The sequence below is a fragment of the Paraburkholderia sp. RAU6.4a genome, assembly GCF_050435625.1.
GTDB lineage: Bacteria > Pseudomonadota > Gammaproteobacteria > Burkholderiales > Burkholderiaceae > Paraburkholderia > Paraburkholderia tuberum.
In genome coordinates, this window is the sequence record NZ_JBNDKQ010000003.1 from 1,669,918 (window position 1) to 1,900,603 (window position 230,686).

General features: G+C 62.6%; 202 protein-coding genes, 2 tRNA genes, 2 rRNA genes and 4 pseudogenes (2 of these 210 running past the window's edge). 137 read left to right on the plus strand and 73 right to left on the minus strand.

All coding sequences use genetic code 11. The features are described from left to right. Together OKW40_RS32300 and rrf are read left to right on the plus strand one after the other, a co-directional pair. Positions 1-871: ribosomal RNA gene (locus OKW40_RS32300) — 23S ribosomal RNA — on the plus strand; it begins 2,011 nt to the left of the window's first position. 188 nt (positions 872-1,059) lie between these two features. After that, positions 1,060-1,173 (plus strand): 5S ribosomal RNA (gene rrf, locus OKW40_RS32305). A gap of 333 nt (positions 1,174-1,506) precedes the next feature. Here the strand turns inward: rrf and OKW40_RS32310 are convergent. Further along, a complete protein-coding gene (locus OKW40_RS32310; RefSeq protein ID WP_184062015.1) occupies positions 1,507-1,968 on the minus strand; it encodes a hypothetical protein in 462 nt (153 codons plus the stop codon). Between the two features lie 395 nt (positions 1,969-2,363). Between OKW40_RS32310 and OKW40_RS32315 the strand changes: the two are divergent. Beyond that, positions 2,364-3,680: pseudogene (locus OKW40_RS32315) on the plus strand (Zn-dependent hydrolase); the annotation flags it as partial. Between the two features lie 7 nt (positions 3,681-3,687). After that, positions 3,688-5,178: a M81 family metallopeptidase gene (locus OKW40_RS32320; RefSeq protein WP_429493296.1), complete on the plus strand. Its 1,491-nt coding sequence runs from the start codon at positions 3,688-3,690 to the stop codon at positions 5,176-5,178. Between the two features lie 165 nt (positions 5,179-5,343). Here OKW40_RS32320 and OKW40_RS32325 read toward each other — a convergent pair whose 3' ends face one another. Beyond that, positions 5,344-6,486, minus strand: a complete 1,143-nt coding sequence (locus OKW40_RS32325; protein ID WP_429335789.1) for an ISNCY family transposase — start codon at positions 6,484-6,486, stop codon at positions 5,344-5,346. A 169-nt stretch (positions 6,487-6,655) separates the two neighbouring features. Between OKW40_RS32325 and OKW40_RS32330 the strand changes: the two genes are divergently transcribed. Beyond that, positions 6,656-6,732, plus strand: a tRNA-Val gene (locus OKW40_RS32330). A gap of 285 nt (positions 6,733-7,017) precedes the next feature. Then, positions 7,018-8,721 carry a dihydroxyacetone kinase subunit DhaK gene (dhaK, locus tag OKW40_RS32335; protein WP_429493297.1) on the plus strand — a complete coding sequence of 568 codons (1,704 nt, stop codon included), beginning with the start codon at positions 7,018-7,020 and terminating at the stop codon, positions 8,719-8,721. Positions 8,722-8,797: 76 nt separating this feature from the next. On the opposite strand, the gene OKW40_RS32340 is transcribed toward dhaK, so the two are convergent. The 4 genes from OKW40_RS32340 to selD form a co-directional block, all read right to left on the minus strand. Beyond that, entirely contained in the window at positions 8,798-8,932 is a 135-nt protein-coding gene (locus OKW40_RS32340) for a hypothetical protein (protein WP_143037237.1), read from the minus strand. Positions 8,933-8,968: 36 nt separating this feature from the next. Then, positions 8,969-10,024, minus strand: a complete 1,056-nt coding sequence (locus OKW40_RS32345) for a permease (protein WP_429493298.1) — start codon at positions 10,022-10,024, stop codon at positions 8,969-8,971. Between the two features lie 25 nt (positions 10,025-10,049). After that, a complete protein-coding gene (gene mnmH / locus OKW40_RS32350; RefSeq protein ID WP_429352595.1) occupies positions 10,050-11,117 on the minus strand; it encodes a tRNA 2-selenouridine(34) synthase MnmH in 1,068 nt (355 codons plus the stop codon). Positions 11,118-11,234: 117 nt separating this feature from the next. Continuing rightward, complete coding sequence (selD, locus tag OKW40_RS32355; RefSeq protein ID WP_429493299.1) at positions 11,235-12,293, minus strand: selenide, water dikinase SelD; 1,059 nt, start codon at positions 12,291-12,293, stop codon at positions 11,235-11,237. A gap of 413 nt (positions 12,294-12,706) precedes the next feature. Between selD and fdnG the strand changes: the two genes are divergently transcribed. The 7 genes from fdnG to OKW40_RS32390 all read left to right on the plus strand — a co-directional run bounded on the left by fdnG (position 12,707) and on the right by OKW40_RS32390 (position 22,053). Beyond that, positions 12,707-15,775: a formate dehydrogenase-N subunit alpha gene (gene fdnG / locus OKW40_RS32360; protein WP_429493300.1), complete on the plus strand. Its 3,069-nt coding sequence runs from the start codon at positions 12,707-12,709 to the stop codon at positions 15,773-15,775. Positions 15,776-15,784: 9 nt separating this feature from the next. Further along, positions 15,785-16,708, plus strand: a complete 924-nt coding sequence (fdxH, locus tag OKW40_RS32365) for a formate dehydrogenase subunit beta (RefSeq protein WP_429352593.1) — start codon at positions 15,785-15,787, stop codon at positions 16,706-16,708. Further along, a complete protein-coding gene (locus OKW40_RS32370; protein WP_184038987.1) occupies positions 16,705-17,361 on the plus strand; it encodes a formate dehydrogenase subunit gamma in 657 nt (218 codons plus the stop codon). Before fdxH ends, OKW40_RS32370 begins: the two co-directional genes overlap by 4 nt. Positions 17,362-17,484: 123 nt before the next feature. Then, positions 17,485-18,486, plus strand: coding sequence for a formate dehydrogenase accessory protein FdhE (gene fdhE / locus OKW40_RS32375; protein ID WP_090808552.1), 1,002 nt, complete (start codon positions 17,485-17,487; stop codon positions 18,484-18,486). Between the two features lie 46 nt (positions 18,487-18,532). Continuing rightward, positions 18,533-19,981, plus strand: coding sequence for an L-seryl-tRNA(Sec) selenium transferase (selA, locus tag OKW40_RS32380; protein WP_184073735.1), 1,449 nt, complete (start codon positions 18,533-18,535; stop codon positions 19,979-19,981). A gap of 13 nt (positions 19,982-19,994) precedes the next feature. After that, positions 19,995-21,908 carry a selenocysteine-specific translation elongation factor gene (selB, locus tag OKW40_RS32385; protein WP_429493301.1) on the plus strand — a complete coding sequence of 638 codons (1,914 nt, stop codon included), beginning with the start codon at positions 19,995-19,997 and terminating at the stop codon, positions 21,906-21,908. A 49-nt stretch (positions 21,909-21,957) separates the two neighbouring features. Beyond that, positions 21,958-22,053: transfer RNA gene (locus tag OKW40_RS32390), tRNA-Sec, on the plus strand. 254 nt (positions 22,054-22,307) lie between these two features. On the opposite strand, the gene OKW40_RS32395 is transcribed toward OKW40_RS32390, so the two are convergent. After that, entirely contained in the window at positions 22,308-23,111 is an 804-nt protein-coding gene (locus tag OKW40_RS32395) for an SDR family NAD(P)-dependent oxidoreductase (protein ID WP_184061986.1), read from the minus strand. 129 nt (positions 23,112-23,240) lie between these two features. Continuing rightward, on the minus strand, positions 23,241-24,044 hold the full coding sequence (locus OKW40_RS32400) for an SDR family NAD(P)-dependent oxidoreductase (RefSeq protein WP_429493302.1): 804 nt from the start codon (positions 24,042-24,044) through the stop codon (positions 23,241-23,243). Between the two features lie 371 nt (positions 24,045-24,415). Here OKW40_RS32400 and OKW40_RS32405 point away from each other — a divergent pair, with 371 nt between their 5' ends. The 3 genes from OKW40_RS32405 (at position 24,416) to OKW40_RS32415 (ending at position 26,910) form a co-directional block, all read left to right on the plus strand. Beyond that, the gene (locus tag OKW40_RS32405) at positions 24,416-25,528 is read left to right on the plus strand and encodes an aminoglycoside phosphotransferase family protein (RefSeq protein ID WP_184062014.1); all 1,113 of its coding nucleotides are present in this window, start codon (positions 24,416-24,418) and stop codon (positions 25,526-25,528) included. Between the two features lie 229 nt (positions 25,529-25,757). After that, complete coding sequence (locus OKW40_RS32410) at positions 25,758-25,991, plus strand: hypothetical protein (protein ID WP_260321270.1); 234 nt, start codon at positions 25,758-25,760, stop codon at positions 25,989-25,991. A gap of 43 nt (positions 25,992-26,034) precedes the next feature. Further along, positions 26,035-26,910 (plus strand): enoyl-CoA hydratase-related protein, encoded by an 876-nt coding sequence (locus OKW40_RS32415; protein WP_429493303.1) that lies wholly within the window; start codon positions 26,035-26,037, stop codon positions 26,908-26,910. A gap of 18 nt (positions 26,911-26,928) precedes the next feature. On the opposite strand, the gene OKW40_RS32420 is transcribed toward OKW40_RS32415, so the two are convergent. From OKW40_RS32420 to OKW40_RS32440, 5 genes are all read right to left on the minus strand, one after another. After that, positions 26,929-28,725, minus strand: a complete 1,797-nt coding sequence (locus tag OKW40_RS32420; protein WP_429493304.1) for an AMP-binding protein — start codon at positions 28,723-28,725, stop codon at positions 26,929-26,931. Positions 28,726-28,747: 22 nt separating this feature from the next. Next, positions 28,748-29,641 (minus strand): alpha/beta fold hydrolase, encoded by an 894-nt coding sequence (locus tag OKW40_RS32425; RefSeq protein ID WP_429493305.1) that lies wholly within the window; start codon positions 29,639-29,641, stop codon positions 28,748-28,750. Between the two features lie 48 nt (positions 29,642-29,689). Then, positions 29,690-30,607: an NmrA family NAD(P)-binding protein gene (locus OKW40_RS32430; RefSeq protein ID WP_429493306.1), complete on the minus strand. Its 918-nt coding sequence runs from the start codon at positions 30,605-30,607 to the stop codon at positions 29,690-29,692. 263 nt (positions 30,608-30,870) lie between these two features. Continuing rightward, positions 30,871-32,004, minus strand: coding sequence for a phytanoyl-CoA dioxygenase family protein (locus tag OKW40_RS32435; RefSeq protein ID WP_429493307.1), 1,134 nt, complete (start codon positions 32,002-32,004; stop codon positions 30,871-30,873). Continuing rightward, positions 31,895-32,323: a carboxymuconolactone decarboxylase family protein gene (locus tag OKW40_RS32440; protein ID WP_008917662.1), complete on the minus strand. Its 429-nt coding sequence runs from the start codon at positions 32,321-32,323 to the stop codon at positions 31,895-31,897. The genes OKW40_RS32435 and OKW40_RS32440 overlap by 110 nt, the downstream gene beginning before the upstream one ends. Before the next feature lie 230 nt (positions 32,324-32,553). Between OKW40_RS32440 and OKW40_RS32445 the strand changes: the two genes are divergently transcribed. The 4 genes from OKW40_RS32445 to OKW40_RS32460 all read left to right on the plus strand — a co-directional run bounded on the left by OKW40_RS32445 (position 32,554) and on the right by OKW40_RS32460 (position 35,736). Further along, the gene (locus OKW40_RS32445; RefSeq protein ID WP_429493308.1) at positions 32,554-33,453 is read left to right on the plus strand and encodes a LysR family transcriptional regulator; all 900 of its coding nucleotides are present in this window, start codon (positions 32,554-32,556) and stop codon (positions 33,451-33,453) included. 151 nt (positions 33,454-33,604) lie between these two features. After that, positions 33,605-34,390, plus strand: coding sequence for an SDR family NAD(P)-dependent oxidoreductase (locus OKW40_RS32450; RefSeq protein WP_090808728.1), 786 nt, complete (start codon positions 33,605-33,607; stop codon positions 34,388-34,390). A gap of 477 nt (positions 34,391-34,867) precedes the next feature. After that, positions 34,868-35,182, plus strand: coding sequence for a hypothetical protein (locus OKW40_RS32455; protein WP_184061981.1), 315 nt, complete (start codon positions 34,868-34,870; stop codon positions 35,180-35,182). 11 nt (positions 35,183-35,193) lie between these two features. Next, complete coding sequence (locus OKW40_RS32460) at positions 35,194-35,736, plus strand: nuclear transport factor 2 family protein (RefSeq protein ID WP_184032187.1); 543 nt, start codon at positions 35,194-35,196, stop codon at positions 35,734-35,736. A gap of 91 nt (positions 35,737-35,827) precedes the next feature. Here OKW40_RS32460 and folE read toward each other — a convergent pair whose 3' ends face one another. Beyond that, positions 35,828-36,463, minus strand: coding sequence for a GTP cyclohydrolase I FolE (folE, locus tag OKW40_RS32465; RefSeq protein WP_184061980.1), 636 nt, complete (start codon positions 36,461-36,463; stop codon positions 35,828-35,830). Between the two features lie 193 nt (positions 36,464-36,656). Between folE and OKW40_RS32470 the strand changes: the two genes are divergently transcribed. Then, positions 36,657-37,634 carry an NAD(P)H-dependent flavin oxidoreductase gene (locus OKW40_RS32470; protein ID WP_184061979.1) on the plus strand — a complete coding sequence of 326 codons (978 nt, stop codon included), beginning with the start codon at positions 36,657-36,659 and terminating at the stop codon, positions 37,632-37,634. An 87-nt stretch (positions 37,635-37,721) separates the two neighbouring features. On the opposite strand, the pseudogene OKW40_RS32475 reads toward OKW40_RS32470, so the two are convergent. Continuing rightward, positions 37,722-38,219: pseudogene (locus OKW40_RS32475) on the minus strand (MBL fold metallo-hydrolase); the annotation flags it as partial. A gap of 78 nt (positions 38,220-38,297) precedes the next feature. Here OKW40_RS32475 and OKW40_RS32480 point away from each other — a divergent pair. From OKW40_RS32480 to OKW40_RS32515, 8 genes are all read left to right on the plus strand, one after another. Then, a complete protein-coding gene (locus OKW40_RS32480) occupies positions 38,298-38,513 on the plus strand; it encodes a hypothetical protein (RefSeq protein ID WP_429493309.1) in 216 nt (71 codons plus the stop codon). Between the two features lie 28 nt (positions 38,514-38,541). Continuing rightward, complete coding sequence (locus OKW40_RS32485; protein WP_429493310.1) at positions 38,542-40,473, plus strand: AMP-binding protein; 1,932 nt, start codon at positions 38,542-38,544, stop codon at positions 40,471-40,473. Between the two features lie 19 nt (positions 40,474-40,492). Next, positions 40,493-41,704 carry an acyl-CoA dehydrogenase family protein gene (locus OKW40_RS32490; protein WP_429493311.1) on the plus strand — a complete coding sequence of 404 codons (1,212 nt, stop codon included), beginning with the start codon at positions 40,493-40,495 and terminating at the stop codon, positions 41,702-41,704. Positions 41,705-41,782: 78 nt separating this feature from the next. Further along, a complete protein-coding gene (locus OKW40_RS32495; RefSeq protein ID WP_429493312.1) occupies positions 41,783-42,943 on the plus strand; it encodes an acyl-CoA dehydrogenase family protein in 1,161 nt (386 codons plus the stop codon). 19 nt (positions 42,944-42,962) lie between these two features. Next, a complete protein-coding gene (locus OKW40_RS32500) occupies positions 42,963-43,700 on the plus strand; it encodes an enoyl-CoA hydratase (protein WP_429493313.1) in 738 nt (245 codons plus the stop codon). A 78-nt stretch (positions 43,701-43,778) separates the two neighbouring features. Continuing rightward, positions 43,779-44,573, plus strand: coding sequence for an enoyl-CoA hydratase/isomerase family protein (locus OKW40_RS32505; protein ID WP_429493314.1), 795 nt, complete (start codon positions 43,779-43,781; stop codon positions 44,571-44,573). Positions 44,574-44,628: 55 nt separating this feature from the next. After that, positions 44,629-45,408, plus strand: coding sequence for an SDR family NAD(P)-dependent oxidoreductase (locus OKW40_RS32510; protein WP_184064267.1), 780 nt, complete (start codon positions 44,629-44,631; stop codon positions 45,406-45,408). Between the two features lie 21 nt (positions 45,409-45,429). Further along, on the plus strand, positions 45,430-46,422 hold the full coding sequence (locus tag OKW40_RS32515; protein ID WP_090808750.1) for an NAD(P)H-dependent flavin oxidoreductase: 993 nt from the start codon (positions 45,430-45,432) through the stop codon (positions 46,420-46,422). 67 nt (positions 46,423-46,489) lie between these two features. On the opposite strand, the gene OKW40_RS32520 is transcribed toward OKW40_RS32515, so the two are convergent. After that, positions 46,490-47,425, minus strand: a complete 936-nt coding sequence (locus tag OKW40_RS32520; RefSeq protein ID WP_429493315.1) for a FadR/GntR family transcriptional regulator — start codon at positions 47,423-47,425, stop codon at positions 46,490-46,492. A gap of 269 nt (positions 47,426-47,694) precedes the next feature. Between OKW40_RS32520 and OKW40_RS32525 the strand changes: the two genes are divergently transcribed. Further along, positions 47,695-48,759: a hypothetical protein gene (locus OKW40_RS32525; protein ID WP_429493316.1), complete on the plus strand. Its 1,065-nt coding sequence runs from the start codon at positions 47,695-47,697 to the stop codon at positions 48,757-48,759. A gap of 68 nt (positions 48,760-48,827) precedes the next feature. Here OKW40_RS32525 and OKW40_RS32530 read toward each other — a convergent pair whose 3' ends face one another. The 5 genes from OKW40_RS32530 to OKW40_RS32550 are packed head-to-tail and all read right to left on the minus strand — an operon-like array spanning position 48,828 to position 53,396. After that, a complete protein-coding gene (locus OKW40_RS32530) occupies positions 48,828-49,604 on the minus strand; it encodes an enoyl-CoA hydratase-related protein (RefSeq protein ID WP_429493317.1) in 777 nt (258 codons plus the stop codon). Between the two features lie 43 nt (positions 49,605-49,647). Continuing rightward, positions 49,648-50,412, minus strand: a complete 765-nt coding sequence (locus OKW40_RS32535; protein ID WP_429493318.1) for a glucose 1-dehydrogenase — start codon at positions 50,410-50,412, stop codon at positions 49,648-49,650. Between the two features lie 38 nt (positions 50,413-50,450). Next, positions 50,451-51,704 (minus strand): CaiB/BaiF CoA transferase family protein, encoded by a 1,254-nt coding sequence (locus OKW40_RS32540; protein ID WP_429403749.1) that lies wholly within the window; start codon positions 51,702-51,704, stop codon positions 50,451-50,453. A gap of 2 nt (positions 51,705-51,706) precedes the next feature. Further along, positions 51,707-52,183: a MaoC family dehydratase gene (locus OKW40_RS32545; RefSeq protein ID WP_090808761.1), complete on the minus strand. Its 477-nt coding sequence runs from the start codon at positions 52,181-52,183 to the stop codon at positions 51,707-51,709. A gap of 49 nt (positions 52,184-52,232) precedes the next feature. Then, positions 52,233-53,396: an acyl-CoA dehydrogenase family protein gene (locus tag OKW40_RS32550; RefSeq protein WP_184061967.1), complete on the minus strand. Its 1,164-nt coding sequence runs from the start codon at positions 53,394-53,396 to the stop codon at positions 52,233-52,235. 387 nt (positions 53,397-53,783) lie between these two features. Between OKW40_RS32550 and OKW40_RS32555 the strand changes: the two genes are divergently transcribed. From OKW40_RS32555 to OKW40_RS32625, 15 genes are all read left to right on the plus strand, one after another. Beyond that, a complete protein-coding gene (locus OKW40_RS32555) occupies positions 53,784-54,149 on the plus strand; it encodes a Zn-ribbon domain-containing OB-fold protein (RefSeq protein WP_184061966.1) in 366 nt (121 codons plus the stop codon). Between the two features lie 59 nt (positions 54,150-54,208). Further along, entirely contained in the window at positions 54,209-55,360 is a 1,152-nt protein-coding gene (locus OKW40_RS32560; protein WP_429493319.1) for a thiolase, read from the plus strand. 105 nt (positions 55,361-55,465) lie between these two features. After that, complete coding sequence (locus OKW40_RS32565) at positions 55,466-56,266, plus strand: enoyl-CoA hydratase/isomerase family protein (protein WP_429352528.1); 801 nt, start codon at positions 55,466-55,468, stop codon at positions 56,264-56,266. Positions 56,267-56,277: 11 nt separating this feature from the next. Beyond that, positions 56,278-57,084, plus strand: coding sequence for an enoyl-CoA hydratase/isomerase family protein (locus OKW40_RS32570; protein ID WP_429493320.1), 807 nt, complete (start codon positions 56,278-56,280; stop codon positions 57,082-57,084). 17 nt (positions 57,085-57,101) lie between these two features. Beyond that, positions 57,102-57,917 (plus strand): enoyl-CoA hydratase/isomerase family protein, encoded by an 816-nt coding sequence (locus tag OKW40_RS32575; RefSeq protein WP_429493321.1) that lies wholly within the window; start codon positions 57,102-57,104, stop codon positions 57,915-57,917. 44 nt (positions 57,918-57,961) lie between these two features. Next, positions 57,962-58,816 (plus strand): SDR family oxidoreductase, encoded by an 855-nt coding sequence (locus tag OKW40_RS32580; RefSeq protein ID WP_429493322.1) that lies wholly within the window; start codon positions 57,962-57,964, stop codon positions 58,814-58,816. Positions 58,817-58,819: 3 nt separating this feature from the next. After that, the gene (locus OKW40_RS32585) at positions 58,820-59,962 is read left to right on the plus strand and encodes a CaiB/BaiF CoA transferase family protein (protein ID WP_429493323.1); all 1,143 of its coding nucleotides are present in this window, start codon (positions 58,820-58,822) and stop codon (positions 59,960-59,962) included. Between the two features lie 43 nt (positions 59,963-60,005). Then, complete coding sequence (locus OKW40_RS32590; RefSeq protein ID WP_429493324.1) at positions 60,006-61,205, plus strand: acyl-CoA dehydrogenase family protein; 1,200 nt, start codon at positions 60,006-60,008, stop codon at positions 61,203-61,205. 31 nt (positions 61,206-61,236) lie between these two features. After that, positions 61,237-62,391: an acyl-CoA dehydrogenase family protein gene (locus tag OKW40_RS32595; RefSeq protein WP_429493325.1), complete on the plus strand. Its 1,155-nt coding sequence runs from the start codon at positions 61,237-61,239 to the stop codon at positions 62,389-62,391. Between the two features lie 34 nt (positions 62,392-62,425). Beyond that, positions 62,426-63,592, plus strand: coding sequence for an acyl-CoA dehydrogenase family protein (locus OKW40_RS32600; protein ID WP_429352522.1), 1,167 nt, complete (start codon positions 62,426-62,428; stop codon positions 63,590-63,592). A 16-nt stretch (positions 63,593-63,608) separates the two neighbouring features. Next, a complete protein-coding gene (locus OKW40_RS32605; protein ID WP_090808781.1) occupies positions 63,609-64,415 on the plus strand; it encodes an enoyl-CoA hydratase in 807 nt (268 codons plus the stop codon). 22 nt (positions 64,416-64,437) lie between these two features. Further along, positions 64,438-65,307 (plus strand): MaoC/PaaZ C-terminal domain-containing protein, encoded by an 870-nt coding sequence (locus OKW40_RS32610; RefSeq protein ID WP_429493326.1) that lies wholly within the window; start codon positions 64,438-64,440, stop codon positions 65,305-65,307. Positions 65,308-65,446: 139 nt separating this feature from the next. Continuing rightward, a complete protein-coding gene (locus OKW40_RS32615; protein ID WP_429493977.1) occupies positions 65,447-66,655 on the plus strand; it encodes an acyl-CoA dehydrogenase family protein in 1,209 nt (402 codons plus the stop codon). A gap of 9 nt (positions 66,656-66,664) precedes the next feature. Continuing rightward, complete coding sequence (locus OKW40_RS32620) at positions 66,665-67,798, plus strand: acyl-CoA dehydrogenase family protein (protein ID WP_429493327.1); 1,134 nt, start codon at positions 66,665-66,667, stop codon at positions 67,796-67,798. 71 nt (positions 67,799-67,869) lie between these two features. Beyond that, complete coding sequence (locus OKW40_RS32625; protein ID WP_429493328.1) at positions 67,870-69,099, plus strand: cytochrome P450; 1,230 nt, start codon at positions 67,870-67,872, stop codon at positions 69,097-69,099. Between the two features lie 141 nt (positions 69,100-69,240). Here the strand turns inward: OKW40_RS32625 and OKW40_RS32630 are convergent, their stop codons facing one another. Then, on the minus strand, positions 69,241-69,900 hold the full coding sequence (locus OKW40_RS32630) for a TetR/AcrR family transcriptional regulator (protein ID WP_429493329.1): 660 nt from the start codon (positions 69,898-69,900) through the stop codon (positions 69,241-69,243). Positions 69,901-71,107: 1,207 nt separating this feature from the next. Between OKW40_RS32630 and OKW40_RS32635 the strand changes: the two genes are divergently transcribed. The 4 genes from OKW40_RS32635 to OKW40_RS32650 all read left to right on the plus strand — a co-directional run bounded on the left by OKW40_RS32635 (position 71,108) and on the right by OKW40_RS32650 (position 77,910). Continuing rightward, the gene (locus tag OKW40_RS32635) at positions 71,108-72,805 is read left to right on the plus strand and encodes a DUF1302 domain-containing protein (RefSeq protein WP_429493330.1); all 1,698 of its coding nucleotides are present in this window, start codon (positions 71,108-71,110) and stop codon (positions 72,803-72,805) included. Between the two features lie 14 nt (positions 72,806-72,819). Continuing rightward, positions 72,820-74,169, plus strand: coding sequence for a DUF1329 domain-containing protein (locus OKW40_RS32640; RefSeq protein WP_429493331.1), 1,350 nt, complete (start codon positions 72,820-72,822; stop codon positions 74,167-74,169). A 180-nt stretch (positions 74,170-74,349) separates the two neighbouring features. Further along, complete coding sequence (locus OKW40_RS32645; RefSeq protein WP_429493332.1) at positions 74,350-75,414, plus strand: WD40/YVTN/BNR-like repeat-containing protein; 1,065 nt, start codon at positions 74,350-74,352, stop codon at positions 75,412-75,414. Positions 75,415-75,426: 12 nt separating this feature from the next. Continuing rightward, positions 75,427-77,910, plus strand: coding sequence for an efflux RND transporter permease subunit (locus OKW40_RS32650; RefSeq protein WP_429403736.1), 2,484 nt, complete (start codon positions 75,427-75,429; stop codon positions 77,908-77,910). A 128-nt stretch (positions 77,911-78,038) separates the two neighbouring features. Here OKW40_RS32650 and OKW40_RS32655 read toward each other — a convergent pair whose 3' ends face one another. Both OKW40_RS32655 and OKW40_RS32660 read right to left on the minus strand, forming a co-directional pair. After that, a complete protein-coding gene (locus OKW40_RS32655) occupies positions 78,039-78,821 on the minus strand; it encodes an SDR family oxidoreductase (protein WP_429493333.1) in 783 nt (260 codons plus the stop codon). 31 nt (positions 78,822-78,852) lie between these two features. Next, positions 78,853-79,863, minus strand: a complete 1,011-nt coding sequence (locus tag OKW40_RS32660; protein ID WP_429493334.1) for a zinc-dependent alcohol dehydrogenase family protein — start codon at positions 79,861-79,863, stop codon at positions 78,853-78,855. A gap of 137 nt (positions 79,864-80,000) precedes the next feature. On the opposite strand from OKW40_RS32660, the gene OKW40_RS32665 reads away from it, so the two are divergent. The 15 genes from OKW40_RS32665 to OKW40_RS32735 all read left to right on the plus strand — a co-directional run bounded on the left by OKW40_RS32665 (position 80,001) and on the right by OKW40_RS32735 (position 95,195). Then, the gene (locus OKW40_RS32665; RefSeq protein WP_018425503.1) at positions 80,001-80,750 is read left to right on the plus strand and encodes an electron transfer flavoprotein subunit beta/FixA family protein; all 750 of its coding nucleotides are present in this window, start codon (positions 80,001-80,003) and stop codon (positions 80,748-80,750) included. Positions 80,751-80,752: 2 nt separating this feature from the next. Continuing rightward, complete coding sequence (locus OKW40_RS32670; RefSeq protein ID WP_429493335.1) at positions 80,753-81,685, plus strand: electron transfer flavoprotein subunit alpha/FixB family protein; 933 nt, start codon at positions 80,753-80,755, stop codon at positions 81,683-81,685. 140 nt (positions 81,686-81,825) lie between these two features. Next, positions 81,826-83,184 (plus strand): aromatic ring-hydroxylating oxygenase subunit alpha, encoded by a 1,359-nt coding sequence (locus OKW40_RS32675; protein ID WP_429493336.1) that lies wholly within the window; start codon positions 81,826-81,828, stop codon positions 83,182-83,184. After that, positions 83,184-84,893: an FAD-binding protein gene (locus tag OKW40_RS32680; protein ID WP_429493337.1), complete on the plus strand. Its 1,710-nt coding sequence runs from the start codon at positions 83,184-83,186 to the stop codon at positions 84,891-84,893. Before OKW40_RS32675 ends, OKW40_RS32680 begins: the two co-directional genes overlap by 1 nt. Positions 84,894-84,909: 16 nt before the next feature. Continuing rightward, positions 84,910-85,896, plus strand: coding sequence for a thiamine pyrophosphate-dependent dehydrogenase E1 component subunit alpha (locus tag OKW40_RS32685; protein ID WP_018425499.1), 987 nt, complete (start codon positions 84,910-84,912; stop codon positions 85,894-85,896). Further along, the gene (locus tag OKW40_RS32690) at positions 85,893-86,885 is read left to right on the plus strand and encodes an alpha-ketoacid dehydrogenase subunit beta (RefSeq protein ID WP_184064334.1); all 993 of its coding nucleotides are present in this window, start codon (positions 85,893-85,895) and stop codon (positions 86,883-86,885) included. Before OKW40_RS32685 ends, OKW40_RS32690 begins: the two co-directional genes overlap by 4 nt. Before the next feature lie 43 nt (positions 86,886-86,928). Next, positions 86,929-87,159, plus strand: a complete 231-nt coding sequence (locus OKW40_RS32695) for a biotin/lipoyl-containing protein (protein ID WP_018425497.1) — start codon at positions 86,929-86,931, stop codon at positions 87,157-87,159. Positions 87,160-87,210: 51 nt separating this feature from the next. Then, positions 87,211-88,026, plus strand: coding sequence for a 2-oxo acid dehydrogenase subunit E2 (locus tag OKW40_RS32700; protein WP_429493338.1), 816 nt, complete (start codon positions 87,211-87,213; stop codon positions 88,024-88,026). Positions 88,027-88,059: 33 nt separating this feature from the next. Then, a complete protein-coding gene (locus tag OKW40_RS32705) occupies positions 88,060-89,592 on the plus strand; it encodes a class I adenylate-forming enzyme family protein (protein WP_429493339.1) in 1,533 nt (510 codons plus the stop codon). Positions 89,593-89,624: 32 nt separating this feature from the next. Continuing rightward, positions 89,625-90,518: a crotonase/enoyl-CoA hydratase family protein gene (locus OKW40_RS32710; RefSeq protein ID WP_429493340.1), complete on the plus strand. Its 894-nt coding sequence runs from the start codon at positions 89,625-89,627 to the stop codon at positions 90,516-90,518. Positions 90,519-90,566: 48 nt separating this feature from the next. Continuing rightward, the gene (locus OKW40_RS32715) at positions 90,567-91,346 is read left to right on the plus strand and encodes an enoyl-CoA hydratase/isomerase family protein (protein WP_429493341.1); all 780 of its coding nucleotides are present in this window, start codon (positions 90,567-90,569) and stop codon (positions 91,344-91,346) included. 77 nt (positions 91,347-91,423) lie between these two features. Then, the gene (locus OKW40_RS32720; protein WP_429493342.1) at positions 91,424-92,626 is read left to right on the plus strand and encodes an acyl-CoA dehydrogenase family protein; all 1,203 of its coding nucleotides are present in this window, start codon (positions 91,424-91,426) and stop codon (positions 92,624-92,626) included. A gap of 2 nt (positions 92,627-92,628) precedes the next feature. Beyond that, positions 92,629-93,771 (plus strand): acyl-CoA dehydrogenase family protein, encoded by a 1,143-nt coding sequence (locus OKW40_RS32725; protein ID WP_429493343.1) that lies wholly within the window; start codon positions 92,629-92,631, stop codon positions 93,769-93,771. Positions 93,772-93,786: 15 nt separating this feature from the next. After that, complete coding sequence (locus tag OKW40_RS32730; protein WP_429493344.1) at positions 93,787-94,620, plus strand: SDR family oxidoreductase; 834 nt, start codon at positions 93,787-93,789, stop codon at positions 94,618-94,620. Next, complete coding sequence (locus tag OKW40_RS32735) at positions 94,617-95,195, plus strand: nuclear transport factor 2 family protein (protein ID WP_429493345.1); 579 nt, start codon at positions 94,617-94,619, stop codon at positions 95,193-95,195. Before OKW40_RS32730 ends, OKW40_RS32735 begins: the two co-directional genes overlap by 4 nt. A 138-nt stretch (positions 95,196-95,333) precedes the next feature. On the opposite strand, the gene OKW40_RS32740 is transcribed toward OKW40_RS32735, so the two are convergent. From OKW40_RS32740 to OKW40_RS32750, 3 genes are all read right to left on the minus strand, one after another. Beyond that, on the minus strand, positions 95,334-95,654 hold the full coding sequence (locus OKW40_RS32740) for a 2Fe-2S iron-sulfur cluster-binding protein (RefSeq protein ID WP_184050275.1): 321 nt from the start codon (positions 95,652-95,654) through the stop codon (positions 95,334-95,336). A gap of 31 nt (positions 95,655-95,685) precedes the next feature. Continuing rightward, positions 95,686-96,939 carry an NAD(P)/FAD-dependent oxidoreductase gene (locus tag OKW40_RS32745; protein WP_429493346.1) on the minus strand — a complete coding sequence of 418 codons (1,254 nt, stop codon included), beginning with the start codon at positions 96,937-96,939 and terminating at the stop codon, positions 95,686-95,688. 100 nt (positions 96,940-97,039) lie between these two features. After that, on the minus strand, positions 97,040-97,864 hold the full coding sequence (locus OKW40_RS32750; protein WP_260334926.1) for a TetR/AcrR family transcriptional regulator: 825 nt from the start codon (positions 97,862-97,864) through the stop codon (positions 97,040-97,042). A 70-nt stretch (positions 97,865-97,934) separates the two neighbouring features. Here OKW40_RS32750 and OKW40_RS32755 point away from each other — a divergent pair, with 70 nt between their 5' ends. The 6 genes from OKW40_RS32755 to OKW40_RS32780 all read left to right on the plus strand — a co-directional run bounded on the left by OKW40_RS32755 (position 97,935) and on the right by OKW40_RS32780 (position 104,570). Continuing rightward, on the plus strand, positions 97,935-99,179 hold the full coding sequence (locus tag OKW40_RS32755) for a cytochrome P450 (protein WP_429493978.1): 1,245 nt from the start codon (positions 97,935-97,937) through the stop codon (positions 99,177-99,179). A 68-nt stretch (positions 99,180-99,247) separates the two neighbouring features. Beyond that, positions 99,248-100,849 (plus strand): GMC family oxidoreductase, encoded by a 1,602-nt coding sequence (locus tag OKW40_RS32760; protein ID WP_429493347.1) that lies wholly within the window; start codon positions 99,248-99,250, stop codon positions 100,847-100,849. Further along, positions 100,846-101,616, plus strand: coding sequence for an enoyl-CoA hydratase/isomerase family protein (locus tag OKW40_RS32765; protein WP_429493348.1), 771 nt, complete (start codon positions 100,846-100,848; stop codon positions 101,614-101,616). The genes OKW40_RS32760 and OKW40_RS32765 overlap by 4 nt, the downstream gene beginning before the upstream one ends. A 37-nt stretch (positions 101,617-101,653) precedes the next feature. Then, positions 101,654-102,820, plus strand: coding sequence for a serine hydrolase domain-containing protein (locus tag OKW40_RS32770; protein ID WP_429493349.1), 1,167 nt, complete (start codon positions 101,654-101,656; stop codon positions 102,818-102,820). Positions 102,821-102,828: 8 nt separating this feature from the next. Continuing rightward, positions 102,829-103,686: an FAS1-like dehydratase domain-containing protein gene (locus tag OKW40_RS32775; RefSeq protein WP_429493979.1), complete on the plus strand. Its 858-nt coding sequence runs from the start codon at positions 102,829-102,831 to the stop codon at positions 103,684-103,686. Positions 103,687-103,748: 62 nt separating this feature from the next. Then, positions 103,749-104,570, plus strand: a complete 822-nt coding sequence (locus tag OKW40_RS32780) for an HpcH/HpaI aldolase/citrate lyase family protein (protein WP_429493350.1) — start codon at positions 103,749-103,751, stop codon at positions 104,568-104,570. Between the two features lie 74 nt (positions 104,571-104,644). Here the strand turns inward: OKW40_RS32780 and OKW40_RS32785 are convergent, their stop codons facing one another. Beyond that, complete coding sequence (locus OKW40_RS32785; RefSeq protein ID WP_184050285.1) at positions 104,645-105,550, minus strand: SDR family NAD(P)-dependent oxidoreductase; 906 nt, start codon at positions 105,548-105,550, stop codon at positions 104,645-104,647. Between the two features lie 152 nt (positions 105,551-105,702). On the opposite strand from OKW40_RS32785, the gene OKW40_RS32790 reads away from it, so the two are divergent. Together OKW40_RS32790 and OKW40_RS32795 are read left to right on the plus strand one after the other, a co-directional pair. Beyond that, on the plus strand, positions 105,703-106,905 hold the full coding sequence (locus tag OKW40_RS32790; RefSeq protein ID WP_429493351.1) for a cytochrome P450: 1,203 nt from the start codon (positions 105,703-105,705) through the stop codon (positions 106,903-106,905). Between the two features lie 33 nt (positions 106,906-106,938). After that, the gene (locus OKW40_RS32795; RefSeq protein ID WP_090808851.1) at positions 106,939-107,109 is read left to right on the plus strand and encodes a rubredoxin; all 171 of its coding nucleotides are present in this window, start codon (positions 106,939-106,941) and stop codon (positions 107,107-107,109) included. A gap of 47 nt (positions 107,110-107,156) precedes the next feature. On the opposite strand, the gene OKW40_RS32800 is transcribed toward OKW40_RS32795, so the two are convergent. The 5 genes from OKW40_RS32800 to OKW40_RS32820 form a co-directional block, all read right to left on the minus strand. Next, positions 107,157-108,353, minus strand: a complete 1,197-nt coding sequence (locus OKW40_RS32800; protein ID WP_429493352.1) for an acetyl-CoA C-acetyltransferase — start codon at positions 108,351-108,353, stop codon at positions 107,157-107,159. 49 nt (positions 108,354-108,402) lie between these two features. Next, entirely contained in the window at positions 108,403-109,695 is a 1,293-nt protein-coding gene (locus OKW40_RS32805; RefSeq protein WP_429493980.1) for an acetyl-CoA hydrolase/transferase family protein, read from the minus strand. 13 nt (positions 109,696-109,708) lie between these two features. Next, entirely contained in the window at positions 109,709-110,896 is a 1,188-nt protein-coding gene (locus tag OKW40_RS32810) for a CaiB/BaiF CoA transferase family protein (protein WP_429493353.1), read from the minus strand. After that, positions 110,893-111,879 (minus strand): NAD(P)H-dependent flavin oxidoreductase, encoded by a 987-nt coding sequence (locus tag OKW40_RS32815; protein WP_184032247.1) that lies wholly within the window; start codon positions 111,877-111,879, stop codon positions 110,893-110,895. The genes OKW40_RS32810 and OKW40_RS32815 overlap by 4 nt, the downstream gene beginning before the upstream one ends. A gap of 106 nt (positions 111,880-111,985) precedes the next feature. Beyond that, positions 111,986-112,762: an enoyl-CoA hydratase gene (locus OKW40_RS32820; protein ID WP_429352488.1), complete on the minus strand. Its 777-nt coding sequence runs from the start codon at positions 112,760-112,762 to the stop codon at positions 111,986-111,988. Positions 112,763-112,980: 218 nt separating this feature from the next. Here OKW40_RS32820 and OKW40_RS32825 point away from each other — a divergent pair, with 218 nt between their 5' ends. Both OKW40_RS32825 and OKW40_RS32830 read left to right on the plus strand, forming a co-directional pair. Continuing rightward, positions 112,981-113,775: a crotonase/enoyl-CoA hydratase family protein gene (locus OKW40_RS32825; protein WP_184032260.1), complete on the plus strand. Its 795-nt coding sequence runs from the start codon at positions 112,981-112,983 to the stop codon at positions 113,773-113,775. A gap of 48 nt (positions 113,776-113,823) precedes the next feature. After that, positions 113,824-115,065, plus strand: a complete 1,242-nt coding sequence (locus tag OKW40_RS32830) for a CaiB/BaiF CoA transferase family protein (RefSeq protein WP_184050308.1) — start codon at positions 113,824-113,826, stop codon at positions 115,063-115,065. A 566-nt stretch (positions 115,066-115,631) separates the two neighbouring features. Here the strand turns inward: OKW40_RS32830 and OKW40_RS32835 are convergent. Continuing rightward, positions 115,632-116,396 carry an SDR family NAD(P)-dependent oxidoreductase gene (locus tag OKW40_RS32835; protein ID WP_429493354.1) on the minus strand — a complete coding sequence of 255 codons (765 nt, stop codon included), beginning with the start codon at positions 116,394-116,396 and terminating at the stop codon, positions 115,632-115,634. Between the two features lie 249 nt (positions 116,397-116,645). On the opposite strand from OKW40_RS32835, the gene OKW40_RS32840 reads away from it, so the two are divergent. Next, positions 116,646-117,440, plus strand: coding sequence for an IclR family transcriptional regulator (locus OKW40_RS32840; RefSeq protein ID WP_429493355.1), 795 nt, complete (start codon positions 116,646-116,648; stop codon positions 117,438-117,440). A 109-nt stretch (positions 117,441-117,549) separates the two neighbouring features. Here the strand turns inward: OKW40_RS32840 and OKW40_RS32845 are convergent, their stop codons facing one another. Next, the gene (locus OKW40_RS32845) at positions 117,550-118,971 is read right to left on the minus strand and encodes an MFS transporter (RefSeq protein ID WP_429493356.1); all 1,422 of its coding nucleotides are present in this window, start codon (positions 118,969-118,971) and stop codon (positions 117,550-117,552) included. Between the two features lie 235 nt (positions 118,972-119,206). Here OKW40_RS32845 and OKW40_RS32850 point away from each other — a divergent pair, with 235 nt between their 5' ends. From OKW40_RS32850 to OKW40_RS32860, 3 genes are all read left to right on the plus strand, one after another. Further along, positions 119,207-120,403, plus strand: coding sequence for an amidohydrolase family protein (locus OKW40_RS32850; protein WP_184050312.1), 1,197 nt, complete (start codon positions 119,207-119,209; stop codon positions 120,401-120,403). A 75-nt stretch (positions 120,404-120,478) separates the two neighbouring features. Next, positions 120,479-121,273, plus strand: a complete 795-nt coding sequence (locus OKW40_RS32855) for an enoyl-CoA hydratase/isomerase family protein (protein ID WP_090808869.1) — start codon at positions 120,479-120,481, stop codon at positions 121,271-121,273. A 63-nt stretch (positions 121,274-121,336) separates the two neighbouring features. Next, positions 121,337-122,032, plus strand: coding sequence for an SDR family NAD(P)-dependent oxidoreductase (locus OKW40_RS32860; protein ID WP_429493357.1), 696 nt, complete (start codon positions 121,337-121,339; stop codon positions 122,030-122,032). A gap of 62 nt (positions 122,033-122,094) precedes the next feature. Here OKW40_RS32860 and OKW40_RS32865 read toward each other — a convergent pair whose 3' ends face one another. Then, a complete protein-coding gene (locus tag OKW40_RS32865; protein ID WP_429493358.1) occupies positions 122,095-123,246 on the minus strand; it encodes an NADH:flavin oxidoreductase in 1,152 nt (383 codons plus the stop codon). Between OKW40_RS32865 and OKW40_RS32870 the strand changes: the two genes are divergently transcribed. Beyond that, positions 123,246-123,821, plus strand: coding sequence for a PaaI family thioesterase (locus OKW40_RS32870; protein ID WP_429493359.1), 576 nt, complete (start codon positions 123,246-123,248; stop codon positions 123,819-123,821). The two genes, OKW40_RS32865 and OKW40_RS32870, sit on opposite strands and share 1 nt — an antisense overlap. Positions 123,822-123,854: 33 nt before the next feature. Here the strand turns inward: OKW40_RS32870 and OKW40_RS32875 are convergent, their stop codons facing one another. The 7 genes from OKW40_RS32875 to OKW40_RS32905 all read right to left on the minus strand — a co-directional run bounded on the left by OKW40_RS32875 (position 123,855) and on the right by OKW40_RS32905 (position 130,371). Further along, positions 123,855-124,460 (minus strand): TetR/AcrR family transcriptional regulator, encoded by a 606-nt coding sequence (locus OKW40_RS32875; RefSeq protein WP_262421577.1) that lies wholly within the window; start codon positions 124,458-124,460, stop codon positions 123,855-123,857. Between the two features lie 206 nt (positions 124,461-124,666). Then, positions 124,667-126,031, minus strand: coding sequence for a hypothetical protein (locus OKW40_RS32880; protein WP_090808874.1), 1,365 nt, complete (start codon positions 126,029-126,031; stop codon positions 124,667-124,669). A 30-nt stretch (positions 126,032-126,061) separates the two neighbouring features. Next, positions 126,062-126,913 carry an oxidoreductase gene (locus OKW40_RS32885; protein WP_429493360.1) on the minus strand — a complete coding sequence of 284 codons (852 nt, stop codon included), beginning with the start codon at positions 126,911-126,913 and terminating at the stop codon, positions 126,062-126,064. A 36-nt stretch (positions 126,914-126,949) separates the two neighbouring features. Continuing rightward, positions 126,950-128,335 carry a hypothetical protein gene (locus OKW40_RS32890; protein WP_429493361.1) on the minus strand — a complete coding sequence of 462 codons (1,386 nt, stop codon included), beginning with the start codon at positions 128,333-128,335 and terminating at the stop codon, positions 126,950-126,952. After that, positions 128,335-129,795, minus strand: coding sequence for an acyl-CoA reductase (locus tag OKW40_RS32895; protein ID WP_429493362.1), 1,461 nt, complete (start codon positions 129,793-129,795; stop codon positions 128,335-128,337). The genes OKW40_RS32890 and OKW40_RS32895 overlap by 1 nt, the downstream gene beginning before the upstream one ends. 77 nt (positions 129,796-129,872) lie before the next feature. Continuing rightward, positions 129,873-130,067 (minus strand): hypothetical protein, encoded by a 195-nt coding sequence (locus tag OKW40_RS32900; RefSeq protein ID WP_429493363.1) that lies wholly within the window; start codon positions 130,065-130,067, stop codon positions 129,873-129,875. Positions 130,068-130,077: 10 nt separating this feature from the next. Then, positions 130,078-130,371, minus strand: a complete 294-nt coding sequence (locus OKW40_RS32905; RefSeq protein WP_429493364.1) for a hypothetical protein — start codon at positions 130,369-130,371, stop codon at positions 130,078-130,080. 112 nt (positions 130,372-130,483) lie between these two features. On the opposite strand from OKW40_RS32905, the gene OKW40_RS32910 reads away from it, so the two are divergent. From OKW40_RS32910 to OKW40_RS32960, 11 genes and pseudogenes are all read left to right on the plus strand, one after another. Further along, complete coding sequence (locus OKW40_RS32910; protein WP_429493365.1) at positions 130,484-131,623, plus strand: phosphotransferase; 1,140 nt, start codon at positions 130,484-130,486, stop codon at positions 131,621-131,623. Between the two features lie 22 nt (positions 131,624-131,645). Next, positions 131,646-132,605, plus strand: coding sequence for an SDR family NAD(P)-dependent oxidoreductase (locus OKW40_RS32915; protein ID WP_429493366.1), 960 nt, complete (start codon positions 131,646-131,648; stop codon positions 132,603-132,605). A 229-nt stretch (positions 132,606-132,834) separates the two neighbouring features. Further along, positions 132,835-133,644, plus strand: coding sequence for a MarR family transcriptional regulator (locus tag OKW40_RS32920; protein WP_429352476.1), 810 nt, complete (start codon positions 132,835-132,837; stop codon positions 133,642-133,644). Positions 133,645-134,062: 418 nt separating this feature from the next. Next, positions 134,063-135,001 (plus strand): alcohol dehydrogenase catalytic domain-containing protein, encoded by a 939-nt coding sequence (locus OKW40_RS32925; protein WP_429493367.1) that lies wholly within the window; start codon positions 134,063-134,065, stop codon positions 134,999-135,001. After that, on the plus strand, positions 134,989-136,155 hold the full coding sequence (locus tag OKW40_RS32930; RefSeq protein ID WP_429493368.1) for a DUF1214 domain-containing protein: 1,167 nt from the start codon (positions 134,989-134,991) through the stop codon (positions 136,153-136,155). The genes OKW40_RS32925 and OKW40_RS32930 overlap by 13 nt, the downstream gene beginning before the upstream one ends. 29 nt (positions 136,156-136,184) lie before the next feature. Beyond that, the gene (locus OKW40_RS32935) at positions 136,185-137,354 is read left to right on the plus strand and encodes a sulfotransferase family protein (RefSeq protein WP_429493369.1); all 1,170 of its coding nucleotides are present in this window, start codon (positions 136,185-136,187) and stop codon (positions 137,352-137,354) included. Beyond that, complete coding sequence (locus tag OKW40_RS32940; protein ID WP_184061911.1) at positions 137,354-137,863, plus strand: VOC family protein; 510 nt, start codon at positions 137,354-137,356, stop codon at positions 137,861-137,863. Before OKW40_RS32935 ends, OKW40_RS32940 begins: the two co-directional genes overlap by 1 nt. Continuing rightward, positions 137,860-138,633: a 3'(2'),5'-bisphosphate nucleotidase CysQ gene (locus tag OKW40_RS32945; RefSeq protein WP_429493370.1), complete on the plus strand. Its 774-nt coding sequence runs from the start codon at positions 137,860-137,862 to the stop codon at positions 138,631-138,633. The genes OKW40_RS32940 and OKW40_RS32945 overlap by 4 nt, the downstream gene beginning before the upstream one ends. 23 nt (positions 138,634-138,656) lie before the next feature. Next, the gene (gene cysD, locus OKW40_RS32950; RefSeq protein ID WP_429493371.1) at positions 138,657-139,559 is read left to right on the plus strand and encodes a sulfate adenylyltransferase subunit CysD; all 903 of its coding nucleotides are present in this window, start codon (positions 138,657-138,659) and stop codon (positions 139,557-139,559) included. Then, positions 139,559-141,484, plus strand: coding sequence for a sulfate adenylyltransferase subunit CysN (gene cysN, locus OKW40_RS32955; RefSeq protein ID WP_429493372.1), 1,926 nt, complete (start codon positions 139,559-139,561; stop codon positions 141,482-141,484). Before cysD ends, cysN begins: the two co-directional genes overlap by 1 nt. 119 nt (positions 141,485-141,603) lie before the next feature. Then, positions 141,604-141,720 (plus strand): annotated as a pseudogene (locus OKW40_RS32960) (pantoate--beta-alanine ligase); the annotation flags it as partial. A 96-nt stretch (positions 141,721-141,816) separates the two neighbouring features. Here OKW40_RS32960 and OKW40_RS32965 read toward each other — a convergent pair. Further along, positions 141,817-142,161, minus strand: a complete 345-nt coding sequence (locus OKW40_RS32965; protein WP_429493373.1) for a BON domain-containing protein — start codon at positions 142,159-142,161, stop codon at positions 141,817-141,819. A gap of 493 nt (positions 142,162-142,654) precedes the next feature. Here OKW40_RS32965 and OKW40_RS32970 point away from each other — a divergent pair, with 493 nt between their 5' ends. Next, a complete protein-coding gene (locus tag OKW40_RS32970; protein ID WP_429493981.1) occupies positions 142,655-144,211 on the plus strand; it encodes a methyl-accepting chemotaxis protein in 1,557 nt (518 codons plus the stop codon). A gap of 66 nt (positions 144,212-144,277) precedes the next feature. Further along, on the plus strand, positions 144,278-145,384 hold the full coding sequence (locus tag OKW40_RS32975; RefSeq protein WP_429493374.1) for a lactonase family protein: 1,107 nt from the start codon (positions 144,278-144,280) through the stop codon (positions 145,382-145,384). A gap of 357 nt (positions 145,385-145,741) precedes the next feature. On the opposite strand, the gene OKW40_RS32980 is transcribed toward OKW40_RS32975, so the two are convergent. Genes OKW40_RS32980 through OKW40_RS32990 form a run of 3 tightly spaced genes read right to left on the minus strand, consistent with a single transcriptional unit; the run spans position 145,742 to position 151,655 of the window. Continuing rightward, a complete protein-coding gene (locus tag OKW40_RS32980) occupies positions 145,742-147,250 on the minus strand; it encodes an efflux transporter outer membrane subunit (protein WP_184061907.1) in 1,509 nt (502 codons plus the stop codon). Positions 147,251-147,279: 29 nt separating this feature from the next. After that, positions 147,280-148,419, minus strand: coding sequence for an efflux RND transporter periplasmic adaptor subunit (locus tag OKW40_RS32985; RefSeq protein WP_429493375.1), 1,140 nt, complete (start codon positions 148,417-148,419; stop codon positions 147,280-147,282). Positions 148,420-148,436: 17 nt separating this feature from the next. After that, complete coding sequence (locus tag OKW40_RS32990) at positions 148,437-151,655, minus strand: efflux RND transporter permease subunit (RefSeq protein ID WP_429493376.1); 3,219 nt, start codon at positions 151,653-151,655, stop codon at positions 148,437-148,439. Between the two features lie 18 nt (positions 151,656-151,673). On the opposite strand from OKW40_RS32990, the gene OKW40_RS32995 reads away from it, so the two are divergent. The 6 genes from OKW40_RS32995 to OKW40_RS33020 all read left to right on the plus strand — a co-directional run bounded on the left by OKW40_RS32995 (position 151,674) and on the right by OKW40_RS33020 (position 156,921). After that, positions 151,674-152,333 (plus strand): TetR/AcrR family transcriptional regulator, encoded by a 660-nt coding sequence (locus tag OKW40_RS32995; protein WP_429493377.1) that lies wholly within the window; start codon positions 151,674-151,676, stop codon positions 152,331-152,333. A gap of 324 nt (positions 152,334-152,657) precedes the next feature. Next, a complete protein-coding gene (gene pdhA / locus OKW40_RS33000; protein ID WP_429493378.1) occupies positions 152,658-153,746 on the plus strand; it encodes a pyruvate dehydrogenase (acetyl-transferring) E1 component subunit alpha in 1,089 nt (362 codons plus the stop codon). Further along, entirely contained in the window at positions 153,739-154,716 is a 978-nt protein-coding gene (locus OKW40_RS33005) for an alpha-ketoacid dehydrogenase subunit beta (RefSeq protein WP_429493379.1), read from the plus strand. The genes pdhA and OKW40_RS33005 overlap by 8 nt, the downstream gene beginning before the upstream one ends. A 7-nt stretch (positions 154,717-154,723) precedes the next feature. Next, complete coding sequence (locus OKW40_RS33010) at positions 154,724-155,839, plus strand: dihydrolipoamide acetyltransferase family protein (RefSeq protein ID WP_090808903.1); 1,116 nt, start codon at positions 154,724-154,726, stop codon at positions 155,837-155,839. Between the two features lie 377 nt (positions 155,840-156,216). Continuing rightward, positions 156,217-156,420 (plus strand): cold-shock protein, encoded by a 204-nt coding sequence (locus OKW40_RS33015; RefSeq protein WP_012428559.1) that lies wholly within the window; start codon positions 156,217-156,219, stop codon positions 156,418-156,420. A 276-nt stretch (positions 156,421-156,696) separates the two neighbouring features. Continuing rightward, positions 156,697-156,921: a hypothetical protein gene (locus tag OKW40_RS33020; protein WP_184061902.1), complete on the plus strand. Its 225-nt coding sequence runs from the start codon at positions 156,697-156,699 to the stop codon at positions 156,919-156,921. A gap of 494 nt (positions 156,922-157,415) precedes the next feature. Here OKW40_RS33020 and OKW40_RS33025 read toward each other — a convergent pair whose 3' ends face one another. Continuing rightward, positions 157,416-157,706: a hypothetical protein gene (locus OKW40_RS33025; RefSeq protein ID WP_429352461.1), complete on the minus strand. Its 291-nt coding sequence runs from the start codon at positions 157,704-157,706 to the stop codon at positions 157,416-157,418. A 537-nt stretch (positions 157,707-158,243) separates the two neighbouring features. Here OKW40_RS33025 and OKW40_RS33030 point away from each other — a divergent pair. The 3 genes from OKW40_RS33030 (at position 158,244) to OKW40_RS33040 (ending at position 160,102) form a co-directional block, all read left to right on the plus strand. Then, positions 158,244-158,531, plus strand: a complete 288-nt coding sequence (locus OKW40_RS33030) for a hypothetical protein (RefSeq protein WP_090810393.1) — start codon at positions 158,244-158,246, stop codon at positions 158,529-158,531. Positions 158,532-159,404: 873 nt separating this feature from the next. Next, complete coding sequence (locus OKW40_RS33035) at positions 159,405-159,824, plus strand: hypothetical protein (RefSeq protein ID WP_429493380.1); 420 nt, start codon at positions 159,405-159,407, stop codon at positions 159,822-159,824. A gap of 62 nt (positions 159,825-159,886) precedes the next feature. Beyond that, positions 159,887-160,102 (plus strand): hypothetical protein, encoded by a 216-nt coding sequence (locus tag OKW40_RS33040; protein WP_018424494.1) that lies wholly within the window; start codon positions 159,887-159,889, stop codon positions 160,100-160,102. Positions 160,103-160,433: 331 nt separating this feature from the next. Here the strand turns inward: OKW40_RS33040 and OKW40_RS33045 are convergent. After that, positions 160,434-160,621 (minus strand): annotated as a pseudogene (locus OKW40_RS33045) (IS3 family transposase); the annotation flags it as partial. A gap of 174 nt (positions 160,622-160,795) precedes the next feature. On the opposite strand from OKW40_RS33045, the gene OKW40_RS33050 reads away from it, so the two are divergent. Further along, positions 160,796-161,917: a sensor histidine kinase gene (locus tag OKW40_RS33050; protein ID WP_429493381.1), complete on the plus strand. Its 1,122-nt coding sequence runs from the start codon at positions 160,796-160,798 to the stop codon at positions 161,915-161,917. Positions 161,918-162,332: 415 nt separating this feature from the next. Here the strand turns inward: OKW40_RS33050 and OKW40_RS33055 are convergent, their stop codons facing one another. Then, the gene (locus OKW40_RS33055) at positions 162,333-162,596 is read right to left on the minus strand and encodes a hypothetical protein (RefSeq protein ID WP_429493382.1); all 264 of its coding nucleotides are present in this window, start codon (positions 162,594-162,596) and stop codon (positions 162,333-162,335) included. 383 nt (positions 162,597-162,979) lie between these two features. After that, on the minus strand, positions 162,980-163,417 hold the full coding sequence (locus OKW40_RS33060) for a response regulator (protein ID WP_429493383.1): 438 nt from the start codon (positions 163,415-163,417) through the stop codon (positions 162,980-162,982). A 1,290-nt stretch (positions 163,418-164,707) separates the two neighbouring features. Between OKW40_RS33060 and OKW40_RS33065 the strand changes: the two genes are divergently transcribed. After that, positions 164,708-166,210 (plus strand): Na+/H+ antiporter NhaC family protein, encoded by a 1,503-nt coding sequence (locus OKW40_RS33065; protein ID WP_429493384.1) that lies wholly within the window; start codon positions 164,708-164,710, stop codon positions 166,208-166,210. 130 nt (positions 166,211-166,340) lie between these two features. Continuing rightward, positions 166,341-166,814 carry a carboxypeptidase regulatory-like domain-containing protein gene (locus OKW40_RS33070; RefSeq protein WP_429493385.1) on the plus strand — a complete coding sequence of 158 codons (474 nt, stop codon included), beginning with the start codon at positions 166,341-166,343 and terminating at the stop codon, positions 166,812-166,814. Positions 166,815-166,925: 111 nt separating this feature from the next. Here the strand turns inward: OKW40_RS33070 and OKW40_RS33075 are convergent, their stop codons facing one another. From OKW40_RS33075 to OKW40_RS33110, 8 genes are all read right to left on the minus strand, one after another. Continuing rightward, on the minus strand, positions 166,926-169,226 hold the full coding sequence (locus tag OKW40_RS33075; RefSeq protein WP_429493386.1) for a molybdopterin cofactor-binding domain-containing protein: 2,301 nt from the start codon (positions 169,224-169,226) through the stop codon (positions 166,926-166,928). Further along, entirely contained in the window at positions 169,223-169,705 is a 483-nt protein-coding gene (locus tag OKW40_RS33080) for a (2Fe-2S)-binding protein (RefSeq protein ID WP_184061893.1), read from the minus strand. The genes OKW40_RS33075 and OKW40_RS33080 overlap by 4 nt, the downstream gene beginning before the upstream one ends. Further along, entirely contained in the window at positions 169,702-171,009 is a 1,308-nt protein-coding gene (locus OKW40_RS33085; protein ID WP_429493387.1) for a c-type cytochrome, read from the minus strand. Before OKW40_RS33085 ends, OKW40_RS33080 begins: the two co-directional genes overlap by 4 nt. 187 nt (positions 171,010-171,196) lie before the next feature. Next, on the minus strand, positions 171,197-172,786 hold the full coding sequence (locus OKW40_RS33090) for an aspartate:alanine exchanger family transporter (protein WP_429493388.1): 1,590 nt from the start codon (positions 172,784-172,786) through the stop codon (positions 171,197-171,199). 98 nt (positions 172,787-172,884) lie between these two features. Beyond that, positions 172,885-174,669, minus strand: coding sequence for a PTS glucose transporter subunit IIBC (gene ptsG / locus OKW40_RS33095; protein ID WP_429493389.1), 1,785 nt, complete (start codon positions 174,667-174,669; stop codon positions 172,885-172,887). Between the two features lie 22 nt (positions 174,670-174,691). Further along, on the minus strand, positions 174,692-177,238 hold the full coding sequence (ptsP, locus tag OKW40_RS33100; protein ID WP_429493390.1) for a phosphoenolpyruvate--protein phosphotransferase: 2,547 nt from the start codon (positions 177,236-177,238) through the stop codon (positions 174,692-174,694). Positions 177,239-177,759: 521 nt separating this feature from the next. Beyond that, a complete protein-coding gene (locus tag OKW40_RS33105) occupies positions 177,760-178,128 on the minus strand; it encodes a hypothetical protein (RefSeq protein ID WP_184032352.1) in 369 nt (122 codons plus the stop codon). Between the two features lie 12 nt (positions 178,129-178,140). Beyond that, complete coding sequence (locus OKW40_RS33110; protein WP_429493391.1) at positions 178,141-178,965, minus strand: hypothetical protein; 825 nt, start codon at positions 178,963-178,965, stop codon at positions 178,141-178,143. A 384-nt stretch (positions 178,966-179,349) separates the two neighbouring features. Here OKW40_RS33110 and OKW40_RS33115 point away from each other — a divergent pair, with 384 nt between their 5' ends. Next, positions 179,350-180,588, plus strand: coding sequence for an MFS transporter (locus tag OKW40_RS33115; RefSeq protein ID WP_429493392.1), 1,239 nt, complete (start codon positions 179,350-179,352; stop codon positions 180,586-180,588). 77 nt (positions 180,589-180,665) lie between these two features. Here OKW40_RS33115 and OKW40_RS33120 read toward each other — a convergent pair whose 3' ends face one another. The 3 genes from OKW40_RS33120 to OKW40_RS33130 form a co-directional block, all read right to left on the minus strand. Then, positions 180,666-181,004 (minus strand): ribbon-helix-helix domain-containing protein, encoded by a 339-nt coding sequence (locus OKW40_RS33120; protein ID WP_018424506.1) that lies wholly within the window; start codon positions 181,002-181,004, stop codon positions 180,666-180,668. A 131-nt stretch (positions 181,005-181,135) separates the two neighbouring features. Then, positions 181,136-181,714 carry a DJ-1/PfpI family protein gene (locus OKW40_RS33125; protein WP_429493393.1) on the minus strand — a complete coding sequence of 193 codons (579 nt, stop codon included), beginning with the start codon at positions 181,712-181,714 and terminating at the stop codon, positions 181,136-181,138. A gap of 254 nt (positions 181,715-181,968) precedes the next feature. Beyond that, positions 181,969-182,454, minus strand: a complete 486-nt coding sequence (locus tag OKW40_RS33130) for a MarR family winged helix-turn-helix transcriptional regulator (RefSeq protein ID WP_184052145.1) — start codon at positions 182,452-182,454, stop codon at positions 181,969-181,971. Between the two features lie 222 nt (positions 182,455-182,676). Between OKW40_RS33130 and mhpT the strand changes: the two genes are divergently transcribed. Then, positions 182,677-183,906, plus strand: a complete 1,230-nt coding sequence (gene mhpT, locus OKW40_RS33135; RefSeq protein WP_429493394.1) for a 3-(3-hydroxy-phenyl)propionate transporter MhpT — start codon at positions 182,677-182,679, stop codon at positions 183,904-183,906. A 58-nt stretch (positions 183,907-183,964) separates the two neighbouring features. On the opposite strand, the gene OKW40_RS33140 is transcribed toward mhpT, so the two are convergent. Both OKW40_RS33140 and OKW40_RS33145 read right to left on the minus strand, forming a co-directional pair. After that, positions 183,965-184,864 (minus strand): amidohydrolase family protein, encoded by a 900-nt coding sequence (locus OKW40_RS33140; RefSeq protein ID WP_429493395.1) that lies wholly within the window; start codon positions 184,862-184,864, stop codon positions 183,965-183,967. A 33-nt stretch (positions 184,865-184,897) separates the two neighbouring features. Next, complete coding sequence (locus OKW40_RS33145) at positions 184,898-185,311, minus strand: MarR family winged helix-turn-helix transcriptional regulator (protein WP_429493396.1); 414 nt, start codon at positions 185,309-185,311, stop codon at positions 184,898-184,900. A gap of 214 nt (positions 185,312-185,525) precedes the next feature. On the opposite strand from OKW40_RS33145, the gene OKW40_RS33150 reads away from it, so the two are divergent. From OKW40_RS33150 to OKW40_RS33165, 4 genes are all read left to right on the plus strand, one after another. Beyond that, on the plus strand, positions 185,526-186,353 hold the full coding sequence (locus tag OKW40_RS33150) for a p-hydroxycinnamoyl CoA hydratase/lyase (protein ID WP_090810398.1): 828 nt from the start codon (positions 185,526-185,528) through the stop codon (positions 186,351-186,353). Between the two features lie 38 nt (positions 186,354-186,391). Continuing rightward, positions 186,392-187,843 carry an aldehyde dehydrogenase gene (locus tag OKW40_RS33155; RefSeq protein ID WP_429493397.1) on the plus strand — a complete coding sequence of 484 codons (1,452 nt, stop codon included), beginning with the start codon at positions 186,392-186,394 and terminating at the stop codon, positions 187,841-187,843. Positions 187,844-187,915: 72 nt separating this feature from the next. After that, on the plus strand, positions 187,916-189,796 hold the full coding sequence (locus OKW40_RS33160) for a feruloyl-CoA synthase (RefSeq protein ID WP_429493398.1): 1,881 nt from the start codon (positions 187,916-187,918) through the stop codon (positions 189,794-189,796). A 17-nt stretch (positions 189,797-189,813) separates the two neighbouring features. Further along, positions 189,814-191,598, plus strand: coding sequence for an acyl-CoA dehydrogenase family protein (locus OKW40_RS33165; RefSeq protein WP_429493399.1), 1,785 nt, complete (start codon positions 189,814-189,816; stop codon positions 191,596-191,598). 27 nt (positions 191,599-191,625) lie between these two features. On the opposite strand, the gene ppk2 is transcribed toward OKW40_RS33165, so the two are convergent. Then, positions 191,626-192,441, minus strand: coding sequence for a polyphosphate kinase 2 (gene ppk2 / locus OKW40_RS33170; protein WP_429403677.1), 816 nt, complete (start codon positions 192,439-192,441; stop codon positions 191,626-191,628). 231 nt (positions 192,442-192,672) lie between these two features. Between ppk2 and OKW40_RS33175 the strand changes: the two genes are divergently transcribed. The 18 genes from OKW40_RS33175 to OKW40_RS33260 all read left to right on the plus strand — a co-directional run bounded on the left by OKW40_RS33175 (position 192,673) and on the right by OKW40_RS33260 (position 214,787). Further along, positions 192,673-193,353: a hypothetical protein gene (locus OKW40_RS33175; RefSeq protein ID WP_429493400.1), complete on the plus strand. Its 681-nt coding sequence runs from the start codon at positions 192,673-192,675 to the stop codon at positions 193,351-193,353. A gap of 283 nt (positions 193,354-193,636) precedes the next feature. Then, the gene (locus tag OKW40_RS33180; protein ID WP_409259456.1) at positions 193,637-194,224 is read left to right on the plus strand and encodes a BPSL1445 family SYLF domain-containing lipoprotein; all 588 of its coding nucleotides are present in this window, start codon (positions 193,637-193,639) and stop codon (positions 194,222-194,224) included. 951 nt (positions 194,225-195,175) lie between these two features. Continuing rightward, positions 195,176-196,636 (plus strand): PAS domain-containing sensor histidine kinase, encoded by a 1,461-nt coding sequence (locus OKW40_RS33185; protein WP_429493401.1) that lies wholly within the window; start codon positions 195,176-195,178, stop codon positions 196,634-196,636. Beyond that, entirely contained in the window at positions 196,633-197,256 is a 624-nt protein-coding gene (locus tag OKW40_RS33190) for a response regulator transcription factor (protein WP_018424532.1), read from the plus strand. Before OKW40_RS33185 ends, OKW40_RS33190 begins: the two co-directional genes overlap by 4 nt. A gap of 162 nt (positions 197,257-197,418) precedes the next feature. Beyond that, positions 197,419-197,805 carry a response regulator transcription factor gene (locus tag OKW40_RS33195; protein ID WP_184061877.1) on the plus strand — a complete coding sequence of 129 codons (387 nt, stop codon included), beginning with the start codon at positions 197,419-197,421 and terminating at the stop codon, positions 197,803-197,805. Positions 197,806-198,021: 216 nt separating this feature from the next. Continuing rightward, the gene (locus tag OKW40_RS33200) at positions 198,022-198,414 is read left to right on the plus strand and encodes a hypothetical protein (RefSeq protein WP_090808966.1); all 393 of its coding nucleotides are present in this window, start codon (positions 198,022-198,024) and stop codon (positions 198,412-198,414) included. A gap of 16 nt (positions 198,415-198,430) precedes the next feature. After that, positions 198,431-199,678, plus strand: a complete 1,248-nt coding sequence (locus tag OKW40_RS33205) for an efflux RND transporter periplasmic adaptor subunit (protein WP_429493402.1) — start codon at positions 198,431-198,433, stop codon at positions 199,676-199,678. A gap of 13 nt (positions 199,679-199,691) precedes the next feature. Beyond that, on the plus strand, positions 199,692-202,925 hold the full coding sequence (locus OKW40_RS33210) for an efflux RND transporter permease subunit (RefSeq protein WP_429493403.1): 3,234 nt from the start codon (positions 199,692-199,694) through the stop codon (positions 202,923-202,925). Position 202,926: 1 nt separating this feature from the next. Next, complete coding sequence (locus OKW40_RS33215) at positions 202,927-204,441, plus strand: efflux transporter outer membrane subunit (RefSeq protein WP_429493404.1); 1,515 nt, start codon at positions 202,927-202,929, stop codon at positions 204,439-204,441. Next, on the plus strand, positions 204,438-205,718 hold the full coding sequence (locus OKW40_RS33220) for a paraquat-inducible protein A (protein ID WP_184052113.1): 1,281 nt from the start codon (positions 204,438-204,440) through the stop codon (positions 205,716-205,718). Before OKW40_RS33215 ends, OKW40_RS33220 begins: the two co-directional genes overlap by 4 nt. Beyond that, a complete protein-coding gene (locus tag OKW40_RS33225) occupies positions 205,702-207,315 on the plus strand; it encodes an intermembrane transport protein PqiB (protein WP_429493405.1) in 1,614 nt (537 codons plus the stop codon). The genes OKW40_RS33220 and OKW40_RS33225 overlap by 17 nt, the downstream gene beginning before the upstream one ends. Further along, the gene (locus OKW40_RS33230; protein ID WP_184061871.1) at positions 207,312-207,911 is read left to right on the plus strand and encodes a PqiC family protein; all 600 of its coding nucleotides are present in this window, start codon (positions 207,312-207,314) and stop codon (positions 207,909-207,911) included. The genes OKW40_RS33225 and OKW40_RS33230 overlap by 4 nt, the downstream gene beginning before the upstream one ends. 178 nt (positions 207,912-208,089) lie before the next feature. Next, positions 208,090-210,426, plus strand: a complete 2,337-nt coding sequence (locus OKW40_RS33235; protein WP_429493406.1) for a DUF3141 domain-containing protein — start codon at positions 208,090-208,092, stop codon at positions 210,424-210,426. A gap of 79 nt (positions 210,427-210,505) precedes the next feature. After that, positions 210,506-211,495: a phosphate acetyltransferase gene (locus OKW40_RS33240; RefSeq protein WP_187611551.1), complete on the plus strand. Its 990-nt coding sequence runs from the start codon at positions 210,506-210,508 to the stop codon at positions 211,493-211,495. Between the two features lie 4 nt (positions 211,496-211,499). After that, a complete protein-coding gene (locus OKW40_RS33245) occupies positions 211,500-212,675 on the plus strand; it encodes an acetate/propionate family kinase (protein WP_429493407.1) in 1,176 nt (391 codons plus the stop codon). Between the two features lie 12 nt (positions 212,676-212,687). Beyond that, positions 212,688-213,470: an enoyl-ACP reductase FabI gene (gene fabI, locus OKW40_RS33250; RefSeq protein ID WP_429493408.1), complete on the plus strand. Its 783-nt coding sequence runs from the start codon at positions 212,688-212,690 to the stop codon at positions 213,468-213,470. Between the two features lie 20 nt (positions 213,471-213,490). After that, positions 213,491-213,748 carry a hypothetical protein gene (locus OKW40_RS33255; protein ID WP_018424545.1) on the plus strand — a complete coding sequence of 86 codons (258 nt, stop codon included), beginning with the start codon at positions 213,491-213,493 and terminating at the stop codon, positions 213,746-213,748. Between the two features lie 19 nt (positions 213,749-213,767). Then, entirely contained in the window at positions 213,768-214,787 is a 1,020-nt protein-coding gene (locus OKW40_RS33260) for a hypothetical protein (protein WP_429493409.1), read from the plus strand. Between the two features lie 15 nt (positions 214,788-214,802). Here OKW40_RS33260 and OKW40_RS33265 read toward each other — a convergent pair whose 3' ends face one another. Together OKW40_RS33265 and OKW40_RS33270 are read right to left on the minus strand one after the other, a co-directional pair. After that, a complete protein-coding gene (locus OKW40_RS33265; protein ID WP_184061864.1) occupies positions 214,803-215,390 on the minus strand; it encodes a hypothetical protein in 588 nt (195 codons plus the stop codon). A gap of 18 nt (positions 215,391-215,408) precedes the next feature. Then, the gene (locus tag OKW40_RS33270) at positions 215,409-215,882 is read right to left on the minus strand and encodes a glycine zipper family protein (RefSeq protein WP_429493410.1); all 474 of its coding nucleotides are present in this window, start codon (positions 215,880-215,882) and stop codon (positions 215,409-215,411) included. 330 nt (positions 215,883-216,212) lie between these two features. Between OKW40_RS33270 and OKW40_RS33275 the strand changes: the two genes are divergently transcribed. From OKW40_RS33275 to OKW40_RS33310, 8 genes are all read left to right on the plus strand, one after another. Further along, the gene (locus OKW40_RS33275) at positions 216,213-217,712 is read left to right on the plus strand and encodes a DUF3300 domain-containing protein (protein WP_429493411.1); all 1,500 of its coding nucleotides are present in this window, start codon (positions 216,213-216,215) and stop codon (positions 217,710-217,712) included. A gap of 9 nt (positions 217,713-217,721) precedes the next feature. Further along, on the plus strand, positions 217,722-218,681 hold the full coding sequence (locus OKW40_RS33280) for a DUF2950 domain-containing protein (protein WP_429493412.1): 960 nt from the start codon (positions 217,722-217,724) through the stop codon (positions 218,679-218,681). A gap of 82 nt (positions 218,682-218,763) precedes the next feature. Further along, complete coding sequence (locus tag OKW40_RS33285) at positions 218,764-220,515, plus strand: SulP family inorganic anion transporter (protein ID WP_429493413.1); 1,752 nt, start codon at positions 218,764-218,766, stop codon at positions 220,513-220,515. A gap of 16 nt (positions 220,516-220,531) precedes the next feature. After that, positions 220,532-220,960: an RT0821/Lpp0805 family surface protein gene (locus OKW40_RS33290; protein ID WP_429493414.1), complete on the plus strand. Its 429-nt coding sequence runs from the start codon at positions 220,532-220,534 to the stop codon at positions 220,958-220,960. A gap of 135 nt (positions 220,961-221,095) precedes the next feature. Next, positions 221,096-221,968, plus strand: a complete 873-nt coding sequence (locus OKW40_RS33295; RefSeq protein WP_429493415.1) for a VOC family protein — start codon at positions 221,096-221,098, stop codon at positions 221,966-221,968. 360 nt (positions 221,969-222,328) lie between these two features. Further along, complete coding sequence (locus tag OKW40_RS33300; RefSeq protein WP_429493416.1) at positions 222,329-224,062, plus strand: pyrroloquinoline quinone-dependent dehydrogenase; 1,734 nt, start codon at positions 222,329-222,331, stop codon at positions 224,060-224,062. Next, the gene (locus OKW40_RS33305) at positions 224,059-224,679 is read left to right on the plus strand and encodes a c-type cytochrome (protein WP_429493417.1); all 621 of its coding nucleotides are present in this window, start codon (positions 224,059-224,061) and stop codon (positions 224,677-224,679) included. Before OKW40_RS33300 ends, OKW40_RS33305 begins: the two co-directional genes overlap by 4 nt. A 15-nt stretch (positions 224,680-224,694) precedes the next feature. Next, the gene (locus OKW40_RS33310; RefSeq protein WP_429493418.1) at positions 224,695-225,357 is read left to right on the plus strand and encodes an ankyrin repeat domain-containing protein; all 663 of its coding nucleotides are present in this window, start codon (positions 224,695-224,697) and stop codon (positions 225,355-225,357) included. A 9-nt stretch (positions 225,358-225,366) separates the two neighbouring features. Here the strand turns inward: OKW40_RS33310 and gph are convergent, their stop codons facing one another. From gph to OKW40_RS33335, 5 genes are all read right to left on the minus strand, one after another. Beyond that, on the minus strand, positions 225,367-226,053 hold the full coding sequence (gph, locus tag OKW40_RS33315) for a phosphoglycolate phosphatase (RefSeq protein ID WP_429493419.1): 687 nt from the start codon (positions 226,051-226,053) through the stop codon (positions 225,367-225,369). Next, a complete protein-coding gene (locus OKW40_RS33320) occupies positions 226,050-226,871 on the minus strand; it encodes an HAD family hydrolase (RefSeq protein WP_429493420.1) in 822 nt (273 codons plus the stop codon). Before OKW40_RS33320 ends, gph begins: the two co-directional genes overlap by 4 nt. A gap of 146 nt (positions 226,872-227,017) precedes the next feature. Then, the gene (locus OKW40_RS33325; RefSeq protein WP_429352421.1) at positions 227,018-227,440 is read right to left on the minus strand and encodes an ExbD/TolR family protein; all 423 of its coding nucleotides are present in this window, start codon (positions 227,438-227,440) and stop codon (positions 227,018-227,020) included. Beyond that, positions 227,431-228,198 carry a MotA/TolQ/ExbB proton channel family protein gene (locus tag OKW40_RS33330; protein WP_429493421.1) on the minus strand — a complete coding sequence of 256 codons (768 nt, stop codon included), beginning with the start codon at positions 228,196-228,198 and terminating at the stop codon, positions 227,431-227,433. Before OKW40_RS33330 ends, OKW40_RS33325 begins: the two co-directional genes overlap by 10 nt. A gap of 58 nt (positions 228,199-228,256) precedes the next feature. Further along, a complete protein-coding gene (locus tag OKW40_RS33335) occupies positions 228,257-229,012 on the minus strand; it encodes a TonB family protein (protein ID WP_429493422.1) in 756 nt (251 codons plus the stop codon). Between the two features lie 179 nt (positions 229,013-229,191). Between OKW40_RS33335 and OKW40_RS33340 the strand changes: the two genes are divergently transcribed. Next, on the plus strand, positions 229,192-230,307 hold the full coding sequence (locus tag OKW40_RS33340; RefSeq protein ID WP_429352419.1) for a beta-propeller fold lactonase family protein: 1,116 nt from the start codon (positions 229,192-229,194) through the stop codon (positions 230,305-230,307). Between the two features lie 354 nt (positions 230,308-230,661). On the opposite strand, the gene OKW40_RS33345 is transcribed toward OKW40_RS33340, so the two are convergent. Continuing rightward, positions 230,662-230,686 carry the 3' portion of a phytanoyl-CoA dioxygenase family protein gene (locus tag OKW40_RS33345; protein ID WP_429493423.1) on the minus strand. It continues 995 nt past the right edge of the window, so 25 of the gene's 1,020 nt are visible here — the last part of the coding sequence; the start codon falls outside the window, past its right edge — the gene reads right to left on this strand; it ends in the stop codon at positions 230,662-230,664.

Below are 230,686 nucleotides of genomic sequence, written 5' to 3' on the forward strand. Positions count from 1 at the left end.
TGCAATCTCCCCGCGGCTAGACGGAAAGACCCCATGAACCTTTACTGCAGCTTTGCATTGGACTTTGAACCGGTCTGTGTAGGATAGGTGGGAGGCTATGAAGTTGGGACGCCAGTCTCAATGGAGCCGTCCTTGAAATACCACCCTGATCTGTTTGAGGTTCTAACCTTGGCCCGTGATCCGGGTCGGGAACAGTGCATGGTAGGCAGTTTGACTGGGGCGGTCTCCTCCCAAAGTGTAACGGAGGAGTACGAAGGTACGCTAGGTACGGTCGGAAATCGTGCTGATAGTGCAATGGCATAAGCGTGCTTGACTGTGAGACTGACAAGTCGAACAGGTGCGAAAGCAGGTCATAGTGATCCGGTGGTTCTGTATGGAAGGGCCATCGCTCAACGGATAAAAGGTACTCTGGGGATAACAGGCTGATACCGCCCAAGAGTTCATATCGACGGCGGTGTTTGGCACCTCGATGTCGGCTCATCTCATCCTGGGGCTGTAGCCGGTCCCAAGGGTATGGCTGTTCGCCATTTAAAGAGGTACGTGAGCTGGGTTTAAAACGTCGTGAGACAGTTTGGTCCCTATCTGCCGTGGGCGCTGGATATTTGAAGGGGGCTGCTCCTAGTACGAGAGGACCGGAGTGGACGAACCTCTGGTGTACCGGTTGTCACGCCAGTGGCATCGCCGGGTAGCTATGTTCGGAAGAGATAACCGCTGAAAGCATCTAAGCGGGAAACTCGCCTTAAGATGAGATATCCCCGGGGCTTCGAGCCCCTTGAAGGGTCGTTCAAGACCAGGACGTTGATAGGTCAGGTGTGCACGTACAGTAATGTACTGAGCTAACTGATACTAATTGCCCGTAAGGCTTGATCCTATAACAGGTGTGTCTCCCCGAAGGGGATTGGTGTGAACTCCCGCGGGAGCTCACAGAAACGCACGGTTGGGATTCAGTGTTGTGCCAGAAACAACACAACCCCCCACACTCGAATCCTTTACGCTTCTTCCCGATTGGCTGTGGCGCAACCGGTTGACTCCAGCCCTGCGACGCAGCAACCCGTCATGCCTGATGACCATAGCGAGTCGGCCCCACCCCTTCCCATCCCGAACAGGACCGTGAAACGACTCCACGCCGATGATAGTGCGGATTGCCCGTGTGAAAGTAGGTAATCGTCAGGCTCCCCCCCAGTCAGAAACCCCACCCGCCGCGGTGGGGTTTCTGCGTTTACGCGGCCGACTTTGCGCGCTGTATCCGTCAGCGCAAGGTTACGCGTTCTGACATCCAGCGAGCCGTCGCACTGCCGCAGCGGATCTCGCTCACCTCGTCCTGATCTCTCGCAGCGTTGTTGGTCTCGTACTAAATTCCAACTTCTGACGGGTTATGCTGACGGATACTGCGCGCTTCACTACTTTCCGATCCGCAACGCATCCGCGTAATCCGGCGACTTCCGACGCGGTCGTCCAAAATCCGTGTCCCTCTGGCTCAGCCGGTCAGCACCTCCTCCAAACACGCTAAGCCCGCTTACGCGCCGGCGCTCGATCGGATCCCCCTGCGATAAAGCGGTCGAGTCTTTCGCTGGCCTCCGTAATCGCCCAAAGCGGAGCGCGATGCAGCTGCCGATCGTAGCTCGTTGCGATCGATGCAAAGAGCGCGAATCCCGCTTCGTCAAGTTTCCATTCGTTGCGTTCCCGACCTGCGTCGAACATCATCGCCGAGGCGCGGTCCGCGGCGTGGAGCTCTTCGTGGCTCATCGAGCCAAAGCCGGCATCAGCGAGGTAGCTGGTCAACAGCATGATCTGCGTGACCGTCTGCGCATCGCTCTTCGTACCGAGGCCGCGGCGCAGTGCGTCGAGCGACAGATGAACTCGCAACGCGAGATCGTCGGCGATCTGGCGCGCGATGGGCAACAGCATGGCTTTGGCATGCCGCGCGCGGGCGGCGCCAGTGTTGCGGAAAGGAATTGGTTGTGCCATGGAGATCCGAGGGGTTTGCCTGAGCACATGCAATAACGGCGCGCTTCGCAAAAGGTTGAGCCTTCATTGCGTTTTAGCCGCTTCCTTCGACGAAAACGTTTGCTGGCGGCCACTTGCGCGCAGATTGCCGGCACGTCGCGGCGTCCGTCTTCGAGCGAATTGACACCTACATCGCCCGCGATGCGCCGTTCACTCCCCACGAATCCAGCGGCTTTGCTTCCTATGCTTGCCCACGGAAAGGCGTCGCGCCGCATTGCCACCTCGCGCGCGTCCGGCCATCTACCTCGGCGAAACCTCTCTATCATGACGATTGGAACAACCTCGGCCAGCAAGCCGGAACGGAGCAAGTCCCGCCGGCAAGCGCCATCCAGCTGTCTTCGACCCGAGATGCATCGATGCAGACTCATTCATCCAACGTTGTCTCGACGCCCGCCGATTTGCGGATCGACGGCGCGCGGCTGTGGGACTGTCTCATGCAGCTCGCGCGGATCGGCGCGACCGACAAACGCGGTGTCTGCCGTCCAGCACTGACCGGACTCGACCGTGAGGCACGCGATCAGTTCATCGCGTGGACGAAGGAGATCGGCCGCACGGTGCCGGTCGACGCGATCGGCAATATTTTCGCGCGGCGGACGGGGCTGCGTGACGATCTGCCGCCCATAATGACGGGCAGCCATCTCGACACGCAGCCGACCGGCGGCAAATTCGACGGCAATTATGGTGTGCTGGCAGGGCTGGAGGTGCTGCGCCCGCTGGCCGAGGCCAACGTGCAGACCATCGCGCCGCTCGAGGTTGCCATGTGGACCAACGAGGAGGGCTCGCGATTCTTGTCGGTGATGATGGGCTCCGGCGTGTTCGCCGGCGCATTCACGCTCGAGCACGCGCTAGCGCAACGCGATCGCGACGGCGTAGCGGTGCGCCACGCGCTAGCGGCGATCGGCTATGCCGGCGAGCATCGCAAGTCGCACGCTGTCGGCGCATATTTCGAGGTGCATATCGAACAGGGGTCCGTGCTCGAAGCGCACGACAAGGTCATCGGCGTCGTGCAGGGCGCGCTCGGGCAGCGCTGGTACGACCTGACCGTGCACGGCATGGAAGCGCACGCGGGGCCGATGGCGCTGCGCCGCGACGCGCTGCTCGTCGCCGCGGATCCGATCCATGCGGTGAACCGTATCGCACTCGATCACGCGCCGCATGGGCATAGCACGGTCGGCTGGCTCGACGTGCATTCAAACTCGCGCAACGTCATTGCGGGCCGCGTGAAATTCAGCGTCGACCTGCGCGCAGCCGATGACGCATCGCTCACTGCGATGGACCTAGCATGGCGTGCAGCGTGCGCGCAGGCGGGCAGCAATGGGGGCAACGCCGCCATCAACGCCGCCGCCACCCGCGCGAGCAGCAGCTTGGACGCCCCCATCACTATCGACATCGAGCAGGTCGTCTACTTCCCGCCGCAGCGATTCGCCGCGCAATGGATCGCCGAGGTCAGACAGAGCGCGGAGCGGCTCGGTGTGTCGTCGATGGACGTGATCAGCGGCGCGGGCCACGACGCCGCCTATCTCGCGCGCGGCGCACCCAGCGCGATGATCTTCGTTCCCTGCAAGGACGGCATTAGCCACAACGAAATCGAGGACGCGCGCGCCGATCATCTGGAAGCCGGCTGCAATATGCTGCTGCAGGTGATGCCGAGCGCGGCGTCGAGAACGGGAGCATGCGCGCATGAAGGTCCTGATCGCACGAATGAACCACGAGACCAACACGTTCTCGCCAGTAGAGACCCCGCTGGCCGCATTCGGCCGCAACGGTCCGAGCTACGGCCGCGCCGCGTTCGACGAAAACAAGGGCATGCAAACCGCGATGGCCGCGTTCATCGACGCCGCCGAGCGCGTGCATGCCGAAATCGTGACGCCGATCTCCGCCATGGCGAATCCGAGCGGGCCGGTCGACGCCGCCGCCTACGATACGATCTGCGACGCGATCGTGGCAGCCGCGACGGGCTGCGACGCGGTGATGCTCGATCTGCACGGCGCGATGGTCGCCGAGAACTCGACCGACGGTGAAGGCGATCTGCTCGGGCGCGTGCGTGCGTCGCTGCCGCACGCGCCGATCGCGGTCGCGCTCGATCTGCATGGCAACGTCACGCAAAAAATGATCGACAACGCCGACGTCATCGTCAGCTTCAAGACCTATCCGCACGTCGACATGTACGAGACTGGCGCACATGCAGCGCGCTTGCTGTTCGACATGATCGAGGGCCACGCGAAGCCGGTGATCGCGTGGCGTCAGCCGCCGCTGCTCACGCACACGCTGCGCAGCGCGAGCGTTGACGGCGCGATGAAACGCGCGCTCGATGCCGCGCGCGCCGCCGAGGCCGACGGCATGCTCGCGGTGTCGGTGCTGGCCGGCTTCTCGCTCGCCGATATCGAAGCGCCATGCATTAGCGTCGTCGTCGTGGGCAATGGCGAGCGCGCGGATGCGGAGGCGGTCGCCGAGCGCATCGCGCGGCAGATCTGGGACGAGCGCGACGATTTCGTCTATCGCAGCGCGCCGCTTGCCGAATCGGTCGCGCGGGCGGCGTCGCTGGCACGCGCCGCCGATAAACCGGTGCTAATGCTCGATCACGGCGACAACTGCATGTCGGGCGGCACGTGCGACACGATGGATTTGCTCGAGGAAGCGTTGAGGCAGGGCCTCGAAGGCATCGTCAGCGGGCCGTTGTGCGATCCGCAGGCGGTCGCGGCCCTGGCGGCCTCGGGTGTCGGTAGCACGGTCACGCTCGCGATCGGCAACAAGCTCACAAACGATGCATTGCCCTCGCGTTCGCCGCTTGCCCTGACCGGCGTCGTGCGCGCGCTGACCGACGGCGAATACTTGATCAGCGGCCCGACCTACACCGGCCAGCGCGCGTACATGGGGCGCGCGGCAGTGCTCGACACCGGCACGGTGAAACTCGTCGTGACCGAACGAACGCATGAGCCGTGGGATCTCGGCGTGTTCGAGAGCGTCGGCATCGATCCGCGCCGCGCGCGTTTTCTGCTGCTCAAATCACGCATGTATTGCCGGCCGGTTTTCGTGCCGATCGCGGAGGCACTCGTCGAATGCGATAGCCGCGGCGTCACGAGTTCGGACTATGGTCTGTTCAGCTTCGAGCACGTGAAGCGGCCGGTTTATCCATTGGACCCTCACACCGAATGGACCGCGACGAACTGATCAACATGCATGCGTTTCGATAAGTCGCGGCAAGGGGTGTTGGGAGCAAATAGAACTGTCCGGTTTTATAGCAAATGATTTGTCCGCTTTCCTGCGTGGGCGGCAAAGCGGCGCAGGGCATAGCCCGAAGCCGGTTTGCCGCCCACGCGGCCGTCTGGCGAACCCTCAGGCGGCCTGCTGAACCGGGTCAACCTGCAGTGTGCCCGCGGCATCATAACGTCCCAGACAGCGCGGACCGTAAAACACGGCAAGCGAGCCGTCCACGTAGCGATGCACACGCACCCGCCGCTTGACGTAATGGGGCCTCGAACCACCGGCCGGGATCTGCAGTGGCAGCCCCTCGAAGCTCACACAGTTGTCGTTGTTCACGGTGCGCTCGTGGTGCTCGCACAGGATGTCGGCCAGGCCATTGCCGATGTACGGCACGAAGGCGCTGCCTGACTCGGCTGCAGATACCGCGAACTCGGCGTTGTGGCGGGGAAGATAGACCTGTTCCAGATACACATTGGCCTGCTGCATGCTGGTGATGCCGGCTTTGGCGAGCTCGCGTGGCAGCCGCTCCTGGTGCGTGCCGAAGGCCCGCTCCGAACGCCCGCGCGCCTCGGGTGAGTACGCCGCGATGTGCTCGATGCCCAGCTGCGCCAGCGCCCGGCCGAACTGCGTCGGGTTGTTTCGGTCGACCTTGCCGCCAGCTTCAGGCGTATGGAAATAGTGGCTGCCGCGATCGGTGTACAGCGCACAGAACAGGCCGTGCTGCGCGATTGTCTGGCCCACGCCGTGGAAACTCGACGCCGTGCCTTCCTCGTCGCAGAAGAACATCGACAGGTGTTCGCCCGTCGCATCGTCCATTGTCACCACCAGATCCCAGTCGTGCCCGCTAACCCACTCGTGACGGCTCGCATCCTGATGTATCAGCATGCCCGCCAGCGGCGCTCGCTCGCGCTTCTTGCGGTGCTTGCCACGCGCCTTGGCCCGCTTGACTTCACCGGCCTGCTGCAACTGGTTCTTGACCCACGTGTAGCTGCGCTGGCCGCCATGCTCACGCCGGTACCAGCCATGGAAATGTCGAACGTTCCAGCCGGGGTAATCGCGCCGGTAGAGCTCCACGAGCTTGACTACCTCATCGACGGGCGCCCGACGATGCGATATCTGGTCAAGCCGTTTGTCGATCAGCCCCTGCAGTCCGTCCGCCTCGTAGCGATCAATCTGTCGCCGCAGCGTGCGCTCGCAAACCCCCAGCAGGCGCGCCGCTTCCGCCTGCGTAAGTCGCCGATCCTGCCAGTCCGTGTACACCTCTTCGAATCTCATCTTCCGGGTTTCCTGTAACCAGCGTGCCCGGCTTACGGGTGGTTCCATACCGCACCCAAAAACCGGACACATTACGTGCTACAGAACCGGACAATTGATTTGCTCCTAACATAAGTCGCGGCAAGGGGTTGTGCAGTCCGCATTGAGTCTCTATAATTCGCGCCTCTAAAGGCTCGTAGCTCAGTTGGTTAGAGCACCACCTTGACATGGTGGGGGTCGTTGGTTCGAATCCAATCGAGCCTACCAACGCATCTGTGACGTAGACGAAAGCGGTTCCGCTTTCGTCTACGGTCCTGTCAAATCGATCCAGTCGTTTCCTCAGTTTCGCCGTTCGGCATCACGTCCCCTTCGTTGTTGTTGTCCGCTCGTGGCCCGAAGCTCGTGCACGTTCACGCGCGCGCTCTCGCCGTTGCGTCGTCGTTCGACAATGCGCGGTACAGTTAGACCTTCCGCTTTCGCCGCCGACCCGACTGCCGTTCCCATCGCATCTTCGATCATGCGATGCCGGCAGCATCCAACGGAGCTGACGCAATGAAGAAGCTCATCAACGATGTGTCCACCGTGGTCCCCGAGATGCTCGACGGGCTCATCGCGCTCAATCCCCAACTCTCGCTATTGCAAGGCGGCACGATCGTCTTGCGCGCCGATGCCCAGGCCGTGGCCGCGCGCGGCGAGGTCGCGCTGATCTCGGGCGGCGGCTCGGGCCACGAGCCCGCGCACGGCGGCTATGTGGGCCACGGCATGCTGAGCGCGGCGGTGGCCGGCGAGGTCTTCACCTCGCCCTCCACCGACGCCGTGCTCGACGCGATACGCGCGGTGGCCGGCCCCGCTGGCGCGTTGCTGATCGTCAAGAACTACACGGGCGACCGCTTCAACTTCGGCCTCGCGGCCGAAATCGCGCGCGCCGAGGGCATCCTCGTTGAGATGATGATCGTCGCCGACGACGTCGCGCTGAGCGCGAGCGGCGATCACGCGGGCCGTCGCGGACTCGCGGGCACAGTGTTGGTTCACAAGATCGCGGGCGCGGCGGCCGCGCGCGGTTTGCCGTTGGCCGAGGTCGCGCGGCTCGCTCGGGAAGCGGCCGCGTCGCTCGGCACGATGGGCGTCGCGCTGACGCCGTGCACGGTGCCGGCCGCGGGCAAGCCGGGCTTCGCGCTGGGCGATGGCGAAATCGAATGGGGCCTCGGCATTCATGGCGAACCCGGTGTGGCGCGCGGCGCGCTGGAGCCGGCCGACGCGATCGTCGGCAAGCTGCTTGCAAAGATCGTCGACGATCTCGCGTTGCAGGCGGGCGAGCGCGTCGCGCTGCTCGTCAACAATCTGGGTGGCACGCCGCCGAGCGAACTCAACGTGGTGGCTGGTGCCGCGCTGCGCGAGCTTGCCGGGCGCGGCATCGAAGTCGCGCGCGCGTGGGCCGGCACGTTCCTGAGCGCGCTCGAAATGGCCGGCGTCTCGCTGACGCTGCTGCGTATCGATGACGAACGGCTGAGCCTGCTCGACGCCGCCTCACAGACGAGCGCATGGCCTGCGTTGAGCGGCCGCGTCGCGCAGGTCGCGGTGCGTGCGGCGCCACCCGCGCCGCAAAGCGCGAGCGGCCCGACGCTCGCGCGTGACGCGACGCTGCGGCGCGCGCTCGAAGCGGTCTGCGAGTGCCTGCTGGCAGCCGAGCCGACATTGACCGAAATGGACCAGCGCGTCGGCGACGGCGACCTCGGCATCAGCCTCGCGCGCGGCGCACGCGCGGTGCAGCTCGAGCTCGATTCCTACGCGTGCGCAACCACTCCGGGCGCGGTATTGCGCGGCATGTCGGCGACGCTGCGGCGCGTGGTGGGCGGCACGTCGGGTCCGCTGTACGCGGTGATGCTGCTGCGCGCGGCGGCCGCGCTCGAACAGTCGGGCGGGACCACCGCACGGCAATGGGCGACGGCGTTCAGCGCCGGTGTCGATGGGTTGATGGAACTGGGGGGCGCGCGGCCGGGCGATCGGACGATGGTCGATGCGCTGAGGCCCGCTGCCGACGCGCTGCACGACGCACTCGCTCAGGGAGCGTCGACGGATGCCGCATTGCAGGCCACCGTCGCTGCGGCATGCGACGGCACGTCTCGTACCGCATCGATGCATCCGCGGCGCGGGCGTTCGAGCTATGTCGGCGAGCGCGCGCTCGGTCATATGGACCCGGGCGCGCATGCGGTCGCGTTGTGGCTCACGGCGATTCGCGACGCGCTTCCCGGTTAGGCGCAGGCGCACGCGAACGATACGGCGAACGCAAGGGACGAGCGCACTTTCGCAGCAGGGAAAAACTACGCCGCCGTCACGGCCGCAGCAGATCGAATCCCGCGAACGCCACGACGCCGCTCAGTGCGATCAGCGCCACCGAGTGCTGTCCAAGGTACAGCAGCCCGGCAGCGGACCAACACGTGACAGCGAATGCGGCAATACGTTTCATGCTTCCTTCTTCTACGACTCGAACTCAAAAACCGACTCAGAAGCCCAGCGTAACGGCCAGCAGTCCACTGACGACACCGCCCACCACCACTGCAAAGGTCACCACCGTCAGCACGCGCCGCGGAAACGACCGCGCGAGCATCGCGAGCGACGGCACGCTGACGAGCGGCAGCGTCATCAGCAGCGCGCCGGCGGGGCCGGCGGCCATGCCGAACGACAGCATAGCCTGAATGATCGGCACTTCACCCGCGGTCGGAATCACGAACAGCGTGCCGGCGATCGACAGCGCGATGATCCACAGCAGGCTGTTGTCGACGTCCGGGCCGATGTGCGGAAACAGCCATGCGCGCGCCGCGCCGAGAATCAGCACGAGCGCGATGTATTCCGGCACGAGCCGCAGCGTCATGCGCCCCAGAATCGTGATCCAGCGCGAGAACGCGGTGCCTGGATCGTCGGCGCTGACCAGTTGCGCGACGGCCTCTCGCGACGCTTGCGCTTCCTGCGGCGTGACCATGCGGTTCACGACGTAGCCAAGGCCGAGCACCATCACGATGCCGAGCGCGAGGCGCAGGCCCATCCACTGCCAGCCGAGCACGAAGCCCATGAAGATCAGCGTAGCGGGATTCAGCGCGGTATTACCGAGCCAAAAAGCAATCGCCGCGCCCGGCGCCGCTGCACGCGCGCGCAGGCCCGCGACGACCGGCGCCGCGCAGCAGGTGCACATCATGCCCGGCAACGACATCAGGCCGCCTTTGACGACGCTGTTGAAGTCGGCACGGCCGAGCGCGCGCGCGACCCATTGTGGTGGAATCAGCGCCTGTACCGCGGAGCCGAGCAGCAGGCCGAGCACCATCGCCTGCCAGATTGCCTTGCCGTAAGCGAGCGCGAAGTCGATCGCGGCCTGCCATGAGGCCGCCGGCGCGCTCGCGGACGTGCCCATCAGGATCGACTTGCCGATCGAATGCTGGCTCGCGGCGACGAACGCGCGGTTGTAGTACGGAAACCACTTCACATAGAAGAGGCCGACGACGGCGATCAGCAGGAACACGATCCAGCCAAGCGTGACGCGGGGTTGCCGAAGGGTTGATTGCATGATGGTTGTTGAATGTCGTTGTGGATCAACCGACGACTAGCGTGCGGGTATCGAGCTGCGCGAGCAGCGTTTTCGCCTGCTCGACGATGTCGGCGTCGTTCGGGCGGAAATCGAGTTGCAGCGCGCCCGGCAACTGCTCGAAATGCTGGCCGCTGCTGCGCGCGTATGCGGGATCGTAGTGCCGTTCGATCAGTTCGCGCGCGAGCTCGGCGCGCCGGTTCTCGTCGACGAGCCGCAGCCAGCCCGTGACCCGCTCGCGGCTGTGCAGACCGATCAACCGTTCCAGCTGTCCCTTGAAGTAATCGGGATGCTCGAACAGATGCGCGTAATCCTGCAACAGAAACGCCGCGCGGTCCTCGCTGCTCGAGCGCACCTCGACGCACGCGCCGCGATGAAACGTTTCGAGCAGCGCGAGCGGCAGCGTGACGGAGCCGATGCGCCGGCTTTCCGCCTCGACGAACACAGGCCGGTTCACGTCGAAGTCGCGCAGCGCGGTGACGAGCAGCGTGTCGAAACGCTTTTGCGACGGCTGCGCCACGCCCGTATACGCGCCGAGCAGCGAGCCGCGATGCGCGGCGAGCGCCTCGAGGTCGAGCGTCTGCGCGCCGGCCTCATGCAGCGCCGACAGCAGCCGCGTCTTGCCGCTGCCGGTCGGGCCGACGAGCGCGATATAGCTGAAACGGCGCGGCAGGGTTTCGAGCCTCTCCAGCGTGGCGCGCCGGTAGCTCTTGTAGCCGCCGTCGAGTTGCCGCGCCGACCAGCCGATCATGTTGAACAGCGTCGTGACCGAGCCCGAACGCTTGCCGCCGCGCCAGCAGTAGATCAGCGGGCGCCAGTTGCGCGGCCGGTCGGCGAACGTGGTTTCCAGATGATGCGCGATGTTGCGCGCGACCAACGCCGCGCCGAGCCGCGTGCCCTCGAACGGCGACACCTGCGTGTAGGTCGTGCCGACCAGCACGCGTTCCTCGTTGCTCAGCACTGGCGCGTTGGTCGCGCCCGGAATATGGTCTTCCTCGAACTCGAGCGGAGTGCGAACGTCGACGATTTCATCGAAATCGCCGGCTTTGTCGAGGCTGACTAGAAGACTTTTCAAGGGAGTAGGGATAAAACGGACCGCGGGAAGACCGAAATTATCGCATGGGCGGCTCGTTCGGGCCGGTTATATGCGTCCTTCCCGGGGTTCTCCAGTGACGTCCTTCGGCCGCCTACCTCAGATGACTTCGACCCGCGCTTGCCCGCTCACCAGCTCGCCGATCACCCGTGCGTCGGCAAAGCCATCGGCGCGGAACAGCGCGAGCACTTCGTCTACCGCTTCGGGCGAGCACGACACCAGCAGCCCGCCCGACGTCTGCGGATCGGTCAACAACGCGCGGCCGGCGGACGGCAAGGTGGCGGGCAGCACCACGTCGTGGCCGTAGGCATCCCAGTTGCGGCCCGATGCGCCGGTGAAAATGCCTGCTTGCGCGAGGCTCGCGACGTTCGGCAGCCACGGCAGGTCCGCGTAGCGCACGCGCGCGGTCAGCTTCGAGCCGCGTGCGAGTTCCAGCGTGTGGCCGAGCAGGCCGAAGCCGGTGATGTCGGTCAGCGCATGCACGCCGTCGAGCCGCGCCAGCTCGGCGCCCGGCCGGTTCAGCTTGGTGGTCGCGCTGATCATTGCCGCGTAGCCGGCCTCGTCGAGCCGGTCTTTCTTCAGTGCCGCGGACAGAATCCCGACGCCGAGCGGCTTGCCGAGGATCAGCACGTCGCCGGCCTGGCCGCCCGCGTTGCGCTTGACGCGCTTCGGATCGACGATGCCCAGCGCGACGAGGCCGTAAATCGGCTCGACGGAATCGATCGAATGGCCGCCCGCGACCGGGATGCCTGCTTCCGCGCAGACCGATTCGCCGCCTTTCAGCACGGCCGCGATCACGTCGTGCGGCAGCACGTTGATCGGCATGCCGACGATCGCGAGTGCCATGATCGGCTTGCCGCCCATCGCGTAGACGTCGGAGATCGCGTTGGTCGCGGCGATGCGGCCGAAGTCGAATGGATCGTCGACGATCGGCATGAAGAAATCGGTGGTCGCGACGATCGCCTGGTCTTCGTTGAGCTTGTAGACGGCGGCGTCGTCGGCGGTATCGTTGCCGACCAGCAGGTCGGGGAAGAATGGCAGCGGCGCGCTGCGCTTGAGCAGATCGGCGAGCAGGCCGGGCGCGATCTTGCAGCCGCAGCCGCCGCCGTGCGACAGGCTCGTCAGGCGGGGCGACTGGCTTGCTTGGACTTGGGTCATGGAGGCGAGAGTTCGGGTTCGTCGAATGACCGCATTATGAGGGTTGTTTTCACACTGTGCAGCGTCGGCACGGGCGCAAACCGGCTCTATGCCGAACCCGTTTCGAACCCCGTTTTGCCGAGCAAGCGGCACGTACGCGCGATGAAACGAATTCTTTACGCTACAACGCAATTCCGCGACGCCCGGGTAGTTCATAGGAGCGCAATAGTCCGCCGATGAGGTCAGTGGGAGTCACTATTCGCGGATGCAGCATGAACGGTGCCCAACAGCGGGAATAAATCGTGCCAGCAGGGTGCCGTCCTTTCAAGTGACTTTCGCATGTCCCATCTACCGGGGTGGCGAATGCACTACGCTGCATGTCGCGAAACGGCATCTATAATCAATTTTGTCCCCAAAAGAGCCGAGGCCATGCAATGACGCAAATGACTCGGCGACAATTCCTGAAGGTCTCTGCCACGACACTTGCCGGATCGAGCCTGGCCCTGATGGGCTTCTCGCCGACAGCCGCGCTGGCCGAAGTCCGTCAGTACAAATTGTCGCGTGCGACTGAAACCCGCAACACCTGCCCGTACTGTTCGGTGGGCTGCGGCATCCTGATGTACGGTCTTGGCGACGAGGCCAAGAATGTGAAGACGAGCATCTTCCACATCGAGGGCGACCCCGACCATCCGGTCAATCGCGGCACGCTGTGCCCGAAGGGCGCGAGCCTGATCGACTTCATCCATAGCTCGAGCCGTCTGCGCTATCCCGAGTACCGCGCGGCCGGGGCGAGCGAGTGGAAGCGCATCTCGTGGGAAGACGCGCTAGACCGCATCGCGAAGCTGATGAAGGAAGACCGCGACGCGAACTTCGTCGAGACGAACGCGGACGGCAAGAAGGTCAACCGCTGGCTGACTACCGGCATGCTCGCGGCATCGGCCGGCAGCAACGAGGTGGGTTATCTGACGCACAAGACTGTTCGCAGTCTCGGCATGCTCGGATTCGACAATCAGGCGCGTGTCTGACATGGCCCGACGGTGGCAGGTCTTGCCCCGACGTTTGGCCGTGGAGCGATGACGAACCATTGGGTCGACATCAGAAACGCGGACGTGATTCTCGTGATGGGCGGCAATGCGGCCGAGGCACACCCATGCGGTTTCAAATGGGTCACCGAAGCCAAGGCGCACCGCAAGGCGCGTCTGATCGTGGTCGACCCGCGCTTTACGCGTACGGCGTCGGTCGCGGACTACTTCGTGCAGATCCGCACCGGTACGGACATTGCGTTCCTCGGCGGGGTGATCAACTACCTGCTGACGAACGACAAGATCCAGCACGAGTACGTGAAGAACTACACGGACGTGCCGTTCATCGTGCGCGAGGATTTCGCGTTCAAGGACGGCCTGTTTTCCGGCTACCACGCCGACACGCGCAGCTACGACAAGACCTCGTGGGACTACGAGCGCGGCGATGACGGCTTCGCCAAGGTCGACCCGACGCTGCAGGACCCGCGCTGCGTCTATCAGCTGATGAAGCAGCACTACTCGCGCTACACGCCCGAGCAGGTCGAGAAAATCTGCGGCGTGCCGAAGGAGAAGTTCCAGCACGTGTGCGAGTTGCTCGCGTCGACGTCGGTGCCTGGGCGCGCGGCCACGATCATGTACGCGCTCGGCTGGACGCATCACTCGGTCGGCTCGCAGATCATCCGCACCGGCGCGATGGTGCAGCTGCTGCTCGGCAACATCGGCATCGCGGGCGGCGGCATGAACGCGCTGCGCGGCCATTCGAACATCCAGGGCCTGACGGATCTCGGCCTGATGTCGAACCTGCTGCCGGGCTACATGACGCTGCCCATGGAAGCGGAGCAGGACTTCGACGCCTACATCGCGACGCGCGCCAAACAGCCGCTGCGGCCGAACCAGCTGAGCTACTGGCGCAACTATCGGGCGTTCCACGTGAGCTTCATGAAATCGTGGTGGGGCGACAAGGCGACCGCCGACAACAACTTCGCTTTCGACTATCTGCCGAAGCTCGACAAGTCCTACGACTTGCTGCAGGTCTTCGAGCTGATGAATCAGGGCAAAATGACCGGCTACCTCGCGCAGGGCTTCAACCCGCTTGCCGCCGCGCCGTTCAAGGCGAAGAACGGCGCGGCGCTGGCCAAGCTGAAGTGGCTCGTGATCATGGATCCGCTCGCGACCGAAACGTCGGAGTTCTGGAAGAACTACGGCCCGTTCAACGACGTCGACAGCGGCTCGATCCAGACAGAGGTGTTTCGTCTACCGACCACCTGCTTCGCCGAGGAACGCGGCTCGCTCGTTAGTTCGAGCCGGGTGCTGCAGTGGCATTGGCAGGGCGCGGACGGTCCCGGCGAAGCGAAGAGCGACCTCGATATCATGGCGGGGCTGTGGCTGCGTATTCGCGACGCTTATCGCAAGGACGGCGGCAAGTATCCCGATCCAATCCTGAACATGAGCTGGCCGTATGCGAACCCGGAAAGCCCGACGCCCGAAGAACTCGCGATGGAGTACAACGGCAAGGCGCTCGCGGACGTCACCGATCCGAAGGACACGACCAAGGTGCTCGCGAAGAAGGGCGAGCAGCTCGCGAGTTTCGCGCTGCTGCGCGACGACGGCTCGACCTCGAGCGGCTGCTGGATCTTCTGCGGCGCGTGGACCCAGGCGGGCAACCAGATGGGCCGCCGCGACAACTCGGACCCGACCGGCATCGGCAACACGCTGAACTGGGCCTGGGCATGGCCGGTGAACCGGCGGGTTCTGTACAACCGCGCGTCGTGCGATCTCAGCGGCAAGCCGTTCGATCCGACGCGCAAGCTGATCGCGTGGAACGGCAGCACGTGGTCGGGCGCCGACATTCCGGACTTCAAGGTCGACGAGCCGCCCGAAGACGGCATGAATCCGTTCATCATGAATCCGGAAGGCGTGGCTTGCTTCTTCGCGCGCGAAGCTATGGTGGAAGGGCCATTCCCCGAGCACTACGAGCCGTTCGAAACGCCGCTCGGCTACAACCCGCTGCATCCGGACAACAAGTTGGTCGTCAGCAATCCTGCGGCGCGCGTGTTCCCGGACGACATGGCCACGTTCGGCACGCACGAGAACTTCCCGCATACGGCGACCACCTATCGTCTGACCGAGCATTTCCACTACTGGACCAAACACGCGCGTCTGAACGCGATCATCCAGCCCGAGCAGTTCGTCGAGATTGGCGAAGACCTCGCGAAGGAGATCGGCGTGGTAGCCGGCGACCGGGTCAAGGTGAGCTCGAACCGCGGCCACCTGGTTGCCGTCGCGGTCGTGACGAAGCGGATCAAACCGCTGATGATCGAAGGCAAGAAGGTGCAGACCGTCGGGCTGCCGCTCCATTGGGGCTTCAAAGGGCTCGCGAGGCCGGGCTATCTCATCAATACGCTGACGCCCCCGGTGGGCGACGGGAATTCGCAGACACCGGAATTCAAGTCGTTCCTCGTCAAGGTCGAAAAGGCATAAGGAAAAGAGATGGCACTGCAATCACTGGACATCAGACGCGTTTCGGCCACCACCACGCAGCCGCCGGTGATTCGCGAGCCGGCCACGGGCACGGTCGCGAAGCTCATCGACGTGTCGAAGTGCATCGGCTGCAAGGCGTGTCAGACGGCTTGCATGGAGTGGAACGATCTGCGCGACGAGATCGGTGTGAACGTGGGCGTCTACGACAACCCGCCCGATCTCACCGAGCATTCGTGGACCGTCATGCGGTTTGCCGAGTACGAGAATTCCGCCGGCGATATCGAATGGCTGATCCGCAAGGACGGCTGCATGCACTGCGACGACCCGGGCTGTCTGAAGGCCTGTCCGGCGCCGGGCGCGATCGTGCAGTACACGAACGGCATCGTGGATTTCCACCAGGAGAACTGCATCGGCTGCGGCTTCTGCATCGCCGGCTGCCCGTTCGACATCCCGCGTATGTCGAAGAAGGATCACCGCGTATACAAGTGCACGCTGTGTTCGGATCGTGTGGCGGTCGGCCAGGAGCCGGCGTGCGTGAAGACCTGCCCGACCGGCGCGATCATGTTCGGCACCAAGGAGGACATGAAGCAGCAGGCCGAGGACCGCATCGTCGATCTGAAGGAGCGCGGTTTTCAGAACGCTGGCCTGTATAACCCGGACAAGGTCGGCGGCACGCATGTGATGTACGTGTTGCACCACGCCGACCGGCCGTCGCTGTATCACGGCCTGCCGGACGATCCGCGCATCAGTCCGCTGGTCTCGTTGTGGAAGGGCATCGCCAAGCCGATCGGGCTCGCCATTATGGGGATCGCCGCGCTCGCGGGCTTCTTCCACTACACGCGCGTCGGCCCGAACGAGGTGTCCGAGGCCGACGAAGCCGCAGCCGTCAAGGAAGCCGAAGAAGCACGCCGTTCGCGGGAGGGTACGCAATGAACCACTCTGAGCACACCGACTTCACGGACCTGAAGGGCAACCGACTGATCGTGCGCTATACGCCGAACGAGCGCACGAATCATTGGATCACCGCGATCTGTTTCATCCTGCTTGCGCTGTCCGGTCTCGCGCTGTTCCATCCGTCGATGGCGTTTCTGTACGTGGTACTCGGCGGCGGGCAGTGGACGCGGATTCTGCACCCGTTCATCGGCTGCGTGATGTTCATCTCGTTCCTGATTCTTGCGTTGCGCTTCTGGCATCACAACTATCTGGACCAGGCGGATATCCAGTGGATGAAGCAGATCGGCGACGTGCTGAACAATCGCGAGGAACGCCTGCCCGCAATCGGCAGGTACAACGCCGGGCAGAAGCTGCTGTTCTTCGTGATGGTGATCTGTATGCTGCTGCTGTTGCTGAGCGGCATCGTGATCTGGCGGCGCTACTTTTCGTTCTATTTCCCGATTGGTGTGATCCGGCTCTCGGCGCTCGTGCATGCCGTGACGGCATTCCTGCTGATCGTCGGCATCATCGTGCATATCTATGCGGCGCTGTGGGTCAAGGGCTCCATAGGTGCGATGACGCGCGGCACCGTTACCTATGGCTGGGCGCGCAAGCATCATCCAAACTGGTTCAGGGAAATCATCGGCAAGTAAATACGCTCCATAGACGCTGCTCCGATGCGGACTCTAATGCACTGGACGCAGCGCCCCTCGCACCGGGCCGCCGCGCCTCGTCGATGACGGGCGGCGGCCTTTCAGTTTTCAGAGGTCGATATCTTGACTCAACGCATTCTCGAAGCCGCCGACATCGAGTCGCTCGATCCCTCGGCAATACCCCGCATCCGCATGCCCGAGCGGCTCGCGGTGTTCGCGCCGCGCGCCGCGCGCCTGCGTCAGCTCGCCTCGCGCGGCAATCCGATCGCCGGCTACCTGCGGCTGATGGCGGCGCTTGCCGATGCGCAGCAGGCGGTGCTCGCGCACTTCAAGGCCCAGCCACCGAGCCCCGAGCTGATCGCGAGCGCGCAGCAGTATTCGATGCCGCTGATTCCAGCGCTGTCCGGCGCGCGCGATCCGGCGTGGCGCGACGTGCTGCTACAACTGCTCGACAGGATCGAAGCGGCGGGTCCCCCGTTGACGCCGCCGCTCGTGGCGTTGTTCGCGCGCCTGCGCTCGCTCGACGTCGCCGCGCTCGAAGCGCAGGCCGACGCGATCTTCGCGCAGCGCTTCGCCGACGTCGATCCGGCGAGCGCGCCGTTCATCATGGCCGCGCTGCAGGTCGTATGGACCGACCTCGCCGCCGACATCGACAAGCGCGCCGTACCGTACCTCGACACACCGGGCCTGTGCCCGGTGTGCGGCTCGCATCCGGTGGCGAGCACGCTGCGCATCGGCGGCGCGTACGACAACTATCGCTATCTGCAATGCGGATTGTGCGCGACCGAATGGCATATGGTCCGTAGCAAATGCTCGAACTGCGATTCGACGAAGGGCATCGCGTACCAGGTAGCCGGCTCGCCCGACGCCGACGCAGCCGCGCGCGAGGCCGAATCGAAAAACGCCGCGCTGAAGGCGGAGTCGTGCGACGAATGCCATACTTACCGCAAGATCGGCATTCAGGCGAAGGACTACGAGTTCGATCCATTCGCGGACGACCTCGCGAGCCTCACGCTCGATCTGCTGATGGGCGCGGAAGGTTACCGGCGCGCGTCGCCGCATCCATGGCTGTGGCCGGAGCAGACGGCCGGCGCGGCCGAAACGGAGGGCGACGAGTCGGCCTGACGGCGACCTGACCGGAGCCAAGTTCAAAACGACATAAGGATTGCTCGTGAGCGATGTGAGCAGCTCGGCATTGCGCGCGCTGATGGCGCGCGTGCCGTCGGTGGACAAGGTGTTGGCGTCGGAAGAGTTCGTGCCGCTCATCGGCGCATACGGCCGCACCCAGGTACTCAACGCGCTGCGCGACGCGCTCGATGCGTGGCGCATCAGCGCGCAATCGGGCGATGCGGCGGCCAACCCGGCGGTGAGCGCGCTCGATACCGCGCAGCTGCATGCGACGGTCGCCGCGGCGCTGCTCGCGCGTAACGCGTCGCGGCTGCGCAGCGTGTTCAATCTGACCGGCACCGTGTTGCACACGAACCTCGGCCGCGCGCTGCTGCCCGATGAGTCGGTACGCGCGGTGATGAGCGCGCTCACGCAACCGGCCAACCTCGAGTTCGATCTTGCCACCGGCACGCGCGGCGACCGCGACGATCTGATCGACGATCTGATCTGCGAGCTGACCGGCGCCGAAGCGGCGACCATCGTCAATAACAACGCCGCCGCGGTGCTGCTCACGCTGTCCGCGCTCGCGGCGAAGAAGGAAGTGGTGGTGTCGCGCGGCGAACTCGTCGAAATCGGCGGCGCGTTTCGCATTCCCGACATCATGAGCCGCGCGGGCGCGAAGCTGCGCGAAGTCGGCACGACGAACCGCACCCATCTGAAGGACTATGAACAGGCGATCAACGCGCGTACCGCGCTGCTGATGAAAGTCCACGCGAGCAACTATGCGATCAGTGGCTTCACGAAGGAAGTCGGCATCGAAGAGATCGCGCCGCTCGCGCACGCGCGCGGGCTTGCGGTCGCCGTCGATCTCGGCAGCGGCACGCTCGTCGATCTCGCCGAATGGGGCTTGCCGCGCGAGCCGACGGTGCGCGAGACCGTCGCGGCCGGCGCCGATCTGGTCACGTTCAGCGGCGACAAGCTGCTCGGCGGCCCACAGGCCGGGTTGATCGTCGGGCGGCGCGATCTGATCGCGAAGATCAAGAAGCATCCGCTGAAGCGCGCACTGCGGGTCGGCAAGCTGACACTCGCGGCGTTGGAGCCTGTGCTCCAGCTGTATCGCGCGCCGGAGAAGTTGACGGAGCGGCTGACCACGCTACGGCTCCTCACGCGGCCCGCCGAAGATATTCACGGCGCCGCGCAGCGCGTGTTACCGGCGCTACAGCAGGCGATCGACGCGCGCTACAGCGTGGCCGCGGAGCCGATGTTCAGCCAGATCGGCAGCGGCGCATTGCCCGTCGACGTGCTGCCGAGCTATGGCCTCGTCATCAGGATGAGCGACGGCAAGCGCGGCGGCCGTCATCTGCTCGCGCTCGAAAAGCAGTTGCGCGAGATGGCGCGGCCGGTGCTCGGCCGGATCGCGGACGACGCGTTGCGGCTCGATCTGCGCTGCCTCGAAGCCGCCGACGAAGCGCAATTGATCGCACAGCTGATCGCGCAACCGAAAAGCAGCTGAAGGACGGGCACGCATGATCGTCGGTACTGCTGGGCATATCGACCACGGCAAAACGAGCCTCGTGAAGGCACTCACCGGCGTCGACACGGACCGGCTCAAGGAAGAAAAAGCGCGCGGCATTTCGATCGAGCTCGGCTACGCGTACGTGCCGCTCGACAATGGCGACGTGCTCGGTCTGATCGACGTGCCGGGCCACGAAAAGCTCGTGCATACGATGACCGCGGGCGCGAGCGGCATCGACTTCGCGCTGCTCGTAATCGCCGCCGATGACGGCGTGATGCCGCAAACACGCGAACATCTGGCGATCGTCGAACTGCTCGGCATCCGGCGCGGCGCAATCGCGTTGACGAAAGTGGATCGCGTCGACGACGAGCGCCTGCGCGAAGTGCGCGATGAAGTGAGTGTGTTCGTCGCTGGCAGCGTGCTGCGCGACGCACCGATATTCGATACCTGCGCGACGCGCGCGAGCGATGCGGGCGTCGCCGCGCTGAACGCGCATCTGCGCGAGCAGGCCGCCGCATGGCGCATGAAGCGCGACGACGGCCTGTTCCGCCTCGCCGTCGATCGCGTGTTCACGCTCGCGGGGCAGGGCACGATCGTCACCGGGACCGTGGTGGCGGGCAGCGTGAGCGTCGGCGACACGATGCTGCTCGCGCCGAAAAACGAATCGGTGCGCGTGCGCAGCATCCACGCGCAGAATCGCCCCGCCGAGACCGGTCGCGCCGGCCAGCGTTGCGCGCTGAATCTGGCGGGCATCGAGAAGAGTGCGATCGAGCGCGGCGACTGGATCGTCGATCCGCGACTGTCGCAAGCGAGCGAGCGCATCGACGTCGCGTTGACGCTGCTCGCCGACGCGCCGCACGCGCTCGAACATTGGGAGCCGCTGCACGTGCATCTCGGCACGCAGCATCAGGTTGCGCATGTCGCGCTGCTCGAAGGCGACACGCTCGCGCCCGGTCAGCGCGCGCGCGTGCAACTCGTGTTCGAGCTGCCGCTGTGCACGGTGCCGGGCGATCGCTTCGTCGTGCGTAACGCTCAGGCCAATCGCACGGTGGGCGGCGGGCACGTGCTCGATGCGTTTGCTCCGGCGCGCAAGCGGCGCTCGCCGGAGCGCTTCGGCTGGCTCGACGCGATGCAGACGCTGCTCGACACCGGCTCACTCGACGCGCTGTTCGCTCGCGCGCCGCACGGTTTGTCGCGGGCGTTGCTGGAGCGCCTCACGGGGATGCCGGCGGCGGCGCTCGCGTTGCCCGCCGCGACACGCACGATCGAACTGCCGGGCCATGACGCGCTGCTGGTCGCGGACGCGACATGGCACACGCTCGAGGGGCGCCTGACGAGCGCGCTCGCGCAATACCACGAGCGCTCGCCCGACGAACTCGGCCCGGACGTTTCGCGCTTGCGGCGCATCGCGGCGCCACTGGTCGACGACGCCCTGTGGCGCGCGCTGGTCGACGATGCGGCGGCGCGTGGCCAGCTCGTCAGACGCGGACCGTGGCTGCATTTGCCCGGCCACGCCGTGACGCTCGACGCCGCCGATCAGGCGCTTGCCGCGACGCTACTGCCCGAGATCGAGGCGGGGCGTTTCGATCCGCCGTGGGTGCGCGAGCTCACGAACGCGCACGGTGTGCCGGAGGAGCGCGTGCGTCAGTTGCTGCGCAAGCTCGCGCGTCAGGGCGAACTGTTCCAGGTCGTGCATGACCTGTTCTACCACCAGCAGGTGATTCGCGAACTTGCGTCGATCGCGGCGGCGGAGGCGCACAAGAACGGCGGCACCGTGGCGGCCGCGCCGTTTCGCGACGCGACCGGGCTCGGCCGAAAACGCGCGATCCAGCTTTTGGAGTTCTTCGATCGGGTTGGGTATACTCGCTTCCACCGTGGCCTGCACCTCGTGCGCACGGATAGCCGCTGGCTCGATCTGCCTTGATCTGGCTGGCGGTCTGTTTCTATCGGGCTCGCGTCATTCAATCACCGTAGGAAGGCATTCGTATCCGGTGGTGCGGCTGGGCTTCAAACCCAGTTGAGGGCGTCAGACGCTCTCGGGTCGGTTCGACTCCGGCTGCCTTCCGCCAGTCATGGCTTCCCGGGTGTTCCGGTACCTTTTAGGTGCAGTCGCGCAATCGGGCAGACGAAGCAGATGTGTGTGAGTCTGCGCAAGGTGACAGGCGCAAACGTGCGCTCGTGGGCCGCGTTGCCATCGGGTCGCACGTTCAGGAACAGTTGTCTTCATGTCACGCCCCGGGGCGTGGGTGGCGCGCGAATCGGCGCGGTCCGCGCAAGGATATCGGTGATGCTCATCGCGAGCGAGCATGGTCGTGGAGTCCGCCTAGCTGACCGTGAAGCCGCCGTCCGCTGCGATGATCTGCCCGGTGACATAGCTTGCGGCAGGGCTTGCGAGAAAGAATACGCTCTGTGCAACCTCGATCGGGGCGGCCATTCGTCCCATCGGAATCCGTCCTGTGCCTACGATCGGCCCTCGAATCTTGAACGTCGCGCTGATGTTCTTGCCGCCCTCGCTGGCCATGCCGCCTGGAAGGATTGAATTGACGCGGATTCCGTCGGCCGCGAACTCGCTGGCCAGTGATCGCGTGATGCTGTCCACGCCGGCCTTCGCGGCGTCGTAATGGGCGTTGACGCCCCACAGCGTGGGTCGAAGCGCGCCAACGGAGGAGATGTTGACGATCGAGCCGCCGCCGTTCGCCTTCATGCGCGTGATAGCCTCGCGGCAACACAGGAACGTGCCCCGCAGCGTGACGTCTTGCATCTGGTCCCATTGTTCGACGGACATTTCAAAGAATTCGGCCTTCGAACGGTGCGCCGCGTTGTTGATCAGAATGTCGACACCGCCAAACTTCGTATCGACGGCTGCGAATAGTGCCTTGACGGATGCTTCGTCGGCCACGTCGACTTGGCATGGCATCGCAATGCCGCCGTCCGCATTGATATCCGACGCTGTTGCAGACGCCGCATCGGGGTTCAAGTCGGCAATCACGACCTTGGCGCCGGCCTCGGCGAGCAGTCGCGCAGTCTCGCGACCGAGACCTTGCGCAGAGCCGGTAACAACGGCGGTCTTGCCCGTGAGATTGAACCTCTGCGCGAGGTGCGCGCCGATCTGTGTTTCACTAAACATGGAATGCTCCGTTTTGAGTGTCGATGATGGTCGCGCTGTTCGGTTCGCTTCAGTCTTGCCGCTCTGGCCCAATCGTTTGTAGTTCATCGGAATTCACCAGACAGTGAAGATGATTGGGTGCGGACGTCTTCAGCTAATCAGAAATCCGCCGTCGAGCGTAATCGATTGGCCCGTCATGTAGCGGCCTGACGGCCCTGCGAGGTACAGCACCGCGGCGGCAATATCGGCGGGATCGCCCCATCCAAGCGGCAGACGTCGCTCCACATCCGTACCGGGTCCCGTGAGCTTTCCTGTTTTCAGGCGAGCCTGCATATCCGGATGAAACTGAACCTTGCCGGGCACTGCACCGGGAAGCACGCAGTTGACGAGAATCTGGTCGCGGGCATAGTCCAGCGCTGCGGAGCGCACTAAACCCGCTACGCCCGCTCGCGTGGCACCGTAGGCGCCATTGCCATTCAGTACGGCATGCGTGGCTCCCATGGTAGTCACGTTCACGATGCGTCCACCCCGGCCTGCGGCGAGCATGTGCTTGATCGCTTCTCGCATGCAAAAGAACACAGACTTCAGGTCGAGCGCCATCACTTCGTCCCAGGCGGCTTCGGAGAACTCCGTAAGCGGCCCGTTATTGGTCATGGCCGCGCAATTGACCACGATGTCCGGGCTACCCCAGGCTGCGCTGACCTGATTGAACAACGCAATCACGGAGGCTTCACGTTCCACGTCTGCCTCGATAGCGATTGCTTCGCCGCCCGCCGAAACAATCTTGTCGACGACCGATTGCATGTGCGCTGCGCTGTGATCGGCGACTACGACCCGTGCGCCAGCCTCGGCCAGTACAGGGGCGATATCGATGCTGGAATTGCATCCCTTGTCAGTCACGACAGCGATTTTTCCGCTGATGCCGAATAGCCGCTCAAGCAAGGATGTGGTCATCGAGTTATCTCCAGGGGGCTGTGTGTCGTTTTTTACGAATTCTAGCGACGACGTCCGACGCGCAATGGTTACCGTGGGGAACAATTAGAGTGAGCTGGTTTCACTAATCCCGCGCTCTAACGAACGGCAGGAATGAAGCGACTCAGCGCGGTGCTAGCGGGCCTCGTCGAAACGATGAGCGAAAATACGCACATCGTTCTAAAAACGCAACGATAATACCAGCCGGGATTTCCCTCGTTGCGGGTCTTCCGACGTGCCGCGCAACATGCGCGTAGAGAACGTCGGTCCGGCAATGATGATGTCGGCACGAACGCACATACAACCTCACAGGAGGCGCCAAGATGAATGTTGCGAAAAGAAGCCCCGCCCAGATGGAATCGCACCGACCGCAGCCAGTTACCGGCACGCTTCCTTTGCAGGTTGAGGACATCACCTCTTCGTGGCTGACGTCGGCGCTCACGCGCAGCCATGAAGGGGTAGCCGTCGAATCACTGGCCATCGACGAGGTGATGTACGGCACGGCTACCAAAGTCAGGGTGCGTCTTGCTTACAACGCGACAGGGGGCGAGCTTCGCTTGCCGGAGTCTCTGATCGTCAAGGGCGGTTTCGTTCCTGAGTACCGGAACCTGAACGCCTACATATACGAATACGAGGCGAAGTTCTTCAAGGAAGTCCATCCCTGCTTGCGTGCAAATGTGCCTGCCTGCTTCTATGCAGAGACCGACAGTCGAAGCGGGCAGTCGATCGTGATCCTCGAGGATCTACGTTCACGGGAAGTGGAATTCTGTCGCGTGCAGCGGACGCTGACGTTTGCGCAGGCGGCGGCAAACCTGGACGCGCAAGCGCGGTGGCACGCGCAGTTCTGGCAATCGCCTGCGCTCGAAAGCGATGGCGAACTGGCGTGGCTCGCGTCGCAAGACCCGCTGCCCGATGGCGAGTCCGGCACCTATCACTGGGGCCAGTTGAAACCCGAGGTGTTCGCCAGCTATACACAGTTGCCGCGCGGGGCCGCCGTGCCAAAGCGGTTTCACGATCGTGACTGGATGGAGCGGGCGCTCCTCGATCTGCGCGCTTTCGACCGCATCGGGCCGATGACGTTTCTCCATGGCGATGTTCACCTCGGAAACCTGTATTTCGACCGCGACGGCACGCCCGGCTTTCTCGACTGGCAGTCATATCGACGCGGACCGTGGGCTCATGACGTCACGTACTTCCTGATATCGGCTCTGGATATCGCGGATCGGCCGAGATGGGAGCGCGCGTTGCTCGAATACTATCTTGAGCGGCTCGCCTTTCACGGCGTCAACAACCCGCCGTCATTTGAAAGCGCGCTAGATGCCTACCGGCGCCACATCGTCTATGGGCTGTTCTTCTGGCTCGTGAATCCGGTGGAGTGGCAGGTCGAAGTCAACAATTGTGCAGTCGCGCCTCGGTTCGCGATGGCGGCACTCGATCACGAGATTCATGACCTCATGGGCCGATAACCCACCAGGCGTTGAGCGACACGCACTTGACGTCGCCACTTCCGCGGGAGTACATTTTTACGATCGATATTCAAAAATGTGAATGGCGGGGAATAGTAAAGGAGGCAAAGCATGTCGGAAATGGTCGCTCGACGCAGCACAACCTGGCCCAGCGTGTATGCGTGGGCAGGGCTCGGTGCGCTTTTCGCTTTTGCACAAATCCGCACCTACGCTGTTTCCATCTGCTTTCGTGGCGTCGGCCTTCCTTCTGCTGAACGTCGACGAAGACGGATATACGGCCATCGAGCGAGGTGTCGATCGTGTCGGTTGCCATCCAGCGGTGCGCACGGCGCTTCGGGTGCTGGCTTTCATCGCGTTTTGCAACATACTGAATCTGGCCTACACGAGCGCGATGGGTGTGCACGCGCTGTATGCCGCTCCGTGGCCGGCGGATATGCCGAGCTGGCTTGCTAACAACCGTTAGGCGCACAGTGCCCGCCATCGTCAAACGCCACAGCGGATAACCGATGACGCATTGCAAGCCGCATCGCTTCGCCGACGTCGAGTATCGTGTAGAAGACGAAATCGCTATCGTCACGATGAGCCATCCGCCAGTCAACGGATTAGGTCTGGGAATCCGTCGCGGACTCGTTGCCGCGTTTGAAGCGGCCCGGTGCGACGTGCGGGTTCGCGCGATCGTACTCAATGGCAGTGGACGCGGCTTTTCCGCGGGAGGTGATATTCGCGAGTTCGGCACTTCCGCTGCCACAGCTTGGCCAGCATTGTCGCTGCACGTTCATGCGGTGATCGAGGCGAGCGACAAGCCGGTTGTAGCCGCTATCCACGGGTTTGCCATTGGCGGTGGTCTGGAAACCGCGTTGGTGTGCCACTACCGTGTGGTCGCGGACAATGCGCAGATCGGTCTGCCCGAATGCAAGCTCGGCGTGATCCCTTTGTCCGGCACGCAGCGCTTGCCGCGTGTGCTGGGCTTCGCGAAGTCGATCGAATTCATTCTTGGTGCTCAAATCGTGCGCGCGGGAACCTTCCGGGGCAGCGCGTTATTTGACCGGATCGTCGATGGCGATGAGCATGAAATGTCGCGCCTTGCGATCGAGCTTGCGCGTGAGAAGATAGGCGGTACATCGTTGCCATTGATTCGCCGGTTGCCATTGCCTGATAGCGATCCGGTTTCCATTGTCGCTAAAGCGCGCTCACGCCTCAGCTGTAGCGATGCAATAGAAAGCCAGTGTCTGGATGCCATCGCCGCCGCGGCCGAGTCGCCCGATTTCGATGCCGGCATGGCCGCAGCGCGTGCGATCTACGATCGGCTCGTTTCGTCCGATCAGGTGTCAATGCAACGAGATCGGTTTTTCAAGTCGCGCCGGGACGGCTCCGCTCGATAAGCACCAACTGATTTGCTACTACGCGGAAAGTTGCTTGCGCAGATCGCCTTTTCGCACCTTTCCCGAAGGCGTGCGCGGCAGCTCTGCAACGATGCAAAGTCGCTCGGGCGTCTTTTGCTTCGCCACGCCCGCGCCGGCAAAGTGGGTCTGGACTGCGATCAGGTCGAGCGACGTGCGTTCGTGCAAGACGACGACCGCACAGACTCTTTCTCCATATCGTGCGTCTGGCTGTGCCACGACGGCGACATCGCGCACGGCCGGGTGAGTGGCAAGTACTCGCTCTACTTCGAGCGACGATATATTTTCTCCTCCGCGAATCACGATGTCCTTCTTTCGGTCCGTGATGGTCAGGCAACCGTTTTCGTCGAGACGGCCGATATCGCCGGTCCGGAACCATCCGTCGTGAGTGAACGCGGCCGCATTGAGCGCCGGGTCGGTGTAGCCGACAAACAGCTCCGGACCCTTGATCAGAATCTCGCCGTCGCGTCCGGCAGGCAGGTCGCTGTCCAACTCGTCGACAACGCGCACCTGCGAGCCGGGTTGAATGCGACCGTCCGTGCAGGCCCGGATATCAAAAGGCGAATCGGCCCAGCCGACACTCACTGTCGAATGCTCGGTCAGCCCGTAGGCGCGGGTTCCCGCGAAGCCGGCCCGATCGGCCATGGCGACGTGCTCGGGCGTGACACCCGTGCCGCCCAGACCGTAAGAAGCGAGGGACGCCAGGCTGCGCCCGTCGCGGCGGGCGGCTTCGAGGAGCCCCTGGAGATGAAACGGTGTGCCGCCCGAGAGGCGCACGCGATACTCATCGACCAGTCGCGCGGCAAGCGAGGCGTCCCATCGGTCCATGAACACCATCTCGGTGCCTGTAATGAATGGACGCAACAGGAAATTGAAGCCTGCAATATGGCCAGCAGGGAAGGGCGTGAGATACGGCCCAGGCCCGTCGATGAACGGAATCTGCCACTCTGCGCCTACTGTGCGATGAGAGTGCTGCACGCCTTTGGGAGAAGCTGTCGTTCCTGACGTGTACAGCAGCAGGCAGATGTCTTCCGACGTTGGCGGGTCAGCAGGGCGTTGTTCATGCGTTGTCGCGGCGAGTCGTTGCAGCGCGCCAAACGTGATGCCGTTCGAGGGCGCCCGATCGCCAACGACGATCACGCGCTCGAGGTCGGGCGTGTCGCCGAGCGCGGCGATACGCTCCAGGTAGTCGGTTCGGGACCAGAAATCGGGCACGCACAGAACGCGGGCGCGGGATTGTCGAAGGATGAAGCCGACTTCGGCGGGACCGTAGATGTGAACGATCGGCACGAGTACCGCACCGATCTCCAGTGCAGCCAGATACAGAAGCGCAGTCTCGCGCTGTGTGGGAAGCTGTATCGCGATCACATCGCCTCGACGCAGACCGAGGGCTGTGAGTGCCTTGCCAATCTCTTTCGCGTCGCGCAGCAGGGACTCGGTGGTGCAAGTGTAGGCACCGGCCTGGGTATGAAAATGGAGTGGCGTCGCGCCGTGCTTTTCGACGGCGCGCGCAATCAGGGCCGCAAGAGGCAAACCGCTCGACCACGGCGCAGTTTTCGATTCGCGCAGATTGGAATTCATGTAGGGCCTGTTCACGCTAATAACGGGCTTGCGCTGGCCGCCAGAAGGGCCGAGCGCAAGGATTGCGACGCAACGAATACTCGACGTATTCGCAAGGAGCATGACGCGGCGATCGGCCCTTCTGGCGGCCAGCGCCTTGAAGGTTTTTTTAAAACAGGGGAACGTGCCTTTGCGCCCGTATTGCGGCGTCGGTCGTCGCTTGTTTGGCTCGGCCAAACGGCGCTCCTCTCTCCTTGCACTACGCGCGCAAAGGCACGTTCGCAAGCCCGTTATTAGCGTGAACAGGCCCTAGCAAGGCTCGCAAGAGACTGACCAGCGCGAGTGGCTGGTCAAGCATCATGTGATGGCCTGCGCGTGGCATCGTGATGGGACCCTTCGCGCCGGGAATCGCAGCTACGATGCGGCGCGCGCGATCGGCGCTGACCACGCTGCTGCACTCGGCGTGCACGTAGCTGACGGGAACCGCGATGCGGGTCAGCAGGTCTTCTTCGCCTTCGACCGGCTGGAGATTCCGCAACTTCGGGTCGAAGCGCCATACCCAGCCGTCGGCGGTTTGACGAAGTGATGTCCGCGCGAGATGCTCGAGCAGCCACGGCTCGCAATCTTGTTCCGGGATGAGTCGAAAGCGACTGAGTGCAGTATGCCAGTCCGGATAGGGGCGGGGCGGCGGGCGTCGTTCCACTGCAGGCAAGGTTTCGCCGCGTAGCATGAAATACGAATCGAGCACGACTGCATGCGAGAGACGATCGGGAAAGGTCGCGCACGCCTGGAGCAGACGCGATCCGCCGAAACTGTGGCCCACCGCGACGCACGGTCCAGAGCCGATTGCATCCACGACAGCGACGAGGTCGCGCACGAAAACGTCGGCGCTGTATTCCTGCCTGTAGGCGCTGTCGCCCATGCCGCGGAAATCCAGAGCAAAGACGCGAAAGCGATCGGTGAAGAAGGGCGCAATGAAGTCCCACCAGTGCGTGTGCCCGAGAAAACCGTGTGCGAAGACAAGTGGCGGCTTACCGGTGTCTGCGGCGTTCCACGAGACATAATGGACAGTCACCCCGCCGCCTTCGGTGAAGTGAGATCGACGCGGCTGGGCCATGGCGTGATCGAACCATGAGGGGACACGATCATTCATTGCGGATTTTCCATTACCTGAGGCTTGCACACGCGGTCCACCGACCAGCTATGCGAGTACGATGTGCTGTCGATTCGCATCGATCCAGTCCACCGTCGGGGTGAGCTGGACACCACGTTTGGAAAGCGAATCGATATCGACGCGGTACCCGACTGCGTTGATCCATTCCTGTGCATTCACCCATCCGGGTGCGAGACCCTTTGCTCGGGCTTCATCCGGTGACACGTGCAAAACGTTGATCTGTGCGCCCAGAACGTTGTTCAGGCGATGCGCAACTTCAGACATCGTGAGCTTTTCCGACGCCAGCGGCACGGTCTCACCGTGCCAGCGTTGCGGATCGTTTAGCGCGCTGGCCGCGAGCGCGCCCACGTCGTCGGCGGCAATCCAGTCGAGTCGGGCGTCGGGTAGCAACGCGCTGAGCAACAAGCCTTCGCGCAGGTGCGGAAACATCGCGCCCGCTTTCGGCTCAGCGAGATTGTCCATCATGAATGCAGGCTGCAAGACCGTCCACGATTCGAAACCCGCGGCGCGAACGGCCTCTTCCACTTCCCATTTGTCCGTCCAGTATTTTCGGTTCCAACGTTTCTCACTCCAGCCAGGAAACGTCTCATGATTGCCGGCCTGCGCCACGGAGGTGTGAACGAACTGCGGGACCTCCGCGTTGCGCGCTGCGTTGACGAGCGCAAAACCCTGGCGGCGCTCCCTGTCGCTGCGATCAAAATCAGTCAGGAGAACGGAGAAGACGGAACCGACGCCCTCCATCGCTTTTGCGAGCAAGTCGCGGTCGTCCAGATCTCCCCGTAGCGCCTGCGCATCCATGTCGACGAGTGCCCGCGCAGCCGGCGAGTCTGGATTTCGTGTCAGGAAGCGTACCTTGCGTCCAGCCGCAAGAAGATGGCGAGCCGCGGCGCCTCCTTGTGCGCCAGTGGCGCCGATGACGAGTACCGCGGCGGATGAATCGATCATGACTTGTCCCGAGGTCGAATGTAGACGTTGGCCAGGCGTGTCACGCCTTGGCGGCTTGCGCGCGATGCCGCTAACCCTGTGACAGCCATTGCAGGCTCGCGGCCTGGTTGTTCACAAGCAACCGTTCCGATATTAGCACGACATTCATAAATCCGCGAGCAAAGGATGCCAGTGATCGATGCTTCAGAATTGCCACGCCAGAGAGCAAGGCGAATGGCGCGAGGCGCAAAGACGAAGCTTCGTCTTTGCGCCTGACACGGCGATCAGTGCTGCGGGCGCAGCGTTTGAACGAGGTCGCCTTCATGTGCAACGATCACCTCGGATCCCGGCTGATAAACGCCGGCAATTTCGTCTCCGCGCAGGCGGTTGCCCTGGAGGCCGCGCAGATAACTCGTATCGTCGAGTCGCAACACATGTTCACCATGCGCGTCGCGCACGACGATCTGGTCCGATGCGATCGACGTCAGCGTGCCCACATAGGGCAGCCGGGGCTCAAACGGGAAACTTCCGCCGTGCGGCAGGATGCGTGTGTCGAGTGACAGACGAAAACGGTCCGAATGATTGCTGAGACCAGAGTGCGGCGTGCGTCGGCTCATCAACAGGACGTCGCCCAAGCGGTAGTTCGTGCGGCGCCATGCGTCTTCTGGCACGCTCGCGAGATCGATAGGAATGATCTTGTCGCCGTCCTTCCTGTGCAGGCACGCAAGCTTATGCAATCCTTCCGCGACGGCCAGTCCGCCGACTTGCGCATCGATATCGCTGAGCGGAATCCAGCAGATGATGAAATCGAGGCGATCGCTGTAGATCGCATCTTCATGAATGAAGTCGAACCGTGTGCGGCTTTTGTCGATAGCGGGCGGCGAGGTGCGGTATTCGGTGAAAGGTATCCAATAAAGCGGTACGCCGAATAGCCGCTGAAAGAATACACGAACCGCGGGGTCTTCCATCACGGTGCGTGCCGCGCGCTGCTCGTTCATCGCCTTCACGGGAAAAAAGCTGAAATTTTCGCGGTCTTTGCCAGTCCATCGCACGTCTCGGTCGTTGCGGTCCACGAAGCCGTTGCTGTCGAGGTGATCGACAAGCAGACCGCGCATGCGCTCCAGCGGCTCGTGGTAGAGAACGTCGCGAAAGAACAGGTAGCCGTCTTCGTTCCAGCGCTCTTGCAACTCGGCGTGATTGCCGAGCAGGTCATTGGAAACGTTGAATTCGCGCATCGTCGGCACGATATCCACGCCTGGTGTGCTCATAAATTGTCTCCTTTGGTCGCGGGGGCGCTCTGATGTCGGCTCACAGCAATCCGCGTTCTTCCGAAGTGCGGGTCGTGGTGTCGATGCCAAGTTCCCGCAGTGTCTCCAGAACGGCCGTGGTCGCGGAGGCGACGGCTGGGAACCCGGCATACGGAAGCGCCTGAATCAGCACCCCTTCGAGTTCGCGTGCGCTCAGACCGTTGCGCACGGCAATGCGGACGTGGTTCTTCAGTTCGAGCGTCTGCCGGCTCGCGATGAGAATGCCCAGCGTGACGAGGCTGCGCTGCTTGCGCTCGAGCTTGTCGTCGCCCCAGACATCCGCGAACGCGTAGTTGATGGCAAGGCGTGAAATGTCGGATCCGAAGCCGGTGGACTCGCTTGCGGCCCGTAAGCCGGCTGCCTTGTCTTCACCCATGATTTCGCCGAATACCTTTAAACCATAGGCAAGTTTTTCTTCGAGGCTCTTCATTTGCGTCTCCTGTTTAACCGCGGCGGCGCGGCTATTGATAGCGGATGCGACTCACCCGAGTCGCCTTGGTCATTGTTCGCATTGTAGAACGACATTCTAAAAATGTATGTTGAACGGTGCTGGACGTCAAGATAGTGCGCACCCGATATGACCAGGGTTCGTCCGTAGTGCACCGCAACGGGACAAAGGCGATATGCTGGGGACACCCGATATCAAAGCCATATCACGTCATGGAATTGCGGCATCTCAGACACTTCGTTGCGGTTGCGGAGACCCAGCACTTTGGCCGTGCGGCTGCGCGCCTGGGCATGGCGCAGCCGCCGCTCAGCCAGTCGATCATGCGGCTGGAGGAGCAGCTCGGTATCAAGCTGCTCGAACGTACACCGCGAGGCGTTTCGCTCACAGCCGCCGGAGCCGCGTTGCTCGCGGAAGCGAAGCCACTGATCGCGCAAGCGGAGCTGGCCGAGCGGCGCGTGCGGCAAGCCGCCGACGAACTGGCGAGCCTGAGCGTAGCGTTCGTGCCGATGTGTGCGCTGCGAATCATGCCGCTAGCCATTCAGGGACTTCGCAAGCAATGGCCGGGCGTTGACGTCCGGTTGATCGAGCGCGGCAGTGCTTTGACCGTCGCCAGCGTGAAAAACGGCAGCATCGACCTGGGCGTGGTAGTCACCAGTTCGGCGGACGTCTCCAGTTTGGAAAGCGTGGTCATCGAGCGTCTGCGTGTGGTGGCCGCGGTTCCGGCGAAGTGGCCCGTGGCGGCGCAGCCTTCAATTCGTATCGCGGATCTCGCGCGATACCCGCTCATCATGTTCCCTCAGCAGATGTCGCAGCCGCTGTTCGCTGCGTTCGAGACAGCGCGCCGCGAGGCGGGGCTGTCGCCGCGGGTGACCCAGCAAGCGCGCCATCCATATACGATGCTCAACCTCGTGTCTCATGAACTGGGCATCGGTCTGATGCTGGACTCGGCGCGATACCTGCCCGTGGAGGGCGTCGCCTTCGTCGACATCGAGGATGTTCCGGCTTCAGGCGAAACTGAGGTGTCGCTGGTGTGGGCCGATAGACCTCACAAGCCCTACCACCGTTCGATGCTCGACATCATGCGCGATATCGCGTCGCCGGCGGCGGGGTGATACGCGCAATCGCACTGCTCGACAGCTTCGTCCATGCTGCTCCTTTCGTCATCCGCTTCTCGTTCATCTTGACACGCCAAAGTGGTGTGTTTATCTTTGCGAATGACGTTCAGAAAATAACCCGCTCGCGCGGCGAGCCAAAGGAGGAGCAATGAGCACGAATGTGGCGAGTCTTTTCAATCTCGATCAGAAAGTGGCGGTGGTAACAGGGGCAGGCTCAGGCATCGGCCGCGAGACGGCTTTGCTGCTGGCGTCGGCCGGCGCGGCGGTGGTCGCGGCGGACCTGAATGAGGAAGCGGCGCAGCAGACGGCCAGCCAAATCGAAAGTGCGTCTGGCAAGGCTATCGCGATCAAAGTGGACATCAGCGATGAATCGTCGATTCTTGCGATGTACGAAACGGTGCAGGCCAAACTTGGGCGCCTCGACATTCTCGTGAACAACGCGGGCATCTATCCGAAGACGAAATTCGTCGAGACGTCGGTAGAAAAGTGGGACAAGGTGCTCGGCATCAACTTGCGCGGCACCTTCCTCTGCATGCGAGAAGCGATCAAGCGAATGCAAGGTGCCAAAAACGGCGGTTCCATTATCAATATTTCGTCGGTGGCTTCGCTGCAGCCGGTGATTTTCGACAACGGTGACTACGGCGCGTCGAAGGCGGGCGTGAACAACCTCACCAAGGTGGCAGCGCTCGAATTCGCAGCAGACGGAATTCGCGTGAACGCAGTGCTGCCCGGCGGCGTGGCAACCGAGGGCGCGGCCGCATCGACGAAGGTTCATCAGGCTCACGGGCCGATCACCCAACCTGGTCGCATGCCGCTGGGCCGCATCGGCGTCGCCTCCGATATCGCCAGGGCAGTGTTGTTTTTCGCGTCGCCGGCATCGGACTACGTCACCGGTCAGCTTCTCGCTGTCGACGGCGGCTTCCAGGTCTCCTGATCACTCGTCTGCGTGTCATTTTCGAATCGCCAAGCTGCGTCGAGAACGCGGCTTGGCGCTGCAATTGCCTTTCCCCGATTGATTGCCGACCCGTTCGCACACACGTCCATGTGTGTGCAGCGGGCGCTCGCGCATGCGCGTCGGTCTGAGCCTTGTCGGGTAGTGAAAACACCGACGCCATTAATTGAACGACGTGTTGCATAACCATATTCCATGGCATAGGATGTCCATCAAGAGGCGCCATGCAAGCGCCCGAGAGCATAAGCCTGATCGGAGACATGCGATGTACTTTCTCGACAGCGATTTACGTGGTCCTCTTGCAGACTATACGTACGACTATCGTCGCCAGCGCGCTGAAAAGGGCGCTCCGTCGTCGGACGAATCGGCTCGCGCAAAACAATCGAATTGGGCGGCGCGCGTGTTGGGCGCGGTGGCGCCTCGTGCTCTGGGCAAGCTGCGGACGGAGGGCCGTGCGCGATGAAAACGCTGACTCGCGAGAGCGCTCGGGAAGCGCGTAGAGTATGGCTCCCACTCATTCTCCTGTCGATTTCGGCGGCGGCGGTCTGGCTGCTGCAACGCGATGTGCGCATGGAAGAGCTAGGCCGGTCCGCACTCTTCGACGTCGTGATGATGTTTGCGGTGCTCGGGGCGACGGCATTGGCGGGCGTCATCGGATGTGCGATTGCGAGCCGTGCGCGAGCGCAGGAAGCCGATTTGTCGACAGGCGAGGGTTGTTGCTTCATTGGCGCCGTGATTGGTGCGGTCGTCTTTTTTGTCGCCATGACTATCTAACGGTAGAAGCCATGAATGAAGAACTGAGCGCGCGCGTCGAAGCACTGTTGGATAAGCAGGACATACTCGAATGCGTACACCGCTATTGCCGCGGGGTCGATCGCATGGACCGGAAGTTGACGCTGTCGGCGTACCATCCGGACGCAATCGACGACCACGGCGCATTCGTCGGGGATGCAGAGGAATTCGTTGACTGGGCCTTTGCGTATCATACCGAGCATCAGTTGTCGCACCACCATATGGTGTTCAATCACAGCGTCGAATTGCAGGGCGACGAGGCGCACGGGGAGACGTACTGGCTCTTCTTCGGAGAAAATCGCGTCAAGCCAGACACGCTAGCGGTGGGGCGCTATATCGACCGCTTCGAAAAGCGTGATGGCGTGTGGGCGATTGCCGCCCGTGTCTGCATCTCCGAAGCGATCAACGAACTGACCCCTGCGGAAGTGCCCACTGCGTGGCGTGAAATCCTGATGGGCAATGGCGTCAGTGCACGAAATCGTGAAGACGTCTCTTACGAACGGCCTTTAAAGACGCGCCAACCCAGCGAGGTTTAAGGCCAGACGCAAGCCGGCAACGACGCTTGCCACGGATACCAGCATCGATTTGCCATGAAAGCCAACGTCGGCAGCAAGCCGACGTTTGCTTTCAGCTATTGGGTAATGGCGCAATCGTGCTGTGACCGACAATCGACAGAAACTCGCGGCGGGTGGAAGGATCGTCACGGAATGCGCCCAGCATTCGGCTCGTCACCAGCGATGCGCCGGGCTTGTGCACGCCTCGCGTACTCATGCACTGATGCGCGGCTTCGAGAATGACAGCGACTCCCTTCGGTTGAAGCACGGTGTTCAGCGCATCGGCGATCTGAACGGTCATCTTCTCCTGAATCTGTAGGCGCTTGGCATAGACATCGACGAGGCGCGCGAGTTTGGAGATGCCGACCACGCGATGCTCGGGCAAGTAGGCAACGTGCGCACGTCCGATGATGGGCACCATATGGTGTTCGCAGTAGCTCTCGAAACGGATGTCCTTTAGCACCACCATCTCGTCGTAGCCATCCACTTCGGAAAACGTGGTGGCGAGAATCTGCATCGGATCGGAGTCATAGCCCGAGAAGAACTCGCGATATGCGCGCGCGACCCGTGCAGGTGTTTGAATGAGACCTTCCCTTTCGGGATCGTCACCGGCCCATCGGATCAGCGTGCGCACGGCTTGTTCCGCCTCGTCCGGCGTGGGGCGAATCGACACTTCCTCAGCGCCAAGCTGATTGTCTCGTTTATTCATCAACTCTCCTGATCATTCATGCCTCGTGCAATCGCATCGGCGTCCGCGAGTGCGGCACACGAGTGTCGGCGATGTGGAGGAAGTGTATATAATTGCACGGTGTTCGTAAATACAAACTACCGGCGCATCTTGCACGCGGCGTTCGACCATTGCGGGTCGAAAAATCAGGTTGCACTTACACAGGGATCAGCACATGAAAACGCGCATTACAGAGCTGCTTGGGATTCGATACCCCATTGTTCAAGGGGGCATGATGTGGGTGGGTCGAGCTGAACTTGCCGCCGCCGTCTCGAACGCCGGTGCGCTCGGCACCATCACTGCTCTGACGCAGCCCACGCCCGAGGCGCTGCGCAACGAGATCGCTCGGGTTCGCTCAATGACGGATCAGCCGTTCGCCGTCAACCTGACCATTCTGCCGACGATCAAGCCAGTGCCGTACGACGAGTACGTGCAAGCGGTCGTGGAGAACGGTGTGAAGATCGTCGAGACGGCGGGACGCAATCCCGAGCCATATATGCCCGCATTCAAGGCTGCGGGAATCAAGGTCATCCACAAGTGCACGTCGGTGCGTCACGCGCTGAAAGCGGAGGCGTTGGGCTGCGACGCCGTGAGCGTGGACGGATTCGAGTGCGCCGGACATCCGGGCGAGGACGACGTGCCCAATCTGATCCTGTTGCCGGCCGCGGCCGCGAAACTGCGTATTCCGATGCTTGCTTCAGGCGGCATTGCCGATGCGCGCGGCATGGTCGCCGCGCTCGCGCTCGGCGCGGATGGGATCAATATGGGTACGCGCTTCATGGCAACGCGGGAGGCGCCGATTCACGAGAACGTCAAGCGCAGGCTCGTAGAGCATGACGAGCGCAATACGGCGTTGATCTTCCGCACGCTGAAGAACACGTCGCGTATCTTCAGGAATTCGGTAGCAGAGCAAGTGTTGGAACTCGAGCAAAAAGAGGGTGTGACGTTTGCGGATCTCAAGCCGCTGGTGAGCGGTGAGCGCGGTAAGCGAGTGTACGAGACGGGTGACACCGAAGACGGAACGTTTCCGGCTGGCCTCGCAATCGGGCTTATCGAGGATATTCCCACCTGCGCGGAACTCGTGAGTCGGATGGTCGCCGAGGCGCGCGCACTCATTCATGGCCGGCTGGCCGCGCTTGTAGAAGCGAGCTGAGTCCGCAACAAGACGGCCGTCGAACAAGGCTGCCCGTGCCCCCGGTTTTAGCGGGCGTGGCAGCCGATGCATGTATTACGATCGCAATCAGGCCTGCGAAGTCGGACGACCTTGTTCGTCGAGTCGTTCGAGATGCGCCAGCAGCGACCGGGATGCCGCAGGCCAGAGCCTTTCGGGAACATCGGTATAGGCAAGACGCAGCCAGTCGTCGATCGAACCGGTCGGCAGTGCCTTTACCGCGCCGGCGATCTTTGCTTCCCGGGCGAGACGGTGTGCCTTGAGGCGGGCGATCTGGTCATGCGGTCGGTCCAGCACGTACCCATGGGCGGGCAGAATAAAGTCGATCTCACGTTCGGTGCAAATCGCGTTCAACCGGTCGAGTGACGTAAGGTACGCCGTCATGTTGCCGTCGGGAGGATCGATGATGGTCGTGCTGCCATTCAGAATGTGATCGCCGCTGAATAGCAGTCCGTCTTCCAGAAGGACCAGGCACACGTGGTTGCTTGCGTGCCCCGCTGTCGAGACGACCAGCAATCGATGCGTCTCGCCGTCATGCGCAAGTGTCAGCAAATCGCCATCGAGCAATCCCGGTGTCGTGTTTAACAATGAGAATGGCGTTCAGAAATTAGCGCAATTTTTGTTTTCTGTCCACGTTGTTGTGCGATGCGCAAAGCTGCGATCGTGCCGGACATTGCGCGCGTCATTCGCGCCAGATTGCGTGTGTGCTATCAGGCTTCCTCGTGGGTGACGACGGATAGACGTGGCTGGGATTTCGCGTTATTCTGGTTCAGCAAGATGATCGACGTTCAATTATTGGTTGAACTTGGCCCGCAACATTTCCAGGTATCGGAAGGCGATGCGAGCGCTCGCGGGACATGATTTGCCAGATAACAACAGGACGACTCAGATGGATGCAGGTACGGCTTCGCACGATGCGCTGATGGATGTGCCGTTTCGCCCGATTCGCGTCGGCAGCATGGATGCCATCGTCGAGCGAAGGCCAGACGGAAGCGTGGTGTATGAACTGAAGGAACCGCTCCAGGCGTATCCGATCCGCTTGACGGAGCGGCTCGAACACTGGGCGAGCGTCACGCCCGAGCGCGCGTTGCTTGCGCGGCGGACGCCGGACGGCAAGTCATGGGAGTCTCTGACCTACCGCCAGGCGTTCGACGGTGCGCGTGCGCTGGGGCAGGCGCTGCTCGATCGAGGATTGTCGCCGTCTCGTCCGTTGATGATTCTCTCCGATCGAAGCTTTGAACACGCGCTCTTCGCGCTCGCCGCATTGCACGTCGGGATTCCCTATATCCCGGTGACGCCCGCGTATTCGCTGTTATCACAGGACTTTTCGAAGCTCAGGCAACTCGCGGCCGTATGCACGCCCGGCCTCGTCTTCGCGGAGGACGGCGCGCAGTATGGCCGCGCATTGCGTGAGGTGTTCGGCGGCGTGGAATGTGTCGTCGTCGGTCCGTTGCCGGAGGGTCGTGGCGGTTCGCGCGTCGCGCAGTGGCTGAAGACGCCGGTTACAGCCGACGTCGACAAGGCGTTCAAGGCAGTCGGCCCGGATACGGTGGGCAAGATCATGTTTACTTCGGGAACGACAGGCGCACCGAAAGGCGTGATCTACCCGCAGCGCATGTTGTGCAGCAATCGACAGCAAGTCGCCCAGGTGTTCGCGTTTCTTCAGGACGGGCCATCGGATCTCGTCGACTGGCTGCCTTGGCATCACACTTTTGGCGGCACGCATAACTTCGGCATGGTGCTGTACGGCGGGGGGACTTACTACCTGGACCCAGGCAAGCCAACGCCGGAGGAAATTGGCCCGACGGTGCAGGCATTGCGTGAAATCGCGCCGGCGGTCTACCTCAATACGCCGCAAGGGTTGGCCTCGCTCATTCCGCATCTGCAGGCGGACAAGGCACTGCGCGAGAAATTCTTTAGCAAACTCGCGCTCATCTACTACGGCGGTGCAAGTCTGCCGAAATACATCTGGGCTCAACTCGACGAGCTCGCGGTGCGTACCATCGGCCAGCGTGTGCTCATCATGTCGGGCATCGGCAGCACGGAAGCAGGTCCAACGCCGCTATCGGCGGCCTGGGATCCGCGACGCGAAGCGATTGCGGGGTTGCCCGTGCCCGGCGTCAAAGTGAAGGTGGCGCCGGTCGGCGCGAAGCTGGAAATCCGTTTCCTCGGCGACTGTGTGACGCCCGGCTATTGGAAAGATCCCGAGCGCACCGCCGCCGCGTTCGACGAGGAAGGCTATTTCCGCTCCGGTGACGCAGCAACGTTCATCGACCCGCAGCGCCTCGAACTGGGACTGCGCTTCGACGGACGCATTGCGGAAAATTTCAAGCTGTCCTCGGGCACCTGGGTCAACGTCGCCGAGTTGCGACTGTACGCGCTGAACGTGTGGGGCCCGTATGCGCGGGATATCGTGATTGCCGGGCACGACCGCGACTACCTGAGCGCGCTCGTCTTCCCTGACATCGAAGCGTGCCGTGCGCTTTGCGACGACCTTCACGATCCGATGCCGGGCGCCGACCAGATCATCAACAGCCGCGGCGTGCGCGCGTTCTTCCAGACCGGACTCGACCAGCTCGCCGCGCGTCCTGGCGGCAGCTCTACGCGCATTGCGCGCATCGTGCTCGAAAGCGAGCAGCCGACGCTCGATAACGGCGAATTGAGTGCAAAGAGCGCAATCAGCCAACGCAATGTGCTCGAGCGACGGCGCGGTGTCGTGGACGAGCTTTATTGCGTGCCGCCCACGCCGCGCACATTGGTCGGCAACGCTGGCGCAGCAGCGGGCGCAGATCGAGGCGCGCGCCGCGGTTCAACGTACTGAAAACGCTGGAAGCTAAACCATGGATTTTCGCGTAGATCCCGCGGACATCGCGTTCCGCAAAGAAGTTCGTGCATTCCTCAACGAGCATTTGCCCGCCGACCTGGCCTTTCGCGGGCAGCAGGGCTTTCTGGCAGGTGACGACGATTCACAGCGCTGGACTCGCATCTTGCACGAAACGCACGGCTGGTCAGTGCCGCATTGGCCGGTTGCTGACGGCGGCACGGGGTGGACCGCGATGCAGCGTTACATCTTCGAAGAAGAATGCTATCTGGCAGGCGCACCGATACAGAATCAGGCGGGCGTGTCGCTCGTCGGACCCGTGATTTGCGAGTTTGGCAACGAAGAGCAGAAGCGCCGCTTTCTTCCTCCTATCCAGCGTGGTGAAGTGTTCTGGGTACAGGGTTTTTCAGAGCCGGGCTCGGGTTCCGATCTTGCATCGCTACGTACGACGGCGGTTCTCGATGGAGACCACTACATCGTCAATGGACAGAAGATCTGGACCAGCTTCGGCGCCTACGGTCAATGGAATTTCGTGCTGGTCCGCACGGATAGCGAAGCGAAGCCACAAAAGGGCATTTCCTTCCTGCTGCTCGACATGTCGTCGCCGGGCGTTACCGTGCGGCCGATCGCGTCGCTCGATGGCTGCCATCACCTGGCGGAAGTCTTCTACGACAACGTGCGTGTGCCCGCTGAAAACCTTATCGGCGAGGTCAACAAGGGGTGGGGATACACCAAGTTTCTGCTCTTTAACGAGCGGGCGTTTCTTGGCGCTGAAGCGCCTGCCCTCAAGCGCTATCTGCGCAAGATCCGGCACTACGCCTCGCGCGAACGGATGGCCGGCAAGCCATTGATCCAGGATCCGACGTTTGCGGCACGTTTCGCGCAGCACGAATTGCAGGTTCGCGCGATCGACATGGCGGTGCAGAAAATCCTGCATCAAGGGATAGACGAGCGCAGCGGCGGTATGGCGATCGGATCCATGCTCAAAGTGCGCGGATCCGAACTTCATCAGAAGCTCACGGAGATGCTGCTGGAGGTGATCGGCGATTATGGCGCCGTGTTCTATCCCGATCCGAATGAAGAGCGAGAACTGCGCGAGGCCCAGTTCATCGGACCTGAATACGCGCCAGGCCTGGCGGCAGAGGTCTTCTATCGGCGGGCTTGCTCGATCTATGGCGGGACGGCCGAAATTCAGCGAAACATCATCGCCAAAGCACTGTTCGATCTTTGACGCCATATCGAGTCACGAACGGTCTTCGATCCCCGAGACGTGGGATCGCATCAATTGCCGGCATAAAGAGGGTGCAGCATGGACTTCGAGTTGAGCGACGAACAGCGGATGTTGCAGGAAAGCGCGCAACGCTTCTTGCAAAAGAGTTATACGTTCGAACATCGTCGCAATCTTGCTTCGCAAGGAGGCGGATTTTCGCGCGAGACGTGGCGTAGGTTCGGCGAAATGGGTTGGCTCGGTGTCGCGGTGCCGGATGAATTGGGCGGGCTCGGTTTCTCGTCAGTCGAAAGCGCCATCGTGGCCGAGCAGATCGGGCGCGCGCTGGTGCTGGAGCCATACGTGATGTGTGGTGTGTTTCCTGCGTCGCTTGTCACGCGCTGCGGGCGAGACGGGCAGCGCGAGGCGATACTTGGCGAGATCGTTTCGGGCGAGACTGTCTATGCGGTCGCGCAGAGTGAGCGCGAGGCGCGGGGTCAGGTGCATTACGTGACGGCCACCGCGAAGAAGACAGAGGACGGGTCTTGGCGGCTGGACGGCTATAAGACGCTCGTGGTTGGAGCGCCCGTTGCAGACCGTCTGCTCGTCGTCGCTCGAGCGGCGGGTGCAGCCGATGCCACGGACGGCATCGGGGTTTTCGTCGTCGATCCGAAGCAGGCAGGCGTGACGCTGAAGACTTGCGCGCTGCTCGACGGCACGCCATCTGCCGACTTGCTGCTCGATGGTGTGATCGTCGCAGAATCGAATGTTCTGGGTGAGGCTGGGCGAGCGTTCGAAGGACTGCAGGCCGCCGTTGACGAAGCGGCCGTTGCGATCTGTGCCGAACTGGTGGGCGATATGGAAGACGCTATCGAGCTCGCGTCGGAGTACTTGAAAACGCGCAAGCAGTTCGGGGTGGCGATTGGCAGCTTCCAGGCGCTGCAACACCGGATGGCCGACATGGCGATCGAAGCGATGCAGGCGCGCGCAACACTGCACCGTGCGTTGCTCTCCATCAGCGAGGACAGGGAGAACCGGAGCGTCGAAATCTCGGGCTGCAAGGCACAGACCACTCGTAGCGCGAAGTTCGTCACGCAACAGGGTATCCAGTTGCACGGTGGCTACGGCATCACGGATGAATACAAGGTGGGCCATCACTATCGCCGTCATCTGGTGCTCGACGCATTGTTCGGCAACGCGGACTATCACCTGAATCGCTACGCACGCCAGATTCAGCACGAGGCAATGGTCGCGGCGGCGTGAACCCTTTCGAGGCATTGCCATGAACGCAAATGCAACCGATCTGCTCGGCATGCGGAGTGACGAAACGGTTCTCACGTTGACACTGAACCGGCCCGCGGCCCGCAACGCACTGAACCTCGCATTGACCGAAGCGCTGGTCGACGCATTGCATCGTTTCGAAGCGGACCAAAGTCTGCGCGTCCTCATCGTGACGGGCGCCGATCCGGCCTTTTGTGCTGGGCTCGACCTGAATGATTTTTCCGCGCCCGATGCGCCGCGCACGCGGGTCGCGGACATGATCGATATGTGGCCGCGCATCACCAAGCCGGTAATCGCGGCGGTCAACGGCGCTGCCGTTACAGGCGGGCTGGAACTTGCAATGGGGTGCGATTTCATCATCGCGTCCGAGCGTGCGCGCTTTGCCGACACGCACACGAAAATCGGCGCGCTCGCGGGGGGCGGCATGACCGCGAGGTTGCCGTATAGCGTGGGTCCGCGGTGGGCGAAGCAGTTCAGCTTGACGAGCGATCCGATTGACGCGGCCACCGCGTTGCGCATCGGCCTCGTGAACGAGGTGGTCAGCCACGAGCAACTGATGGAGCGGGCAGCGTCACTAGCGAAGACGATTGCGAGCCGCCGCCCCGAGCTCGTCGCGACGGTCAAGCGGGTGATCGATCAGGGTGCGCTAGCTTCGCTGGAAGAGGCGTTGCGGATCGAGAAGGCGGCATTGGCGCAAAGAAAGCAAAGCGGCGGCATGGCGTGGCAGGTGGGGAAATAATCGCTTGCCTGAGCGAAGCGCGCGACGCGAGGGCCGTGACGCTGGCTCAATCAACAATTTCGCCCTGAGGGGACTCGCATGGCAAATCTCTACGATCTTCCAGACGACATTCAGGTGACGGCCGACGGCGGCCTGCGGATCATTACGCTCAATCGACCAGACGATCTGAACGCGTCGACCACCGAGATGCTCTTCAGTTACCCCAAGCTGTTTGCTGCGCTAGCCTCGGATCCCGAGGCGCGCGTCGGGATTCTCACCGGTGCGGGAAGGGCGTTCAGCGCCGGCGGAGACATGAATCACTTCGTCAGGACGCTCGACGACCCCGATTTTGCGCGCAGCGTGCAAGAGAACGCGCGGCAAACGATCCACGGTTTCATCGACGTGCCGATTCCTCTGATTGCCGCCGTCAACGGGCCAGCCGTCGGTTGGGGCGCGACGATGGCTACGCTGTGCGATATCGTTCTGATGTCGGAGAAGTCTTTTCTCGCCGAGCCGCATATCAACATTGGTCTCGTCGTCGGAGATGGGATCTCCGTGTCGTGGCCGCTCTATACCAGTCTGCTGCGGGCGAAAGAACTGATCTTTACTGGAGATCGCATCACAGCGCAGCAAGCCGTTGATTTCGGTCTGGCCAATCGCGTTGTCGAACCCGACAAGCTGATGGAAGAGGCTATGACTCTTGCGCAAAAGCTGCTCAAGCAACCGCGCCACGCACTGCGCGAAACCAAGAAGCTGATGAACCTGCATCTCCATCGCAGTGCGGCCCAGATGCTCGACACGACCCTCGCACGCCAACTGGAGGCGACGCTCAGCGATGAGCATCACGAGATCGCGTCGGCGTTCATCGCCCAGCAGAAACGCAAGCAAGCCTGATCCTGCCCGGTGAATCTTGCTTTCATCGACAAGCCTCCATTTTTGTGGAGTACGTATGCCCTCATCGCTTTTTGACCTCACGGACAAGGTCGCAATCGTCACCGGATCGAGTCGCGGCATCGGCTATGCCAGTGCGCTCGGCATGGCGGAACACGGCGCCAAGGTCGTCGTTTCAGGCCGTAACGCCGACGCCTGCGAAACCGCCGCGCAAGCCATTAACGAAAAGATCGGAACTCGGGTGGCCTTGCCGTTTGCCTGCAACATCGGCCGAAAAGCGGAATTGCAAGGTCTCGTGGCTGCGGCGAACGGCGAGTGGGGCAGAGTCGACATCGTGATGGCCAATGCCGCGATTCACCCGTGGATAGGCTCGGCACTCGATCTGCAAGACGAAACGTTCAACAAGTTCATGCAGGTCAACGTCCAGAGCAATATCTGGCTCGCGCAGATGACCGTGCCCGGCATGATCGAGCGTGGCTATGGGCGCTTTATTTCGGTGGCATCCGTGGTTGGACTGTTCGGCGATGCCGTGACGGGAACCTACGGGCTCACCAAAGCCGCCGACATGCAGCTCGTGAGAAACCTCGCGATGGAATTCGCCGCAAAGGGTGTCACTGCCAATTGCATCGCGCCTGGCACCTTCAAGACCGAGATGGCGCGATCGCAATGGGAGGACGAGGCGATGGTCGAATGGTACCGGGGTCGCAATCCATCACAGCGCTTCGGCGAGGTCGACGAGATCGCCGGGCTAGCCGTGATGCTCGCATCGCGTTCGGGCGGCTATATCAACGGCCAGACGATCGCGGTGGATGGCGGCCACACGATCTCGTTTCGCTGACCTGCAGGAGGGAAGGACATCGTGCGCCCCCAGATGTTCAGGACGCGAATCACCGATCTGCTCGGCATTCGTCACCCGATACTTTGCGGCGGTCTTGGGCCGCGCGTGTCCGACGCACGGTATGTCGCGGCCGTCGTCAACGCAGGCGGCATGGGCTTTATCGTCGGCGCGGGCTTTCCTGATTCCGACGAATTCCGCAACGAGTTGCGCACCTGTCGTGAACTCACCGGTGCAAAGAATTTCGGCGTCAATCTCTACATATCGCGGCAAGCGGGCGGAGTGGAGCGCGTCAAGCAACAGATCCGCATTCTGATCGAAGAGAACGTTGCCTGCGTGGAGACCGCCGGTGCGAGCCCCGAAGCGGTCGTGCCGTTGCTCAAGGAGGCCGGCATCAAGGTTTTGCACAAGGTGCCCGCTGTGCGCTATGCACATACGGCGGTGCGGATGGGCGTCGACGGTGTGATCGTCGTCGGCAATGAGTGCGGCGGCCATCCAGGCATCTACCAGATCGGTAGCATCGTGCAGGCCGCGCAGGCGCCGCGGGAAATCGGCTTACCGGTTGTGATCGGCGGCGGCATCGGCACCGGGCGGCAGCTTGCGGGCGTGCTGGCGATGGGCGCCGACGCGGTCATCATGGGCACGCGCATGATGGTCGCCGAGGAGCTGTGGATTCATCCTGAAGTCAAGGCGAAGGTGGTGGCGGGCGACGGCAGCGAAAGCGTCGTGGTCAAGTCTGCGATTCGCGATCATCACCGTGTGCTGCGCAACGAGAGCGCCGAGGCGGTCATGGAACTGGATCGCGCGCAGGTGAGCGAGTTCGAGCGGTTCCGCCCTCACGTGATGGGCGCACTCGCGCACCAGGCTTACGTGACCGGCGACACGCGCAAGGGCATGATCGACTATGGGCATGCCGCGGTGTTTGCCGACGCGGTCAGGAAGGTCGAGGCAATTTTCGACGAGATGATCGACGACGCGGTGGCGGCGTCGAACCGGCTGAGCACGCTGACGCCGTAGATGGCTAGCACGGCGACGGATCGGGATCGGTGACCGTTGAGGCGGACAGGCAAGTGCAGCGCGGCCGCTACTCCAGCCACGTCCTGATCCCCGCGATGTAGTCGGCCATTTGCCGGCGAGCCTGCTCTTTATCGCGGGCAATGATCGCGCGCGCGATCTCGCGATGGTATTCCTTGATCCTCGCCACGACGCGGTCGCGGTCCGTTCGGCTGCGCCGATGAAACGTGGAATGCGCATCGGCCAGTTGCAGGACGATGCCGTCGAAGAGACGCAGTGCGGGATCGCCGCAAAGTTCAGCGAGCAGGAAATGAAATCGCAGCAACTCATCGGCGCCGGCACGGCCGTCGAGTGGCGCCTCGGCCTGAACCTGGTCGAGCACGCGTCGCTCACCTTCATGGTCGAGCCGTTCGATGACGAGATCCAGGACGGCCAGTTCGAGCGTGCGGCGCGTCGCGAGGATATCGCGCGGCGCGATGCCCGCATACTCCAGATAGACGCTGACTGCCTGCATCGTCGCGCTCAGGTCCGGCTGGGCGACGATCACGCCGCCTGCGGTGCCGCGCTGCACCCTCACGATGGAGTGGTGCTCGAGCAAGCGGATCGCTCCGCGCAACGCAGCGCGACTTACTCCATGGACCTTCATCAATTCCTGCTCGGAGCCGAGCGGTAGTCCTGCCGGCCATCCCAGATCGATGATGTGTTTCAGCAGCGCCATGAAGAGCGTCTGCGCGCGCGTGATCGGTGCGCCGATCGCATTGCGCTTGCGGCGCGACTCGGCAGTTTGGGGCAGCGCAGGCGTCATCGCGGCCAGCATCGAGAGCCACTGCTGGCGCGGGGCTTGGCCAGGATGCATGTTGTCGCGCAGCTTTTCGCGGCGTTGCGCGGCGAACTGGCTGAAGAGGGCGACGTCGGCTGCCGGGACGACCAGTGTCAGGCTCACCATGCCTTCGGCCTTCTTGCGGGTGCGATAAGCGGCGACGCGTTCGGCAGACGACTTTGGCATGTCCGAGTTCAGTATTAAATGCGAACGTCGTTCAATATATCGCACATGATCGTTACATGTAACGAAGCTTTCGTGCGCGCAGGCAGCGCGCGTTTCCGGACCGCAGAGAAAGCCGGTAAATCAATACGTTAGCTCCTGCGCCCCTGTGCTGATCGCGCGCCGGGCGGGCTCGTGGCCAGACGAGCGGATCGACCGGTTTTCAGCCACGCGCGAGGATACCTATAGTGAGCCGCTCCAACCACTTCACCATCGTGACGGGTGTAACGACCATGAGCGACACCAAACTATCCATGCCGCGCCGCGGCGACTTTGGCTGGCAGCCTCTTGTCAGCGCCTTCGAGCCCACCATCGAGGACATGCTGTCCAACCGCGCCTACTTCGGCATGCCGCCCGAAGCGCTCTACCTGTGGGGAACGCTGCGCGACGAGGATGGCGAGATCTATTGCCCGATGCGGCGCATTCCCGCTGGCCTGCGGACCGACGCGAAGGACACGCGGCGGCGTTTCTACCTGTGCACGACGCTCGGCCACGACGACGGCATGCATATGCATCCGGTAGGCAAGGAATCGGTGCCGAACGATGGATTCGCAAGAACGCTCGAAGAGGAGCGCATCCACTGGCGAAGCCACCCGCAGGCGCCCGGCAATCGCTTTCACGTCACCTGGACGCCCGAGGATTGCAGCTGGTACGAAGAGAACGGCATGGATATCGAGGGCAAGCTCGTCAAGCCCGGCATGCACTGGTATCTGCCGGGCCGCGACGCGGGCATGTACTACGTCGCGAACATCTTCGAGATGGAAGGGACGATACTCGGAAAGAAGGTCCGCGGCATGATCGGCTTCGATCCGATCCATATGTACGAGGGCGGCGAGATCTACAAGACGAAAGATGCGCTGGTGCAGGAGAAGCTGGAACTCGTCTGGTACACGTGGGCGACGCGTTATAAGGATGGCAGCATCGACTTCGGGCACTTCACGCTAGGTAACGACATGTTCGGCTTCGCGATTCTCGGCAACGAGAAAGGCGAGGTGCGCTTTACCTATGACGTGACGGGCACCATCGATTTCGGCGCGAATGGGTATTGGCAGGAAGGCATCCGTTACTCAGCGTTCGGCGAAGAGTGGGAATTCATGCCCGATCCGCGCGGGCGTCTGGTCGGTCTCGGGACGCTCAAGAATCCGCAGGTGGACGGCCGCTGGCGGCGCGTGGGCGATGCGCGCGAGCCTGACGTGTGGTTCGCATGGGGCGAAGCCGCCCCGGAGCATGGCAGCCGCCCCATCAACCGGCTCCCGGGGCTTGGCACGCGTGTCGGCGTGAACTTCCGCAAATACTGAACTTCGGCGCGCGTATGCGCAAAGGGCGACGCCGAAGCCGAGCGTCGCCCTGCCGGCATTTGCGCCGGTCACTTCACGTACTTGCGAAACTCCGGCTTGCGCTTTTCGCGGAACGCATTGCCGCCTTCCTTCGATTCGTCCGTGTCGTAGTACATCGCAAGCGCCTGCATCGCGAACGCGCCGATGCCGCGGATGTTCTCGGTATCGATATTGAACGAGCGCTTGGCGAGCGCAATAGCGGTAGGGCTCATCTGCAGAATCTCGTCGCACCACTTCTTCGTTTCGGCGTCGAGTTGTTCCGCGGGCACGACGGCGTTGATGAGACCCCAGTCGAGCGCCTGTTTCGCGCTGTATTTGCGGCACAGGTACCAGATTTCGCGCGCGCGCTTCTCGCCGACGATGCGCGCGAGGTAGGCGGTGCCGAAGCCCGGATCGACCGACCCGACCTTCGGGCCGACCTGACCGAAGACCGCGGTCTCGGCAGCGATGGCGAGATCGCAGAGCGTCACCAGCACGTTGCCGCCGCCGATTGCATAGCCGTTCACGCGTGCGATCACGGGCTTCGGAATGTCGCGGATGATGCTTTGCAGTTCCTCGATCGGCAGACCGACGGTGCCGCGCCCGTTGTAGCCGTCGCCGGACTGGTCGCCGCCGGTGCAGAACGCCTTGTCGCCGGCGCCAGTGAGCACCACGACGCCGATATCCTTGTTCCATCCCGCGGCGGCGAAGGCCTTGATGAGCTCCTCGACGGTGTTGGCGCTGAATGCGTTGTACACCTTCGGGCGATTGATGGTGATCGTCGCGACCCCGTCCGCCTCCTGATAGCCGATGTCCTTGAATTCCATGTCGTATTCCAATGTTGTTGATTGATTGCGTTCGCGCTGCCGTTTATCCAGCCATCGTCAGACCGCCCGACACGCTGATGACCTGACCGCTGATGAACGCGGCGTCGTCACTCGCGAGAAAGGCCACCACGCCCGGGATGTCGCCAGGTTCGCCCATGCGGCCGAACGGCACGGCCTTCACGAGGGCGGCCTTGATGCGCTCGCCTTTCTCGCCCTGCGCGAGGTTGTCGAGAAGCGGGGTCGCGGTCGGGCCGGGGCAAACGACGTTGACGGGAATCATCTGGCGGGCCATTTCGCGTGCCATCGTCTTCGTGAAGGCGATGAGGCCGCCTTTGCAGAACGAGTACACCGCTTCCATCGAGGAGCCCACGCGTCCCGCATCCGACGAGATGTTGACGACGCGGCCACGGCCACGTTCGGCCATCCGTCGCAGCACGGCATGGTGCATGTTCAGCGGTCCGTACAGATTGATCGCCACCACTTTGTCCCAGAACGGTTTCTCGGTTTGCAGGAAGAACGCACCCATGTCCCAGCCGGCGTTGTTCACGAGAACCTCGATCGGTCCCAGTTCTTCCTCGACTCTCGCCACCGCAGCATGCACACCTTCGTGATCCGTGATGTCGACGCGGTAGGCTCGCGCCTTGCCGCCCGCCGCCTCGATTTCCGCCGCGACACGCACGGCGCCTTCTTCGTTCAGGTCGAACAGCGCGACGGTCGAACCTTCGTCGCCGAATCGTCTGCTGATGGCGGAACCGATCCCACCTGCCGCGCCAGTGACGACGACGACCTTCTCCTTGAGCCCATTCATTGATTCCCTCCGTGATGTGCGAGGCGCTGTCGCGCCAGTTAATCCTTGCTCAGCGCTTCCGATACGGCTTCGCCCCTTCCTGTGGCCAGGGCGAGGAGAGCGCTCGCTTCGTCCGCGCTATATCCCGCTTCGACCAGAACCTGGACGCTGTGCTCGCCGAGATTCGGCGGCAGATAGCGAACGTTGCCGGGCGACTCGGAGAAGTGCACCGGTATCGAGGTCATGACCATGTCGCCCTCGGTCGGGTGCTCGAAGCGCTGGAAGAACCCGGTCTCCTTGATGTACGCGTCGTGCATCAGGTCTTTCAGGTCGCGCACGGGACCGTGCGGCACGTCCGCCAAGGCGAAGATCGCATTCCATTCCGCAGTCGTCTTGTTGCGGATGGCGTCGCCGACGATGCGATACAGCTCGCTGATGTTGCGCATACGCTCGGCCATGTGGTGGAAGCGCGGGTCGTCGAGCAGATGCGCTGCATCGATTGCGCACAGCACGCGGCGCCATTGCTCGTTATTCACGGCGAGCAGGCAGATATGCCCGTCTTTTGTCGCGTAGGGCCGGCGGTGCGGCGAGAACATGCGCGGATAGCCCAGGCCGGTTCCGTCATTGGAGCCCAGCGCACCTTCCCAAAGATGCTCGAAAAGATTGAATTGCAGCATCGTTTCGAACATCGGCACGTGGACGAGTTGGCCGACACCGGTCCGCTCGCGGTGATAGAGCGCCATGCCGATTGACGACGCCAGCACGTAGCCGCAGAACTTGTCGACGATCACGGTGGGGAAGTATCGCGGCGAGCCGTCCGCGTCGCGGTTCATCGCGGCAATGCCGGTTTCACCCTGAATCACGTCGTCGAAAGCGGGGCGGTCCTTGTAGGGTCCGTCGATTCGATAGCCGGCACCCGACGCGTACACGATGCGTGGGTTGCGCGCCCGCACGGTTTCATAGTCGATGCCGAGGCGCTCGGCGGCACTCGGGCGCATGCTGTGCACGATGACGTCGGCGGTCTCGACGAGCTTGAGCAGCGCTTCGCGGCATTCGGCCTGCTTCAGGTTCAGGATCACGCTGCGCTTGTTGCGGTTCATGATCGTATAGAACACTGCCATGTCGGGATTGCGGCCAGGGCCGTTCTTGCGGTTCTGGTCGCCTTCGGGCGGTTCGATCTTGATGACGTCCGCGCCCATGTCGCCGAGTAGCTGCGTGGCGACCGGACCGAGCACATTGATGGTCAGGTCGATCACGCGGACACCGGCTAACGGGCCGGTCGCCGGTTCGAGGGGTTGTTGGGGATTTTCCATGCTCAGGCCTTGTACTCCTTGCCTTTAACGAGTCTGAGCGGCGTGTACACCATCACTTCCGTGCCGTCCTGCCTGATCACGCGGTTGCGGGTGCGCACCAGCCCAAGTCCGGGGCGCCCCTTGCTAGGCCTGCATTCGATCACCTCGCATTCCACGTGAATCGTGTCGCCCACATAGGTCGGGCCTTTGATGTCGAGTTCCATGTTGAGGAACGCGAAGCCGACGCCCTGCATGGTGGCCTGCGTGAGCAGGCCTTCCATCAGCGTGAAGACCAGCGCGCCCGGCGCGACGCGCCCCTTGATGGCGGACTGCTCGCGAAGAAACTCGGTATTGGTGAACAGAACTTCCAGCATGCCTGTCACCGAAACAAAATTCACGACATCCGTTTCGGTCACCGTGCGGCCCACGGTCTTGAACTTGCGTCCAACGGGCAGGTCCTCCCAGTGAATTCCCAGACCAACCGTTTCGATTTCTTCCATTGCCTGTCCTCTGTCGTTGTCGGCTCGGCTGTTAGCTGAGCTGTCGTTGTCAGTTCTTCTTGATGCGGCCTAGCACGCTGTCCGCGACGATGTTGCGTTGGATCTGGTTGGTGCCTTCGATGATCTGCACCACCTTCGCGTCGCGGAAATAACGGTTGATCGGGTACTCGTTGGAGATGCCTGCGGCGCCGAATAGCTGCACGGCATCGGTCGCGACCTTCATGGCGACATCCGACGCGAACATCTTCGCCATCGCCGCCATTGGGGCGAGTTCACGGCCGCTAACGCCCGCATCGACGAGCGACGCCGTGCGATAGACGAGTTGGCGCGCGGCCTCGGTCTGGGTGACCATGTCAGCGATCATCCAGCGCACACCCTGAAAGTTGCTGATGCTCTGGCCGAATGCAACGCGGTCCTGAATGAATTTGACGGTGTGATCGATCGCGCCCTGCGCGATGCCAACCGCGCGCGCGGCCACGATGGGACGGCTCGTGTTGAGCGCCTCCATTGCCACCTTGAACCCCTGGCCGCCTTCCGGCCCGAGACGGTCTTCCGCGCGGATGAAGGCATCGTCGAAGTAAAGGGGGCACGACGCCACGCCGCGCGCGCCCATCTTGTCTTCTTCGTTGCCGATCGTCAGGCCCGGCGTGTTTCGATCGACGATGAAAAGATTGATCCCCAGCGCCTGTCCTTCCTCGTCGAGCGTCCTGGCGGCGACGAGAATGAAGTCGGCGATATGCGAATTCGTGCACCAGATCTTTGAGCCGTTGAGCACATAGCCGCCGTTCTTGCGGCGCGCTGTCGTGCGAATGCCCGAAACGTCGGAGCCGCTTTGAGCCTCGGTAATGGACAGCGCACCGCGCAACTCACCGGAGGCGAGACCCGGCAGCAGGCGAGCCTTCTGCTCTTCGGTGCCGCCTTCGAGAATCGCTCCGAACGGTGTCCATTGCACGACCAGCAGATAGCCCGTGTTGTAGCAAACCCGCCCGAACTCCTCGACCGCGATGCACGCCGACATCACGCTGCCGGCACCGCCATACGCTTCAGGAAACGGCAACGTGAAGAGGCCGAGTTCCTTGAGCAGTGCGTACATGTCGTGCGGATACCCGGCCGTACGGTCGATCTCGTCGGCCCGCGGCGCCACGCGCTCCCTTGCGACGCGACGGATGAGGTCGCGGATCTGAAGCTGGTCGTCTGTTAGTTCGTATGTCACTTCGAGCTCTCTTGCTAACGGTTTTTTCGGGCCGGCCCCGCGGATTCGTCTCCGGAGTGGAGATACGTCGCCCCCGCCGACCACTTCCTGATCACATTCGAAGTCTTCACTTTTATGAACGATGTTCGATAAATTAAACGAAGGGCCGGGTGATCGTCAAGCGCTGAAACCGGCTCCCGCGGGTTTGTCCGAGGTGCGTCGGGAATTTGGTCGGGATGTAGTTTCAGCCTTGCGCGGCGGGGCACGGCAGGGCTTTCCCGCCGTTGACAGCGCGCTCCCAGTGCGTTTAAGATTTGGAACAGTGTTCGGTTATTTGTTCCATTTTGGCCCGACAGAACGGCTCGATTCGGCGCGAGCCCATGGCAAAACAATTTGGAGGAGCGGGGAATGGATTCTCTTTGTCCTGAAGTCGATTATCAGAAATTCCTGGCCGAGGGCCGCTTGATGATCCAGCGCAGCCGCGGCAGCGGCCGCTATGTCTTCTACCCGCGGGTGGCTGAGCCGGTTACCGGGATGCGCGACCTGGAGTGGGTCGAAGCCTGCGGGAAGGGGACGGTTTATTCCACTACTGTGGTGCGCCAGAAATCGCCCACGCCCAGCTACAACGTCGCAGTGATCGATCTGGAAGAAGGTGTGCGCATGCTGAGTTGTGTGGAGGGCATCGAGCCGGAGGCCGTGCGCATTGGCATGCCGGTGCAGGCGAAGATCGTGTACCGAGGGGAAGCGGCATTGCTTGTGTTCGAACCAGCCTGACGCCCGCTAACCCGCAGCCGGCCGTGAACAGCCGGTCACACCGATGAAAGGTAGATCGAATGGAATTCAACTTGCGCGGGCGTACCGCACTGGTGGCGGGCGCCACCTATGGGATGGGGGAAGCACCTGGCTTGTCGTCGCTGGACCTTGCTGCGCGTGCGTCCGTTGACGCGCTCGCCCAGGTGGGACTTACGCCTGGCGATGTAGACGGCCTTTTCGTGTGCACGCCGGACGACATGCTGTCGGGTCTCACGTTTGCCGAATACCTCGGTATTAACCCGAAGTTCACCGACAACAACCGAAGCGGCGGATCGGCGTTCGAAATCTACGCGCACACGGCGGCCATGGCGTTGTATACGGGACAGATCGATGTTGCCTTGATTGCATATGGGAGCAATCAGCGCAGCGCGGCGGGCAAGCTCGTGCAGTCGTCGCGTCCTTCGCCGTGGGAGAGCCCGTATAAGCCGATGAATCCGGTGTCGTCGTATGCGCTTGCGGCGGCGCGTCATATGCATCAGTACGGCACGAAGCGTGAGCATCTGGCCGAGGTGGCCGTCGCCGCCCGCAAGTGGGCGCAACTGAATCCGGATGCGTATATGCGCACGCCCATGTCGATCGACGACGTGATGGGCGCGCGCCTCGTGTCGGATCCGCTTTCCGTGCGCGATTGCTGCCTCGTGACGGATGGCGCGGCAGCGATCGTCATGGTGCGCGCCGATCGAGCGCGTGATCTCACCGACAAGCCGGTGTATCTGCTCGGCGCGGCTTCGGCCACTTCGCACCGCGAAATCGCGAGCATGCCGGATCTCACGGTGACTGCCGCAGCGGAATCGGGCAGGCGTGCGTATCAAATGGCGGGCGTGAAGGCGAACGATATCGATGTCGCGATGCTGTACGACGCCTTCACGATCAACACCATTCTGTTTCTCGAAGACCTCGGCTTTTGCCCTAAAGGCGAAGGCGGCCGCTTTGTTTCAGACGGCGGCATCGCGCCGGGCGGCCGGCTCGCGGTCAATACGAACGGCGGGGGTTTGTCGTGCGTTCACCCCGGCATGTATGGGCTGTTCCTGATGGAAGAATCGATGCGGCAATTGACGGGCCGCGCTGGTGAGCGCCAGATACCCGGTGCGAAACTGGCGATCGCGCACGGTAACGGTGGTGTGCTTTCGAGCCAGGCCACGGTGATTCTCGGGACGCAGGAAACCCTGTAAAGACACGCTGTAAGACACGCCGCCCGCCAGGGTCACTGTCAACAGCTTTGCATGGGATCGGAGTAAGCGCTAAAGCGCTAACCCCGATCGACAGGAGACGGACAGATGAGCGAAGAGACCAGCAACGATGCAGCAGAGATCGTACAGGTCCGGCAAGACGGTGCAATCGCGATCGTCACATTGAACTATCCCCAACGGCGAAACGCGTTTTCGCTAAAGATGCGCGAGACGTTGTACGCGCGGCTTTATCGCCTGATGCATCATGAGGAAGCCTGCCGTGCGATCGTACTGACCGGCGCGGGCAATACGTTTTGCGCGGGTGGGGACATCTCGGAGATGCAGACGCGCAAGGTGCTCGAATATCGGCAGCGCAATGAACTGCCGCTCGATATCTTCAGACTGATGGTGGAAGGCCCGAAAGCGATCGTCGCCGCCGTCGAAGGGTTTGCGTTTGGCGCTGGTCTGTCGCTCGCCGCCGCTTGCGATCATGTCGTCACGTCATCGGCCGCGCGCTATGCGAGCGCGTTCGTCAAGGTCGGGCTGCTGCCCGATACGGGGCTCTATTGGTCGTTGTCGCAGCGCGTGGGCGGTGGCCTTGCACGCGAGCTCATGTTGAGTGCTCGTGAGTTCAACGGCGTCGAAGCGGGCGAGACCGGTTTTGCCAATCAGGTCGTCGAGCCTGGCGAGGCGCTGAACGCGGCCTCGAAGGTGGCGCAACAGTACGCGGAACTGCCCTCGGTGGCCACCGCGCACCTGAAGGCCGCGCTCGCGACGGGCATCCGTACGCTCGACGACGCCATCGAAGCGGAAGTCAACCTGCAGCCCATCCTGCGCCGCAGCCGCGAACACCAGGAGGCAGTGAGCGCCTTCATGGAAAAGCGCAAGCCGGTGTTCGTGGCCGACTGAAGGAAGCCAACATGAGCGAAAAAGAAACGGCAGAAAACGATACGACGTCGCTGATCGAGGTGACCCGCGAGGGACCGGTCGCGATCGTGACGCTAAACAATCCCCGACGCCGCAATGCGATGGGACGTCAGATGCGTCAGTTGTTGCGCGACACGATGCATCGGCTGATGGTGGACGATCCGGACTCGCGGGCAATCGTCCTGACGGGCGCGGGCGAGCACTTTTGCGCCGGCGCCGACATCTCCGAGATGACGCAGCGCACGATCCTGCAAAGCCGCGAGATTCTGGCGGAGTCGTGCGTGGTAGTGCGCGAAATGCAGGCGGGACCCAAGCCGGTCGTGGCGGCCGTGGAAGGCGTAGCCTTCGGCGCCGGGCTGTCGCTCGCGGTCGCGACCGACTATGTCGTGGCTGCATCGAGTGCACGCTTTTGCGCGGCGTTTCTGCGCGTCGGCCTGATTCCGGACACCGGTATTCTGTGGACGCTTCCGAAGCGCATCGGCATGGCTCGCGCGAGGGAGATGCTCTCGCTCGCCACTGAAATCGACGGCGACAAGGCCGGAACGATTCACCTTGCCAACGAAGTCGTCGGGCCGGGTACTGCGCGCGCAAAGGCAATTGAAGTTGCGCGCGGTCTTGCCGACTTGCCGCCGCTCGGCGTGGCGCTGCTGAAGGACGCGCTGACCAACGCGGCGACGACCATGGAAGGCGCGCTGCGAGCCGAGATCGACTATCAGCCCATCCTGCGTCGGTCGAAAGACCATCAGGCTGCCTGTAAGGCGTTTATGGAAAAGACCAAACCGGTCTTCACGGGTGAGTGAGCGCGGGGAGCAATGCGATGAGTATCGAGCAGAAGGAAAAGGCCGCGGGCGCCGACGAGATCGTGCAGGTGCGCCGTCAAGGCGACGTGAGCATTGTCACGATGAACTACCCCGAGCGCCGCAACGCGTTCTCCATGAGGATGCGCGTTGCGCTGACCGAGGTCTTGCACCGGCTGATGCACGACGATCCGCAAACGCGCGCCATTGTGCTGACAGGCGCGGGCGGCCATTTTTGCGCGGGCGGCGACCTGTCCGAAATGCACGCGACCACTCTACAGTTGCTGGCGCTTCGTGAGCGTATCGCGGTGGGCGTGCGTCTGTTCAAGCTGATTTATACGGGCACGAAGCCGGTCGTCGCGGCGGTGGAGGGCACGTGCTATGGAGCGGGGCTGTCGCTGGCGGCTGCATGCGATGTCGTGGTCGGTGCCGATACCGCGAAGTACTCATGTGCGTTCGGCAAGGTCGGACTGCTTCCCGACACGGGAATTCTATGGACGCTGCCGCAAAAGGTCGGCGGCAGCAAGGCGCGTGAGTTGATGCTGAAAGGCGATGTCATCGACGCGGCCACGGCGCGCCGCATCGGCCTGGTCAGCGAGGTGGTCGCGAGCGGCGGCGCGCTCGCTGCGGCGATCGAGGCCGCGGCGCGCTTCGCGAGCTATCCGCCAGTGACGCTGGCGCTCCTGAAGGCGAGCCTCGTCAATGCGGGCAATTCGATCGAAGACGCATGCCGCCTCGAAACTGACCTCAATCCGCTGACCCGTCAAACGAGCGACCACGCGGAGGCGGTGACGGCCTTCATGGAAAAACGCAAGCCGGTTTTCACGGGTGCCTGACGCCGCCATTCTCCGTTGCTGTCCCTACTGGAAGTTCAACGCATATGTTTACGCCTGACCTGCTGAAGAACAAACGAATCCTCATCACCGGGGGAGGCACCGGCCTTGGTAAGAGTATCGGCCTGCGCTACCTCGAACTGGGCGCCGATCTCGTCATCTGCGGTCGCCGCAAGGAAGTGCTGGACGCGACGGCCGACGAGTTTCGCGGCGTCGTGCCTGGCGCGCGTGTCACGACGGTGCAGGCGGACGTGCGCAGCGCCGAGTCCGTCGAGTCGATGATGGAGACGATCTGGCGGGATGGTCCGCTCGACGTATTGCTGAACAACGCGGCGGCCAACTTCATCGCGCGCACGGAAAGCCTGTCGGCGCGCGCGGTGGATGCGGTGCTCGACATCGTGCTGCACGGCAGCTTCTATTGCACGATCGCGGCGGGCAAGCGCTGGATCGACGCGGCTCACCCGGGCAACGTGATCAGTACCGTATCGACGCCCACGATGACCGGCTCGGCCTTTACCGTGCCGTCCGCGGCCGCGAAGGCGGGTATTCTCGCCATGACCCGCAGCCTTGCGGTCGAGTGGGGCCCGAAGGGCATTCGCCTGAACGCGGTGGCGCCCGGACTGTTCCCGACACCGGGCGCATGGGAGCAGTTGTACCCGCCGGGCTCGCAGGTCGAGCCGCAGGAGCGCTCGGTGCCGCTGAGGCGCTTCGGCGATCACGCGGAACTTGCCAATCTCTACGCTTATCTGGCGTCCAATGGCTCCGGCTACATCACCGGCGACATGATCGTGATCGACGGCGGCCGCTGGATGCAGGGGGTGGGCGGCCCGACCTTCCGCGCGATGCAGGACTGGACCGACGAGCAATGGGACGCCATGCGCGCCCACGCTCGCAAGGGTTGAACCATGGGTCCGCTTGCAGGAGTTCGAATCATCGAGCTGGCCGGCATCGGCCCGGGGCCCATGGCGGCGATGCTGCTCGCCGATCTGGGTGCGACGGTGTTGCGCATCGAACGTCGCCAGCCGGTCAAGCTCGGTATCGAGCGTCCGCTGCGCTACAACCTGTTGCTGCGCAACCGGAAGACGATTGCGCTCGACCTGAAAGACCCGGAGGCCGTCGAACTCGTGCTCACGCTGGTGGAGCGCGCCGATGCCCTGATAGAAGGTTTCCGACCCGGCGTGACCGAGCGACTCGGGCTGGGCCCGCAGGCCTGCCTCGAACGCAATCCGAAGCTCGCTTACGGACGCATCACGGGATGGGGCCAGCAAGGTCCGCTCGCGCAGTACGCCGGGCATGACCTGAACTACATCGCGATCACCGGCGTCCTCAACGCAATTGGCCGCCGCGATCAGCCACCGTCGATACCGCTGAATCTGATCGGCGACTATGCGGGTGGTTCGCTGTACCTTGCAATGGGGCTCCTGTCGGCGATCCTGCATGCGCGCAACGGCGGCGCGGGACAGATCGTGGATGCCGCGATCGTCGACGGCACGGCCAACCTTGCTACCACGTTCTTCGGCATGCAGGCTGCCGGCATCTGGCGCGACGGGCGCGGGACGAATATCACGGATTCGGGATCGCACTTCTACGACGTTTATGAATGCGCGGACGGCAAGTGGATTACGGTCGGCCCCATCGAGGACAAGTTCTATCTCGAACTCCTCCGCCTGCTCGACATCGATCCGCAAACGCTGGGTACGCAGCTCGACGCAAGCAACTGGCCCGCCGCGCGCGCACTGTTCGCGCTGAAATTCAAGCGACGCACACGCGAGCAATGGACCACCTTGCTCGAACACACGGACGCGTGCTTCGCACCGGTTCTGTCGTGGACCGAGGCACCCGAGCATGCGCATCTGAAGGCGCGCGGCACGTTCATCGAAGTGGACGGCATCGTGCAGCCCGCGCCGGCGCCGCGCTTCTCCGCCACGGTGCCCGCGAAGCCGACGGCGCCCGAGGCGCCCGACGCGACCACGATCGACACCGCGCTGGCGGCATGGCTCGAACCGGGCCGCATTGGCGAGTTGAAAGAAGCGGGAACGCTGGCCTGAGCCGCACCCGACAGGCGACCCATAAAGACGAAACGAGACACTCATGGATCTGCGATATACCGACGAAGAGCTGGCGTTCCGCAATGAGGTCAGAGCCTTCTTCAAGGAAGCGCTGCCGGCCGACATCCGACGCAAAGCTACCTTGGGGCAGCGCTATTCGGCGGCCGACCTGCGCCGCTGGCAACGCATGCTCTACGAGCGCGGCTGGGCGACGCCGGCGTGGGACAAGGCGTGGGGCGGGACGGGCTGGAGCGCGGTGCAGCAATACATCTTCAAGGAAGAGCTGCACATGGCCCCGGCGCCCGAGACGCTGTCATTCAACGTGAACATGATCGGTCCGGTTTTGATCGCGTTCGGCAGCGAGGAGCAAAAGCGCCATTTCCTGCCTCGCATCGCGAGCCTCGAATACTGGTTCTGCCAGGGATTCTCCGAGCCCGGAGCCGGTTCGGACCTGGCCGCGCTGCGAACCCAGGCGGTGCGCGACGGGGACCACTATGTCATCAACGGCCAGAAGCTCTGGACTTCGACGGCGCATCACGCGGACTGGATGTTCTGTCTCGTACGCACGGATTCGAGCGGCAAGAAACAGCAGGGCATCACGTACCTGCTGATCGACATGAAGACACCGGGCCTGACCGTCCGCCCGATCGTCACGATCGACGGCCACCACGAAACCAACGAGGTGTTCTTCGACAACGTGCGCGTGCCGGTTGCGAACCGAATTGGCGAGGAGAACAAGGGTTGGGATTACGCGAAGTATCTCCTTGGCAACGAACGCAGCGGCATTGCGCGCGTGGGCGTTTCGAAGATGCGCGTGCGTCACGCGAAGGATCTTGCGAAGCGCGTGCCCTGCGGCGACGGTGTGCTGTGGGACGACTCGCGTTTTCGCGAACGTGTCGCGGCAGTCGAGGTGGAGCTGAAGGCCCTGGAGATGACGCAGATGCGCGTGATCGCCGAGAGCAGCGCGCAGCAGAGCCACGTGCCCGACCCGAAGACCTCGATCCTGAAGATCAAGGGTTCGGAGCTGCAGCAACTCGCAGCTGAATTGCTCCTCGAGGTGGCAGGGCCGGATGCTCTACCGCTCGACCTCGACTTCCTGCGTGGGCTTGCCGATCCGGTTCGCGAACCCGAATGGGCGCTCACCGTTGCGCCGAATCACTACTTCGCGCGCCACGTTTCGATCGTGGGCGGCTCCAACGAGATTCAGAAGAACATTCTCGCCAAGTCCGTACTCGGACTTTGAGCGACGGGCGAACTGCGGAGAAGCATGAGACATGGACTTTGATTTCACCGATGAGCAACGCATGCTCAAGGACAGCGTCGACCGGCTCGTCAAAGACGAGTACGGGTTCGAGCAGCGCGCGAAGTATCTCGCTGAGCCGGACGGTTTCAGCCGCGAGCTTTGGGCGCGTTACGCCGACATGGGTCTGTTGGGCCTTTCGTTTGACGAGGAATACGGCGGCAGCAACTGCGGCCCTGTCGAAACGATGATCGTGATGGAGGCGTTGGGCCGCGCTCTCGCGGTCGAACCGTATCTCGCGACGGTCGTGCTGGGCGGCGGCTTGGTGCGGCTTGGCGGCAACGCGGCGCAACGCGCGGCGATTCTGCCGCAGATTGCGCAGGGCGAGTTGCAGATGGCGTTCGCGCACAGCGAGGCGCAGGCGCGGTACGACCTCGCGGACGTTGCGACCACCGCACGACGCGAAGCCGCCGGCTGGGTGCTCGACGGCGCCAAGCGCGTTGTCCTCCACGGCGGTAGCGCCGACCTTCTCGTGGTGTCGGCCCGCGTGTCCGGTGGGAGGCGCGAGCGTGACGGCATCGGGCTGTTCGTGGTCAGGGCCGACGCGCAGGGCGTGACGCGCCACACGTATCCGACGCAAGACCGGCTGCGTGCGGCCGACGTCGAGTTGTCGCGGGTGCGCGTTCCAGATAGCGACGTTCTGGGCACCGCGGGCGCCGCGTTGCCGCTGATAGAAAGGGTCGTTGCGCACGCGATCGCGGCAGTGAGCGCGGAAGCCGTAGGTGCAATGGCAGCTGCGCACGAAGAAACCGTGGAGTACCTGAAGGTCCGCAAGCAGTTCGGGGTGCCTATCGGATCATTCCAGGCGCTCCAGCATCGCGCGGTCGACATGCTCGTCATGGTGGAGCAGGCGCGCAGCATGGCGCTCTTCGCGACCATGATGAGCGAGGAGCCGGACGCGGCGGAACGCGATCGCAGTATGTCGGCGGCGAAAGTGCAGATCGGGCGCTCGGGCCGCTTCGTCGGTCAACAAGGCGTGCAATTGCACGGCGGCATCGGGATGACCGAGGAGTGCAAGATCGGTCACTACCTGAGACGCCTGAGCGTGATCGATATCCAGTTCGGTTCGACCGAACATCATCTGACCCAGCTCGCCAATGCAGGCGGACTGATCGATGCAGCAGCGTGAGCCGCGCGTCCAGCCAAGCAAACGGAAACCATTCATGAGCCGAATTTCCCCACCCGATCAATATCAGGAACTGCGCGACGCCTTGCGCGACCTCTCGAAGGCGTACCCGGACGAGTACTGGCGCCGTATCGATCACGAGCGCGTCTATCCCGAGGCGTTTGTGGACGCGCTGACGAAGGCCGGCTGGATGGCCGCGCTGATCCCTCAGGAGTATGGCGGTTCAGGTCTCGGGTTGACCGAGGCGTCCGTGATCATGGAGGAAATCAACCGCAACGGCGGCAACTCTGGCTTTTGTCATGGCCAGATGTACAACATGAATACGCTGCTCAGAAACGGCTCGGAGCCGCAAAAGCGCAAATACCTGCCGAAGATCGCGAGCGGAGAATTGCGTCTGCAATCGATGGCTGTGACCGAACCGACCACCGGAACAGACACGACGAAGCTGAAGACCACTGCTGTAAAAAGAGACGACCGGTACGTGGTGAACGGCCAGAAGGTGTGGATATCACGCGTGCAGCATTCGGACATGATGATCCTGCTCGCACGCACCACGCCGTTGTCGGACGTGAAGAAGAAGTCGGATGGGCTGTCGTGCTTTCTCGTGGACCTGCACCAGGCTATCGGCAATGGCCTGACCGTGCGGCCGATTCCGAACATGGTCAATCACGAGACGAACGAACTGTTCTTCGACAATCTGGAGATTCCTGAAGAGAACCTGATTGGCGAAGAAGGCAAGGGCTTCAAGTACATCCTCGACGGACTCAACGCCGAGCGCGCACTGATCGCGGCCGAGTGCATCGGCGACGGCTACTGGTTCGTCGAGCGCGCGTCGAAATACGCCAGCGAGCGTATCGTGTTCGACCGGCCCATCGGTATGAACCAGGGCATCCAGTTCCCGATCGCCGAGGCCTACATCGACGTGCGCGCGGCGGATCTGATGCGCTACAAGGCCTGCGAACTGTTCGACAACCATCAACCGTGCGGCGCGGAAGCGAACATGGCGAAGCATCTCGCGGCCACGGCTTCGTGGAAAGCCGCCAATGCCTGTCTGCAGACCCATGGCGGCTTCGGTTTCGCTTGCGAATACGATGTCGAGCGCAAGTTCCGCGAAACCCGGCTCTATCAGGTGGCGCCGATTTCGACGAACCTGATCCTGTCCTACGTCGCCGAGCACGTGCTCGACCTGCCGCGTTCATTCTGAGCTTTGGAGGGATCTGATGCGCTTCGAGACCATTCTGTACGACGTCAAGGACCGGGTAGCGACGATCACGCTGAACCGTCCGGAACACATGAACACCTGGAACGACCAGGTGGCGACCGAAGTGTACGAGGCGATGCAGGCGGCGGGCGCGGACCATGGCGTGCGCGTCATCGTTTTCACCGGGGCGGGCAAGGCGTTTTGCGCGGGCGGCGATATTCACAGCTTCGGCGGTGATCCCGCCGCGCTCATGACGAAGCTCCCGCGTCCGTTCGACATGCGCAAGCGCGCGGACTGGCAAACGCGCTGCTCTTACTATCCGGCCATTCCGAAGCCGGTGATCGCGATGCTCAACGGCGCCACTGTCGGCATTGGCCTGATCCACGCCCTTTTCTGCGACATCCGCTTTGCGTCCGAAGACGCGACCATCACGACGGCATTCGCGCGCCGCGGCCTGAGCGCGGAATACGGCATGGCCTGGATACTCGCGCGTCACGTCGGCCAGGCACATGCGCTCGACCTGCTGCTGTCGGGACGCAAGATCAAGGGGCGCGAAGCCGAACGTATGGGACTCGTGAATCGGGCAATTCCGGCGGACAAGCTGGTCGAGGAGACCTATGCGTACGCGCGTGAAATGGCGGAGTACTGCTCGCCGCGCTCGATGCGCATCATGAAGGAGCAGGTCTGGGAGGTGCCGTTCCAGACGCCCCACGAGGCGGTGATACACGCCGGGTTGGACATGCCGATCGCCAACCAGTGCGATGACTACAAGGAAGGCATGGCGAGCTTTCTCGAGAAGCGCAAGCCCAACTTCACGGACTACTGAGCACCCATAGGACTACCATTTCATGCTGAACTACGAAGTCGTCAAGAACTGGCCGATCGAAGATGTCACGCAGACATATAGCGAGCGCGACGTGATGCTGTATTCGCTGGGTCTCGGGTTGGGCGCAGACCCGCTGGACGCAGAACAGCTGCGCTACGTATATGAAAAGGACCTGCAAGCGATGCCGACTTGCGCGGCCGCGTTCGCATGGCCGAAATCATGGATGCGCGATTCGCGTACGGGCATCGACTACCTGAAGCTCGTGCACGGTGAGCAGGACGTTCGCTTCATGCGCCCGATGCCGGTTGCAGCGACCATCGTCAGCAAGACGCGGGTGAGCCGCATCTCGGACAAGGGCGCGGGCAAGGGCGCGATCGTCGAGCTCAAGCGTGACATCATCGACGCCTCGACGGGCGAACAACTTGCCGAAGTCCGGCAGGTCTCCTTTCTGCGCGGCGACGGAGGGTTCAGCGCCGAGTCGGGCGCGAGCGACGCGCCGCCCGAAGCGCTTCCGGCTGTGCCGGAGCGCGCCCCGGACGCGGAATACGTCTTTTCGACCGGCGCGCATGCAGCGTTGATCTACCGCCTTTCGGGCGACGCCAACCCCCTGCACGCGGACCCGGAGGTGGCGTCGAAAGCCGGATTCAACCGGCCCATTCTTCACGGCCTCGCCACCTATGGCATGGCGGGTTACGCCGCGATTCGCACCTTCGCGGGCAACGACGCAAAGCGTCTGAAGCGACTCGCCTTGCGCCTGACCGCGCCGGTGTACCCCGGCGAAGAAGTGCGCTTCCAGTTCTGGCGGGACAGTGACACGCGTCTGCATCTGCGGGCGCGCGTCGACGCACGCGATATGGTGGTGCTGAACAACGGAATCGTGGAAATTGCCTGAAACCGCGCCCGGCAGCGCCGACGTGCTTTGCCGGGCCGCGACTGGAGCCTGAAATGAAACGACCCCCATGCTCACTGTTGTTCGCGGCCCCCCGGGGGGGCTTCAGCCTCCCTTGGGGGCGGCCCGGCGGGAGGCTGAAATGGACCTGAAAGAGAGTCCCGCCGACAAGGAATTTCGCGCCACGGTGCGCGAATTCGTAGCGACTCATTTGCCCGACGACATTCGTGAACGGGTGCTGAACTTCCGCCATGTGCCGCGCGAAGACTACGTGCGCTGGCAACGCATTCTGGCCGGGAAGGGATGGGGCGCACCTGCATGGCCCGCGCAATTCGGCGGCGCCGCCTGGAATGCCGCGCAGCGCAACTTTTTCGACGAGGAATGCTTTACCGCCGGCGCGCCGCGCCAGATGCCGTTTGGCCTTTCGATGGTTGGACCTGTAATCCAGAAGTTCGGCACCGACGCGCAGCGCGAACGGTTCCTGCCGCGCATCATCTCGATGGAGGACTGGTGGTGTCAGGGTTACTCCGAGCCGGGTGCGGGTTCCGATCTGGCGTCGCTCAAGACGCGTGCGGACCGCGTCGAGCGCGACGGTCAACCGTTCTACGTCGTCAACGGCCAGAAGATCTGGACCTCGTTTGCCCAATGGGCGAACTGGATTTTCTGCCTGGTCCGCACGGATGGCAGCGGCCGCCCACAGGAAGGCATCTCGTTCCTGCTGATCGATATGTCGACGCCCGGCATTACGGTCAGACCCATCCGCACGCTTGACGGCGGCCACGACGTCAACGAAGTGTTCTTCGACAATGTGGCAGTGCCAGTGAGCAATCTCGTCGGTGAGGAGCATCGCGGCTGGTCGATCGCCAAGTACCTGCTCGGCCACGAGCGGACCAATATCGCCGGCCTCGGCAACTGCAAGCGTTTCATGCGACGTCTGAAGGAGATTGCCAGCACCGAGCGTAAGCACGGCAAGCCTCTCATCGAGGACGTTCGCTTTCGCGATCGCATCGCCAGGGTGGAAATCGATTTGATCGCGCACGAATGGTCGCTGCTGCGCGTCGTCTCAGCCGAAACTGCAGGACGTCCCATCGGACCGGAGGCTTCGGTGCTGAAAATCCGCGGTTCGGAGATTCAGCAGGAGCTTACGGAGCTGATCATGGAATGCGCAGGCCCCTATGCGGTGCCTTTTGTAAGCGAAGCGCTGGAGGCGCACTGGCGCGGCGAAACCGCGAACGGCGAGCTGCTCAACGCGCTGGCCGCGCACTACCTGGACTGGCGCAAGATTTCGATCTACGGCGGTTCGACTGAAGTGCAGAAAAACATCATCGCCAAGCAGGCGCTCGGCATCTGAGGACACGCCATGGACTTCACGCTGGTTGAAGAGGAACAGATGCTGGCCGACGTGGTCGGCCGTTTCGTCGAAAAGGAATACGACTTCGAGGCGAGGCGCCGTCTCGCCGCTACTCCCGAGGGCTGGTCGGCTGCGCACTGGACGACGCTGGCCGAAATGGGCGTGCTGGCGCTGAACGTGCCGCAGGATCATGGTGGCCTTGGCACGGGCCCGGTCGAGACCATGCTCGTGATGGAGGCCTTCGGCCGTGGACTCGTACTGGAGCCGTTTGTTTCGACGGCCGTGATCGGCGCGAAGCTGATCGGGCGCGCGGGACACGAGGCGCGCAAGGCCGAGCTGCTGGCCGGTATCGCCGACGGCAGCCTGAAGACCGCGCTCGCGACGCTCGAACCTGGTGCGCGTTTCGATTTGTGGAACGTTGCGACGAGGGCCGAGCCAACGCGTGACGGGTTCATCCTGAATGGACGCAAAGGCGTTGTACTGCACGGCGACAGCGCGGACATTCTGCTGGTTTCGGCGCGTAGCGCAGGCGAGCAGACCGACAGGCACGGCATCACACTCTTCGCCGTCGATGCGCGAACGCAAGGCGTGAGCGTCAAAGGATTTCCGGCACTCGACGGGCAGCGTGTCGCCGAGGTGGTGCTGGACAGCGTGCGCGTCGATGCACAGGCTGTGATCGGCGCCATCGATCAGGGCTACCCGTTGCTCGAATGGACCGTCGATCAAGGCATTTTTGCGCTGTGCGCGGAAGCGGTGGGCGCGATGTCGCGGCTGAGCGATCTGACCTTTGAATATCTGCGCACGCGAAAGCAGTTCGGTTCGCCGATCGGCAAGTTCCAGGCGCTGCAGCATCGCGCCGCCGATATTTTGACCGCGGTGGAGCAGGCGAAATCGATGGTCTACTTTGCGGCGGCGAAACTTGGCGATGACGACGAGCTGGAAGCCCATCGTGCTGTGACTGCCGCAAAGGCGCTGATTGGCCGTAGTGCACGCTTCGTCGCTCAGCAAGCGGTACAACTGCACGGCGGGATGGGCATGACGGACGAACTGGCGGTGGGGTGGTACGTGAAGCGGCTCACCTGCATCGACATGACTTGGGGAAACACCGAACACCATCTCGAGCTGTACGGTGCGTTCCTGTAATTGCAGTTAATCAGACGACAAGAATGGTCCCGACCGCCCATACCGGTCGATTCGAAGAAAGGAGACAACTAATGTCAGTAGCTGCTCATGGCGGGACTCCGGATCTGGCGCCAATTCCCGCGCACGTATTGCCTGAACGAGTGTTCGACATCGATATCTACAATCCGCCGGGTGCCGAAGACGACTACCATCTCTCGCTCAAGCAGTTGCACGCCGAAGGCATTCCCGACATTCTCTGGACACCCCGCAACGGCGGACACTGGATCGCGACGCGCGGCGATGACATCTATCAGATCCTCAAGGACTACGAGAATTTCTCGTCGAAGCAGCTGACAGTGCCGCTCGTCGAGCATCAACCGTTGCCGCCGATCTTCTTCGATCCTCCGCAGCACACCGCCTATCGCGCGCTGATCGCGCCCGCGTTCATGCCGCAGGCAATCGGCAAGCTCGAGGAGAAGGCGCGCGAAATGGCGATCGAACTGATCGACGGCTTTTATCCTAAGGGCGAGGTGGAATTCGTATCGGGGTTTGCGCAGCATCTTCCGATCGGCATTTTCATGAACATGGTGGCGCTGCCCGCCGAGGATCGCGAGTACTTGCTCGGCCTCGCTGACAAGATGGTCCGCCCGGTCGATGCCAACGAGAAGCTCAAGGCGCTCGGTGCGATTTTTCAGTACCTGGGGGTGAAGATTGCGGAACGCCGCGCGAACCCGGGTGACGATCTCATCAGCAAGATCGTCCATTCGAAGATCGACGGGCGCGCGCTCACCGACGAAGAAGCGCAGGGGCTCTGTGGTCTCGTGCTGATTGGCGGCCTCGACACGGTTGCCTCGGCAATGGGCTTTATCGCGCGATTCCTCGCCGGGAGCCCGGCCCACCGCAAGCAGCTCATCGACAACCCCGAACTGACGCAGAAGGCCGTGGACGAGCTTCTGCGGCGCTTCCCGGTGGTCAATCAAGGGCGGCGGATCACACACGATTTCGAGTACAAGGGCGTGCAGATGAAGGCGGGTGACATGATCATCATGCCGACCACACTGCACGGTCTGGACGAGAGAAAGTTCGACGCTCCGCTGAGCGTCGATTTCACTCGGCCCACGCCGATTCATTCGACGTTCGGCAATGGCGCGCATCGTTGTCCCGGCTCGTTCCTTGCGCGCGTGGAGTTGAAGGTTTTCCTTCAGGAATGGCTTAAGCGGATTCCCGATTTCCAGATCAAGCCTGGCGAGAAAGCGGGTGTCCACGGAGGTGTGAACGGCACGCTATACCACTTGCCTCTTGTCTGGGACGTAGTCCGCTGAGGATCGGTCACAATGGCCTGAGCAGGCCATTGCGACCATGTGCGTCTGTAGAAGGGGATCCGCGGTTCGGTGCGCCCGTCACATGGCGCGCCGACCGCTCCATCCGGGCGCGATTCTGGCACAAGCAGCTGCCTTGCAGTTTTATGGAGATGCCTTGCTCAACGCTCGCCAGACGACCTTCATGGCGTGACGGAACGAGTCTGCATTAAATGTGTCCGCGCCTGACCGGCGAAGAAAGACGACCAGACCGTGCAGATGTGAAAGGAGTAGGGCGCCGCGCAACGTGCATTCTCCCGAGGGCAAGGTTGGGTTGATCTGCGCGATCAGTTCCGCCAGGAGACCCTGAAAATCCGCAGTAGATTTCGCCATCAGGGCATGCAGAAAGGGCTCATGCTCTGCGAGGCTCCAGCATTCCAGCACAAAGGCGCTAACGCGGTTTCCGCCGCTCGCCGTCAGTACGGAGAACGCCTCGTCGACGATGACATCCAGTCGCGCTTCCGGTGACCGGGATTTGTCCTGGGCGATCGTCCGATAGTGCTCGAAATAGCGATCCGTGTATGCCTCGATTGTGGCCCGCAATAGTTCTTCGCGAGTGCTGAAGTAGTGCTGCAAGGTCCTCAGTCGAATCCCTGCCTCGCTGGCAATGCGGCGTTGAGTGAAACCAGCGTTACCTTCGGATGCGAAGACCTCGATCGCCACTTCGATGATGACGGGCACGCGGGTCGTTCTGTTCCCGCGCCGTTTGGGCCCGTCTGCTGCCGTGTTGCCGAGGTCTGCCGATGAGATGGTCAGGTCTTTCATCTGTTGTGTTCTCCTTGGCGTCTGCTGTCCTCTCGCTTGTTGCCAGTCCGGGATGTGTATCTGCGGGCTATACCCCGCCTGATACGAGCGCCGTTCGATCCGGATCGGGCAGCGCCGGCATTAATCTGATGATAGTCAGATGACGAATTAATATGTGTCTGCCGACTAATTAGCTTTTAGATACAGTCTGATCCAGTCACTCGCGACATCACATATCCTACCCGAATAAAGGGTAGATTTGTCCATACCAGCATTTCCCCTGGTGTCATCTGGACTTGATAATGGGTCGACTGACTACTACTATTTAGTCAACCGACACATTACGCCGGAACCCCGACCATTCCCGCTGTGTCGCAAGCCGAAGCAGCGGATTCGCGGGGTTTGGGGTTGGCCGGTTAGAGTCGCCAATTTGCGTTCGTGGCTGTGATGTCAGCAGCGCGCACAGGCCGTAGAAGGAGCTGGACATGAAGGTTGGGGAAGGTTCTTTGCGTTGGCTGATCGACAAGTGGATTGCGCCCACTGCAACCACCTCGGTGCACATCACCCGATGTACTTTCGCAAATTCAGGCCAGACGAGGTGTGTACTTGCGCGGTCGTCCGCCGCTGAGAACTCCCTCGCGATATTCTTCTTTCGGCACGACGACGGGGCATGGCGCGTGTTCCCGCCTCCTCCCCGCAAACCAGAAAGGCACTTCTACGCAGGAACGGGATAAGGGATTCGTCTGATCGCGGTCCATGACCAGCCTATACAAAAGGACTGCAAAGGAAACTGATCCGATCGCACAAGCTATCGATTCATCATCGGCTCGGACGGTTTTCCGAAAGCCATCCATGGTTTGCATCGTCAATCTGCGTGCGCAGTCGAATCGGACACCTCGCAAATGCAAGCGTCGCCACTGTCTCGTCAGCGTCACGCGGCCATGCGCGGACCGCTTCGAGTTCATCACCAAACTCAAATCCACGTTTACCCCGCATTTTGAACGTCGTTCGGAAAATTGCATCACTTAGGGGTGAGCGAGCGTTGACAGTCGAGTTTCGAGCGTTTATCTTTCCGAACAGCATTCGCATTCTGGTGACGCTGTGGGAGGTATCCGAGGCGCGATGCTGACGAGGTAGGGAGGCCGGTTTCGCTTCATTGCAAAAGTCTGCGGCAGTCCAAAGGCCTGGGCCTTTTCTGCGGCAGCGCGACAAAGACAAGAGGAGACGCATGAAACAGAAGAGTCTAAAGCCAAGTGCGATCAGCCTTGGCGTGCACGCGACCTGCATCGCTGCAGCGTGCGGGTTGTGGAGCGCGAACGCCAACGCCTTCCACTTCGATGTGCCGAACCCGGACATCGACATGGAATGGGACAACACGGTGCGTGCGGACTACGGCATCCGGCTTCAGAACCCGAGCCACTTCTACACGAACAGCCCGACCTACGACGAAGGCGATCTATCGACGCCGAAGTTCAGCACGATCCAGTCGATGCTGAACCTCTACAGCGAATTCGATTTCAAGTACAAGGACACGTCCGGCTTCCGCATCAGTATGGACGCGTGGTACGACCCGACGTTCAAGAATCACAATACGAGCAATCCTGCATTTCCTCCGAACTATCCGAACAACGAATACACCAGCTACATCAAGAAGTACTACCAGGGGCCGAGCGCCGAGCTGCGTGATGCGTTCGTGTTCCACACTTTTGACCTCGGTGGTCACTCTGTCAACGTCAAGCTCGGCCGGACGGCAGTCACCTGGGGGCAGTCGGCGTTTGCTACGCTGGGTGGCGCGAACTCGGTGGCCATCGGTCAGCAGCCGCTCGACCTGATGAAACTGACGCAGAGCCCGAGCGCTTCGCTCAAGGAAATCGTGTTGCCGACGGCTCAGGCCAACGTGACGACGAGCATTACCGACACGATCTCTCTCGGCGCGCAGTACACGTTCGAATGGAATCACGATCGGCTGCCTGAAGGCGGCACATATTTCGGCGGTGCCGATCCTATTCTTTACGGCCCTCCGATCGCCAGCTACCAAAACATTCCGGGGCTGGGCACATTCGCGATTCCGCGCATCGCGCCGACGAAAGGCCAGATCGGCGATATCGGCATCGACGGCAAGTGGCGTGTCGATTCGATCGCAACGACCTATGAATTTACGTACCGCCACTTCGCCATGAAGATGCCGTGGGCGGCGGTGCTACTCCCGGGTGCCGGACCCGAACTCTTCCCGGGCACCAACCTTCCCGGTGTTACGGCGAAGTACGGCAACGACGTGAACCTGATCGGCGCTGGCTTCAACAGTGCGGTCGGCAGCGCGGCAGTGGCAGGCGAGCTGTCGTATCGCTGGAACATGCCACTCAATGCCGTCAACACGACGACGGTCAACGATGCGCCGACGGGTCGCACGCTGCACGGTCTGCTGAACGTCACGCAGTCGTTCGGCAAGACGCCCATGTGGGACAACATGTTCCTGCAGGCGGAATTCGCGTTCAACCAGCTGCTAAGCGTGCAATCGAATGCGCGGAACTTTGCCAATTCCAGCTATGACACCACGGGCCAATGTTCGGCATCGGGCAACTCCGCGTTTAACAACTGCTCGACACGCTTCTGGGCCGGGATCGGCATTGGTGCGAGCCCGCAGTGGTATCAGGTATTCCCTGGGGTTGATTTGACGATGCCGCTGTTCGTTAATCTGAATCTGAAGGGCTACTCATCTGTCATCGCGCCAGCGGCCGAAGCACAGGGGCAGAACACCTTCGTGGTCGGGCTTGATTTCACGATCTACAACAAGCATGAGGTGGACATTACCTACACCTACTACATGAACAAGAAGGGGTACTCGACGGCGGGAGCCGCGACGGCGCTCGGTGCACCGTACAGCGACAAGTCGTGGATCGGCATCACCTATCAGACAACGTTTTGATGATGGAGGCACGTGTGAAAAGTTTCCCAAAGCTTCTTAAGGCGCTGGCGATACTCGCCGCGGTTTGGGCCTCACCGTATACGCTGGCGATCGAGAGTGGGATCACGCCGTTCGGCGCGGAAATTGCCGGCAACAAGGACGGCACGATTCCAGCATACACGGGGGGCATCAAGGACTTTCCGACCGGGTTCAAGGCCGACTCCGGAAAATGGGCCGACCCGTTTCCCGGTGAAAAGCCGGTTCTGCAAATCACGGCTCAGAACTATCAGCAATACGCCGACAAACTGAGCGCCGCCTCGATCGAGCTGTTCAAGCGCTATCCGACTTACCGGATGGACGTTTACCCGACACACCGCTCGGTTTCGTATCCGGACTGGTATCTCCAGAACTCGGAAAAGGACGCGGAAAGTGCCAAGCTCGAAAAAAACGGCCTTTATATCGATGGGGCGTTCGGCGGCAAGCCGTTCCCGGTGCCGAAAAACGGTCAGGAGGCGCTGTGGGACTGGGAACTACGCTACGTCGGAACTGCCCAGAAAAACAACGTGAAGACGTGGCTCGTCGATTCGAGCGGCACGCCGATTCTTGCTGCGCAGTTCAAGAGTTCGCTGCTCTATCCGTATTTCGAGCCGAAGGACGAAGCGGAGTTTCGCAAGAAGGGCCCCCTCGCGATCTGGTATCAGGTATATAACGACTACGCGGCACCGGCCCGCCTGATTGGCGACACGTCGCTCTTCTGGTACTTCACGGATTCGGCCGATCACGATCAGCAATCGTGGGAATACAACCCGGGCCAACGCCGCGTGCGCGTGGCGCCCGATCTCGCCTACGACACGCCGAACCCCGGCTATTCGGGCGCGATCACGATGGACGACATCCAGTTGTTCTACGGCAAGATCGATCGCTGGAACGCGAAGCTGGTCGGCAAGAAGGAAATGTACATTCCGTACAACGACTACAAGCAGCAGTACGACACGCCGGCCAGCAAGATCACCACGCCGCATTTCGTGAATCCCGATTATGTCCGGTGGGAGCTGCACCGCGTATGGGTCGTGGAGCTGACGCTCAAGCCGGGCGCGCGTCACATCTACAGCAAGAAGACGCTGTACTTCGACGAGGATGGCGGCGGGGGAATGATGGATGCCTACGACCAGTCCGGCAAGCTCTATCGGGCCGGCTTTGAGACCACGGTTCCAGCGTACGACTACAAGGTGCCGTATTCGCTCGGTAACTGGTTCTACGACTTCAACAGCGGCATTTATATCTTCGGCAGCCATCCGGCGGACTCGCCCGGGATTTTCTTCAACGTGAATTTCCCAAATGACTACTTCACGCCGGAGCGTATGCAATCCGCGGGTGTGCGCTAATTGCGCGCCGAGTTGAGGATGAGGTATTGAGTGATGCGTCCTGCCCGGCTTGCCTGGCGGGCACAAGGAAGGGCGCAGCACGTGCGCCGTGCCGGCTATGGCATGGCGCACAAAGAAGTTTTCATAAAAAGCTCAGAACTGTTCGCGTGATCGATCGCCAGTTACTGTGAAGGAGACACAATGCGCAAGACCCTGTTTCGTTGGCTGGCAATCGTCGCCGCGGCATGCGCCGCGAGCGGGTCGGTCTACGCCGAATTCGCCGACCCGATGCGCTCGCCCGCCGTCATCAACCCGCAGGCCGCGCATGAACCGCTGATGGCGCTGGCGCAGGCCGGACAGCGCCTGGTCGCGGTAGGTCCGCGCGGAGCAATTCTCGTATCGGACGACGCCGCCGTGCACTGGCGCCAGGTACAGGTGCCGGTGAGTTCCGATCTGGTGGCCGTTACGTTCAAGTCGGCCGCGCTGGGCTGGGCGGTCGGACACGACGGCGAGGTGCTCCATACCACCGACGGTGGCAATAGCTGGACGCGACAGCTCGACGGCCAGCAGGCGGCCAGGCTGATGAGCGAGTACTACGCGAAGCAACCGGGCGATTCACCTGATCTCAAGGCATCGCGCGAAGAGGCCGAGCGCTTTGAAGCAGACCAGGGAGGCCGTCCGTTTCTCGACGTCTGGTTCGATGACGAGCGTTCCGGCTGGGTCATCGGTTCGTTCAACATCATTTTTCATACCGACGACAGCGGCAAGAGCTGGGTGCCCTGGTTCGATCGAGTTGACAATCCCAACGCACTGAATCTGCATGCGATGCGCCGCATCAACGGGACGCTTTATATCGCGGGCGAGCAGGGCTTGCTGCTCAGGCTCGATCCCAACAAGCAGCGTTTCGTCGCGGTGCCGACGCCTTCGAAGGGCAGCTTTTTCGGTCTCGCTTCGTCGGGCGACGCGCTGATCGTCTACGGTCTGCTCGGCAACGCGTATCGCTCCACCGACGGCGGCGCGACGTGGGACAAGATCACGCTGCCGACCGGCGCGAGCATTCTCGCTTCGGCTGAACTGCCGAACGGTCACCTTATTCTCGCGACCCAGGCGGGCGAGCTGCTCGAGAGCGTCGACCAGGGGGCAACGTTTCATACACTCGGCGCGAGCCAGCCGGGCGGCATCTTCGCCATGGCGCTGCGCGGCGACACCGCGGTGCTGGCCGGTGCGGCCGGCCTGTCGCGGATCGCATTGTCGAAGTTGCACTAAGGGGGAGCAGACATGGCTGGCGGCAACAATGCCCAATTCGACAAGATGCCCGTGGTGGCGGATCTTGCCAGCTTCGATACGCGCTCGGGTAACGCGCTCGAGCGGTTGATCTTCAACCGGCGTCCGTGGCTCATCATCATCTGCGCGATCATCACGGCGGTGCTGGGATTTCAGGCGCTGCGGCTCGATGTGAATGCGAGCTTCGAGAAGATGATTCCGCTGTCGCATCCGTACATCAAAAACTACCTCGCCAACAAGGCGGATCTGAAAGGACTCGGCAATTCGCTGCGGATCGTCGTCGAGAATCCGTCGGGTGACATCTACGATCCGAAATATCTCGCGGCGCTGCGGCGTATCAACGACGCGTTGTTCCTGATTCCGGGCGTCGACCGGCCTGGCGTGAAGTCGCTCTGGATGCCGATCGTGCGCTGGAACGTGGTCACGGAGCGCGGCTTCGCAGGGGGACCGGTGATGCCGGACGGCTTCGACGGGTCCGCGCAGGCAGTCGAACAGCTGCGCACCAACGTTGCCCGCGCCAACATCGCGGGCAGCCTCGTGTCGAACGATCTGCATTCGAGCATGATCCAGCTGCCGCTGCTCGATCATTACGCCGATACCGGCAAGCCGCTCGACTACGCGAAGCTCTCGCACCGGATCGACGAGGTCATCAAAGCGGAGGGCCGCGGCGAGGTCCGGGTTCACGTGGTGGGCTTCGCGAAACTGATCGGCGACCTGATCGACGGACTCAAGCTGGTAGCGATGTACTTCGGCGTGGCCGCGGGGATCGCCCTCGTCGTGATCTTTCTCTATACGCGCTGCTATCGCAGCACGCTGCTGGTGGTGGGGTGTTCGCTGATTGCGGTGGTCTGGCAGCTCGGCATCATTCGCACGCTCGGCTATGTGCTGGACCCGTACTCGGTGCTCGTACCGTTTCTCGTTTTCGCGATCGGCGTCTCGCACGGCGCGCAGAAGATGAACGGGATCACGCAGGACATCGGGCGTGGCACGCATCGCTACGTGGCGGCGCGCTACACGTTCCGGCGGCTTTTCCTCGCCGGTCTCACGGCGTTGCTCGCGGACGTGGTTGGCTTCGCCGTGCTGATGGTGATCGACATTCCGGTAATCAAGGATCTGGCATTTACCGCGAGCGTTGGCGTGGGCGTGCTGGTCTTCACCAACCTGCTGCTGCTGCCGGTACTACTGTCATACATTGGTGTGAGTCCGTCGGCTGCACGACGCAGCGTGCGTGGCGAGCAGAACGACGCGCGCGGCACCTCGTCGGCGGGCGCGTTGTGGAATCTGCTCGATCGCTTCACCGAGCGCCGCTGGGCTGTCGGTGCGATCGTTTGTGCGGCGGCGCTCACGGTGTTCGGCTGGTCGATCAGTCAGCACCTGCAGATCGGCGACCTCGATTCGGGCGCGCCGGAACTCAGGCCGGAGTCGCGTTATAATCTCGATAACGCGTACACCAACGCGCACTACGGTCTGTCGAGCGACCTGTTCGTCGTGATCGGCAAGTCGTCGCACGGCACCTGCGACGCCAACAACTTCCCGCTGGTGCTCGAGGCCGACCGGCTCGAAACCGCACTGCGGGGCGTGCCGGGGGTGCAGACCACCACCTCGGTCGGCGGTCTCGCGCGCTGGATGACGTCCGGGTTCTACGAGGGCTACCCGAAGTGGTACACGATCGACCGCGTGCCTTCGATCGTGAACAAGACGGTGTGGCAGATCCTGCTCGATCATCCTGATCTGCTGAGCCAGACCTGCGGCACCGCACCGGTCATCGCCTATCTGACCGATCACAAAGCGGCGACGCTGTCGCGCGTGATGGAGGCTGCAGAGGCATTCGCGAAAACCCATAGCGACGCCGATCATCAGTTCCTGATGGTGGCCGGGTCGGCGGGCATCGACGCGGTGACGAACGTCGTTGTTGCCAAGGCGAACCGCACGATGCTGTTGATGGTGTATGCAGCGGTGATCCTGCTGTGCTTCATCACGTTCCGCAGCTGGCGCGCGGTCGTGGTGGCGGTCGTGCCGCTCGGGATCACGTCGGTGCTGTGCGAGGCGCTGATGGTCAAGCTCGGCATCGGCGTGAAGGTGGCAACGCTGCCGGTGATCGCGCTGGGCGTGGGCATCGGCGTCGACTATGCGCTCTATCTGCTGAGTGTGCAGCTCGCGTATCAGCGCGCTGGGCAGCCGCTGCGTGTAGCCTATCGGCACGCGGTGCAGTTCACCGGGAAGGTCGTGGCGCTGGTCGGTGTGACGTTGGCTGCCGGCGTCATAACGTGGGCGTTCTCGCCGATCAAGTTCCAGGCCGATATGGGCATCCTGCTCACGTTCATGTTCCTGTGGAACATGATCGGCGCGCTGATCCTCATTCCGGCGCTGTCGCATTTCCTGCTGCAAGGCATTTCGCGTAAAGCAGTGGCGAAGGGCGGCGCCGCCGGTTCCACGAAGGTCGAGGCCTGTAGCGGTGAGGCAACGCTGCGGTCGTGACTGCGGAACGGGTGCCGCTCTTCGCGCGGCACCCTGGCAGGACAAAAGAATTGGCCCGCTATCTATGGAGATAGCGGGCCGGGTTGCCTGCAGGTCACGCGGCGCGTTGGGGCGAGCCACTCGTTGCGCTACACCACGGACATCGAGAAGCTCAGGATCTCCGAGACCCCGCCGTCGACCATCAGCATTTGCCCATTCATGTAGGAGCTCGCTTCGGAGGCGAGAAAAACCGCGACGCCGCCGAGTTCCTCGGGGTTCCCCCAGCGTCCCACCGAGATATGCGAACGCACGATTTCCTTCATCTGCGGGTTGGACGTGACGGGCTCGGCCATTTCGGTGAGAAAGTAGCCGGGGCAGATGCCGTTGCAACGAATGCCGTGTCGGCCCAGTTCCGCGCCGAGCGATTTCGTCAGTCCGGCAATCGCGTGCTTGCTGGCCACGTATGCCTGCAGCTTCTCGCGACCGAGCACCGACACATAAGACCCGACGTTGATGATGCGTCCGTGTCCGCGTTCGATCATCGGGCGCGCAACTTCCTGCGCGAGCACGTAGGCGGCCGTGACGTTGGTATCCATCGTTCTTTGCCACATGTCGAGGTTCGACTGCAGAAAATCACTCCACTCGCAAATGCCGGCATTGTTGAGCAGGACGTCGATGCGTTCGTGGCGTGCAAGGACGTTGCGAACGCCGTTTCTGATTGCGCCCTGATCGGTGAGGTCGAACGGTTCGATATCGACGTCGCCGCCCGCTTGACGAATCGATTCCGCAGCGGTTTCGAGGCTCGCGCGCGAACGCGCGCACAGTATCACCGTCGCACCCGCTGCCGCCAGCGCGTTAGCCATGGCGAAGCCGAGACCGCGCGACGCGCCGGTGACGAGCGCAATCTGTCCTTCCAGTGAAAAGAGTTTCATAGTCTGACTCCGTGGATCATGCGAAGGCTGGTTACCGGTGGCGAATGACGATCTTGCCGAAATGCTGCTGGCTTTCGAGGTGCCGCAGCGCATCCGGTACGCGCGCAAAGTCATAAACCGAGTCGATGACGGGCTTGAGCTTGTGCAGTCCGATCGCGCGGTTCATCGCTTCGAAATCCTGACGGGAGCCGACGCGGATCGGCGCGATCGACAGTCCGCGCGTGAAGAATCCTTCGCCGGGAGAAGGGGCGCCGGTCAGCAGTCCGACCACGCTGATGCGCCCGCTGTCGCGAGTGGCGGCAATGGACTTGCCGAAGGTTTGGGCGCCGCCCACCTCGACGACCAGATCGACCCCAAAGCCATCGGTCAGGCGCAGCACGGCGTCATCCCAATTCGGCGTGTCGCGGTAGTTGATCGTGGCGTCGGCGCCGAGTTCGGCAAGCCGTTTGAGCTTCGCTTCGCTCGACGAAGTCGCGATCACGCGCGCGCCGAACAGACGGGCGAGCTGCAGAGCGAACAGCGATACCCCGCCAGAGCCCTGTACGAGCACGGTTTGGCCCGGCAGCAGCGGCGCATGCTGGCACAGCGCGTTCCATGCGGTGAGCGCGGCGCAAGGCAGCGTTGCGGCCTCCTCGTCGGAAAGATGATCCGGAACGCTAACCAGTTCTTCCTCGCTCAGCACCGCCTTGTCGCGCAGCATGCCTTCGACGATAGCGCCGCGGCCCAGCGTATCCGCGTGTTGCGGGCGGCTGCCGCCGTGCCAGTTCTGCGCGAAATTGGCCATCACCCGGTCGCCGGGTCGGAAGCGCCGCACGCCTGGGCCGACGGCAAGCACGACGCCCGCGCCGTCCGAGGCCGGAATGAAGTTGGGCGCCATCCAGTCGCGATACGCACCGTTGATCAGCAGCAACTCGCGGAAATTCAACGAACTCGCATTGACCTGTACCTGTACCTGATGAGCGCCGGGCGGCGCCGGATCGGGTTCCTCGCGCAATGCCAGACCCGCAATACCTTCAAACCGTTCACATCGATAGAGCTTCATTGGTCGTCTCCATGGTGTCGAACGAGGGCGTCGAATTGAGCGACAAGCGACGTTCTCCTCATTCTTCTCGTTGACAGCTACAAAAAGATGAGTTCAGAATATAGAACATTGTTCAACAAAGCGTTCGGAGCGTCAAATTGAAAATACTGGTCGCGGTGAAGCGCGTGATCGACTACAACGTGAAACCTCGGGTGAAGTCCGATGGTTCGGGCGTCGATCTGGCCAACGTGAAAATGGCCATGAACCCGTTCGATGAGATCGCGGTGGAGGAGGCGGTGCGCCTCAAGGAAGCGGGCGTGGCGAGTGAAGTCGTCGTGGTGTCCGCGGGAACCACGCAATCGCAGGAGGTGCTGCGTACGGCGCTCGCGATGGGGGCTGATCGCGCGGTGCTGGTGGAAAGCGATGCGGATCTGCAGCCGCTCGCGGTCGCCAAGCTGCTGGCCGCCGTGGCCGCGCGGGAAACTCCGCAACTGGTGCTGCTCGGCAAGCAGGCCATCGACAACGACGCGGGACAAACCGGCCAGAAGCTCGCCGCGTTGCTCGGTTGGCCGCAAGCCACGTTCGCGTTCAAGACGGAAGTGGACGGTCAACAACTACTCGTCACGCGTGAGATCGATGGCGGACTCGAACGTGTCGCGCTCGATCTGCCGGCGGTGGTCACGACGGACTTGCGTCTGAATAGCCCGCGCTACGTGACGCTGCCCAACATCATGAAAGCGAAGAAGAAGCCGCTGGAGACGCTGAGCCCCGACGCGCTGGGGGTCGACGTTGCACCTCGTCTGAAGGTTCTCGAAGTGACCGAGCCGCCGGCGCGTAAGGGCGGCGTGATGGTTCCCGATGTTGCAGCGCTGATTGAAAAGCTTCGTAACGAAGCGAAGGTGATCTGATCATGACTATTCTCGTTATCGCGGAACACGACAACGCAAGCCTCAAGCGCGCCACGCTCAACGCCATCACGGCGGCGGGCGCTGCGGGCGGCGACATTCATGTACTGGTCGCAGGCCACGGCGCGTCGGCGGTGGTAGAGCAGGCCGCGAACGTTGCCGGCGTCGCCGAAGTGCTCGTCGCGGATGCACCCGAATACGCGCATGGGCTGCCGGAAAATCTGGCCGCACTCGTCGTTTCGCTGGCTAGCGGTTATACGCACGTGATCGCGGCCTCCACGGCCGTGGGCAAGAACTTCATGCCGCGGGTAGCCGCGCTGCTCGACAGCGCGCAGATTTCCGACGTGATCGCTTTCAAGGCCCCCGATGTGTTCGTGCGTCCGATCTACGCCGGCAATGCACTCGCCACGGTCCAATCGTGCGACGCAATCAAGGTCGTCACGATTCGTCCGACCGCCTTCGATGTGGCCGCTACCGGTTCGGCCGCCGCGCCGTCGCGCGGCGTCGCATCCGCAGCGGCTTTCGACAAGGCCCGTTTCGTCGGCCAGGAACTGACGAAATCGAGCCGGCCGGAGCTTGCGGCAGCCAACATCGTGGTGTCGGGCGGCCGAGGCATGCAGAACGGCGACAACTTCAAACTGCTCGACGCGCTCGCGGACAAGCTTGGCGCCGCAGTCGGCGCGTCGCGCGCCGCGGTCGACGCCGGCTTCGTGCCGAACGACTATCAGGTCGGCCAGACCGGCAAGATCGTCGCGCCTCAGTTGTATATCGCGGTGGGTATCTCGGGCGCGATTCAGCACCTCGCCGGTATGAAGGACTCGAAAGTCATCGTCGCGATCAACAAGGACAGCGAGGCGCCGATCTTTCAGGTGGCCGACTACGGTCTGAGCGCCGACCTTTTCGACGCTGTCCCGGCAATGACCGCGGCGCTCGATTGACGTTCGCCCGGATTGACACCGACCAGAACGCTGTTCAAGATAATTGAACAGCTAGTTGCAATATGGCAGTCGACTGCGCGGCCGCCACATAAAAAGCCGGAACCGGTGCCTACGCCGGCCATATGACGAAGGAGATAACAATGGGTAACACCAGTCCCGATTCGAGTGAGCACACTGTCCGCCTCGATTTTGTCCCGAAGGACAGTTACCTGTCGAAGCAGTTTCTCGAGCGCGAGAAAGAGCGCCTCTGGCCGCGAATCTGGCAGGCCGCCTGCCGTCTGGAAGAGATTCCCAACGTGGGCGACTTCGTGACCTTCGACGTGGCCGGCGAATCGATCATCGTGGTGCGAACCGCGGGAGATCAGATCAAGGCCTTCTTCAACGTCTGCCAGCACCGTGGCCGGCGCCTGACTAATGGCTGTGGCAAGGCCGCGAAATTTCACTGCGCCTATCACGGCTGGCAGTGGAATCTGGATGGCAGTCTTGCGCGTGTGCTCGACAGGCAAGATTGGGAAGGTTGCCCGGACATGGCTGACGGGGACCTTCGTCTCACGGACGTGCTGGTCGATACGTGGGGCGGGTTCGTGTTCATCAATATGGATCCGGACGCAGAGCCGCTCGCGAAATTTCTCGACCCGGTGCCGGAGATCACGAACTGCTTCGAGTTCGAAAAGATGCGCTACCGCTGGTACAAGTCGATTCGTCTGCCGTGCAACTGGAAGGTTGCACTCGAAGCGTTCAACGAGGGTTATCACGTAGCGGCAACCCATCCGCAACTGCTCGACGTCGCCGGCGATGACGTGACGCGCAGTTTCTCCTATGGCCGCCATGGGATGTTTGGTTATTCGACGGCGACGCGGATGATCGGCGCGCCCTCGCCACGAACCGGCAAGCCGATGCCCGAAGACGTACGCCAGGGGCTCGTGAACTTTTTCCGTGTAATGGAAGAGACTCTGAAGGCGATCAATACCGCGCGCGATTACGAAGCCGCGAAGCGCCTGATGACCGAAATGTCGCCGTCGGGTGACCAGTTCGAAGTCCTCGGGAAGGCGATGGAATTTCAGCGCGAGGCGGCCATCGCCGAGGGTGCGGGCTGGCCCGAGATCTCTTTCGAGCAACTGGGTCGCGCGGGAGCGGACTGGCACGTGTTTCCGAATCTGGTGTTCCTGCCGTACCCGGACGGCGCATTGTTCTATCGCGCGCGGCCGGATGGCGACAACCCGGATTCGTGCATCTACGACATCTGGTCGCTGCAGCGCTTCGCACCTGGGGCGGAGCCGCCGTTGAAGCGAGAGTTCTATTACGGCGTGGACGACTGGAAGGATAACGCGCAGGAGAACTTCGGCCTGATCCTGTGGCAGGACTTCCAGAACATGACCAACGTTCAGCAGGGCATGAAGTCGCGCGGCTTCAAGGGTTTGCGCACCAATCCGCTGCAGGAATCGTCGGTTTCGAACTTCCATCGCGCGCTGCGCGAATTCATCGCGCGGGAGGAGTGATGTCGTCGAACTGGGACGCAACCTACGACTTCGTGGTGGTCGGCAGCGGCGGGGGTTCGATGTGTGCGGCGCTTGCCTGCAAGTCGGTCGGCAAAGAAGCACTGATCATCGAGAAGCAGGCGAAGGTCGGCGGCTCGACCGGATATTCGGGCGGGGTCTGGTGGCTTCCGAACAATCATGTGATGAAGCGTCACGGCGTCAGCGATTCCTATGAACGCGCGCGCCAGTACTTCGATGCGGCGGTTACTTATCAAGGGCCGGGGACTTCTGACGCGCGACGCGAGGCTTACTTGCGCACCGGCCCGAAGATGGCCGAGTTTCTCGAGCAGCAGGGGATGCAGTTCGTGTACGCGGACGGCTGGTCCGATTACTACGACACGCTGCCCGGCGGCGAGCCGCGTGGCCGGTCGCTGCTGGCCAGGTTGTTCGACGTAAAGGAACTGGGCGAATGGGCGCCGCGTCTATCGCGCTACAAGGGCCCGTCGATGCCGGCCAACTCGGACGAGTATCCGCAACTGTTTCTGATGAAGCGGACGTGGGGCGGCAAGCGCAAGGCGATGCAACTGGGTGGCCGGATGCTTTATCAGAAGATCACCGGCAAGGAGCTCGTGGCCAACGGCGCGGCGATTCAGGGGCGCATGCTGCAGATGGCGCTGCGCGCGAACGTGCCGATCTGGACGGACACGCCGGTGCGCGAGTTCATCGTCGAGGACGGACGCGTGACCGGCATCGTCGCGGTACGCAGCGGCCGCGAGTTGCGCGTGCGCGCTCGCGAAGGCGTCCTGCTGAATACCGGCGGCTTTTCACACAACGCGGAAATGCGCCGCAGGTATCAGCCGCAGCCGTCGTCCGCGGACTGGACCAATGCGAATCCGGGCGATACCGGTGAAATCCTGCAAGCCGCGATTGCGCTCGGCGGCGCAGTGGACTGCATGGAGGAAGCGTGGTGGGTCGTGACGTCGCTCGGTCCCAACGAGGAATTGCCCGAAGGTGCACGCGCGCCGGATGGCTCGCCGCTGCCGTTCATGCATCACCTCGACCTGTCGCTGCCGTTTTCGATCATGGTCGATCAGGACGGCGAGCGCTTTTGCGACGAAGCGGGAGCGTACATGGAAATCGGTCAACGCATGTACCAGCGCCACAAGCAGACGGGTAAGGCCGTTCCCGCATGGGTCGTGATGGACAGCCGGCAGCGTAAGTACTACCCGTGGGGCACGGCGATGCCGGGCCAGATTCCGCAGAAGTGGCTCGACAGTGGGTACATGATCAAGGCTGACACGCTCGAAGAACTGGCCGCGAAATGCAGTATCGATCGTGCTGGGCTGCTCGAGACCGTCAAGCGCTTCAACGGCTTCTGCGAAACGGGCGTCGACGAAGATTACGGTCGCGGCTCGCGCGCATTCGATCGCTGTCATGGAGACCCGACCATCAAACCGAACCCCAATCTCGGGCCGATCGAGGAAGGGCCGTTCTACGCCGTGCGCATGTATCCAGGGGATGTGGGCACGGCAGGCGGTCTCGTGACCGACGAATACGGGCGCGTGCTGAAGGACGACGGTTCGCAAATCCCTGGGCTGTACGCCACCGGCAACTGCACGGCATCCGTGGTTGGCCGCTGTTATCCGGGCGCCGGCAGCAGCATCGGCGCATCGTTCGTGTTCGGTTACATCGCGGCGCTGCATGCGAGCGGCGCGCAAAAGATCTGGTGACACAGGAGAGTGACGAATGAATGCCTATCAGCCGCCCAGCAGCGAAGTCCTGGTCGACATCTACAGGCGCATGGCTCTCATCAAGCAGAACGATGAGCGCTTTCGTGCCGTTATCAAGGCCGGCAAGCTGGTGATGCCGTACTACTCGCCGCGCGGCCAGGAAGTGATTCCGTCGGCGATGTCGGTGTGTCTCACCGACGACGACTACATCTGCACGATCTACCGCGGCGTCCACGACATGATCGCCAAAGGTGTGCCGCTCAAGGAACTCTGGGCCGAGCTCGGAGGGCGAGTGACGGGGACGTGCAAAGGCAAGGGCGGCCCGATGCACGTCACGCATCCCGCGTCGGGCGTCATGGTGACGACCGGCATTGTCGGCAGTTCGATGCCGATCGCGAATGGGCTTGCGCTCGCCGCGCAGATTCGTGGTGAATCGCGCGTGGCCGTGGCCTACTTCGGTGACGGCGCATCAAACATTGGCGCCTTCCACGAGTCGCTGAACATGGCGTCCGTGTGGAAGTTGCCGGTGATTTTCGTCTGCCAGAACAACGGCTATGCCGAGCACACCAAATACGCGTATGGCACGTCCGCGCCGAACATCGCCCAGCGCGCCGTCGCGTACCAGATGCCGGGCATCACGGTGAACGGCAACGATCCGATTCAGATGCACAAGGCGGCGCACGAAGCGGTCGAACGCGCGCGCAACGGCGGCGGCCCGACGCTGATCGAAGCGAACACGTTCCGCTTTCAGGGGCACGTGTTCGGCGACCCGGACGCCTATATGGACAAGCACGAAAAGGCCGCCTGGCTCGCGAAGGATCCGGTGCCGCTGTTCCGTCAGTGGCTCATCGATGCGAAGCATGCGACCGAGGAGCAACTGGTTGCGATGGAAGCCGAACACGAGGCGCAGATCGACGCCGCGGTCGAATTCACGCTGTCGAGCGAATATCCCGATGTCGCGGAGCTTCGGCGCGACATCTTCAAGGACGAGGTGCTTGCATGAGCCAGCAGCCAACCAACATCAACACCATCCAGGCGGTCAACTTCGCGCTCGACGACGCGATGGCCGCCGACGCCAACGTAATCGTGCTGGGTGAAGACGTTGCCGACGGCCAGGAGGGCGGCATTGTCGGCGTAACGAAGGGACTGTCGTCGAAATACGGCACGTCGCGGGTGCGTTCGACGCCGATTTCGGAGCAGGCCATCATCGGTGCGGCAATCGGCGCTTCGATGGTCGGGATGCGTCCTGTGGCGGAAATCATGCTGATGAACTTCACGACCGTCGCGATGGACATGATCGTGAATCACGCCGCGAAGCTGCGGTTCATGTCGGGCGGACAGACCCATGTGCCGATCGTCATCCGCACCATGACGGGTGCGGGCTTCGGCACGGGTGGTCAGCACGCCGACTACCTCGAGGCCTGGTTTGCGCACGTTGCCGGCATCAAGGTCGTCACACCGTCGAATCCTGCCGATGCGTATGGCTTGATGCTGTCCTGCATCCGTGATGACGACCCTTGCCTATTCATCGAGAACATGCCGACCTACTGGAACCCGGGCAGTGCGCCGGAGCGCGGCGTGGCGATTCCGCTTGGCAAAGCCAACGTGATTCGCGCGGGTACCGACGTGACGGTGATCAGCTACAGCCGCCGCGTGCAGGAAGCCATGGCTGCTGCCGAAGTGCTGGCCAAAGATGGTGTCGCCTGCGAAGTGATCGATTTGCGCACCGTCTCTCCGTTGGATACCGAAACTATCCTGACTTCGGTTGCAAAAACCGGGCGCGCCGTTGTCGTGCACGAAGCCGTCAAACCGTTCGGCGTGGGTGCGGAAATCGCATCCCGTATCTACGAAGCCCTCTTTCGCGAGCTCAAGGCGCCCGTGCAGCGCGTAGGCGCGCAATTCTGCCCCGTGCCGTTCTCGAAGCCGCTCGAAGACGCGTTCGTACCGGGCGTGGCCGAAATCGAATCGGCGGTTCGCGCGACGCTGAAATGACCAGCACGAACACCCGGAATTCCATCATCAATAGAGCAAGGTCATGACCACACAAGTGCTGCTTCCCAAACTGGGCTTTTCCATGAACGAAGGCACGCTAGCCGAATGGCTGGCGGACGACGGCGCAACCGTGAGCGAAGGGCAGATTCTCTATGCGCTCGAAAGCGACAAATCGATTCAGGAGGTCGAGTCGCCCGCGTCGGGCACGCTGCGCATCGTTGCCCAGGTTGGCGAAGTGTATCCCGTCGGCACGGTGCTGGCGGAAATCGTCTGATTGGCCATAGGCCGTCACGCTGTCCAACAGTCGTTCGAAGAGGCATCCGCGATGAGTGTCGAATCCGTTGCTACGCGACCGCAGTCCGATGTGAATACCGGCCCCGGCGAGGCTGCAGTCCCCGCTTTCGGCGCGAATCTGCCGCCTTGGCCGCAGGTCGATTTCGCCGAATTCGGCGAGGTGGAAGTCAAGCCGGTGTCGCGCATCCAGAAGCTCACAGGAGCCTTCCTGTCGCGCAACTGGCTGACGATCCCGCATGTGACCCACCACGACGACGCTGATATTACGTCGCTCGAAAGTTATCGCAAGGCCCGTAACGAGGCGGGCACGACGGTTAAGCTGACGCCGCTCGTCTTCCTTATCAAAGCCGTGGTGCGGGCTTTGCAGGAGTTCCCGCAATTCAACGCGTCGCTCGACGGTGACGGCAAAAACATCGTTCTGAAGAAGTACTTCCACATCGGGGTCGCCGTGGACACGCGCTTCGGATTGCTGGTGCCGGTGCTGCGCGATTGCGACAGGAAGAGCGTCGAAGAACTCTCGGTGGAACTTGCGGCAATTTCGCAGAAGGCGCGCGAAAAGGGTTTATCGATGGCAGAGATGTCGGGCGGTTGCTTTTCGATCAGTTCGCTCGGCGGCTTTGGCGGTACTGGTTTTACGCCTATCGTCAATGCGCCGGAGGTGGCGATTCTCGGCGTGACTAAAACCCGGCTGGTAGCCGCGCCGGCGGACGACGGCGGCGTCAGCTGGCGCAAGATGCTGCCCCTGTCGCTCAGCTACGACCATCGCGTGATCAACGGAGCCGACGCGGCGCGGTTCGCCGCCTTCATTGGAACCGTGTTGGCCGATCCGCAGACGCTCGCTGGCTAACAGTCGATCTGACAAGACAACGACAGGATTGAGATGAGAACCCTTGGCGAGATGATCGAGCGAAACGCTCGCTTGCATGCCGACCACACGGCGCTCGTGTACGCCGACCGGCGTCTGACGCACAGTCAGTTGGCGGAGCGTGCACGCCGCTTGTCGGGAGCGCTATATGAGCGCGGCCTGCGGCGTCAGGACCGGGTTGCGATCCTCGCGATGAATTGCGCGGAGTACTACGAGAGCTACCGTGCATGCGAATGGGCCGGCTTCATTCTGGCAACCGTCAATTTCAGGCTGGCCCCCGCGGAGATTCTTTATATTCTTAAGGACGCGGCCCCTAAGGCGCTCGTATTCGAGGCTCAGTATGCCGATGTCGTGAACGGACTGCGTTCGCAACTGCCCGAAATCGAGCAGTACATCTGCATTGGCGACGCACCGGATTGGGCCGTTTCATTCGAGGCGGTGATGGAAGCCGGCCCAGTGGAAGGGCCGCCGATCCGTTCGAAACCGGAAGACTACGCGTACCTGATGTACACGAGCGGCACCACGGGGCGTCCCAAGGGCGTCGTGCGCACGCACCATGCCATGTGCGTCACCGCGGAAAGCTGCGCGCTGGTGACGGAGTTTTCGGGCAATACCCGCGTGCTACAGACGACCCCGGCGTTCCACGTCGGCGGGATTGGCTTCGTTAATTCGGTGGCCTGGATGGGCGGCACGACGGTCGTGCATCGCGTCTTCGAGCCGAAGCAAATGCTCGAGACGATCGCCGAAGAACGCATCACCTTCACGTTCATGGTTGCCGCGATGCTTCAGGCGGTCCTCGATGTGCCCGAACTGTCGAGCTATGACGTGTCCAGCATCGAAAACATCGTCACGGCGGCAGCCCCGGTGCCTGCACCGCTGCTGTCGCGCGGCATTCAGGTGCTCGGCCCGGTGTTTTCGGTCCAGTACGGCATGACCGAGAGCAACGCCTGCTGGTTGCCTGCGCATGAGGTCAAGCCCAAAGGGTCTCCGGAACAGGTACGGCGTCTCGCATCGGTGGGGCGCCCGTGCCCCGGCATCGACCTGCGCATCGTCGACGATCAAGGCAACGATCTGCCGCAAGGCCAGACCGGCGAGGTCTGGCTGCGCTCGCAGACGCAGTTGAGTGGCTACTGGAACAACAGCGTGGCGACGGTGGAAGCACTGCGCGATGGCTGGTATCGCTCGGGCGACATGGGCTACCAGGACGAGGAGGGCTACATTTTCCTCGTCGACCGCAAGAAGGACATGATCATTTCCGGCGGCGAGAACATCTACAGCCGTGAAGTCGAAGATGCGCTGCTCCAGCATCCGGCAGTCATCGACGTGGCGGTGATCGGCGTGCCGCACGAGAAGTGGGGAGAGTGCGTCAAGGCGATCGTCGTGTTGCGCCGTGGCGAGCAAGCGGGCGAAGTCGAATTGATCGAGTTCTGTCGCGGCTTGATCGCGAGCTACAAATGTCCGAAAGCCATTGCATTCATCGACGAATTGCCGAGGCTGCCGACGGGCAAGATCAGCAAGGTGAGTCTGCGCGCGCAGTTTGCCCGGTGAACGGCAATCGCCTCAATTGGAGGGAATCGACCATGGCCAAATGGCTGAAAACATCGGAGTGCGTGAAGTTTGAATTGGCGCAACGCGTTGCGCGCATCACGCTGAGTCGTCCGGACAAGCGCAACGCCATCAACAATCCGCTTCTGCAGGAACTCAAGGCGGCGTTGCTCGAAGCCGACGACCTCAAATCGGTGAACGTGATCGTACTGTCGGGAGCTGGCCGCGACTTCTGCGCAGGCTACGATCTGGTGACGACGTATTCGGATCGGGCCGCGGACGCCGCTGATCCGGGTGACTATCGTGGAACGATTCGCAGCTTCGACGACGACTGCTGGTCGATGGAGCGGCAGTCGGAGACGGTCAATCTGATGGCGGATATCCACAAGCCGATCATCGCGCAGGTGCATGGCAACTGTCTTGCGGGCGGCACGGATCTCGCGCTGGCGTGCGACATGGTGATCGCCGCCGACAACGCAAGGATCGGCTTTCCCGCCACGCGCGCGAACGGCTCGCCGCCTGCGCATATGTGGTTCTATCACGTCGGCCCGCAGTGGGCGAAGCGTCTGCTGCTGTCTGGCGACTCGCTGACGGGCCGCGACGCCGCGAAGATCGGGCTCGTCATGGATGCGGTGCCGGCAGAGCAGCTCGAAGCGGAGGTGGGCGAGTTGGCACGCCGTCTGTCGTTTGTCGATGCCGATCTGCTTGCGGCCAACAAGCGCATTGTCAACATCGGGCTGGAGCTGGCCGGTTCGCGCACGCTTCAGCGGCTCGCGGTGGAAAACGACTCACGGGCTCACCAGAGCCTGGGGCCGCGCCGCGCGCAGTTCAAGGCGGACATGGAAGCGGTTGGCCTGAAGGAAGCGCTCAAGCGCCGCGACGAGCCGTTCGGCGACGGGATGATCCGCCTGCATGCTCGCGGCAGTTGACCAGACCGTCGAACGGACGAACCAAACTCAGACGAAGAGCCGAACATCATGGATGTTGAACTCACTTTGAACGGCGCGGTTGCGACGCTGTGTCTGAACCGCCCCGAGAAGCTCAACGCGCTGACGCCGGAAATGCTTGATCTGATTCTCGGCCACCTCGATCGCATCGAAAAGGATCCGGAGATTCGCGCGGTGATTCTCACTGGCGCAGGCCGCGCATTTTGCGCCGGTGCCGACATCAAGGGCAGCGGCGCCGCGCCACCGCAGATGAGCGTGGCGCACGCGCGCGCATCGATGGCGGTGTATCAGAAGGTCGCGCTTCGGTTGTACAACCTGAACAAGCCAGTGGTCGCGGCGGTACGAGGCGTTGCCGTGGGAATTGCCTGGAGCTTTGCGCTGTGCGCGGACCAGCTCATCGTTTCCGATACGGCGCAGTTCATTCCCGCCTTCCTGATGCGCGCCACCTTACCTGAAGGCGGCATGGTGCATCTGCTTGCGCGTCATTGCGGCGAGTTTCGCGCCAAGGAAATCATGTATCTGAATCGCCGGCTGAGCGGCAAGGAAGCACTCGATATGGGTCTTGCCAGCCATCTCGTCGAGGACGGCGAGCTTGACGCGGCCGCCGAAAAGCTGGCTGGCGAGCTGGCGGCTGGCCCGACTTTCTCGCTCGGGCTGACCAAGCAGTTGTTCAGGTTGAACCCCGGTGGCATGGAAGAGTTTCTTGCGCAGGAACTGAACGCGGTGGCGCTCGCGGTGAACTCCGAGGACGCCGCGGAGGGCCGGCTCGCCGCGAGAGAAAAACGCGCCCCGGCTTTCAGAGGCCGCTAGGCGGAGCACCCGCACAAGCGCGGCGCAGTGGCGCGACAGAGCAGACAACGAGGGCGCAAGAGATTCAGGAGTCAGGCATGCATTTGGGCTATAGCGAGGAAGACGAAACATTTCGTCGGGAAGTCAGAACGTTTTTCAGTGAGCATGCGCCGGCCGACATTTCACGCCGCTGGCGTGTTGGCGTGCATCCGCCTGCGCGCGATGACATCCGCAGATGGCAGCGCATTCTGTACGAGCGCGGCTGGGGTGCGCCCCATTGGCCCGTCGAACATGGCGGCACCGGCTGGAGCGCGCTTCGCAAGCATATCTTCATGGAAGAGCTGTACAACGCCGATGCCATGGACTATGGGTGGCAGTCGACGCAGATGGTGGCGCCCGTCATCATCGCGTTCGGTTCGGACTGGCAGAGGCAGCGTTTTCTTGGGCCTATTCTGCGCGGGGACGAGTTCTGGTGCCAGGGCTTTTCGGAGCCGAACGCGGGCTCGGATCTGGCTGGACTGAAGACCACGGCCGTGCTCGACGGTGACGAGTACGTGATCAACGGCCAGAAGATCTGGACCAGCGACGCAACGATTGCCGATTGGGGCTTCTTCCTCGTCAAGACCGATACGAGCGTCAAGCCGCAACGAGGCATTTCCTTCCTGCTGGTCAACATGGACACACCGGGCATCACGGTGCGTCCGATCGTTTCGATCGAGGGCGGCAAGGGCCTGAATGAAGTGTTCCTCGAAAACGTGCGTGTGCCGAAGTCGCATCTCGTGGGCGAGGCCGGCATGGGATGGACCTATGCGAAGTACCTCCTCGAGAAGGAGCGCACGGCGAGCGCGTTCCTGTATTTCAACAAACGCGAGCTGCAACGCGCGAAAGATATCGCGGGGCAGGAGCGGGAGGACGGCGTGCGGCTCATCGATACACCCGGGTTCGCGCGCAAGGTCGCGGAGGTCGAAGCGGACCTGATGGCGCTCGAATGGTCGGTGCTCCGCATCCTTGCGGAAGAGAAGAGCGAGCGCAATCTCGATGCGGTCGTCTCTGCGCTGAAGATCAGCGGGTCGGAGATGCAACAGCGCGTGACGCAACTGCAAATGGACGCACTCGGTCCCCGCGCGATGCGTTTCGACGACCACGGCGAGCCGCAGGGTGATCTGGCGGTCGACGAAAATTGGCCGGATTACATGGGCGGCCGCACGTCGGGCTATCTGATCGCTCGCGCCTCCACGATCTATGGCGGCGCGCGCGAAGTGCAGAAGAACATCATTGCCAAGCTGGCTTTTGGACTGTAGCCATGGACTTCAACTTCTCCGAAGAACAATCGATGCTGAAGGACGGCGCAGAGCGCTACGTTCAGCAGGAGTATGGATTCGAGGCGCGCACGCGCATCGCATCGGGGCAAGAGGGTTTCAGCCGCGAACATTGGCGCGCCTATGCCGAACTTGGCTGGCTCGGGCTGACGATGCCGGAAGACGTCGGCGGTCTCGGGTGCTCGTTCGTCGAAACGGCGATCGTGATGGAGGCGCTCGGCCGCGGTATGGCGCTCGAGCCGGTCGTGCAGACAGCGCTGCTTTGCGCCACGATCGTCGAACGAGGCGATGCGCCGCGCCGGCGTGAGACGCTGCTGCCCGCCGTCATCGACGGCACGCTGCTGCTGTCGCTCGCGGACAGCGAAGCGGGAAGCCGGTACAAGCTGGGATGCCACGCGCAAACGCACGCGCTCAAGAGCGCCTCGGGTTACCTGATCAGCGGCGCGAAGACGCTGGTGATCGCCGGCGCGTCGGCGGACCAGCTGCTCGTGACCGCGCGAGTCGAAGGCGCGTCGCAAGGCGTGGGCGTTTTTCTTGTCGATCGCCGGGCCGCGGGCGTAACGTGCTGGTCGTACCGCTTGCTCGATGGATCGCGTGCCGCGGATATCGACCTGCACAACGTCGAGCTCAGTGAAGATGCATTGATCGTCGGACCTGAACGCTCGCTGCAGGTGCTCACGCAGGCAACGGAACTCGCCAGTCTCGCGAGCGTGGCCGAGAGCCTTGGCATGATGGAAGCCGTGATGGCGATCACCTCGGAGTACATCAAGGGACGCTCGCAGTTCGGCCAGCCGATCGGCAAGTTCCAGGCGTTGCAGCATCGCATGGCTGAGATGTTCGTCGCCACGCAGGAGGCGCGTTCGATGCTGTACTGCGGGATCGCGCACCTGAACGGCCCGGCGGCCGAACGCAGCCGCGTCATCTCGGCGGCCAAAGCCGTTGCCGCGCGCGCCAATCGCTTCGTTTGCGCGCAGGGCATTCAGTTGCACGGTGGCATGGGGCTCACCGAGGAATATCCGGTAGGGCACTACTTCCGCAAGATGACGATGATGGAGAAGATGTTCGGCGATATCGACTTTCATCTCGACCGCGTTGCAGCACGCGGCCGGACACCGATAACGGCCTGAGACAGGGAGCAGATCATGCAACGCGTGAAGCAAAAGATTGCCATCGTGACCGGGGCCGCATCCGGTATCGGCGCTGCCTGTGCCGCCATGCTCGCGCAGGAGGGCGCCTTGCTCGTCGTGGCGGACCTGAATCTCGAAGGCGCGCAGGAACAGGTTCGTCGTATTAACGAAGCGGGGGGCCACGCGGTCCCGGCGCAGGTCGATATCGGCGACGAAAGTTCGATCGATGCATTGTTCGATCTGACGCTCAAGACTTGGGGCGGGCTCGATATCCTGCATAACAACGCCGCGGCCACATCGCTTTCCAGTACGGTCGATGCGGCAGTCGAGGCACTCGACGTCGGAGTCTGGGACGACACGATGCGCATCAATCTTCGCGGCACCATGCTGGCCTCGCGGTGCGCGCTGCCGCTGATGCGCGCACGAGGCGGCGGTTCGATTATCAATACCTCTTCCGGTGCCGCTCAGGCGGGCGCGCTGGGGTACAGCGCGTACGGTGTCTGCAAGGCCGGTATCGAGGCGCTGACGCGCTACGTCGCCGCGCAGCACGGCAAGGAGGGGATACGCTGCAACGCGATCGCTCCGGGCCTGATCGTCACGCCGGTGACCCAGGCGTACTACGCGGGGGAGACCGGAGAGATGATGCTGAGCCACCATCTCACGCCTCGCCTCGGGCAGCCCGAAGACATTGCACACGCGGTGGTGTATCTCGCTTCGGATGAGGCGGCGTTCGTCACGGGCCAGGTGTTCAACGTCGATGGCGGACTTCTTTCACACCAGCCTTACTATGCCGACGAAATCCGCGCGCGCCCGGCCGCCATGGCCAACGCTACGAAGGGGAAGGCATGACGACGGATTCAGCGCTGCTCGCGCGTATCGACCGCATCGAGGCTCAGCTCGCCATCCAGCAGTTGCCCGTCCGATACGCGCTCGCGGTCGATTCGCGCGATCTGGACAGCCTGGTGCAACTGTTCGCCGAAGACGTCGATTGCGGCCGATGGGGCGTCGGGCGCGCGGCATTGAAGACGTTCTACGGGTCCGAGCATATTCTGCGTGGCTTTTATCGCAGCATTCACCAGATCTGCGGCCACGTCGTCGATTTCATCGATGCCGACCATGCGACGGGAAGCGTCTATTGTCGCGCGGAGCACGAGGACAACGGAGCGTGGGTGGTGATGGCGATCTGCTACTTCGATCACTATGTGCGGCGCGACGGGCAGTGGTGCTTCGAGCGTCGCGACGAACAGCATTGGTATTCGACGGACTGGCTCGCTCGCCCCGGTGCGCCGCGCTTGCAGAACTGGCCCGGCAAGTATGAAGGCGATCGGTATCAGCCGCGTCTTCCGCAAGGATTTCCGACGTGGGCGGCGTTCTGGAGCAACAGCGAACAACACGCGATCGACGCGTTGACGAAAGCGCCGTAAGCGCGGTCTCGTCTTCGGCTCCTGGCCCCGCCACGTAGCCATTCGTGGGACGGGCGAGGAATGCAAGGAGTGAGGTCCGCGCAAACTTTCGCATCGTGGTGATCAGCGTCGTGCGGCAGGCCTCTGTGCCCATTGCGCTTACGCCGTCAGATCGGGCAGACGCACCACCAGCCCGTCCAGTTCCGGCGTCATGAAGATCTGGCATGTCAGACGGCTGTTTTCGCGCACGTCCATCGCGCAGGTCAGCATGTCGACTTCATAGGATTCCGCCGCTGGCATATGGCTGCTCCAGGCGTCGTCGACATACGCGTGACAGGTTGCGCAGCTGCAGCTGCCGCCGCAATCGCCGAGAATGCCTGGGATCTGATTGTTCACCGCTGTTTGCATGACTGAATCGCCAACGTTGGCGCTTACGGCGGCCTCGCTACCGTCCGGCTGGATGAATCGAATGAGCGGCATGGCTTGTGAACCTCATGAAAAATGAATTGGACTAGGGAAGCAGGCTTTTCAACGGGATCGATTCGTTGGCGAGATCGGCGGCGCGGACCGGAATTTTCTCGGCAACGAAACGCTTGGCCAGCACGAATTCGGGTACACGGCTGACCGTATCGGCTGCGAGCATGACGCCGTCCTTGAGATAAAACGCCGAGAAAGAGCGGGCTTTGGGATCGCCGCGCAGGACGAACTCGTCGTAGCCGAGGGACAAGCCGACCATCTTGAGCTTCAGATCGTATTGGTCGGACCAGAACCACGGCACGCTGTTGTAGACACGCTCCTTGCCGCACAACGACGCAGCGGCGGTGCGGGCCTGCTCCAGCGCGTTAGGGACCGACTCGAGACGCAGGCGGCGTCCAAGGGAAGGGTTGGGGTGGTTGGTGCAATCCCCGACCGCAAAAATGTCCGGGTCGGACGTGCGCGTGTGTTCGTCGACCATGATGCCGTTGTCGACAGCAAGGCCGGCCGCTTGCGCGAGTTCGGTGGCGGGCTCCAGTCCCACGCCGACGATGACGAGATCCGCGGCGACGCGCGTGCCGTCCGCGCAGCACACGGCGGCAACGGCGTCGCCGGATGCGTCGAGTTCGAACCCACTCACGATCGCGTTGGTACGGATGTCGACTCCGGCTTCGCGGTGAACTTCCTCGTAGAACCTGGAAAGCTCGGGAGCCGTGACGCGCGCGAGGACGCGCGGCAACGCCTCGAGCACGGTGACGCGCAAGCCACGCTTCACGGCTACCGCGGCCACTTCCAGCCCGATATATCCACCGCCGATGATCACGAGGCGCGAGCCGGCATGAAACTGGTTTCGAATGCGCGCGACGTGATCGAGCGTGCGAAGGTAGTGAAAATTCTGCAGCTTCTCGGTCGCTTCGATACCCGGCAACGCGAGGCGCCGCGCGCGGCCGCCGGTGGCCAGAACCAGTTTCGTATAGCTGATTTCGCTGCCGTTGGACAGCGTGACCCGTTTCGCGTCACGGTCGATGTGCTGCGCGCGCGTGTTCGGGATGAACTCGACACGCGCTTTGTCGTATGTCGACAGCGGTTTCAGGTACAACTGCTCGGCGGTCGATTCGCCCGACAGGAATGCCTTGGAGAGCGGCGGCCGTTGGTAGGGCAAATGCGGTTCCTCTCCCACCATCACGATGCGTCCCGTCCATCCCTGTTCTCGGATCGCGGTCGCGCATTCTCCTGCTGCATGACCCGCCCCGACGATCAGCGCGATGTTCTCTGCGTCTCCAGCTGTCATGAGGCTAACTCCATCTCGCACGGCCGCAGGCTCGCTGCGGCCACAGTAAGTCTGAATAATGTTCTAAATTGTGAACGACGTTCGCTGCGACTGTCAATGCTCATGAACCCCGTTGGGCCGAGGCGGAGCTGACCATCGCCTCGATGCCGCCAACCGCGAAACGAATCAGATAGGTGCGCATGCGCTCGATATGTGCTGTCGTGAGTGCCTTGGCTCCGGAGCGCGCTTCCTGCGCGTAAAGCTCGTTGAGCACGAGATGAAACACGGACTCGACGAAATGCTGCACCAGTTCGACGGTCTCCCGCGTGACGCGGGGAAGTGCCTTGGCGAAGGCGTCACGGTAGCGCGCGGCCGCAGGCGCGTATTGGTCATAAAACGGCGCCGTGAGATCGGGGCGCTCCAGAAGACAGCCAATCTGGGTTAGCAGGCGCAAGTAATTTCGCCACCCCGGATCGCCGCTCTTCAGATGCGCGAAGGCCGGTGCGGAAAGTGCGGTCACGATTGCTTCGACGCCGGGGCGCTTGTCTTGCAGGGGTGCCAGTTCGGCCTCGAGCGATTCGATGACCTGCCGGCTGATCACCGCGGCGCGACGGCCGATAGCTTGCTGAAACAGCGCGTCTTTGCTGCCGAAGTGGTACCGCGCGAGGCTCAGCTCCATGCCACAGCTCTGCATGATGTCGCGAATCGACGTGCCGAAGTAGCCGTGCATCGCGAACAGCCGCTCGGCCGTATCGAGAATGCGCTCTGGCGTCGTGCTGCGCGCCGTGGCACGCGGCTCATTGTCGGCAGTTGCCCGTCTGCTGGCGGCGTGCGTGGTGCTGGACGGCATGGTTTCCCTTTGATGGCGGGCGCGAGCCAGAAAGCGCGCAACATCCCCTTCCGTGAATGATAAATCGATCTTGCACACTTGTGCAAAATAGAACATAGTTCAACTATTGGTACCTCGCGCAAAAGCAGAGGTGCCTGCAAACAAACGATTGATGGAGACGGGAACCATGGCCGGCGCGCTGCGACTTGAGGACTTCGACGATCCTGAGTTCAACCCCTTTTTCGAGGATTCACTCGCTTACGGTGCCGATGCGGACCCTTATCCACGCATTGCGGAACTGCGGGAAAAGGCTGCGGTTCAGCAGGGTGACTACCGTGTGCTGATGGGCGGCGCGGCGGATCTGACCATGTCCGATGTCGCGCACTATTCCGTATTCGGATACGACGAAGTCTCGAAGGTGCTTGGCGACCCGGCAACGTTTTCAAACAAGTCTTACGAGCGCAATCTCGGCATCAGCTTCGGGCGCAGTATCTCGACGATGGATGCGCCCGAGCACTCGCGCTACCGCCGCATCTTCCAGAAGGCCTTTTTGCCGCACACCGTCGCGGCATGGGGCGATACGCTGGTCGACCCAGTGGTGAGCGAGCTGATGTCGAAGTTCATGGATCGCGGACAGGCGGATCTCGTCAACGAGTTCACGCTTCACTACCCGTTCAACATCATCTATCGGCAACTGGCATTGCCGCCGGAAGACGTAAAGATCTTTCACAAGCTCGCCATCGCACAGACGCTGGTTTCGATCGATGTCGAGCATGGCGTGGAGGCATCGACGAAGCTGGGCACCTATTTCGCGCGGCTTGTCGACGAGCGCCGCAGTCATCCCGGCGACGATCTGGTGAGCTCGCTGGCCACCGCGGAGGTGGACGGCGAGCGGCTACCGGACGAGGTTGTCATTTCGTTTCTTCGCCAGTTGGTGAATGCGGGCGGCGACACGACCTATCGCGCGACCAGCGTACTGTTGCTTGCGTTGCTGCGCGATCCGGTACAGCTCGAAGCGGTGCGCCAGGATCGCACGCTGGTCGCGGCGGCGATCGAAGAGGCTCTGCGCTGGGACGGCCCCGTGCTGATGCAGTCGCGTATGGCGACGCGTGATGTCACGCTCGGCGGTGTCGAGATTCCTGCCGGCGCATTTCTCGACGTGGTGGCGGGCAGCGCCAATCGCGACCCCAGCCGTTTCGCCGATCCGGACAGGTTCGACATCTATCGCAAGGCGGCTCACCGGCACTTTGCATTCGCCTATGGCCCGCACGTGTGCATCGGCCAGCACCTGGCGCGCGTGGAAATGACGCGCGCGCTCAACGCGATTCTCGATCGCCTGCCCAATCTTCGGCTCGATCCGGCCGGGCCAGCTCCACCGATCAACGGGATCATGATGCGCGTTCCGCATTCGATTCCCGTCATCTTTGGCTAACAGGAACCACGCCGGCCTCGCGTGCTATGGGGCTGGCCGACAAGGCACGGACGGTGGAGAACGCATAGATGACCGAGTTTGACTTTATCGTGATTGGCGCGGGTGCGGCGGGTTGCGTGCTAGCCAATCGTCTTTCGGAGAGCGGGCACCATACCGTGCTACTCATCGAGGCAGGTCCGGAAGATCGCAATCCGTTGATCCGGATGCCAAAGGGCTTTGGCAAGCTGCTGGGCGACCCAGCTCATGCCTGGTTCATTCCGGTGCAGCCCGATCACGGCAACGGGCATCGCAACGAAATCTGGCTTCGCGGCAAGATGCTCGGCGGTTCCAGCAGCATCAACGGCATGGTGTATATGCGAGGTCATCCCGAGGACTACGACGGATGGGCCGAACTGGGTGTCGAGGGCTGGAACTGGCAGAACCTGGCGCCTTGCTTCCGGCGCATCGAAGATCACGCGCTCGGCGCCGATGAGCTGCGTGGAGAGGGCGGCCCGCTGAAACTGTCACCGTACGCGCAGCGCAATCGAATCGGCGAGGCCGTACTCGAAGCGTGCCGGTCGCTCGGCGTGCGGCGCGTGGAAGATATCAACAGGCTCGATCATGAGGGCGTGGCCTATCTGATCTATACGATACGCAACGGTCGTCGGCAAAGCTCGGCCGAAGCCTTTCTGAAGCCTGCGAGGGCGCGCAAGAACCTCGCAGTCGCTACCGGCACGCAAGCCGCGCGAATCGTGTTTGACGGCACGCGCGCCGTCGGCGTGCAGTGCGAAAGCGCGGGGCAGCAGATCGCTTACCGTGCGCGTCGCGAGGTGGTGGTCTCGGCGGGCGCGATCGAGTCGCCGCGGCTTTTGCAGTTGTCGGGCGTTGGCGATCCCGGCCATCTGCAGTCGCTTGGCATTCCTGTCGTGGCAGCGAGTCCGGGGGTCGGACGGAACCTGCGCGAGCACTATCTATATATGCTGCAGGCCCGCCTGCGGCACTGGCGTGATTCGCAGAACCGACAGTTCAGCGGCATGCGCTTATGGCGCAACGCGATGCAGTATCTGCTGTTCCGCCGTGGCGTGATGTCGCTCGGCTCGTACCAGGTGGGCGGCTTCGTCAAGACCGCGGCTGATGCGATGCGTCCCGACGTTCAACTGATGATGGCGCCGTACTCGATGGATTTCGGCGCGGCCGGTTACGCGTTCGAGTCGTTCCCAGGCATGCAGCTCTTCAGCTACCCGCTGCGCCCGCGCAGCGAAGGGCACGTCAGGATCCAGTCCGCGGACCCCCGCGTGCCGTCCGAAGTCGTCGCGAACTACCTTGCCGATCCGTACGACCGGCAGATGGCCGTCAACGCATTCCGCTTGATGCGCAGCGTGCTGGCCGCCGAGCCGCTTGCCAGCCTGCTGGCAGGGGAGACACGCCCAGGCCCCGCCGTCCAGACCGATGACGAGATTCTCGACCTCTACCGGCGTGAAGGCCAATCCGGCTATCACGCTTGCGGTACCTGCAAAATGGGATCGGACACGCTTGCCGTGCTCGATTCGCGGCTGCGCGTGCGCGGTGTCGAACGCCTGCGCGTGATGGATCTCTCCGTAACACCCACGATGATCTCCGGCAACACGAATGGCCCCATGATGGCGATGGCATGGCGCGCCGCCGGCCTGATCCTGGAGGACGCGCGATGAGCCGCCTTGAAGACTACATCGGGCGCTTTACGAACATCGATTTCGAGCGACGCGACGGTATTTTGCAAGTGCGCCTGCATACCGATGGCGGCCCGCTCGAGTGGGGCGCGCTCGATCGCAGCATTCACAGCCAGCTAGGCGAGGCGTTCTACCAGATCGCACGCGACCTCGACAATCGCGTAGTCATCCTGACCGGCACCGGCGATTCGTTCTGCGACGCGATGAATGACGCCGAGTTGCCGACGGAGCCGCTTGTGCAAGTCTGGCCGCGCCTGCAGCGCGAGGGGCAGGACCTGCTGATGCAACTGCTGGACATTCCGGTTCCGGTGATCGGCGCGATCAACGGGCCGGCACTCATTCATGCCGAGTTGCTCGTGCTGTCGGATATCGTGCTGGCCTCCAGTCGCGCCGAAATCTCGGACCAGGCGCACTTCGTTCACGGCGTCGTGCCGGCGGACGGCGTGCAGATCGTCTGGCCGATGCTGATTGGCCACAACCGCGCCCGCTACTTTCTTCTCAGCGGCGAGCGCATCACGGCGCAGCGCGCGTGGGAGCTTGGCGTCGTCGGCGAAGTCGTCGCGCACGACACCTTGCTCGAACGTGCGTGGCAAATGGCGCACGAACTCGCGGCGAAGCCGATCGAAACGCTGCGATACACGCGCGCGGTCTTCACGCAGCCGTTCAAGCGCCGCATGGTCGACGAACTGGGCTACGGGCTCGCGCTCGAAGGGCTCGCCGGTATTGCCGCGCAGTCCGGCAAGAGGTAGCCCGTCAACGCGAATGTTCACGAATGGGAGACACGATATGACCTTGGTAGTGCAAGCATCAATGGAGCGCAACGCGATCGTTCAGCAGGCGCTCGACCGCGCCACGCGGGAAGGCGGTGAGATCGGCGTGCAGGTGGCGGCCTATCTGAACGGCAAGCTCATGATCGACGCTTGGAGCGGCGTGGCCGATCCGTCCACCGGCCGTCTGGTCGACGGCGAAACGCTGTTCAATGTGTATTCGGTGACGAAGGCGGTTGCAGCAACTGCGTTGCATATCCTGGCCGACCGCGGGCTCATCGAATACGACGCGCCGGTGACGCGCTACTGGCCGGAGTACGGTGCCCACGGCAAGCAGAAAACGACGGTGCGCGATGTGCTGACTCATCGCGCGTGTGTGCCGCAAATGCCCGAAGGCGTCACACCGGAGCTGATGTGTGACTGGCAGTGGATGACCAGCGCCATTGCCAACCTTGAGCCGCTTGCGGAGCCGGGGACGAAGACGCTGTACCTCTCGATGACGTTCGGCTGGATCGTTGGCGAACTGGTGCGGCGCGCCGATCCGAAGAAGCGCTCGCTGGGCCGTTTTGTCCGGGAGGAGATTGCGATGCCACTCGGCATCGACGATCTGTGGATCGGCATTCCCGACGAAGTCGAACCGCGCATCGCACGTCTCACCGATGCGATGGTGCCGGTTCCCGCGGAATACCTGCCGCCGCTGTTCCTGCGCTCGATGCCGCAACAGGTCGCATTGGCGCCGCAAGTGTTCGAGCGCCCGGACGTGCGGCGCGCGGAAGTCGCGGGCGTTGGCGGGATCTTCAATGCACGCAGTGAGGCGCGCTTCTGGGCAATGCTGGCATGCGGCGGCGAGTTGGACGGCGTGAGGATACTCTCGAAGGAGCTCGTCGCCACGCTGAACACGCCACGCGCCAATAGCGAGGAACCCGACCCGGTGATGTTCGGCTTTCCGATTCCAATCACGATCGGTGGCTTCTGGTTCGGCGGCAACCATCCGCCGGTGACGGCGGCACGCTCGCCGCGCGCTTTGTGCCATCCGGGGCAGGGCAATTCGATCGGCTGGGCGGACCCGGATACCGGGCTCGCCGTCGCGATCTGCCATAACAAGCTGTTCAACCCGGCCACGCCGGAAGAAGATCCGCTGCTTCCGATCGCTGCGGCGATTCGCGACGCACTGGATCTGAAGTGATTGGCACGATGCGCATGGATATCGAGTATTTGCAGCAATGGACTGAGCGCACTGAGGAAGTGCGGGACCAGGTCACCTCCACGCCGATGGCGGCTCTCAGCGCCATGCTTGACCACGATGACGCGCCTTCAGCACGTGGCGATGACTTGCCGCCGTTGTGGCACTGGCTTTATTTTCTGCCGGTTCATCGGCAGTCGATGGTGGGGGCGGACGGTCATCCGAGACGCGGCGGCTTTCTGCCGCCGGTCGATTTGCCTCGCCGCATGTGGGCGGGCAGTCAACTCGAGTTTCTACGGCCGCTGAAAGCGGGTAGCGCGATCACGCGTCTTTCATGCATCGAGAGCGTTTCGCACAAGCATGGACGTACCGGCGATCTCGTGTTCGTGAAGGTCAAGCACGAGGTCAGCGACGCTGCTGGCCTTGCGATCGTCGAGCGCCAGGATATCGTGTATCGCGATCATCCGGCTGCCAGCGAAAAGCCCGCAGCATTACAGGCCGCGCCGATGGGCGCTCAATGGGCACGCGAGATCAATCCCGATCCTGTGCTGCTGTTTCGCTACTCAGCGCTTACGTTGAATGGTCATCGCATTCACTACGATCGGCCTTACGCGATCGGCGCAGAGGGATACGAGGGACTCGTCGTGCATGGCCCGCTGCTCGCCACGCTACTGATGGACTCGCTCGGACCGGAGTTGCCGGGCGCGCGCGTCGGAGCGTTTTCGTTCCGCGCGATCAAACCGGTGGTGGACACTTCGCCTTTCTATGTTTGCGGAAAGCAACACGAATCGGACCAAAGCAAGGTGAGCTTGTGGATCGCCGGCAGCGACGGATCGTTGCGCATGGAAGCCACGGCTATTCTGGTCTGATCGTCGAGCCGGTCTGCTGGCGGGGTCGCCATAGCCGGACCGGACGCTGAATGGGAGACTTTATGCGTTCGTTTCTTTTTGTGCCGGGCAGCAAGCCCGAACGATTCGCCAAGGCGCTCGCGGCAGGCGCGGATGCGGTGATCGTGGACCTCGAGGACGCTGTTGCAGATGCGGACAAAACGTCGGCGCGTGCACGTGTTGCCGGTGCGGTACGAACATTTTCGGCATCGGCGGTTCGCGTACTGTTGCGCATCAATGGAGCGGGTACGCAGTGGTTCCAGCAGGACCTTTCGCTCGCAGCGTTCGATGGTATCGATGGCGTGGTGTTGCCAAAGGCTGAGAATCCGGCTGCTTTGACCGCTGTCGCGGCGGCAACGGCGAAACCCATATTGCCGATCATCGAATCTGCCGAGGGCGTCTGGAACGCACTGGACGTGGCGCGCATGCCCGGCGTCGAGCGACTCATATTCGGCTCGGTTGACTTCGAACTCGATCTGGATTGTGACGGTTCATGGGACGCGTTGCTGCTCGCGCGTTCGCGTATTGTGCTGGCCTCCCGCGTAGCGGGCATTCAGTCTCCCGTGGATGGCGTTAGCGTGGCAATCGATGACGAACGACAACTCGCGCACGACTCGTCGAAGGCGCGATCGCTGGGCTTTGGCGGGAAGCTATGTATTCATCCGCGCCAGGTTGCAGCGGTCAATGCGGCGTTCAGCCCGAGCGCGGATGAAATTGCCAAGGCGCGGCGAATCGTCGACGCGTATGAGCGGGCAGAAGGCGGGGCGGTGTCCGTAGATGGACGGATGGTGGACTTGCCGGTATTGCTCAAGGCAAGACGCATCGTCGGCTTGTCTGAAAGCGTGCGAGGTTCAGAGGAAGGGTGAGTGGTGTGACGGGTGAGCGCCGCACCGCCCGCGCCACCACCGCATCATGTGGCGCAGGCGTGACACGGTATCGCTTACACCGGATCCCAGGGCGTGAGCGCCATGGACGGCACGTTCGGGAAGAAGCTCGATTCGAACGCCGGCATGACCTGCTCGGCAATCGCTTCGGGCGTCCAGCCGCCGTCGCGATGCAGCGAGCGGATCATGCGGATCTGGTTGAAGAAGTAGATCTCGTTGGCGCGCACGCCGAAGATCTGACCCGAAACCTTTGCGGCCTGGTCGGACGCAAGGTAGACCGCGAGCGGCGCGATCTTGCGCGATTCCATGCGCTTGAGAATTTCGACGCGTGCTTTTTGCTCAGGCGTCTCCGAGGGGATCGAGGCCGTCATCGCGGTCCATGCCCATGGTGCGATGCAGTTCGAGCGCACGTTGAATTTCGCCATGTCGAGGGCAATCGACTTCGACAGACCGACGACCCCCATTTTGGCGGCGGAGTAGTTGGCCTGTCCGATGTTGCCGATCAGACCAGAGGTGGAGGTCATGTGAACGAAGCTGCCGCCGTTTTGTGCCTTGAAATGCGGAGCCGCCGCGCGTGCCACGAAAAACGACCCGTTCAGATGCACGTCGACTACGGCCTTCCACTCGTCGAGGCTCATGTTGAAGAACATGCGGTCACGCACGATGCCGGCGTTGTTGACCACACAGTCGACGCGGCCGAACGTGTCCAGCGCGGCCTGCACGATCTTCTGCGCGGAATCCCATTCAGCGACGCTATCCGTCGAGGCAAGCGCTTGTCCGCCGGCCTCCTTGATTTCTTCGACGACGCGCTCTGCGGCGAACTGGCCGGATTCGGCGTTGCGACCCAGGTCGTTGACGATGACCTTTGCGCCGTTCGCCGCGAATTGCAACGCAAAATCGCGGCCGATGCCGGCACCCGCACCCGTTACCACTACCACCTTGTCCTTGACGAAATCGCTCACTCTTGTCTCCGTTCGATAGGCGTTGATGTAAAAAAGCTCGCTTCGGTATAATATCAAAACTGAACGGCGTTGCATAATATGAACGCTGGCACGTTGATGCAAAGTGTGACGACTCATCCATTCGAAGACGACCAAATGATAGGAGACGCGAGATGAACCCTACGAAAGACTGGACCGTGCCGGACCATGTTCCGCGAGAGCTCGTGGTCGATTTCGACTATATGAATCCGCCAGGCGTGCAAGACGATGTTCATATGGCGTGGAAGACGCTGCACACCGGGCCCGATATCGTCTGGTCCCCGTACCATGGCGGCCACTGGATCGCCACGCGCGGCGAAGACATCGAGGCGATGCAGAAGGACCACACCCATTTTTCGCATCGCAGTGTCAACATCCCGCCGCTCAACGAGACGCAGCTCGTGCCGCTCGAGCTTGATCCGCCCGAACATACCGCGTACCGCAACCTGATCACGCCCGCTTTCCTGCCGCAAGCTATCTCCTCGCTGGAAAGCGACGTGCGCAGCCTCGCAATCGAACTGATGGAAGAAATCGCTCCACGCGGCGAATGCGAGTTCGTCTCGGAGTTCGCGAAGATCCTGCCGATCGTGATTTTCCTGCGTCTTGCCGATCTTCCGCTGAGCGATCGAGGACAATTGCTCGAATGGGCGGAATGGGCCGTGCGCGGCAACTTCGAGCAGCGCAACGAATCCCAGCACCGGCTGATTGGCTATATCTCCACCTGGGTGGAGAAGCGCAAGGCAGAGGCGGGCGGCGATCTCGTCAGCCTCATCGCCAACGCGCAGATCGACGGCAAGCCGATCAGCCCCGAGCGCATGTTCGGGATGTTTATCGTCGTGCTGTTTGGCGGCCTCGATACCGTCGCGTCGATGATGGGTTTTATCGCGCGCTTTCTGGCGGAGAATCCTGCGCACCGGAGGCAGCTGATCGAGAATCCCGATCTGATGGTGTCGTCGGTCGACGAACTGATCCGGCGCTTTGGCGTGGCGAACACCGCGCGGCTCATCACGCAGGACATGGAATACAAGGGCATCCAGTTCAGGAAGGGTGACCAGATTCAATTGCCGAACTCCCTGTTTGGCCTCGACGAGCGCAAGTTCGGCGATCCGCTCGCTGTCGATCTGACGCGCAAGCCAGTGCTGCACGCCGCGTTCGGCAACGGCCCGCATCGCTGCCCGGGGTCGTTCCTTGCGCGTACGGAGATCAAGGTTTTCCTCCAGGAGTGGCTCAAACGCATTCCCGATTTTCGCATTCGCGAGGGCGACAAGCCCCGATGCGGCTCGGGCTCCGTCAACGGCATGCTCTATCTGCCGCTCGTCTGGGACGTAGCGCCCTGAAGTATCCCCACCCTCAACGACTCATCGACGATCATGAAAAAGTGGCAATGCATTTTTTGCGGTTTTTACTACGACGAAGCAGCGGGACTTCCCGCGGAGGGCATCGCGCCTGGCACTCGCTGGGAAGACATCCCGGATGACTGGGCATGCCCCGAGTGCGGTGCGACCAAGGCCGACTTCGTGATGTTCGAAGTGGAGGCCTGAGCGCGGGCGCGCGCACGGCGCAAGGCCGTGCGCTTCATCGCTCAGGATCAGGCACGCTCGAACACGGCGGCAATACCCTGGCCACCGCCGATGCACATGGTCTCGAGCGCATAACGTCCTTTCCGGCGCGTCAACTCGTGCAACAGCGTTGTCATGATGCGCACGCCCGTTGCGCCAATCGGATGGCCCAGCGATATGCCAGAGCCGTTCACGTTGAGCCGGTCGGTATCGTGCCAGTTCCAGCCTTTGAGGACTGCCAGCACCTGACACGCGAATGCTTCGTTTACTTCGACAAGATCCATCTGCTCGAGCGTAAGCCCGATGCGCGTCATCAGCTTCCGCACTGCGGGCACGGGCCCAATGCCCATGCGTGATGGCTCGCATCCGGCTGCGGCCCAGCCGGTCAGCCAGGCCATGGGTTCGAGTCCGAGCGCTTCGAGGCGGTCTTCCGCGACGACGAGGCAAGCGGCAGCGGCATCGTTTTGCTGGCTGGAGTTGCCTGCGGTGACTGTGCCGCCCGGCATCAACGCGCGAAGCTTGCCGAGGCTTTCCATGCTGGCGTCGGCGCGGAATCCTTCATCTTTGGAAAACAGAAGCGGCTGGCCTTTTTTCTGAGGAACGCTGACCGCCACGACCTCTTCGGCCATATGGCCGGACTCCCATGCGGCGGCCGCGCGCTGATGGCTGCGCAGCGCGAACTCGTCGGCGGCCTCGCGGCTGATGCCATGGTCGGTGGCCAGATTTTCCGCGGTCTCGATCATGCCGGAGATAAAGCCGAAGCGCGATTCCGGCTGTGAGCGCTCGCGGCCCCGCGCGAGCCGGTCGTGAAACTGGACGGAGCCCGACCGTGCGCCCCAGCGCATGTCCGTGCTGTAGTACTCGATATTGCTCATGCTTTCCACGCCGCCGGCCAACACCACGTCGGCGGCGCCGGTCTGCACCATCATCGCGGCGGTGACGAGCGCCTGCAGGCCGCCGCCGCAACGTCGGTCAAGCTGCATGCCCGGCACCTCCACGGGCAAGCCCGCCTGCAGCGCAATCCAGCGGCCCACGCAAGGTGTTTCGCTGTTCGCGTACGATTGCGCGAAGACGACGTCGTCGATGCGAGCGGGATCGAGTCCTGCGCGCCGGATCGTTTCATTCGCAACGAGCGCGCCGAGGTCTTCGACGCAAACGCCGCGCAGGCTACCGCCAAAGGTGCCGACGGGCGTTCGTACAGGGGAGACAATTGCCGCGCGTTTCATCGGACGTTTCCTTGCAAAGTTTGAAGTTCTGATTCGGGTGCGGTTGCAATCAGCCGACGAGCGTCGCGCTTCTTAAGCGATTGGAAGGCGGGACGCCCGCCATCTGATCGAGAGCGCTGCGATGATCTGGATGGGCGATTGCCAGCATGCGTTCGCGCCTTTGGCGCAGCGTCAGGCCGCGCAGATCGGCCACGCCGTATTCGGTCACCACGATGGCGGCGTCGCTGCGTGGCGTGCTGACCGGTCCGTTCAACGACGCGACGATGCGGGTCGCGCCCTTGCCCGCTGTGGACGGCAATGCGATGACAGGAACGCCGCCACGCGAGCGCCGCGCGCCGCGCAGGAAATCCAGTGCGCCGCCCACCGCGCCCACATACACGCCACCGGCAATTTCGGCGTTGATCTGGCCACTCAGATCGACCTCGACCGCCGAGTTGATGGCGACGAACCGGTCGATGCTTGCGAGCACGTTCGGATCGTGCGTGTAGCGGGTCGAACGAAACTGCACGGCGTCGTTTCGATGCGCGAACTCGTGTATGCGGCGACCCCCCATCATCACGCCAGCAATGGTCTTGCCCGTGTCGATGGTCTTGCGCACATTGTTGATCACGCCGCTTTCCATCAGATCGGCGACTTTGTCCCCGATCGTGCCGGAATGGATGCCAAGGTTTCGCCGATCGCCGAGGCAGGCGAGGATCGCTTCTGGAATCGCGCCGAGGCCGAGTTGAATGGTGGCGCCGTCTTCGATCAAAGCGGCCGTGTGCCGTGCAATCGCCAGCTCCGTCGGGCTGACGGCGCTGGGCGAACTCTCGGGCAAAGCGCGCGACGTCGGGACAATGAAGTCGATGTTGTCGTCGCGAAGATATCGCTCGCCGTAAGTCCAGGGTGCCTGTTCGTTGACTTCCGCAATGATGACGCGCGCGCGCTCGAGCGCCGGGATCAGATACTCATGCGCGACGGACAAGCTGTAGCGGCCGTGCGCGTCGGGTGGCGCCAACTGCAGCAGCAGGACGTCGATCGATAGCTGACCCGACTCCATCATCTCTGGCAACTGCGAATAATGGCAGGGCAGGATATCAAGCGCGCCAGCCTTGGCCAGTGCGCGGTTGGAGCCGCTCCCGCAGTACGAAACGAAATCGATGCAGTCCGCGTGCTCAGGCCGGCACGTGTCGTAGTTGCCGGCGCCGAGAAAGACCCGGAACGCGCCGATGCTGTGCCGCTGCTGAAGTAGAGTGCGCGTGAGCGCAAGGGGCTCTGCGTTCGATTGGCCCCATGCGACGGTATCGCCGGGGCGGATGATGGACGCGAAATCGACGGCGTCCGCCTTTAGCTGTAAGGGCATGGTGTTGTTTGCGTCAGGTGGCGGGTTGCGCAAGGGCCTGGGCTTCGTCGTGCTGCCCACGTACTGCGCCTGTCGCGACGAGTTCCGCAATCCGTTCGTCGCTGTAGCCAATGCTCCGCAGCACGAGTTCTGTGTGCTCGCCAAGGTATGGAACGGCGAGCGGTGGCGACCCAGGCTCCAAACGGAAGTGAATCGGGCTTGCAACGTGGTTGCGTCCGGACGGATCCCTCTGGACCATCCCGCGCTCGTGCGCTTGCGGATGGTCGAGCGCTTCGGCGAGCGAGAGCACCGGCGCTACACTGATGTTTCGGCCTTCGAACCAGCAGAGCCATTCATCGAGTGTGCGAGTCAGGAAGATTTGCATCAGGAACGCCCGGACGCGTATCTGGCCTTCACCGGCTGGGCCGATCGCGTCGGCGACGAGGTCCGGACGGCCGAGTGGTGTAAGCAGGTTGGTTGCGAAGCTGTGTTCCCGGCCGCCAAGGCAGAGCCACTTCGAATCGGCGGTCTCGTAGGTGTCGAGCAACGCGAGCCCGCTGTCGCCTTCAGTCGGCCCTCGCAATTGGCTGTCCGGCGCGTTGAGCAAGCGGCCGCTCAGATACGGCTGCGATGTGAGCGCCGCATCGAAAAGCGCCATGTCGATGTAGTCGCCGCGCCCCGTTTCCCGCGCGCGCAGCAGCGCCATCAACACGGCGGACAACGCCGTCAATGAACCGGCCAGCGCAGCGAGCGACGGTCCCGTGACAATTGGGATTCCCCGGCCATCGCGCGGCAGCGTGCCTGCAAGCGATTGAACTACCGGATCGTGTGCGGGCAATTGAGAGAGCGGGCCGGTTTGGCCGAATGCGGTAATCGCACAATAAACGACTCCCGGGTTCGTCCGGCTGATCGTGTCGTAGTCGATGCCAAGCCGAGCGGCCACGCCCGGCCTCGACGATTCGATCACGACATCGGCCTCGTTCATCAGCTTGAGGGCGACCTCGCGTGCGTCCGGATGTTTCAGATCGAGCGCGATGCTGCGCTTGCCGCGGTTGATCGCGGCGAAGAACGCGCCGTCGGTGCCGGGTGCGCCGCGGGTGGGGTCGCCGGTGACCGGTTCGATCTTGACGACGTGCGCGCCGTGATCGGCGAGGTTGGCGGCGAGGAATGGACCCGGCATGAATTGCGACAGGTCCACGACGCGAAGGCCGGTCAGTTTCATGCCAGAGCAGCGCTGAAGCCGAGCTGGCGTTGCGCAATCGCGGCGGCTTCCTTCACGATGCGACCGATCAATTCCGCACAGGTCGGCAAGTCGTGAATGAGGCCGGTCACGATACCGGCGGGGAAGGCGCCGCCTTCCACTTCTCCTGTCACGAATGCGTCCATCCAGCGCTGTGCTCCGGTCAGCGCGTAGAGGTCCGAGCGCGTCACGTTGCCGGCGCGCTCGAGTTCGAGCGCGGCGAGACTCACGCTGTTCCTGACCACCCGGCTTGAATCGCCGATCGAGCGGCCAACCAGCACCGTATCGCGCTCGCTCGCTTCCAGCAGCCGTTGCTTGATCGCAGGGTGGACGGGGGACTCCTGCGTGAGCATGAATCGGGTTCCCATGTTGATGCCGTCCGCGCCGAGCGCGAGAGCCGCCATCAGCCCGCGCCCATCGGCAAAGCCGCCGGACGCGAGAATCGGCACCTTCAGCTTGTCGGCGGCGGCGGGAATCAGGATCAGTCCAGGGATGTCGTCTTCGCCAGGGTGCCCCGCGCATTCGAACCCGTCGATGCTGACGGCGTCCGCGCCGAGCGATTCGGCCTTCACCGCGTGGCGAACCGTCACGCACTTGTGCACGACCTTGACGCCCTGCGCCTTGAACTCGGCGATGTATTTCGCCGGATTGCTGCCTGCTGTCTCGACGACCTGGACGCCTTGAGACACGATCGTGCGCACATACGCGTCATAGTCGAGACCGACATTGGCGCCGAGAACGGTCAGGTTGACTCCAAAGGGCTTGTCGGTGAGCGAACGCACCCTGTCGATTTCGCGCGCGAGTGCATCGGCGCTTGCATGGGTGTGCGCGGAGATGAAGCCTAGACCGCCCGCATTGGCCACGGCCGCCGCCAGTTCGGCCCGCGCCACCCAGCGCATGCCGCCTTGAATGATGGGATATTGAATGCCGAGTAATTCAGTAATGCGATTGACATACGGTTTCATCGCGCGCCTGTAGCCTGGATAGGAAGTATGGGTGCCAGAGAAATGCGCGTGACGCGCGTGAACTGGCGGGCTCTGTTCGCCACGACAGCGTGGCGCTTTTAGCAATTCAACAATCGCGAAACTGGGGTTTGCGCTTTTCGGCGAAGGCTGCCATGCCTTCCTTTCGATCTTCTGTGGCGAAGGTCGAATACGCCATACGCCGCTCGAACAGGATGCCTTCTGCCAGGCTCGATTCGTAGGCGCGGTTGACGCACTCCTTGGCCATCGCTACGACGGGTTGCGAGTATCGCGCGATCTCGTCGGCCGTTTTCAGCGCTTCCTCGACGAGCGTGTCGGCGGGCACGATGCGGCTCACGAGGCCGCATCGTTCGGCTTCAATGGCGTCCATCCTGCGGCCGGTGAGGATCATTTCCATCGCCTTCGATTTGCCGAGCGCGCGCGTAAGGCGCTGCGTGCCGCCGGCGCCGGGAATGGTCGCGAGCGTGATTTCGGGCAGGGCGAAACGGGCGTTGTCGGCGGCGAGAATGAAGTCGCACATCATGGCCAGTTCGCAGCCTCCGCCTAACGCAAGACCCGCGACCGCGGCGATGACCGGCTTGCGGCAACGCGACGTGCGTTCCCAGTTCGACGTGATGAACTGATTCTTGTACACGTCCATGTACGTCCATTCGTTCATCATCTTGATGTCGGCGCCGGCGGCGAACGCCTTTTCGCTACCGGTCATCACGATGGCGCCGATGGCGGGGTCGGTTTCGAGGTCGTCGAGTGCCGCCGTCAGCTCGTCCATCAGCTGGTTGTTCAGTGCGTTGTAGGCTTGCGGACGGTGCAGCTTGATCAAGCCGGATTTCCCGTGCGTTTCGACGATGATCGTCTCGTAGGCCATGGTTCTTCCTTGAACGAATGAGGGTGAACACCTGGGCCCGGATGGGGCCTGCTCGCCGATGATTTGCGTGTCTGCGGTGCGCCGCTCGGCAGCGTCAGAGCGTATCGTGCGTTGCCAATTTTGTGAACGACGTTTATGATTCTGAATGTGCGACCCAGCTTTGTCAATTGAGCGCGAGGTCAGAATTGCTAACGGAAAACACCGCGAGGAGACACTGCATGACCACTCGTCACGAGGACGGACAGATTCGCGTTGAGCAGCGTGGGAACCTGCTCTTGATGGGCATTGACCGGCCGGAAAAGCGCAATGGTTTCACGCCGAAAATGTTCAGAGAGCTTGCCATGGCTTACACGCAGCTCGAGAAGAGCGGCGATATTTTTTGCGGGCTGGTATACGCCGAAGGCGATCACTTTACGGCAGGGCTCGACATGCCAAAGGTCGCGCCGTTGCGCCGCGAAGGGAAACCGCTGCTTCCTGAAGGCGAGGTCGATCCGTTCAACTTGCGCGCGCCGCTGCGTACCAAGCCGGTCGTCATTGCGCTGAAGGGAATCTGCTTCACGGTCGCGGTCGAATTGATGCTTGCATCGGAAGTGGCTGTTGCGGCCGACAACTGCCGTTTCTCCCAGCTTGAAGTCAAGCGGGGGATCATGGCAGGTTGTGGTGCGACGTTTCGCATGGTGCAGCGAGCCGGCTGGGGCAACGCAATGAAGGTACTGCTTACTGGCGACGAATTCACCGCAGACGAGGCACGGCACATGAACTTCGTGCAGGATGTCGTGCCTGCGGGGCAGGAGTTCGACCGGGCGCTCGCGATCGCCGAGCGAATCGCGGCACAGGCACCGCTAGCCGTGCAGGCCACGATGCAGAACGCGCGCGTTTCGCTGGGACAAGGCTGGCAGGATGCTTACGCGACGATTCAGTCGACCCAGCAGTTTCTCTACAACACTGAAGACGCGAAGGAAGGCGTTCAGTCCTTCATCGAAAAACGTACGGCGAAGTTCGTCGGACGCTGATGCAAGGCTTCCGGCGCAGCCGGTGTGAATTCAAGGGGACCGTTTGCTATGACAAAAGGCGCATTGGCGGGTGTTCGCGTACTCGACCTGAGCCGCATTCTCGCGGGGCCTTGGGGGGCTCAGATGCTGGCGGATCTCGGCGCGGAGGTCATCAAGGTCGAGCGTCCCGGCAAGGGCGACGATTCGCGGCAATTCGGCCCCCCGTTCCTGATGGATCGGGAGGGAAAGGTCACGCGCGAGTCGACGTTTTTTATCAGCGCGAACCGAGGCAAGAAGTCGATCACGTGCGATATCTCCACGGCCGAAGGCCAGGCGCTGATCCGCTCGTTGGCGGCGCACTGCGACGTGTTGATCGAGAACTATAAGGTTGGCGACCTCAAGCGTTACGGGCTCGACTACGACAGCCTCAAGCTGGTCAATCCGCGCCTGATCTACTGTTCGATAACCGGATTCGGTCAGACCGGACCGTATAGCCCGCGCCCCGGCTACGACTCGATTTTCCAGGCGATGGGTGGCCTGATGAGCGTGACCGGAAACGGCGACGACGTGCCGGGCGGCGGGCCAATGAAAACCGGGCCCAGTCTTGCGGACATCCTGTGTGGTCAGTACGCCGCTTCGGCGATCATCGCAGCGCTTTATCATCGCGACGCGGCGCAAGGCGGTACCGGGCAGGGGCAGTACATCGACCTGGCGTTGCTGGACGCGATGATTGCTGCCACATCGCACTATGCAAGCCAGTATCTCGTTTCAGGCCAGATTCCCATTCGGCGCGGTACCGAGGGCAACGGTGGTATGCCGTCCCGCATGTTCCGCTGCGCCGATCGCGACATCATGATCGTGGCGGGCAACAACGAGCAATACGCGCGGATGTGTAACGTTCTGGGGCACCCCGAGCTAGTCAGCGATCCACGATTCAGCGAGATTGCGCTGCGCGTGAAGAATCGTCGCGCGCTGGGCGAAGTGTTCGAGCCGCTGATCCTTCAATGGCAGAGCGATGAACTGCTCGCAGCGCTCGACGCCGCCGGGGTGCCGGCCGGACCGATCAACAATCTGGAGCAGGTGTTCGCAGATCCGCATGTGCAGGCACGCGCGATGTGCGTCGAAGTTGCGCACCCGCTCACGGATAAGGCGGTTCGGATGGTCGCCAACCCGGTCAAGATGTCGGGCACGCCTATCGATTCGTACGGGGCGCCGCCGATGCTCGGACAACATACGGACGACGTGCTGCGTGATGTGCTGAGTATGTCGCAGTCGGATATCGATATCCTGCGCGAAAAGAAAATTCTATAGAAAGGGCATCAACGGCGAGTTCGGCAAGATCAACGTGGTGCTCGTGTTCGGCGACGCGAAGAAGGTGATCGAGGAGATGGTGAATAGTTGCAGCTAAGGGGGAGTCATGACGACTGAGAGAAGCAACAGCCGTATCGTATGTACAGACCACGTAGAAGTCGGGTGTATCCACTCCGGTAGGGACGCCCCGAATATCTCGCGTCCGCATCAACGTTCGGACACTCCCGTGCGTAGCGGAAAGTCACCTCATTGGGCTTGGGCGAACTGCCGCAGCGAGTTCGACTGGATGGACGTGCACTTGCCGTTCTTCACGTCGGAATGGTTTTAAGAAATTTCTCAACCGACGCGATCGAGTCCCAAAGGTAACGGCGAAAAAACGCCTTGGCTCCGTGTCCCGCAGCCAAGGCCAAACTCCACACGCTCTCGCGAAGTGTGTGAGAGGAGAAACAACTGATCGCTCTTCAAGCTTCGTGGTACGCGCCCGGCGGGAAGCTCACTGCTCGGATCGAGGCTCGCGATAATGCAACTGGACGTTTCATATATTGCACCGTGTTCAAAAAGACGCACTAGAGCATTGACTGTCCGCCGTCCACACTGATAGTCTGCCCGGTTATGAAATTAGCGTCGTCACTACATAGAAATGCAACTGTTCGTCCAATATCGCGCTGAGGATCGCCGAAGCGGCCAAGCGCAATTTCAGAGAGATAGCGAGTGCGTTCCTGAGGATTGGCTTCGAGGTAGGCTTCGGCGGCAGGCGTGAGCGCTGCCGGGCAAATGACGTTGACGGTAATGCCGTAGACGCCCCATTCGCGCGCGGCAACACGCGAGAGCCCACGAATGCCCTCCTTGGTTGCGGCGTACGCGCCGAATCCCTTGAGGCCTTCGATACCGGTGCGCGAGCCGAAGTTGATGATGGCGCCGCGGCCCTTCGACTTCATCCGCGGCAATGCGGCCTGCATGAAATACAGCGTGCCGTACAAGCCCGATTCGAGCGTGTTGCTCCAGTCATCGTCGGTAACGGACTCGAGCGGCACCCCCGGGCTGCTGCTTTGGGCATTGTTGATGAGTGCGTCCACACGTCCGAATCGCTCGACGGCAAGTTCGACCGTCCGCACGGCGTCGGCGCGATTGCGCGTATCGCCGGGCACGACCAGCACTTGCGAACCGAGGGCGCTCAATTCCTCAGCAGCCCGCGTGAGTTTGGCCTCCGTGCGACCAGTGAGGACCAGACTCGCCCCCTCGGTGGCAAGCGCAAGGGCGATGCCGAGTCCAACGCCTTGGCCGCCTCCGGTCACGATGGCGACCTTTTCTGCCAGTTTTTTCGTGTACATGAGTGAATCCAGAAGTGAAGGTTGATGTTGCTGTTCGACGCCCGAGCGTATTGCGTAAATGGTCTGGAAGATGATGCTTCCACATTTCAGTTTTTCGAACGATGTTCAAATATATCTCAAGCGGTGTGAGGGAGCGCCCTGGCGTATTCCCGCATTCGGGTGGTGTAAAAAGTGTGCCAGATTGTGATCGATGTAAAACTATGTGAATAGTTCCCGTATAATCTATACAGTCAATTCATGGGGAAAATCATGTTGAAAGAGACCTCAGCGCCGGCGGACCGGGACGTCAGCGGGCCGCGCTCGCTGACCCGACTCCTCGGAATTTTCGATGTGCTGGCGAAGTCTCCGGACGGGATGTCGCTAGCAGAACTGAATGTCGCTCTCGAGTCACCTAAGAGCAGCCTGCTCAATCTGCTGCGACCTCTGGTGGCGGAAGGGTACTTGATGCACGACGTAGGCCGCTATCGCCTGGGACCGTCGATCTTCCGGTTGTCGGCAGGCGTGATGGCCGCGTGGAATTTTTCGAAGATACTGCGCCCGTTCCTGGTGGATCTCTCGAAGAGCACCAATGAAACCGTGTATGTCGGTGTCCTTGACGTCGAACACAAAGAGATCACCTATGTCGACGTGATCGAGAGCGAGCAATCGGTGCGCTATTCAATGCACATCGGTTTGCGTCGCCCGCTCTATTGCACGGCTGCGGGCCGCGTGCTGCTCGCCCATGCACCGGACGCTTTCCTTAACGACTACATGAAGACGGTCAAATTCGAGCGCCGCACCCCGCAAACGATCGCAACGAAGAAGGCGTTGCGTGACGAACTCGACCACATCCTCGAAAGCGGCCTGTCGGTGAGTCGCGGTGAACTACTGCCGGATTCGGCCGGCGTGTCGTCGCCGATCTTCGGACCGAATGGCAATGTCATCGCGGCGATGGCAATTGGTGCGCCGCTCGAACGCTTCGACCGCGAACGTCACCGGCTCGAAGAGAACATGATCAGAGTCGCCCAGCGGGCGTCTGCGTTGGGTCAGGCAGAAGAGGAGTGACTCGCCAGTCGGCCGGCGGCGCAGTGAAGCGGGTGCTTCAATGCGCCGCGGTCGCGGTGCGGTCGAAGAAGCGTCGTACCCGCGCGCGACGGATCGGTCGCAACGACCGTCAGTGTGTACGACGCTTCGGCAGCATGGAGGCGACCAGCAGTCCGGCGATCGAACTGCAGGCGATGTAGACGAATACCGAAACATAGCCACTATCGGCCGGAAACGATGCACCGTCGTGTCCCGCCGTCGCGCTGCGCAGCAGCGCAAATACCGCCTGGGCACCTACCGCGAAGAAACACGAGAAGAAAACGTAGAGCATGCCCGTTGCCTCGCCTGTCTGATGTGCAGGCGTCGCTTCCACGATCTGGTTGTACAGCGCCGTGCTTGCGAAGGCGAGGCCGAACGAGCACAGCACCGCACCCGGAACGAAGAGCAGCAGGCTGCGATGAAGCACGATCAGCGAGGCCCAGCCCAAGGCCAGTATGAGCATGCCAATCAAGGCAGCGGGCCGGGCCTTGTAGCGGGCCGCAACCCGGCCGCTCCATGGGCTCGCGACCAGCGCGACGATGTTGACGCTGAACATCAGTAATCCGGCCGCCGTCGCGCTCAACCCAAATCCGGAGTGCGTGCCGGCAGGTTGCTGGGCGAGCAGCGAGAAGACCTGTCCTAGTTGCATGGCGCCTGCCGCGAGGAATGCCATGCATGCATTGGCCAACATGACTTCGCGCCTCTTCAGCAGACGCACATTGATGAGCGGATGACGCGCCCCGTGTTGATGGCGTGCCCAGAGTCCGAGCACGATCATCCCGCCAGCGATCAAGCCCCACAGCCGCGGATCGCCGAGCCCCCACGTGCGGATTTGCTGCACGGCGAAGAGGATGGCGCAAAGCGCTGGAGCGAACGCGAGACCTCGAACGTAGTCGATCCGTACGCCGGGATTCGGTGGCGACGGCGGTGCCCACGCGCGTACCGCCGCGACGGCCACGACGCAAAGCGCGACTTTGAACCAGAAGCCGCCCTGCCACGAATAGTGATCCACGACAACGCCCGCGCAGATGTAGATCAGCCCCGCCGACACCATGCCTGCCGCACTGATCAACCCTACCGCGGCAGGCAGCCTGGCGGGTGGCAGATTCTCACGAACCAGCCCGATGGAGAGTGGCGTAATGCCTGCCGCGATTGATTGCATCGCACACCCCGCGACGAGCATGCCGACATCGGTCGCGCATGCGGCCACGACTGCGCCCGCCGCAGCGATCGATATCACCACGAGCAGGATGCGGCGGTAGCCCAACAGGTCGCCGAGTCGCCCGCTCACCGCGGCAAAGACGGCCGAGCCGAGCCAGTACGCGGTGACGGTCCAGCTCACGGAGTTCGACGCAGGAAAAGCCTTGTAGAGCGTGACCAGCACGGTGTAGATGACGGTGATGCCGGACGAGGCCGCTACCGCGGCAAGCAGGATCGCCATCGTGAACCCGCGCGGTGGACCCGCTACCGGTTGCGCTCGGTGTGCCGGCTGGGAGAGTACTTCGGCTTGCATAAACGTCTCCGGTTGTGTGTCTTCGTTTCGATTATACTTATATACGAACGGCGTTCGTATTGATGTTTTTGGAGAGTTCGATGCCGACCGCAAGGATCGCGAGGCCACCGCCCGATATCAAATCGATATCGACGTTTTCGAGTTCGATATGAGAGTTTTTAGGTCGATGGCTTGACCCGATACTTCTCTCAAGGGCGCACGTTCTGAAGCGCTCCCCACAATCAGGAGCGAGACCATGCAAACGTATCAAGGGAAGATCTACGACGCCGACACGCACTTCTACGAAGTCGAGGACGCGTTCAACCGTCATTTGCCCGAGAAGTTCAGGAAGGACTGGTCTTTTACCAGCCGTGTCACGGCAGACGGCAACCGCTGCATGTATGTGGGCGACCGGAAGGTGGAAATCAGCGAGGGCTACACATCGGCCGAGGGGCACGTTCCGCCGCCGGGCAAGCTGCATGAATGGCTGCGCGCGATGAAGGATGGCAAGGATAACGTCGATATGCGGGTTTCGCCGACGCCGGACATGTTCAACCGCGACGCGCGCCTGAAGAAGATGGACGATTTCGGTGTTGAAGCCTGCACGATGTACATCGGCGAAATGGTCGCGTGTATTTCCTACCTCAACGAGCCCGTTGCGGCAAATGCGGTGTTGCATGCGTATAACCAGTGGATGCTCGACGACTGGGGCTTCAACTACAAAGACCGCATCTACACGACGCCGGTCGTCACGCTCGACGATCTCGATGCGGCTGTCGCCGAGGCCAGGTGGCTGGTTGCGAACGGTGTGCGGGTGATCCTGATGCCGATGGGGCCGTTCAATGGCCGTGCACCTGCGGATCCATACTTCGATCCGTTCTGGTCGGTCCTCAACGAAGCGGGCGTGCGCGTCACCTTCCATGTGTCGGAAGCGATCTACATGAAGGATCATATGGCGGTGTGGGGCGAGCCCGTGCAGCAGTCGCGCCAGCGTCAGACCGCCTTTGTCTGGATGCACGGTTACGGCGAGCGGCCGGTCATGGAAACGCTGTCGTCGTTCATCTTCTACAACTTCTTCGAGCGTTTCCCGCGGGTCAAGCTGTGCAGCGCCGAAAACGGTGCCGAATGGGTGCCTTCGCTGCTCGTCAAAATGGACAAGTGCCGGGGGATGGCGAAGAATGGCTACTGGCCGTGCGGTCAGCTGAAGAAACGCCCGAGCCAGATCTTCAAGGAAAATGTCTTCGTGGTCGCGTATCCGGAGGACGACATCGCCCAGATCATCGCTCAAACGGGATCGTCGGACTTCCTGTTGATGGGCTCCGACTATCCGCACGCGGAAGGCGTGCCCGAACCGAAGGACTTCGCGTCGGAAGCATGCAATGAGCTCTCGGAAGAAGACACGCGCAAGATCATGTACGACAACGGCCGCCGGTTCATTCCGCTGCACGTGTGATCGGCCTTGCACCGGTCGACGGCGGCAGACGGTCTGTCCGTCCCGCGCGATCTCTTCATTACGAACAGGTTAGCCATGAATATATCGGACTATCAGGCGCTATTGCTCGAACGCGAAGGCGGCGTCTTGACCGTTACGCTCAACCGCCCGGAAACGTTGAACGCGTTCGACGAGCAAATGGACATTGAGATGTCGCGGCTTTTTCTCGATGTCGCCGAGGATGTTGAGACCCGTGTCGTGGTGTTGACGGGCGCAGGGCGGGCATTTAGCGCGGGCGGCGATATCGAGCATATGCAGCAGGTCATCGACAACCCCACGCTGTTCCTCGAAGGCATGCAGCGTGCAAAGAAAATTGTCTTCTCGATGCTGGATTGTCCGAAGCCGGTCATCGCCAAGATCAACGGTCATGCAATCGGTCTCGGCGCGACGATCGCGCTGTTCTCGGATCTGAGCTACGCGGCCAATCACGCAAAGATTGGCGATCCGCACGTGAAAGTCGGCTTCGTGGCCGGCGATGGCGGCGCGGTGATCTGGCCGCAGCTCGTGGGCTATGCGAAGGCCAAGGAATACCTGTTGACGGGGGATCTCGTCACCGCGGAAGAGGCGGCACGACTGGGTCTCATCAATCATGCCGTACCGGCCGACCAGCTGGATGCCGTGGTCGACGCGATGGCGAAGCGTCTCGCAAACGGCGCTTCGCGCGCCATCCAGTGGACCAAGGCGTCGATCAACATCGGCCTGAAGCAACTTGCGCATGCCATTCTCGACGCGTCGATTGCATACGAGGCGCTGTCGAACCTGACGGAAGACCATCAAGAGGCGGTCAACGCGTTTCGCGAGAAACGCGAGCCGGTGTTCAAGGGACGTTGAGCTTTTACAGTGTCCGACGCCAGCGGTACAGGCGGCGCCGGGCGCGGCGAGGGAGGGATGCACATGCAACGGGTAGTGGCGATAACGGGTGGATTCGGCACGCTTGGGCGCACGGTTGGCCGCGTGTTTGCTGAGAACGGCTGGAAGGTCGCGCTGATCGACAAGGCGCTCGAGCCGGAGAACGCGAGCGCGGAGCAGCTGCACGCTTCCTGGTGGCGAGGAGGCGTCGAGCTGACTGATCTCGATGCGGCGCGCTCAGCGCTCTCCGCGGTCGTCGAGCAGCTTGGCAGGCTCGATGCGATCGTCAATGTAGCGGGAGGCTTTCGCTGGGAAACGCTGGCGGACGGCAGTCTCGACACCTGGGATCTGATGTACCGGACGAACGTGCGCACGGCGGCGACTGCGTCGAAAGCGGCACTCGACCATATTGCCGACAGCGCGGAGGGCGGACGCATCATCAATATTGGAGCCGGCGCTGCGCTGAAGGCGGGCGCGGGCATGGGAGCGTATGCGGCCTCGAAGTCGGGGGTGATGCGTTTGACTGAGGCGCTGGCCGAAGAACTCAAAGGCCGTTCCATTACCGTCAACGCTATCTTGCCAGGCATCATCGATACGCCACAGAACCGCAAGGATATGCCCGACGCTGACTTTTCCCGCTGGGTACGGCCTGAAGAAATTGCCGAGGTGATTCTCTTTCTCGCGTCTGGCGCCGCGTCGGGGGTGACCGGTGCGTTGATTCCTGTCACCGGGCGTACGTAAAGATCCCGAACCGGAAATAGCAGTTGACGCCGGAGTCAACGGCGCCGACTGCAAATCGCGTTTCAGGTGAGGTGTGCGAGCGAGTCGTTGCTGAACCCGAGGAACGGCTCGCCAAGCCGTGCGCGCCGCGCCCAGTTCGGATCATGTAGAAGCGAGCGTCCCACGCCAACAAGATCGAACTCGCCGCGTGAGAAACGATCGAGCAGGGCAGTGAGGTCGGGCTGCGCCGATGTCGCGGCCCCGGCCATTGAATCGTAGTAGCCCTTGTTAATGCCGATCCCACCAACAGTCATCGAAAGCTTGCCGGTTACCTTCTTCACCCAACCGGCGAGATTCATCTCTGAGCCCGCGAATTCCGCCCGGTTGAAGTAGCGGGTGCTCGCCTCGAAGATGTCGACGCCAGCATCCGCGAGCGGCGCGAGAATGTGCTCGAGTTCGTGCGGGTCGTTGGCGAGACGCGCGCGGAAATCCTGCTGCTTCCACTGGGAGAAGCGGAACGTGATCGGCATCGTCGCGCCGATCGCTTCGCGGATTGCGCGGACAACTTCGGCGGCAAAGCGGCTGCGCGCCGTGAGATCCTTGCCCCATCGATCCGTGCGTTGATTGGTTTCTGCCCACAAAAAAGCGTCGATCAGATAGCCGTGAGCTCCGTGAATCGCGATGCCATCGAAGCCGGCGGCCGTCGCATAGCGCGCGCTTCGACCATAGGCTGCAATGACGTCCGCGATCTCGGCATCGGTCATCGGGCGAGTTGGCGGCATGACGCGCTCCATGTAACCTGCGTTGAGCGATGTCGTTCGTCCTTCCGGTCCCCACAGTCCCGATGGGCGCAGTGGCGAGGCGGCCGGGAAGGGGCCCGTATTCGCCTCTTTCATGGGTCCCATATGCCACAACTGCGGAAAGATGATTCCGCCGCTAGCGTGAACTTCGTCCGTCACGCGTCGCCACGCGGCAACTGATTCCTCTCCGGCGAGCATGGGAATCGAATTTTCTCCGAGTCCGGCTTCGCCGAGCGCCGCGGGGTGATCGACGCCGACGCCTTCCGTGATGATCAGGCCTGTCTCGCCCTGCGCACGCCGCTTGTAGTAGGCGGCGACGTCACTACCGGGCAATCCGTTCGGCGAAAAGCCGCGAGTCATGGGTGACATGACGATACGGTTGGCAAGCGTGACCCCGCGCACGGTGAGAGGCGAAAAGAGCGAAGTGGTATTCATTGGTCATTCACATAGTTGACTTACGTGCGGATAATGATACGCTATGTTCTATCGATGAAAAAGCAGATATTGGCGCCGTCTCGCAGGCGGCGTTGAACAGGAGGATTGCATTGGAGCAAGCAGACTCATTGGCGGTAGACGCGCTCGAAGAGAGCGGCGCAAAGCTCATCCCGGAGGGCTTTGCGTTGATGCCGGAGTTCGGTCCCTTCCATCGGATGTTCGGACCTACCTACTTTCGCAAGAGCGAACGCGGACACGTCGTCGGCATGTACGCTCGCGAAGCGCATCGCAACCTTGGCCAGATGATGCACGGGGGCGCTGTTTGCATGCTGGCAGACACCGCCATCACGTGGGCGAGCAAGTATTCGCGTCAACCGGCCGTCAGGGTGTTGACGACGGGCTTGACGGTCAATTTCATGGGGAACGCGGAGCCGGGCGACTGGGTGGAAGCACACGTCGACGTTCTACGTTCGGGAAAGCGGGTGATTTTCTCCGACTGCCGGATCTGGGCGAATGCGAAATGCATCGCCCAGGCGTCGGGGCAATTCCAGGTGATGGGTGAAATTGACAGCTAGTGCGTCGGCGAGACCTGGATGGCCGCGCGAACGTTACGGCATTGACCTGGCTCGAACCTTATCCAGTGCCGCACGGTACCTCCACGCGGTCAACAGAAGCCGATGAATCCGCTCAGCCCGGCGTTTCCGTTCGGAACGAGTGGTCTGAACCGCGAGGTGCACTTCGGGCGCGCCTGTGACCAGTGTGAGAAGATCGCGCGCCGCGTTCGAGGGATCGTCGATGGCGATTACGCCGCTGAGCGCGGCGGCTTCCAGAACGCCGGTTAGCGGCTCCAGCATCGTCACCACGAACTGCAGAAACTGCTTTGCGACATCGGGAAAGCGAATCGCCTCGCCAATGACCATGCGTGAAGTGTGCATGCTGTCCGGTATTGCCATGTGTTCGACGAGCGCATCGATAAGGGATGCCAGGTTCGTCGAAAAATCGCGGCCCGGTTCCAGGTGCTCCGAGATCTTGCCCCGCAGATCGGCCATCCCGCGCCAGACGATGGAGCGAAAAAGCTCTTCCTTCGTGCCGAACTGGCGATACACGGTCGTTTTGCTGACGCCAGCCAGCGATGCGATTTCCTCGACCCTGGCGGCGCCGAAACCTTCTCTGATGAACACGGATTTGGCGGCTTCGAGCAGCCGCTCGCGCAACTGAACCGCATCGTCGTGGGTGGGCCGGCCAGCCGTTCGAGGTTTGTCCGCCGCAGCGAGCCGCGAGGCTCCGTTGGGAGCCTGAACTGACATAGGTTTGTACATCGGGGAGTGTTTGATGTCGGAATCAGGACATCAGTATACTCATGAGCCCAAGGGGGCGCCAGTAATGGCGCCCCTGGGGCTCGGACCGCGCGCAGCAGGGCTCAAACGTTGATCATGCCACGTACATACGACTCCATCGTGCCTGCGCACGAGAGCTTGTCTTCGCCTTCCTCGAGATCGGCGTAGCGGCCGACTTGACGGACCAGCGGCCCTTGCAGGCCGTCGGTGTTCCCCGCCGGTGAAAAGTCGACCACGACCTTGTCGCCAGTGATGAAACCACCCCAGTATCCTTCGGCCAGCAGGTCGAAAAACGCGAAGCGCCCCTCAACGACGCCCAGTCCATCCGCAGGATTCAGCAGTTGCTCTCCCGCCTTGTCGAGAACGAACGGGACGATCCACGGGCAGATTGCATAACCCTGCGCAACTTCCGACCAGGGGCCGGTTCCGATCATCTCGGACATGCCATAACTGTTCTGGACGTTCTCGGCACGAATACCGTAGAAGCGGATGATTTGCTCCCGATAGTCGGCGGGGGCCGAGGTGCCCTTCAAGCCGCCGCCGGTGGTGATTACCGTATCCGGATGGCAGATGCCATCGGCGCTGCCGCGCTGACGGGCGCGCTCGACGAGCGTCCAGTGCAACGACCAGTTGCCCTGGACCAGCACCGGAACTTCGCGCTGCGCGGTGAGCTTGTCGAGAAACCGGTCGATCATCTTGCCGGTATGACGTTGGCGCGCCACCGCCTGCTCCTGAAACGCCGCGACCTCGCTCGGTTTCGCGGAGCCGTCGGCGATTGCGCGGCGCATGCGGCCCATCGAAATCGTTGCGGATGCGAGCACCGGTTCGTCGAACATCAGCGTGGTTTCCGCGCCGAGCCGTTGCGCTGCGTTCAGTACCGGTTCGATATGCCGATGCGCGCCGGCAGGCGGCATCATGAGGAAAGCCGGGCGCTTGCCGAAATCTCTTCGGATCATTGCGTTGCCGTAGACGCCCAGCTTCACGCACGACTCGGTGACATTGTCGAGATCGGCTTGCGTCTGACTGATGAAGCTACACTTGCCGGATGTGCCGCTCGAGCTGAAAACATGGTGTCCCGCTGTGCGCAGACGGTCCATCCATGCGTCGACGTTGTCCAAGCCGTCCAGATCGACTTCGGCCACCCGTTTGCTCGATAGAGTTTGCAGCCATGCCGAAAGATGCTTCCAGCGGCCGTTGTCGATGAATGACTCGGGGTAGCTCTTGTAGATCTGATGCGCGAACAGCAGGGGCACCATATCTTCATGGCGGGTCACCTCGTTGACGCCGACATCTTCCGCTCTGCGACGCAGTAGCCTGATCTGTTCGCGGCGCTCGGCGAAGCGCTCTTTCATGGCAGCGAGCTGCAGCTCGCGAAGGTTCTCGGGGTGCTTGCGAAACGGGTCGCTTTCACCGCGCAGCATTGCATAGAACGGGTCCAAAGCGGACATGTCGTCTCCAGGGCTATGAGTTGCCAGGCGTCAGTGGTCGAAGTCGGTGGAACTCGACACGTCGAGCCAAGCTTCGAGGTCGTGTTGCACGGACGAAAGTTTCTTCCGAACGAGGTCGACGGCGTCCGGACCTAGCGGTAGCCGCAGCGGTGGGACGTCTGCGGAAACCGCGCGCACGATGGCGTCGGCAGCCTTGGCCGGATCGCCCGTTTGCGTGCCGTGGTAACTGCTCATGTAACGACGCATCTTGCCCACGGTCTCCGTATAGACGGGTGATTCGACCTCGCTCCACTTCAGCGATCCGCCTGCGAAATTGGTGCGGAAGCCACCCGGCTCGACCACGGTCACACGAATCCCGAACGGGCTCAGTTCACGAGCGAGCGATTCCGAAAGCCCTTCGATCGCATGCTTCGAAGCGCAATAGAAACTGCAGCCCGCGATGCCGATCACGCCGGCGACCGACGAGAAGTTCACGATATGACCGCGGTTGCGCTCGCGAAAATGAGGCAGTACGGCGCGTATCACGTTGACCGTTCCAAACACGTTGGTATCGAACAGCTGACGTGCTTCCGCGTCGGAGACCTCTTCGAGTGCGCCGAAGAGACCGTAGCCCGCATTGTTGACGAGTACGTCGATCGGTCCCGCGCGCTCGATGGCCTGCGCGACGGCGCGAGGCACGGCTGCCGCGTCGGTCACGTCAAGCAGCACACCGTGCGCGCGTCCGGGTGCGAGATTTTCGAACGGAGTGATCTGTGCGTCATTCCGAACGGTCCCGACCACTTTGTCGCCACGGGCGAGGACCGCCTGCGCAAGGGAACGGCCGAAGCCGGACGAAACGCCGGTAATGAACCACACGGCTGGGCTTGTCTGTGTTTCAGTCATTGTCGATTGGCCTTCAGATGAGTAGCAAACATCGATTTAGTTGGCGGTGCGGGCCTCGGTCATGTCGGCGATCTCTCCGCGGACGTAGGCGTCGATCGTTCCCGCGCAGGACAGCTTGTCGTCGCCGCCGGGCAAATCCTTGTAGCGCACCACGTCGCGAATGATGGGCGTGCGCACGCCGTCGATGCCGTGACCGAACTCCACGGTGACCTTGTCGCCGCTGATCACGCCGCCCCAGCGCCCATCCGCGAGCAGGTCGATCATGGCGAGTCGTCCCTCGACGATGCCTTTCCCGTCCGCAGGATTAAGCAGTTGTTCGCCGGTCGAGTCGAGCACCAGCGGGACGAGCCAGGGCGGGACCGTCCACGCCTTCGCTTCGTGAAACCACGGGCAAAAGCCCGATACTTCGCCCATGCCGTAGCCGTCGTTGAAGTTGGTCGCGTTGAAGTTGAAGAAGCGCTCGCACTGTTGCTGGAAGTCTTCTGGCAGGTTCGCACCTTTCTTGCCGCCGCCGATACTAATGATCGTGTCGGGGTGAAAGTCGGCGTCGGGAATGCCACGCTGGCGCGCCGTGGCGACGATCTGATAAAGCATGCCCATCATGCCCATGATGAACATGGGCTCGTGACGCCGTTCGAGAAGTTGGTCGATGAACTGCCGGAAATCGGCTTGTACGCGTTCGCTGCGTTCTCGACTTTCGTTCTGGAAGGCTTCGATTTCACTCGGGAGCACGGTGCCGTCCGCGATGGCCCGCCGCATGCGCGCCATGCGCGTGGTGTGCGCGGCGCTTTGCGGCACATGCGACATGTAATGAAGGTCGCCCGGCATCGCAATCGATTCGGCGAATTTCGCCATGCGCTCCGTTCCGGTGTAAGAGCCGGAGGAGGGCGTCAGAAGGAACACGGGATAGCGACGCGACGGATCGCGCATGCCGCTCGCCGCCCAGCGAATGCCTTGGGAGAGAAGGCGCCAGCCGAGATCGCGGTCGGCTTCGCTCTGGTAAATGAAGGACTGCTTGCCCGAGGTCCCGCTCGAGCTCATTACATAGTGGCCGTTTCGACGCAGCGCATGGATCCAGTCGTCGAGATCGGCGATCGTGCCGTAGTCGAGTCCGTCGATCTTGCGGGTTGTGAGCGTTTGAAGCCACGCCGTGAGGTGGCGCCATTTCCCCTGCTCGATGAACGAATCGGGATAGCTCTTGTAGACGGAGTCGGCAAAAAGCAATGGCACGGCGTCGCTCATGCTCTTCACTTCCGTCACTCCGGCCTCGCTGGCTCGCTTGTCGAGAATGCGAATCTGCTGCCGGCGCTGCGCGAAGCGCTCGCGCACGGCTTGCAGTTGCGCGGCATGGAGGCTTTCCGGCGCGTTGCGGAAGGGGTCTTGAAGATCCGTGAGTTGAAGCAGCGTGGAAAGGGCTTGCATTATTGGGTCTCCCCCGGATTCGGGCCCGATTCCTCCGAGACCCATTTCATGAATCGATGGATCGGGAACATGCCGTCATGCGGATAGCCGCCAACCCCATCTGAAATAGACTCGCCCAGCGCCACGATGCGTTGCACGCCAGCGCACGCGAGCGCGTCGCGCACCTCTGTGACCCGGTGCGGCGGATAGATGCCGACCGTTTGCGTGGCGACGGTCGCATAGCGCGCGCCGTCGCGCAGGCTTGCCACGGGAACGACGTTGACGGTCTTGCAAATGGGATGAAAATCGACCATTTCTTCCGAGCGAATGACGAGCCCCTTGCCGTCGTATCCGCCGAACACCCGGTAGAGTGGCTCCATCTCACGCAGCACATCAACCGCTTCGCGAATGTCGCTGGGCACCAGCGGGCCCTGGCCGTCGCCATAGCGAAAGTCCTGGCCGAGTGCCAGCGCCAGTTGCTCGGCATAGCGGTCGGCGTCGTCTTCGTCGCCTTCGATGAATTGATACCGGCTCGCGTTGCACGCGTCCTGGTTGAACGACAGCACATCGGCTGCGCCGGCACGCGCGACGTCGCGCAGCACCTCGTCGGATGCAAAGGCTTCACGGCCGACCAGCGAGATAGATACCTTCGGATCGAACGCGACCAGCTCGAGCCCGGGGCCAGCGTAGCGCATCACGTGCCGAACCGCGCTGTCGCCGCCCCATACGACAATCTTGTCGAAGTACTGCGGACGATAAAGAATCGACTCGACATTTTCGTCTCCACCGCGCCAATACGCAGCCGAAAACGACTGGGTGACGGGATGATCCGGGTCGATGTCGGCCATCGTGCGCAGAATTGCAGTGGCCGTGAAAAGATCGTTCGAAGGCAGCTTGAGCAGGTGGACGCCTTTCGTCAGCGCCGCGCGCATGACCGTCATGGCTGCCACCATCGGCGAGTTGCCTGCGAGCACATGTACGAGGCGCGGAGGAAACGCGCGCAGACGACTCGGGCGCCCGCGCAGCGTGCGTGCCACCCAACCGTCGACGAGGCGCGCGTCGCCAAGACTAACGCGCAACTCGTCCTCGATCACCTCGCGTGCGAAAAGGTTGGGAATGTCGCGATAACAGTTTTCAAGAATCCGTCGCCCGAGCGGACTCACTTTGATCATTGACTCGAGCGCGGCCTGCATCAGCGGATTGACGTCCAGATGCAAACGCGGCCCCAGCTCGACAAGAAAGTCGATAACCTTCGCAATCGGCATATCGAAGGCGGGACCTGACTCAGCTCGCGGCCACACGAGGTCGTCAAGGTCGATCCTGGGCGTGCAGAAACCTTGGCCAAGATCACGCGACACGTGCTTGATGGCGCTTCCGGTGACAGTGCGACCGCGGTATACGTGAGGAACCGGCAGCGGCACGAGGCTGGGCTCCTGCGCCGGGTTCCCGCGTTGCCTTTCCGTTGTTTCGGGGTGCTCCATAAAAGCTCCTTTCAAATATCGATACGCGTTGACTTGGGGGCGCAGACGCTGGTCCATTCCGAGCTTGCTATCGCTGGTCAGCTCAGATTGACGATCATCCGATCGAGTAAATGTTTGACGGTTCGGACTTCTTCGACCGTGAAGCCGCGAAGCTGCCGATTGCTTGCATCGACGATGTGCGGCAGGGTTCCGCGCAACAACTGGCGGCCGTTCGCAGTCAGTGTGAGCTCGACACAGCGTCGGTCGGAAGTGCTGCGAATTCGTTCGATCAATCCTCTTTTTTCAAGCGAATCGAGCTTGGCGGGTCATGATGCTGCTGTCAGCGAGCAGCACCCGGCACAAGGCGGTAGGTGTGCGAGCACGTCCGTCGTACAGTGCTTTCAGGATTCCCCACTGTATTGCTGAAAGCTCGCTCGCAGCGAGCTTTGCGTCGATTTCCGCGCCAAGCAGAAGATGAACCAGGTTCATCTTGAACGCGACACTATCTTCAGTACGGTATTCCTCTGGCGCAATTCTCTGTGCGAGTTCGGCGCCAGCCGGTTCTCGCTCGAGCGTGACGGAGTCGGATAGATTCATCGATTTGCTGCCAAAAAAGTAGCTGCATTTGCAAGCAACTATATGCACGGCATTCAAAATATGCAACGATAGGCGAGGTGTGGTTTTCCCCATGTTGCGACGGGGAGCAGGTATGCGCGACGATGCGCACGCGTCTTTTTGTTTGCAATCTTCGGGAGGAACCTTGTCGGAATCTGGTGTGGTAAGTGACATGGCGTTGCCTGTCGCTGTTGAGGAAGTGACCGCAAAGTGGCTAAGCTCCGCGATCGCGTTCCGCTTTCCCGGCGCCGAAGTAACTTCGTGCCGGCACGTGGAGGTATTGCCGGGTACGTCGACCAAGGTACGCGTCGCACTCGAGTACAACGAGGCGGGACAGGCAATGGCGTTGCCGGCGCGCATGATCGTCAAGGGCGGTTTCGAGGATCACAGTCCTTCGATGAGAGACATGTATCGCAACGAAATGCGGTTTTATCGCGACGTTCTACCGTTCATCAACATGAACGCGCCTAGATGCTTTTTTGCAGGCACGGATCCTGACGCCTGGCAATCGGTCGTCGTGATGGAAGACCTGCGCGAGCGTAACGTTCAGTTTTGCCGTGCCCAGCAATCGCAGGGCTACGAACAAGTCGCCCTACGGTTGAGTGCGATGGCGCGCTATCACGCGCAAACATGGAACAGCCGGGAGTTCGACAAGGGCGGTCGGCTCGAATGGGTGGGAGAGCGCTTTTCGGACTGGTCGCTGGAATACCAGAACCGATACCTCGAACCGGACGTCTGGGCCCACTACATATCGCTGCCGAGAGGAGCGGCAGTAAGCCGGTATCTGCACGATCGGGACTGGATGATGGCATCTCTCTCGCGCATTGCGCGCGAACATAAGAGCAAACCGGTATGCCTTATTCACGGCGATACGCATCTGGGAAATCTGTACGTCGAAGCTGACGGGACGCCCGGTTTTTTCGATGCCCAGGTCAGTCGGGCGCCTTGGAGCCTCGAGGTTGCCTATCACATAGGGTGTGCACTCGATATCGAGGACCGTCGCTCATGGGAGCGGTCGCTGCTCGAACACTATCTTTCGCAGCTGGCGATTGGCGGGGTCGAGGCGCCCGATTTCGACGAAGCGTGGAACGACTATCGACGCGATCTCGCGTATGGATACTTCATCTTTGCGATTAACGAAACCCGCTTCCAGACCGAAGCAGTGAACACCGCGTATGCGGCACGCTTTGGCGCTGCATTGTTGGATCATGGCACGGTGCGCGAATCGACATGATCCAGACCAATAATGCAACCATATGTTGCATTATTGGCTTGGCGAGACTAAGCTCGACCATCGGCAGCCTCCTGGCGAGTTATGGCTTGAACGTGAACGTGAACGTGCAAGTGCTCGCTCGAACGTTCAAGATGACAATCCACTTTCATCGACCGATTACAGCATGCCTGTTCCGAAAATCTTTCATCAACGTTTAAGCGGCAAGATCGCGATCGTGACCGGCGCAGGATCGCTCGGTCGGGGTTTTGGCACGGGTAAGGCCATTGCCTGCCTTTTTGCGGCGGAGGGCGCGTCCGTCTGTCTCGTCGATCAGCAGTACGAGCGGGCGGCGGAAACGCTCGCGCTGATCACGGAAGCGGGCGGCCGAGCGTTCGTATCGACCGGCGATGTCACGGACGGCGCTGTCTGTGCGCGCATTGTCGAAGAGACCGTTCAGCGGTATGGAGGTCTGGACATTCTCATCAACAACGTCGGTATCTCAGGCGCGCCGGGGAGATTGCAGGACGTCGACGAAGCGTCCTGGGACCGTGTGATCGACGTCAATCTGAAAAGTGCATTCTTGATGAGCCGAAGTGCGGTGCCGAAGATCGTGGCGCGCGGGGGCGGGGCCATCGTCAACATCGGTTCGGTCGCAGGCATCCGCAGCCACGGGTCGGCCGCGTATGGCTCGTCAAAGGCGGGAATGGTCGGCTTTACGCGTGAACTCGCGGTGATGTACGGCCGCGATCAGGTTCGTGCCAACGCGATTGCTCCGGGGCATATTTTTACGCCAATGGTGGAAAGCATGCTTGACGATAAGGCTCGCGAACGGCGCCGCAAGATCGCGCCCCTCCCATTGGAGGGAGATGCATGGGACGTCGCGGCCGCCGCGCTGTTTCTCGCCAGCGACGAATCGCGATTCATTACCGGCACGTGCTTACCCGTGGACGGTGGCGTGACGCAGATTGCGGCGCTTGCGGCGTACGAACTGGTCCAGCAATAGCCACCGTATCGGGCGGGGTACGTCGGGCAGCAAAGCGTCACTTTCCGCTGTGCTTTCCTGGTCAAATTTTCTGGTAACTTAGCGGGGCCGAATTTGACCCGCGTTACAGGAAACGGCACCTGTCTGGCATTAGCATGGCCGTCGAATTGCGGTTCATGCCAATCGCCCCTTTGCTCGGCACGCGTTTTTGCGATCCGAGAGGCGAGGGTCTCCACCGATCGATGATGGCATGACTGCTCGCAAGGCCGCAGATTCGCTTTTTGCCGCATTAGCGGACGCTTCCAGACGACAACTGTTGGCGCTGCTGAGCAAGGGGGCGCAAAGCGCAGCCGCATTGGCGCGTGAACTGAACATGTCACGTGCGGGGGTGACGCGTCACCTGAATGCGCTTGACGAGGCCGGCTGGATCGATGTTGCTGTCGATGACAATGGCGAGGCGTTCTATTCGAGACGTTCTCAGGCTGAAGCACAATTCCTGACGGAATGCGTAGCGTTGCAGAAGTCAGCATGCCCCGAAGATGGCGATGCGTTGGACCAACAGGCCGCAGTGTGGGCGCGCGAGTGGCCAGCGGAGGACGCGAACATCTATCTGATCGGGCAACGACTTCTACGGCTATCTGCGCACATCGACCGGGCGCTCAAGGAAGCCGCTGCGAGTCAAGGCCTGCTGGCAGCCGAACTATTGCTATTGGACGCGCTGCTGGTTTCAGGGCCGCCTTATACCCAGTCTCCAACGCAACTGCAAAAACCACTGGCGATGACGCTCGGCGGCATCACCAAGTGCGTCAGCAGACTTGAGCAGATCGGCTTGGTGGAGCGCTTGCCGGATCCGGCGGATGGGCGTGGAATTCTCGTGCGAATGAAGTCACGGGCGCGCAAGGTTTTAACGAACATTCTCCATGAGGGGACGTATGGCACCGACTGGGTGGCATCCAGTCATATGACGCCCGAACGGCGAGCGGCACTGTCGATTTTGTTGCGGGAACTGCATCTGTTCGCGGACGCAGAGGCCGCACGTCGGAGTGCCGAGCGCGCCTGACATAGTTGCGGTGCTCACCGTCTCGATAGCAACGCCTAACTCATCGCCATCTCGGCTGGTAACAAGCGCGCAAAACGCAAGACCAGTCACAGGCCAGCGTTCTTAGCGGGCCTTCTTCTGCGTCTTTTGTTGCCTCCGACGCATCCGGTGGCAATCACCACTTCCCCACAACGATATCTTGCCGAGCGATAGCTCCGCGGCAACGCATTCGAGCGCTGTCTTCTCGTGCTCGCTCGGTATAAACACCTGGATTAACCGAGATACTTTCCCAGTAAAGTACATTTACAGATGTTGGTGACGAGCAGGACATTCACGCCAAACGGAGATCCGAGCGATGAGAGCCGCGTATTTCACGAGGGTAGGTTTGCCGCTGGAAGTTAGGAGTGTTGCCGATCCCAGTCCAGCAGCCGGAGAAGTCGTGCTAAAGATTCACCGCTGCGGTATTTGCGGATCGGATCTTCACATGACGGATGGGCACGCTCCGCATTTCACGCTTCCAGAAAATTCAACACTTGGACACGAATTCGCTGGCGAGGTGATTGCCCTGGGAAAGGGTGTAGAGAAGCTGAAGGTTGGCGACCCAGTTACCGCGCTGCCGTTCGTCGGATGCGGGCACTGCGCGACTTGTCTATCCGGCAAGCCCAACTTTTGCGCGCATTTCAAGGGCGCCGCCGCCGAGTTCGCTCAGTATGCAGTCGTGACCGAGCGCGTAACGACCAGGCTCCCGAAGACGTTGAGCATGGAGGACGGCGCACTGATCGAACCAATGGCGGTTGGCTTGCACGGCGTTGCGTTGGCAAAACTCACACCGGGTGCGAAAGCGCTCGTGATTGGTGCGGGTCCCGTCGGGCTCGCGGCGACGTTCTGGGCCCGCCGCCTCGGCGCCGGACGCATCGTCGTCACCGCTTCCTCGCTGCGCCGCGAAGCGCTTGCGCGGCACATGGGTGCGGACGAGTTCATAGTTCCGGAGGAGGGGCAGGATCTGGCGGCGCTGGCTGGCGAAGCTCTTAAGGGTTCACCGGACGTCGTTTTCGAATGCGCAGGGCAAAAGGATCTGATTGCGAAGGCGATTCATTGCGTCAAGCCGCGGAGTGACGTCGTAGTGCTCGGCTTCTGCACGGTGCCAGATCAATTTATCCCGGCAGTAGCGGTGTGGAAGGAAGTGCGAATTCAGTTCGCTGTCACCTACAGTATGCAAGAGTTCACTCATGTCGCTAACGTGTTCGACGCGGGCTGTGTCGAACCGCGCGCGATGATCACGGATCGCGTCTCTCTCGACGCGTTACCCGAGATGTTTGAGGCTCTGCGCAATCGCTCGACGCAATGCAAGGTAATGGTGAATCCATGGCTGAGCTGAAATCCTGGCGCGACTATCTCTCCCAGTTGGCAACCGCGGACAGTCTGCTCGAATTGACTGAAACACCCAGCGATCCTCAAACGCGCGCGGAGCTGTATCGGCAGTTTCAGATGAATCTTTCGCTGGCCTACTTCATCTACTTCCAATCCGATCCGTTTCATCCTGACTGGCTGCCCTTCCTTAACTCAGTCTTCATGCTGCAGCCGAATCCCGACGATACCTATTTCGTCGCACCGTTGAGAGGAGACCTGCGATACCGGATAGTCGGAGAACGCGGCAGCGTGCATTTGCTGACGCTCGACCTCGGCCGCGGGATCATGGGCACTACCGATGAAGCCCATCCGCCGCTCGGTCAGTTCGACCTCGACGACGTAGAAATTGGCGATGACGGCAGCTTCGAAATTTTGTTGAGCGCGCGGCGTCCTGCCGGGTACGACGGCAACTGGATCGAGCAGCATCGCGAGGCTGACTTCGCCATGCTGCGCCAGCGCTCGTATGCATGGGGAAGGGAACGCGACGCGCGAATCGCTATCGAGTGCCTCGATGCCCCGCTGTTGAAGCCGTCGATGGGCCACGAGGAGATCGCGAGGCGTACCGGCGAGTTGATGGGCTACGCGGAGCGTTTGTCACGTCGCTGGCTCACCCATATGCAGCAACTGCGCACGCGAATCAAGGTGAACGAGTTCGAGTTTTTCGCTTTCGGCGGTGGGCTCGCGAAGCAGGCGTACTGGCAGGCCATTTTCGATTTCGGTGATGACGAAGCCCTCATTCTCGAAACCGCGCTGCCGCAGACGCGCCGCTACTGGAACGTGCAATTGAACGACACACTGTTCAACGCGCTTGACTATATCGATCACCAAAGCAGCCTCAATGGGCATCAGGCAAACGTCGACGACGACGGCCATTTTCGCGCGGTGATTGCTCATCGCGATCCCGGTGTCCTGAACTGGCTGGATACATGCGGCGTCAATCGTGGGACTGCGATAGGCAGATGGTATGGGTGCAGCTCGGAACCAGTTCCGACACTCAAACGTGTGCGGCTTTGCGAGTTGCGCAATCACTTGCCGGCAGGAACTCGCTTCATAGACGCGAGCGAGCGCGGCAGACTTCTGCGCGAGAGACGCATAGGTGCGCAGTTGAGACGGCGGTGGTAGCGACAAGAATGGATTTCGGGAGACAACAGATGTCAGTATCGAAACGATTCACGGGTGCGGAGGACGAACTTCACGCGAGCGCGAGTGCTGCCGCTGGCCTGACGGATTTCGGCTCCAGCGCTGAGTACAGGCCGGGCCTGACACAGCTTTTGAACGCGCTCGACGAAGATGGTCCGCGCTTCGCGCCGGGTGGACGGGAATTTGCGTGGAACGCTGTTGTCGGTGCTTTGGTTTCGCGCCTGACGCTGGTAGAGGGGCTGCGCAAGCATGCCGATGTGTTGTCGCGGACGCCGCGGCGCCCACTCGTCATCACCGGCATACCGAGAACCGGTACGACCGCGCTGCACAAGCTGCTTTCGGTTGATCCACAATTTCAAGGTTTGGAAAAATGGCTGACGGTCTTTCCGCAGCCGCGGCCTCCGCGCGATACGTGGACCAGCTGTCTTCAGTTCCAGGCGACCGCGGCCGGGCTCGAGGCCTTTTTCAGGTCAGCGCCAGAGATGCGCGCGGCACACAATATCGTGGCTGACGAGGTTGATGAATGCCTCGAAATACTCAAGCAGGGCTTTTGCAGCAATCTGTGGGGCTCGTCGTTCCGTGTACCTCAATACGATCGCTGGTGGCGTGAACAGAGCGAATTGCCTGCATATCGTTACCTGGCAAAGACGATCAGTCTCATCGGTGCGCGCGACAGCGAAAAGACGTGGCTCCTGAAGAATCCCGGACACCTGATGCAGTTACCCGCGCTGTTCGAGGTCTTTCCCGATGCATGCGTGGTACAGACACATCGAGATCCGGTGGCGGCGCTGCCTTCGCTCGCGAGCGTGCTGGCGATGGCGCGTCGGATTTCTGAGGGCGAGCAGGTCGACAGGCACGAGATCGGCAGGCGCGAACTGGATAACTGGGCGCGCGCCAGCGAAGCGGCAATTGCGGCGCGCGCGTCCTTGCCGAACCGGCAGTTCCTCGATATCAGGCAGGCCGACTTCCACGCCGATCCGATTGGCACCATGACGCGTATCTACGGCCACTTCGGCTTCAGACTGACCGCCGAAACGATGGAAGCGATGCGCCGACGCGTCAAGCAGAGTCCCGAACGCGCTTATGGCGCGCATCGATATACGCAGGACGAATTCGGCCTTGCACCGGCAGCGATCAGGGAGCGCTTCTCCCGCTATATGACCACCTATGGACTGCACTGATGAAAACGCCGTCGCTTTCCCCGTTTTCCGGCTTTCTGCAGATCGCGTACGTCACCACCGATGTGGACGAGGCAATTGAGCGCTTTCGCAGAGAACAGAAGGTGCCGACGTGGGCGCGCTTGCCGGGTATTGAAATAGAGTCCATCGCGGGACGTCGCTGCAAGCTGAACATCGCGCTCGCGTTCGTCGGGTCGCTTCAGCTGGAACTGATCGAGCCGCTGTGCGGCGACGACCGCGTGTATCGCGATGCCCTGCCTCGAGACGGCTTCGCGATTCGCCATCATCACATAGCGCAGCTGATCGAGAGCGAAGCGGCGTTCGAAACACAGCGTGAGGAAATGGCTGCCGCGGGCGTGCCCATCGTCATCGACGGCCAGTCGCGTGGTTCCGCCCGGTACTTCTATACGGATCACCGGGGGACGCTCGGACACTATATCGAGCATATCTGGTACACCCCTGCCGGTCTCGCTGCGATGGAACAGGTGCCTCGCAATGGAGTGGTCCAATGAACGCTGTCAGCACGGCGCTTCCGGTTGACGATGATCACTGTCTCGCAGTGCACATCGCTACGGCGGCCGGCGGCGCCTTGAATGCGATGCGCGCGTCGGCCGTGCTTGCGGGCAAACCGTTGGGCGCAGTCGGCGATGCCACGGCGAACGAGCTGATTGCAGACATTCTCGCTCGCACCCGACCAGATGACGGCTTTCTGTCGGAAGAATCGGCGCCGGATCCAAAGCGGCTAGCTCTCGATCGTGTATGGATCATCGACCCGCTCGATGGCACGCGCGAGTATGGCGAACGACACGAGGGGCGCGAGGACTGGGCGGTCCATGTGGCACTGACGGTTTGCGGCGAACCCCGCGCTTGCGCTGTGGCACTTCCGGCCTGTGGGGTCACATTCGGAACGTTATCGCCGCCGGAGTTGCCGCCAGCGCCCGAAGGGCGCCTGAAAATTCTGGTGAGCCGTTCCCGCGCTCCGGAACTGGCGCTGAGGGTCGCCCAGCGACTGAATGCTGAACTTGTCCCCATGGGCTCGGCAGGCGCAAAGGCAATGGCGGTACTGCGTGGCGAGGCTCACGCGTATCTGCACGCAGGCGGTCAATACGAGTGGGATTCGTGCGCTCCAGTAGGCGTCGCGCTCGCGGCTGGCCTTCACGCCAGCCGCATAGACGGGAACCCGTGCATCTATAACGGAGTAGACGTCTGGATGCCCGATTTACTCATATGTCGACGAGAGATCGCCGAATCGATGCTGGCCGCCATCGCGGCCGCGCTGTGACTCTGCTTTGTAAAGGATGTGCCATGCCGACGTTGACTCATTTGCGGCGACTTGAAGCCGAGAGCATTCATATCATGCGGGAAATCGTCGCTGAGGCAAATCGCCCAGTGATGCTTTACTCGATCGGCAAGGACAGCGCCTGCATGCTCCACCTGGCAAAAAAGGCCTTTTACCCGGCGCCCCCTCCGTTTCCGCTTCTGCATGTGGATACCACCTGGAAGTTCCGCGACATGTACGCGATGCGGGACCGGATGGCTCGCGAGACCGAAATGGAGCTGATCGTTCACCAGAATCCGGAAGCGAAAGAACTGGGCATCAACCCGTTCGATCATGGTTCGCAGGTTCACACCGACATGTGGAAGACCCAGGGCTTGAAGCAGGCGCTCGACAAGTACGGCTTCGATGCCGCTTTCGGGGGCGCTCGCAGAGACGAAGAGAAATCGCGTGCGAAAGAGCGAATCTTTTCATTCCGTACGGCAACCCACCAGTGGGACCCCAAAAATCAGCGACCCGAACTATGGCGCCTATATAGCGCGCGAAAGAACAACGGCGAGTCGATCCGCGTGTTTCCCCTCTCTAACTGGACCGAGCTGGACATCTGGCAGTACATCTACCTCGAGAATATCTCCATCGTGCCACTCTATTTCGCGGCGAGGCGGCCCGTGGTGAATCGGGACGGCATCCTGGTGATGGTGGATGACGAGCGCATGCCACTCAAGCCGCACGAGAAAGTAGAGGAGAAAATGGTGCGCTTTCGCACGCTTGGTTGCTATCCGCTTACCGGTGCAGTCGAGTCGAACGCAACGACATTGCCGCAAATCATCCAGGAAATGCTCTTGACGACGACCTCCGAGCGGCAGGGGCGCGTGATCGATCATGACGGCGCCGCGTCCATGGAGAGGAAGAAACAGGAGGGGTACTTCTGATGGCACACGTCTCTGAGCTGATCGGGACCGATATTGAACGGTACCTGAAGCAGCACGAAAGAAAGAGTCTTCTGCGTTTCATTACATGCGGGAGCGTGGATGACGGCAAAAGCACGTTGATCGGCCGATTACTCTACGAATCCAGAATGCTGTTCGAGGACCAGCTTGCCGCGCTCGAAGCCGATTCGAAAAAGGTCGGTACGCGTGGCGGGGAAATAGACTACGCGCTGCTGCTGGACGGTCTCGCTGCGGAGCGCGAGCAGGGCATCACCATCGACGTCGCCTACCGGTTTTTCTCGACCGACCGGCGCAAGTTCATCGTTGCTGATACGCCCGGGCATGAGCAATACACCCGCAACATGATAACGGGTGCTTCTACGGCCGATCTTGCCATCATTCTGGTCGATGCTCGCAAGGGCATTTTGCAGCAAACGCGGCGGCACAGCTATCTGGTGTCGTTGATCGGCATTCGCAACGTTGTTCTCGCGGTCAATAAGATGGACCTGGTCGAGTACTCGCGTGAACGATTCGACGAAATTTCCCGTGAGTATTGCGAATTCGCCAGAAAGATTGGCATCCCTGGTGTGACTGCAATGCCGATTTCGGGCGTAAATGGCGACAACGTTGTTGAAAGGAGCACGAAGACGTCGTGGTACGAAGGGCCGTCCTTGATGCGTCACCTCGAGACTGTCGAGATCGACGAAACGCATTTGCAGACGCAGCCGTTCCGTTTCCCAGTGCAGTGGGTCAATCGCCCCAATCTTGATTTCCGCGGGTTTGCAGGCACTATTGCGTCCGGTGCGGTGCGTGTCGGGCAGCGTATACAGGTACAGCCATCAGGACGGGAAAGCACTGTCGCAAGAATCGTGACGGCGGACGGCGATCTTGACGAGGCCTTCGCGGAACAGTCCGTGACGCTGCTGCTCGCCGACGAAGTGGACGTCTGTCGTGGAGATCTGATTTCAACGGCCGATTCGCCCGCGCAGGTTGCCGACCAGTTCGAAGCAACGCTCGTGTGGATGAGCGACCAACCCATGCTCCGGGGGCGCAGTTACTTGCTGAAAATTGGCACCAGGACCGTCACGGCAACGATATTACCGCTCAAATACAAGCTGAATGTCGATACGCTCGACCGCGTGGCGAGCGAGACTCTCGCCTTGAACGAGATCGGTGTCGCGGAACTGGAGTTTGATCGCGCGATTGCTTTCGATCCGTACGAGCAAAACCACGAGACGGGCGGTTTCATAGTCATTGACCGCATGACCAACAGCACGGTCGGTGCCGGTATGCTGCGCTTCGCACTGCGCCGTGCGAACAATATTCGCTGGCAGACGCTGGAGGTCGACAAACGCGCGCGGCGGGTGCTGAACGGGCACCAGAGCGGCATTGTATGGCTGACAGGGCTTTCAGGTGCGGGAAAATCGACAATTGCAAATCTGCTCGAGAAGCGTTTGCACGCGATGGGCAAGCGAACCTATCTGCTCGACGGAGACAATGTTCGTCACGGGTTGAACAAGGATCTCGGATTCACGGCCGAAGACCGGGTGGAAAATATCCGACGCATTGCCGAGGTGGCGAAATTGATGGCAGATGCGGGCGTGATCGTCATTACCGCATTCATTTCGCCGTTTCGCGCGGAGCGCGCCCTGGCACGCGAACTGATGGAGGAGGGTGAATTTATCGAGGTCTTCATCGACACGCCACTCGAAGTGGCCGAGGAGCGCGATCCGAAAGGACTTTACAAGAAAGCGCGTAGCGGCGAGTTGAAGAACTTCACAGGCATCGATTCGCCCTACGAGATGCCGCAGAATCCTGAGATCCACATCAACACTCTGACCGTTTCTCCCGAAATGGCCGTAGAGGTGATCTTCGAGAAACTCCAGACCGCGGGATTTCTCGACGTGTCGAGGGGAGCGCCGCTCTGAGACGAGGCGGGGCGGGCGCTTCGCCCGTAGGCGCCGTGCCATTGTTGGTCCCTGCGCGTCCATATTGGTATACGACATTCATTTATGTATACTCCCCGCTGTCGGCTACGGGAGCGGGGCGCAAGCAGGTCAACTTGCGGTCTCCAGTCGCACAGGAGGTGGATGCGGGCAAGCTCGTTGTCGTCGCGGCTGCGCGCCTCGGAAACACGCGGCTGATCGATAACCTGGAAGTTTGAGCTTTCCTGGATAAATATCGCGCTCGATCCGAACGATCTGTCGATGTTCGTCCAGGTCGTCCGCGCCTGGTTCGTTTGTTTTCTTGCAAATGCGCGTCATTGCGGCCTGAGGTGCAGATCGTTGCTCACGGATTGCACCCCCGGCACGCCGCGCGTCACGGCAAGCGCTTTCTGAATCTGTGCCTCCGAATCCACGTATCCTGACAACTGCACGACGCCTCGATACGTCGCGACGCTCATCGGCAAGGATCTCAGTTCCGGGTTCGCGACGAGCGCCTGCTTCACCCGGGCGGCGAGCGCAGCGTCGTCAGCGGCGATCTTCCCCGGCGCTGTCAAGGGCGGCGTCACCGTGGACCTACAGCCGCTGGTGAACACGAACGCTGGCAATGCGAACGCCGCGACGATCAGCAATCGGCTTTTGATGTATGGCGCGTTTCGCATGTCGGCTATGAAATCCTGATTCGATAAGCGCTAAATGGTGGGCTGAAAAGCGGGCCGAGTGGCGAAGGGATACGGCGCATCTCGGCTTACAAGCTACCTGTATTGGCAGGGCAACCCTTCGCGTCGATTTGGCGAGGCGAATCAGGCGTAGCAATTGCGCAGGTACGAGAGAACGAGTATCTGACTATCGCCATTGCAGTTTCCCACGAACTGCATACGTTAGTTGAGGACGGTATCTGAAGAAGTTTTCCCATCTCTGAGCCTCTCAATCCTCCCAATACCCGGGCGAGCGGGTTTCAAGGTGTCACGCGGAGGGTCGCACTGTCATCGGTCCGCTGGTCAAAGCGCCGCACGGGGGCAACGAAGACCCTTGAAGCGCCCCACCAGAAGTCTGATGTCCCGGCATAAAGCCTATCTGCATGCCCATTTTCTAAAGAGATCGCGGAATCTGCCGATAAAGAGGTCATCGTACAACAGCGGGTTGAAAAGTAGCATGAGAAACGTATCGGTTCGAAATAGTCTCCTGACTGTCTTCCTGATCTTTGCGGCGATGATTTTGCTGGGCGGCGTGATCGGTGTCGCCACGCTCAGCCGCGCGAATGCCAATCTCAACCGCATCCATCAGATTGCGACGCAGGAAATTCTCGTCAACGACGCATACAAGGACTCCACACGCACTCGAGCCGCGTTGACACGAGCCTACTCAGCTCTAAAGGAGCGCAACGACGAGACGACGCGAGACTCGGCATTGAAGAGCGCCGAAACGACGATGAACCGGGCGGCTGCGGAAACCGAGTCGTTTCGAAGCGCCGCCGTTTTTCGTGGCCAGGACGACGGGTTGAAGCAGCAGTTGATCGAATCGTCAGTCAACCTCGCCGCGATTCTGAAGAAAGCCTCCGATGCTCTGCGTGCCGGCGATACGAACGCCTACGCCGCTATCAACGATCACGACATTACGTCAACCGGTGTGGCGTATTCGGTGAATGTCGAGAAATTCCAGAGCATCGCTAACACGTTGTCGAACGATGCCATCGCGCAGCTCGATCGCGAATATACGTGGGTCGTCAGCCTGGTCATTTTCGGAGTGAGCGCGGCGCTGGTCCTGATCGTCGCTGCGCATTTCGCGCTGCGGCGCATCGTGACGACTCCGCTGAACGACGCCGCCAATCTGCTCGATCGAATCGCGGCGAATGATCTGACAGCGCGCATCCCCGAGGCGAGCGGCAACGAGATCGGTCAGCTATTCGCGGCGATGCAGCGGATGCAGCGTGGTTTGGCTCAGACAGTGGCAAACGTGCGCAACAGTTGCGAGGCCATTTACGGCGGCGCGCGCGAGATTGCCGCGGGCAATGTGGATCTGTCGAGCCGCACAGAGCAGCAATCAGCGGCACTGGAAGAAACCGCGGCCAGCATGGAGCAATTGACGTCCACCGTCAAACAGAACGCGGATAACGCGCAGCAGGCAAGTGCACAGGCTTCGAGCGCAGCCGATGTCGCCGAGCAGGGCGGCGAAGTGGTCGAGCGCGCCATCGAGACAATGAATTCAATCAGCCAGAGTTCGCGTAGGATCGCCGAGATCACCGGGATGATCGACAGCATCGCGTTTCAGACCAATATCCTTGCGCTGAATGCGGCGGTCGAATCGGCACGGGCCGGTGAGCAGGGACGCGGCTTCGCCGTGGTCGCAAGCGAAGTTCGCAGTCTAGCTCTGCGCAGCGCGGACGCCGCCCGAGAGATCAAGGCCTTGATCGGCGCCTCGGTCGAGGACGTAGCTAACGGCAATAACCTGGTCGCGCAGGCGGGTCAGTCGATGAAGGAGATTGTTAGCGCCGTGCGCGGCGTGGCCACCATCATGAATGAAATCAAGGCAGCAACGATCGAGCAGAGCACGGGCATCGAGCAGGTCGGCCAGGCGGTTACGCAGATGGACCAGGTGACTCAACAGAATGCGGCACTCGTCGAAGAAGCCGCCGCTGCCGCGAGCGCGCTCGAACAGCAGGCGCAGTCAATGACGAATGCAGTCTCGGCATTCCGCCTCGCCGCGCAATAGAAGCTCCGATTGACCGACGCAAAGCGCTGGTCGATTCAGACAATCTAAATCATTTCTAACTGGGGTATGAATATGAACGTTAAAGGCGTGCTGGGCGCCACCGCAATTCTGATTGCCGGTGCTTCCCTCTCCTGCGTGTCACAGGCCGCGACGTATGCATATGTATCGAATGCAGATAGTCAGGATATCTCGGTTTTCAGTCTCGACAAGTCGAACGGCTCGCTTGCGCCCGTGGAGACTGTGTCTGTCGGTGCAACGGTGATGCCGATGGCGTTTTCGCCGGATCACCTTCGGCTCTACGCAGGACTGCGCTCGAAGCCTTATCGCGTGGTGAGCTTTGCGGTCAATCCGCTCGATGGCCGGCTGATCGAACTCGGCAGGGCGCCGCTTGCGGATAGCATGGCGTATATCTCGACGGACGCAAACGGCCGTTACCTCTTTTCCGCGTCATATGGCGGCAACCTTCTGGCGGTGAACCAGATCGGCGCGGATGGTGTGGTCGGCAACGTACAGCAGACCGTCAAGACCGGCCCGATGGCTCATGCGATCCGCAACGCTCCGGACAACCGTTTCGTATTCGCGTCGGTTCTCGGCGCGGATGCCTGGCTTCGTCTCAAGTTCGACGCCTCGAATGGGCAGTTGACCGAGGACACCGCGCCCGCCTATTCGTTGCCGCCGAAATCGGGACCACGTCACTTCGTATTCTCGCCGGATCATCGCTTCACGTACCTGATCGATGAACTCGACGGCAAGCTGCACGTACTCGCCTTCGATAGCACCCGCGACACCGTCAAGCCGGTCGAAACGGTCTCGATCCTGCCGCCCGATTTTTCCGGCGGCAAGCCATGGGGGGCCGATCTGCACCTGACCCCGGACGGGCGATTCCTGTTTGCATCGGAGCGCACATCGAGCACGCTCGCGGCGTACAAGGTGAACGCTGCCTCTGGCAAGCTGACGCGTATCGGTACATACCAGACGGAAAAGCAACCGCGTGGATTCAATATCGATCCGTCCGGCAAGTACTTGCTGGCTGTCGGGCAATTATCGACGAGCCTTAGCGTTTACAACATCGATCGTAAGACTGGCAAGCTGAGTGCGATCGGACAGTATCCGGTCGGCAAGGGCGCGAACTGGGTTGAACTCGTGGAGTTTGATGGCACAAACGCCGATTGAGGTTTGATTCCCGGATCGCCGTGCGGTGAGCATGGCGTTCCTGATTCGGCTTTCACTGGGCGCCACGATTTGCGTTTTGTCGGCGGTGATGCGTCCAGTCTTCCGAGAGGTGGGCGCTGCCTTGGAAAGCACCCGGCGCCCCGTTGCAGAACGTCAGGCTTGCGTGGCAGCGAACGGCCGCTATAGAGAAGGTCGACCCGCCACTTACGGCCACGCTGAACCACTCGAACCAGATTTGCCACGGTCTCATTGCGGGCCGACAGGATGTCAATCCGAGCGGTCCGGAATGGCTTGCCAGGACCATGACTGTGCCGCATGGTTCCGGGCGACGGAAGGGCATGCCCGCGATGAGGATCATTAGCCGCGCTCACGCACCACATCGCTGCGGTTCCACCATCCGCCGCCGACAGCCTGAAAGAGTGCGACGGTATCGGAATACCGGGTGGCCTGAGTCTGGACGAGGCTGATGCGGGCCTGCTGGTACGTCCGCTGCGCGTCGAGCAGCGCAAGATAGCTGATCGCGCCAACGTGGAACTCGCGCTGGGACACAGCGAGGCTGTCCGCCGCCGCCCGCTCGGCTGCTGCCTCGGCCACCACTGCGTCCGCATCTGATTGCAGCGCTCGCAACGCATCAGCCACGTTCTGAAACGCCGAGATGACGGTGTTGCGATACTGCGCCGCTGCTGCATCGAAAGCGTCAATTGCGGCGCGGCGCCGGTGCAGCAACGTTCCACCTTCGAAGAGGGGCTGCGTGAGTCCCGCTCCCAGGTTCCAGATCGCGCTTCCCGGTGAAAACAGCGCATCGTTGGTCTCGCTGCCATAGGCGGCGCTGAGCGTGAGTTGCGGCAACATATTGGCGGTGGCGACGCCGATCTCTGCGCTTGCGGCGTGCAGTTGCGCTTTCGACGCGCGAATGTCCGGACGCTGCTCGACGAGTGTCGACGGCAGGCTGACCGGCAACGTGTCGGGCAACTGCAGCGACGCGAGATCAAACGTCTCGACCAGCTCGTCACTCGGGAAGCGGCCAAGATAGGCCGTGAGCTGATTGCGGGTCAGCGCCAGTTGCTTTTGCAGCGGCGGCAACTGCGCGCGTGTTTGCGCCAGCGTGGCCGCCTGCGCGAGTACCGCCGCATTGGCGACGGCGCCGATCGCGAATTGCCGTTTCAATCCCGCGAGTTGCTGCGTCTCGATGGCGACGATCTCCTCTGTGGCTGCAATCTGCGCCCGCAACGAAGCCTCCTGTACGGCGGCCGTGGCGACGTTCGACGTCAAGCTCAGATAGCTCGCCTCGAGTTCGAAGCGTTCGTACTCGGCTTGCGCGGCGAGCGATTCGATTTGCCGGCGCGTACCGCCCCAGATGTCGAGCAGGTAGGTGACGCTCACCGAGGCGTTGTTGAGCCTGAAGACCGGCACCGCGGTCGAGATCCCGAACGGCGAGCCCGAAATCTTCTCGCGAGCAGTCGAGATGTCCGCACTCACCGTCGGGAACAGCGCTCCTTGTGCTGCGTAAAGCGCTTCGTTGGCCTCGCGAAGGGTGGCCTGCGCCGCCTGCAGGCTCGGGTTGGCCTCAAGCGCACGTTCTACGAGTGCGTTCAGCGCAGCCGAGTGGAATAGCGTCCACCATTGCCCCGGAATGTCGAGAGCTTGCACGAAGCGTTGCGCCTCGCCGCCGTGGACGTCCGACGCGACGGTTCGCTCCGGCAGCGGCTCCCGCGTATAGCCGCTGACCTGCGGCGGCCCGGGTGGCGCGAAGTCAGGTCCGACTTCGCAGCCGCCAAGCAGCGTCGCCGCCGAAAGCGCCGCGCAGGCGGCGCTGCGGCAACATGCTGCCCGGGGGTGACGCGCAAAGCCGGGGTTCGATGTCATTGCTGCGCGCTCCTCATGTTACGGGCCGTTTACGAAGGCTTCGCCGCAACCGGTTTCACGGCCATGCCGGGGCTGAGCTTGAGGAGATTGCCGACCACGACCGAATCGTCCCGAACGACGCCCTTCCTGACCGCAACAAGTGGCCCGTAGTCCGGGCCGAGGGTCACGTAGCGCTGCTCGACCCGCTTGTCTGCGCCGACGACGTAGACGTATTTGCCAAGCTGGTTGGAGCCGACGGCCACTTGTGGCACCAGCAGCGTGTTGGGTGCGTCCGCGACGTGCAGGCGCACGCGGATGAATTGCCCCGGCAGCAACGTGTGATCCGGGTTCTCGACGGTCGCGCGCGCGGTGATGGTGCCGCTGCTGCGCCCCACGTTGTTGTCGAGAAACGTGAGCCTGCCACGGTACTGCGGGCTCGCGCCCCGACCGACGATGACCTCGGCCGCGATGGTCCCCTTCGCCTGATCCTGCTGGATAGTGGCGAGATCGGTGTCCGGCGGATTGAAGGTGGCATAGATCGGGTCGAGCTGCACGAGGGTGTTGAGCTGGGTCCCCGTGCTGCTGATGAGCGCACCTTCATGCACCTGACTCAGGCTGAGACGCCCGGAGAACGGCGCGCGGATCTTCGTAAAGTCGAGATTGAGCAGCGCCGTCTCGATCAGCGCACGATCCGCCGCGAGCGCGGCCAGGTCCTGATGCTCGGTGCTCGCGGACTGCTGCAGCGTATCGATCGACACGTCGCCCGTCTCGCTCATCAGCGTATTGCGGCGATGGCTGGCGATGGCATATTCGAGCGCCGCCGCATCCTTTGCCGCCTGCGCCCTCGCCTGATCGAGCGCCGCCTGATAACTGCGCGGATCGATCTCATACAGGAGTGTGCCCTTGCTCACGTCCGAGCCATCGGACACCCCCTGCTTCGCCAGGTAGCCGGTCACCTGCGCCTGAAGCGTGACGGTGCGGATCGCGTCCGTGGTGCCGACATATTCGAGGTAAACCGGCACGGTCTGCTCGACCACCTGGGTTACGGGCACCTCGGTGGGGGCGGCTGGGTCCGGCGCGGGCGGGCTGCCGGTAGCCTGTCGCGCTCCCCCACCTGTGAACGACAGGACGCAGACGACTACGGCGATCGCCAGGCCTGTGGCTACAACGCGAAGTTTGCCGACTCTCATTGCGCGTTGCTCCCCGATCAATCCCCGGACGCCGCCTCGCCGCCATCGCGAGGCGCGCGACCGATACGTTTGAGCACGGCCTCACGCAAGTGCTCGATCACCGTGTAGAAGATCGGCACGAATCCCAGGCTGAGCAGGGTGGCGGCGAGCATGCCGCCTACCACCGTCGTCCCGATCGACCGGCGGCTCGCGGCGCCCGCGCCGGAGGCGATCATCAATGGGACGGCGCCAAAGATGAACGCGAACGCGGTCATGAGGATCGGGCGCAGACGCAGGCGGGCCGCCTCGGTCACCGCCGCGACGATATCGAGGCCGGCTTCGCGGCGCCGCTTGGCAAATTCGACGATCAGGATCGCGTTCTTCGCCGCCAGCCCGATCAGCAGGACGAAACCAATCTGCGCATAGATGTCGACCTGCATGTGGCGCAGCCACAGCAGCCCCAGCGCGCCGAACAGGGCTAGCGGCACCGTGAGGATGATGGTGAACGGCAACGTCCAGCTCTCGTATTGCGCGGCGAGGAACAGGAACACGAAGGACAGCGCGAGCGCGAAGACCAGGCCCGCGACCGAGCCGGCCTGCAGCTCCTGATAGGTAATGCCCGTCCAGTCATAGCCGAAATCCGCCGGCAAAACGCGCGCCGCGCGCTCCATCGCCGCGATCGCCTGGCCCGAACTGTAGCCCGGCGCGGCACTGCCGGTGATCTCCGCGGCACCGTAGAGGTTGTAATGAGGCACCGTGTCCGGCCCCACCGTCGGTTCGAGCCGGCCGAGCGTGCCCAGCGGCACCATGCTTCCCGCGGCGTTGCGCACGTAGAGCCGCGACAGGTCGCTGCGGTTCCCGCGGGCGTTGTCGTCGGCCTCGAGCAACACCTCGAAGGTGCGGCCGAACAGCGTCACATTGTTCACGTACAGCGAGCCGAGATAGATCTGCATCGTATTGAACACATCGCTCAGGTTGAGCCCGAGCAGCTTCGCCTTCACGCGGTCGAGATTGAAATCGTATTGCGGCGTCGACGTGTTGTAGCTGGTGAGCAGGGTGCGCCGCTCGAGTTCAGGCTGTTGCCGCGCCTGGGCGAGAAAGGCCTGGGTCGCCTCGCCGAGTGCGGCACTGCCCCGGCCGCTCAGGTCCTCGATTTCGAAATCGAAGCCGCCGAAGGTGCCGAGGCCGGCAATAGTCGGTGGAATCAGTGCAAGCGCCACCGCCTCCGGAATCTGATTGAGCTTCGGCTGTACCGTGGCGATGAGGTTGGCGACGCTCTGCTTCGCACCTCGCTCGTCCCACGGCTTCAGGATCACAAACTGGGCCGCACTGTTCGACGTCGTGCTGCGAGTGATGAAATTCAGACCGCTGATGGACAGCACGTTCGCCACGCCGGGCGTCGCCCTCAGGATCGCGCGGGTCTTCTCCATTACGGCCTCGGTGCGTTGCAGCGAAGCGCCATACGGGAGTCGCGTAATCACATAGAAATAGCCGGGATCTTCAACCGGCAAAAAGGCGGAAGGGATCGTCGAATGGAGCAGCCAGGTCACACCCAGGCCACACGCGAAGACCGCCAGCGCGAGCCAGCGCAGCCGGATCAAGCCGCGCAGCGAATTCGCGTAGTGGCTGCGCGCCCAGTTAAAGCCTTGATTGAACTTGCGAAACAGGATGAACCGTGGCGGCCTGTCCCGTCGCAACAGCAACGCGCAGAGCGCCGGACTGAGCGTCAGGGAATTGAACGCCGAGAGCGCCACCGAAATGGCGATGGTCAACGCAAACTGATTGTAGAGACGGCCCGTCACGCCCGGCAGGAAGGCGATCGGCACGAACACGGCGCCGAGCACTGCCGAGGTGGCAACGATCGGCCCCGTCACTTCCCGCATCGCCGCCTTGGCCGCAGCCATGGGCGTAAGCCCGCTCTCGAGTTGGCGTTCGACATTCTCGACCACGACGATCGCATCGTCGACGACGAGGCCGATAGCGAGGACCATGCCGAGCAGGCTGACCGTGTTCAGCGAAAAGCCGAGCACCAGCATGATCGCGAGGGTGCCGATGAGCGCCACTGGAATGGCGATCATCGGAATGAACGTGGTCCGCCAGCTCTGCAGGAACAGGAACACGACGCCCAGCACCAGCAGCAGCGCAAAGCTAAGCGTCTTCATCACCTCGACCATCGAGGCGGACACGAACATGGTGGTGTCGTAGGTGATGCCCCACGCCATCCCTTTCGGGAAGCGCTTTGCAAGCGTCTGCATCGTGGCCTTGACACGCTGGTCGAGGTCGAGCGCATTAGCGCTCGGCAACTGGAAGACGGCGAGCAGCGCCGCCGGGTGTTCGTTCACGGAGGCGCTAGAGGTGTACTGAAGTGCGCCCAGATCGATGCGCGCCACGTCGCGCAGATACACAGTTGCGTCGCTCGCCGTGCCGGCGCGCAGCACGATATTGCCGAATTGCTGCGCGTCCGCCAACTGGCCGTGGGTGTTGATCTGGTATTGAAACGTCGTGCCCGCCGGCGCCGGCGCCTCGCCGAACTTGCCTGCGGCGACCTGCACATTCTGCTCGGCGATCGCATGCTGGACATCGCTGGCTGTCATGCCGAGCGCGGCGAGCTTGTTGGGGTCGAGCCAGATGCGCATCGAGTAGCGGCGTTCGCCGAAGATCGTGACATCGCTCACGCCGGGCAGGCGCTTGAGCGAGTCGACGAGCTGGAGATAAGCGTAGTTGCTGAGGGTGACAGGATCGATCGAGCCGTCTGGCGAATAGAGATTCACCGCCAGAACAAAGTTCGGGTTCTGCTTCTGGATGGTGATGCCGGCCTGATTGACGATGCTGGGAAGCTGCGCCGTCGCCTGCGAGATGCGGTTCTGCACGTCGACCGCGCCGATGTCGATGTTGTAGCCGACGTTGAACGTGACGGTGATCGTGGACGTGCCATCGTTGGCACTCACCGACGACAGGTAGCTCATACCCGGCACGCCGTTGATCTGCTCTTCGAGCGGCGCGGTGACGGTGTCCGCCACGACCTGCGCGCTTGCACCCGTATAGGTCGACTTGACCAGAACCTGTGGCGGCGTGATCTGCGGAAACCGCTCCACCGGCAGGTTGAACCAGGCAATGAGCCCCGCGAGCACCATGATGATGGCGATCGACGATGCGAAGATCGGACGCTCGATAAAGAAATCGACCATTGACCTCGCCCCGAGTCCCAGGTAGCTTGACGGAAACGCGCCGGTATAGTTTCCGCCGTCGGTAGACATTGTCAATAGGCCTGGATCGTGACGCGCGAAACACAAACTCAACCTATCCGATCAGGCGGGCGTCCTACGCTGCGAGAGTCCGAAATTCGTCTGCAGCGCCTGCTCGATGTTGCGCAGCGCCATTTTCTTGCCGCTGGATATCGCGAGACCAGCCTTGAAGGCATCGCGCGAGAGGCGGGTATTGCAAAAAAAACGCTGTACGATCGATTCGGCAGCAAGGCGGGCCTGTTCAGCGCAATCGTCGAGACGCTGCGTCGTTCATGGATCACGCAGCTCGGCGATATCGTGCTCGATGCGCGCCGTCCGGAGCATGTCCTCGAGAAGGTCGCGCTCCATCTGCTGGATGTGTGCACGCGGCCTGACATGATCGCATTGCATCGCCTGCTTCTGACCGAGGCCTATCGTTTTCCCGAATTCATCAGCGGGTATTACAACAAGGCGGGTGAACTACGCGGCATGGAGCCGCTTTCGGACTATCTTCGTTCGGCAGTCGCCGATGGCGCATTGCAACTCGATGACGTTGCGCTGGCTACCGAGCAGTTTCTACACCTGGTACTCGGCGGGGTCCGCGCGCGGCTGCTGCTTGGCGCCACCAGGAGGCGCCCCGGCGCATCGGAGCGCAACAGAATCGCGCGTGAGGCGGTCCGCATCTTCCTCGCTGGATGCAAGGTGCTCTGAGCGAGCGCGTTCCGGTCTTCGTCCGATTCTGCCCGGCCGATATTCGCCTGGAGCGGCCGCGGCCGGCGGGATGCCGGCCCAATTCCCGTCTGCTTCCGGGGCCGCGCAACCGGCCACCCGCTGCTGCATTGCGACAATCGGGCGTCCGTATTCCTGGTTGCCGTGCCGCGTGTGGTTGAGGCGGCGAGGAATTGGCCCCCTGTACGTGTTTCCCTTGCCTAAACTCAAGTTGGTACGCGCCGAACTCTGACGGCACGAGCGCGGTAGCGCTCGCGCGCGAACTCCGGCACGTATTTGAAATCTGAAAGAACATGGGGGGCGGACATGACGACGGCTGTCAGCTTTCATATCGGCTATACGCAATACCTTGGCCCCGATGGCGAGGCTGTCCAGTCATTGCCAGCCTTCGCACGTGACCCGGCGGCGCTGATTCCGCTCTATCGCGCGATGGTGCTGACACGGGCGTTCGACACGAAGGCGGTCGCGCTGCAGCGTACCGGCAAGCTCGGCACCTTTGCGTCGTCGGTTGGCCAGGAGGCGATCGGTGTCGGTGTCGCCAGCGCGATGCAGCCCGACGACGTGCTGTTCCCTTCGTATCGCGATCACGCCGCGCAATTGCTGCGCGGCGTCACGATGACGGAAAGTCTCCTGTATTGGGGCGGCGACGAGCGCGGCAGCGATTTCAGCGTGCCCCGTAACGATTTTCCGAACTGTGTGCCGATCGGCACACAGGTGTGCCATGCGGCCGGCGCAGCCTACGCGTTCCTGCTGCGTCACGAGCCGCGCGTTGCGGTGGCGATCTTCGGCGACGGCGGCACATCCAAGGGCGATTTCTACGAGGCGATGAACATGGCCGGTGTCTGGCAGGCGCCGCTTGTGCTCGTCGTCAATAACAACCAGTGGGCGATTTCGGTACCACGCAGCCACCAGAGCGCTGCGCAAACGCTCGCGCAAAAAGCGATCGCTGCCGGAATAGAGGGGCTGCAGGTCGACGGCAACGACGTGATCGCCGTGCATCAGGTTGTCCACGCGGCGCTCGCCAAGGCTCGCCGCGGCGATGGCCCGACGCTGATCGAGGCGCTCAGCTATCGCCTTGGTGATCACACGACGGCCGATGACGCGACGCGCTATCGCGACGCCGAGGTCATCGGCAAGCAATGGGAATACGAACCGCTGCTTCGTTTGCGCACCTACCTGATGCACGTGAACGTCTGGACCAAGGCGCAGGACGAGGAACTCGGTAAGGCGTGCCGTGCGCAGGTCGAGCAGGCCGTCGACGCGTACCTGGCGATACCGCCTGCGGGCCCATCCGCGATGTTCGATCACCTGTATGAGGCGTTGCCCGCAGCGATGCGTGAGCAACTGGCGATGGCGCAACGTTTCGCGCCGGCTAAGGGGCACGGCGATGGCTGACCTCAACATGGTCGAGGCCCTCAATCAGGCGCTCGCATATGAACTGGCGCACGACCCTGCCGTTGTGCTGCTCGGAGAGGACATTGGCGTGAACGGCGGCGTATTTCGCGCGACCGTCGGGTTGCAGACGCGCTTTGGCGCTCAGCGGGTGATCGACACGCCGCTGGCCGAAACCGCCCTCGCCGGCTGCGCGATCGGCATGGCGGCGATGGGCGTTAAGCCCGTTGTGGAGATCCAGTTCGCCGGGTTTGTCTATCCGACCATCGATCACATCCTGAATCATGCGTCGCGTCTGCGGCATCGAACGCGCGGACGACTGACGTGTCCGCTTGTGATCCGTGCGCCATGCGGCGCAGGCATTCACGCACCAGAGCACCATTCCGAAAGCCCTGAAGCGCTGTTCACCCACATACCAGGGCTGCGCGTCGTGACGCCGTCGTCGCCAGCACGCGCGTACGGCTTGCTGCTGGCGGCGATCCGGGACCCGGACCCGGTGATCTTCTTCGAGCCGACGCGGCTGTACCGGCTCTTCAGGCAGCCAGTGGAGGACGACGGCGAAGCGCTGCCACTCGACAGTTGCTTTACGTTGCGCGATGGGGCAGACGTCACACTGGTGAGTTGGGGCGGGGTGTTACAAGACGTGCAGGCCGCGGCCGATCTGCTCGCGCAGGAAGGCGTAATGGCCGAGGTGATCGACGTGGCGACGCTCAAGCCGCTCGACATGAACACCATTCTCGCGTCGGTGGCGAAAACCGGACGCTGCGTGATCGTGCACGAGGGCTCGCATGCCGGAGGGGTCGGCGCGGAGATCGCCGCCAACATCGCCGAGCGCGGACTGTACTCGCTGCTCGCACCGGTGCAGCGCGTCACCGGTTATGACGTGGTGGTGCCGCTGTACAGACTCGAGAATCAATACATGCCAGGCACTGAGCGCATCGTTGGCGCGGTCAGGCAGGCGCTGGAAGCGTAGGGATGCCATGAAAATCTTCAAACTGCCTGATCTCGGCGAAGGTTTGCAGGAAGCGGAGATCGTCGAGTGGCACGTCAGGAGCGGCGAAGACATTCGCGCGGATCAACGGCTGCTGTCGGTGGAAACGGCGAAGGCGATCGTCGATATTCCGTCGCCTCAATCCGGCCGAGTCGCGAAGCTGTTCGGCCAGCCCGGCGATATCGTGCATCTGGGGGCGCCGCTCGTCGCATTCGAAGGAGCGGCCGACGAAGCCGATGCCGGTACCGTGGTCGGTCATATGGAGGTCGGCCAGCATGTGGTGCACGAAGCGCCGGCGGCGCTCGGCGGCAGCCCGGGCACGGGTGTCGGCACAATCAAGGCGATCCCGGCGGTGCGGGCGCTCGCGCGCAAGCTTGATGTCGATCTTGCGATGGTGACGCCGTCGGGGGCGGAGGGTGTCATCACGGCGGCTGACGTGCAGCGCGTCGCGAAGATACTCGCTCAGCTCGGTCCGCCCGAAGTGCTGCGCGGCGTGCGGCGCGCGATGGCGCAGAACATGGCGCGCGCGCAGAGCGAAGTGGCGGCCGCGACCGTCATCGACGACGCCGACATTCATGAGTGGCCGCCACATACCGATGTGACGATCCGCCTGATCCGTGCGCTGGTAGCAGGATGCAGCGCCGAACCCGGGCTCAACGCATGGTTCGACGGACATGCGGGACGGCGCCACGTACTGGAAAAGATCGACCTCGGCATCGCCGTCGATCTACCGGATGGCCTCTTTGTACCGGTATTGCGCGACGTTGCGCACCGCAACGCAGCGGATCTGCGCGGCGGCCTCGACCGGATGCGTGTCGACATCCGGGCACGCAAGATTCCACCGGAGGAACTGCGCGGCAATACGATCACGTTGTCGAACTTCGGCATGATCGCCGGCAAATACGCAGCTCCCGTGGTCGTGCCGCCCACTGTCGCGATCCTCGGAGCGGGGCGCATTCACGAGCAGGTCGTGGCGGTAAGTGGCGTTCCGGCCGTGCATCGGATCTTGCCGCTTAGTCTGACGTTCGACCATCGGGTCGTCACGGGCGGCGAAGCAGCTCGGTTTCTCGCCGCGGCGATCGTGGATCTGCAGATGGCGCAGTAGCAGCTGTGACTGCGCGAATTCAAAAATTCAGAAGGTGTATGCGTTGTGTCCAGCTTGAGACGTTCGCAGATTTAGGCACAGCGAAATCGTATGCCAATCCGTAAATCGATCGAGGCGTGCCGGTTCGCAGCTTCGTGCAGCGCACCCGGTCTTTGGATCGCTTCGTCTGCAAAACGGCCCCGCCCCGTGAAACAGTTACAAGATAAGTATTGACGCTGGTACCACTCGGCGGTTAAGGTGCCGCATGAAGTTCAAGAAGTTCGATTGCTGTTCATCAATTGCTCGCTCCTCAGCGGTATTCGTTGTCCTCTCCCTCCTTGACGCTTCATACGCTCTTCAACGGAGCACATTTTCCCGTTTTTTCTCAAGGATTCTTCATGGATACCGGTACCGTTAAGTGGTTCAACGATAGCAAAGGTTTTGGCTTCATCACCCCGGACAAGGGCGGTGACGACCTTTTCGCTCACTTCTCCGAAATCAGCGGCGACGGCTTCAAGACGCTGGCTGAAAATCAGAAGGTGAGCTTCGAAACGAAGCAAGGCCCGAAGGGTCTGCAGGCAGCTAACATCAAGCCGCTGTAAAGTTTGAAGAGCCCGGCGTTCCGCGACGGACGCCGGGTTGCAGGGACATCCTTACGGAGCGTTGTTTCCTGAAGTGGCGCGTTCGCTCCTGGCTGCATCGGTTTCGCCGGCAGCTGGCCAAGCGCCATACGTCTCATTGCACTCATTTTCCCCTCTGGCATTAGCGCCACGTCTTCGCTTTCCGACTGCTTCAGATTCGGCCTGAGATGCCTTTGAATCGGCGTACCTGTGCACATTTCGCAAGGCACGCGCGCACTCGACATTATTAAAACTAAAATGCAGAACAAACAAACTCAACAATACAACGGCTATGCCGTACAGCCCTCGGCGCATCGTTTGCCCGACGGCAGTTTTTCCTCCAACCTGCTGCTAGAACGCGCCGATAGCGGGCGCGCGGACGGCCGCTACCAGTTCTATTCGCTCGATTACTTCACGAGTGAGGAGCAGGCGTTGCAGCACTCGACACGCTGGGCACGCAACTGGGTCGACACGCGCGGTTAACGACGACGCGCCAGTTCTGCACGCTCAACGCATCTCAGGCGTCAGGACGCGTGCAATAAGGCGCGCGCCAACATCACGCGCGATCGATCGGTTACCTTTCGGTTTGAGCCGCGCTCAGTGCGAACTTCTGGATTTTCTCTATCGACGTCTTCGGCATTCTACACACGGCATGGAAGTCGACGACGCTCTTGAGCTTTCAGAATGGGTCGAAGTGTGAACGCAGGCGCGGGCGGACGGCAATCACCCGTCGGTCACTATGCGGCCGAGATGGAATGGACATGGCTTCCCTTCGGGCATGACGGTATCTACTTCGTGGTCGACGCCTGAGGAGGCGATGACCGGAACTGGCAGCAATGCGGTCGCACTGGCATAGCCTGCCGAGCATGTGGCGACTGACGATCAGAAGGTCAACTTCTTTATCACACACATTGTTGATGGCGTGCCGCTGGCGCGCGCGAACACGGGTACCTTCTGCATAGACTCGGGTTCTGGCTCTAGCGCTCAGGGGATTCCAGAATGGTGCGATCAAAGCCGTCAGTATCAATCAGCATTTCGGCGTAGGCCACCGACGCGCGCCTTGCGTCGCCGGCATTCACGAAGGGCCTCTTGCCGGGCACACGGAATAAGCGACTTCGCGGGTTGTCCGTCATGGAATCCGGGTCGCTGATGCGAATCGACGCATCGAATCCTTCCTCGTAATTGTGACCATATCCTGGTTGAGTCGTGCGATGCGGATACACGAGTAGGGAAATATCGAGACCGCGATAATGGCGAATGGTTGTCATCAGGTCACTCCTTTTGGCCGCAGCAAGCAGCACGTTTTTGATCGTTGTGCAGGTTTGGCCGAAGGAGATACGCCCCCCAAGCCACACCGACGAGGCGACCGGAACGAAGTTTCCTGGCTAGCTGTCCGGTACGCGGATACCCGAGCTTCGTGCTTAACATCCGCAAGCGTTCCCTCACCCGGCATTCCGCTCACGTTTGTCCGATCGGGCACCACACTGTCCCGAACTCACGAAGTGGGTCGCTCCCGTATCCTTGGCCAGCCTCATCGCGCGTGGCAAGCAGACGCTGTTGATCGTGGTGTTCTTGAAGAGTTTGCAACGTAAGCGCAGAGGTGGAACCGGGCAGGCAGCCGTCGCCGGCCATCTAAGCCAACGCTATGACAATCCGTGCAGTGCCCCGCTTTGCCGACCCCACGTTTCAAGGTACGCGCGACAGTACTATCGGTCAATACAATTCTGGTAACAGTCTCAGCGTCTGCGCCGCCCGATGTAACCCGTTCCAGCGTATAGTGAGCCATACCCTGTGGAGTGACCAACATGTCGACACACCCGATTCTTCTCTACAAGGGGTACGAACTTCATCCCCTTGTCTTTCCCCGCACATTCAGTCGCTTTGACGGACATTCCCGTTACGCGGAAGGTTACGAAATTGCAGTACGGATATGTCGTCCGGCGGCGACAGCAATTCCCTCCGCAAGCCGGGTCTTCAGGCTGAACCAAACGCATACATTCTCTGACTTCGGTACGGCAAGGCGAGCCGCCCGGCAGCAGGGAAAGGACATCGTCGACGGAAAGGTGAGCGGCGCTTCGGTCATCGACATATGAAAACGCCGCTGACGGACAGCATCCATCGATGTGCTCGATCGTGCGACGAATTGCTGTCTGCCTGATGGCCGATCTGATCGCCGCTCGCACATAAAAGGCGGCTGCCGCAATAGCGGGACAGGGCTGCGATCGACGTGCTGCTCGGGACGCTCGCCGGCGATCATCCTCCCGAACGATTCGCGATTTTGCCTTCCCCGAAGATTCGATGTGGCCGGCTGCAAAAACCTACCGCAGACCAGCAAGTCGAGCAGCAATTGGCGTCGCTGGCTCACGCCGTCTCGTCGCCCAATCGGGCCACGCGTTCCCAACTGTTCCGCGACGAACACGTACCCTCGAAATGAAGCCGGTCCGGATAGCCGTTGCATGTCACGCTCGGCAATCGCGTGGTCGCGGATGCGTCCGCGTCGTGCCAGAGGCGCAAACACCGCATTGGTCTCCTCGCAGGCGGTCGGGTAACGCTGGAACTCCTTATTACCTGACGAAAGGGTGAATCGATTTCCGCCAAAAAGGGCGAACGGGGCTGCAATGCAGTTTCGCGCGCTTCGTTTCGCCGTGGTTGAATTGTTGACGTCGAGACTGCTTGCCGCGCATGTCAGAGGCGCATTCTGCGTCGCCACATGATGAGCCTGAGAAGAGAGGCAGCCCGATGTGGATCTTCGGATCGCCGCCGCCTACCGGCGCTGCGGTACGTAAGTGCCGGGTTGACTTGCATGTTCCCTGTGCTTCTCTGACGGCGCCTGGAGCACGGGTTTTTCTGTACAAATCCATCAATGGGCGTAGCATGAAATGGTCACTCGACCTGCGACCGGGCCTCGCGTCGCCAAGCTGCTTACCCGACGGAACCGGAGATCCGCTTTCACCCAAAACCGAAACGTGGCCGACCTCCTGAACGGCAGCGGACGCAGTGGCCACGTCGCTACGCTCCGTCTTTTCCGCTACACAATGAGACGGCCTCAAAGCTACCGATCACAACCGGTTCCCCGTCTCTACCGCGGGCTCGAACTTCATCCGCTGGTGGTTGACTCAGAGCCGTTGCAATCATTGGAGTTTGGTATGGAAAGAAACGACCTGCTGAAATGGATTCGGTGCGATGGTGGTGACATCGTCGATCGGTTTCTGCCGCCCGGCGCGCAGGGCGAACTGGATAGCCTCATCCATGACCGCCGTCACGAGATCGATGCGGGCGCGTTTCTGATGTTCATGTCGATTCGTGCGCTTCTATGCGAACGCGGCATGGAAAGCTGCGATTCGGATCGCGAGGCCGGACAAATCATGGCCATGCTGAGCACCTAGATCGCGCTTTTCGACGCCCCTCTGCGACAGTCGCAATCGAGCGATAACCCCAAAGGAATACCATGCGCTTCAATTCCACCCTGATCGTTATCGACCCCACCCCCCGGCGGGCCGACGGCGAGTACATGGCCCACGCACGGATCAGCGGCAGCCGTGCCGACGGCACCGGGTACGAGATTCATTCGAGTGGCGATCTGGCAGGCTTCGACGCACGCGAAGACGCGATAGCCTATGCGAAGAACTGGGCGCAGGACTGGCTGCACGCGCGCTTCGGGTGACAGACGTCTCACCTACGGAAGCAACGAGAGAGGGATTGGCGTGCAGACCGGCCATTCGCCATCAGAGGAAGATGCAGCGGGATGCTGGTCACGCGTTTCGATCCAATCGCTTGCCCATCGGTTCTGGTAAACCGGTGCCTCCGCTTGACGGCCACAGTACCCTAGAGAGTAGAACTCGAAAAGCAGGGGCCGTACGGACATCGGATCACCTAAGCGGTCTCAAGAGAAAGAGCCGTCGGAGACTGCGTGGGCCGCATTGTCGGGCGAGCACCCTTTGCGCGACATCGACCGAATCAGTTTCGCGTCGCGCATACGTGAGAGCCACCCCGGCCAGCAACGTCTTCTCCCGGTCGGTCAGGAGCTGCAGGTTGACGCCCAGGTCTCATTTAGCAATTGATTGGTCTTCTCCAGGATGTCGTGTTCAAGCTGCAATCGGCGGATATCGCGTCGAAGCGGTTCGACCTGCCGCTCCAGTTCTCCCCGCTCAGGGGCGTGCGGCGAATCGTTGTGGCGTTTCATGAAAGGCCGGACACGAACGCTCACCACTGTCCAGAAAATCCAGGCGGTTCATTACGAGTACATGGACTACCTCCAGGTAGTCCAAGACGGTGTAAACCCGATGGATCGCGCGACGAACTGACGCGTAATATCGGTTCGGCTAAAAATCTCCTCAATTTCTTCGCCGGAGTAGGCATGCGACTGTCCGATTTTATCGTGCAGGAAATGGAGCCCATTCTGGCGCAGTGGGAGGCGTTTGCCGCCACGCTGCTGCCAGCCGCTGGCAACATGGGCACCCTCGCGTTGCGCGACCACGCGCAGCAGATTCTGGAAGCAGTAGCGAGGGATTTGCAGACTTCGCAGACCAGGGAAGCGCAGCACGAAAAATCCTTGGGGAGGGCACCCCGGCTGACGGATGCGCCGGAGACAGCTGCGCAATCCCATGCGGTCCTGCGCGCTCGAGGCGGTTTCAACATCAACCAGCTGGCCGCGGAATACCGCGCTTTGCGTGCAAGCGTGCTGCGTTTGTGGATGGATGAGTGTCAGCCCGATGCGCCTCATCTGGATGACATCATCCGCTTCAACGAGGCCATCGATCAGGCGCTGGCCGAATCACTCGGGTTTTTCAGCACACAAGTCGATCAGGCTCGCAATCTGTTGCTTGGGATGCTCGGACACGACATGCGGAGCCCGCTGCAGACGATCCAGGTGACAGCTTCCTATCTGTCCGCGCTCAACGCGGGGGAGCGCGTTTCAGAAGCTGCAGCCCGTCTGGTGCGCAGCGGCGCCCGGATGCAGGCACTTCTGGATGATCTGTGCGATTTCAACCGAACAAGGCTCGGGCTAGGTATTAACGTCATACCTGCTCCCCTTGATCTGACGAACGTGTTCACTGATGAGCTGGACCAGTTGCGCGCAGTCCATCCAGACCGGCAGATCGAGCTCGAGGTGCACGGTGACGTTCAGGGTGTCTGGGACGGTCCGCGTCTGCAGCAACTGCTCGGCAATCTCGTTCTGAATGCGCTCAGATATGGCGCGCGAGACGCGCCCGTGCGCGTCGTGGTGACTGGCGACGAGGCCGAGGTGCGCTTCGAAGTCTGCAATAGCGGACCAGCCATCGAGGGACTGTTGCTGGAGCGCATCTTTGATCCTCTTCAGCGAGGTCCCGAGCGAAAAATCAACGAGGACGCGCAAGGCAGCCTTGGGCTCGGGCTGTATATCGCGAGCGAAATCGCCAAGGCGCATCACGGCGCGATCGAGGCGCGCTCAGATAAAGAAGAGACCGCATTCGCCGTACGTCTGCCGCGCCGGGCGTAGGAGGCGAGCGAGGCTCGGTAACGCGCATGCCACGAATTATGTGGGCATCTGCTGGTGGTTTTACACCTGCCGAGACGCGCCTATTCCATCGCCGGTCCTCACATACCGACCACGACTGCATGAAGCAAATCCGCAGCATCGTCGCAACAGGAAGGGTGCGCGCCCCGATTACCTATTCGGTTGGTGCTGCTCCATGCGCGCGATCAGCCTCGGTCATTAGAACCCGGTCAGATCTCATCGAGAAAACGCGCGCGTGCACGCTTCGCCGTCATATCAGACCAGGATGGAGTTGCGCGGACGAACTCCGGCTCACGGCATTCGGCCTGGAAGTGCCCGACCGCGCAGCAAGGATCGCAACGGCTGAAGCGGGAAGAACCAAGGTGACAGTCGCCGCCATGGGGGTCTCGCGTCGCCATTATTGTTTCATCGCGCCAGTTGCGTTCGAGTTTGACGCGCCTTGAGGCGACATCGCCTGCTCACGCTTCTGCATCAATGTGCCACTGGCGGGCTTGCTGTTGCCGGCGTCCGCAGCACGGCCCATGCTCTGGCCAGCGGCACCCGGCTGCGCGTTTTGAGTATCACGGTGTGCTGGCGAAGCGTTGCCGGTGTTGGTCTGCGCAAATGCGCAAGCGCTAGCGATGATGGAAATTGCGCTGATTCCTGCCATTATCAACTTCATGATCGTCTCCCGTTCGGACCTGCTTTTCCATCTCTGACCTGCGTGCAGCATGACGCATGCCCGGAGGAAGTGGCGAACAATAAGCGTGCGCTGTTGCCGCGCGCGAGAAGGGGATCGAAATCTCTTGCCATCTTTTACCTTGTGTCAGCGTGTAGGCGCTGCTCTGTAGCGACGGTTCCCGTACGGGCTCATTGCTGACGATGTGATGGGTCACGACCGTTGCATCATTCCAGTCAAATCTGAAAACCCAGGTGGATGGCTCAACCCGGGTTTCAGCAATCTCGCCGCTTTGCATGCCATCCGCTAAGAACGGGACCGGCCGTCCAGCAAACACCGCCTGGCTGCGTGTGTAACGTGTGGCTTCGCATTCCGACAGCTTGGGCTTAGGGCCAGCATCGCGAATCGATGGCTCGCCAGCGCGCCGCGGCGGGGTACTCGGAGTCGCGTGGCGCCCGCGCATAGGTCAGGCGCGCTGCAATGAACCTGTCGACGGTGTCAAGCAACGCCGCTATCGAGGCCGGCTTTCGCAGGAACGCTGTCCAGCAGCGAGTCTCTTCCGTAGGTTCCGGCATAGCCGACAGCAGCACCACCGGTAAGCCGGAAAACACCGCCTGACACTTCAGACGCCGGCAAAGCTCCTTGCCGTCCATTTCCGGCATCTCCAAATCGGTGATAACGAGTTCCGGAAAATCCGTGTGGGCCTTCTGCAGTGCGTCCCATCCGTTCTCCGCGAGCACAACACGGTGTCCGCGACTCTCCAATGCCAGTTGCAGCGCGCATCGGTTTTCAAGGTCATCGTCGATGAGCAGTACGGTGGACATGACACGACATGGTGGAAGGATCCTACTGGGTCTCGCAAGCGGCATACCTAGCAGCGCTCGCTGCCTGTTCGACTACAGTCTCCGTCCAACACGTGGGCGGTCGGGCGACGTGGTTGCGGCATTGCGCTCGCCCGCTTTGCTCTTACCAAAGCAGTAGCGCAAGTCCGCCGCACCCCGTTGACTATATTGGATACTTCGACCGGTGAGAGTCATCGACTTGAACCGGATAATCATAAAACTTCCGTCTGAAAGTTAATCGATTTGGTGTTTTGGTGACGGCTTGGGTCATGTCAGCGATCACAGGAGTTCCTCGCTGCGAACGCGGATGCGCCGCCGACAAAATTCGCGGGACGGCCGATTAACCCGATCAGGCCGCTTTATGCCAAATGAATCGTGCCATTGAAACCGGCCAGTTGTTACTGGTCGGAACGATTGGCGAGTTCGAGTTTTTCTGCCGCCGCGGATCATTGAAAATGGGATTTCACTGACCTAGAATTTTGCGGTTACCCGATGGATATTCACTTCTGCCTGGTGAAAAAACGGTCGTTTTTTCTCGAATTAGTGTCGGATTCTTCCGTCGTTGTTCTGTCTACGCGGGGTAGACCCACATAATCAGCGCACAGTTAATTAACGAAAAACCATAATCCTTGCAAGGCATGAATAACCACGATCGGTTATGAAAAGTTGAAACCTCGGCTGGGTTGTGTAGCGGCGGCAAGCCTTGGACTTGCAGTCGGAAGGGAGTCCGCAATACCGTTTATGTCTGCGGCCGGTCACGACTCTGCGCCAAAAGAATTCGCTGCGGCCTTGCACGTAAATGCAGGGAACTACGTTTGTACAGTATCGCGTGATCGGTTCGATATTCGATCTGAATGAGATCGCAGTGCCGGATTGAAATTTTCGACCTGGAAACGAGGCTATTCACCCTTGGATGCGCAAACGAAATATGGGTGTCCCATGAGGTCTTGTCCATTCTGTCCGAAACACACTGCATTGACAGTTTCGTTGCTTGCCAGCGCCGCGACGCTGGCTCCCGGCACGGGCTTCGCTCAACTGGGATGTTCGGCACGAATCCTGCGATTCTTCACGCAGCAACGATTCTTTCCTATGCTTTAAGCAACGGCGAGCCCGCCGGAGCTGCCATTGCCGAGTCGCAGGACCGAGGGCCGCACGCCTGCGCCGTGACATCGAATCAAAGCAGCCGTTCGCGCATGTTTCGATGATTCACCGGCTACCGGGCGGTCTGGATGGCAACGTTTGGGCTACCCGGCAAACGAACGGAGCGTGGCGATGAAGCGGAGCGAGTCACCCCAGCCGGTCACGATGCTCGAAGCACTGATACCGATCGCTGGCCTCGTCTTTCTCGTCAGTCTGTCCTTCTACCTGTTCGGCGATGGTGGTGCGAACGGGCCGAACCAGGTGGCACTCGTCGTGGCGACCATGCTGGCCGTATTTGTCGGTTGGCGTCGCGGTCATTCGCTCGCTTCGCTGGGCGAGGCCGCGAATGCCAGTGTCAGTTCCGGTATTGGCGCGATTCTCATCCTGTTCGCAGTCGGCGCGCTGATCGGCACGTGGGCGCTCAGCGGCACGATCGTCGCCATGGTCTATTACGGGCTGAAATTGCTGAGCCCGGACTACTTTTACGTCACGGCGGCTGGAATCTGCGCGGTGATCTCGTTCGCCATTGGGACCTCGTGGACTGTCGCGGGTACGATCGGAATCGGCCTGATGGGCATTGCGCACAGCATGGGCCTGAGCCCCGCCATAACGGCCGGTGCAGTGATTTCCGGCGCTTATTTCGGCGACAAGTCTTCGCCGCTCTCGGACACCGCGAATCTTGCGGCCGCTGCCGCGGGTGTCGATCTGTATCAACACGTGCGCGAGACGCTGCTGACATCACTCGGCGCGATTGTCATCACGCTGGCCGTGTTTTATCTGCTTCGCCGCCCGGGCGCCTTCGATGCGAGCGCGGAGGTTGCTGCAATGCAGAGCGCATTCTACATATCGCCCGTGCTGTTCCTGCCGCTCATTCTTGTCGTCGTGCTGACGCTGTTCCGGCTTCCGCCATTTACCACCATCTTTCTTGGCGCATTGGCGGGTGGCGTGGTTGCCGTTTTCGTCGAGCCAGCGCGAGTCCTCGCATTTGCCGCCGCGCGAGAGGGCGTGCCGATCCCGATTGCGATGCTCAAAGGCGTATGGCTTGCGCTTGGGAGCGGCTACAGGTCCACGACTGGAAATCCAGTGCTTGATACGCTCCTCACTCGCGGCGGTATGGACAGCATGTTGAATACTATCTGGCTGATCATCACGGCACTGGCATTCGGAGGGGTGGTCGAGAAGTGCGGTGCGATAGAACGCCTCATTGCCCCGGTAGTCGATTGGGCCAGGAGCGGTGGGGCGCTGGTCGGCTCCCTGGTCCTGGCGACCATCGCGACGAACATCGTTACGGCGGACCAGTTCATCGCAGCCGTGCTGCCGGCCCGGATGTTCAGAAATGCATTCGCGGCACGCGGCTACGCGCCCATCGTGTTATCGCGTTCCGTTGGTGATTCGGCCACGACCACAGGCGCGCTGATCCCCTGGAACAGTTGCGGCGCGTTTATGGCAGTGACCCTTGGCGTGCCGACACTCAGCTATGCGCCCTATGCCGTATTTTGCATGGTAAGTCCGCTGCTGACGGTGGCGATCGCCTACGCGGGTATCCGCATGCCACGCGTCCCTCCAGCCCAAGCCGGGACCTCAACGGCAGGCGGCCCCCCAACTCCGGTCCATGAAGACGCCAAACAGAATTGACGGGTATTCTTACTCGAGTCGTCAGGCACCCTCGCTCGTGGCCGATACCCGGCGCGCGATGTGTTTCCAACCTATTGCAAGCGTTCTTCCGTCCGACGAACCGTCGGCAATACTGTAAGGAGCAGTCAAGATGAAAATGCAACGAAACGCTCCCCGGATCGCGTCCATGATGCTCGCCGCGGCGTTCACACTGGCTCAGGCAGGCGTCGCGGTGTCGCAGACGGCTGCTCCGCAGAGCGCCAGCGAGATGCAAAGGACCGGCATGCCCGAGACGCAGCAGCAGGGCGACATATCGTTCGTGACCGGCGGAGTCGGTCGCGACGAGTCGACTGCGCTGCGGCAGGCACGCAGGCAGTGGCCGTTGTCTCTGCAGTTCACCGGTCCCGGGGCGAGCTATGTGGCCGACGTCCAGGTGAAGATTGCCAAGGCTGGCGGCGCGGCCGTGTTCGAGGCCACGTCGAAGGGGCCGTACATGCTCGTGCGGCTGCCTCAAGGGCGCTATACGGTCAACGCCACTTACGGCAGCGTGACCAGAAGGGAGACCGTGAACGTCCGCGGCAATGGCAGCGCGCGTGCGACGTTCGCGTTTCCGTCCACCCACTGAGCGCGGTCCCGACGCCGCGCCGAAGGTCGCGCGCGTCGCGTTCGTTTGACCCAGCCATAGGCTTATTTGGCTTTTACACGCCAGTATCTGTACTTTTGCGGAACGAAAGCCTCATGCCTTGAGCACGTTCTTCCCCTTCGTCCCGAGCAACGGCAAGTCGCGGATCCGCACACCGGTCGCGTCGTCGATCGCATTCGCGAGCGCCGCGGCGGCCGGGCCTTGCGCCGCTTCTCCGACCCCGAGGAATGGCAGGCCCGGCCGGTCGATCAACAGCACGTCCACGCGTTTGGGTACGGACGAGAAACGCATGATCGGATAAGTGCTCCAGTCATAGCTCGTGATGCGTTGCGGGTCGAAATGCGTTTCTTCATAGAGCGTCCAACTCGTGGTTTGCAAAATGCCGCCTTCGATCTGATTGCGCACGCCGTCCGGATTGACGATCTGTCCGCAATCGACGGCTGCTACGACGCGCTCGATGCTGAGCTCGCCGGTATCGCGCATGACCGTCACGTCCATCGCGACGGCAAGGTAGGCCATCAGGTTCTTGTATTGGGCAAACGCAAAGCCGGTACCGTGCGAGCGCGGGCTCGAGTCGCCCGTTCGCGCGCTGCGGGCTCGCCAGCCGAATTGATCGACTACGGCGCTAATGACGCCATGCGCGCGCGGATCATCGAGATGTTTGAGGCGAAACGCCACGGGGTCGGCGTGCGCGGCTCTGGCGAGCTCGTCGATGAAGCTCTCGATCGCGAACACGTTCATGTGCGCGCCGAGCGAGCGCATGGCAGAGACACGTATCGGCATCGTCGGCACGAAATGATGCTGCACGTGCAGGCTGGGCACGCGGTATAGCGGAACGCTGTTGCGGTCGCCTCCGCCTTCCGGCATCGGAATCGGCTTCGGCGGCGCGGGGGTGAACGGTTGCGCAAGGAGCTGCGCGGGCAACAGGCGGCCCGCATTCTCGATGCGGTTGTTATGCGTGTTGCTCCATAGCTCGTAACGCCAGTCGGCAAGCGTGCCCGCCGAATCGAGCGTTGCATTCGCCTCGACTGTCATGGCAGGGCCGAACGGCTCCCACATGTGTTCCTGTTCGCGCATCAATTGCACGCGCACCGGGCGGCCGGGCAGCTCGCGTGCAACGAGGGCGGCGTCGGCCGCGACATCGTCCGCGCCGTTGTGTCCGTAGCAGCCCGAACCTTCCACATGGACGCAGCGCACCTTGTCGGGTGGCATCGCGAGCATTTCGGCGATGCCCGCACGCAGCGGATAGACGCCTTGCGTATGCGTCCACACGGTCATCACATCGTTGTCGAGCTGCGCGACAGCGCACGATGGCCCAATCGAGCCATGCGTCAGATACGGCCTCGAATAGCGCGCCCGCAGCGTTGCCACAGGCTCGGCCGCGCCCGTCGCTGCGCCCTGATCGGCCACCGCGATTTCCTGTGAAGGCAGACTCATCAGCAGCGCGTGAACGTTCGCCGGATCGGGCAGCGGCGGCCCGGCCTGCCATTGCGCGGCAAGCGCAAGCTCACGCATCGCGAGGATCGCGCGCCATTCGTCGTCGGCGACCACCGCGAGGTAGTTGCCGTTGCGCACGACCTTGATGACGCCGGGCAGCGCCTCGACGCGCCCGCTATCGACTGCGACGAGGCTCGCGCCATAAGACGGCGGCCGCACGACGCGGGCATGCAGCATGCCGTGCGGCCGCAGGTCGTGGACGTAGCTCGCGCCGCCCGTCACCTTGCCCGGTATATCCACGCGCGGCAGCATATGGCCAATCAGCGCGTAGGCCGATGGCGGCTTTTTCGGCGCGTCGGGCTGCGCGTTCTGATGGAGATCCGCGGATTGCACGGCTTCGCCGTAGCTCATGCGTCTTCCGTCGGCGGCAATGACGGCGCCGTCGCGCGTCGTCAGGACCGCTGCGTCGACGCCCAACTGCGACGCCGCGCTCGCGACCAGCAGCGCGCGTACCTGAGCGGCGGCGTTGAGGATCGCGGTGCCGCTGTCCGCCATCGTGTGACTGCCTGCGGTGTAGCCTTCGTTCGGCGTTGCGGCGGTGTCGGCGGTGATCAGCTCGATCGCATGAGGCGCGAGATCCAGCTCTTCCGCGGCGACCTGCAGCAGCGCGGTGCGAATGCCCGTGCCAAGCTCCGCCTTGCCCGTGAATACGCTCACGTGGCCGTCAGGGGCGACCTTGATCCACGCATCGAGCAACGGCGTGCTCTTGAGACTGCCCGGCAGTTTCGGGGCGCTCGCGTTGAAGGTGCCCGCTTCGGTGGTGGTTTGCGCAAGCGCGGCCATGCCGGGCACGATCGCGAAGCTCACCATCAGCGAGCCGCCAACGAGGAAGCGGCGCCGCGCGGGGTCATCGGGGCCGCTGCCGTGAGCGACGGAGGACGGGCGGCCGTCGCTCACGACTGCGCTCCCTCGTCCGTTCGCGGCGAACCCGTGGCGACTTGCCGGATCGCCGCGAGAATGCGCATGTGCGTGCCGCAGCGGCACAGGTTCGGCTGCATGTAGCGGCGGATCTGTTCATCGCCTGGGTGCGGGATTCGCTCCAGCAGCGTGTGCGCGCGCATGATCATACCGGCGATGCAATAGCCGCATTGCGCGGCTTGCTCGTCAATGAAGGCTTGCTGAAGTGGTCCCGGATGTTCCGCGCTGCCAAGTCCTTCGACGGTTCGCACTGGCCGGTCGCCAACGGCCACGACCGGCATGAGGCACGAGAACACCGGTTCGCCGCCGACGCTGACCGTGCAAGCGCCGCATTGACCGAGACCGCAGCCGAACTTCGCGCCATCGAGCTGCAACTGGTTGCGCAGCACGTAGAGCAGCGGCGTTGACGGGTCGACATCGACCGTATGACTGACTCCGTTGACGTTGAGCGTGATCATCGCGGCAGGCCGTCCTTGCGAAAATGCGCGATCGCGCCGGCGTCGAGCGAGGGCCACGCGTCGCGTGCGGTGAAGCGTTCGCGCGTGTAGTTGGCGAGCTCCGCTATCTGGGCATCCGTGAATGTGTTGGCGAATGATGGCATGAAGGGCACGCTATCGCTTTCGTGCCAGTCGATTCCATCGAGGATGATACGGACCATGTTGCGTGGGCTGTCGGCGTTGACGGCCGTGGAAAGGGACAGCGACGGTCGAGCGCCCCCGCTCGACATCGGCGCGCCTTCGGCATGGCACGATGCGCAGGCCGCGGAGAATAGATTCGCGCCGCCGCCGGGCGCGGTGGACACGGGCGCGGCGGAAGCGGAGGGCGAGGCGACCGGATGCTCCGGCATGCCTGGGCCCCCGGACGGCAACGCCAGCAGATACGCGGCAATCGCCTCTACGTCGGAGGCGGACGCGTCGGCGAGCATGCGCGTGACGGGGCGCATCGGACCCGCCGCCGCCCCATGGGCGCTCGCGAGGCCCGTGCGCAGATAGCTGACGAGCTGTGCCTGCGTCCAGGGCGTGGGGCGTGAAGCGAGGTCCGTCAGCGCGGGTGCATCCCATCCGTCGATCGTGCCGCCTTGCAGCGCGCGGTCGCGGCGCTCGGCACCGAGGCGGTCGAGCGGCGTGTGGCACGCACCGCAATGACCGAGGCTTTCGACCAGGTATCGTCCGCGTGCGACGTCAGGCGCTTCGGGCGGGGCCGGCGCTGCTTCGGTACCGGTATCCAGGTAAAAAAGATTCCACACGGCGATGAGGGGCCTGAAGCCGAGCGGGAAGATCAGGTCGTTGTGCGGCGCAGGCGCCTTGACGGGAGCGCGGCTCATCAGCCACGCATACAGCGAGCCCATATCGGCATCGCTGATGTGCGTGAAGTGCGGATAGGGGAACGCGGGGTAGAGCAGATGGCCGTCGCTGGACACGCCGCGCCGCATCGCGCGCGCGAACGCGTCGAGCGACCAGCCCCCGATACCCGTCTCGTTGTCCGGGGTGATGTTGGTCGAGTAAATGATGCCGAAGGGTGTTCGCAATGGCAGTCCCCCCGCGAGCGGCAGGCCGCCCGTCGCGGTGTGGCACGCGACGCAATTGCCAACGGCCGCGAGCTTCGCGCCGCGCGCCGCGGCCGCGGTATCGCTGCCGGCCGCGAAGGGTGCGGTCACGGCAACCGGCGCGGGCTCCCCAGCATGCGCGGTGGGTCCGCCGTATGCGGCCATGAGGGCAACCACGACAACGGCCACGCCTGCACTCGCCACCCGTCCTTTCATCTAGCCTCCATCGCCGAGCCGTCCGCGCATCATGGTTCCAGACTACGTCGCGCGGCTCCAGGTGGCGCAAGCGGCGTTCCTGATATTCGCGGAAGTCTGCGGCTGTCCGCCGCTCCGCGGTTGGCCGCTGTCTACGAGGACGGAAGCTTTAGGGTCGAACAGCGGCAGGTCGCGATAACGGTCTCGCCTAGCCGGCTGCGATCGCGATGGCGATCTGCACGAAAAGCACCTTGACGATGGTCATCGACGGAAAAATCATCGCGTACATGACGTCGGGCTGATCCGTCGGCGCGATGCGGTTGGCGAAGGCGAGAATCGCGGGATTGCCGGTGGCCCCGCAGATCACGCCGACCGATGTATCGAAGGACAGTCTGAAGACCCACAGGCAGCACACAGCCGTGACGCCGACGAGCACCAGCAGCGTGATCACGCCATAAAGCAGCAGCAGCGGTCCGGCAGTGCCGACGGTCGCGACGAACTTCGGTCCGCAAGACAGGCCCACCTGCGCGAGAAAAATCGTCAGCCCGAGATTGCGCAGCACGAGATTTGCAGAGAGCGGCATCACCCACACGAACGGTCCGCTGCGGCGCGCCTTGCCGAGGCACAGCGCGACCAGTAGCAACGCCGCGAGACCCAGGCTGAACGCGCCGAGACCGGGCGCGCGCAGCGGGATCGCGCCGACCAGCAGCCCCGCTGCCGCGCCGATGCCCAGACAGATGAAACTGAGGTCGGCCGTGCCCTTGATCGAATCGCCGAAAAACGCGCGGACCCTCGCGCGATGCGCGCTACTGACGAGCAGGCCGACGCGGTCGCCAGCTTCGAGAATGAGCTCTGGCGTCGACAGTAGATCGGCGTCGCCGCGCCGCACGTGCGCGACCGCGCAGTTCACGCCATCCGGAAAGCGCAGATTGCCGAGCGCCGTGCCGACGACCGACGGACTCGACGCGAACACGCGCATATAGTCCAGGTCTTCCCGATGACTCGAGATACGCCCGGGCTGTAGCTCGCCGCAAAGCGCCGTTGCTTCGTCGAGCGGGCGGCGCTCGGTGGCGGTGGCAAGGAGGACGTCGTCGGCGCGCAGCGTGAAGTCGTCGCTGGGCAGCTGATTGTGATGCGCGCGCCGCACGGCTGCGATCACTACGCCGGCAGGCAGGCGAGTCGAGAGTTCCGACAGCCTGAGACCGAACAGACTGGCATTGCGCAGCGCGATTTCCGCAGTCTCCAGCACCTTCGCGGGCGGTTTCGGTATTTTGGCTTTCAGGACCGAGTTCAGCACATAGAGGAATAGGATCGGCCCGGCCACGCCGAACGGATAGGTGACGCTATAAGCCACGGCGGCATCGCTGCTTTTCATCGATGCGATGGCAACCTGCAGGCTCGCCGTGCTGGTGCCGCTGCCGGCGAACATGCCGAGCGCATCGGCGAGCGTGATGCCGAAATGGATGAAGGCGCACGCCACCAGACCCGAAGCGATCACGCCCAGACATGCGGCCGCGTTGGCCTTCATGCCTTCCCGGCTCGTGAGTCCGCGGAAGAACTGCGCGCCGTACTGAATGCCGATGCCATACAGAAACAGCAGCAGACCGAGCGTGCCCAGCAACGCCGGCGGCGCGGATTTCGGCGCGAACGCGCCGAGCGCCAGTCCAACGAACAGCACGGCCCCCGAGCCTAGAGCCACGCCCTTGATAGTGATTTCGCCGACCAGGTAGCCGAGCGCGATGGTCAGAAAAAGCGCGAACAGCGGCTGAGTTTCGAGGAAAGTTCTGACTGCTTCCATGCCGCCCCCTGTAGGTGCACAAAGCAACGCGACTGAGCGCTTCCACCGGGCACGCCTCGCGTTCGCCGCGCGGCAGTTGCTGACGATATTCGTTGCTGCTATCGCATTGCGCCTGCGAGGTTGCCCGAGCCGAGACCCACGATCAGATCGAGTGCGCCGTTCTTCAACGCTTGCGTCGCGACCACGCCCGCCGCTTTCAATGCGGCCGCGTCGATGCGCGACGCGTCCGATAGCTCGACACGCAACCGCGTGGCCGCCAGCGCGTCGAGCTTCCTGATGTTGGCCGCGCCGCCCAGCGCCGCACGAATCTTTTCCGCGCGCTCCGTTTCCTGCGGCGAGTTTTGCGCCGAGGCGGCCACACCCGCTGGAGCCGCCGCCGCTGCGCCTTCCACACCAGGCACCCCCGCCGCCGGCAAATCCGCTTCGGCGCCCGCTGTCTTCAGATAGTCCTGCATGTCGGTTTTCATGTTCTCCGACAACGGCCCGAAGATCGCCTGCACACCGTTGCCCACGCGCACCACACCCGCGGCGCCGAGCGCCTTGAGCTTGGGTTCGTCGACGCCCGCCGGGTCCTTCACGGAGATGCGCAGCCGCGTGATGCAAGCGTCGAGACTCGTGATATTGGAGCGGCCGCCAAAGGCCAGCACGAGTTCGCGCGAACGTCCTCCCGCGCCGCTCGCGGCAACCACCGCTGTTTCCGCCGCGTCGTCTTCGCGGCCGGGTGTCTTGAGGTTGAAGCGCGTGATGACGAAGCGGAACACGCCGTAATAGATCACCGCGTAAATTGGACCAAGGATGAAAACGTACCACGCGTGCGTGGCCTTCCCACCGATCAGGTTGAACATCAGAAAATCGATGCCGCCTTGCGAAAACGTGAAGCCCATGCGCATGCCCAGTGTGTTCGCCACGAACTGCGCCGACGCCGCGAGGCATGCGTGAATCAGGTAAAGCACCGGCGCGACGAACAGGAACGCGAATTCGATCGGCTCGGTGATGCCGGTGAGGAAAGAAGTCAGCGCGGCCGAGACCATCATGCCGCCGACGGCCACCTTCTTCTCCGGCTTCGCGCAATGCCAGATCGCGATCGCCGCGGCCGGCAGGCCGAACATCTTGAACAGGAACGCGCCCGCCAGGATGCCCGCGGTCCGGTCGCCCGCGAAAAAACGGGTGATGTCGCCGTGAACCGTCCTGCCGGTCGTCGGGTCGAGGTAGCTGCCCATTTCGAAGAAGAACGGCACGTTCCAGATGTGATGCAGGCCGAACGGAATCAGCAGACGTTCGACGAAACCGTAGACCGTCGCGGCGGTGCGCGGGTCGGAAACCGCCGCCCAATGCGAAAAAGCCTTGATCGCGCTGCCGATCGGCGGCCACACGAAAGACAGGATCGCGCCGAGCACGATCGAGCCGATCGCGGTCACGATCGGCACGAAGCGCTTGCCGGCGAAGAAGCCGAGATAGGGCGGCAACGTGATACGGTAGTAGCGGTTGAACATCCATGCCGCAAGACCACCGGCGAGGATGCCGCCGAACACGCCGGTCTGGATCGACGGTATGCCCATGATCGTGTCGGTTTCGACGCCCTGGAGCTTGCCGATCACACCCAACGTGGCCGTCATCACCAGATATCCGATCGTTGCGGCGATGCCCGAGACGCCATCGTTCTCGGTGAAGCCGAGCGCGACGCCGATCGCGAAAATCAGCGGCAGGTTGCCGAAGATCACGTCGCCCGCGTTCTTCATCAGCGCGAGCACGACGGCCGGCACGTAACCGTGAAAGTCGGTGGCGCCGAGTCCGAGCAGCAGGCCGGCCACCGGGAGCACGGCGACGGGCAGCATCAGCGATTTGCCGATCTTCTGCAAGACTCCGAAGGCATGCGAGAACATGGCTGATCTCCTGTTGATCCGCTCACTCGGCAAAGCGCGACAGATGCGCGCGGACTTCCGCGGCGGTGCCCAGACACAGCACCTCGGCGGCGAGCTTCCTGGCTTCTTCGGTCGTCACGCGTGCAAGCTGAGCCTTGATCGAACCGACCGCCGGAATGCTCACCGACAGCTCGTCGATGCCAAGGCCGACGAGCACCGGCACCGCCATCGCATCCGACGCGATGCCGCCGCAAATGCCGACCCATTTGCCATGCTTGTGCGCACCGTCGACCGTCATGCCGATCAGACGCAACACCGCCGGGTGCAGCGCGTCGGCCTGCTTCGCGAGTTGCGGATGGCCACGGTCCATCGCGAGCGTGTATTGCGTGAGATCGTTCGTGCCGATCGAGAAGAAGTCGACTTCGCGTGCGAGCGGCTCGGCGATCAGCGCGGCCGCGGGGACTTCGATCATGACGCCGACTTTCACGCTCGCCGCGCGATCGCCGGCTTCTTCGAGCAGGATCTTGCGCGCTGCCCGCACCTCCTCGATCGCGGCGATCATCGGAAACATCACGTGCAGATGTCCAAGCGGCGCCGCGCGCAGGATCGCGCGCAGCTGCGTGCGGAAGATGTCGGGACGCTCCAGGCTCACGCGCACACCGCGCAGGCCGAGAAACGGGTTGTCTTCCTTCGGCAGCGGCAGATACGACAGCGGTTTGTCGCCGCCGACGTCGAGCGTGCGGACCACGAGCGGCCGCTCGCGGCCAAGCGCTTCGGCGACGGCGCAATATTCGGCGGCCTGTTCGTCTTCGGTTGGCGCGGTGTCTCGCGCGTCGAACAGGAACTCGGAGCGCAACAGGCCCACGCCTTCGGCGCCGGCCGCGACCGCATCGCGTGCTTCCTGCGCATTGCGGATGTTCGCGACGACCTCGACGCGGTGGCCGTCGGCCGTCATTGCGAGTTTGGTTGCCGCGAGCTTTTCGTCTTCGCGTTTGGCGGCCTGGCGGCTGATGCGTTCGCGCGCCTTCTCGAGTTCCTCGGCGCTCGGGTTGCGCCGCAAGCTGCCGCGCGAACCGTCGAGCACGACGGGCGTGCCGTCGGCGAGTTGCAGCGCGCGCGCGTCGATACCGCAGATCGCCGGAATGCCGAGCGAGCGCGCGAGGATCGCGACGTGGCTCGTCGCGCCGCCGCTCGTCGTGCAAAAGCCGAGCACCTTGCTGCGATCGAGCGACGTGGTGTCGGACGGCGACAGTTCCTCGGCAATCAGGATCGATTCGTCCGGCACGTCGATCTGCGCCTGCTTCACGCCGGCGAGCAGCGCGAGCACACGGCGGCCGACGTCGCGGATATCGCCGGCGCGTTCGCGCAGCAGCGGATTGTCGAGCTTTTCGAGCGTGCTTGCCTGGTGCTGGAACGCATCGCGCCACGCGAACCCCGCGCCCTTTCCCGCGCTGATGCTGCTGATCGCGGCATCGTTGAGGCCAGGATCGTCCAGCAGTTCGAGATGCGCGTCGAGAATCTGCGCTTTCGACGGATCGGTGAGCGTCGCCTTGAGCGCCTCGATCTGCTGACGCGCCTGATGCTGGGCCGCTTCGAGTTGCGCCCGTTCGCGTGGCGGCGACTCGCCCGCTTCGTTCACCTCGATGACCTGCTGGCGGAACTGCACGATCTTGCCGACCGAAAGCCCTGGCGAAGCGGATACGCCGATGAATTCGTTGGTGTCGGCGGGAGCCGCTTCGGTCGGTGCTGGCACCGGCGCAGCCGGTGCGGTTGGCGCCGCCGCCGCGGGTGCGGGCGCATCGCCGGGCTTTTCGCCCGATCCCGCGCCAAGCAGACGCGCGACGGTGCTGGCCGCCTCCGCCGCGTCGGGACCGCGGGCCTCGACGCGCAGCTTGTCGCCGAACTTCGTTGCGAGCCCCATGATCGCGACGACGGACTTGGCATTTGCGCTGGCATCGCCGCGCAGCAGCCGGATCTCGGACTTGAATTTCTTCGCCTCGACCGCGACGACCGCGGCGGGCCGTGCATGCAGGCCCGCTGGATTCGGCAGTGTGATCTCGTCGGAGAAGATCGCGCCGGTGGCGCTGGCCGTGTCCTTGTCCTCCATGCTGCCGACCAGCTCGACGTACAGCGCGACGTCGGTGCCGGCGACGACGAGCCCTTTCGCGGGAACGTAGCGTGTGACGAGATCGCCATTGGCGATCACCATTTGCGTGAGCAGGCTGGTTGCTTTTGCGCCGACCGCGATTGGGTCGAAGCGGATCAGCGGCGTGCCCGTCGCGACGGCGTCGCCTTCCTTGACCAACGGCATGAAGCCCTCGCCGCGCAGCAACACGGTGTCGAGCCCGATGTGCAGCAGCACTTGCAGACCGTTGTCGCCGGTGATCGTCGTGGCGTGGCCAGCGCTATGGAGTTGCGTGACCTTGCCGGCAAGCGGCGACAGCAGTTCATCCGAGGTCGGATCGATCGACACGCCATCGCCGACCATCTTCTGGGCGAAGACCGGATCGGGCACGCTCTCGAGAGGAACCAGTACGCCCGACAGAGGTGCCATCAACCCGATGCGCAGAGGACGCTGAGGAGCTTTCATCGCCAGGACTCCTTGTACATTGACGCTCGCCTCAGGTGGCTCGACTCGAGCCGCATGGGCGCGACATTCACACGTGCGGTCGGCACCATTGCCGCTCACGCCGCTCACCCACTTGTGAGCGGCGCACGTTACAAAAGCGTCGGTGACAAAAACTCGGGAAACCAAACAAGGTCGCGCACGTCGCCCGTGTGCGCCCGCGCAGCCTTGACCGGGATGAATGGAGAAACGTCAGGCGCGCTCCGATGGCGCTGTTTACATTTGCCGGGCCGCCCCGCACCCATGCACCACCCTTTGCACCGTGGTCCCGGAAAAAAGGACCCGGAAAGCGCTCTGAAAAAGAGCATATGTTACTGAGCGCAGATTGCAAGACAAGACGATTTCGGACGGGAACGCCTGAAATTTGCAATTTCCTGGCGGGAGATGGAGCGGTCTTTATTAATTGGCGTGTGACGCGTTCATTAATCTGTGTTTTATTCGCTTAGCGAAAGGCGGCGGCCCGACAACGCGTTCACCCTTGCTGTTCAGAGTAGATCCGTGACGACATCCACCGTATCGAACTCGATGAACAATTCCGCGCCCAACGAGGCGCCTACAGATGCAATCGGCATATTGGGGCGGTTCTCTTTCCCGAAATATGATTTTTCTAGCGCATGGAGGGCGCGCTGATAATCAGGGGACTGGAAATCCGTGAGTACCTTTACTTCATAAATGACGTTCTGGATGAGGAAATCGTTCGCAAGACAGCGCGTCGCGCCCTTGAATTGAACGCGAACCCGGTCTTTCCTGTTGTCGAACATCAAGGCAAGCTCAACGATGCTTGCCTCACGGTCCGCGGATACGCCCATCAAATACCAGTCATGGAACGCATTGAATTTCTTGATAAGGTCCATCGCGTAATTCCTTCAGGGACTCCAGGGGCTGAATGGAACAACATAATCGCCGCCATCTCGCACACCGTTGTCCCAATTGTGCGCGTGGGGCTTCAATCCGTTGTGTACATGGTCAAAGTCGAGATCAACGACCGGCTTTCTATCATCCCCGTACAGCCGCATTTGCCCGCTACCTGGGTTTGTGTACCAGGTTCCCGGGTCTCCGAGGTTCGGAGTCTTGGCTACATCGAATGAACCTTCGTCAACCTGGTTGGGCGAGTACTCGAACGGCTGCGCATCGCCCAGCGGCGTTGAGACCGGCGTGGCGATGGTCCCATCGGGTAGCACGTCGCCGGGGCGAGCGTACCAGATCGCGAGACCATCGTCGGCGGCCAGCCGCGGCAGTATGGGACGCTCGAATGACCGCGCGGCAGGCACGGCGGCCAGCGCGCGCCGGAAGAGCTGCGACGGCGTGACGGTCGCATAGTACGGCCTGACCGTCTGCTCAATGGGCGAACTGCGTGCGCCCGAGGCTCGCGGCTTAGGCACGACAGCAATTACATCGCCGCTCTCGACGGCGCACTGTAGCGCTCGAACGAGTTGCTCAGGCGCGGGGCCGCTTGCATATGCGCCGCCCTGGGCATGGCGCATGAACCTGGCGAGCCGGGCTAGCTGGCTCGCGTCGCGCGTGAGCTCCCATGAACTTGCCGAAGTAATGAACTGGCGGCCGGTGCGCACCTCGTCGCTGGACGTGTTGCCGCGATATTCGTGCCGCGTGTAGAGCGTGCAGCTCCGACGGGCCCCCACTTTCAAGTCAATCGCCATCCGCCTCCCTGGTGCGATCAGATCAGTTGGCATACCTATCACGGGGGCTCCATTGCACGCTGCAAAAAACGAAGCCCTCAAACCGCCGCGAACGCTGCAATACCTCTATGGCGGCCCTGAGAACGCACGGCGGCGCGACTTACGAGACCTCGTAACATTGTGGAAGACTGTCAAGAAAACAGTAGGAGCGTCGATGGTTTGGCCAATGCGCATCACATTGCTGATGGCGAACGCTTCCGTGCCGACACATATGGAAGAGCCGGCCGCGGTCGTTTCGCGAGACTAGCTGACTCATAGCGAGATATCGCCGCAGAGGCATTGTTCAGCCACACCTTCTAGTCTTTTCATCGGACGACTCTTTTTCCGACATGAGACCCAGCCTAAAGTACGAGACTTCAATCTGGCATCAAGGTCGTCATGCAAATCGATACACCTGCAATCCCGGCATCGTTGGAAGGACATTCAACCTCCGCGGGTCAATGGCTCTCCGTCATAGCGGTAGCGGTAAGCGCATTCGCCTTCGTCACGGCCGAGTTTTTGCCTGTCGGGCTGTTGCCGCAAATCGCACACGACCTCGGCGTGTCGACCGGTGTCGCTGGCCTCATGGTCACCACGCCCGGCGTGATGGCCGCGATATCGGCGCCTACGCTGATAGTCAGCGCGGGCCGCATGGACCGCCGGTACGTTTTCCTGCTCCTCACTGCGGTACTGTTGATCGCGAACGTCGTGTGTGCCATCGCACCGAACCTCGCGATCATGCTCGTAGGACGGGCTCTGCTTGGCGGCGCGCTGGGTGGCTTCTGGACTCTGGCGACGGCGGCGGCTCCTCGACTCGTGCAAGCAAAGGATGCCGCCAAAGCGACCGCGACCATTCTGACCGGCGTGACCTGCGCAACCGTGATCGGCGTGCCGCTCGGGACGTTCATCGCATCGTTTGCATCGTGGCGCATGGCGTTCGCCGCCACCGCGGGCCTCGTGTCGCTCGCCTTACTGGCGCAGGCGTTCCTCGTGCCTTCGTTGCCGTCGGCATCGGCGTTGCGGATCGCCGATTTCAAAACCCTGCTTGGCCGGCCTCATACGAGGTTGAGCATGGTGATGGTCGCGCTCGTCTTCGGCGCGCATTTCTCGACCTACACGTATATTGCGCCGCTGCTCGAACACGACTTCTCGTTGAGCGCCATCACGCTGTTGCTGTTCGGATTCGGTCTGATCGGCTTCTTCTCCAATGCGTTGACATCGATGGTGATTTCGGACCATCTAAAGAAATCCGTCGCCGCGATGGTTCTGCTGCTATTGGGCGCGTTGTCGTCGATGTTGCTGCTCGAACATTCGCCGATCGGCGAGACCGCGGGGATGCTGCTGTGGGGAATCGCGTTCGGAGCGCTTCCGCTTTGCTTCAGCGTGTGGATTCAGCGCGGCACGACAGACCTGCCCGAAGCGGGGTCGGCCATGTTCGTTAGCATCATCCAGGTGGCGATTGCGGTGGGCTCGGCAGTGGGGGGCACCATTGTCGACCGTGCGGGCGTTCACGCTGACTTCACGCTGGGACTTGGACTCGCGCTACTGGGCCTCGTGGCACTGCAACGGCTTGCTGTACTGGAACGACCGGCCACGGCGGCTTCCCTTGATTGCGCCTACGATGCGTCGGTTGACTGACGCGTCGAGACAGTACGTCGCGTGACTGGACCGCACCGCGCTAGCCAACTGTGGCGACCGCCAGGCGACCGAATCCGTCAAACAGCCGTCTTCACGACTCTGGGTTGAAACGGGGCGTTGAGCGGCACGTCGCCAGCGGCCTCGTTGCGGGCGGCGCTCGTCGATAGATAGCGCAAACAGCACACGCGCAAAAAAGACGCGAAATTCAACGGCTCTTCGCCGCGCAAGGCGACCAGTTCGTCGTGAAGCTTCACGACGAACTGGGTCGTCGTCACGTTCTCGCGGTTGGCGATTTCCCGAAGCACGTCCCAGAAGAGATTTTCGAGCCTCACCGTGGTCACGACGCCATGAATGCGCAGCGCGCGCGTACGCGACTCGTAGAGGATCGGATCAGCGTTGACATAGACGTTGCACATATGTTCAGCCTTTCTCGCGAATGATGACGTCGCAGGACGCGAAGCGCGCGGCGCGGGCGCTCATGCCGTCGTGATCGAGCGTAACACGGTTGGTCGCCCGCGATGCCGCGCCTCGGTCGAGGCGCGCTCCTTCAATGCGAGATGCGCGTGCCCAGCAGCGCAAGGAACTGCGCGAGCCAGTTCACGTGCGAGGTCCATGCGGGCGCGGTGACGAAGTTCTCGTCGGTGATCGCGTCAGGCCAGTCGAGCGCCACGTACTGCGCGCCCGCGAGCCTCACTTCGGGCGCGCAGGCCGGATACGCCGAGATGCGCCGGCCTTCGATCACACCTGCCGCAGCCAGCAGTTGCGCGCCGTGGCAGACCGCGGCAATCGGCTTCTTCGCTTCGGCGAATTGGCGCACCCAGCCGATCACCTCGTCGTTGAGCCGCAGATATTCGGGGGCGCGGCCGCCTGGCACGAGCAGCGCGTCATATTGTGCGGGGTTCACCGACGCGAAATCGGCGTTCAGCGTGAAGTTATGGCCACGCTTTTCGGTGTAGGTCTGATCGCCTTCGAAGTCGTGGATTGCGGTGCGAATCGCGTCGCCCGCGCGCTTGTCGGGCGCGACGACGTCCACCGAATGCCCGACTGCCGCCAGTGCCTGAAACGGCACCATCAGCTCATAATCTTCGACGAAATCGCCGGCGATGATAAGAATTCGCTTTGACATGCTTCGTCTCCTCTCGAATGGGGTGGGAAATGGCGAGGCGGACGCGCTATCGCGGTGTGAAGGCGGCGGCCGTTGAGAAGCAATATAGCGATCGACGCAGTGGGCCAGGTAATACGCGGCTAAATGCCGACCAGGGATTTCACTGAGCTGAACGGAATTCAGCCCGAATGCGGCAGACGATCGCGGTAGGTGGAGCAAAGAAAAAGAGTCGCGCTCCATTCGAGTGCGACTCTTTTATCATTGGGAACGTCCATTCAACCGCGCAGATTCGACACACATCGCTGCAGCACCTTGCGCAGCGTATCGACCGGGATTTCCGTTACTCCGTCCAGCATGGACGCTTCGAGCGCGTCGATCGCCGAATCGCATTCTCGTAGTACCCGACGCCCTTCGTCGGTCAGAAACAGATGAATCAGTCGACCGTGGGTAGGATGCCCCACGCGTCCGACCCAACCGTTGGCTTCCATCGTCTTGACAACTTCGTTGGCCGACTGCGGCGTGATGAACGAGCGTTCGGCGAGTTTCGCATTGGTCATCGCGCCGCTGGCGCTGATGACGGAGAGCGCGGTGAACTGAGGCAAGGTCAGCCCGAATTCACCCAGTACATCGATCAAACTGCGTTTGAGCAGGCGGTCGAGTTGGCCGACCACATAGGAAACGCGGGAAGGTGGCGCACCGGTTTTCGTTGAACCGGCCTGTTTGGCAAGGGGCGTTCGCCGCTTCTCCATTGTCTTGATCATTATCAGGTTGCCTTAGGTGTTTCTACCAGGCATATCATATTCTACTTTCAATATCAGGTCTCCTGAGACTAGACTCATCATCAATTCCGGGGACGCCGTGGGAAGGATTCTGATAAGTGGCGCGAGATCATTGTCAGAAATCTTCTCCTTCCCATGGCCGCTTCGTCGAAGAACGAAGCGTGGCTCGTCTCTGGCAATTCAATCAAAGGTGAAGGAGACGTCATGTCAAGTGTTGCTAATCGGTCGAGTGCGGTGGGCTCCAGTACTGCACTAACGTTGGCATTGTGCTTTCTCGTCGCGGTGCTGGAGGGTATCGACCTGCAGTCCACTGGCGTTGCGGCGCCTCGAATGGCGCACGAGTTCGGCTTGTCGGTCAGCCAGTTGGGGCTCGCTTTTAGCGCCGGCATGTTGGGGCTTTTGCCGGGAGCGATGATCGGCGGCAGACTCGCCGACCGGATCGGCCGCAAGCGCGTTCTGATGATCTCGATGGCGATTTTCGGCATCTTCTCGATTGCGACCGCGCAAGTCTGGAGTTTCGAAAGTCTGCTGATTGCTCGCGTGCTGACGGGAATCGGGCTCGGCGGCGCGATGCCGAACCTGATCGCGTTGTCGTCCGAGGCGGTCGATGCGCGTCACCGCAACACGGCGGTTAGCGTCATGTATTGCGGTATGCCGCTCGGCGGCGCGCTTGCTGCATTGATCGCCGTACTGAGTGCGGGTGCTACCGCGTGGCGTCATATCTTCTACGTGGGCGGAGTCGGACCGCTGATCATCATTCCGCTGCTGATGGCATTGCTGCCTGAGTCGCGCGAATTCGCCACCGAATCGCGGGAATTCACGACGGCGGACAAGCCGCTCCTTTCGACGCGTGAAGTCCTGTTCGGCGAGGGGCGCGCCGCCGCGACGATCGGTATCTGGATCAGCTTCTTCTGCACGCTGATCGTTCTTTACTTCCTGCTGAACTGGCTGCCTTCGTTGACCGTGGGGCGCGGCATGAGCCGTTCGCAGGCCGGGATTGCCCAGATCTTTTTCAACGTCGGCAGTGTGATCGGCGTACTCGGCATCGGTCTGCTGATGGACCGCTTCAGACAAGGCCTGTCAGTCACGGCAATCTATGCGTGCATCGTCGGCGCATTGGTCGCGCTTTCGCAAGTCGCCAGCATCGAGACGCTGTCCGTTGCCGTGCTGTTTGCCGGAATGGGCGTCGTCGGTGCGCAGTCGATGCTGTATTCGCTGTCCGCCGCCAGCTATCCGACCAGCGTGCGTGGTACGGGAGTCGGCGCCGCGGTGGCGGTGGGACGCGTCGGCTCGATTGTCGGCCCCGTAGCCGCCGGGCAATTGCTTGCGATGGGAAAGAGCTCGGCGCTCGTCATCGGCGCGAGCGTGCCGGTGACGATCGTCGCGGCGATTACAGCATTGCTCGTCATTCGCTCCAACGCCGCGAAACGCTAACTCTTCGTTGATGGACCCAGCTGGCCCGGCGTTTTCGCGCCGGGCCATTTTTCATGTGTCATTCGTGATTCGTCGTGCCTCGGGCCCGCAGATCAAGCAACCGGACGGCGTTCTCCTTCAGAACGAGCGGCTTTACTTCGGGCTTGATGTCGAGCGTATCGAAGTCTTCGAGCCAGCGGTCCGGGCGGATCAGTGGGAAGTCGGACGCGAACAGCACGTTGTTGCGCAACAGCGTGTTCGCATACTTGACCAGCTCGGGCGAAAAGTACTTCGGCGACCAGCCCGACAGATCGATATACACGTTCGGCTTGTGCAGCGCGATCGACAGCGCCTGCTCCTGCCATGGCCAGGAGGGATGCGCGATCACGATCTTCATGTCGGGGAAGTCGGCGGCGACATCGTCGAGGTAGATCGGCTCCGAATACTTGAGGCGCAAACCGCCGCCGCCGCGCATGCCCGAGCCCATGCCCGAGTGTCCACTGTGAAAAACCGCCGGCAGCCGGTACTCGGCAATCACTTCGTAGAGCGGGTATGCCATGCGGTCGTTGGCGAAAAAACCCTGCATCGTGGGGTGAAACTTGAAACCGCGCACGCCGTGCTCCTCGATGAGCCGCCGCGCTTCGCGTGCGCCGAACTTGCCTTTGTGCGGATCGATGCTGGCGAACGCGATCATGATGTCGGAGTTTTTCTGCGCGAACTCCGCGACCTCTTCGTTCGAAATGCGACGGCGCCCGATGTTCGCTTCGCAGTCGACGGTAAACATCACGAAGCCGATATTGCGCTCCCGATAGTGCTCGATCGTTTCGGGAATGGTCGGGCGGCGCCCTTGTTTGAGCACGGTGCCGAAGTATTTGTCGGCGGCTTCGTCGAATTCTTTGGCAAACAGGTCCGGCGGTTGGCAGCACGACACCTCGGCATGCACGTGGGTGTCGATGGCCTTCAGTTGATCGATGTTCAATGGGGTCTCCTATGTGTAATCAAAGCTGATGCGTCAGGCTGCGCGAAGATTGCGCACGCACGTCGACAGCAGGTTTTTCAGCATCTGTGAATCGTGTTCATCGATTTCGCCGAGCATCGATTGCTCGACCCTGTCAGCGGCACCGTCGCACTGAGCCAGCAATGTTTCGCCGGCCTTCGTCAGCGACAGCAGCCCGACGCGACGGTTGAGCGGACCGGCCACGCGCGTCACCCATCCATTCGCTTCCATCGATTTGACGACCGCGCTGGCCGCTTGCGGCGTGATCAACGAGCGCTGCGCGAGCTGTGCGTTCGACGAACGTGCGCGCGCCCGCAGCACCGACAGCGCGGTGTATTGCGGCAACGTCAGACCATGCGAGGCAAGCGCTTCGGAAAGCTGCCGCGTGAGAATCTTGTCGAGCTGCCCGGCCAGGTAGCTGAGACGCACCGGAGCGGCAGCGTGCCTTTGATCGCGCAGGTTGCGCAGGTTGCGCCGCGCCGTGGCGCGCGCTGTCGATTCAGACCCTGACGGCTTTCTCGTGATCGTCGGCATAGGCGGTTAGGGGTTTGTACCAAGACTTCGATATTGTACTTTACTTATCAGGTCACCTGATATTAAATTGAGTTCAGGCCGCGAGGGCGGCATTGATACGGAGAAGCAGATGAGTTACGAAGGACGCTGGAAAACGGTCAAGGTCGCGGTCGAAGGCGGAATCGCCTGGGTCACGTTCAATCGTCCGGATAAGCGCAACGCGATGAGCCCGACGCTGAACAAGGAAATGATCGACGTTCTCGAGACGCTCGAACTCGACGCCGAAGCCCAGGTTCTCGTGTTGACCGGCGAAGGCAGTGCATGGACGGCCGGCATGGACCTGAAGGAATATTTCCGCGAAGTGGACGCGGGCCCGGACGTGCTGCAGGAGCGGATTCGCCGCGACGCGAGCCGCTGGCAATGGCAATTGCTGCGCATGTACTCGAAGCCGACGATCGCCATGGTCAACGGCTGGTGCTTCGGCGGCGGCTTCTCTCCGCTCGTCGCCTGCGATCTCGCGATCGCCGCGGACGAAGCCGTGTTCGGCCTGTCCGAAATCAACTGGGGTATCCCGCCGGGCAACCTCGTGAGCAAGGCGATGGCCGATACCGTCGGTCATCGTGAAGCGCTGTACTACATCATGACGGGCGACACCTTCACGGGTCCGCAAGCCGCGAAGATGGGTCTGGTGAACAAAAGCGTGCCGCTCGCGCAACTGCGCGACGAAACGATCGCTCTCGCGGCGAAGCTGCTGAACAAGAACCCGGTCGTGCTGCGCAACGCGAAGCATGGCTTCAAGCGTTCGCGCGAACTCACGTGGGAGCAGAACGAAGACTACCTGTACGCGAAGCTCGACCAGGCGAACTATCGCGATCCGGAAGGCGGCCGCGAACAGGGCCTCAAGCAGTTCCTCGACGACAAGAGCATCAAGCCGGGCTTGCAGACCTACAAGCGCTAAGCGGCGCACTTCAGCAGGACGAGCGAGGAGACGAACACATGCATCAAACGAACCTGTTGATTGGCGGCGCGAAACGTGCCGCGTCGAACGGCAAGACCTTCGAGCGCATCAATCCCGCGACGGGGGCGGTTGCCACCCGCGCCGCGGCGGCCACCGTCGAGGATGCCGATGCGGCCGTCGCCGCGGCGGCGCGCGCGTTCCCGGCATGGGCAGCGCTCACGCCGACGGAACGACGCAGACGCCTGCTAGCCGCCGCCGAGCGCATGGACGCGCGCACGGCCGAGTTCATCGAGATCGGCGCGGCCGAAACGGGTGCGATGGCGAACTGGTACGGCTTTAACGTCATGCTCGCGGCCAACATGCTGCGCGAAGCCGCGGCGATGACGACGCAGATCGACGGCGCGGTGATTCCGTCCGACGTGCCGGGTAGCCTCGCAATGGCCGTGCGCCAGCCGTGCGGCGTCGTGCTTGGCATGGCGCCGTGGAACGCGCCCGTGATCCTCGCGACGCGCGCGCTCGCCATGCCGCTCGCGTGCGGCAACACGGTCGTGCTGAAGGCATCGGAAGGTTGTCCCGGCGTGCATGCGCTGATCGGCGAAGCGCTGAACGATGCGGGTCTCGGCGAAGGCGTCGTCAACGTGCTCACGCATGCGCCGGAAGACGCGCCCGCGATCGTCGAGCGTCTGGTCGCGAATCCTGCCGTGAAGCGTGTGAATTTCACCGGTTCGACGCGTGTCGGCCGCATCGTCGCCGAGCTGTCCGCGCGCCATCTGAAACCCGCGCTGCTCGAACTGGGCGGCAAGGCGCCGGTGCTCGTGCTCGACGACGCGGACCTCGACGCTGCCGTCGAGGGCATCGCGTTCGGCGCGTTCTTCAATCAAGGGCAGATCTGCATGTCGACAGAACGCGTGATCGTCGATCGCAAGGTTGCAGATGCGTTCGTCGAAAAGCTCGTCGCGAAAGCGCGCACGCTGAAGGCAGGCGATCCGACACAGCCGGGCTCGATCCTCGGCACGCTCGAGAGCGAAGCCGCCGCGCGGCGCATTCGCGCGCTGGTCGAAGACGCTCGCGAAAAGGGTGCGAAGTTGCCGCTCGGTTGCGAGGTGAAAGGCGCGATCATGCAGCCGGTGATCGTCGAGAACGTGACGCGCGCGATGAAGCTTTATGCCGATGAATCGTTCGGCCCCGTGGTGACGGTGCAGCGCGTGGACGGCGACGAAGAGGCGCTGACGGTCGCCAACGATAGCGAGTACGGCTTATCGGCCGCCGTGTTCAGCCGCGATATCGCGCGCGCGATGAACGTCGCGAAACGCATCGAGTCGGGCATCTGCCACATCAACGGCCCGACCGTGCACGACGAGGCGCAGATGCCGTTCGGCGGCGTGAAGGCGAGTGGTTATGGGCGCTTCGGCAGCAAGGCGTCGATTCCCGAGTTCACCGAGTTGCGCTGGATCACGGTGCAGACGAGTCCGCGTCATTATCCGATCTAGACGTCGGCTCCCGGCCGCAACGATTGCGGCCACCCCATCCTTGCATGAAATGGCACAACTAGGAGACAGGTTTTGGAATCGGAGCACAGCCACGCAAGCTCTCTGGCGACCGGATACCGGAGCGTCGCCATCGGAGCGCCTTCAGCGCGGATCGAGAAACGCGGCGACTGCTGGTACCTCGAGACACTTGAACCTCTGGGTCCGTTTCCGGAGCGCTTTACGGACCGCCTGCTGAGCGGCGCACGCGTGCATCCCGACCGGCTGCTCGTCGCACGACGCGATGCCGGTGGCGCGTGGCAGGGCATCACGTATGCGCAGATGCTCGAGCGCGCGCGTGCGATCGGGCAGGCGCTGCTCGATCGCGATCTCAGCGCGGAACGCCCGTTGGTGATCCTGTCGGGCAACAGCGTCGAACATATGCAACTCGCGCTCGGCGCGATGTGGGCGGGTATCGCTTATGCACCCGTTTCGCCGGCCTATTCGTTGATGTCGGGCGATTACGGAAAGCTGCGCCATGTCCTCGAACTGCTCAAACCGGGTCTGGTCTACGCGGACGATATCGGCGCATACACAGCGGCGCTCGATGCCGCGCTGGGAAGCGACGTCGAACGTGTCAGCGCGGTGCCCGCGCCAAACGCGTCGAGAGTGACGCGCTTCGACGCATTGCTCGACACGGCCCCGCGCGACGTCGACGCTGCCAACGCGCGCGTGAACGGCGACACGATTGCGAAGTTCCTGTTCACGTCCGGCTCGACGAACCTGCCGAAAGCCGTGCCGACGACGCATCGCATGCTGGGCGCAAACCAGCAGATGCTGCTCGAAACCTTTCCGCAGTTCGGCATCGAGCCTCCGGTCCTCGTCGACTGGCTGCCGTGGAATCACACGTTCGGCGGCAGCCACAACGTCGGCATCGTGCTGTACAACGGCGGCACGCTCTATATCGACGACGGCAAACCCGTGGCCGGCAAATTCGACGAGACGCTGCGCAATCTGCGTGAAGTCGCGCCGACCATCTACTTCAACGTGCCGAAGGGTTGGGAAGAACTGACCATCGCGCTGGAAAAGGATGCGGCGCTGCGCGAGCGGTTTTTCTCGCGCGTGAAGATGTATTTCTTCGCGGGCGCCGGTCTGTCGCAGGCGGCGTGGGAGCGTCTCGAGCGCGTAACGCTCGAACATTGCGGAGAACGCATCCGCATCATGGCCGGGCTCGGCATGACCGAGACCGCACCGTCGTGCCTGTTCACGACGGGACCGGTATCGTGCGCCGGCTATATCGGCTTGCCGCCGCCCGGGTGCCAGGCCAAGCTCGCGCCCGTCGATGGCAAATTCGAAGCGCGCTTTCGCGGCCCTCACGTGATGGGCGGTTACTGGCGAGCATCGCCGGCGCTTCAGAGCAGCGTGTTCGACGATGAAGGCTACTACCGCACAGGAGACGCCGTGCGTTTCGTCGACCCGCAACGTCCCGAACTGGGCCTGATGTTCGATGGCCGCATTGCGGAGGACTTCAAGCTTGCGTCGGGAACGTTCGTCAGCGTCGGGCCGATGCGCGCGCGCATCATCAGCGAAGGGGCGCCCTACGTTCAGGATGCCGTCATCACGGGGATGAATCGCGACGAAGTGGGCGCGATGATTTTTCCGCGCCTCGACGCGTGTCGCTCGTTGGCGGGTTCGCCCGCGGATGCGAGCGCCGAGGACGTGCTCAACACGGCCGCCGTGCGCGACTTCTTCAGCGAGCTCGTCGCGCGGCTGAATCGGAGTGCGACAGGCAGTGCCTCGTTCATTGCCCGCATGCACCTGCTGAGCGTGCCGCCGTCGCTCGACCTCGGCGAGATCACCGACAAAGGCTCGATCAATCAGCGCGCCGTGCTCCAGCACCGGGCCGCGCTCGTGGAAGCAATGCACGAAGCGGATGCCGCCGACGCGACCGTGATCCATGCGCGCAGAGGCAGCTAGTCCAGGGACAGGAACAAATGACGTTGACTTATCAGGCGCCGCTACGCGACATGCGCTTCGTGATGGACGAGTGGCTCGACGCCGCTTCGTGGTGGCGCGACGTGCCCGACTGGCAAGACCTCGACTCGCAGACCGCGCAGCAGGTGCTCGAGGAAGCGGCGCGTTTCGTCGAGGAGCGCATCGCGCCGCTCAACGCGAGCGCCGATCTCGAAGGATGTCGTTTCGACGCGGGCAAGGTGACGACGCCCGCGGGCTTTCGCGAGTCCTACGCGGAATTCGTCGAAGCGGGTTGGCCGACATTATCGCTCGAAACCGGACACGGCGGACAGGGACTGCCGCAGCTTCTCGACGTCGCACTTCAGGAAATGCTCGCGGGCGCCAACCATGCATGGTTGATGTCGCCCGGGCTCACGCACGGCGCGACGGCATGCTTGCAGACGTATGGCAGCGAACGCGTGAAAAAGGCATTGCTGCCGAAAGTCGCGAGTGGCGAGTGGCTATCGACGATGTGTCTGACCGAGCCCCAGGCCGGCAGCGATGTCGGCCTGATCCGTTCGCGCGCGACTGAAGCACCGGGCACCGACGGGTATTTCATCGACGGCAGCAAGATCTTTATCAGCGGCGGCGCGCACGATCTGACGGAGAACATCGTTCATCTGGTGCTCGCTCGAGTGCCCGATGCGCCGCCCGGCACGAAAGGGTTGTCGCTGTTCGTCGTGCCGGAATGGCTGGAAGACGGCGACGGTGGGCGTTCGTGCAATGGTGTCTATTGCGAAGGCATCGAAAAGAAAATGGGCCTGAAAGGCAGCCCGACCTGCACGATGCGCTTCGAACGCGCATTCGGTTGGCTCGTCGGTGAAGCGCATCGCGGTCTCGCGTGCCTGTTCGTGATGATGAACGCGGCGCGGCTGCAGGTTGCGATGCAGGGCCTCGGGCATGCGCACACCGCGTGGCAACGCGCGCACGCTTACGCGCAGGAACGCGCGCAGATGCGTGCAGTGAGCGTGCCGCCCGGTGCGAACGTCGCACCGGGGAAGGCTGCGCCGATTGCCTTTCATCCGGCCATGCGGCGGATTCTGATGGAGCTGCGCGCGATCGTCGAAGGCGAGCGCGCGATCGGTTACTGGACCGCGCATTGGCTCGACATCGCCGCACGTCATGCCGACGCCGCCGAACGGGAACAGGCGGCGCAGCTCGCATCGCTGTTGACTCCGATTGCAAAGGCGTTTTTTACGGCCAACGGTTTTGGCGCTGCATCGAACGCGCTGCAGGTGTTCGGCGGCTACGGCTACATCCACGAGTACGGCATTGAACAGACGTTGCGCGATAGTCGCGTGTCGATGTTGTACGAAGGCACCAACGAAATTCAGGCGATCGATCTGCTGATTCGGAAGGTGCTGCCCGATGGGGCGGTGGCGTTCGATGTGCTGCTTCGCCAGGTGCGCGCGGAAGCGCGGCTGTGCCAGGAGTCCGATCCGCCGGTTCGTGCCGCCGGCGTGAAGCTCGCAGAGCTAGCACAGACAGTGGAGAGCACGACACGGTCGATCAAGGCACGCCACGCGCAAGACCCGGAGACGGCATACCGGGTCGCGGACGACTATCTCGCGATGCTTGGCTGGATGCTGCTGGCGTTCGCATGGGCGCGCGCGCTGCGAATTGCGACGCCGCAATGCGAGGCGGAAACGTTCTATGTGGAGAAGCGGGAGACGGGCCGCTTCTTCTTCGACTACCCGCTCGCGGCCTTCGCTTATCGCCGCAGCCTCGTTGAAGCCGGTTGCGAGGCAACGCTGCCGTACGTTTGAAAGTCAGCTTGAGCAACACCTGCCTGATCAATACCGCTCGGCCACGTATTTAAACGGATAGTCTGGTTCCTTGTATCCGTCGGGCTTTTGCCGTTTCGGCAGCGAGACCTTCTTGCGGGCAGGCTGCTTGTACGGAATCCTCTGAAGCATGTCGCTGATGATGTTCAGTCGCGCGCGCCGCTTGTCGTTTGAATTCGCTATGAACCACGAAGCATAGTCGGTGTCCGACGCCGCGAGCATCTCATCGCGGGCACGCGAGTAGTCATACCATCGGCTATAGGATTTCAGGTCCATCTCGGTCAGTTTCCAGGTCTTGCGGCCGTCGTGGATGCGTGCCTCGAGACGTCGGGTCTGTTCCTCGGGGCTGACCTCGAGCCAGTACTTGAGGAGGATGACCCCGGATTCGACGATCGCCCGCTCGACGAGCGGCACGGCCTTGAAGAACGTCTGCACGTCCGCCTCGGAGCAGAAACCCATCACGCGCTCGACGCCCGCGCGGTTGTACCAGCTGCGGTCGAAAATGACGACCTCGCCCGCGGCCGGCAAGTGCGGCACGTAGCGCTGCACATACATCTGGCTTTTTTCACGTTCGCTAGGCGCGGGCAATGCAACGACGCGGAAGACGCGCGGACTAACGCGCTCGGTCATCGCCTTGATCGTGCCGCCTTTGCCCGCGCCGTCACGTCCCTCGAAGACGATACAGACCTTGCTTCCCGTTTGCACGACCCATTCCTGCAGCTTGACGAGCTCCACATGCAGATCGAAAAGCGCCTTGCGATATTCCTTGTACGACAGCGCCCTGTCTTGCTCGGGCTGCTCGTTTTCCGACTTCGTTTTGGCCATTATCTTCTCCCCAGCGCGGACTGTTCCAGCGTACTACGCAATGATCCATTCCCACGGTAGAGCGCGACGCGAAGCAGGGCCATACGACCTTGGTCCAATATCGCCGGTACAGGGCGCGCAGTATGATGCGGGCGTCTGCTCGCGCCTGCCCGATCCGACTGTCCTCGTCGCGCCTCATCCGTATGCCGGCAAAGGGCGGGCTCGGTTCACGTCATCGCCACGGGAGGCCTCATGGATGCCACGGGTCACACGGAGCAGGAAAACTTCGGCGATAGGGAGCCGGTTCTCGATGTCGTCGATCGAGTGTGCGAGTCATGTTTCGGCCTCTTCATGGCGCTGACGTTCGTCGGCACCGTCTCGGCCGTCGGCGCGGGTGCCGACGCGGGGCACAAGATGTTCTACACCGCGCTCGGCTGCAATCTCGCATGGGGCCTCGCGGACGCGGTGATGTTCCTCGTGCGTACGCTGGTGGCTCGCGGCAGGCGTGTGACGCTTGCGCATTCCGTGCGAGGCCAGCCGAATGCGGCCGCGGGCGTTCGGACGCTTCGCGACGCAATGGCCGCGTGGCTCAGACCGTTGATCGGCGATACGGAGCTCGAGTCCATCCGCAGGCGTGTTGCGGCGCGGCCGGATCTGCCGCAGCGAGCAGTATTCGTGCGCGACGATTTCACCGCCGCCGCGGCTATCTTTGTGCTCGTCGTAGCCGCAACATTCCCGGTCGCGTTGCCCTTCGTGCTGTTCGCGAACGTTCCGACGGCGCTGATCGTCTCCCGTGTCTTGACTATCGCGATGTTATTCGGCAGCGGCATGGCGCTGGGGCATTACGCGGGATTTCGCGGCTGGCAGGCCGGCCTTGCGATGGCGGCGGTCGGCGTCCTGCTCACCGTGGCGATCATCGCGCTCGGCGGATGATCGAGGTCGGCCCCGCCAATCAGCTTCGCTGGCTTCGCGTTTCATTCATCATCGACACCGCGCTTCCTGTAAGACCAAGGTCCGATTCCGCAGCGGTTTCAGCGTGACATCATGTATCTGCAAGCGTTGTAGTCGTCGCATCCGAATACCGAAGAAAATCGACGCGCGGCGATGGCATTGATGGTTCCTTGGGCGGCTATGCCGCTTCACGGCGGAGAAAAAAGATCGAGGCTTCCAGCCATCAGGACTGGCGACTCGTATCGTAACCAGAACGGAGTCGATAGTGAACAGACGGAACTTTGTGCACACGCTCGCGCTTACATCCATGGCCGCGAGTCTGGCTTTGGCGGGTTGCACGACGACCGGAGGCAGTGGCCAGAGCGCCACTACCGACGCCGCCAAACGGCAGGAGATCGACGCGGCCGTGAACGGTGCGCTGTCGAAATTGTTCGATACGGTGCAAGGCTCGCACGAGCTCGTATCGAAGGCGCAGGGCGTGCTCGTGTTTCCTTCGGTGAGGAAGGCGGCGTTCATCGTCGGTGGCGAGTACGGTGAAGGGGCATTGCGCGTCGGGGGAGCGACGGTGGGCTATTACAGTACCACCGCGGCATCGTTCGGATTGCAGGCCGGCGCGCAGTCGACCGCCGTGTTCTTCCTGTTCATGACGAAAGATTCGCTCGAGAAGTTCCGCAACGCGAAGGGCTGGTCGGCGGGCGTCGATGCTTCGGTTTCACTGCTGAAAGTCGGCGCTACCGGCGCGATCGATACCACGTCGGCGACCGCCGAGGTCGTCGCGATGGTCTTGACCAATACGGGCTTGATGGCCGACCTGTCGCTGGCCGGCACCAAGGTTACGCGCATGAATCTGTAACAGGGCGCGGCAAGCTGCGGCATTCGATCGAATCGTCATGGCGCTGTCACACGGTGGCGCGTCTATCGCGTCTATCGCGTCTATCGCGTGTTGCGCGGTTTCGTTACAGCGAGGCCGCGCAACACGCTACGCGCGCCTTGGCACGGCGACGCGCAGCGGATAGTTTTTGGCGGACTCACCCCACTTAGCCTCCCTATCATCCCTCCCGTTGTTCCCACGAAATGCTGCGAGCCAGATGCGCTCGCGACTCGCAGCGACGCTGCCTGTAATCTGCACTGACCTTCCTGATTATTCAATACCGGTAGAAAAGACGAAGCCGAAACACGCGTTCTCGCCGCGGTGCTGCGTTTAGTCATCTGCCGGGCATAATTTTATTTTTTTGTGATCGATGAATGCAAATGATTCGCACTGGAATAGCGGGCGATAAAAGCGTTGACTTGCGTCAAGAAATATCGCCGGCAAATTAATTAAATTGGAGAATTAGCGTTGGCTATACCCGCTGACTCTGTGATTCGCGATGCATGAAAGCTTTACGGTTGGAAGTTTCCATCTGAAAGCGCTATCTCGCCGGGCTTCACGGGCTAGTGCAAATCCGTCACGGCGCAGGGGAACATTGCGGCTCTACGGCGACGTTGCCAGTTTGCTAACTTTCCTGTGCTTGCAAACGGACGGCACGGACACTGTCCCGCCCGGCAATAATTAACTGCCTAACAAACTCTGTCGCCATTTTCCCATTGATGGCGGACAACGCAGAACACTATTGAGTAGTTTCCCGAGTAAGCGGCATAAATTAAGGTAACTCTTCGGTAAGTGATTCTGGATAGCCTATACTGACTTCCAGCCACCAGGCGTGCGAAGTACCGATTGTGAAGTCAATTATGCGGTTCGAAGCCCAAAGATAAAGACGTCGCAGTTGTACGGAATCCGTTCGCACTGGACCCGGAGGTGCCAATGATTAATCTGATCGTGTACGGCAGACACCTGGCGATCGGGGTAGCGGGAATTCTCACGGCGCTGCACGCGCAACCGCGCCACATGGGTCAATGCGGCCCGTCACAGATCGACAATGCGCGCAACGACGGTCCTCCACTATCCGGGCACGACCGTTCCAGACAGTTTTCACCCAGGCATCACCGGTTTCAGCACGCTCGCAATATCCCCGGCGTGTCGAGCCGACAGAGTACCCGCGATACCCACGAGCCGCCGTACGCGTTGCCGGCATGGCGGCGCTATGTCGCCGCTTGCGCGTCGTGGCTGCGAGGCGAAGGCGATAGCAGCACGCGGCGCATCCTCGACGCGAGCATGCCGCTGTGCGAGACGCTCGAAATGTTGCCGGTTCCGATCGTCACGGTCGACCAGCGGGACCAGATCATCTTCGCGAACGCGCGGGCGGCGCAACTGTTCGGCTACACGAGGGAAGAGCTGATCGGCGCGCCGACCGCCAAGCTGTTTCCGATCGACGGCATCAATGCCGATCGGTCGGGCCTAGGCAATCGTGGCGCGAAGATACAAATCCCCGGCGTCACGACCACGCAGATTCTGATCGCGCGGCGGCGCGATGGCGGCGGCTTTCACGCGGAGGCGGAAACCACGCGATGCCGCGTGCACAATCAGGACTTGCGGATCACCGCGATATCGGATTGCAGTGCGTGCGGCGAAGTCGATGGAAATACGAGGGATCTCGCGCATCTCGCGCGCGTTTCTTCATTGGGCGAACTCGCCGGATCGCTCGCGCACGAGTTGAAGCAGCCGCTTACCGCGATCCTGTTCAACGCGCAAGCCGCACGCAAATTCATGGATGCGGAGACGACCAACGTAGTGGAGCTGCGCGAAGCGCTCGAAGACATCGTGGCCGACAATTGCCGCGCGAACGAGGTGCTGCAAAGGATTCGCGCATTGGTGCGCAAAGGCGATGTCGAGTTGCAGTTGCTGGACGTCGGCAACGTCGTGCGCGACATCGCGACGCTCGTGCACAGCGATGCGTTGACGCGCAGCGTGCGCACGAGCTTCGACATTCCGAACAATCTGGCGCTGATTTGCGGCGACAAGGTTCAGCTTCAGCAGGTGATCCTGAACCTGCTGCTCAACGCTTTCGACGCGGTCAAGGATTGCCCTGCCGCGGACCGCCTCGTCGAAACGACAGCGCGTGAGGAAGCGGACGGACTGATACGGATAACGGTAAAAGATCGCGGCCAGGGCCTCGACGTCGACAGCATGGAAAGGATTTTCCGGCCATTTTTCACCACCAAACCGCAGGGGCTCGGACTGGGTCTTTCGATCAGCCGCACGATCGTCACGGCGCACCGCGGCCGGCTGTGGGCGGAAAACAACGAGGGCAAAGGGGCATCGTTTCACGTCACGCTTCCGGTCGCGACCGATATCCGACAGAGACTCGTGCCCCGATCATCATGAACCAGACCAACACTCGCGTCTTCATCGTCGACGACGACGACAGCGTGCGCAGCGCGCTCGCCCGCTTGCTGCGCGCCTCCGGCTACCAGGTCGAATGCTTCGACAGTCCTGAGGCCTTTCTCGAACGAGCCGATCTGACGAGCATGCCAGCCTGCCTCGTTCTCGATCTGCAGATGCCGGGCATGACGGGACTCGAAGTGCAGCGCAAGCTCGATCAGCTGCTGCCGATCGTATTCCTGACCGGGCACGGCGACATCGGCTCGAGCGTCGACGCGATGAAAGGCGGAGCGGTCGACTTTCTGCCCAAGCCGGTGCGCGACTCGCTGTTGCTCGCCGCGGTGGATCGCGCGCTCGCGCGCGCGTGTGTGGAAAGCAGGCGGCGCCACGAACGCGAGGAAATAGAAGAGCGGATGCGGCATCTGACCCGCCGCGAACGCGAAGTCATGGAACTCGTCGTGACTGGCCGCCTGAACAAACAGGTTGCGAGCGATCTGGGCGCGGCCGAAAAAACGATCAAGATTCATCGGGCCCGCGTGATGGAGAAGATGAAGGCCCGATCGATCGTCGACCTCGTTCATCTGGTGCGAAAGGGCGGCGTTTGTACGGCCGACGAAGAATAATCGCCCGAACCAGGCGCCGACTCCCGCGTTGCGCCGCCACTTTCAGCGGCGCTGGCCGACACCGCTAGTGGACCAAAGTCTTATATCTCATCGGGGTTTCAACCAGTACGCTAAGGCATCAGTGGTCCACTTTCCGGAGCGACTGCGCGTTCGCGCTGTCATATGGTCAACCCTAACCAATTCGTTGCGGTGGTCGACGATGACGAGTCGGTCTGCCGAGCCATCAAGCGTTTGCTGCATTCCGAAGGTATCAGGGCGGAGACGTTTTGCAGCGGTGACGAGTTCTTGAATGCGCTTGTGGCAATTCCGTCGTATCGGCCTGCCTGCGTGATTCTGGATGTCCAGATGCCGGGAACCAACGGCCTGGAAGTCCAGCGTCAGCTCGCGCAAATGGGCGTGCCGGTCATCGTGATTACCGCCTATGACGATCTCTCCGTCCGCCAGAGCGCGCTCGCGGCCGGTGCGGCCGCGTATCTGCGCAAGCCTTTCACCAGCGCGATTCTGTTCAAGGCGGTCGAGGTGGCCATCGGCGGTCCGCCGACACCCTGAACGCGCGTCTTTGCGCCGGATGATATGAGACCAAGGTCCGATTGTCGCCGTTTCTTCGGACCACCAAACTGAACTCAGTCAACGCGTCGAACCGAACACCGGCTGCGCCGCACCGAATTCGAAACCGGACAGGTTGCGGCGCGTGCGTGCCTTTGCGCGTGCGATGCGCCGCGCGGAGTGCGGCAGCGTTCAAGGATAAAAGCGGGAGCGCACGTGATGAAATCAATTTCGGTTTGTCTCGCGATTCTTCTCGGTACCGCTGCGATGCAGGTGGGCGCGGCGGACTTCGACGGCAGCAAGCGGCTGATCTGCGCGACGATCGACGCGCACGCCTGCGATCCGGGCATCGCCTGCACGCGCGCGTTGCCCGCGGATCTCGGTCTGCCGAAATTCCTGACTCTCGATTTCGACAAACGCGCGGTCGTCGGTCCCGCGCGCACGACGCCGATGCTGTCGGTCACCAAGGAGGCGGATCAGCTCCTGATCCTCGGCAATGAGTTGGGCTTTGGCTGGACGCTGGTCGTCGATTCGACGGACGGCGAGATGACGCTGACGATTGCCAACAGAAACGATGCCTTCGTGCTGTTCGGCAACTGCACGCCTTTGTGATCAGGCGGAGTGCGCGATGAAAACCGTACCCGTGTCCCTGGTCTCGCCGCGGCCGGATTCTCGCGGCGCTCTGCCATTGCTCGCCGTCGTCGCGGCGCTGACGCTGCTCACGTTGCTCGCGTCGTGCAAGAAGGCGCCACCGCCGCCGGTCGCCGCCGCGCCGGAAGTGACCGTGATGACGGTGACGCAGCAGGACACGCCGGTCGACTTCGAATTTACCGCGCAAACGCAGAGTTCGCGTGAAGTCGAGATCCGCTCGCGGGTGGACGGCTTCCTCGACAAGCGCATGTACACCGAAGGCGCGTTGGTCAAGACGGGACAAACGATGTTCCAGATGGACCGCAAGCCGTTCGAGGCCGCGCTGCGGACCGCGAAAGGGCAACTGGCCCAGCAGCAGGCGCGTCTCGAAGTCGCCAAGGCCAATCTCGCGCGCGTGGTGCCGTTGGCGGCGCAGAACGCGTTGAGCAAGAAGGATCTCGACGACGCGGTCGGCAACGAGAAGCAGAGCGCCGCCGCGGTGATCGCCGCCCAGGGCGAAGTCGACACCGCACTGCTGAACCTCGGCTACACGACGATCAAGTCTCCGCTGAACGGCCTGTCGAGCTTCGCGCGTCTGCAGGATGGCAGCTACGTGACGGCGACCTCGAACGGTTTGCTGACCTACGTGTACCAGCTCGATCCGATGTGGGTGAACTTCAGCATCTCCGAGAACGAGATGCTGAAGTACCGGGATGACATCGCGGCAGGACGTCTGCGATTTCCCCCGCACGACGATTTCTCCGTGCATCTGATTCTCGCCGATGGCTCGCCCTATGCCGAGCAAGGCCAGATCAACTTCGCGAACCCGGCGTTCAATACCGAAACGGGAACCTTCCTCGTGCGCGCGACCTTCGAAAACCCGAAGGGCATCTTGCGCCCCGGCCAGTTCGTGCGGGCCCGCGTTTCCGGCGCGATCCGGCCCAATGCGACGCTCGTGCCGCAGCGCGCGGTGTTGCAGGGCGCGAAGAGCAACTTCGTGTGGGTCGTCGATAGCGACTCGAAGGCGCATCAGCGCGTCGTCGAAGTCGGCGACTGGCAGGGCGATAACTGGTTTGTTTCCGACGGACTCAAGGCGGGCGAGCGCATCGTCGTGGACGGCGCGCTGCGCGTCACCGCGGATTCGCAGCTGAAAATCATCAAAACCCTGGCGGCCGGCGGGAAAAACCAGGCGGCGGTGGCGACGGCTGCATCGCAAGGCGCCTCGGCAGCGCCCGCCGCCGAGTGACGGGGCAGTCGCCATGAACATTTCGCGCTACTGCATCGATCGGCCGATTTTCGCGTCAGTCATTTCGATCGTCATCACGCTCGGCGGCGCATTGGCGATGTTCTCGCTGCCGGTCGCGCAGTACCCCGATATCACGCCGCCGCAAATCACGGTGTCCGCCACCTATCCGGGCGCCAGCGCCGAGGTCGTCGCGAACAATGTCGCCGCACCGATCGAGCAGCAGGTCAATGGCGCGGACAACATGATCTACATGAACTCGTCGAGTTCGTCGACCGGCAGTATGACGCTCAACGTGTACTTCCAGATCGGCACGAACCCCGAACTGGCCCAGGTCGACGTGCAGAACCGCGTGAATCTCGCGCTGCCGCAACTGCCGCAATCGGTCCAGGCGCAGGGCATTCAGGTACAGAAAAAGTCACAGGCGTTCATGATGGTGATCGCGATCTATTCGCCCACCAACCGCTACGATTCGACGTATATCGCGAACTTTACGAACATCTACGTGCTTGACGCGATCAAGCGGATTCCGGGCGCGAACCAGTCGAGTATCTTCGGCACGCCAGACTACGCGATGCGGATCTGGCTGAAGCCCGACCGGATGGCGCAGCTGGGCGTGACGGCCGCCGACGTGCAACGGGTCGTCGCGAACCAGAACCAGCAGTTCGCGGTGGGCAGTATCGGACAGTCGCCGACCAGCGGAGCGGTCCAGCAATCGTTCGCGGTCACGACCACGGGGCGCCTCGCCGAGCCTTCGCAGTTCGACAACATCATCGTGCGCGCCGCGAACGGCGGCGCGGCGATCGTGCGGCTCAAGGACATCGGCCGCGCCGAGCTCGGCCAGAAAGACTACTCGATTCGCAGCCGCTTCCAGGGCAAGCCGGCCACCGTGCTCGCCGTGTATCAGCAGCCGGGCGCCAACGCGCTCGACGTGGCGAAGCAGGTGCGCACGACACTCGCGGAACTGAAGAAGTCGTTTCCGGAAGGCATGACCTACGAAATCGCGATGGACACGACCGAGTTCACGCGAGCGTCGATCTCGGACGTGATCCATACGTTCTTCGAAGCGCTGGTGCTCGTCGTGATCGTCGTGTTCGTATTCCTGCAAAGCCTTCGCGCGACGCTGATTCCGATCATCGCGGTGCCGGTGTCGATCGTCGGCACCTGCATGTTCATGCTGCTGCTGGGCTTTTCGATCAACATGCTGACCTTGTTCGGCATGGTGCTCGCGATCGGTATCGTCGTCGACGACGCGATCGTCGTGATCGAGAACGTCGAGCGCAACATCACGGTGTACAAGCTGTCACCGAAAGAGGCCTCGAAGAAGGCGATGGACGAAGTCGCCGGCCCGGTCGTGGCGATCGTGCTGGTGCTGTGCGCGGTGTTCGTGCCGGTCGCGTTTCTCGGCGGCATCACCGGCCAGATGTACAAGCAGTTCGCGATCACGATTGCGATTTCGGTGGTGCTGTCCGGCATCGTCGCACTGACCTTGTCACCGGCGCTCGCCGCGTTGCTGCTGAAAAGCACGCACCACGAGAAGAAGGGCTTTTTCCGCTGGTTCGACAATCAGTTCGCCCGCATGACGTCGGGCTATACACGCGCGGTCAAGCTCATCATCAAGCGCTTTGTCATGGGTCTCGTGTTCTTCGCGGCGATGATCGCGCTGGCGGTGCTGATGGTGCGCTCGATTCCGTCGGCGTTCCTGCCGCCTGAAGACCAGGGTTATCTGCTCGGCGCGGTCATCATGCCGGACGCGGCTAGCCTCGACCGCACCGGTCAGGTGTCGCAAGTCATCACTGACTATTTCATGAAACAGGAGGCGGTCGGCAGCATCACCACGGTCGATGGTTTCAGCCTGCTCGACAGCCAGAACAAGAACAATGCCGGCACCTTCTTCGTCGGTCTGAAGAGCTTCGACGAACGCTATACGCGCGCCAACCGCGCGACGCAGAACGCGCGCCAGGTGCTGCTCGACGCGTATCGCCACTTCGCGAACGTCCAGGAGGGCATAATTCTGCCGGTCAACCCGCCGTCGATTCCGGGGCTCGGCACGACAGGCGGCACGGAGGTGTGGATTCAGAGCAAGGGGGACGCTTCCATCGCACAGCTCGCGGGCGTGGCCGACCAGTTCGTGCAGAAAGCGCGGGCGCGCAAGGAGCTGACCGGCGTCACGATGACTTTCAATGCGGCGTCGCGGCAACTGCTGGTCGACGTGGATCGCGACAAGTCGGAGACGCTCGGCGTGCCGGTCGAAGACGTCTATAGCGCGATGCAGACGATGTTCGGCTCGCTGTACGTATCGCAGTTCAACCGCTCGAGCCGGCTGTGGCAGGTGATCCTGCAGGCGGACCCGCGGTATCGCCTGAAGCCTACTGATCTCGATCAGATCTTCGTGCGCAGCACGAACGGCACGATGGTGCCGATCAAGTCGGTGGCAAGCTACCGCTTTACGACGGGCCCGGACCTCGTCACGCGATTCAATAATTTCCCGGCCATCAAGGTCACGGCGAACGCCGCGCCGGGCTACAGCTCCGGACAGGTGATCTCGACGCTGGAACAGATCGCCGCGCAGATGCCGGAAGGCTACGACGTGGCATGGAGCGGCGAAGCATTCGAGGAACGGCAGTCGGGCGGCACGTCCGGGCTCGTCTTCGTGTTCGGTCTCGTGATGGTGTTCCTGATCCTCGCCGCGCAGTACGAGAAGTGGACGCTGCCGTTCGGCGTGCTGATGGCGGTGCCGTTCGCGTTGTTCGGCGCGCTGCTCGCGATCATGCTGCGCGGCCTGTCCAACGACGTCTACTTCCAGATCGGTTTGACGATGCTGGTCGCGCTCGCCGCGAAGAACGCGATCCTGATCTTCGAATTCGCGGTGCTCAATCGCGAGACCGGCGCCTCGGTGTTCGACGCGACGATGACCGCGGCGGAAGAACGGCTGCGCCCGATCGTGATGACCTCGCTCGCATTCATTCTCGGCTGCGTGCCGCTCGCGATCGCGACGGGCGCGTCGGCCAACAGCCGTCATTCGATCGGCACCGGTGTGATCGGCGGCATGTTGGGCGCGACGGCGATCGCCGTATTCTTCATCCCGATGTTCTATTACCTGCTCGAAACCATGTCGTCGCGCTCGAAGGGTGGCAAAAAGCCGACGCCGGGCGTGGAGCCCAGCGGCGGCGCAGGACGCGAACCCTCGGCGGTGCCGGGGCCCGGTGCGTCGAGCGAGGCGCCGTCCGCGCCGCAGGAAGGTGAATGAGATGCACGGCACGGCACCGGCGCGTTTGCTCGCATCCGTCATGCTGCTCGCGCTGAGCGGATGCCTGCTAGGCCCCAACTATCAGCGCCCGGCGGTCGACGTGCCGGCCACTTATCGTTTCGCCCAGGGCGAGGCCGCGGGCATCGCCAACGCCGTGTGGTGGGAGCAGTTTCAGGACCCGGTGCTCGATCAGCTGATCGCCGCCGCGCTGCAGGACAATCGCGACGTGAAGGTCGCGGCCGCGCGGGTCGACGAGTTTCGCGGGCAGTTCGTGACCACGCGCTCCGGGCTGTTCCCGCAGCTTTCGGCAGGCGCCGACGCGTCGCGTCAACGGGTCTCGCAGGACGAAGGCGTGCCGGTGCCGAAGGGCGTGAGCCCCGTCTACAACCAGTTCGACGCGACGCTGGCGGTGTCCTGGGAACTCGATCTGTTCGGCAAGGTGCGCCGGGAAACCGAGGCGGCACGCGCGAATCTGCTAGCAAGCGAAGAGGGCCGCCGCGCCACGATTCTGACGCTGGTGAGCTCGGTCGCGTCGGCCTACATCAATCTGCGCAGTCTGGACCAGCAGCTAGTGATCGCGAAGGAGACCGTGCAAAGCCGCGCTGAATCGGTGCGCGTGTTCGAGGCGCGCTTCCGCTACGGCGAGGTCTCGCAGATGGAACTCGCGCAAAGCCAGTCGGAGTATCAAGCCGCGCTAGTCACGATTCCGCAGCTCGAAGCGCAGATCGCCCAGCAGGAAGACGCGTTGTCGGTGTTGATCGGCAGGAATCCCGGCGCGATACTGCGCGGCCGTGAGCTGTCGCAGATGGGCACGCCGCCGATTCCCGAGGGGCTGCCGTCCGATCTGCTCGAACGCCGTCCCGACCTGCTGGAGGCCGAGCAGACGCTGGTCGCGCAAAACGCGCTGATCGGGGCGGCGCGCGCGCTGTACTTCCCGTCGATTTCGCTGACCGGGCTGTTCGGTTCGGTCAGCGCGCAGTTCTCGAATCTGTTCACCGGCCCGGCGCGCGTGTGGTCGTTTGCCGGCAGCGTCACGCAGCCGATCTTCACGGCGGGCAACATCACCGGCCAGGTGCACCAGGCCGAAGCGCGCCAGCAGGAATCGCTGTACTCGTACGAAAAGGCGATCCAGGTAGCGTTCCAGGAGGTCGAGGACGCGCTCATCTCCGTGCAGAAGACGCATCAGGCACTCGATGCGCAAAACCTCCAGGTCGAGGCGCTGCACACCTATGCGCACCTCGCGCGGCAGCGCTACGAAGGCGGCTATACGAGCTACATCGAAGTGCTCGATGCGGAGCGCAGCCTGTTCAACGCGCAACTGAACTATGCGCAAACTCAAGGCGCGGTGCTGGCCTCGTACGTCACGCTCTACAAGGCGACGGGCGGTGGCTGGGTGGCCGAGGCGGAAAAACTGACGGCGCCGCCGCCCGCGCCGCAAAACTCGCCGGCGATGGCGCCGGTCTCGCAGAACGCGCCCGCGCCGGCTGGAACGTCGGGTGCAGTGGAGGCGAGATGACGGGCAACGAGCTGATTGCGTGCGAAGAGTGCGACCTGCTTCAACTCGGCGCGCCGCCGGCCGCCGGCAATGCGTTGCGCTGCCAGCGTTGCCGCGCGGAGTTGAGGCGCGGACGCTCGAACGGGCCGGAGTATGCGCTCGCGTTCTCGTGCGCGTCCGCGGTGCTGCTCGTGATCTCGAACGTGTTTCCGATCGTCGGTCTGTCGCTGAACGGCCATGTCGTGCAGACGACGCTCGCGGGTTCGGTGCGCATGCTGTACAGCCACGGCTCGTGGCCGCTCGCCTTGCTGGTCGGCCTGACGACGATCGTCACGCCGGTGCTGCAAACCGCGGCGATGCTGTGGCTGCTGCTGCCGCTGCGCTTCGGGCGCGTGCCGTGGCGGCCGGCCGAGTGCTTTCGTCTGTTTCAGTTCGCGCGGCCGTGGGGCATGACCGAGGTGCTGATCCTCGGCTTGCTGGTCGCGCTGGTCAAGCTCGCGCATATCGCCAAGGTGGTGCCGGGCACCGCGCTGTGGTCGTTCATCGCGCTGATGCTGCTGCTCGCGGCCGCGGCGGCGACCTTCGATCCGCATGAGGTGTGGGCGCGCATCACGGCAGCGCGTGGCGCGCAGGCGTGGCAGTTGCCGCCGATCCGCGTGCGCCGCAACGCCATCACGGCGTCTGCCTACGGGCTCGTGCTGTGCGAAGAATGCGGCCTGCTGCTCAAGCAGCCCAGCGGCGCGGTCAAGCACGTCTGTCCGCGCTGCAAGGCGCCGTTGCACCAGCGCAAGCCCGCGAGCCTGTCGCGAACGTGGGCGTATCTGGTGGCCGCGATGGTGCTCTACATTCCGGCCAACGTGCTGCCCGTGATGGACACGAGTTCGCTGTTCGGCACGCAGAAGGACACGATCCTGAGCGGCGTGGTGTATCTGTGGGTATCGGGCTCGTGGCCGCTCGCCGTGCTCGTATTCATCGCGAGCATCGTCGTGCCGATGCTGAAGATTCTCGGCATCGGGTATCTCGCGCTGTCGACCCAGCTTCGTTGGCAATGGCTGCCCGGGCAGCGCACGCGGATCTATCGCCTGATCGAGCTGATCGGTCGCTGGTCGATGCTCGACATCTACGTGATCACGATGCTGGTCGCGCTGGTGCAATTCCAGGCGCTGGCGACGATCAAGGCCGGCCCGGCGGCGATCGCGTTCGGCGCGGTCGTCGTGCTGACCTTGCTCGCCGCGATGGCGTTCGATCCGCGCCTGATGTGGGACGCTTTGGAGACCGAACGTGTCCACTCCGACTGAAGAGCCCGAACTGCCCGCCGCGGAGCCGGTGCCGCGCTCGCGCTGGCGGATGCAACTGGTCTGGCTCGTGCCGATCGTGGCGATACTGATCGGCGGTTGGCTGGCGGTGAAGGCGGTGATGGAGCGCGGCGAGCAGATCAGCATCAGCTTCAAGACCGGCGACGGTCTCGAAGCAGGTAAGACGAAGCTCAAGTTCAAGGACGTCGATATCGGCGTGGTCGAAGCGGTCTCGCTGACGCCGGACCACAAGCGCGTGGTGGCCAAGGCCGAGGTGACGCGCGACGTGTCGGACCTGCTCGTCGACAACACGCGCTTCTGGGTCGTGCGTCCGCGCATTTCGGGCGGTACGGTGTCGGGGCTCGGCACGCTGCTGTCGGGCTCGTATATCGACGTCGACGTCGGCAATTCGCCAAAAGCGCGCCGCGGTTTCGTCGGCCTCGAGGAGCCCCCCGTGATCGCGAGCGACGTGCCGGGGCACGAGTACACGTTGCATGGCACGGGACTCGGCTCGCTCGACGTGGGTACGCCCGTGTTTTTCCGCAGAATTCAGGTGGGCCAGGTCGCGTCGTACCAGTTGGACCCCGACGGCCACGGCGTCACGGTGAAGGTGTTCGTCAACGCGCCGTATGACCGCTTCGTCAGAACCGACACGCGCTTCTGGCACGCCAGCGGTGTCGATATGGCGTTCGACAGCAGCGGCTTGCGCGTCGAAACGCAGTCGATCGTGTCGATCATCATCGGCGGGATCGCGTTCGAGTCGCCGCCTGGATCGCAGGTAGAGACGAGCGCCGATACCAGCACCCGGTTCGATTTGTACACCACGCGCGCCGACGCGATGAAGATGCACGATCGCATCGTCGTCAAATACGTGGTGAACTTCACGGATTCGGTGCGCGGTCTGACAGTTGGCGCGCCGGTCGATTTCCGCGGCGTCGAAATCGGCGAAGTGACGGCGCTCTACACGCGCTTCGATCCGGACACCCGCCGCTTCAGCAGTCCGGTCGAGATCAATATCTATCCGGAGCGGTTCACGTCGCGCTATCAGAACGACGGCGCCGGCGGACACCTCACCAACGACCCGCGCGGTCTCGCGAACTACCTGGTCGAGCACGGCTTCCGCTTCCAGTTGAGAACCGGCAATCTGCTGACCGGCCAGCAGTATCTCGCGCTCGACTATTTCCCCGACGCGCCGAAGGCGTCGATCGACTGGAGCAAGACGCCGCCCGAAATGCCCGCAATTCCGCGCACGCTGCAATCGCTGCAGGAATCGGTCACGCGACTGCTCGCCAAGATCAACAACATACCGTTCGACGATATCGGCAAAGACGCGCGCTCGACGCTGCGCACCACCAACGCGATGCTCGGGCAGCTCAACACACAGGTCGTGCCGAAAGCGCGCGACACGCTGCTGTCCGCGCAATCGACGCTCGATTCCGCGAATGCCGCGCTGCAGCCCGACTCGTCGCTGCAGCAATCGACGGAGGACGCAATGCGTGAATTGACTCGCACCGCTGCCTCGCTGCGCACGCTGGCCGACTATCTGGCGCAGCATCCGGAATCGCTCGTGCGCGGCAAGTCCGAGGACAGGAAGCCATGACAGATGCGATGCGCCGCTTCGCGGCCGGCCTGATGCTCGCGCTCGCCGGCGCTCTGCTCGGCGCCTGCAAGTCGCCGGCGACGAACTTCTACACGCTGAGCCCCGACGAGTCGTTGAGCAGCACCGGCGCGAGCCGGCCGATCGCGGCGGTGATCGGTCCGGTCACGATACCCGAGATCGTGGACCGGCCGCAGATCGTCACGCGGATCGCTAACAACGAGGTCGCGGTCAACGAATTCGACCGCTGGGCGCAGCCGCTCGGTGGCGACATCGGCCGAGTGATCGCGGCCGATCTCGGCGCGCTGCTGAACTCGCAGCAGATTTCGGTATTCGATGCGGTACGCGATCCGTCCGTCGTCTGGCGCGTGCGGATCGACGTGATGCGCTTCGAGTCCGTGCCGGGGCGCGACGTCACCGTCGATGTGCTGTGGGCCGTGCGGCCGCCCGGCAAGGTCCGCGCCGTCACCGGCCGCTCGGTTGCGCGCGAGAGCGTATCCGGTCCCGGATTCGAGCCGATCATCGCCGCCCACGATCGCGCGCTCGCCTCGGTGAGCCGCGATATCGCCGCAGCGGTGCAGGCGAAACCCGTTCAATGAGACGTCGCGCTGCGTCACGTCGACACGCGCCACGCCCGAACCCGTGCGCTGCACCGGGTCGCGCGCATAATAAGACCTTGGTCCGATTGCTAGAGCTCTGGCCCAACTCCACGATTCAATCAATGCACGGCGCGTGCCTCGGCACCGATCGTGACGCGCACCTTTCAGGAGTCTTCCGATGGACGCTGAAACGCTGTTGTCACAAAGCCAGGACATTGCCTCGAAAATCACCCACGTGCTGCAGAAGCGCACGCAAATCGCCCAGCGGCATCTGAATGAACGGGTCACCGAAACGCTGGGGCTCGATCACGATGGCGCCCCGACCGCAAGCGCGATGCCCGCGCCATTTGATCCGCTCAGTGCGTGGCAATACACGGTGGACGCCGCGCAGCGCTCGCTGCTGTTCTGGGACACGCTGTACCGGCGCGGCAACGAGTTCGTCGAACGCAGCGTCAGCGGTCCCGCGCCGGTGCTGCATTTCGAGTACGACATGGTGCTGGACGGCCGCAAGTTCGAACGGCCGGTCAACTATGCGCTGCTGCAACTTCGTCCGCTCGAAGGCGTGGGCGTGGACGTGCGCAAACGCCCGTATCTGATCATCGATCCGCGCGCGGGGCACGGCCCCGGCATTGGCGGCTTCAAGGACGATTCGCAGGCGGGCATCGCGCTGCGCGCGGGCTATCCCGTCTACTTCGTGGTGTTCTTTCGCGACCCCGAGCCCGGTCAGACCCTGCTCGACGTGTGCAACGCCGAGCAGCTATTCGTGCGCAAGGTGCGCGCGCTGCATCCCGACAGTCCGAAGCCCGCGATCATCGGCAATTGCCAGGGCGGCTGGGCGGCGATGATGCTCGCCAGCTCCGACCCCGAGGAGACCGGCCCGATCGTCATCAACGGTGCGCCGATGTCGTACTGGAGCGCGGCCTGGAGCGAAGGCGAGGGCGACAACCCGATGCGTTACGCGGGCGGCATGCTGGGCGGCGCGTGGCTCGCGTCGTACGCGGCGGATCTTGGCAACGGCAAGTTCGACGGCGCGTATCTGGTGGAGAACTTCGAGAACCTGAATCCCGCCAACACGTTCTGGGACAAGTACTACCACCTGTTCTCGAACGTCGATACCGAGCCGCCACGCTTTCTGGAATTCGAGCGTTGGTGGGGCAGCTACTACCTGATGAATCGCGAGGAGATCGAATGGATCACGCGCAACCTGTTCGTCGGCAACAAGCTGTGGTCCGGCGGAGTGACGAACAGCAGCGGCCAGGCTTTCGATCTGCGTGAAATCCGCTCGCCGATCATCCTGTTCGCGTCGATGGGCGACAACATCACGCCGCCTCAACAGGCGTTCAACTGGGTGGCGGACCTTTACGGCAGCACCGAGGAGATCAAGTCGCGCGGCCAGGTGATCGTCGGTCTGACGCACCAGAACATCGGGCATCTGGGCATTTTCGTGTCCGGGAAAGTCGCGAAGAAGGAGCACAAGCAGATCATGTCCGTGCTCGAGACCATCGAAACCTTCCCGCCGGGACTCTACGGCATGACCATCAACGAGGCCAGCAACGCGGCCGGGGAGATCGAATACGAAGTCGAATTTCATGAGCGGCGGCTCGAGGAGATTTCCGCGCATCTCAACCGCTTCGGCCGCATCGACGAAAAGCCGTTCGAAGCGGTCGCCGCGGTGTCCAATCTGAATCAGCGCATGTATGAACTGCTCGCGCAGCCGTTCGTGCGGGCGATGTCGAACGAAACGAGCGCCCGCCTGCTGCGCCAGTTTCATCCGCTGCGCTGGCAGCGCTGGGCCGTGTCCGCGATGAACCCGTGGCTTGGCTGGCTGCCGGCGGCCGCGCAGTCGGTTCGTGAGAATCGCCAGCGGGCCGCCGCCGATAACCCGTGGAGCAAGCTCGAACACAACGGCTCGCAAATGATCAGCGCATCGCTGGACTATTACCGCGCGATGCGCGACGCGGGGACCGAGGCCAGCTTCTTCAGCGTGTACGCGAATCTGTATGCGACGTATCTGAGCAAGCCGACCGCCGATGGCGTGGCCGCGCAAGCCGGCGCGATCGATCCGCGCGAGCTGCCGTTCGTGCGCACGGCGTTGCAGGCGATCGGCGACGGCGGCTACACGGAGGCACTCGCGCGCGCGGCCTATCTGTTGTCGCGCAAGGGCGGGTCATTGCCGCTCGCGCGCCTGGAGATGCGCAAGGAGATCGCCGAAAGTTACGCGGAGTACCTGCCCGACATCAGCCCCGATCACTGGCGGCGGATCCGGGGCGAGCAGGAAATCATCGTCAGCTTCGAACCGGACGAGTCGATAGCCACGCTGCCGAAGCTGCTTTCCCACAGCGAGGACCGCGAGCGCTTTCTACAACTGCTCGACAAGCTGGCGAGCGACGAGCGCGTGTTGAACACCGCGCCCGACGCCGCGCAAAAGGAGGCGTTCGAACGCATCCGCGCGGTGCTGGGCTCGCGCGAGAGCCGCAAGCGCAACGCACGTTTGCCTGACTCTACTCGCACGTGAGCAACTGCCGCGATGCGCGGCAGGACGCAAGCGTGACGGAACCGTGTGCACGGCGCCCGTATGCACGGCTCCCGTCAGCATGGCGTGCCACGCGTCACGAATCCAACGCACCGTACACACGAGGAATACGCAGATGGAAAAGCACGCGAAGTATCAGCGTCTGATCGATTTCTGCCGGACGCTGCCGGCGATGCCGACAGCGGTCGCGCATCCGTGCGACCAGAGTTCGCTCAATGGCGCGGTCGAAGCAGCCGGGATGGGACTGATCGCGCCGCTGCTGGTCGGGCCGCGCGCGCGCATCGAAGCGATTGCCGCCGAACACGGCATCGACATTTCGAACTTCACGATCGTCGATGCGCCGCATAGCCATGCCGCCGCGGCGGCAGCCGTGCAACTGGTGCGCGAAGGCAAGGCGGAGGCCCTGATGAAAGGCAGCCTGCATACGGACGAGCTGATGGCCGAGGTGATTCGCCGTGACACCGGCCTGCGCACCGAGCGGCGCATCAGCCATTGCTTCGTGATGGACGTGCCCGGGTACGAGAACGCGCTGATCATCACCGACGCCGCGATCAACATCTTGCCGACGCTCGAAGAGAAGGTCGACATCCTGCAGAACGCGATCGATCTCGGGCACGCGCTGAAACTTGACGAAGTCCGCGTGGCGATCCTGTCCGCGACCGAGAGCGTCAATCCGAAAATTCCATCGACGGTGGAAGCGGCGGCGCTGTGCAAGATGGTGGACCGCGGGCAGATCACCGGCGGGCTCGTCGACGGTCCGCTCGCACTCGACAACGCGATCAGCATTGAAGCCATGCGCATCAAGCAGATCGAGTCGCGGGTGGCCGGTCGCGCCAATGTATTGATGGTGCCGGACCTCGAAGCGGGCAACATGCTCGCGAAAAGCCTGTCGTTTCTCGCCGGCGCGGACGCGGCGGGCATCGTGCTCGGCGCGCGCGTGCCGATCATTCTGACGAGCCGCGCGGATTCCCTGTCGACGCGTCTCGCGTCGTGCGCGGTCGCCGCGTTGGTGGCCAAGGCACGGCGCGAGGCCGGCAAGGTGGTCGGGTGACGTCATGGCGGATGTGATCCTCGTATTGAACGCAGGTTCGTCGAGCCTCAAGTTCAGCGCCTTCGACGCGCAACAAGCGCAACTCGAGCTCATTTTGCGCGGTCAGATCGAAGCGCTCTACACGAGCCCGCGTTTTCGCGTGACGGATCGCGACGGTAATGCCAGCTCGCACGAATGGGGCGATGGCCATCGGCTCGGCCATCAGGGCGCGATCGAATATCTGGGCGGTTTTTTGCGCGACCACGGCGGCGGCAATCAACTGAAGGCGGTCGGGCATCGCGTCGTGCACGGCGGGCAGCGCTTTGCCGGCCCCGTCCTCGCGACTTCCGAGGTGATCGACCAGCTCGACAGCCTGAGCCCGCTCGCGCCGCTGCATCAGCCGCATAACCTGACCCCGATCCGCATCCTCGCGCAGCTGCGTCCCGACCTTCCACAGGTCGCGTGCTTCGACACCACGTTTCATCGCACGCAGACCGAGACCGCGCAGGCCTATGCGCTGCCCCCCTCGATTACCGACCGCGGCGTGCGGCGCTACGGTTTTCACGGGCTTTCGTACGAATACATCGCGAGCGTGCTGCCGGAGATCGCACCGGCCGCGGCGGCGGGGCGCACCGTCGTCGCGCATCTGGGCAACGGTGCGAGCATGTGCGCGATGGTCGCGGGCAAGAGCGTGGCGAGCACGATGGGCTTCACGGCGGTGGAAGGCCTGCCGATGGGCACGCGTTGCGGCAGCCTCGACCCCGGCGTGATGCTCTATCTGCTCGACGAGCTGAAGATGGATACGCAGTCGATCGCGGACCTCATTTACAAGGGCTCGGGGCTGCTCGGCATGTCGGGCATCTCGGGCGACATGCGCGTGCTGCTCGACAGCGACGACCCGCGTGCCCACTTTGCGATCGACGTCTACACCTACCGGATCGGGCGCGAACTCGGCAGTCTCGCCGCGGCGATGCAAGGTCTCGACGCACTGGTGCTGACGGCCGGCATCGGCGAGCACGCCGTCGCGATTCGCGAGCGCATCGTGCGCGATGCCGCGTGGCTCGGCGCCGAACTCGACGAAGCGGCCAATCGGGCGGGCGGCCCGCTGATCACCCGCGCCTCGAGCAGGCTGCCGGTCTGGGTCGTGCCCACCAACGAGGAACTGATGATCGCCCGCCATACGCGCGCTGTCGCCCCATAGAGGAGTTTCACCATGTCTGTCGAGCAACCGAGTTTGATTCTGCGAGGAGCGAAGGCCCTCGTGACCGGCGTCGCCAACGAGCATTCGATTGCATACGGATGCGCGAAGGCGTTTCACGACCTCGGCGCGAGCGTTGCGCTCACCTATGCGAACGACAAGGCGCTTCCTTATGTGGAACCGATAGCCAAAGCACTCGACGCCGAGATCTTCATGCCGCTCGACGTAACGGGCGAGGACGAAATGGAGGCCGTGTTCGACCGGATCGAGAAGACATGGGGAAGCCTCGATATTCTCGTTCACGCCGTTGCATGGGCGCCGAAAGCGGATCTGCAGGGCGGCTTGCTGCAATCGTCGCGCGAGGGCTTCCTGAGCGCGATGGACATCTCCTGCCATTCGTTCGTGCGGATGGCGCGCCTTGCCGCGCCGCTAATGAAAGACGGCGGCACCATGCTGACGATGAGCTACTACGGCGCGAACAAGGTCGTGCCGAACTACAACCTGATGGGCCCCGTCAAGGCGGCGCTCGAAGCCTGCGCGCGCTATCTGGCGTTCGAGCTGGGACCGAGGGGCATCCGCGTGCACGCGATTTCTCCCGGGCCGCTGCAGACCCGCGCCGCTTCGGGCCTGAAGGATTTCGAGCTGCTGCTCAACGAAGCGGTGCAGCGCGCGCCGCTCGGCGAACTCGTCGGCATCATGGATGTCGGCTATACCTGTGCGTTTCTGGCCACGCCGTATGCCCGGCGGGTGTCCGGTTCCACCTTGTATATCGACGGCGGATTGAACATCGTGGCATAGGATCTGGAGGAGTAAGCATCATGGCTGAACTGTTTCTTGGAAACGTCGAGGAAAGCGTCTCCGACGAAGAGATCGGCGAGTTCCTGATTCGCTACGGGTTCCCGCGCTTCAGCTCGATCCAGCGGGTGCACGGCACGGGCTCGCGGCCAGGCGCGGTGGTCGTCTTCGACGACGTGCCCGCGGACGGGCTGCGCATACTGCAAAACCGCGTCCATAACCTGTTCTGGAAGAACCACACGATCGTCGCGCAGCTGCTGCCGGAGCGCGACGAATCGTGACGGGCGACGGGAGCCGGGCATGGGTCTGCTGTCGCGGTGGCTGACCAGGCGCAACGCTTCCGAAGAGAGCGACGATCAGCAGACGAAGGAAATCGTCGAGCGGATCGTCGGGCTCTGTCCGTCGTTGCGGCTCGCGCGCAACTATGCGTCGCGCCTGCGGCCCGCCGTGCAACACACGACCGCCTATCTGCTCCGGCTCGCCGATGAAGTGCCGCCGACGCGCGAAGCGAACGCGGCGGCGTGGGCGACAGACCCGTATATCCACGCCTTTTTCGCCACACCCGACGACGTCTGCCCGGTCTTCAACCGCTCACACGAGCTGAACACGTTCTTCAGCGACCATCCCGCTGCCGATCAGGTATTCGCGGTGCTCGGCATGGCCATGGACGAGCGGCGTATTTTCGGCGTCGGGCAACACGGCGAAACGACGCAAACCGATCTCGCGCAGACGACCATCAACTTCAGCGATCACCAGGTGCGCGTGTGCGAAGAATCCGAAGCCGCGTTGCGGCGCCAGATCGTGTTGCGGATCGTCGATCAGCTCGTTCTCGAAGCCCTCGGCAAGATCGAGGCCGACACCTCGCGGCAGGACGAATTGCAACGCGAAAGGGCGCTGCTGAAAACGCGCCTGACGATTCTCGAACGGCAAGGGGCGGGCGTGCGCTCGCTGCTTGGTAGCGACGCGACGTCGAATTACGCGGAAGTGGCGAAGCTGCAGGCGCAGATCGAAGAGAACGATCAGGCTCTGGCGCAGTTGGGCCTGAAGACAGAGGCGCTGGAGCGGCATCTCGACGTGATGTGCGGTGTACTGGAGGCGCCGGATGCGCATTTCTACGTGCGCAAAAGCATCTACCGGCTCGACCGGATGAACGTCGTCCTGGGAGAGGGAGATACGCGGCCCGCGCACGAAATCGAGTTTCGCCTTGCGCGTCTGCCGGCGAGTCCCAATGCGATACGGGTGTTCTCGATGGTGCGTTTTCGACGCGCGGACTTTACGCCTCCCCTCAGCGGCCTCGCGCAAGCGCACCGCCTGATCTGACGCGAGCCATGCTCGCTATTTGCCGGCGACCGGCTCCACGGAGATGGCCACGGCCTCGGTATAGACCGCTTGGATCTGGTCGCCTTTTTTGATCCGCTTGAGCTGTTCGGGATCCTGCACGATCAGATCCACCGTATTGCCTTGCGGGCCTTTCAGCGTGACCGCGCCGCTCTGGTGATTGACCGCGATGACGTTAGCCATGATCGTGACTTCGCGCGAGGCCGAGCCGCCGGGTTTCGCGCCCGCCGGTGTGCGTTCGAGCGTCTGCGTTTCGTTGGCGGTCAGCGGCGCGTTGCCTTTTTTCAGCATGATGGTCAGAGCCTGCGAATACTCGGCCTTGACCACGTCGCCGACCTTGATCTGATCGAAGTTGCGCGCTTCCTCGCCGACCACGACCTGCACGACCTTGCCCTTCGGGTCCTTGAGCAAGACGGTGCGCGTTGCCGGCTCGATGCCGACGACCGTCGCGGTCGTTTTGACCGTGCCCGACACGGTGACTTTGCCGGGCTCGCTCTTGACCGTGACGGGTGCCTCCGTCTGAGCGAACCCCGTATTCGCGAGACACACGAGCGCCGCCGCGATGATCAGTTTGTGGTTAATCATTCTGCTCTCCTTGCGCGATCAATTGACCGTGTAACCCCGCCCCGACATGCAGGCGGCGAAAGCGCGATTGAACGTGTCCATCGAGCCCTGCGTTTGCGACTGCGATTGTGCCGCGGCCGCGCGCCGGTTCTGCCGCGCGCGCGACCCGCCGACCATCGTGCCGGTCGCCGCGCCGATCGCCGCGCCCTTGCCGGCGTCGCCCGCAATCGCGCCGATGATCGCGCCGCCGGCCGCGCCGCGCGCGGCGCCCTGCACGCGCTCGCCGCCTCCCACCGCGGGGCCGGAAGGCGGGGGCGGGGCATTGGAGACCATGGTCGGGTCGATGCCGGTATTGCTCTTCGCCCACGAATAGCAGGCGCCTTCGTCCTGCTGCTGTTGCTGCGGGCTTTGCCCTCTGGCCGGATAGGCAATCGGCCTCGATTGCGCCAGGCCTTCCAGCGATAGCGACGCGCTCAACGCGGCGATCACGGCATATTTCGTAGACTTGTTCACGACAGCTCCTTGCGTGGGCACACGCGGGTGCGAGTCGCCGGCTTCCTGTTTGCTCAGGCGTGAGGGCGCAACCGGCACCCGTGAATGGGAATTCTGGTGGGACCGGTTGCCGCGCGGTGGATGCGCAGCAATGGCAGGTTCGCGTTCATCATGGTGTCGCGGGCCTGTCGCGCGCAATCGGACCAAGGTCGTATTTGCAATTTCGTCCATGGTTTCCAAACTGTATTCATGCGACAGGTGCAGGTCGTTTTCATTGCTTCGGACAACTGTCTGTCAAAGATCATGGCCATGCCGCCCGGGGCCGCTGACGAAGCGCAAGGGGAAGCATCGATGGACCGCGATTCGCGTGCTCGTACACGCATCATCCCGATTGCAACGGCGCTCGACAGGCGCAGGCGCATGCCGGCGCTCGACGACGAGGCGAAGCGCGCGCGACGCATCAGCCATGTACTGGGCGCCGCGCTTCTGGCGTGCTGCGGCGCGTTCTCCACTGCGGTGTCGCTGGCGCAGGCGCCGGCCGCGAACGCTCCGGCGAACTCGGCCCCGAACGCACCCGTTTCCGCGGCGACGCTCGACAAGCTCGTCGGACCGATCGCGCTATATCCGGACGACCTGATCGCGATCATTCTTCCTGCCTCCACCTATCCCGTCGAAATCGTGCAGGCCGATCGCTTTCTCGACCAGTACAAAAACGATAAGTCGCTCAAGCTCAACGACGCGTGGCACGATCCGGTGAAGGCGCTGCTGAATTACCCCAGCATCGTCAAGAACATGAGCACCGATCTCGACTGGACGATCAATCTCGGCGAGGCCGTCGTTGCCGATCAGGGCTCGGTGCTCGAAGCGATTCAGCGCTTCCGGCGGCAAACGCAGTCGGCGGGGCATCTGAAATCCGATGACAAGCAGGTCGTGGTCGTCGAGAAGGAAGTGATCAAGATCCAGCCGGCCGATCCGCAGGTGATCTACGTGCCGCAGTACAACCCGCAGACCATCGTGGTGGCCAGTGCGCCCGTGACCTACGCCTACGCGCCCACGCCCTATCCGGCCTACTACTATCCGTACGCGCCCGGCGCCGCGCTCGCGACAGGGCTGATCTGGGGCGCGGCGATTACCGCCGCCTGGAACGGCGGGCACTATGAAACGCATTACGGAGGCGGCGGCAACAACAACATCAACATCAACCGCGAAAGAAACGTCGAGCGCGGCGATAGAAACGTCGAGCGGGGCGATAGGAACGTCGAGCGCGGCAATATCAACACGGGCGACATCAACCGCGGCGGTGGTCGCGGGCAGGGAGGGGGCACCTCCGCGTGGACCTCGGACAAGAAGCCGGGCCAGGTCAGCGGTATCTCGGATCGCTCGGCGCGCACGCAACGGGTCGGCGATCCGCCGTCGCGCGGCGGCGGCGCGGGTGCAGGTGCGGGCGCGGGCGGTGGGTTGGCGGGCGGCAACCGCGGCGGCGCGGGCGGCGGCGCAAACTATGCAGGTGGCGGCGCGGGTGGCGGCGCCGGCGCAAACTTCGCGGGCGGCGGTGCTGGCGCGCAAGGGCGGCCGCAGCCGTCCCAGCGTCCGACGGCGTCGGCGGGCACACGCGAGGTGAGTCAGCGCGCGTCGCCTGGGGGCGGCGGCGATGCGTTCAGCGGCTACGGCTCGGCGCGCGACGCGCAAGCCAACAGCGCGCGCGGCGCGGCGAGCCGCCAATCGACGCGTGGCGGCGGAAATTCCGGTGGCGGTGGGTTCTCCGGCGGTGGCGGCCGTGGCGGTGGCGGTGGTGGATTCTCGGCGCGGCCCAGCGGTGGCGGTGGCGGCCGCGGCGGCGGACGGCGATAAGGAGCAGCCATGAGCGGACAAAGCATCACCGGAAAGCGCCCACGCGACGATTCGCGGCGACGTGTGGCCACATCGCGTCGGCTGTGCGCGATGGTGCTCGCGCTGTCGATTCCGTTGGCCGCGCTCGCCGCGGGGCAGCGCACTTTCGCCACCCCGGAAGACGCGGTCGCCGCGCTGTCCAGCGCACTGAAGACCGACGACGAAGCGTCGCTCGTCGCGATCTTCGGCGAAGCGCACAAGAGCCTCGTGGTATCGCCGGATCAGGCGGAGAACGAGGCGAACTGGGCCAAGGCGAGCAAGGAGCTCGAGGCCTATCACGTGCTCGACGACAGGGGACCGAACCGGCGGATTCTGCTGGTCGGCGACGAGGCGTGGCCGATGCCGATACCGATCGTCAAAGAGGACGGCACCTGGCGCTTCGCCACCGAGCAGGGCGAAGAAGAACTGATCAATCGACGGATCGGCGCCAACGAACTCGAAGCGATCAAGGTGCTGCACGCTTATATCGGCGCGCAGCGTCGATACGCGTCGCGCGACCGCAACCACGACGGCCTGCTCGAATACGCGCAGAAGCTGGCCAGCACACCCGGCAAGCAGGACGGTCTCTACTGGCCCACCGACGAAAACAGCGACGAAGAAGAGAGTCCGTTCGGCCCGCTCGTCGCCGCGAGTTCCGAATATCTGAAAGGCCACGCGGCGGGCGATCCTTACCGGGGCTACCATTTCCACATCCTGACGCGGCAGGGCAAGAACGCGCCGGGCGGCGCGTTCAGCTACGTGATCAACGGCCACATGATCGCGGGTTTCGCGATGGTCGCTTACCCGGCGCGGTACGGCACGAGCGGCGTGATGACCTTCGTGGTCAGCAACAACGGCGTCGTCTACCAGAAGGACCGTGGCGCGCACGCGCCGCCTGTGACCGAGTTCAATCCGGATCACACGTGGCAGCGCGTCAAGGATTCGCTCTGAGCCGCTCCGGGTTGGCTGAGGCGATGGCCGCACAGCGCGCCCGTGCTTCCGTCAGGTCCGCTTCCGTACTCGAGGCGCTACGTTGAACCATCCACAGAGCGTCACCGGCCGCGCGTCTTCCACGCCACCCGCGCGCGGGTGGCGCTGCGCGTTTCCTCCCGCGCAGTGGCTGCGAAGCTATCAGCCTCGATGGCTCGCGAAGGACGCGGTCGCCGGCGTGACGCTCGCGGCTTATGGCATTCCGGTATCGCTCGCCTATGCGTCGCTCGCCGGCTTGCCGCCGCAATACGGCATCTACGGCTATCTGGTCGGCGGCCTCTGTTATGCGCTGTTCGGCTCGTCGCGCCAGCTCGCGATCGGCCCGACCTCGGCGATCTCGATGCTCGTCGGCGTGACGCTCGTGCCGATGGCCGGGGGCGACCCGTCGCGCTGGGCTTCGATCGCGGCGCTCACGTCCGTGCTGATCGCGTGCATGTGCGTGATCGGCTGGCTGCTGCGCTTGAGTTCGCTCGTCAGCTTCATCAGCGAGACGATCCTGCTCGGCTTCAAGGCGGGCGCCGCGCTGACGATCGCGATGACCCAGCTGCCGAAGCTGTTCGGGGTGAAAGGCGGCGGCGAATTCTTCTTCGAACGGATCGCCGTGCTGTGGGGGCAGCTTCCGCTGACCAACCTCGGCGTGCTCGGTTTCGGCCTCGTTTGCATCGCGTTGCTGCTGCTCGGCGAAAAGTTTTTGCCGGGGCGTCCGGTGGCGCTCGCCGTCGTCGCTGCCTCGATCGTCGTGCTGTCGGTCACGCCGCTGGCCAGCCGCGGCTTCACGCTCGTGGGCGCGCTGCCTCAAGGCTTGCCTGAATTCCGTCTGCCCGGGCTGCGGCTGCGCGATATCGACGGCATCGTTCCGCTGGCGTTCGCGTGCCTGTTGCTGGCATACGTCGAGAGCGTTTCGGCCGCGCGCGCGCTCGCGCAGGCACATGGTTACGAGATCGACGCCCGCCAGGAATTGCTGGGTCTTGGCGCAGCCAATCTGGCCGCGGGATTGTTCCAGGCCTTCCCGGTTGCGGGAGGGCTTTCGCAATCGTCGGTGAACGACAAGGCCGGCGCGAAAAGCGCGCTTGCGCTGGTATTCGCGTCGCTGGCGATCGGCTTCTGTCTGATGTTCCTCACCGGACTGCTCGCGAATCTGCCCAACGTCGTGCTGGCGGCGATCGTGCTCGTGGCCGTGAAGGGCCTCGTCGACGTCGGCGAACTGCGTCATGTGTGGCGCGTGAGCCGCTTCGAATTCGCGATTTCGATGGTGGCGTTCGCGGCGGTGCTGTTGTTGGGCATCCTGAAGGGCGTCATCGTCGCCGTGCTCGTGTCGATGCTGCTGATCATCCACCGCGCCGCGCATCCGCATGTCGCGATGCTCGGGCGTATTCCCGGCACGCGCTATTTCTCGGATCTCGAACGTCATGCCGAGAACGAGACGATTGCGCATGTGCTGGCGGTGCGTGTCGAGGCGTCGTTGCTGTACTTCAACGTCGAGCACGTGCGCGAGACGATCTGGCGCATGATCCACGCCGCACCCGAACCGGTCCGGCTCGTGATTTGCGATCTGTCCGCATCGGCGGTCGTCGATCTGGCGGGCGCGCGCATGCTCGAAGCGATGCACGGCGCGCTGGAGGCCGCGGGCGCCGCGATGAAGGTCGTCGGCGCGCATGCGGACGTGCGCGACATGCTGCGCGCCGAGGGGCTCGAAGTTCGTGTCGGCCACATCGGCCGACGCGGCTCGGTGGCCGACGTCGTCGACGCATTCCAGCAAAACGGCGATCTCGCGGACGACGCGAATCGCGGATGAACTCGAGGAGAAACCCATGTCACGTCAATTTCGTCCTGGCGCGGGCGCGCCCGCACTGGACGCCGCGTACGCCCACACGATCACGCAGTGGCTTGCGGCAGCGGCGCTGCTCGCCAGCCCCATGTTGTGTTACGCAGCGAACCTGAACTTTCTGAAAGACACGCCCGTTACTTACATGCGCGAGGCCGACCGTAAAGCGCTCAACGACGCGGCGCAAAAGGCGCTCGATACAAAAAAGGATGGCGAATCGTACGAGTGGAGCAATGCGGGCACCGGCAATTCCGTGTCGATCAAGGGCACGGTGACTCCGCAGGACACGACGAAGGACGGCGATCGAACCTGCCGGACCGCGACGCTGACCGCGGTCGCGAAAGGACAGACCCAAACGTGGACGCCGATCGTCTGCAAAACCGGCAATGGGCCGTGGAAGATTCTGAAGCAATAAACGCATGCGTGTCGCTTCATACGCCTCCGAACATGGCGGCGTCGCCGCGCCGCCCGAGTTGCGCGAGCACGTACCATTTGCCCTGTTGATGCATAATTTGTCCAGCGTTTCGCGGCTCATGCACAAGGCAAACACATGGAACACTCTTACGCTAACGACGATACCGGCAATCTGATCCTGCTCGAACACGTCAACCTGAAAATCCCCAACCAGATTCTCGCGACCGCCTTCTACGTCACCGGCCTTGGGCTCACGCGCGATCCGTTCGTGATGACCGGGGTCGAGAATATGTGGATCAACGTCGGCCGGTCGCAGATTCACCTGCCGCACGGGGCGGCGCAACGTCTGCGCGGCAGTGTCGGTCTGGTGGTCGGCGAGCTCGAAGCGCTGGTGAGGCGGCTGCGCTCGGTCGAACCGCTGCTCGCCGGCACCGCGTTCGGCTGGACGGAGCGCGCAGGCAGTGTCGAAGTGACGTGTCCGTGGGGCAACCGCTACGAGTGCCTCGATCCTCTCAATCGATCCGCACCGGCTCCGTGGTCGGACATCGATCTGGGCATCGCGTTCGTGAAGATGGATGTGCCGGTCGGCAGCGCGTTGCCTATCGCGCGCTTCTACCGCGATATGTTCGATGCGACCGTCGACATCGAAGAGAAGCATGGATTGCACCGCGCGGTGATCGATATCGGCACGCATCAGCAACTGCTGTACGCGGAAACGACCCAGCCCATTCCTGAATACGACGGACACCACATCGCCATTTACACCGCTGCTTTTTCGGGGCCGTTCACGCGGCTCGCCGAAAAAGGTCTGGTATATGGAGAAGAGCCGCATCAATACCGGTTTGCCGACCTGCTCGATCTGTCATCCGGAGAGCGTTGCTTCCGGCTCGAACACGAAGTACGGAGCCTGCATCACCCACTTTGCGCGCGCCCGCTGGTGAACCGGAATCCGGAACAGACCAACCGGAACTATCAGCAGGGGGCCGATTCGCGCGGCGGCCGGTTCTGATCAGCTCAAGAAGCGGCGGCAACGCGAAGCGACCCAGGTGAAAACGCCACGACCAGGGCGGCGGTCAGCGACCACAACGGTGCACGCTGATCGCTCGCCACTCCTTAACGATTTAATCTAGAAAATCCACAACACATCGCCTACCCTTAAACGAGCCGGTTTTCCGCGGACCCGTGCATCACTTCTCCCCTCTCTGCGAAGCCGACCCGTCCTGACAAAGCTAACAACGATTCGAAGTCGTACGCTTTTGTTGTCTGCGAGGGTTGCGCCATCGTGCTCTTTCACGCTGTCGTCCGCGTGGATCCATGTCGCACTCCTGCGCTGCAATTCATAGGAACAATAAAAAGCTAGGAGACGCTCATGCCATTCAACCGTATTCAGGGAATTGTCGGCCTGCCACTGCTCGCCATCGCGTTCGGCTTGCCTGCGGCTCATGCCGCCGACGAAGTACAGAACAGCTCGACCACCACCGCCGCGCCGGTGCCATCGACGCTTCAGCCCGTGACCCAGGATCAGCTCGATCGCGCCGGCAGCATGACGGCGGTCTGGCTCCATCCGAACGGCTCGTACGCGCAGACGCGCTATTACCCCGGCGCGCAGATCAACCGGACGAACGTCGCGAAGCTCAGGCCGGCGTTCATCTTCCAGACGGCCGTCAACGAGTCGATGGAAACGGCGCCGATCGTGAAGGACGGCGTGATGTTCCTGACCACGTCGTTCAATCACGTATACGCGATCGATGCGACGACGGGCAAAGAGTTCTGGCATTACAAGCACAAGATGGGTCCGGTCACGACGTTCTGTTGCGGGCCGAACAATCGTGGCGTCGCGATTTCGGGTGACCGGCTCTATATGGGCACGCTCGACTCCAAGCTCGTCGCGCTCGACGCCAAAACCGGCAACGTGCTGTGGCAAAGCCAGATCGCCAATCCCGACGAGGGCTACTCGGAAACGATGGCGCCGACGGTCGTCGACGGCAAGGTGCTGATCGGCACGAACGGCGGCGAGTACGGCATTCGCGGCTTCGTGAAGGCGTACGACGCGAATTCCGGCCAGTTGCTGTGGACCTTCTACACGATTCCGGAAACCGGCCAGGAAGGCGTGTGGGCCACCAAAGACGCGACCGGCCGCGACGAGAAGCGCGACATCGACGCGGAGAAGAAGCAGTTGGCCGACAAGGGCGGCGACTTCTACAAGACGCTCGGCGGCGGTGTGTGGATGACGCCGGCGATCGACCGGAAAACGCACACGGTGTACTTCGTGGTCGGCAACCCGTCGCCGGACCTGTATGGCGCGATCCGGCCGGGAGACAACCTCTATACGGATTCGCTCGTCGCGATCGATCTCGACACCGGCAAGTACAAATGGCACTACCAGTACGTGCCGCACGACGTCTGGGACCTCGACGCAGTGAGCCCGCCGGTGCTGATCGACGTGCGCGACAACGACGGCAAGATGATCCCCGGCATCGTGCATGCGGGCAAGACCGGTCACGTGTACGTGCATGATCGTGCGACCGGCCGTCTGATCCGCTTCTCGCAGGCGATGATTCCGCAGGAAAACATGTGGACCCTGCCGACTGCAGCCGGCGCGCGCATGCTGCCGGGCGCGAACGGCGGCGTCGAGTGGTCGCCGATCGCGTTCGATCCGCAAACGCGCCTCGTCTACGCGGCCAACCTGAATCAGCCGATGACGTACCAGGTCGAGGACGCCGCCTATCCGGGCGGCAGCAAGCTGTGGCTCGGCGGCGCGTTCAAGCTGATTCCGTCCGAGGCGCAATGGGGCAAGCTGTCGGCCGTCAACGTCGACACCGGCAAGATCGCGTGGGACTACAAGACCGACCAGCCGCTGATCGGCGGCGTACTTGCAACGGCGGGCGGTCTCGTGTTCAACGGCGAGGGCAACGGCCTGTTCCGCGCGTTCGATGCCGCCAGCGGCAAGAAGCTGTGGGAGTTCCAGTGCGGCGCGGGCGTCAACGCGCCGGCCGTGTCGTACACGGTCAACGGCAAGCAGTACATCGCGGTCGCGGCGGGCGGCAATACGCAGATCGACTTCAAGCGCGGCAATAGCGTCGTCGTGTTCGCGGTGCCATGAGGCGGCCGGCGCCGCGGGGAACGCCGGGTGGGGCGCGCGCTGCATGGGTGGCGCTGCTGTGCGGCGGATTGATCGCCGCATGCCTGCCGTCGGGCGCGCGCGCCGACGCCGAGGCGGGCAAGGCGAAAGCGCAGGTGTGCGTGGCCTGTCATGGGCCGATGGGCAATTCGACCAATCCGGACTATCCGATTCTGGCCGGGCAAACCGCGCGCTACCTGTATCTGGAGCTGAAGGACTTCAAGCAGGGACGGCGCAGCGATCCGCGCATGTCGCCGATGGCGGCGAACCTGTCGAGCCAGGACATGCAGGACCTCGCCGACTACTTCGCCGCGCAGAAGCCCGTATCGGTGCCGTTCAACGCGGATGGCGCGAGCATCGAGGCGGGCAGCAAGAAGGCCGCCGAGGTGCTGTGCACGATGTGCCACCTGGGCGGCTTTTCCGGGCAGAACGAGATTCCGCGCGTCGCGGGCCAGCACTATCAGTACATCGTCAAGCAGTTGCAGGACTTTCGCTCGCACACGCGCACCAACGATGCGGGCAACATGACCAGCGTGACGCGTGATCTGTCCGACGACGACATCCATCATCTGGCCGCTTATATCAACAATCTGCAGTAGCACGGGGAAGACACCATGACAGACATGTTCACTCGGCAGCTTGCGGCCGCCGTTCTGCTCGCCAGCGCATTCGGCGCATGGGTGCCGGCGCTCGCGGAGGACCAGGGGGAAATCAACCGCCAACTGCTCGCGGCCGCGAAGGACGACGATCAGCAGTCGGTCGTCGCGGCGTTGCAGCGCGGCGCGTCGGTCGATGCGATGAACCGGATCGGCGACACCGCGCTTGTCACCGCGTGCAAGAAGGGCGATACGGCGATGGCGCGCACGCTGATCGAGCGCGGCGCGAACGTGCAGCATGCGAACGCGCCGGGCGATACACCGCTGATGGCCGCTGCCTACGGCGGCTTCGACGAGATCGTCGCGCTGCTGCTCGCGCATGGCGCCGAGCCGCTCGCGACCGATCGCGTCGGCAAGACCGCGATGGAATACGCAGCGGGCCAGGGGCAAACGAAGGTCGTCGGTCAGTTGCTCGATGCGGGCGTCGACGTGAACCGGACCTACAAGAACGATCTGACCGCGCTGATGTGGGCGGCGGGATACGATCGCGCGGAGACCGCCCAGTTGTTGCTCGCGCGCGGCGCGAACCGGTCGTTGAAGGACAATCGCGGGATGACGGCGAAAGATATCGCGGTGCAGACGAAGTCGGAGCGCGTCGCGGGGTTGTTGTCGGCGGGTTAGCGGCTCGAATCACGCACGCAATGCCGGCCGCGCTTGCGCCAGAATCGCCGGCAATGCCTCGAACGAATCGATCAGCGCGTCGCAGAGCGGCAGGTCGGCGCCGCTCGCGCTGCCATAGCCGTAGCTGACGATGAAGACCGGCAGACCGGCCGCGCGCGCCGCCGCGACATCGACCGATGAATCGCCGACCAGCACACAACGTTCGGGCTCGACATCGAGCAGCCGGCACGCGTGCCAAAGCGGCTCGGGCGACGGCTTCATGCTCGCCACGGTGTCGCCCGCGACCAGCCCGTCCAGATAAGCGGCAAGCCCCGTTTTGTCGAGCAGCGCCGCCGCCAGCGCCTGCGGTTTGTTGGTCACGCACGCGCAGCGGTGCCCGTGCTGCTGCAACGCGCGCAGCCCGGCCATCGCGCCAGGAAAAACCCGACCCAGCGCCGCGTTGGTCACTGCGTAGTGCCGCTCGAATACCGCTTGCGCGTGCTCCAGTTCGACGCGCTCACCGAGGCCCGCCGCATCCAGCGAGCGTTGCACGAGCTTGCGCAAGCCGTTGCCGATGAAGCCGGTCACCCTGTCGTACGGCAGCGGCGTGGCGCCGAAGTCCGTCAGCATCAGGCCGGCAGCCGCGACGATGTCCGGAGCGGTATCGACCATCGTACCGTCGAGATCGATCAGGACAGCGTGGTAGTCGCGGTTCATTGCCGTGACGCGCTCGCGTTCGCCTGGTCCGCGTTCAGTGCGCCGTGCGCGGCCGAATCGGGACGACGCGTGGCGTCTTGATGCCAGCGGCGCAGTGTCGCCAGATCCACCCAGCGATGCCATTCGCCGCGCACCATCGCAACGATCGGCGCGTGCGGATCGCCGAGATGAGGCAGCACGGCCAGCGCGCCGTCGAAGTCCTCGCGCGCGGTAAAAGCGCTCGGCGTGACCACGACGGGCACGCGCGCGGCGCGCGCCGCCAGCAGGCCGTTGCGCGAGTCCTCGAAGGCGAGACAGGCCGCGGGCTGCAAGCCGAGCTGTTCGAGCACGTGGCGATAGACGTCGGGAGAGGGCTTTTTTGCCGGCGTGGTGCCGGCGTCGCCGATCGCCGCGAAGCGATGGCGCCAACTGGCGCCGAAATGCGCTTGCAGCAGCGCGTCAAGGTTGGCGGGAGTCGTGGTCGTCGCGATCGCCACGCGTAGACCGGCCTCGTTCGCCTCGTCGATCAGACGCACGATGCCGGGTCGTAGCGGCACGCCGCGCTCGCGCATGCGCTCGGTGTAGTGGCGCGTCTTCAGCGCGTGCAGCGCGTCGACGGCCTCTCGCGCTCGCGGGCCCCCGGCTTCCTCGCACTCGACCGTGCGCCAGTAATGCAGCAGACGCTCCTTGCCGCCCGCCACTTTCAGCAAGCTGGAATAGAGCGCTTCGTCCCAGAACCAGTCGAGGCCCGCTTCGGCGAACGCGGCGTTGAATGCGTGCAGATGAGCAGTCTCGGTGTCGGCGAGCGTGCCGTCGACGTCGAAGATGAGGGCTTGCATCGTGCGGTCCTCGCAAGGGTGGGGTGCCGTTCAGACACGCACCACGATAGCCGAGCCGTCCGCCGATTCAAATTCAGAGATTCTTTCGCCGCCGATAAGCGGGACTTTGTGTGCCGGCACGCACCGAACACGCACGCCGCGCCGCGTCATTTGCCCAACTGCGGATCGGTCACGAAGCCCAGCTTCGTCAGTCCGCCACGCTGCGCCGCCGACATCACGATCGCCACCCGCTCGTACGCCACCTTGCGATCGGCGCGCAAATGCAGCTCCGGCTGCGGCGTCGCGAGGGCGGCTTGCGCGATGCGCGCGCGCAAGGCGTCGTCGGTCACGGGCTGACCGTCCCACAGCACCGTACCGTCCGCCTGCACCGCGACGTCCACGTGCGCGGGCTTGAGCGCTTCCGGCTGACTGCTCGCGTGCGGCAGATCGATCCTGACCGCGTGTTGCAGCGCCGGAATGGTGACGAGAAAAATGATCAGCAGTACCAGCATCACGTCGACGAGCGGCGTCATGTTGATCTCGTTCATCAAACCTTGATCGTCGTCGTCGGAGAAAGGGCTCATTGCCATTCGAGGTCTCCGTCGCGGTTTGCGTTCGTCGCGTTGGTGCCGCGCGGCACCACACGCATCTGCGGCCCGGCGCTCGACGGCAACTGTGAGCCGGTCACGAAGTACGCGTGCAAGCCGTGCGCGAAGCGCTTCAGGCGCGCGACGATCGAGCGGTTCGCGCGCGTCAGGCCGTTGTAGCCGAGCACGGCGGGAATTGCGACGAAGAGCCCGAACGCCGTCATGATCAGCGACTCGCCGACCGGGCCGGCGACATGATCGATCGAGGTCTGACCGGTCTCGCCGATCACGATCAGCGCATGGTAGATGCCCCACACGGTGCCGAACAGCCCGACGAAAGGCGCGGTGCTGCCGATCGACGCGAGAATCGCGAGGCCGCTTTGCAGGCGCGCGATCGTCTCGTCCATCGTGTCCTGCAGACGCCGGGTGATCCAGTCGGACACGTCGATGCGGTCGTGCAGATGCTGCTGCGTCTGCCGATGGTGCGTCGCGGCTTCATGGCCCGCCAGCGCGAGCGCGAGCAGCGGGTTGTCGTGCGCGCCCGATTCCGGATGGCCGAGGCTGCGCAGCCCGTCCTCGAACCGGTCCGCGCTCCAGAAGCGCGCGTCGCTCCGGGTTGCGCGCCTGAGGCGGATCAGTTGCCACAGCTTCACGATGATCACCGTCCACGACAGCACCGACATGATCACGAGCACGCTCAGAATGCCGCGCGTGACGATATCACCTGAATCCCAGACGTTTGCGAGTCCGTAGTGTTGCATGGCGAGTTCCTTCGTTTGGTGTCCCTGGTCTGTTTGGCGGTGCGCTCACCCTGTTGCGTCACTCGGTCAGTCCGAACACGAACGACTGCGAGTACGCGGCGCGCACCGGCGTGCCGTTTTCGGTGTACGGCTGGCAGGCGCCCGCATGGACGGCGGCGAGCGCCGCGTCGTCGAGCCGCGCGGAGCCGCTGCTGGTTTGCAGCTGCGCCGTTTCGATATGCCCGCTCAGCCCGACGACGAAACGCACGATCGCCGTGCCATGCTCGCCGCGCCGCTTCGCGATGTCGGGATAGTCGGGCTTCGGAATCGAGCAGTCGACGTGCGACACGTTGCGCGGCTCGGTCGACGCGGGCACCGCCGGACGGACGGCGGAAGCCGATGCCGCCGACGGCACGGCGGCTGTTGGCACGGCGGCCTGCGTGACGGGCTGCGCGGTGCTTTCGCGTGTCGGAGACGGTGTCGGCACAGGCTTTTCCACACTGCGCGGCACCTGCGCGCGAGGCTGCGGCGCCGGTTTGACGCGCACGGCGGGGTGCGTGACCGGCGGCGTTGGCGCCGTCGGAACGACAGCGGCGGGTGGGGGCGGCGCGGGAGGTGAAACAACCGGAGCGGGAGGCTCGGGGCTCAGCAGCGACGCGGTGATCGTGCGCGGCTCGACCGGACGCTCGACGATCCGGTTACGCGCGCTCAACGCGATGGCGAGCAGCACCAGATGCGCGGCGATCACGGCGCCCAGCACGATGGCCGCGCGACGGTAACCGGCCGCGGCATTCGTAGGACTTGCTGGGTTCACCATGGCAACTTGCAGCATCATCGCCACCTCCGCGCTCATTGTCCCCCGCCGACCCCGCTTTTCAAACCCGCGACGGCCGGCGCGAAGCAATTCGGGAAAATCTCCCGCCGATCCGCGTTGTCAAACAATCGCCCGGTGGGCTACCTTGAAATGATGACGCGAACCATCGCGGCGCCGCCATATCAACCCGGAGTACAACGATGCTGGAGACACGGATTTTCCCCCGACCACCACGCCGTTCCCTCGCGCTGGCCTGCGCGCTCGTGCTGGCCGCGAGCGCCGCGCATGCCGCGGCCGCGCCGCTCGCCTACGTGACGAGCGAGAAGGCCGGCGTCGGCGTGATAGATCTCGACCAGATGACGCTCACGCAGACCTTTCCGGTCGGCGCCGGTGGCCCGCGCGGCCTGAGCCTGAACGCAGACGGCACGCGTCTGCTGGTCGCCAACAAGAACACGAACGATCTCGCGGTGATCGACACCGCCACGGGCAAGGTCGTCCAGCGCGTGAAGATCGGCAAAAACCCTGAATATGTGCGGGTGCGCAACGGCTACGCGTACGTGACCTACGAGCCCGGCGAGGACGGCGGGCCGCCGGGAGCCAAACCCGACGCGAAGGGGGACAATAAGCCCGCAGCGAACGCGGGCAACAAGCCCGGCGCGGACGACGACGACGCGAACAAGCCGCCCGCCGAAATCGCGATCATCGATATGAAAAACTGGCACGTGATCCGTTCGGTCACGAGCGGCCACGAAACCGAAGGCATCGAATTCTCGCGCGACGGTCAGATGATGCTGGTCACCAACGAAGGCGACGATACGGTGTCGATCTATCACACACGAACCGGCGCGCCGATCCGAACCGTGAAGCTCGCGGCGGGCGGGCGGCCGCGCGGCATCCGGCTGTCGCCTGACGGCAAGCATTATGTTGTCACGCTGGAGTCGCTCAGCAAGTTCGTCGTGATCGACGCGCACACGTTCGACGTAGTCAAGACCGTCGACACCAAACTCGGGCCCTATGGCGTCGCGTTCGGTCCCAACGGTCAGCGGCTTTTCGTGGCCGCCGCGCGCGACAAGGTGGTGCAGGTGTTCGACGGCCACACGTACGAACATGTCGCCGATGTGCCGGTCGGCCAGCGCTGCTGGCATTTCAGCTTCACGCCGGACGGCTCGAAGCTGATGGTCGCGTGCGGTCGCTCCGACGCGGTCTACGTGCTCGACGCGAAGAGCTATCAGCCGCTCAAGCAGATCGGCGAGCTGCCGCTCGCGTGGGGCATCGTCACGTATCCGCACAGCGACGGCTCGATCGAATCGCATTGAGCGAAGCGGGCGAATGAGCTGTTATCGGGTCCTGCCATACCAGTACGTTCGCGCGCGGCACCGCCGCCGCGAGCTGTTCGCGGGTGAGGATCATTGCGCGTCTCCAAAAACGAAACAGCCCCGTCGAAGCGGGGCTGTGTTGATGAAACAGGCGGGGAAATCAGGAAGTGCGACGCGTCGCGAGTGCCCGGTCGATGAACCAGAAGGTCACCGTCCCGCTAAAAATTTCCATGTCACTTGACGTCCAGATAAGATCCGTCGCATCCGCAAGCGATGCAACGAGCTCGTTCAAGAAGAAGGACTCCCTAAGTCAGCAACCTATATAAGAGAGCAGGCGAGCCGCCGCGCAACCGACTACCTTTTGATGAGCCGCCTGACG

Coding starts and splice junctions, on each gene's coding strand:
- pdhA (WP_429493378.1), top strand. CDS start 152,658: ATGACGACGGCTGTCAGCTTTCATATCGGCTATACGCAATACCTTGGC.
- OKW40_RS33015 (WP_012428559.1), top strand. CDS start 156,217: ATGGATACCGGTACCGTTAAGTGGTTCAACGATAGCAAAGGTTTTGGC.
- OKW40_RS33025 (WP_429352461.1), bottom strand. CDS start 157,706: ATGACAACCATTCGCCATTATCGCGGTCTCGATATTTCCCTACTCGTG.
- OKW40_RS32845 (WP_429493356.1), bottom strand. CDS start 118,971: ATGCAAGCCGAAGTACTCTCCCAGCCGGCACACCGAGCGCAACCGGTA.
- OKW40_RS32840 (WP_429493355.1), top strand. CDS start 116,646: ATGTTGAAAGAGACCTCAGCGCCGGCGGACCGGGACGTCAGCGGGCCG.
- ptsG (WP_429493389.1), bottom strand. CDS start 174,669: ATGTTCTCGCATGCCTTCGGAGTCTTGCAGAAGATCGGCAAATCGCTG.
- OKW40_RS32920 (WP_429352476.1), top strand. CDS start 132,835: ATGACTGCTCGCAAGGCCGCAGATTCGCTTTTTGCCGCATTAGCGGAC.
- OKW40_RS32655 (WP_429493333.1), bottom strand. CDS start 78,821: ATGAAACTCTTTTCACTGGAAGGACAGATTGCGCTCGTCACCGGCGCG.
- OKW40_RS32765 (WP_429493348.1), top strand. CDS start 100,846: ATGAGCCGCCTTGAAGACTACATCGGGCGCTTTACGAACATCGATTTC.
- OKW40_RS33165 (WP_429493399.1), top strand. CDS start 189,814: ATGACGTTGACTTATCAGGCGCCGCTACGCGACATGCGCTTCGTGATG.
- OKW40_RS32455 (WP_184061981.1), top strand. CDS start 34,868: ATGAAAACGCTGACTCGCGAGAGCGCTCGGGAAGCGCGTAGAGTATGG.
- OKW40_RS33020 (WP_184061902.1), top strand. CDS start 156,697: ATGCAGAACAAACAAACTCAACAATACAACGGCTATGCCGTACAGCCC.
- selD (WP_429493299.1), bottom strand. CDS start 12,293: ATGACCCAAGTCCAAGCAAGCCAGTCGCCCCGCCTGACGAGCCTGTCG.
- OKW40_RS32650 (WP_429403736.1), top strand. CDS start 75,427: ATGGCTGGCGGCAACAATGCCCAATTCGACAAGATGCCCGTGGTGGCG.
- OKW40_RS33275 (WP_429493411.1), top strand. CDS start 216,213: ATGGACCGCGATTCGCGTGCTCGTACACGCATCATCCCGATTGCAACG.
- mhpT (WP_429493394.1), top strand. CDS start 182,677: ATGTCAAGTGTTGCTAATCGGTCGAGTGCGGTGGGCTCCAGTACTGCA.
- OKW40_RS32970 (WP_429493981.1), top strand. CDS start 142,655: ATGAGAAACGTATCGGTTCGAAATAGTCTCCTGACTGTCTTCCTGATC.
- OKW40_RS32755 (WP_429493978.1), top strand. CDS start 97,935: ATGGCCGGCGCGCTGCGACTTGAGGACTTCGACGATCCTGAGTTCAAC.
- OKW40_RS33070 (WP_429493385.1), top strand. CDS start 166,341: ATGAAAATGCAACGAAACGCTCCCCGGATCGCGTCCATGATGCTCGCC.
- OKW40_RS32860 (WP_429493357.1), top strand. CDS start 121,337: ATGCAACGGGTAGTGGCGATAACGGGTGGATTCGGCACGCTTGGGCGC.
- OKW40_RS32975 (WP_429493374.1), top strand. CDS start 144,278: ATGAATATGAACGTTAAAGGCGTGCTGGGCGCCACCGCAATTCTGATT.
- OKW40_RS33040 (WP_018424494.1), top strand. CDS start 159,887: ATGCGCTTCAATTCCACCCTGATCGTTATCGACCCCACCCCCCGGCGG.
- OKW40_RS33065 (WP_429493384.1), top strand. CDS start 164,708: ATGAAGCGGAGCGAGTCACCCCAGCCGGTCACGATGCTCGAAGCACTG.
- OKW40_RS33265 (WP_184061864.1), bottom strand. CDS start 215,390: ATGATTAACCACAAACTGATCATCGCGGCGGCGCTCGTGTGTCTCGCG.
- OKW40_RS33255 (WP_018424545.1), top strand. CDS start 213,491: ATGGCTGAACTGTTTCTTGGAAACGTCGAGGAAAGCGTCTCCGACGAA.
- OKW40_RS33115 (WP_429493392.1), top strand. CDS start 179,350: ATGCAAATCGATACACCTGCAATCCCGGCATCGTTGGAAGGACATTCA.
- OKW40_RS33300 (WP_429493416.1), top strand. CDS start 222,329: ATGCCATTCAACCGTATTCAGGGAATTGTCGGCCTGCCACTGCTCGCC.
- OKW40_RS32460 (WP_184032187.1), top strand. CDS start 35,194: ATGAATGAAGAACTGAGCGCGCGCGTCGAAGCACTGTTGGATAAGCAG.
- OKW40_RS33125 (WP_429493393.1), bottom strand. CDS start 181,714: ATGTCAAAGCGAATTCTTATCATCGCCGGCGATTTCGTCGAAGATTAT.
- OKW40_RS32660 (WP_429493334.1), bottom strand. CDS start 79,863: ATGAAGCTCTATCGATGTGAACGGTTTGAAGGTATTGCGGGTCTGGCA.
- OKW40_RS32715 (WP_429493341.1), top strand. CDS start 90,567: ATGGATGTTGAACTCACTTTGAACGGCGCGGTTGCGACGCTGTGTCTG.
- OKW40_RS32795 (WP_090808851.1), top strand. CDS start 106,939: ATGAAAAAGTGGCAATGCATTTTTTGCGGTTTTTACTACGACGAAGCA.
- OKW40_RS32690 (WP_184064334.1), top strand. CDS start 85,893: ATGAGCCAGCAGCCAACCAACATCAACACCATCCAGGCGGTCAACTTC.
- OKW40_RS33155 (WP_429493397.1), top strand. CDS start 186,392: ATGCATCAAACGAACCTGTTGATTGGCGGCGCGAAACGTGCCGCGTCG.
- gph (WP_429493419.1), bottom strand. CDS start 226,053: ATGAACCGCGACTACCACGCTGTCCTGATCGATCTCGACGGTACGATG.
- OKW40_RS32835 (WP_429493354.1), bottom strand. CDS start 116,396: ATGTACACGAAAAAACTGGCAGAAAAGGTCGCCATCGTGACCGGAGGC.
- OKW40_RS32780 (WP_429493350.1), top strand. CDS start 103,749: ATGCGTTCGTTTCTTTTTGTGCCGGGCAGCAAGCCCGAACGATTCGCC.
- OKW40_RS32895 (WP_429493362.1), bottom strand. CDS start 129,795: ATGGAGCACCCCGAAACAACGGAAAGGCAACGCGGGAACCCGGCGCAG.
- OKW40_RS33150 (WP_090810398.1), top strand. CDS start 185,526: ATGAGTTACGAAGGACGCTGGAAAACGGTCAAGGTCGCGGTCGAAGGC.
- OKW40_RS32470 (WP_184061979.1), top strand. CDS start 36,657: ATGAAAACGCGCATTACAGAGCTGCTTGGGATTCGATACCCCATTGTT.
- OKW40_RS32740 (WP_184050275.1), bottom strand. CDS start 95,654: ATGCCGCTCATTCGATTCATCCAGCCGGACGGTAGCGAGGCCGCCGTA.
- OKW40_RS32510 (WP_184064267.1), top strand. CDS start 44,629: ATGCCCTCATCGCTTTTTGACCTCACGGACAAGGTCGCAATCGTCACC.
- OKW40_RS33240 (WP_187611551.1), top strand. CDS start 210,506: ATGGCGTGCCACGCGTCACGAATCCAACGCACCGTACACACGAGGAAT.
- cysN (WP_429493372.1), top strand. CDS start 139,559: ATGGCACACGTCTCTGAGCTGATCGGGACCGATATTGAACGGTACCTG.
- ptsP (WP_429493390.1), bottom strand. CDS start 177,238: ATGAAAGCTCCTCAGCGTCCTCTGCGCATCGGGTTGATGGCACCTCTG.
- OKW40_RS33080 (WP_184061893.1), bottom strand. CDS start 169,705: ATGATCACGCTCAACGTCAACGGAGTCAGTCATACGGTCGATGTCGAC.
- OKW40_RS32430 (WP_429493306.1), bottom strand. CDS start 30,607: ATGATCGATTCATCCGCCGCGGTACTCGTCATCGGCGCCACTGGCGCA.
- OKW40_RS32445 (WP_429493308.1), top strand. CDS start 32,554: ATGGAATTGCGGCATCTCAGACACTTCGTTGCGGTTGCGGAGACCCAG.
- OKW40_RS32775 (WP_429493979.1), top strand. CDS start 102,829: ATGCGCATGGATATCGAGTATTTGCAGCAATGGACTGAGCGCACTGAG.
- OKW40_RS32495 (WP_429493312.1), top strand. CDS start 41,783: ATGGACTTCGAGTTGAGCGACGAACAGCGGATGTTGCAGGAAAGCGCG.
- OKW40_RS32730 (WP_429493344.1), top strand. CDS start 93,787: ATGCAACGCGTGAAGCAAAAGATTGCCATCGTGACCGGGGCCGCATCC.
- dhaK (WP_429493297.1), top strand. CDS start 7,018: ATGAAGAAGCTCATCAACGATGTGTCCACCGTGGTCCCCGAGATGCTC.
- OKW40_RS32440 (WP_008917662.1), bottom strand. CDS start 32,323: ATGAAGAGCCTCGAAGAAAAACTTGCCTATGGTTTAAAGGTATTCGGC.
- OKW40_RS33175 (WP_429493400.1), top strand. CDS start 192,673: ATGGATGCCACGGGTCACACGGAGCAGGAAAACTTCGGCGATAGGGAG.
- OKW40_RS32745 (WP_429493346.1), bottom strand. CDS start 96,939: ATGACAGCTGGAGACGCAGAGAACATCGCGCTGATCGTCGGGGCGGGT.
- OKW40_RS33235 (WP_429493406.1), top strand. CDS start 208,090: ATGGACGCTGAAACGCTGTTGTCACAAAGCCAGGACATTGCCTCGAAA.
- OKW40_RS33085 (WP_429493387.1), bottom strand. CDS start 171,009: ATGAAAGGACGGGTGGCGAGTGCAGGCGTGGCCGTTGTCGTGGTTGCC.
- OKW40_RS33190 (WP_018424532.1), top strand. CDS start 196,633: ATGAACCAGACCAACACTCGCGTCTTCATCGTCGACGACGACGACAGC.
- folE (WP_184061980.1), bottom strand. CDS start 36,463: ATGAATAAACGAGACAATCAGCTTGGCGCTGAGGAAGTGTCGATTCGC.
- OKW40_RS32825 (WP_184032260.1), top strand. CDS start 112,981: ATGACCACTCGTCACGAGGACGGACAGATTCGCGTTGAGCAGCGTGGG.
- OKW40_RS33320 (WP_429493420.1), bottom strand. CDS start 226,871: ATGCAAGCCCTCATCTTCGACGTCGACGGCACGCTCGCCGACACCGAG.
- OKW40_RS32890 (WP_429493361.1), bottom strand. CDS start 128,335: ATGCAAGCCCTTTCCACGCTGCTTCAACTCACGGATCTTCAAGACCCC.
- OKW40_RS32830 (WP_184050308.1), top strand. CDS start 113,824: ATGACAAAAGGCGCATTGGCGGGTGTTCGCGTACTCGACCTGAGCCGC.
- OKW40_RS32525 (WP_429493316.1), top strand. CDS start 47,695: ATGAGCGACACCAAACTATCCATGCCGCGCCGCGGCGACTTTGGCTGG.
- OKW40_RS32675 (WP_429493336.1), top strand. CDS start 81,826: ATGGGTAACACCAGTCCCGATTCGAGTGAGCACACTGTCCGCCTCGAT.
- OKW40_RS32395 (WP_184061986.1), bottom strand. CDS start 23,111: ATGTTTAGTGAAACACAGATCGGCGCGCACCTCGCGCAGAGGTTCAAT.
- selB (WP_429493301.1), top strand. CDS start 19,995: ATGATCGTCGGTACTGCTGGGCATATCGACCACGGCAAAACGAGCCTC.
- OKW40_RS32820 (WP_429352488.1), bottom strand. CDS start 112,762: ATGGCCTACGAGACGATCATCGTCGAAACGCACGGGAAATCCGGCTTG.
- OKW40_RS33120 (WP_018424506.1), bottom strand. CDS start 181,004: ATGTGCAACGTCTATGTCAACGCTGATCCGATCCTCTACGAGTCGCGT.
- OKW40_RS33260 (WP_429493409.1), top strand. CDS start 213,768: ATGGGTCTGCTGTCGCGGTGGCTGACCAGGCGCAACGCTTCCGAAGAG.
- OKW40_RS33280 (WP_429493412.1), top strand. CDS start 217,722: ATGAGCGGACAAAGCATCACCGGAAAGCGCCCACGCGACGATTCGCGG.
- OKW40_RS32345 (WP_429493298.1), bottom strand. CDS start 10,024: ATGCAATCAACCCTTCGGCAACCCCGCGTCACGCTTGGCTGGATCGTG.
- OKW40_RS33030 (WP_090810393.1), top strand. CDS start 158,244: ATGTCGACACACCCGATTCTTCTCTACAAGGGGTACGAACTTCATCCC.
- OKW40_RS32450 (WP_090808728.1), top strand. CDS start 33,605: ATGAGCACGAATGTGGCGAGTCTTTTCAATCTCGATCAGAAAGTGGCG.
- OKW40_RS32520 (WP_429493315.1), bottom strand. CDS start 47,425: ATGCCAAAGTCGTCTGCCGAACGCGTCGCCGCTTATCGCACCCGCAAG.
- OKW40_RS32555 (WP_184061966.1), top strand. CDS start 53,784: ATGGATTCTCTTTGTCCTGAAGTCGATTATCAGAAATTCCTGGCCGAG.
- OKW40_RS32545 (WP_090808761.1), bottom strand. CDS start 52,183: ATGGAAGAAATCGAAACGGTTGGTCTGGGAATTCACTGGGAGGACCTG.
- OKW40_RS32790 (WP_429493351.1), top strand. CDS start 105,703: ATGAACCCTACGAAAGACTGGACCGTGCCGGACCATGTTCCGCGAGAG.
- OKW40_RS32985 (WP_429493375.1), bottom strand. CDS start 148,419: ATGAGAGTCGGCAAACTTCGCGTTGTAGCCACAGGCCTGGCGATCGCC.
- cysD (WP_429493371.1), top strand. CDS start 138,657: ATGCCGACGTTGACTCATTTGCGGCGACTTGAAGCCGAGAGCATTCAT.
- OKW40_RS32915 (WP_429493366.1), top strand. CDS start 131,646: ATGTTGCATTATTGGCTTGGCGAGACTAAGCTCGACCATCGGCAGCCT.
- OKW40_RS32325 (WP_429335789.1), bottom strand. CDS start 6,486: ATGAGATTCGAAGAGGTGTACACGGACTGGCAGGATCGGCGACTTACG.
- OKW40_RS32415 (WP_429493303.1), top strand. CDS start 26,035: ATGACGCATTGCAAGCCGCATCGCTTCGCCGACGTCGAGTATCGTGTA.
- OKW40_RS32600 (WP_429352522.1), top strand. CDS start 62,426: ATGAGCCGAATTTCCCCACCCGATCAATATCAGGAACTGCGCGACGCC.
- OKW40_RS33340 (WP_429352419.1), top strand. CDS start 229,192: ATGCTGGAGACACGGATTTTCCCCCGACCACCACGCCGTTCCCTCGCG.
- OKW40_RS32910 (WP_429493365.1), top strand. CDS start 130,484: ATGCGCGACGATGCGCACGCGTCTTTTTGTTTGCAATCTTCGGGAGGA.
- OKW40_RS33010 (WP_090808903.1), top strand. CDS start 154,724: ATGAAAATCTTCAAACTGCCTGATCTCGGCGAAGGTTTGCAGGAAGCG.
- OKW40_RS32670 (WP_429493335.1), top strand. CDS start 80,753: ATGACTATTCTCGTTATCGCGGAACACGACAACGCAAGCCTCAAGCGC.
- fabI (WP_429493408.1), top strand. CDS start 212,688: ATGTCTGTCGAGCAACCGAGTTTGATTCTGCGAGGAGCGAAGGCCCTC.
- OKW40_RS32645 (WP_429493332.1), top strand. CDS start 74,350: ATGCGCAAGACCCTGTTTCGTTGGCTGGCAATCGTCGCCGCGGCATGC.
- OKW40_RS32735 (WP_429493345.1), top strand. CDS start 94,617: ATGACGACGGATTCAGCGCTGCTCGCGCGTATCGACCGCATCGAGGCT.
- OKW40_RS32880 (WP_090808874.1), bottom strand. CDS start 126,031: ATGTCCGCTTTGGACCCGTTCTATGCAATGCTGCGCGGTGAAAGCGAC.
- OKW40_RS32990 (WP_429493376.1), bottom strand. CDS start 151,655: ATGTCTACCGACGGCGGAAACTATACCGGCGCGTTTCCGTCAAGCTAC.
- OKW40_RS32425 (WP_429493305.1), bottom strand. CDS start 29,641: ATGAATGATCGTGTCCCCTCATGGTTCGATCACGCCATGGCCCAGCCG.
- OKW40_RS33005 (WP_429493379.1), top strand. CDS start 153,739: ATGGCTGACCTCAACATGGTCGAGGCCCTCAATCAGGCGCTCGCATAT.
- OKW40_RS33110 (WP_429493391.1), bottom strand. CDS start 178,965: ATGCCAACTGATCTGATCGCACCAGGGAGGCGGATGGCGATTGACTTG.
- OKW40_RS32610 (WP_429493326.1), top strand. CDS start 64,438: ATGCTGAACTACGAAGTCGTCAAGAACTGGCCGATCGAAGATGTCACG.
- OKW40_RS32590 (WP_429493324.1), top strand. CDS start 60,006: ATGGATCTGCGATATACCGACGAAGAGCTGGCGTTCCGCAATGAGGTC.
- OKW40_RS33050 (WP_429493381.1), top strand. CDS start 160,796: ATGCGACTGTCCGATTTTATCGTGCAGGAAATGGAGCCCATTCTGGCG.
- OKW40_RS32710 (WP_429493340.1), top strand. CDS start 89,625: ATGGCCAAATGGCTGAAAACATCGGAGTGCGTGAAGTTTGAATTGGCG.
- OKW40_RS33230 (WP_184061871.1), top strand. CDS start 207,312: ATGACAGATGCGATGCGCCGCTTCGCGGCCGGCCTGATGCTCGCGCTC.
- OKW40_RS33130 (WP_184052145.1), bottom strand. CDS start 182,454: ATGATCAAGACAATGGAGAAGCGGCGAACGCCCCTTGCCAAACAGGCC.
- OKW40_RS33105 (WP_184032352.1), bottom strand. CDS start 178,128: ATGGACCTTATCAAGAAATTCAATGCGTTCCATGACTGGTATTTGATG.
- OKW40_RS32485 (WP_429493310.1), top strand. CDS start 38,542: ATGGATGCAGGTACGGCTTCGCACGATGCGCTGATGGATGTGCCGTTT.
- OKW40_RS33305 (WP_429493417.1), top strand. CDS start 224,059: ATGAGGCGGCCGGCGCCGCGGGGAACGCCGGGTGGGGCGCGCGCTGCA.
- OKW40_RS33060 (WP_429493383.1), bottom strand. CDS start 163,417: ATGTCCACCGTACTGCTCATCGACGATGACCTTGAAAACCGATGCGCG.
- OKW40_RS32940 (WP_184061911.1), top strand. CDS start 137,354: ATGAAAACGCCGTCGCTTTCCCCGTTTTCCGGCTTTCTGCAGATCGCG.
- OKW40_RS32500 (WP_429493313.1), top strand. CDS start 42,963: ATGAACGCAAATGCAACCGATCTGCTCGGCATGCGGAGTGACGAAACG.
- OKW40_RS32575 (WP_429493321.1), top strand. CDS start 57,102: ATGAGTATCGAGCAGAAGGAAAAGGCCGCGGGCGCCGACGAGATCGTG.
- OKW40_RS32620 (WP_429493327.1), top strand. CDS start 66,665: ATGGACTTCACGCTGGTTGAAGAGGAACAGATGCTGGCCGACGTGGTC.
- OKW40_RS33210 (WP_429493403.1), top strand. CDS start 199,692: ATGAACATTTCGCGCTACTGCATCGATCGGCCGATTTTCGCGTCAGTC.
- OKW40_RS32680 (WP_429493337.1), top strand. CDS start 83,184: ATGTCGTCGAACTGGGACGCAACCTACGACTTCGTGGTGGTCGGCAGC.
- OKW40_RS32535 (WP_429493318.1), bottom strand. CDS start 50,412: ATGAATGGGCTCAAGGAGAAGGTCGTCGTCGTCACTGGCGCGGCAGGT.
- OKW40_RS33290 (WP_429493414.1), top strand. CDS start 220,532: ATGTCACGTCAATTTCGTCCTGGCGCGGGCGCGCCCGCACTGGACGCC.
- OKW40_RS32635 (WP_429493330.1), top strand. CDS start 71,108: ATGAAACAGAAGAGTCTAAAGCCAAGTGCGATCAGCCTTGGCGTGCAC.
- OKW40_RS32905 (WP_429493364.1), bottom strand. CDS start 130,371: ATGAATCTATCCGACTCCGTCACGCTCGAGCGAGAACCGGCTGGCGCC.
- fdxH (WP_429352593.1), top strand. CDS start 15,785: ATGGCACTGCAATCACTGGACATCAGACGCGTTTCGGCCACCACCACG.
- OKW40_RS32310 (WP_184062015.1), bottom strand. CDS start 1,968: ATGGCACAACCAATTCCTTTCCGCAACACTGGCGCCGCCCGCGCGCGG.
- OKW40_RS32340 (WP_143037237.1), bottom strand. CDS start 8,932: ATGAAACGTATTGCCGCATTCGCTGTCACGTGTTGGTCCGCTGCCGGG.
- OKW40_RS33205 (WP_429493402.1), top strand. CDS start 198,431: ATGAAAACCGTACCCGTGTCCCTGGTCTCGCCGCGGCCGGATTCTCGC.
- OKW40_RS32320 (WP_429493296.1), top strand. CDS start 3,688: ATGAAGGTCCTGATCGCACGAATGAACCACGAGACCAACACGTTCTCG.
- OKW40_RS32930 (WP_429493368.1), top strand. CDS start 134,989: ATGGCTGAGCTGAAATCCTGGCGCGACTATCTCTCCCAGTTGGCAACC.
- OKW40_RS33330 (WP_429493421.1), bottom strand. CDS start 228,198: ATGCAACACTACGGACTCGCAAACGTCTGGGATTCAGGTGATATCGTC.
- OKW40_RS32595 (WP_429493325.1), top strand. CDS start 61,237: ATGGACTTTGATTTCACCGATGAGCAACGCATGCTCAAGGACAGCGTC.
- OKW40_RS33215 (WP_429493404.1), top strand. CDS start 202,927: ATGCACGGCACGGCACCGGCGCGTTTGCTCGCATCCGTCATGCTGCTC.
- OKW40_RS32400 (WP_429493302.1), bottom strand. CDS start 24,044: ATGACCACATCCTTGCTTGAGCGGCTATTCGGCATCAGCGGAAAAATC.
- OKW40_RS33220 (WP_184052113.1), top strand. CDS start 204,438: ATGACGGGCAACGAGCTGATTGCGTGCGAAGAGTGCGACCTGCTTCAA.
- OKW40_RS33310 (WP_429493418.1), top strand. CDS start 224,695: ATGACAGACATGTTCACTCGGCAGCTTGCGGCCGCCGTTCTGCTCGCC.
- OKW40_RS32760 (WP_429493347.1), top strand. CDS start 99,248: ATGACCGAGTTTGACTTTATCGTGATTGGCGCGGGTGCGGCGGGTTGC.
- OKW40_RS32810 (WP_429493353.1), bottom strand. CDS start 110,896: ATGAAACTGACCGGCCTTCGCGTCGTGGACCTGTCGCAATTCATGCCG.
- OKW40_RS32370 (WP_184038987.1), top strand. CDS start 16,705: ATGAACCACTCTGAGCACACCGACTTCACGGACCTGAAGGGCAACCGA.
- OKW40_RS32800 (WP_429493352.1), bottom strand. CDS start 108,353: ATGAAACGCGCGGCAATTGTCTCCCCTGTACGAACGCCCGTCGGCACC.
- OKW40_RS32750 (WP_260334926.1), bottom strand. CDS start 97,864: ATGTTCTATTTTGCACAAGTGTGCAAGATCGATTTATCATTCACGGAA.
- OKW40_RS32490 (WP_429493311.1), top strand. CDS start 40,493: ATGGATTTTCGCGTAGATCCCGCGGACATCGCGTTCCGCAAAGAAGTT.
- OKW40_RS33245 (WP_429493407.1), top strand. CDS start 211,500: ATGGCGGATGTGATCCTCGTATTGAACGCAGGTTCGTCGAGCCTCAAG.
- OKW40_RS32705 (WP_429493339.1), top strand. CDS start 88,060: ATGAGAACCCTTGGCGAGATGATCGAGCGAAACGCTCGCTTGCATGCC.
- OKW40_RS32700 (WP_429493338.1), top strand. CDS start 87,211: ATGAGTGTCGAATCCGTTGCTACGCGACCGCAGTCCGATGTGAATACC.
- OKW40_RS33295 (WP_429493415.1), top strand. CDS start 221,096: ATGGAACACTCTTACGCTAACGACGATACCGGCAATCTGATCCTGCTC.
- OKW40_RS32720 (WP_429493342.1), top strand. CDS start 91,424: ATGCATTTGGGCTATAGCGAGGAAGACGAAACATTTCGTCGGGAAGTC.
- OKW40_RS32725 (WP_429493343.1), top strand. CDS start 92,629: ATGGACTTCAACTTCTCCGAAGAACAATCGATGCTGAAGGACGGCGCA.
- OKW40_RS32405 (WP_184062014.1), top strand. CDS start 24,416: ATGGAATCGCACCGACCGCAGCCAGTTACCGGCACGCTTCCTTTGCAG.
- OKW40_RS33185 (WP_429493401.1), top strand. CDS start 195,176: ATGATTAATCTGATCGTGTACGGCAGACACCTGGCGATCGGGGTAGCG.
- OKW40_RS32945 (WP_429493370.1), top strand. CDS start 137,860: ATGAACGCTGTCAGCACGGCGCTTCCGGTTGACGATGATCACTGTCTC.
- OKW40_RS32435 (WP_429493307.1), bottom strand. CDS start 32,004: ATGCCGGGTTCCCAGCCGTCGCCTCCGCGACCACGGCCGTTCTGGAGA.
- OKW40_RS32615 (WP_429493977.1), top strand. CDS start 65,447: ATGGACCTGAAAGAGAGTCCCGCCGACAAGGAATTTCGCGCCACGGTG.
- OKW40_RS32850 (WP_184050312.1), top strand. CDS start 119,207: ATGCAAACGTATCAAGGGAAGATCTACGACGCCGACACGCACTTCTAC.
- OKW40_RS32625 (WP_429493328.1), top strand. CDS start 67,870: ATGTCAGTAGCTGCTCATGGCGGGACTCCGGATCTGGCGCCAATTCCC.
- OKW40_RS33195 (WP_184061877.1), top strand. CDS start 197,419: ATGGTCAACCCTAACCAATTCGTTGCGGTGGTCGACGATGACGAGTCG.
- OKW40_RS33200 (WP_090808966.1), top strand. CDS start 198,022: ATGAAATCAATTTCGGTTTGTCTCGCGATTCTTCTCGGTACCGCTGCG.
- OKW40_RS33325 (WP_429352421.1), bottom strand. CDS start 227,440: ATGGCAATGAGCCCTTTCTCCGACGACGACGATCAAGGTTTGATGAAC.
- OKW40_RS32695 (WP_018425497.1), top strand. CDS start 86,929: ATGACCACACAAGTGCTGCTTCCCAAACTGGGCTTTTCCATGAACGAA.
- OKW40_RS32565 (WP_429352528.1), top strand. CDS start 55,466: ATGAGCGAAGAGACCAGCAACGATGCAGCAGAGATCGTACAGGTCCGG.
- OKW40_RS32965 (WP_429493373.1), bottom strand. CDS start 142,161: ATGCGAAACGCGCCATACATCAAAAGCCGATTGCTGATCGTCGCGGCG.
- OKW40_RS32605 (WP_090808781.1), top strand. CDS start 63,609: ATGCGCTTCGAGACCATTCTGTACGACGTCAAGGACCGGGTAGCGACG.
- OKW40_RS32685 (WP_018425499.1), top strand. CDS start 84,910: ATGAATGCCTATCAGCCGCCCAGCAGCGAAGTCCTGGTCGACATCTAC.
- OKW40_RS32585 (WP_429493323.1), top strand. CDS start 58,820: ATGGGTCCGCTTGCAGGAGTTCGAATCATCGAGCTGGCCGGCATCGGC.
- OKW40_RS32580 (WP_429493322.1), top strand. CDS start 57,962: ATGTTTACGCCTGACCTGCTGAAGAACAAACGAATCCTCATCACCGGG.
- OKW40_RS32630 (WP_429493329.1), bottom strand. CDS start 69,900: ATGAAAGACCTGACCATCTCATCGGCAGACCTCGGCAACACGGCAGCA.
- OKW40_RS32980 (WP_184061907.1), bottom strand. CDS start 147,250: ATGACATCGAACCCCGGCTTTGCGCGTCACCCCCGGGCAGCATGTTGC.
- OKW40_RS32480 (WP_429493309.1), top strand. CDS start 38,298: ATGCGCAAAGCTGCGATCGTGCCGGACATTGCGCGCGTCATTCGCGCC.
- OKW40_RS32935 (WP_429493369.1), top strand. CDS start 136,185: ATGTCAGTATCGAAACGATTCACGGGTGCGGAGGACGAACTTCACGCG.
- OKW40_RS33335 (WP_429493422.1), bottom strand. CDS start 229,012: ATGATGCTGCAAGTTGCCATGGTGAACCCAGCAAGTCCTACGAATGCC.
- OKW40_RS32770 (WP_429493349.1), top strand. CDS start 101,654: ATGACCTTGGTAGTGCAAGCATCAATGGAGCGCAACGCGATCGTTCAG.
- OKW40_RS32530 (WP_429493317.1), bottom strand. CDS start 49,604: ATGGAATTCAAGGACATCGGCTATCAGGAGGCGGACGGGGTCGCGACG.
- OKW40_RS32560 (WP_429493319.1), top strand. CDS start 54,209: ATGGAATTCAACTTGCGCGGGCGTACCGCACTGGTGGCGGGCGCCACC.
- OKW40_RS32865 (WP_429493358.1), bottom strand. CDS start 123,246: ATGAATACCACTTCGCTCTTTTCGCCTCTCACCGTGCGCGGGGTCACG.
- OKW40_RS32855 (WP_090808869.1), top strand. CDS start 120,479: ATGAATATATCGGACTATCAGGCGCTATTGCTCGAACGCGAAGGCGGC.
- OKW40_RS32540 (WP_429403749.1), bottom strand. CDS start 51,704: ATGGAAAATCCCCAACAACCCCTCGAACCGGCGACCGGCCCGTTAGCC.
- OKW40_RS33055 (WP_429493382.1), bottom strand. CDS start 162,596: ATGAAGTTGATAATGGCAGGAATCAGCGCAATTTCCATCATCGCTAGC.
- OKW40_RS32885 (WP_429493360.1), bottom strand. CDS start 126,913: ATGACTGAAACACAGACAAGCCCAGCCGTGTGGTTCATTACCGGCGTT.
- OKW40_RS32805 (WP_429493980.1), bottom strand. CDS start 109,695: ATGCCCTTACAGCTAAAGGCGGACGCCGTCGATTTCGCGTCCATCATC.
- OKW40_RS32570 (WP_429493320.1), top strand. CDS start 56,278: ATGAGCGAAAAAGAAACGGCAGAAAACGATACGACGTCGCTGATCGAG.
- ppk2 (WP_429403677.1), bottom strand. CDS start 192,441: ATGGCCAAAACGAAGTCGGAAAACGAGCAGCCCGAGCAAGACAGGGCG.
- OKW40_RS33090 (WP_429493388.1), bottom strand. CDS start 172,786: ATGGAAGCAGTCAGAACTTTCCTCGAAACTCAGCCGCTGTTCGCGCTT.
- OKW40_RS32815 (WP_184032247.1), bottom strand. CDS start 111,879: ATGAAACCGTATGTCAATCGCATTACTGAATTACTCGGCATTCAATAT.
- OKW40_RS32505 (WP_429493314.1), top strand. CDS start 43,779: ATGGCAAATCTCTACGATCTTCCAGACGACATTCAGGTGACGGCCGAC.